Here is a 223,462-nt window from a genome sequence, read left to right as displayed (position 1 = left end):
GCCCAGGCCCGATGAGCGACCGGGTCACCACCGTCGTCGCGACCAGGAACCGCTGGCCGGACCTGGTGCAGTCCCTGCCGCGCCACCGCCCGCCGGTCATCCTCGTCGACAACGGCTCGACCGACGGCACGCCCGAGCGGGTCCGCGCGACCTGCCCCGGCGTGCGGGTCCTCGCGCTCCCGGAGAACCTCGGGGCGGTCGCCCGCAACCTCGGCGTCGCCGAGGCGAGCACGCCGTACGTCGCGTTCGCGGACGACGACTCGTGGTGGGAGCCCGGCGCGCTGGACCGGGCGGCGGAGCTGTTCGACGCCCATCCGCGGCTGGCGCTCGTCGCGGCCCGGATCCTGGTGGGCCCGGAGGAGGACCTCGACCCGGCCAGCGCCGAGATGGCCCGCTCGCCGCTGCCGGACGAGCCGGACCTGCCCGGCACCCCGGTGCTCGGGTTCCTCGCGTGCGGGGCCGTGGTGCGCCGGGAGCCGTTCCTGCTCGCCGGCGGCTTCGACGGGGTGATCGGCTTCGGCGGCGAGGAGCAGCGGCTCGCGCTCGACCTGGCGGCCGGGGGCTGGGGGTTGTCGTACGTCGACGACGTCGTCGCGCACCACCACCCGTCGTCACGACGCGGGCCGCACGCCGGGCGCCGCGCTCTGCTGGCGCGCAACGACCTGCTCACCGCGGTCATGCGGCTGCCCTGGCCGGCCGTCCTCGACACCGCCCGGCGCGGCGTGAGGACCGGCTCGCCCGAGCGCCGCGGCATCCTCGCTGGGGTGCGGCGGGCGCCGCTGGCGCTGCGCCACCGCAGGGTCGTGCCCCGCTCGGTGGAGCAGCGTCGCCGGCTGCTCGGCTAGCGCCACTCGGGCAGGTCGTCGTCGAGCAGCTCACGGAGCCCGGCGAGGTCCGCGGCGACCCGCTGGCCGAACGCCGTCCGCAGGTCGTCGGGCACCGGCTCCTGCCGGCCCCCGCCGACGTGCACACGCGGCTCGAGGTCGCTGCTCCAGAACGCCGGATCCGCGCCCGCATGGGCGAACACCCGGGCGAGCTCCCGTCGGCGGTCGGCGAGCAGCCGCTCCTGGACGACCACCAGCAGCTGGGGTCGGGGGAACTCCCGCAGGAAGGGCTCGAGGCACGCGCGGTAGCGGCTCCGCGCGACGTACTGGCTGGCCGGGTCGAGGAGCGCGGCGGCCATTGGCCGGATCTCGGTCCGGTCGCGAACGTGGTGTCGCCACTGCGAGAGAGCACGGTCCAGCGGCTCGCGCACCAGGCACACGAGCCGCACGTCCGGGACCAGCGCCGCCATCCGGGCGGCGACCTCGGGGTTGCCGGGGTCGGTGTACCCGGGTGACGCCTCGCCGCGGACGGCGTAGCGGCCGTCGAAGCAGGAGGCGTACCACTCCGGACCGCGGTGCCACTGGCCCCACCGCCACCACGTGCCCGGGTCGTCGTCCGGCGGCTGCTCCGGGCCGTAGAAGAAGTTGAGCTCCTTGCCCCGTGCCATCGCGATCTCCGGGTGCCGGTCGAGGTACCGGTGCAGCGCCGACGTGCCGCACTTCATCGCACCGACCACGACCAGGGTGGGCAGAGGCATGATGCGGCGGTACCCGGTTACCGGTGGCTCATGGGTGACGCCACCGAAGACCGCAGGAAGGCCGCAACGTATCCCGAGGGCGACGTGCTGGGGGTCCTGTACGCACAGCACGCACGGATCCGGGACCTGTTCACGGAGGTGCGGGAGGCCGCGGGCGCCGAGCGCTCCGAGCTCTTCGCCGAGCTGCGCGCGCTACTGGTCGCGCACGAGACCGCCGAGGAGATGATCGTCCGTCCGGTCGTCACCGACAACGGCGGCAAGGCGGTCGCCGACGCTCGCAACGCGGAGGAGGCCGAGGCCACCGAGGTGCTCGACGAGCTCGACGGTCTGGAGCCGACCGACGCGGACTTCGACAAGCTGCTGGCGTCGCTCGAGAAGTCGGTCGACGCGCACGCGGAGGCCGAGGAGACCGCCGAGTTCCCGCTGATCGAGAGGTCGTGCGACGAGGAACGGCGGCTCGGCATGGGCCGGATGTTCCAGGTCGTCGAGACGATCGCGCCCACGCGCCCGCACCCGTCGACCGCGGGGTCGCCGGTGGCGCAGTACGCCGTCGGCCCGATCGCCTCGCTCGTCGACCACGCCCGCGACGCGGTGTCGAAGGTGCTGCCCGGTCAGTAGGGAACCGACCGGATCGAGGCATCCCCGGGCCGCTACTGGTTACCGGGGGCCATGACCCAGACCGGGACCAGCAAGGCCGGCCGCGCCCTCGTCACGGGCGCCTCGACCGGCATCGGGCGCGCGATCGCGCAGGAGCTCGTCGAGCGCGGGTACGACGTCGTGGTCGCGGCCGAGGAGCCGGCGATCCGGACCGCAGCCGCCGACCTCGGCGCCCTCGCCGTCCAGGTCGATCTCACGACCGCGTCCGGCGTCGAGCACCTGCACGAGCGGGCGACCGCGGCCGGACCGCTCGACGTGCTCGTCCTGAACGCCGGGGTCGGCGTCGGCGGGCGCTTCGACAAGACGCCGCTGGAGTCGCACCTCGGCCTGGTCGACCTCAACGTGCGCTCGACCGTCCACCTCGCCCACCTGGTGCTCGGCGAGATGGTCGCGCGCGGCGCGGGACGCGTCCTGGTGACGTCCTCGATCGCCGCCGTCGCGCCGGGGCCCTACCACGCGACGTACGCCGCCTCGAAGGCGTTCGTGCACTCCTTCGCCGAGGGCGTCCGCGAGGAGCTCAAGGACACCGGCGTCACGGTGACCTCGCTGATGCCGGGTCCGACCGACACCGAGTTCTTCTCCCGCGCGGACATGGGCGACACGAAGCTCGGCCAGATGGAGGACAAGGACGACCCGCGCGAGGTGGCCCGCGACGGTGTCGAGGCCATGCTGGCGGGACGGTCCAGCGTGGTGGCCGGCTCGTTCAGGAACCGCATCCAGGCCGAGCTGGGCACGCACCTGCCCGACGCCATCGCGAACCCGATCTTCGCGCGGATGACCAGGCCCGAGGGGGAGTGAGCGACCGGCGGTCCCCGTTCCACCAGGGGATGCTGAGCCTGCACCTCCCACGGCGAGCACACCATGGGACCTGCAGGTCCCTGGAGACCATGGTGGAACTGCGGTGTCAGGACTCGCGCACCACCCGCAGCGACGTCACCTCCGGGTCGGCCGCTTCCGGGATGAGCATCCCGGCGGCGACGCCCGAGCGGAGGTAGTCGACGGCCTCCTGGCTGATCCGCTCGCCGGGAGCGAGCACCGGGACGCCGGGCGGGTACGGCGTGACCATCTCGGCCGCGACCCGGCCGACGGCCTTCTCGGCGGGGACCTGCTCGACCTCGGCGAAGAAGGCGTCGCGGGGCAGGAGCACCGTCTCGAGCTCGAGACCCTCCGCGCTCGGGAAGTCGACCGGGGGAGGGGTCTCGGCGGAGCGGGCATCCTCGACGATCTTGCGCAGCGTCGCGACCAGGATGTCGACCGACGCGTCGTCGTCGGCGTGCGTGAGGCGGGCGTTGATCCGGCAGGTGTCGGACGCGCCGAAGTCGACGTGGTGGCGGGCCCGTGCGAGCTCGGCGGCCTGGTAGCCGGTGATGCCCAGGCCACGCACGTCGATCGCCAGCACCAGGGGATCGATCTCGAACGCGTAGCCCTCCTCGACCAGCTCCTGGCCGTAGACCTCGATCCCGTCGATGGCGCCGATCTCCTCCCGCGCGCGGGCGGCGAGCGCCAGCGTCCGGGTCAGCAGCTCGCGACCCTGCTCGACCATGTGACGTCGCCAGCCGTCCAGTGATGCGTACACGAGGCTCGACGCGCTCGTCGTCGCCAGCAGGTCCTCGCGCTGCGCGAGCACTGTCGGGTCGACGCGGTCGCCCTGGAGGTGGAACACCGAGCTCTGCTCGACCGCCGCGCCCATCTTGTGGACGCTGGTGACCACGACGTCGGCGTCGGCGTCCATGCCCCAGGTGGGCAGCTCGTCGTGGAACGGCAGGTGGGCTCCCCACGCCTCGTCCACGATGAGCGGTACGCCGAACTCGTGGCAGACGTCGGCGACTCCCTGGATGTCGGCGCACACGCCCCAGTCGGTCGGCGTGATCAGCAGCATCCCCTTGGCGTCCGGGTGCTGCTGGAAGGCGCGACGGACGTCGTCGGGCTCGGGCGGGTGGGCCAGGTGCCGCTCGGCATCGAACTTCGGGTGCACCCAGCCCGGGACCGTCCCGTTGATGATGACGCCGCTGACGACGGACTTGTGCGCATTGCGCGAGATCAGCAGCTTCTCGCCCGGGCCGGCGACGGAGAGCATCGCCGACTTCACGGAGAGCGAGCTGCCGCAGGTGGAGAAGAAGGCGTGCTCGGCACCGACCGCGTCGGCCATCAGATCCTGCGCGTCCTGCAGCACGCCCTGGGAGTTGCGGCGGTCGTCGAGACCGTTCATCGCCAGCACGTCGGATGCGAAGACACCCTCGCCCAGGATCGTGAGCACGCGTGGGTCGACACCGCGGCCCTGCCGGTGACCCGGCGGCCCGAAGACGACGTCGCCGCGGTGGCGGAACTCGCTGAGCGCATCGAGCACAGGGGTCCGGGAGTGGTCCATGCGGCCCCGGTGCCCATAGAGACCGCGGGCGATGCATGCGCGCATGCCCCGGTGGGCACCATCGCCGCATGGCGGACCGCACCGTGCACGTCTGGGGTGCCCGTACGCCGACCGCCCGCGGCTCGGCGTGGCCCGAGCGCGTCGACGTCCACCTCGACGGGGTCCGCGAGGACGAGGTCGACCGGTGGGTCGGCGCAGCGTGCGTGCTGTGCAGCAACGGCTGCGGATGCGAGATCGCCGTGAAGGACGGCCGGATGGTCGGCGTCCGCGGTCGCGCGGCGGACCGGGTCAACCGCGGTCGGCTGGGACCGAAGGGCCTGTACGGCAGCACCCCGTGGGCGTCGTCGCCGGACCGGCTGACCACACCCCTGGTCCGCGAGGACGGCCGGCTGGTCGAGACCGACTGGGACACGGCGATGGGCCGGATCGTCGAGCGCTCGCGGGCCCTGCTCGACGAGAAGGGCCCGCTCAGCCACGGCTTCTACACCAGCGGCCAGCTGTTCCTGGAGGAGTACTACACGCTCGCGGTGATCGGGAAGGCCGGCCTCGGGACGCCTCACATGGACGGGAACACCCGGCTGTGCACCGCGACCGCCGGGGCGTCGCTCAAGGAGTCGTTCGGCGCCGACGGGCAGCCGGCGTCGTACGACGACATCGAGCAGTGCGACGCGCTCTTCCTCTTCGGGCACAACATGCCGGAGACCCAGACGGTGCTCTGGGCACGGATCCTCGACCGGATCGAGGGCAGCGAGCCGCCACGGGTGGTCTGCGTCGACCCGCGCCGCACCGAGGTGGCGGTCGCGGCCGGGCGCACCGGCGGGGTCCACCTCGCTCCCCGCGTAGGCACCAACCTGGCGCTCATGAACGCGCTGACCCGCGAGCTGCTCGCGCACGAGTGGCTCGACGCCGACTGGGTGGAGGCCCACACGGTCGGGCTCGAGGAGCTGCGCGCCACGGTCGAGCCGTACACCCCGGAGGAGGCCGCGCGCACCTGCGGAGTGGATGCCGACGACGTACGCCGGGCGGCCCGGATCTTCGGCGAGTCCGGCGCGGTGCTGTCCACGGTGCTGCAGGGCTTCTACCAGTCCCACCAGGCGACGGCGGCCGCCTGCGGCGTCAACAACCTGCACCTGCTCCGGGGCATGCTCGGCCGTCCCGGCTGCGGCGTGCTCCAGATGAACGGTCAGCCCACCGCCCAGAACACCCGCGAGACAGGCGCCGACGGCGACCTGACCGGCTTCCGCAACTGGGAGAACGCGGCGCACGTCGAGGAGCTCGCCCGGCTGTGGAACGTGGATCCGATGACGATCCCGCACTGGGCGCCGCCCACCCACGCCATGCAGATCTTCGGGTACGCCGAGACCGGGTCGATCGGCCTGCTCTGGATCTCCGCGACCAACCCGGCCGTGTCGATGCCCGAGTCCCCGCGCATCCGGCGGATCCTCGGCGGCGACCAGTGCTTCGTGGTCGTCCAGGACCTGTTCCTCACCGAGACCGCCGCGCTCGCGGACGTCGTGCTCCCGGCAGCCGGCTGGGGCGAGAAGACCGGCACGTTCACGAACGCCGATCGCACGGTGCACCTCGCCGAGAAGGCGGTCGACCCGCCGGGGGAGGCCCGCAGCGACCTCGACATCTTCCTGACCTACGCCGACGCGATGGGCCTCACCGACCGGGACGGTTCCCCGCTCGTCGGCTGGCGCACACCCGAGGAGGCGTACGACGCCTGGGTGGAGGCGAGCCGGGGCCGTCCCTGTGACTACAGCGGGATCACCTACGACCTGCTCCGGGAGCGGGGCGCCGTCCAGTGGCCGCTCGGCACGACCAGGCTGTACGCCGACGCGGAGTTCCCCACGTCCACCGACTACTGCGAGGACTACGGGCACGACCTGGCCACGGGAGCGACGACGACCGAGCAGCAGCACCGCGCGACGGCTGCCGCCGGGCGGGCGTTCCTCAAGGCCGCGGCGTACTCGCCGCCGCACGAGGAGCCGAGCGAGGACTACCCCCTGATCTTCACCACCGGCCGGGTCGTCCACCAGTTCCACACCCGGACCAAGACCGGGCGGTCGCGGCGCCTCCACCACGCCGCTCCGGACCCGTGGGTCGAGCTGTCGGAGGCGGACGCGCGGGCCCTGGGGATCGCGGACGGGCAACGGGTCCGGGTCGAGTCCCCGCGAGGCTCCCTCGAGGCGCCCGCGCGCATCGGCCCGGTGACCGAGGGTGCCGTGTTCGCGCCGTTCCACTACGCGGGCGCCGGGCAGGCCAACGAGCTGACGATGACCGTGTGGGACCCCGTCTCGAAGCAGCCGACGTTCAAGACGGCGGCCTGTCGGGTCGTCCCCCTCGAGGGGGACTGATGCCCCACCTCGCGACGTACGTCGGGCTCGCCGACCACAGCGAGCAGACGCTGGCCGACTCGCTGCGGGCCGTGGCGGACGGCCATGCCCACCTGGCCGACGTCTTCCACACCTGCTCGCAGCTCGCCGGCTGGTCCGACGACCACCGGGAGCGGCTGGCTCCTGTCGTGCGACGGTACGGCGAGGAGGACGTCGCCGAGCCCGAGCGACTGCGCGCCGATGCGCTGGAGTACCCCCGGGAGGGCGAGGTCGGGCTGCTCCGCGACCTGCAGGACCTGCACCTCCTGGCCACCCTCGTGCACACCACCTGGACGGTGATCGCCCAAGGGGCCCAGGGCCTCCGCGACGAGGAGCTGCTGGAGATCGCCCGGCACTGCGACGCGGAGACCTCGCGCCAGATCTCCTGGTTCGAGACCCGGCTGAAGGTCGCCGCGCCGCAGGCACTCATCGTCACGCCGTGAAGCGCTCCCACACCCGGTGGAACGCCATCTGCTCCTGCACGCCGTCGAGAACCTCGGTCGCGCTGCCGCCGCGCTCGACGCCCGGCGTGCCCGCCACCCCGGCGGCGTCGAGCACCGTCGTGCCGGCGCCCCAGGCGCCGATCACCTTGCAGTGCCGGTAGGCCTCCTCGAGGAGCAGCACCACGCGGGGGTCGACCACCGTGGTGTCGGCCGCCCCGGCCTTGGCGTCCCGCGCCGGCAGGGCGTCCGGGGCCGGGACTGGGCACCCCGCGACCAGGACCACGTCGAACTCGACGGACCGGGCGGTCGCGAAGGTCCGCTGCACCGCCATCCCGCCCACCTCGCCGCCGTGCGGCCCGATCAGCAGCGGCACCATGCCGGCCCCGAAGATCGCGGTCCGCACCTCGGCGACGCCGGCCAGATCACCGTCGGGGTCGACGACGATGCCGACCATCCGGCCGTCCGGCGGCCAGGCCTCGCCGACCTGCGACAGCGCCGGGCTGGGCTCGCTGTCGACCAGCTCGAGCGTGGGCTCGGGCACCGGCAGGCCGAGGCCGGTCGCCACCTCGGAGCACAGCCGCGGGTCGATGTTCGCCAGGCACAGGAGCTGGCGCTCCTTGATCGCCTGCTCGTAGCACTTGCCGAGCTCGAAGGTGTAGGCGCGGATGATGTGCTCCTGCTCGACCGGCGACATGCTCAGCCAGAACAGCCTGGCTTGGCTGAAGTGGTCGTCGTACGACGCGGGCTGGGCGCGGACCTAGGTGCCCGCCGCCACCTTCGCCGGCAGGTGCTCGAACACCCCCTCGAGGTCGCCGTCCGCGTGGAACGGGCAGCCGCCGTCCAGCGAGTTCGGCCGGTACGGCGCCACCCCGGTGTGCACCGCGTGCTGGTGGAAGCCGTCGCGGAGCATGTCGTTGACCTCGGTGTGCGGCCGGTTGACGGGGATCTGGTTGAAGTTCGGCCCGCCGAGGCGGGTGAGCTGCGTGTCGACGTACGAGAACAGCCGGGCCTGCACCAGCGGGTCGTCGGTGGCGTCGATGCCCGGGACCAGGTGGCCCACGTGGAAGGCGACCTGCTCGGTCTCGGCGAAGAAGTTGGTCGGGTTCGCGGTGAGCACCATCATCCCGACCGGCTGCACGGGCGCGAGCTCCTCCGGCACGATCTTGGTGGGGTCCAGGAGGTCGATGCCGTCGAAGAGCTGCGCCTCCTCGTCCGGGAAGACCTGGAGACCGAGCTCCCAGGCCGGGTACGCGCCCGACTCGATCGCGTCGTACAGGTCGCGCCGGTGGAAGTCCGGGTCGAGCCCGCCGAGCAGCTGCGCCTCCTCCCAGGTGAGGGAGTGCACGCCGAGTCGTGGCTTCCAGTGGAACTTCACCAGCGACGTCGCGCCGTCGGCGTTCTGGACCCGGAACGTGTGGACGCCGAAGCCCTCCATCATCCGGTAGGAGCGCGGGATGCCGCGGTCGGACATGTTCCACAGCGTGTGGTGCTGAGCCTCGGTGTGCAGCGAGACGAAGTCCCAGAACGTGTCGTGGGCGCTCTGCGCCTGTGGGATCTCCCGGTCCGGGTGCGGCTTCCCGGCGTGGATGACGTCGGGGAACTTGATGCCGTCCTGGATGAAGAAGACCGGGATGTTGTTGCCGACCAGGTCGAAGTTGCCCTCGGTCGTGTAGAACTTCGTGGCGAAGCCGCGGGTGTCGCGGGCGGTGTCCATGGAGCCGCGCGAGCCCAGCACGGTCGAGAACCGCACGAACGTCGGGGTCTCGACACCCTCGCCCAGGAACGCCGCCTTGCACACGGTGTCGGCGGTGCCGTACCCGACGAACACGCCGTGGGCGCCGGCGCCGCGCGCGTGCACGACCCGCTCCGGGATCCGCTCGTGGTCGAAGTGGGTGATCTTCTCGCGCAGGTGGTGGTCCTGGAGCAGCGTCGGCCCGCGCTCGCCGGCCTTGAGCGAGTGGTCGGTGTCCGGCAGCCGGGCGCCGGTCGACGTCGTCAGGTACGCCTGGTGCTGGGCTCGCGTGGTCGGGTCCGCCCCGGTGTCGTTGCCGGTCGCCGTCCGCGCCGCCGGCGCGCCCTGGTCGGGTCGCGGCGGCAGCGGCTCGCGCGGCTCCGTCGGCTCCTCGAGGGCCGGCGGCTCCGGAGCCGGCGCGCCCGGCACCGGCGGCTCCGCGAGCTTCGCGGCCTTCTCGGCGATCTTGCCGACGACGTTCTCGAAGGTCTCCTTGGCGAGCTGCTTCGCATCCATGTGCGTCCTCCCGTGTCCGATGGTCGCGGTGCGGTACCCCGAACAGTCCGCTGCACGCCCGCGCATGAGACGCCCACCCGCGGATACCGGGGCGCCATGACCACCAGGAACCAACCATCCGTCCAGGCGCTGCCGACCTGGCTGCGAACCGCAGCGATGGTCGTCGGCGCGACCTTCCTCCTCGTCGGCGTCCTGGGGTTCATCCCCGGCATCACGACGAGCTACGACGACCTGTCCTTCGCCGGTCACAGCAGCGACGCGAAGCTGCTGGGCATCTTCGAGGTGTCGGTGCTGCACAACGTCGTCCACCTGCTGTTCGGCGTGGTCGGGCTGCTCGCGGCCCGGACGTCGCTCACCGCGGCCGCGCAGTTCCTGCTCATCGGCGGCGTCGTCTACGCGGTGCTGTGGGTGTACGGCATCGCGGTGGGCGACGAGAGCTCAGCGAACTTCGTGCCGCTCAACACCGCCGACAACTGGCTGCACTTCGTCCTCGCCGTCGCCATGATCGCGCTCGGTGCGATCGGCCTGAAGGCCCTGAGGGACGACCGGCACCCGGTCGCCTGAGCTATCGGGCCGGCACCCACCGGCCGAGCACGGCGTCGACAGCGGTGCGGTCGACCGGCTTCGACACGTAGTCGTCCATACCGGCCGCCAGGCACCGCTCGCGATCACCCTCGATCGCACTCGCGGTCATCGCGATGATCGGGGTGTGGCGGGCGGTGCCTTCGCGCTTCCGGATCTCGGCCGTGGCGGCGTAGCCGTCCAGGTTCGGCATCTGCACGTCCATCAGGACGGCGTCGTACGTCGCGCGGCTCAGGGCGTCGAGCGCGCCGTACCCGTCGTCGGCCACGTCCGCCTCGTAGCCCAGGCTCTCCAGGATGCCGAAGGCGACCAGCTGGTTGATCTCGCCGTCCTCGACGACGAGCACCCGGCCGCGGCCCTTGGCGTGCGACGGCGGAAGCGGGGCGGACACGGGTGCCGGAGCAGCGACGAGTCCGGCGAGCGTGGTGCGCAGCCGGGTCAGGGCCACAGGCTTGGTCAGGGAGGCACCGATCCCGGCCGCCAGCGCCTCGCCCTGGCCGACGTCGGGCCCGGAGGTGAGCAGCACCAGCGGGGTGCCGGCGAGCTCGGGCGTCGCGGCGACCCGGCGACCGAGCTCGAGGCCGTCCATGCCCGGCATGCAGAGGTCGAGGACCCCGAGGTCGAACCGGCGGCCCTCGAGCACCGCGGCCTTCAGCACCGCCAGCGCGAAGTCGCCGCCGCCCACGGTCTCGACGGTCATGCCCCAGGCCGACAGCTGGTCGTGCAGGATCACGCGGTTCGTGTGGTTGTCGTCGACGACGAGGACCCGGAGACCCGCCAGGCCCTCGGTCGTCGGCCGCGCGAGGCCCTCCGGCTCCTCCGCCGTGCGGAGCGGCACCGTCGCCCAGAACGTGCTGCCGCGCCCGACGGTGCTGGACACGCCGATCTCGCCGCCCATCGCGATCACCAGCTGGTGGCTGATCGCGAGGCCGAGCCCGGTGCCGCCGTACTGCCGGGTCGTCGACGAGTCGGCCTGCGAGAACGGCTCGAAGAGGTGCGCCCGGTGCTCGTCGGGGACGCCGATGCCGGTGTCGACGACCTCGAGGCGGACGACGACGCCGTCACCGTTCCGGCTCTCGAGCTGGGCCCGGATGACGACCTCGCCCGCCGGGGTGAACTTGACCGCGTTGGCGGCCAGGTTGAGCAGGACCTGGCGCAGCCGGGCGGGATCGCCGCGCAGCGCAGGGGGCACCTCGGGGGAGCAGTACGCGAGCAGCTCGAGGTCCTTCTCCCGGGCCGGCTCGGCCACGAGCTCCGCGACCTCCTCGACCAGCTGCACCAGGTCGAAGTCGATGTCCTCGAGGTCGAGGCGGCCGGCCTCGACCTTCGAGAAGTCGAGGATGTCGTTGATGATCGACAGCAGTGCGCGACCCGCGCCCTGCACTCCGTGCGCGTACTGGAGCTGGCGCTCGTCGAGATCGGTCGTGAGGAGCAGGTCGGTGAGGCCGATGACCCCGTTCATCGGGGTGCGGATCTCGTGGCTCATCGTGGCGAGGAACGCCGACTTCGCGCGTGAGCCCTCCAGCGCGGCGTCCCGCGCGGCGGCCAGCTGTGCTCGGACCCGGGCCTCGGACTGCAGCAGCCGGGCGGTCCGGACGAACGCGAGGCCGACCAGCGCGAACATGCCGACCAGGACGGCGATCGCCTTCGGGTCGTGGCTGAGCACGGCGTCCGCGATGAGCAGCAGCGGCGGCACCAGCAGCGGGCCGATCGCGATCCCGAGCTTGCGGAGCGGATGCTCGACCGCCTCGTCGCCGGGCGTGTCGTCGGGCGGCGCCTGGCCGCGCAGCGTCGAGGTGGCCATCAGCAGCCCCCCGAGCATCCAGCCGATGTCGAGGGCGGCCGAGACGGCGCCGTCGACCTCGAGCACCAGGTAGCCGATGTCGGAGACCAGCCAGCAGCCGACGCCGGCCGCGAACGGGATGCCGATCGCCTCGCGCGACCGGCGCACCGACAGCGCGCGCAGCACCAACGCGAGCAGCACCGCGTCGAGGACGGGGTACGCCGCCCACACGACGCGGGTGAGCGCGGACACCGACTGGTCGGCCACGATGTCGTGGATCGAGAAGGTCCAGAACAGCAGGACGCTGACGACCACGACCGTGGCCGCGTCGATCACGGCGTCGACGTCCAGCCTCCAGAGCTGGCCGCGCCGGACCGCGATCACCACGAGGATCGCGGCGCCCAGCCCGAGGTAGCTCATCAGGTACGGGATGTCGGCCACGGAGACGTCCGGCTCACCGCTGCTCCAGGTCAGCAGCTGCCAGATGAGGTCCCCGACGGCCGAGGAGGTCAGGCCGGCCGCGATCAGCGCCGGGACCGACCGGCGTCCGGGCGGGGCAGCGGCCGTGCCGTACCACGCGAGCGCGGGCCCGAGCCACACGCCGATGAGGTAGGTCCACGCTCCGACGGTGCCGAACGCGTCGGCGAGATGGGCAGCGACGAGGAGCAGCTCGACCGCCCAGAAGGCGCCCAGCACCGCGGTACGACGACTCACGACCTGATCACGCCCCGACCTCCTTGGTGACGCGCAGCGTAGTGCCCGCTCATACACTCCCACTTCATGATCAGCGAGAGGGAAGCAAAACTCCGTCCCGGCGTACGACTTCTCGACCGCCTGATGAAGGCGAACGCGGGATTCTCCGTCGCCCGGATGACCCCGGAGCAGCTGGTGAAGGCGCAGACCACGGTGATCCCCGACGGCGGCGCGGCCGGCCTCTTCCTGGGCCGGTTGGTCCCGGGTGTCGACGTCCGGACCATGTCGTTCGGTGCGAGGCACGGCGAGCTGCCGCTGCGCGTGTACACGCCGGAGTCCTGGGCACGCACGCCGCGGCCGGTCGTCGTGAACTACCACGGCGGCGGCTTCGTGCTCGGCAGCGCCCGACAGCAGGACTGGAGCTGCGGGATCGTCGCGAAGGAGCTGGACGCCGTCGTGGTGTCGGTGGACTACCGGCTCGCGCCGACGCATCCGTTCCCGGCCGGCGTCGAGGACTGCTACGACGCGCTGCTCTGGGCGGCCGCCCACGCCGACGACCTCGGTGGCGACCCGGCCCGGATCGGGGTGATGGGCGACAGCGCGGGCGGCAACCTGGCCGCGGTCGTGTCCCTCCTGGCTCGCGACGGGGGTGGCCCCGCGGTGTCGCACCAGACCCTCATCTACCCGGTCACCGACATGACCGACGCGATCGACCGGGACCCGTCGTACATCGCCAACGAGCGCGGCATCGTGCTGTCGAACGCCGACATGGAGGTGTTCCACGGCCACTACGTCCCCGACGGGGCGGACCTGGACGACTTCCGGCTCTCCCCGCTGCGCGCCACGGACCTCTCGCACCTGCCGCCCGCGATCGTCGTGGTGGCCGGGCTGGATCCTCTGCACGACAGCGGGGTGCGCTACGCCCAGGCGCTCGCCGACGCCGGCAACCGGGTGACGGTCGAGGACTTCCACCAGATGCCGCACGGGTTCCTGAGCTTCCCGTACTTCAGCCGGGGTGCCCGGCCCGCGATGGACGCGATCGTCGCGTCCATGCGCGCGGCCCTCACCTGACGCGGAGGTCAGTTGAGGTTCTGCACCAGCTTCCGGCGCAGGGCCAGCGTCGCCCGGCTGTGCAGCTGGCTGACGCGCGACTCGGTGACGCCGAGGACCTGTCCGATCTCGGCGAGCGTGAGCCGCTCCCAGTAGTAGAGGGCGACCACGACCTGGTCGCGCTCGGCGAGCTCGCGCACCGCGGCGAGGAAGCCGGGCGGGAGGTCGTCGTCCGCGCCGGGCAGCGCCGTCGTCCCTCGCGGCGCCTCGTCGTCGACCACGGTCTCGAAGCTGACGACGCTGGTGTGGGCGGTCTGCGAGTAGATCCGGCGCAGCTCCTCGACGGTGATGCCGAGCTCGGCCGCGAGCTCCTTGTCCTTCGGCGCCCGGCCGAGCGTCACCTCGAGGCGCGCGCCCGCGGCGTCGACGTCGCGGATCTTCTCGCGCACCGAGCGGGGGACCCAGTCCGAGGACCGGAGCCCGTCCACGATGGCGCCGCGGATCCGGGTGACGGCGTACGTCTGGAACTGCAGGCCGCGCTCGGGCTGGAACTTGTCGACGGCGTCCATCAGCCCGATGACACCGTCGGAGACCAGGTCGTTCTGGTCGACCGAGGGCGGGAGTCCCGAGCGGACACGACCGGCGACGAACTTGACCAGTGGCGAGTAGTGCACGACCAGCCGGTCGCGGGCGTCGCGGTCGCCGTCCTGCTTGAACCGTTTCCAGAGGCCCTCGACCGTGTGGTCGGGAGAGTGGTCCGTCTGCACGGGCACACGCTAACCCGACGTGCCTCCGGAGTACGCGAAGTGCCACGGCTCCGCGCGGGTGCCGGGATGGATCCAGCCGTACGCCGGACCGTGCCGGAGCAGCCAGTCGTTCTCGGGACTGCCGGCCCGCTCCGCGCCGCCGCACAGGTCGACCGCGAGCTCCTGGCCCGTCACCACGCACGGGGCGGTGCCGAACTGGTCGGCGTACGCCGCGCCCATGAGCCGGTAGGCGACGGCCGCGTCGCAGCGCATCAGCGTCAGCCCGTCCGGCGTCGCCGGGCACGGGTCGCCGGTCGCGAACCCGAGCACCAGGGCCGGGTCGTACGGCGTGCCGTCGAGTCGCACCTCGAGGTGCACGTGCGGGCCGCTGGCGTTGCCCTCCTCGCCGACGAGGCCCAGCTGCTCGCCGGCGGCGAGCACCTGCCCGTCGGTGACGTCGACGCGCGAGAGGTGGGCATACAGCGTCTCCACGCCGCCGCCGTGGTCGATCCGGACCAGGTTGCCCGCCCAGTCGGGGTGCTCGATGGTCACGGTCCCCGCGCCGACCGCGACCACCGGCGTGCCGATGGGAGCGGCGAAGTCGAGGCCGGTGTGCTCCCCCGACGACCAACGCGACCCGGGGTCGCCGAAGCCGGCGGTCAGGTGGTAGGTGCCGGGCGCCACGGGCAGGCCGAAGGGGCCGTCGGTCTCGGTGTGCGCCGCGACCGTGACGCCACAGGTGCCGCCGGCGGGGGCGGGTGCGTGCTGGCCGAGGCCGATACCGACCCGGCGGACGCCGAGCAGGTCGCGGGTCAGCGGCCGGACGGCGGCGGTCCCGGTCGTCGGGTCGGCGAGCACGACCTGGTTGCGGCCGACGTACACGCCGGTCTCGGCGAGGCCGTCCTTGCGGCTGCCGAGGACGACCACGTCGCCCATCTCGACCGATGAGGCCGGCACGCCGCGGAGCTGCTGGTACTGACCGGCCGCGTCCGCGGGCGGTGTGAGCCGGGGGCCCGCCCAAGCGGTCGAGACGAGGCCGCCGCACGCGTACGCCGAGGGCGTGGTCGCGCCCGGCACGTCCGGCAGCCCGACGCGCCGGAACGCCTCGGACACCGCGCGCACCGCCTCGGCCGAGATCACCGTGACCGACCGGGCGGTCGCGATGCCGGGAGCGAGGTCGTTGTGGGCGTCCCGCGCCGGCGCGAGCCCCTCGGGGAGGTGGGTCGGGTCCGCGAGCTCGGAGGCGGGAGGCGGCACGACCGCGGCCGCCGCGAGGTCGTGCAGGTAGGCCTGCCAGGCCCGCAGCGCCCGCTGGTTGCGGCGATCCTGGGCGCCGGTGACGTCGTACGCCGGCAGGAAGTGCGCGCGCTCCAGCGCCGCGTCGGCGTACTCGCTCGCGGAGAAGGCCGCCTCGACTCGTGCGCGCCGGCGCTCGGCGCGCTCCCAGGCCCGGCGAGCCTGCTCGGTCGCGGTGATCTGCGCCGCCAGTGCGCTCTGGACCATGTCCGCGATCGCCCGTGCGGACTCCGCGTCGGCGGCGGCGTCGGCGGCCCGGTCCAGGTCGGACTCGCCGCCCAGCGCGCCGCGGACGGCCCCGATGAAGCCGCCGTCATCGCCGCCGACCTCGGCCCGCAGGCGCGCGGCCGTGGCCTCGGCGGCCTCGGCGTTCGCGGTGACCCGCGAGCTCTGCTCACTCAGGGCGACGACCCGGGAGCGGGCTTCGTCGTACGCGGCGCGGGCGGCGTCGACGGAGTCGCGCGCCTCGGAACGGTGGAGGGGTGCTGACTGTGCCGCGTCGGCGTGCGGGGCGACCGCGAGGGCCGCGAGCACGGCAAGGGCTGCAGCGAGACGACGGGTCATGACGGTCAGTCGTCCAGGAAGGCGATCTCCTGGAGCATCGCCACCCCGGGCACCGGGATCGACGCCAGCGGTGCGACCGGGGGAGTGGCGACGGGAGTCGCGGGGACGGAGGGTACGACGGCGGGCGCGGGTGCCGCCCCGCCCGAGCCCGGGACGCCACCGGAGCCCGCCGTCGTGGGGTGGAGCTCCTGCTGCGCCTCCTGCTGGGGGGCCGCGTCGACCGCGAAGATCGTGCGGACCACGGCTGCCATCTCCTGGAGCAGGCGCATCGCCTCCGTGCGCTCCAGCGTGGGTGCCTGGTCTCCGGTCACGATCTCCATGACTGCGGGCTCTCCTTCAGGAAGCGGCCGAGCCGGGCGGCTTGGGGGGACAAGCCGCCCGGCACGGGCACGTGGTGTGGGTCAGGCAGGCGGGGCGACGTCGGCGCAGGCGCCGCCGGCCTTGTTCGACGTTGCGAGACCGCCGTTGACGGAGTCGTAGTAGAACGTGTCGCCGGAGCCCTTAGACGCGTTCTTGCCGGTGATGCAGTAACCCCCAACAGTGGTCGCGCCCTTCGTCACCGCGTACACGCTGGAGTCTTCGGTCACCTTGAAATCGGTGAATGCGGACTTGAGCGCGGCGGTGTCGGCACCTTCCTTGTAGTCCGTGTGGTCGACGTAGTACGTCTCCTCCAGGTCGGCGAGCTGCTTGACGTCCGACTTGACGCCGGCGTCGACGCCCTTCTTCTGCTGGTTGAGGAAGATCGGGATGGCGATCGCGGCGAGGATGCCGATGATGACGATGACGACGAGGAGCTCGATCAGGGTGAAGCCCTGGTCCTTCTCCTTCAGGGACTTCTGCATCCGAGCAAGCATGGTGGGTTCTCCTGTGGGGGATGTGGTGCCGGTTGTGGTGCGCGGTGCCACCGGACTTGCCCGGGGTCCTGGCGCGTTGCACCCAGAACTTCGGAGGCCGGAACCGCGACCTTGAGGATTCGTTGAAAAAACTTCTGGGAATCGCTCAGGACTCAAGTCCCGCGGTCGAGAAGCCGAAGTCTCCTTCGTGCGCGCGACGACCAGGGACGACGGCTTCACCCTCATCGAGGTGATGGTCGTCATCGTCATCTTCGGGGTGCTGATGGCGATCACGGTGACGCGCTACGACCAGTGGCAGGCCGCCAGCGACCAGTCCGGCACCGCGAACGAGATCGAGGCCCTCCTGCGGTCGACCCACCAGCGCGCCATCACCGACGGTGCCGCGCTGTGCGTCCTCTTCGACACCACGGCGGACGAGTACGCCGTGCGACAGGGTGGCTGTGCCTCCCCGGGGGCGGTCGTCGACGGGCCCCGGGACGTGGCCGGAAGCGGCACGCACCTCGCCTCGCCGACGTTCACCGGGTCCGGCGGCGACGGCGTCGTGTTCTATGCGCGCGGCACCGCCACCGGCGGAAGCCTGAAGGTGACGCGCGACGGCTCCGACAAGACCTACACCGTCCACGTCGAGCAGCTGACCGGCCGTGTCACCGTCAGCTGAGCGGCGTACCCGTCCGGTCGACGACGGGTTCACGCTGATCGAGATCATGGTCGCCTTCGGGATCGTGCTCGTCGTCCTGACCGCACTCCTGCCCCAGCTGATCGTCGGGATCCGGTCCGGGGAGGTGGCCCGGCAGGCCACCCAGGCGAAGGCCGTCGCCCAGGGCCAGCTCGACCGGATGCGCAACCTGCCGTACCACGTGGAGCCTGACGCCGGTGACTACCGCGACGTGCTCGACTACTACTTCCGCGACACCACCCCTGCCGGGGCCACCCCGTGCACGGACTCCGACGGCCTGGCCACGTTGCCCATCGGTCACGGGTTCCTCGCCGACGGAGCGGCTCGGTGCTCCTACGAGCCCGAGGGCGATGCCTACCGCTACGTCCTCGAGGACGCCACGAGCGATTTCATCGTCGTCGTCGACACCCAGTTCCTGTCCGCGCCCGCCGCGGACGGCACCTCGCACGTCGTCGAGGTGAACAGCGATTACGACACCCAGGTCAACGGCGACGACAACCCGGCCTCGTTCCAGATCGGCGTCACCGTCACCGTCCTGTACGAGCGCCGCGGCACCACCAAGCCGTTCACGACGTACACCCAGATCGCCGACCAGCCGCTCACCCAGACCCGCATCTCGGCCACCGCCTCGGCCACGGCGATCTCGGTCGGGTCGGTGACCACGTCCAACGGTGCCGTCTCGCTCGACGTCGGCCTCCTCGACCTCGACGGGTCGCTCGGATTCGCCAGCACCGCGAGCGCCAGCCTCGCCGGTGCGTCGGGCGGGCTGTCGACCGGGCAGAAGTCCGAGGGAGCCTCGGTCGCGGCCTCCGCGCCGGCCACGGCGTCGTCCCAGCCCGGTCTCGCCGGAGGCCTGGATGCCGCCTGCACGTTGGCCTGCTGGGGAACGACCCAGTCCGACATCGGCCCGTTGACCGCGACCGACGGGCTGCCCAACGCCGGCTCCGTGGCCTCGCCCATGCAGGCGCGACTGACCGGCACCGACGCAGCGGGGCGCGCCATCTCGTTCGACAACGGCGATCCCGCGACGTACCGCGACGGACTGTCGCTGGCGAGCCCCTTGGTCCGCCTCGATCCCGACGCCGAAGAGACCGTGGAAGGGGTCACGTCGACATGCGGCACGTCGACCGTCGGCACGTCGGCGTTCGTCCGCTCGCTGGGCTACCTCCGGACCACCGACACCAACCCCGTGGTGGAGGCGTGCGCCGTCAGCACGGCGGCCTGGGTCTCCCTGTTCCCGACGGACTTCGCGCCGCGGGGCGTGCTCCGCGTGCGGCTCGTGCACGCCTCGGCCGACTGCCAGGTCGATGGCGCCTCCCACACGGCGCAGACGCCGTCCGTCGACTACGAGGTCGAGGTGAAGCGATGGGCCGGGCCGGGCGACGACGACTACGCGTCGGTGGCGACCATCACCCCCAGCGGCGACGCTGACCTGCCCGATCCCGCGACGCTCGCGGCCGGCGCGGACCACACCGTCGGCGACTACGTCGGTTCGTGGTCGGCGCTCACGACCGCCGGGTACGAACTGACCGCCGTCGGCGGTGTCTCGTCGGTCCAGGTGCCGGGAGCGTTCACGCTCACCAGCCAGCCGGTGCGCACGGGGGCCCTCGACGGCGTCGACCCCACCTCGGCGGTCTCCTTCACGGTCGGCGAGGTCGGTTGCTTCGCGGAGGACGCGCGATGACGGTCACGCGGAATGCCCGGCGACGGGACGACGGCATGTCTCTGGTCGAGGTCCTAGTCGCCGCGACCCTGTTCGGTGTCCTGGGCACGCTCCTGCTGGGACTGGCCATCTCGACCAGTGCGGTCACGCAGGACACCAAGAGCCGCACGGACGTGACCGGGGAGGCGCGGACCGCGCTGGAGAGGATGACCCGCGAGCTGCGCCAGTCCGCCGGCCTCGACGCGGTGACGCTGCCTGGCGATGGCACTGCGACCTCGTTCACGTTCTGGACGGACTTCGACGGCGACGGCTTCCGCGACCAGTCCGCGAGCGACCCCGAGGTCCTGACGTACTGCTGGTCCACGGTGACCGACGAGCTGACGCTCAACGACGACGCCGACTGCGATGCGGCGCGCCCCGTCCTCGCCGGCAAGGTGTCGTCGCTCCAGCTCGAGCTGGACAGCAGCGAGTGGGCCTACGACGCGGACGGCAACGGCACGACGACCTGGCAGGAGCTCGACGCGAAGGCCGGCCTCGGCAACGACAACCACCGGCCGGACGGCGCCGAGCTGCTGCATATCGACCTCGTGGGCGTCACGCTCGTGGTCCGCGACGGGACCGGCGGCGCCCAGACCTTCCACACCTCGATCGACCTCCGGAACAGGATCTGAGATGCGACGCAACCTCACACGACACCGCCGGGACGAGGGATCGGCGATGATCATCACGCTCCTCGCGCTCGCCCTGGTCACCGCCCTCGCGTCGACCGTCTCGGTACTGGCCATCGACAACCTGCAGTCGTCGCACCGGGCCCAGGCGGCCGGTGCCGCGGTCGACGCGGCCGACGCCGGCGTCTCCCAGGCGATGAGCTACCTCCGTTCGTCGGGCGTCCGCGGCCTGGGGTGCTCCCCGGCCTGCGAGTCCAACGCATGGGGCAACAGCACGTCGCCCATGTCGGTCGACGTCCCGGGCGGGGATGGCGAGTACCGCGTGTGGATCGAGGTGGTCGACGCGTACCCGGCCAACGATCCGGGCCTCTACCGGGTCCACTCCACCGGAGCGACCGACGACGGTGCCTCGCGGACCGTCCTGGCGGACGTGGACGTCACCACGAGCAACGTCCCGAAGGGGCTCTTCGCCAAGAGCTTCACCGGTGGCGGCTCGGCCTCGGTGACCCGCGAAAGCGTCTTCTCGACCGGCTGTGTCTGGCATCGCTCGAAGATCCACACGAGCAGCAATCCCGAAGCGCCCGAGAACCTGGATGCGGCGTACGGCATCCCGGTCGGGGTGCACTCCTCGAACTACATCACGGATGCGAACGGCAGCGCGCAATACTGCTCGACCTCGGAGTCCAGTCTGATCCACAAGTCGGGGAAGGGGAAGAGCGCGTCGCAGACGCCCTGTAGCGCCAACTACCCCTACGACCAGGACAAGCTCGGTGGTGCGGCCACCAGCGCCTGCTCGCCGGTCCAGCAGTCACTGGCGACGAAGTACCCCGCCTACTACGGCGCCCAGGACCTCGACAAAGACCTCACTACTGACGTCACCGGATCGTTCATCAAGGACGACAGCTCGCTGATGGACCTCTTCGATCTGAAGCCCGACCCGTTCACGGACGCCGAGCTCGACCAGCTGCGGACGATCGCGGAGTCGCAGGGCAACTACTGGACCGAGTCATCGGGATGGGAGACGCCCGACGAGTCCAACGCGGTCATGTTCTTCGACCTCGAAGGCAGCGACCTCGGCGGCACGGTCGACCTGAACCAGTTCGGCGAGACGGCGTTCTCCCGCAACGGCGGTCTCGCGGACGACACCACGTGCCCGACGAGCTCGTTGCTCATCGTCATCGTCGGGGGCAACGTCAAGATCAACTCCCACACCCAGATGGCTGCCTCGATCTTCCTGACGTCCCCGGCGCCCTACGGCCAGGTCGTGAAGGCGAACGGCACCGCCGACTTCATCGGCACGATCTACGCGGACAAGATCAACCTGGTAGGCACCTTCGACGCCTCGCTGGATGCGTGCTTCCTCGCCAACACCAGTCCGGCGCTGCTGTCGCTCAGCGTGGGTTCCTACCGCGAAGAGGATCGGGGCGTCTCGTGAGGCGGCCTCAAGTCCGACCGTGACCCCGCCGATGAGAACAGTGACCGTTCCGCTCCCGTCCCGGAGGATCCGTTGACCGACGCACCCGCCAACGGCTTCGGCCTCCCGCTCGCGCGGCCGGCCGCGCCCGTCGCCGTCCCGGCCCCGGCGCCCGTAGCCATGCCGACCCTCGTCGCGTCCGCCGCGGTTGCGGCCGCCGCGCCGATCGCGCCGACCCCAGCGGTCGCTGGGGTGCCTCAGGGCCGCCGGATCATGCTGGACGACCTGCTCGCGCACGTCCTGGCGGTGGGCGCGTCCGACCTGCACCTCACCGAGGGCGCGCCGCCGACCGTCCGCCTGCGCGGTGAGATGGAGGTGATGGAGGGCTACCCGCCCCTCGACGCCGAGCAGCTGCGCACGACGCTGTACGGGATCATGACCGAGCGACAGCGGAAGGAGTTCGAGGAGCAGCTCGAGCTCGACTTCGCGTACGCCGTGCCGGGCAGTGCCCGCTTCCGCGTCAACGTCTTCCAGCAGCGTGAGCACCTCGGCGCGGTGATGCGGATGATCCCCTGGGAGATCAAGCCGCTGGAGGACCTCGGCATGCCGGCCGTGCTGGACAGCTTCACGGACCTCAAGCGCGGGTTGGTGCTCGTCACCGGTCCGACCGGGTCCGGCAAGTCGACGACGCTGGCCGCCATCATCGACAAGATCAACCGCAGCCGCCGCGGCCACATCGTCACCATCGAGGACCCGATCGAGTTCCTGCACGAGCACCGCGGCTGCCTGGTCAACCAGCGCGAGGTCGGCGCCGACACCCACGGGTTCCGCAACGCGCTCAAGCACGTGCTGCGCCAGGACCCCGACGTCATCCTGGTCGGCGAGCTCCGCGACCTCGACACGATCTCCGTCGCGCTCACCGCGGCCGAGACCGGCCACCTGGTGTTCGCGACGCTGCACACCCAGTCCGCACAGGACACGATCACCCGGGTCGTGGACGTCTTCCCGGCCGAGCAGCAGCAGCAGGTCCGCACCCAGCTGGCAGCCACGCTCCAGGGCGTGGTGTGCCAGACGCTGGTGAAGACCATCGACGGGCGCGGCCGGGCCGCCGCGGTCGAGGTGATGGTCTGCAACTCCGGCATCCGGGCGATGATCCGCGACGACAAGCTGCAGCAGATCCAGGGCGCCCTCCAGGCCGGCGCCCGCGACGGGATGCAGACGCTCAACGCCCACCTCGCCTCGCTCGTGAAGGCCGGACGGATCAGCTACGAGGCCGGTCTCGAGCACTGCTCGAACCGCGACGACTACGACACCCTCGTCGCGGCGTCCGCCAACAAGCAGGAGGCCTGGCGCTGATGTCCACCTCCACTCAGTACGCCTACAAGGTCCGGGACGCTCAGGGCCGCTTCACCGAGGGCAAGGTCGAGGCGGCCTCAGAGGCCGCCGTCGCGGACAAGCTCCGCGCGATGGGGTACGTGCCCCTGCAGGTGCGCCCGGTGAACACCGGCATGCAGCGGGAGATCCACCTCGGCTTCAAGAAGCGGATCAAGGCCAAGGACCTGGCCGTCTTCGCGCGCCAGTTCGCGACCATGATCGACGCGGGGCTGACGATGCTGCGCGGCCTCACGATCATGTCCGAGCAGGCCGACAACCCCGAGCTCCGCAAGGTGCTGCGGGGGGTCAAGCAGGACATCGAGGCCGGCCAGAGCCTGTCGTCGGCGTTCACGAAGTGGCCGAACGTCTTCCCGCCGCTGATGATCAGCATGACCAGGGCCGGCGAGGCCGGTGGCTTCCTCGACACGACGATGCGCCAGATCGCCGACAACATGGAGGCCGAGGTGAAGCTGCGCGGCAAGATCAAGGCCGCGCTGACCTACCCGACCGTGGTGTTCATCATGGCGATCCTGATGTGCGTCGCGCTGCTGATGTTCGTGGTCCCGGTCTTCCAGCACATGTTCGAGGACCTCGGGGGCGAGCTGCCGCTGCCGACGCGGATCCTGGTGATGCTCTCGGCGGCGATGAAGTACCTGGTGCCGCTCTTCGTGGTCGCGACCGTCGGCTTCGTCTGGTGGTGGCGTCGCTACGGCAAGACCGAGCAGGTCCGGAACGTCGTGGACCCCTTGAAGCTCAAGCTCCCGGTGTTCGGCAACCTGTTCCAGAAGCTCGCCCTGGCGCGCTTCGCCCGCAACCTCGGCACCCTGCTGTCGGCCGGCGTCCCGATCCTCCAGGCCCTGGATATCGTGTCGGACACCACCGGCTCGGTCGTGATCGGGCGGGCCCTCAACGAGGTCAAGGAGTCGGTTCGCACCGGCGAGTCCATCGCCGCGCCGCTGGCGCACCACGACGTGTTCCCCTCGATGGTCGTGCAGATGATCGCGTCCGGCGAGGAGTCCGGCGCGGTGGACCAGATGCTGCGCAAGGTCGCGGAGTTCTACGACTCCGAGGTCGAGTCCATGACCGAGGCGCTCACGGCGCTGATCGAGCCGCTGATGATCGCCTTCCTGGGTGCCCTCGTGGGGTCGATGATCGTCGCGCTGTACATGCCGATGTTCAAGATCTACGACATGATCGGCTGACTCGGTCGCCCATCTCCCGTCGAGTGACGTGAACTGGCTGCACATCCGGCCGGATCACGGCCATTCCACGTCACTCGACGGTCGCGCGGCCGCTCAGGCAACGACCCGGAGGATCTCCTCGATCGACGTCCGCCCCTGCAGCACCTTGGCCCAGCCGTCGTCCTTGAGCGTGGTCATGCCCTGCTCGCGGGCGAGCCGGGTGATCTCGTCGGTCGACGCGCGGGCGACGGCCAGCCGGGACACGTCCTCGGTCACCGCCATCACCTCGTGCAGTGCCATCCGGCCGCGGTAGCCGGTCTGTGAGCACGCCGAGCAGCCCGCGGCGCGGTAGATGGTCGGCACGCCGGCGTCACTGTCCCAGGTGAAGGAGACGCGCTCCAGCTCGGCCTCGTCGGGGACGTACGCCTCCTTGCACCGTTCGCAGAGCGATCGGCACAGGCGCTGCGCGAGCACGGCGTCGAGCGCCGACCCGACGAGGAACGGCTCGATACCCATCTCGATCAGGCGGCTGACGGCCGACGGCGCGTCGTTCGTGTGCAGCGTCGACAGCACCAGGTGCCCGGTCAGCGCGGCCTCGATGGCGATCTGCGCGGTCTCGTGGTCGCGGATCTCGCCGATCAGCACGATGTCGGGGTCCGCCCGCAGGATCGAGCGCAGCGCCGAGGCGAACGTCAGCCCGGCCCGTGCGTTGGTCTGCACCTGGTTGATGCCGGGCAGGCGGTACTCCACCGGGTCCTCGACCGTGATCACGTTGACGTCCGGGCGGTTCAGGATGTTGAGCGTCGCGTAGAGGGTCGTCGACTTGCCGGACCCGGTCGGCCCGGTCGCGAGGATCATGCCGTACGGCTTGGTGTACGACGCGCGGTAACGCTCGAAGTTCTCGTTGCTGAAGCCCAGGTCGTCCAGGCCGAGCTGCGTGTTGCTGGTGTCGAGGATCCGGGCGACCACCTTCTCGCCCCACACGGTCGGCAGCGTGGCGACCCGGAGGTCGACTCGACGACCCTGGTGGGTGACGGACATCCGGCCGTCCTGGGGCACCCGCCGCTCGGCGATGTTCATCTCGGCCATGATCTTGAGCCGGGAGATCACGCCGTTCTGGATGTTCTTGGGGGAGCGGTGTGCGTCGTGCAGCACGCCGTCGATGCGGTACCGCACCCGCATGTCGCGCTCGGTCGGCTCGATGTGGATGTCGGAAGCCCGGTCACTGATCGCCTGCGTGATCAGCAGGTTCACGAAGCGCACGATCGGCGCCTCGTCGGTCACCTCCGTGAGCGCGTTGAGGTCCTCGGCGTCATCCTCGGGGGCGAGGTCCGAGGTGAGGTCGTGCATCTCGCCCTCGGCCCGGTACACCTGGTTGATGCGGGTCTCGATGTCGGCCCGGTTGGCGATCGCGAACCGGATCCGGCTGCGGGTCAGCCGGCTGAGGTCGTCCTTGAGCTCGATGTCACCGGCCTGGCGGATGCTCACGGCCACCACGAGCTCGTCGTCGTCGCGTGCGAGCGGCAGGACGCCGGCCCGGCGGGCGAACTCGGCGGGCAGCAGGCTGACCGCGGTCATGTCCACGATGAAGTCGGACAGCTCGACGTAGTCGAGCCCGGCCGACATCGCCGCCGTCCGGACGACCGCGGAGCGGTCGACCCAGCCGCTGTCGAGGAGCACCTCGAGGACGGTCTGGGCCCGCTCGCCGGCCGCACGCTCGGCCTCCTCGACCTGGGCCTGCGTGACCAGGCCGGTCTCCAAGAGGGCGCGAACGGTGTCGCCTGAGCTCTGGGGGCGCACGTCAGTCCTCCGGAATCACGGCGAGGGCGGCCCGGGGGTTCTCGCGGTAGCGCGCGATCAGCTCGGCGGTGGCCTCGTCGATGCGCTGGTGCAGGGCGCGACGGTAGTCGGTCAGCTGCCGCTCCGCGCCGGTGAGGCGCTCGACGGCGTCGGCAACCTGAGCGTCGTCGCGCGGGTCCACGTCGGTGGCCCACATCTCGGTGAGCTCGGGGAGCTCCGGGAGTGGCTCGGCGGCGCGCACGCTCACCAGCGCCTGACGGGTCTGCCCGGTCCCGGTGTCGCCGAGCACCCGGACCAGGTCGGGCAGCGTCAGCACGTGGTCGGTGGCCCGTTCGGCGGCCAGCAGGTCGAGGCGGGCATGCACCAGACGGCGCCAGTACGACACCCGGTCCTCCTCGGCCTCCAGGCGGTGCCGGTACTCCCGCAGCGCCGGCAGATCGAGCGCTCCGATGTCGGCGCTCTCCGGCCTCATCGCGGCGGCTCCGCGTCGACCAGGGCCGGGTCCACGCCGGCGCGCTTGAGCATCACGCCGAAGTCGTGGGTGTTGGTGCTCACGACCTTCGCGTCCTGGACGGACACGCTGCCGTCGAGCACCAGGCGCACGAGGTGCTGGTCGAAGGTCTGCATCCCGGAGTACGCGCCGTCCGCGACGATGTCCGGCATGCTGTCCGTGCGGTCCGGATCCGCGATCGCCTCCGCGAGCCGTGGCGTGTTCACCGCGACCTCCATCGCGACGACGCGGCCGGCGCCGTCGGCGCGTGGCACGAGCCGCTGGCACACGATGCCCTGGAGCGACGCCGCGAGCGCGAGGCGCACCTGCTTCTGCTCGAACGGCGGGAAGAAGTCGATCACGCGGTTCACGGTCTCCTTCGCGTCGGTGGTGTGCAGCGTCGACATCACGAAGTGGCCGGTCTCGGCTGCTGACAGCGCCGCGCGCACGGTGTCGGCGTCGCGCATCTCGCCGATCAGGATCACGTCCGGATCCTGCCGCATCGCCGCCCTGAGGGCGACGCTCCAGTCGGCGGTGTCGGTGCCGAGCTCGCGCTGGTTGACGCTCGCGGTCTTGTCCCGATGGATGACCTCGATCGGGTCCTCGATGGTGAGGATGTGCACGGGCCGGGCCTCGTTGACGGCGTCGACCATCGCCGCGAGGGTCGTCGTCTTCCCGGACCCGGTCGGGCCCGTCACGAGCACGAGACCGCGAGGCTCCAGCGACAACCGCCGGATGACGTCGGGCATCCCCAGCTCCGCCAGGGTCTTCGGCTCGTCGCCCACCAGTCGCAGCACGCACCCGATGGCGCCTCGGGAACGGAACGCGTTGATCCGGAACCGCCCGATCCCGGGCACCGCGAGGGCGTAGTCGGCCTCGTTGGTGCTGTTGAACGCGTTCTCGACATCGGGCGGCATCGTCTCGCGGACCAGCGACTCCACCGCGGTGGCGGTCAGCGGAGGCACCTCGAGGGGCACCAGCGAGCCGGAGATCCGCACCCGGGGCGCGCTGCCCACCTTCAGGTGCAGGTCGGAGCCGTGGTTGACCACCACGGCCTGGAGGTACGGCGCGATCTGCAGGGTCGCCGCCGTCTCCCGAGAGTCGTTCACGGTGCTTGTGTAGCACGTCGGCGCACCCCCGAGCCTCCCCGCATCCAGACCGGTCCGGAAATTCTCGCGCCGGGGGTCAAGTACGCCGGTGGCGCCTCCGATGACATCAGTGACGCACTGCGCCCACCACCATCTCGGAAGGTCCCCGGAGAACACATGGCACGCACCCTGGTCGGCCTCGACATCGGCAGCACCGGTGTCCGAGCCGCCGAGTTCGTCCCCGGTCGTCGACGCGCCACCGTCCGCCGGTTCGCGAGCGTCCCGCTCGCTCCCGGAGTGGTCCACGCGGGCACCGTCGTGGACGGACAGGCCCTCACCCAGGCGATCCGCCAGCTGTGGTCGCAGGGCAGGTTCGGCACGAAGGAGGTCGCGATCGGTGTCGCCAACTCCGGCGTCCTGGTCCGGCAGATGGACCTCGACTGGATGCCGCCGGCGGACTTCCGCAAGGCGCTGCGCTACCAGGTGCAGGACGTGCTGCCGTTCTCGGTCGACGAGGCCAACCTCGACTACCACCTGCTGGACGAGCCGGAGGTGCCGGACGAGAACGGCGAGCCGCGACGGGTCGCCCGGATCCTCCTCGTGGCGGCCGCGCGGGAGGTCGTCGACTCGTTCGTCGCCGCCGCGCGAGACGCCGGGCTCCGGACCCGCACGGTCGACCTGCTGCCGTTCGCGCTGTTGCGCGCACGGACCCCGGCCCTGGTCGACGGTGCGCACGTCACCGAGGCGATCGTCGACGTCGGGTCCGACGTCGTGTCGGTCGTGGTCCACCACGGCGGCGTCCCCCGCTACGTCCGGATGATCCCCGGCGTCGGCGGGGACCTGGTCACCCAGGCCGTGCAGCAACGCTACGACTGGACGTGGGAGGAGGCCGAGCGGACGAAGGTGTACGTCGGCCTGCCGGGCCACGCCCACCTCGACCCGAGCCAGCTCGAGTCCGTCGCGCCGCGCTCCGACGGCCTCGACCACGCCGCCCAGCAGGTCGTCGCGGTGGCCGCGAGCCAGCTCGCCGGCGAGATCGAGACCACCCTGGACTTCTACCGTGCCTCGGCGGGTGAACTGGACAGCCCGGTCGGGCAGGTCCTGCTCGCCGGTAGCGGCTCCCTCCTCGGCGGCTTCGCCGAGCATCTCGCCGAGCGCCTCGACGTACCGGTGGAGCGCCTGGACGTCGCCGGCACGCTCAGGATGCGGGGCCGCGCGCACGTCGCCGGTCTGGACCCGGCCGCCCTCGCCGTCCCGGCGGGCCTCTGCGCGGGAGCGGCTCGATGAGGCGCCGCGAGCGGGCGGTCGTGCCGACCATGCCGTCGGTCAACCTCCTCTCGCAGTCCGAGTTCGACCGGATGGCCGCGCGCCGGCTGCGTCACCGGTTCGTCGCCGGCGCGGCCGTGCTGCTCGCGCTCGTGGGCGTGGCCACCGGCGCTCAGCACGCCCGCACCCAGGAAGCGCAGAAGCTGGTCGCCGTCGAGCAGTCCGAGACCAGCCGCCTCACCGCGCAGACGCAGGTGCTGGCCCCGGTCCGGGCCTACGTCAACGGCGTGTCCGTGCAGGAGCGCACCGTCGGCGAAGCCATGGCGAACGAGGTCTACTTCTCCCAGGTGCTCGGCGGCGTCCGCGACGCGACCCCGCCGGGTGCCCAGCTGGCCACCCTCGCCGTGACGCTCGCGCCGCCGACGGATGCGAGCGGTACCACCGCGACCACCGAGAATCCGTGCCCCGGCCCGGACCCGTTCAACACCCGCGTCGTCGTGGGTTGCGTGCAGATCTCCGGGACGGCCGGCAGCAGGGCCGAGGTCGGTGACATGGTCATCGCGCTCGGCGACTCCGGACTGTTCGTCGAGCCGTTCATCTCGACCACGACCACCGGCGACTCCGACCAGGTGACGTTCTCGGGCTCGGTCGGCCTGTCCGAGAAGGTCTACAGCGGCCGCTACTCCGACGACACCACCCAGGACGGTCAGTGATGGACCTCGGCACCCCCGCCGCCACCAAGGTCGTCGGCGTCGTCGGCCTGCTCGCGGTCGCCGGCCTGGGCTGGATGTTCGCCGTCGGCCCCGAGACGAGCAAGCTCGCCGATGCTCGTGCTGAGGTGACGACCGTCCAGGACCAGAACGCCGTGCTCGGCACCCAGCTGGCGGGACTGGTCAAGCAGCAGGAGCAGCTCGGCGACACCCGGACGACTGCCCGCATGCTCGCGAAGAAGTTCCCGCCGACCGCCGACCAGCCGGGCCTGTTCGAGATCGTCACGACCGCCGCCGTCGACGCCGGCATCGGCGCGAAGGGCGTCACCACCCTGACGCCGACGCCGCCGATCGTGGACGGTGCGGACCCCAGCGCGCCGGCCACCAGCACATCCACGAGCACATCGACGACGACCCCGGCCACGTCTCAGCTCGCGCGCCAGACCGTCACCGTCTCCGTCACCGGGACCTATGACCAGACCGAGCAGCTGCTCGTGAACCTCGAGCACATGCAGCGTGCCTACCTGGTCACCTCGGTCACGCTCGCCGGCGACGGCACGACGGGGGCGTTCACCACGACGATCACGGGTGAGATGTTCGTGATGCCCCCCGTGAAGGACCCCGGCAAGACCGTCGACGTCTCCAGCACCACGACCGCGGAGGACTGATGAACGTGAACCTGCCCCTCTACCTCACCGGGCTCGGCCTGGTGCTGCTCTCGATGGTCGGGCTGCTCGTCGTGGTCCGGCGCAGGGGCCGATCCCTGCCGGCCGCCGACGTCGAGGAGCAGGCGGAGGTCCAGGCCGTCGTCGAGCCCCTGCTGGCCGAGCCCCACCCCGACGTCCGGGCCCTGCGCGCCCAGGTGCGCGTCCTCGAGGAGGCCCTCGAGCGGGCCGCCGAGTCTACGCTCGAGCAGCCCGACCTCGCCTCCTACCGTGCTCAGGTCCGAATCGCGGTCGAGTCCGTCGCCCGCCGTACGTCGGCCGACGCCGATCCGCTCCTGGTGGCGGCTCGGGTCTCTGCCGCAGTCGCGCGCCTCGACGCGGCTCCGGCCGCCCGGGTCACCCTGCCCGTGCCGTTGCGTCGCCCGGTCGCCACGGCGCCGGTCGTGACGGTGACTCCGCCGGCCCTGGAGATCACGCAGTCCGCGCCGGTCGACGATTCGGACATCGTCGACCGCGAGCCTGTCGCCGAGCCGGTCGTGGTCGAGGAGGAGGTCGTCCTCCCCGTGCCCCCGCCGGCGACCGACGTGCCGCGCCGCAGCAAGCGCCGGTCGCGGAGGTCCGCAGCATGAGCGCCACCGACTTCGCCGAGCTCTCGGAGCGGTACGCCGAGCGCGGCGACCTCCGGATGGCCCAGCTCGCCGCGTGGGCGGCGGACGTGCACACGCTGGAGGAGCTGCTCTGGGAGAACGGTCTCGGCCAGGCGCCCGATCCCGACGCCCAGCTCGCGGCGGTCGGCGAGTCCGTGGCGGCGTCGCTGGAGAACATCGTCCTGCCCGCGCGCCTGTCCGCCCGCGCCCTCCTCGACGCTGCGCGCGAGGCGATGGTGACGACGTTCGACCAGTCGGTCCACGGCCTGCTGTCCGACCGCTTCGGCGACCTCGACCACCTGGACCACGCGCACGTTGCGCAGGAGACGCCGAGCAGCCGGACGGAGGACCGGCTGGACGGTCGCACGGCGGCGGAGCTCGCCGCCGAGCTGCGCACCGCCGCCGCCGACTGCGCCACGATGGCGACCCTGCTGGGCGCCGGGGGAGAGGACGGGCCGGCGGTCCGGCTCGCGCGCCAGGCCGACGCCGCGGCATTCGAGGCCTACCTCGTGCTCGCCGCGATCCGCAGCGGCGACCACACGCTCGCCACCGTCGACCTCCGGTGGGACCTGGTCGCGGAGCAGTCCGGCCGGGAGCGGTTCGCCAGCGCGGTCGGCTCCGCCGAGCACGCGGCCCTGCACCTCGTCCTCGAGCCGGCGGACGCCCCGTGATCCTGCTCGCCGGCGTCCTCGGCCTGCTGATCGGCTCGTTCCTGAACGTGGTCATCCACCGCGTGCCGGCGGGTCTGTCGCTGGTCTCGCCCGGGTCCGCATGCCCGGCCTGCGCTCACCCCGTGCGCGCCTACGACAACGTGCCGGTGGTCTCCTGGCTGGTGCTCCGCGGCCGCTGTCGCGACTGCGCGGCACCGATCGCGGTCCGCTACCCGCTCGTCGAGCTGGCGACCGGGCTGCTGTTCGTCGTCGTGGCCTGGCGCTTCGGGAGCACGCCGTACGCCGCCGCCGGGCTGGTGGTCGCGGCTGCCGGGGTCGCACTGTTCATGATCGACCTCGACCACCGGCGGTTGCCCTTCTCGATCACCGGGGCGACCGCCCTCGGCGCCGTCATCGCGCTCGGCATCGACGTCGTCCGCCACGGCGCCGCCCCGGTGCCGACCGCGCTCCTCGCGGCCGGCGCCTGGCTGGCGGTGTACGGCGGCATCTGGCTGGTCACCGGCGGCCGCGGCATGGGCCTCGGTGACGTCGCGCTGGCACCGGTGCTGGGTCTGGTGCTCGGCTGGCTGGGCTGGGGCCCGGCCCTGGTCGGCCTCGGTGCCGGCTTCGTGGTCGGCGCCGTCGTCGGCGTCGTCCTGATCGCCTCCGGGAGCGCGGGTGCGAAGTCACGCGTCCCGCACGGCCCGTTCCTCCTCACCGGCGCCGCGGCCGGCATGCTCGTGGGTGCTCAGCTCGCCTCCGCATACCTCAATCTGGTGGGACTCCGCTGAGCCTCAAGTACGCGTCGGCGGAAGCCGATGACGAGAGCATGGGGGATCACTAACATGAGTCGCCTTGACGCAGCGCGTGGGGGGCACATGCGGGAAATCGACCAGGGGCAGCTGCTCGCGAGCATCGCGGCCACCCTGCACGACTGCATCCTCTCGGTCGACGCCGACGGCACGATCCGGTGGGCGAGCCCGGCGACGGAGAGCGTCCTCGGCTGGCGTGCCGAGGACCTCGCGGGCGGGGAGCTCGCGATGCTGTTCCCGCCCGAGGGCGGGGAGCTGCGCGACGCGGCCATGCAGCGGCTGCTCGCGGGCGAGCGGGTCGAGCCGTTCGTCGAGGGCGTCGTCCGTCGCGACGGCTCCTCGTTCAAGGCCCAGCTCACCCTCGGTCCGGTCCACGGCCCCGGCGGCGCCATCGGTGTGATCGCGGTGCTCCGCGACGTCAGCGCCCAGCTCAGCGAGCAGCGCGAGCTGGCGCAGGCACTGGAGATGTCCCGCGCGCACTTCGACCAGGCGACCACTCCGCAGGCGATCCTCGACCTCAGCGGACACCTGGAGTCCGTCAACCCGGCGTGGTGCGAGCTGTTCGGCCACGGCGAGGGCTGGTTCGCCGACTGCGACCTCCTGGACCTCGTCGACCCGGTCGACGCCGACAACGTCGTCGCGCGCCTCGCCCGGCTGCGCGCCGGCGAGATCGACTCGATCAGCTACCACGGTCTCTTCCGGGACGCGGAAGGTGGCGACCTCAACCTGCTGCTCGACGCCAGCCTGCTCCGCGAGCCGAACGGCACGCCGTACGCCATCGCGGCCTGGGCCGGCGCGGACGACGAGAGCCAGCTCGAGCTGACCGAGGTGCTCAGCCTGCGGGCGTGGGACACCGCGGTCGTGCTGGACGGCGACCTGACGATCACCTTCGTCGCGGGCGCGGTCACCCGGATGCTCGGCTACGAGCGCGACGACCTCCTCCACCACCTGAGCTGGGAGTACGTCCACCCCGGGGACACCGGTGCGGTCGTGGAGATGCTCGAGCGGCTCCACGAGGATCCGCGGCGCAGCCGGGACGTCGTGGTCCGGGTCCGCGACGGCGGCGGGCAGTGGCGCTCGGTCGAGGTGACGGCGACCAACTGCCTGGCCGACCCCGACGTGCAGGGGTACGTCGCGAACCTGCGCGATGTCACCGAGCGGGTCCAGTCCGAGGAGGCGCTCCGGCTCTCCGAGGCGCTGCACCGCGCGATGGTCGAGAGCACCCAGGAAGGCATCCTGGCGACCTCGCCGGACGGTCTGGTGATCTTCGCGAACGAGACCGCCGCCGACGTGCTCGGCCGTCCCGTCGAGCTGCTGTCGGGCGAGGACCCGGTCCGGCTGCTCGGCCTGCACGGCGAGGCGCGGGTCGACACCGACGGCGTCATCGAGGTGCACGAGGTCGTCTACCGCCGCCCCGACGGGGACGAGCGCATCCTCCGGGTCTCCCGCCGGCCGCTGAACAGCCGCAACGACCGGCTCGGGGTCCTCGTCTCGGTCGCCGACGTCACCGATGCCCGGCACGCCGAGAGCGTGCTGCGCAGCCGCGCGCTGAACGACCCGCTCACCGGGCTGCCGAACCGCTACCTGTTCACCGACCGGCTGGAGACCGCCGCGGCCCGCCACGAGCGCAGCCCCGGTCGCGGCACCGCCGTGCTGTTCATCGACGTCGACCGGTTCAAGCTCGTCAACGACGGCTTCAGCCACGAGACCGGCGACAGCGTCCTGCGCGAGATCGGCTCCCGGCTGCTCGCATCGATCCGTGCGACCGACACCGTCAGCCGGCTCGGCGGTGACGAGTTCGCGGTCATCTGCGAGGACACCGGCGCCGAGGAGGCGGAGGTGATCGCCGAGCGCATCCTCGCGGCGTTCGCGCCGCCGGTCGTGGTCGACGGTGCGGACCACCGGGTCAGCATCAGCGTCGGGGTCGCGCTGGCGCCGCCCTACTCCTTCGACGAGGTGGTACGCCGGGCCGACGAGGCGATGTACCGCGCCAAGCAGTCCGGCGGCGGCCGGGTGGGCCTCGCCTGACGTTCCGCTCAGGAGGCCGAGGCGTCGCCGAGCTCGACCTGGTGCGCGACCTGGCCACCGTGCGCGGCGCAGTCGGCCGGGTGGTCGCCGTACTCGAGCCTGAGCTCCGACTCGGCGTGCAGCCGACGGCGCAGGTCGGTGGAGACGCGCAGGCTCAGCAGCGGCTGCGTCACGTGCCCGAGCTCGGCGTGGATGCCGACCTCGCCCGTGACCGCGCTGACCTTGCGCAGCGCACTCCCGACCACCTGCTCGAAGCGGGTCGTGTCGAGCCGGCCGTCCGGGCCGGTGACGGCGCGGAGCGTGTCGTAGGCGTCCAGCTCGACCAGCTGCCCCCGGGCGACGGCGGCGGTGTGCAGCCCACCGAGCGAGCGAACGAACTCGGCGCGCCGGCTCGGGCTGGTGACGACGATCCACCCCTGCCCGGCCTCGAGACCCCCGCGCAGGCAGCACGCGGACCGTCCGCCGGCCGGGTCGAGGGGGCGGCGCGTGACGTTCCAGGGCCGCGGTGCGGCGACGGCGCGGCGCTCGGACCGCTTCGCCGCGCGGGCGGCTCCGGCTCCGGGAAGGTCGTAGAGGGGGACCGCGCCGCTCCACCAGAAGCCCTGGGCGGTGGCGCACCCGAGCCGGCGCAGCAGGTCACGCTGCTCCACGGTCTCGATGCCCTCGGCGACCGTCTCCAGGCCGAGGCCGCGCGCGAGGCGGACGATCGCCTCGGTGATCGCGAGGTCCTCGGGCCGGTCGACGGCGTCGCGCACGAACGACCGGTCGATCTTCACGCCGGTCACCGGCAGCTCGCGAAGGAAGCTGAGCGAGGAGTAGCCGGTGCCGAAGTCGTCGAGGTGCACGCCCGCGCCGAGCGCCCGCAGGCCCTCGAGCGAGGCGCGGGCCGCGTCGCGGTTCTGGAGCACCGCCGTCTCGGTGACCTCCAGGACCAGGGACTGCGCCGGGAGGCCCGAGCGGTGCAGGGCGTCGGCGACCGTGGCCACCAGCCGGCTGTCGTCGAGGGAGCGGGCCGAGAGGTTCACCGCGACCCGGACGTCCTCCGCCAGGTCTCCGGTGTCCCGCGCCATCGCGATGTCCAGGCAGGCGCGGTCGAGCACCCAGCGGTCCAGGTCAGCGATGAAGCCGTGCGCCTCGGCCAGCGGCACGAACGTCGCGGGCGACACCGCGCTGCCGGAGGGGTGCTGCCAGCGGGCCAGCGCCTCGACGCCGACGATCCGCTCGGAGGTGAGGTCGAAGACCGGCTGGTAGTGCACGTCGAGCAGGTCGTGGGCGAGCGCCTCCCGCAGCTCGGCCGCGAGCCGCCGCTGCTCGCCGGCCCGACGGGCGAACGTGGCGTCGAAGACCTGGCTGCGCGAGCGCCCCCGGGCCTTGGCCTCGTACATCGCGACGTCGGCGTGCTTGAGCAACGTGCTGGCGTCGCCGTCGAGGGGAGGCGAGACGGCGATGCCGACGCTGGCCCCGATCCGGAGCGCGCGGTGCTCGACGTCGATCGGCTCGGCGATCACGTCGATGACGTTCCGGGCGAGCTTGGCGGCCGCGGCGACGTCGGTGCCGGGGGAGACGATCACGAACTCGTCGCCTCCGGAGCGCGCCACGATGTCGGTCGGCCGGACCATCGCGCGCAGCCGCTCGGCGACCTCCACGAGCACCCGGTCGCCGACCACGTGGCCGTGCAGGTCATCGACCGCCCGGAACTGGTCGAGGTCCGCCACGAGCACCGCGACCGGCGTGCCGATCCGCCGTGCCTCCCCGAGGGACTGGGCGAGGCGGTAGGCGAGGTACGCGCGGTTCGGCAGGCCGGTCAGCGCGTCGTGCATGGTCTGGCGGACCAGCTCCGCCTCGAGCTCGCGACGGCCGCTGATGTCGCGACCGACGACGATGATGCCGTCGGCGTGTGCGGTCGCGTCGAGCGTGACCTCGGCGAGCTGGCCGTCCCGGCAGCGCCGGACCGTGTCGTGTCCACGGACGGCCTCGCCGCGCTGCGCGACCGCGAGCAGGCGGCGTGGCTCGTCGGAGCCGGGCGGGTGCAGGAGCGCGACGTCGCGGCCGAGGATCTCCTCGGCGGTGTAGCCGTACAGTGCGGCGGCTGCGCGGTTCCAGCTGGTGACCTCGCCGCCGGCGCTGACGGTGAACACCGCGTCGGTCATCGAGTCGACCACGCCGGCCAGCTGCGCTGCCGAGGACTCGGCGGCGGCGAGCTCCCGGCGCAGCCGGGCGTTCTCGGCGGTCTGACGGACCAGACGGAGCCAGTCGCCCCCGAGGTCGTGGGGGCCGAGCACCAGGTCGGCGACCTCGTCGAGGCCGGTGGCGCCCGGGAGGGCGTCGGCATGGGCGACCACGAGCGCCGCGGTTCCGCACCGGGCGCGGACGGCACGGGCCACCTCGGCCGCGGCCAGGTCCGGCACGGTGGTGGCGACGAGCACGCAGTCGAAGCTCTCGGTGGCGAGGGTCGCGAGCGCCGAGGGGAGCGTGAGCGCGTGGGTAGCGAGCAGCTCTGCGGCTGCTGCCCTGACTGCCGTGGCAGCGGCTCCGCCTCCGGTGTCCGCCGTGACGACGAGTACCGACAAGGCAGACCGCGTGCGAGCGACGGTCTCCCTCCCCATCTTTCCCTCCCGAGTGGTGTGGTCCGGAACGCAGCCCTCCCAAGCTGCATCTCCGGTGCCGAGTGTGACTGCTGTGGCACGTGTTGGCAGCAAGTTGTTGAAACTGGTCCAGACCTGGGACGTCCGAAAGTACGGATCATGACGCCGTGCGAGGATGCGCGCTCGTGGACACCGATGTGATCGTCGTCGGAGCCGGGCTCGCCGGTCTCGCTGCCGCGGCCGAGGTCGCCGACGCCGGCAGGCGCGTCGTCGTGCTGGACCAGGAGCCCGAGCAGTCGCTGGGTGGCCAGGCCTTCTGGAGCCTCGGCGGCCTGTTCCTCGTGGACAGTCCCGAGCAGCGGCGGATGGGCATCAAGGACTCCCGAGAGCTGGCCATGCAGGACTGGCTGGGCAGTGCGCAGTTCGACCGCGACGAGGACCGGTGGCCGCGCCGCTGGGCCGAGGCGTACGTCAACTTCGCCGCCGGCGAGAAGCGCTCCTGGCTCCGCGGGATGGGCCACCGGGTGTTCCCCGTCGTCGGCTGGGCCGAGCGCGGCGACGGCCGTGCCGACGGCCACGGCAACTCGGTGCCGCGCTTCCACATCACCTGGGGCACGGGTCCGGGCGTCGTCGCGCCGTTCGAGCGCCGCTGTCGTGAGCACGCGGCCTCCGGCCGCCTCCGCTTCGCGTTCCGCCACCGCGTCGACGACCTGGTGCTCGAGGGCGGGACCGTGGTCGGCGTGCGCGGCAGGACCCTCGAGCCCAGCGGCGTCGAGCGGGGCAGGGCCAGCAGCCGGGTCGAGGTCGAGGACTTCGAGCTGCGGGCGCAGGCCGTGATCGTCACGAGCGGCGGCATCGGGGGCAACCACGACCTGGTCCGCAAGACCTGGCCGGCCCGGCTGGGGTCGCCGCCGCGGACGATGGTCGCCGGCGTACCGGCGCACGTCGACGGCCGGATGCTCGGCATCACCGAGGCCGCCGGCGCCCGGGTGATCAACCCGGACCGGATGTGGCACTACGTCGAGGGCCTGCGCAACTGGGACCCGATCTGGGAGAACCACGGCATCCGGATCCTCCCCGGACCGTCCTCCCTCTGGCTCGACGCGACCGGCAAGCGACTGCCCGCGCCGAACTTCCCGGGCTTCGACACCCTCGGCACGCTCACCCACCTGCGCGGGACCGGCTACGACTACTCGTGGTTCGTGCTGACCCAGAAGATCATCGAGAAGGAGTTCGCGCTCTCGGGCTCGGAGCAGAACCCGGACCTGACCGGCAAGGACATCAAGCTCCTGCTGTCCCGGGTGAAGGCGGGCGCGCCCGCGCCGATCGAGGCCTTCAAGCAGCACGGCGAGGACTTCGTCGTCGCCGGCACCCTCACCGAGCTGGTGCAGGGGATGAACCGGGTCGGCGACGAGCCGCTGATCGTCGAGGCCGAGCTGCGCGACCTGATCGAGCAGCGGGACCGCGAGATCGACAACGAGTTCAGCAAGGACGCGCAGATCACCGCGATCCGGGGCGCCCGGAAGTACCGCGGCGACAAGCTGATCCGCGTCGCGACGCCGCACAAGCTGCTGGACCCGAAGGCGGGCCCGCTCATCGCCGTACGCCTCAACGTGCTGACCCGCAAGACGCTCGGCGGACTGGAGACCGACCTCGACGGCCGCTGCCTGACCGCGACCGGCGACCCGCTGCCCGGTCTCTACGCCGCGGGCGAGGTCAACGGCTTCGGAGGCGGCGGGATGATGGGCTACAACGCCCTCGAGGGCACCTTCCTCGGCGGCTGCCTGTTCTCGGGTCGTACTGCCGGTCGGGCGGCGGCCGGCGCGGTGTGACGCGGCCCGGTGGATGGATCCCCGGTGAGCCGGGGATCCCGGCGCTTATCGGGCGTTGCAACGGCCCATAAGCGACAGGAGTGCCCGGGAAGGTCCTGGTCGGCCGGCCTCAGCTGACCCTTGCGGAGTTGGCCAGCATCCGACGGATGCGCGCGGCGAGGAGCTCGGGCTGCGCTAGGTCGGCCCACGTGATCCGGATGCAGCGCCAGCCCGTGAGCTCACTGACACGGTCCTGTCTCCTCTTCTCCCGAAGGACGAACTCCGCCACCGACTCTCCGGGCCGCCGGAAGTCGGTGTACTTGATGTTCCCGTCGAACTCGGCCCAGATGCCGTAGTCCGGCCAGGCGAAGTCCAGTCGGGCGACGACGCGACCGTTGTCGTGGATCTCGAGCTGCAGCTCGGGCGCCGGAAGGCTCTGCTGGAAGCAGAAGTAGAGGCCACGTGCCTCGAGCACCGACTCGACGCGCGCGTCGGCAAGGCGTAGGACCAGGTCCGTCGACAAGGAGTACGGCCAGTTCGCCATCCCCGCCCCGCCACCGTCCGCGCGGTAACGCTCACCGAGGAGCTCCTTGGTCGTCAATCCGTGGTGGAGGAAGTAGCACACGGCCGCGAGCGCGGACTCGGTCGGAGCGACCGTCGTGACGTCCAGTGCAGTCCTGGTCGGACTCGTCACCAGGATGCCGTTGCGCACGAGGTAGTCGCCGGGAAGCAGTGCTCCGCTGTGCTGGTTGACGCCCGCCTCCTTGCGCCCGGACTTGCCATCGGTCCTCGTGAGGTGCGCCAGGGTCAGGTCGAAGCCCCAGGTCGGCGCGTTCCATTCCGGGAGCGCCGAGCCGTGTGACGCGACGACCTGAGTTCTCGCCTGCTTGATCGCAGCACGGACGAGCAGGCCATGGCGACCGACGGAGTCGAGGGTCGCCCACGCGTCATGAGCGGCGAAGGCGCCGCGACGGACTCGTGCGATCTCCTTGCGTCGGAGCATGCGACTGATCGCCCGGTCGTTGAGACCCTGCGCCAGGAGCTCCCTCCGGAGGTGGATGGGCGTCCGGCGGGGATCGTCAGGATCCAGTTCTTTCATGACGGTTCGATGCCCGGGTCCGGGCGTCGGCACGCTGCCCGCTTCCCGCCCTGTGGACAACCGACCCGGACTCGGAGGCAGGATGTCCGCTTGGCGGTCATTGCCCTCGCTTATCGGTCATTGCAACGGCCGAAAAGTGCCGGGATCCCCGGCGAGCCGGGGATCCCGACGGTCGCGCGCCCCTCAGCGCGCGCCGGCCAGGTTCAGCCCGATGACGCCCAGCACGATCATCGCGAGCGAGAGCACCTTCAACCAGCCGAGCTGCTCGCCGAGGAAGGCGTACCCGACCACGGCGACGATGGCGGTGCCGACCCCGGACCAGATCGCGTAGGCGACCGACACCGGCATCGTCCGCACCACGATGGTCAGCAGCCAGATCGAGACGCCGTACCCGACGAGCACGAAGGCGCTCCAGAGCGGGTTCGTGAACCCGTCCGCCTTCGGCAGCAGCGCGGTCGACACGACCTCGACGCCGATCGCGACCATGAGCAGTACGCCGGCCAGCACGTCGTCCTCCTCGTGTAGCAGTCGCTACGACTGTAGCACTCGCTACGCTGTCGGCATGGGCCGTCGTGAGGAGCTGCTGGACCAGGTCACCGACCACGTCCTCGCGCAGGGGCTGATCGGCCTCACGCTCCGCCCGCTCGCAGCCGCGATCGGCACCAGCGACCGGATGCTGATCTACCACTTCGGCAGCCGGGACGCGCTCGTCTCCGCCGTCGTCGCCCGGGCCAGCGACCGCGCGACGGGGTGCGTCCGGGCGCTGCCCGCGGCGCCCTCGGTGCGGTCGGCGGTCAACCGTCTCTGGGTGGCGTACGGCGAGGAGCCGCTCGACAGCTGCCTCGACGTGTACGTCCAGGCGGCTGCCACCGGTCTGTTCGGCAGCGAGCCGTACCTCAGCGAGGCCCGGGCCAGCAACGAGCGCTGGGCGGAGACGCTGCGGGAGTACTTCGTCCGCAGCGGCGCCACGCCCCGCCGGGTCGCCCGGCTCGTCACCCTCGTCGACTCCGCCCTCTACGGCTTCCACCTCGACCTGGCGACCGATCGTCCCGACGAGCTGGCCCGGGGTGTGGACGACCTCGCCCGGGCGGCCCAGGCGCTGGCCTGACGTCGCCCGCGTGACACCAGTCAGCCGGCGTACGGCGCCAGCTTGCCGGTCGGCGCGACCGCCTGCCCGGCGGCGGTCAGCGTCATCGTTGCGACCACGCTGCTGGCGCTCGGGTAGGAGAGGTCGCCCTGCGTCTTGAGGTTGCTGCCCTGCCAGATCGGGTGCGCGGACGTCAGTACGCCCGCGAACTCGTGGACGGTGAGGTCCATCCGGTCGGCGTACACGTCGGCGGTCAGGTAGCTGGCCCGTCGCAGGTAGATCGGTGTCCCGGTCGCGATCTGGGTGACCCCGCCCGCCTGCCGCATCGAGGTGTCGTGCACCTCGCCGCACAGGTAGAGGTCGACGCCGTACCGCGACAGCGTGCGCCAGAGCGGCGAGTCCTCGCCGCCGAGGAGCGACAGCCCGGAGCTGTTGCGGACCCGCACCGGCTCCAGCACGGGCACGTGGCCCTGCACGACCACCCACGGGACGCCGCGATCGCGGGCGTCGGCGAGGACGCCCTCCAGCCACGCCAGCTGCCCACCGACGACCTCGTTGCGTACGCCGCTCCCGGTCACGTGGAAGACGTCCAGGGTGACCAGGAGGATGTCCGGGCTGAGCTGGGTGGCGTACGCCGTGTCCTGCCACTGGGTCCCGAACGGGCGGTTCGCGAACCGGGCGGTGTCGTAGGCCTGCGCGAACACCGAGCGGAACAGGCCGGCGTGGTGGCGCTTGAACCGCAGCCGCGCCGACGTGCCGTCCCACGGGTTGTCGCCGAGGTCGTGGTCGCCGACCGCGGGGTACAGGTCGAGGCCGTGCGCGGCGAACCTCTGCGCGTTCTGGCCGTGGTAGAACTCGCCGGCGCGGCGCAGGCTGGCGGCCCGCTCGGCGACGGTGCCGGTCGGCCCGAAGATGCCCGTCCCCATGTCGTCGCGGCCCCAGTGGCCCTCGACCAGGTCGCCCGCGACCAGCAGCGACCGCGGGTGCTGCCCGGCGATCTCGTCGAGGACCGTGTCGACGGCGGTGCCGAGCTGCGGGGTCCACGAGTTCGGGTCGCCGGGCTGCCAGCCGGCCTGCCCGCGCACGTCCCCGATGTCCTGGTTGAAGATGTCCGGCGCGGCCACGAAGCGGTACGCCGTCGTCGCCGACGCCTGCCGGATGCCGGCGGTCCCGTCGCCCGACGCCGTGGCGAGCGGTGCAAGGCCGGCGCCGAGCCCGGCGAGGAGCACGCCGAGCGCCGTGGCGATGGTCGTCCGGGTCGGTCGGCGGCGCATGTGGGGCAACTCTTTCGAGACGACTGGGATCGAGGCGGAGCGCTCGACCCTAGTGCTCGGACGCGGCGAACCCGAATCCGGTTGCCGTCACAGGAAGGCGAGTGCGAGCACGACGGCGCCGACGACGACCGCAGCGGTCATCAGGTAGCCGAGGCTGAACGCCGGCAGCGGCTGCTGGGACCGCATCGCGCGCTCGACCCGCGCCCAGCGGACCATGGCCAGCAGCGTCACCGCGCCGCCGAGCGCGACGAGCAGCACCGCGAGCAGCCCGCGCACCCAGTCGGTGTCCGGCAGGCCGAGCGCGTGCAGCGCGACGCCGCCGGCCATCATCGCGAGCGCCGTGCGCACCCACGCGAGGAAGGTCCGCTCGTTGGCGAGGCTGTAGCGAGGGTCGGGCTCCCTGCCCGCCTCGTACACCCACCGGGGCCGTCGGTCCGTCATGGCGGTCACTCTAGAGTCGCCGCGTGAAGCACGAGTTCGACGAGCACGTCGCGATCAGCCGCCGTGACGACGCCACCTGGGACGCCGACCTCGCCGAGGGCTGGGTGGTCGGCGGCGGCGTCAACGGCGGCTACCTGCTGGCCGTCGCCGGCAACGCGCTCCGGCACACGTTCCCGGGCAAGCCGGACCCGCTCGCGGTCTCGGCGTACTACCTGTCCGCGGCGGCCCCGGGCAAGGCCACCGTGCACGTGGACGTGCGCCGCGAGGGCGGCAGCGTCGCGACCGCGGCGGTCGACCTGCGCCAGGGCGACGACACCCGCATCACCGCGCTCGCGACGTACGGCGACCTCGACCGGCTGGGCGACGACGTGCGGACGACGGCCGAGGAGCCAGCGATGCCGCCGCCGGACCAGTGCGTGCCGAACACGATGGCGCCGCCGGAGGTGCGCGCGATCGCGCCGCTCATGGACCGCTTCGACATGCGCTTCCACCCCGACCACATCGGCTGGGCGGTCGGCCAGCCGAGCGGCACCGGCGTGCTGAGCGCGTGGTTCCGGCTGGTCGACGGCCGCGAGCCCGACCCGATCTCGCTGCTGATGGTGGTCGACGCGCTGCCGCCGGTCACCTTCGACCTCGGGATGATGGGGTGGGCGCCGACCCTGGAGCTCACGGCGCACGTCCGCGCGAAGCCCGCCCCCGGGTGGCTCAAGGTCCGGCACGCCACCCGCAACATGGCGGGCGGCATGTTCGAGGAGGACTGCGAGGTCTGGGACTCCGCCGGCCGTCTGGTCGCGCAGAGCCGGCAGCTGGCCCGGCAGCCGCGCTCGTCGGAGCGTTAGTTCAGGTCGGCGTCGTGGATGGCCGGTCCCTGGCCGAGCCACCACGCGGCGCCGCGCGCGGTGTCCGCGTCCTCCGACTTCGCGAGCTCGACCAGCTGCGGAGCGCCGGCCATGCCGAGCGCGAACAGCGTCGCGTGCCGCTCGAGCGAGCGTGACTCGGCGTACCGGTCCGCGAGGGCGGTGCACTGCTCGCCGGAGAGCCCGCCGTCCAGGCCGACGTTCACCAGCGCGCGGGATCGGACCGTGGGGCGTTCGTCCGCCAGTGCGCGCTGCATGACCTGGTCGCGCAGGTCGTGGTTGCCCACGCGCATCAGGACCGTCCAGGCGCGGGCGGCGAGCAGCTCGTTGGGGTCGGCCGCGAGCTCGAGCAGGTGCCGCGCGGCGGAGGGGGCGTACGGCGTCGCCGCGATCAGCAGCGCCGCGTGATGCCGTCGCGGCTTGTGGGAGTGGAACAGTGCCTCGCGCAGCAGCCGCCGCAGCATCAGGTCGGGCTCCTGCGCCTGGTGCCGGGGCGTGTCGGCCTGCACCGCGGGTGCGAGGTCCGCGACCACGGATGCGGCCCGGGCCGCCGGGATCATCTCGTCGCCCGACCGGGCCTGGGCGACCAGGGCGAGTGCGCGCCGGGTGCGCAGGCCGCCGGTGACCCGCTCCCACGACGCGTCGGGGAGTCGCACGGCCAGGTCGAAGGAGTCCAGCCGGCCGTCCAGCGACTCGCCGCGGCGCAGCGCGCCGAGCACGTGCGACTCGAGCCGGGGGAGGGCGGACTCGTCGAAGTGCCCGCGGGCCAGCTTGGTCGCGGCGACGGAGGACGCGGCCCGGCGGAGGTACTTGTTCTCGCTGTCCGCCGACAGCATCCGCAGCGTCAGGGCAGCAGCGGCCGGGTCCGGCACCTCGCTGAGCAGGTTCAGCACCGGTGACACGACCTGGGTGTCCGGGTCGGTCACGAACTGCCCGACGGCCATGATCAGGTGGCGGCGCGCGTTCGGGTGCCGGATGAACGCTGCGGCGGCCTCGTAGCGGCGTACGTAGCTGGTGCCGACGGCCGACCCGAGCTCGGTCACGAGCCGCCGGCACAGCGCGGTCCAGTCGGCCTCGCGCAGGAAGACCCGGTCGAACCGGCTGAAGTGGTCGGCCAGCTGCAGCCACTGCGCGCCGTTCCCGGCGCCGGACTCGTTGATGTCGATCAGCCGGTTCAGCTCGCTGTCGGACATCTCGGTCTCCCGGACGACGTTCTCCCGCTGGGTCGGCCCGCTCCCGAACGACCGCCGCAGCCCGGAGGCCACCGCGACGAGCGACCCCTCGGTGAGCCCGAGGACCTCCTCGTACGTCGCCGCGACCCGGCTCGGCAGCGGCTGCAGCCCGGACTCCCACCGGCTGACCCGCGAGGCGTCCACGGGGATGCCGTGCTCCTTGAGCGCGGCGATGAAGCCGTCACGACGGGCCAGGTCGGGGTCGGGACCCAGGACGCGGGCGACGGTCAGGAGCCACGCCACGCGCTGGTCGCAGCCCACGATCCCGCTGGACAGCGGGTGCGGATCCTCCGGGAGGCGTTGCGGGCGCCCGCGCCGCCGTGACGGCGGCGAGGTGGTCTCCACTGACATGATCCCCCGATCCGACGGCGCCCCTCCCAACCACGGATGTGGCACCGGTGTCCATTTATTGCAGGTTTCGGTGCGGGCTGCAACAACCACTCCGTGACGCGGGCAACACCCTAGGTTTCTCTTCGGCAGCCGGGATCCGTACGGGTGCCGAACACACGAGGCTCGGGCCTCATGTACAGGGGCTGGGGGATTTTCCCCGCTCACTCACTCCGGAAGGAAATTTCAGCATGAACAGCAGCGGCATCAAGCGGGGACTGGCCGGTTCGGCCGTCGCCGCTCTGGCGGTAACGGGCCTTCCGTTCTTCGCCTCTTCGGCCAACGCGGCTACCGGCGACGTGCTCCAGGTCCAGTCGGCCAGCACGACCCGCAACGGCGGCAGCGAAGGCGCCACGATCGTCCTCAACACCAAGAACGTGGACCAGACCAAGCTTCAGCTCGCGGGCACCGACCTGGTCGTCGGCCACGAGGACAACAGCACCCAGACCGTCGACATCTTCGGCACGACGACCATCGTCACGTCCGGTGCTACGGGCGACAGCACGCCGAACGACGGCCTCGACCAGATCACCCTCCACGTCAAGGTGACGACGCCTCCGGGTGGCGACAACACCGCCGACTTCGTCATCTTCGAGGACGAGGCCAACCTGGGCACCGTCGACGCGACCGAGGCTCGCACGCAGACCTCGGTCAAGACGACCGGCGAGGTCGCCTCCATCGACGTGGCTCCCGCGTCTCAGTCCGCGGCCTCCGGCCAGTCGACCGGCGACTACACCGTCACCATCAAGGACGCCAACGGCGACCTCACCCAGCTCACTGACGCCGAGACGCTCACTATCGCGAGCAACGGCGACGCCACCTTCGGCAAGGACGGCGACGGCAACGCGATCGACGCCTCCGAGATCTCGGACGGCACCGCTGTGTTCACGGCGACCGGCACCGCGACGGGTTCGCAGACCATCACCGTCTCCGGCAACGGCAAGTCCGACACCGCGGTCCTGAACGTGACGGCCGCGGCCGGCATCACGGCGGACGAGGTCGACATCGTCACGGCCGCCGACAGCTGGAACGGCTTCGGCAACCCGGACGACACCGACGGCAACGCCAATGTCACCCTGGTGCGCGTCGACCAGTCGAGCGTCCGCATCGACTTCAAGTCGGACGACACCTCCGACCGGAACGCGACCGTCACGCTCAACGTCCACGGCAACGGCGTGACCTTCGGCGGCGAGGCGGACACCACCGTCACCACCGTGCTCGACAGCAACGGTGCCGGCTCGGTCACCATCACCCCGGACGCGCTCTCGGTCCAGGACGGCGATTCGATCAACATCGGTGGCTCGTTCAGCCAGACGCTCGACTTCGTGCGTGCCGAGGCGACCTTCATCGACGCCGCGCAGGACCCGTACTTCGGCAAGCTCAAGGGCTCGGTCGACGTCAAGGTCACTGTCACCGACCAGTTCAACAACCCCGTCACGTCGGGCTTCATCGGCGCCCAGCGCGTCGCGGGCCCGAACCATGTCGGTGACCCTCAGCAGGCGAAGCCGGTCGACAGCACCGGCTCGGCGACCTTCACGTTCACTGACGCGAAGGCGACCAACGGCGAGGAGGACACGGTCGGCTTCGGCTACGTGCCGGACCAGTTCACCCTTCCGGCTGACGCCGACCCGACGGGCTCCACGCAGATCAAGTGGACGACCGACGGCATGGGTGCGAACTTCACCACCAACATCGACGGCACCAGCACGGAGTCGCCGACCTACGACCCCTCGGAGCACTCGGTCGTTCCGCTGGCGGACGCCAAGGTCAACGGCTCGAGCGACTCGATCCCGCTCACGGTGACCGGTGCCGAGGACGGCTCGACCGTCACCATCTCGGTCGACAACGGCGCGCTCATCCTGCCGTCGGGTTCGAACGACCTGTCTGACGGCAAGTCGTCGATCACCGTCAACCTCGCTTCCGGCGACACGGACGTGACCGGTTACAAGCTGGTGGGCACCAAGTCCGGTCTGACCACGGTGACCACGACCGCGGCCGGCCGCACCGAGACGGCGCAGTTCACCGTCGCGGCCGAGACCGACTCGAACACGGCGCGCAACGTCACCGTCAGCGGCCCGGCTTCGGTCGACCACGGCACCACGCAGATCCCGTTCACCGCGGTTGTCACCGACGCGTTCGGCAACCCCGTTGCCGGCGTCTCGGTCTATGACCTGAACATCCAGGTGACGGGCCCGGCGCAGTTCCAGGACAGCGACGCGATGACCGACGCCAACGGTCAGCTCCACCTCAACGTCCGCGTCGACGCGGGCGCCGAGGGCGACGTGACGATCAAGGTCCAGGGCCTGAACGACCAGTTCGGTGCTGCTGCCGACCAGCTCTACTCCTGGTCCCCGGCGAACAGCGCCAAGGGCCTGCCGGCCTCGTCGAACGTGTCCTCTGCGACCACCACGGTCGAGGGTGCGGTCGTCGTCAAGGAGGACGCCGGTCTCAAGGTGATCGCCTCGTCGAAGGGCCAGAAGGACAAGGTCACGGCGAACGCGATCAGCGACGCGGCCGGCGCCACCGCCACCCTCTGGGTGGGCGGCAAGAAGGTTGCCACCAAGACCCTGGGCAGCAGCGGCAACGCCAAGTTCTCGGTCAAGGACAAGAACGGCAACAAGAAGTCGACCAAGTACACGGTCAAGATCACCGGCACGAGCCTGACCAAGAAGGACAAGGCGTCCGACTCGGTCAAGTGACGACCTGATCGTCAACGGGCGGGCTCCGGGACAGATGAGTGACTGTCCCGGAGCCAGCTCTCCCGGGGGCGCTGCTCCCGCACCCCCCGAGCACAACTGAAGCAACAAGTCGGGACACACAGACGCGGTCCGGGCCATTCTCTGTTTGCCGCTGCGCGAGAATGGTCCGGACCGCCTGTCTCACCCTAGGGCATCCGATCCGCAACCCCGGGTAAGCAAGCGCCACCTCACGGTGGCGCTTTTTTGCCTGTCCGGACCGCTTTCAGCCGACCCGGCGGCGCCGTACGGCGACGATCCAGCGCCGGTGCGGGTGCTCCGTGACCGTCCACAGCAGGTCGGTCTGCGGGTCGTGGGCCAGGTCCTCGCAGCCCATCGGGACCGCCCAGCGGTGCTCGCGGAGCGCTCCCGGACGGCCGCTCCAGATCGAGCCGGGTCGTCGCTTGCCGTGGGAGGCAGTGACGTACCAGTCCAAGCCGACGCGGACCGCGCCCTGGGCGCGCTGGACGCCGCCCACCACCATCTCCACCTCGCCGCCGTCGAGGCCGACCCGCGCGAGGCGCCGCTGGTCCCCGGCGCTGTCGTACTCCCCGAGGACGAGCCCCTCACCGTCGTGTCCCACGAAGGAGAAGCGGAACGGCTCGGAGGGCCTGAGGCGCGACCGCACGGGGAGCAGGTAGCCGTCGGGGCCCCGGACGACGTCGGCGGTGTCGCAGACCCACAGTCCCGACTTCGTGGCGGCGACGTACAGCCGGGTGCCGTGCCACGCGATCCCGCCGGCGTGCACGCGCAGCGGCGTCCATCCGTCAGCGGTCGGGAGGACCAGCTGGACGTGCCGGTAGCGCAGCGCCCCGACGTCGAGGAACGACACGCGCGCGCCGCCGGCCTTGGCGTACCACGACACCGCGACCTGCCGACCGGTCACCGAGATGCCCTGCGGCCACCACTCGGGGTCGTCGCGGTCGGCGCGGTCCCACGTCCACGCGCGGTGGACGGCCAGGCCCGGCGCGAGGGTACGCCGGAGCCGCCGGTCCAGGTCGCCGAGCACGGCCTCGAGGCCGACCCGCCCGCCGTACCGCGCCGCGAGCGCGTCGACCTCGGCGTCCAGCTCGTCGGTGCGGGTCAGGTGCACCCCGTGAACGGTAGCGTCCGGCAGGTGGTCGTCGTCGTGGGAGCAGCGATCGTCCGCGACGGGCGGGTGCTCGCCGCGCGGCGCAGCGCGCCTCCGGCGCTGGCCGGCCGGTGGGAGCTGCCGGGCGGCAAGGTCGAGGCCGGTGAGACGCCCGAGGCGGCCTTGGTGCGCGAGATCGCCGAGGAGCTCGGTTGCACGATCGCGGTGCGCGCGTGGCTGCCGGGCGCGGTCGCGATCGGCGAGCGGCACGTGCTGAGGGTGGCGGTCGCAGACCTGGTCGCGGGGGAGCCGCACCCCCACGAGCACGACGAGGTGCGGTGGCTGGCCGCCGGCCAGCTCGACGACGTGGACTGGTTGGAGCCCGACCGTCCGTTCCTCGCGCACCTGCCGCTGGGATGATGGACCCCGTGCGCGGCATCTTCTTCGGCGAGGACGACGCCCGGGCGGTGGTCGCCCGGCTGGTCGCCGACGGCTACGACGCACGCCTGCAGCGCGAGCGGCTGGCCGGCGAGGACGACGACGAGGACCACCCCTGGGCGGTGCTGACCGACGCCCCGGAGCTCGTCCTGGAGCTGCTCGTCGACGAGCACGACGGCTGGCTGGATGTCGACGACGAGGAGGAGCCGGCCCCGGCCCCGCTCGAGCTCCCGACGCAGCCGCGCAGGATCAAGCGCTCGTAGACGGGTCCGCGCACCCGGCCGTCCACAGGAAGAACTCGGCCGCTCCGGGCGTTTCCCGCTTCGACCGGATCTCTCAGCTCTCCCTAGGATCGAGACCATGACCGCTGACCAGCGACTCCTGCTCGTGCACGCCCATCCCGACGACGAGTCGATCGGCCAGGGCGCGACGATGGCGAAGTACGCCGCGGAGGGACGCGGCGTCACGCTCGTCACCTGCACGGGCGGGGAGATGGGCGAGATCCTGGTGCCCGAGCTCGCGAACCTCGCCGCCGACCAGGACGACCGCCTCGGTGAGCACCGTCGCGGCGAGCTGGCCGACGCCATGAAGGAGCTGGGCGTCACCGACCACCGCTACCTCGGCGGCTTCGGCACCTACCGCGACTCCGGGATGAAGTGGCACGAGGACGGGCACGCCGTCCCTGCCGACGACATCCACGAGAACGCCTTCTGGAACGCCGACCTGACCGAGGCCGCCAACCACCTGGTCGCCGTCATCCGCGAGGTGCGCCCGCAGGTGCTGGTCACCTACGACCAGTTCGGCGGCTACGGTCACCCGGACCACATCCAGGCGCACCGGGTCGCGACGTACGCCGCGGCGCTGGCCGCGGTCCCGTCGTACCGCAAGGACCTGGGGGAGCCCTGGGACATCGCGAAGATCTACTGGGGCGCCATGTCGGAGAGCCGGATGCGGGCCGGCCTGCGGGCGCTCCGCGACGCCGGTGACACCACGTCGTTCGAGGGCATGGACCCCGACGGCCCGCTGCCGCACTTCGTCACCCCCGACCAGGACCTCGCCGCGGTCGTCGACGCCACCGACCACGTGGAGCAGAAGCTCGCGGCGATGCGCGCCCACGCGACCCAGATCGCCATGGACGGGCCGTTCTTCGCGCTGTCCAACAACCTCGGCAGCGTGGCGTGGGGCCTGGAGTTCTTCCGGATCGCCAAGGGGCAGCAGGGCGAGCTGAACGAGGACGGTCTCGAGACCGATCTCTTCGCCGGCCTGTGAGAGCCCTCGCGGCGGTCGGCCTGCTCCTGGCCGGCGCCGCCACCGGCGTCGCGACGGTCGCGCTGCACGAGCTCTCGTGGGGCCTGGTCCTCGCCGCGGTGGCGACGCTCGCCGCCGTGGTCGCGCTGCCGCCGGGCTGGTGGTCACGGCTGGCGTTCGTGGCCGGGTGGGACCTGATGGTGGGCTGGCTGGCCTTTCCCCGGCCCGAGGGCGACTACCTGCTCAGCCAGGACGTCCAGGGGTACGCCGTGCTCGGGCTCGGCCTGGTGCTGATCGTCCTCGCGATCGGCACGCTGCCCCGTCCGCGCGCGCTCGCGTGACCGACCGCACCTCCGGCTCGTTGGGCGGGTCATGCGACGCCTGCTGCCCGCCCTGCTCGTCTCGCTGCTCGCCGTCGTCGGCCTGAGCGCATCCGCTCGCGCGGCCGTCGTACCGCTGCCGACGAACCCGTTCGGCAACCCGACCGGCGCCAACGACTGGTCCTGCAGGCCGACCGCCGAGCGACCCGAGCCGGTCGTCATCGTGCACGGCACCTTCGGGGACAAGAAGAGCCTGCTCGACGACCTGTCCTCGGCCATGGTCGCCGAGGGCTTCTGCGTGTACTCCCTCGACTACGGCAACCGCGGCACCGGCGAGATCGCCGCGTCGGCCCAGCAGCTGAAGGACTTCGTCACCAAGGTCCTCGACGCGACCGGCGCCGCGAAGGTGTCGATGGTGGGCCACTCGCAGGGCGGGATGATGCCGCGCTACTACATCAAGTTCCTCGGCGGGCGGCAGCACGTCGACGACCTCGTCGGCCTGTCGCCGTCCAACCACGGCACGTCGATCGTCGGCGGCCCGAACGACCCGTGGGCGGGCGCGACCTGCCCGGCCTGCACCGAGCAGGCGGCCGGCTCGCCGTTCCTGACGAAGCTGAACGCCGGCGACGAGACTCCCGGCGACGTCAGCTACACCCAGATCTCGACCAAGTACGACGAGGTCGTGGTGCCCTACACCTCGGCGTTCCTCGCCGCGGGGCCGCGCACCACCAATGTCACGATCCAGGACTCCTGCCCCGACGACTCCGCCGAGCACGTGTTCATCCCGATGAGCCGCACCGCGATCCAGTGGGTGCTGAACGCGCTCGAGCGACCCGGACCGGCCGACCCGGCGTTCACCCCCGCTTGCGCGTACTGAGCGCTCGGGCGAACGCCGGCCAGACCGGCAGCGAGGGCACCAGTGTCGCCTGGAACGCGTGGTACACGTCCGGCTTGCCGGCCCAGGTGCCCGCGGCCGGCCTGTTGTCCGGCGCCAGCTCGTGGTACCAGGAGCCGCCCGCCCGGTCGACGAGGTAGCGGTCGGCGTACGCCCACCACTGCCGCTCGCAGATGGCGTACATCTCGTCGCCGGTGACTGCCCGCAGGGTCGCGGCCGCGGCCAGCGCCTCGGTCACGACCCAGTGCATCCGCTGGCGGACGACGGGTGCGCCGTCCCAGTCGACCGTGTAGACGAAGCCCTCGGCGCCGTCGACCGCCCAGCCCTCACGCACGCCCGCGTCGAACAGTGCGACCGCGTCCTCGAGCATCCACTCCGGGGCCGGGTCGCCGAGCGCGGCGCGCAGCACGAGGGTCAGCCGGCTCCACTCGAACCAGTGGCCGATCGTCGCGCCGTACGGTCGGAACGGGTGCGCCGGCTGGTCCCGGTGGTAGCCCGGGACCGGCCGCCAGGCGCTGTCGAAGTGCTCGGGGATCCGCCAGCCGTTGCCCCGCGCGAAGCCGTGCACCACCCGGGTCACGATCCGCTCGGCGCGGGCCACGTCGCCGACGGCGAGGAGGGCCTCGACCGTGTGCATGTTGGCGTTCACGCCGCGGTAGTCGTCGAGCTCCGACCAGGACTCGTCCCACTCCTCGACGACCATCCCGGCCTCGTCGTCCCAGAAGTGCCGGTCCAGCACGTCCAGCGCGTCCGCCAGCAGCGCGTCCGCGCCCGGCCGGCCCGCCACCGAGGCCGACGACGCGGCCAGCACGACGAACGCGTGCTCGTAGGCCGTCTTGCCCCGCGTCACCGGACCGGACGAGTCGACGGCGGCGTACCACCCACCGTTGACCGGGTCGCGGAACCGTCCGGCCAGCGCGGTCACGCCGTGGTCGACGAGCTCGCCCGCCCAGGGATGACCCTGGAGGTGGGCGAGCGCGAAGACGTGCGTCATCCGGCAGGTGATCCACAGCTCCACCGGCCGCTCCGGCTCCAGGTGGCCGTCGTCCGACAGCCACCCGAAGCCGCCGTCCGGGTGCGCCGACGCCCGGGCGAACGACAACAGCCGTTCGCCCTCCTCCGCGAGGTTCACGGCGTCAGCCTATGGAGGTCGCGCGGGAAGAGGGTCACCTCCCGGATGTTCGCGACGCCGGTCAGCCGCGCGGTCCAGCGCTCCAGCCCGATCGCGAAGCCGCCGTGCGGTGGCATGCCGTGCTCGAACGCCGACAGGTACGGCGCGTACGCCGCCGGGTCCTCGCCGCGGGCCCGGATCGCCGCGTGGTAGTCGGAGGGCCGGTGCAGGCGCTGGCCGCCCGTCACCAGCTCGAGCCCGCGGAACAGCAGGTCGAAGCTGTTGGACCAGCGGGGGTCGTCCGGCTGCGCGTGCGTGTAGAAGGGCCGCTTCACCATCGGGTAGCCCTCGATCGCGACGAAGTCGCTGCCGTGCGTCTCCAGCGCCCAGGCGCCGAGCGCGCGCTCGTGCTCCGGCGCCAGGTCGGGCTCGTCCTCCGGCGCGCCGACCATCCTCAACGCGTCGCGGAAGTGCAGCACCGGGATCTCCTCGGGCACGACCGGCACCTGCGCGCCGGACCGCTCGACCGCGGGCCCGGCCAGCTCGTGCACGGCGTCGACCATGCCGGCGACGACGTCGCGCAGCACCCGCAGCACGTCGCGGTGGTCCTCGATGAAGCCGAGCTCGGCGTCGAGCGAGACGTACTCCGCGAGGTGCCGGACGGTGTCGTGCGGTTCGGCCCGGAACACCGGCCCCACCTCGTAGACCCGCTCGAACACCCCGACCAGCTGCTGCTTGTAGAACTGCGGGCTCTGGGCGAGGTACGCCGGTCGTCCGAAGTAGTCGACCTCGAAGACGTTGGCACCCGACTCCGTCGCGGACGCCACGAACTTCGGCGTCTGGATCTCGGTGAAGCCGGCCGCGTCCAGCGTGGCCCGGAAGCCGCGCACCGACGCCGCGGCGAGCTCCCAACGGGCCCGTTGCACGGGGTGCCGCCAGGTCACCGGCGCGTGGTCGAGCATCGTCGGCAGGCCGGCCGCGACCGTCGGCCGCCACAGCTCGATCGGGGGCGTGGCGGCGGGCTCGGTCAGCGGCACGATCACCGGGTCGGTGACCTCGATGCCGCCGGGTGCCTGGGCGTTCGCGGTCGCCGTGCCGACCACCTCGACGGTCGTCTCCTCCGGCGGCACCTCCCCGCCGCGGACGACGACCTGGGCCAGGCCGCTGCGGTCGCGGACGACCAGGAACGTCAGCGCGGCGAGCTCGCGGCGCCGGTGGACCCAGCCCTGCAGCCGCACGGGCTCCCCGGGTGTGGCGGCGGGCAGGTCTGAACAGAGTGTGCGTTGCACGAGTACCTCCAGTAGGCGAAAGCCCTGGAGGTGTGGGCGGGGGCTAGATCGCGGTGCCACCACACCTTCGCCGACCGACCGTCGGCCTCTCGTCGGTACGCCGTACGCGCGGGTGTCCGTCGCTCCGCTGGATCGCGGGAGGGTTGTCAGGCCTCTCGGGCGCCGCGGCCAGCGTACGCTGCGGGCCGTGGTGGTGCACTTCCGACTGACCTCGCCGCCGAGGCTCACCGCTCCGGTCGTGCAGCTGCTCCGCGACCGGGCGTGGATCACGAACCTGACCCTCCAAGAGGGCGTGGTGCTCGAGCCGCCCGGCGACCTGGTCGAGTGCGACGTCGCCCGCGAGAAGGCCGGTGACCTGCTCCGCGACCTCGACCGGATCGGCCTGTGCGCGGAGGGCGGCGTCGTCGTCACCACGCCGACCGGCACGCCGTTCGAGCGGGCGAGGCGCCTGGAGGCCGCCGCGCCGGGGCACCCCGACGACGCGGTGATCTGGGAGGCGGTGGAGGCGCAGGCCGAGGCCGGCGCGGTGCCGACCGTGTCGTACCACCTGTTCCTGGTCCTTGCCGTCGCCCTCGCCTCGATCGCGGTGATCACCGACTCGGCGGTGCTGGTCGTCGGCGCGATGGTCGTCGGTCCGGAGTACAGCGCGGTCGCGGCCGCGAGCGCCGGCATCGCACTGCGCCGTCCCGGGATGATCGGGCGCGGCCTGCGACTCCTGCTGTTCTCGTTCGCCTTCGCGATCGCGGTGATCGCGCTGCTGGCGCTGTTCGCCCGCTGGGCGGGCCTGGTGACCGTCGACGACGTCACCCGGGCGCGCCCCAACACCGGCTTCATCTGGCACCCCGACCAGTGGTCCTTCGTGGTCGCGCTGCTCGCCGGCGCGGCCGGTGCCCTCGCCCTCGCCGTCTCCCGCTCGGCGACCATGGTCGGCGTCTTCATCAGCGTCACGACCGTCCCGGCCGCCGGCAACCTGGCCCTCGGGCTGGCGTTCTGGGAGCGCCACGAGATCGACGGGTCGGCCGCGCAGCTCGCGCTCAACATCACCGGCATGGTGATCGCGGGCGCCGCCGTGCTCCTGCTGATGCGCTGGCGGTGGACGTGGGTGACGACCTGGTCGGAGCGGGTCTTCGGCCGCCAGTCCGACCTCGCCGAGGACTAGCCCGGCGCGAGGTACCGGTACGCGTGGTGGGTGGTGAAGCCGAGGCCCTCGTACAGCGCGACCGCGGGCGTGTTGTCCCCCAGCACCTGCAGGTACGCCGTGGTGGCGCCGCGCTCGGCGCCCCACTCGAGCAGCACGTCCATCACCGCGAGCGCGAGCCCCTGCCGGCGCTGATCGGGCGACACCTCGATGCTGCGGAACCCCACCCAGTCGTCGGCGTACGCCGCCACGCCGCTCGCCCGGTCGCCGATCCGGACCGTGACCACGTCTCCGCGCTCGTCGCGTTCAGCCGGCGGGTGAGGCGCGAGCCGGGGGACCAGCGACCTCCGCGCGCGTGCGACCCCCGCGATCTGGAACAGCGTGTCCGCGTCGCCGCTCTCCGCGACCCAGCCGTGCCGGCGGAAGAGCGCGTCCTCCTCGGAGTCCGGCAGGACCGCCGCGATCGGCCGGCCGGTGCGCCCGGCGTAGAACGCGACCACCTGCTCGTAGTCGTCGGGGACGCCGGACGGCGCCATCGCGAGCACGGAGTTCGCGCGGCGCGCGGTCGAGGTGGGGGAGTGCCGCAGCAGCCAGCTCCCGAGCGGCTCGGCGACCAGGTCCGGCCAGAGTGCGAGCGCCCGCCGCTGGGCCTCGGCTGGGGCGACCCGGTGCCGGGTCGACGGGCGCGGCGGCACCGGCTTGCCGGACACGATGTCGGCGATCGCGATGACGACGGGCGCCCCCGACTCGGGCTGCACGACGCAGGTGCCGCCCGACCACGCCGTACACACGCCGAGGACGTCGGTGAGGGCGGGGCCGCCGCTCGGCCCGGTCTCGCCGCGGAGGATCCGCCGGACCACGACGCGCTGCCCGACGACGTGCGGACCGAGACCGTGCTGGTTCACATACTGGGGGTCTGCCGACTCGGACACCCCGGGATACTAGGCTGTAGGTGAGCAGCTGCTCTCGCGAGTCTCAGGAGGAACCGGTGACCTACGTCATCTCCCAGCCGTGCGTCGACCTCAAGGATCGGGCCTGCGTGGACGAGTGCCCCGTCGACTGCATCTACGAGGGCAAGCGGATGCTCTACATCCACCCCGACGAGTGCGTGGACTGCGGAGCCTGCGAGCCGGTCTGCCCGGTGGAGGCGATCTTCTACGAGGACGACACCCCGGAGCAGTGGAAGGGCTACTACGACGCCAACGTCCACTTCTTCGACGACCTCGGCTCGCCCGGTGGCGCCGCGAAGATGGGCGAGATCGACCACGACCACCCGATGATCGCCGCGCTGCCGCCGCAGAACCAGGACCACTGAGCAGCTCGTTGGACGGACGCGTCTCGGGCCGGCTCCCCGACTTCCCGTGGGACCACCTGCTCGAGCACGGTGAGCGGGCGCGGTCGCACCCCGACGGGATCGTCGACCTCTCCATCGGCACGCCGGTCGACCCGACGCCGGACGTCGTGCAGGAGGCGCTGCGCGGCGCCTCCGACTCGCCCGGCTACCCCCTGACGATCGGTCGCGCCGAGACCCGCCAGGCCTGCATCGACTGGCTCTCCCGCCGGCACGGCGTGACCGGGCTGTCGCTGGGCGCGGTGCTGCCGGTGATCGGCTCGAAGGAGCTGATCGCCTCGATGCCGGGCCATCTCGGCCTCGGCCCGGGCGACCTGGTCGCGTATCCCGAGCTGGCCTACCCGACGTACGAGGTCGGGGCGGTGCTCGCCGGTGCGACCCCGGTCGCGCGCGACTCGCTCACGTCGTTCGGCCCCGAGGTCCCGGCCCTGCTCTGGCTGAACTCGCCGTCGAACCCCACCGGCCGGGTGCTCCCCGTCGAGCACCTGCGCAAGGTCGTCGACTGGTGCCGCGAGCGCGGCACGATCCTGGTCTCCGACGAGTGCTACCTCGAGTGTGCGTGGGACGCGACCCCGATCTCGGTGCTGCACCCGTCGGTCTGCGGCGGCTCGCACGAGGGCATCCTCGCCGTCCACTCCCTCTCGAAGCGCTCGAACCTGGCGGGCTACCGCTGCGCGTTCGTGGCCGGCGACCCGGCCCTGGTCGGCGAGCTGCTGGCCGTCCGCAAGAACCTCGGCCTGCAGATGCCCGGTCCCCAGCAGGTCGCCATGCAGGCGGCGCTGGAGGACGACGCGCACGTCGTCGAGCAGCACGCCCGGTACGCCGCCCGCCGCGCCAAGCTGCGCGAGGCCCTGCAGGCCGCCGGCTTCCGCATCGACCACTCCGAGGCGTCGCTGTACCTGTGGGCGACCCGCGACGAGGACTGCTGGGACACCGTCTCCTGGCTCGCCGAGCGCGGCATCCTGGTCGCCCCGGGAGCCTTCTACGGCTCGGCGGGCACCCGGCACGTGCGGGTGGCGTTCACTGCGACCGACGAGCGGGTCGACGCGGCGGTCGCCCGGCTCGCGTAGTCGGGCGGGCGTAACCCGCCTCTCAGGCCGGTCGGCGAGGTCATGGGCGGCGTTGCGCCCGTTCGGCTACGGCCGCACGCAGCACGGACCCGACGTAGCACGGGTCGAGCATGACGTCCTCCCAGGCGAACCGCAGCACGAGCCAGCCGTCGACGACCAGCAGGTTGTACCGGCGGGCGTCGCGAGCGAGGGCGGCCCGGCCACCGTGCCACTCGAACGAGTCCGCCTCGAGCACGATGCGCAGCTCCCGGTCCACGAGGTCCGGGCGACACCACGGCTCGACCGACGTGATCAGCACCTGCGGCTCGACGCGGAGGCCGCTGACGCCCAGCGCGATGGCACGCAGCACGGACTCGAACGGGTTGGCCGCTTCGGCGCGGGCGAGGCCCGCGACCCGGCGGACCTGTTTGCTCCCCGGCCCGCGGGCGAGCGCGGCCGCCTGCCGCAGCGCCGTATCCTCGCCGGCGCGGAGGGCGGGGTCGGCGACAGCGAGCGCCTCGTCGAAGGGCAGTCGTCGCAGGCAGTGCGCGAGCGTTGCCACCTCGTCCAGGACGATCGACCCGGGCGGCACGTCGAGGTAGTGGACGTGCGCGCGTGCGTGTGCTGGCGCCCTGCGGTTGCGTGGTACGGCGACGTGCGGCCGATCCGGCACGGTCTTGACCGCCCATCCGTGGTGGAGGGCGGCACTGGTCAGGCAGAGGGCGCCGGCCAGCCGGTGCGCCGCGGCGACCGCACCCTCGACCTCGGGAAGGGCATACCGGCCGCGGGCGAGGACCTCGATCGAGCCGCCGGCGAGGGCGCGGTCGACCGTGCCCCTGTCGGTGGCCGCGACCAGGGCCGCTCGGGTCGCGACCCCGCCCAGCTCGCGCAGCACCTCGGCCACCTCCATGGGGGAAGCGTTCCCCGGTCGCCGGGCGTGGACGGCGTCGTCCACAGGTGGTCAGCGCTGGATCCGCTCCACCGAGACGTAGCGGTCGTGGCCGGCCCAGCCGGTCCCGCGGTCGTGGCCCGGACCGCCGTTCAGGAGGTCGTCCCGGTCGGAGCCGTGGAGCTCGTCGTTGCCGCCGCGGGCGTAGATGCGCACGCCCTGGTCGAGGAAGCCGGCCCACAGGGAGTCCGGCCCGTCGGTACCGAAGACGGTCCAGGTGCCCCGGGGGGCGGAGACGTCCTCGAAGCGGGTCAGCGCGACGTCCCAATAGAGACCGCGCACGTGGGCGCGCAGCGTGCCCGCGGCCATGTCGATGGTGCCCGTGACCTGGCCGCGGAACGTGCCGCTCCGGTCCAGCAGGCCGACGCCGCCGGTCCTGTCGTGGCCCGGCCCCCCGTCGAGGACCTGGCCCGCCTCCGGGACGGCCTCGTCGTTGACCGTGTCGTCGCCGCGGCCGCCGTACGACCGGTCCACGCCCTGGCCGGCCTGGAGCAGGTCGCCACCCGGGCCGCCGCGGAGCAGGTCGTCACCAGCGCCGCCGTCCACGATGTCGTGGCCGGGACCGCCGAGCACGGTGTTCGGCGAGGTGTCGGCGACGCCGTCCGCCCAGCCGCCGCCGTCGACCCAGTCGTCGCCGCCGCGACCGTCGATGTGGTCGCGGCCGGCGCCGCCGAGCAGGACGTCGTCGGCGTCGGACCCGAGGAGCACGTCGTCGTGGTCGGTGCCGGTGACGCGGTCGACCGGGCCGATCACCGTGTCGGTGTCGGCGCCGGAGACCGCGGTGGCCTCCGCCAGGTCGACCGTCACGGGAGCACTCAGCCCGGCGAACGTGAGGCTGTCCACGGAGCCGTCGTGCCTGCCGTCCAGCCCACCGTCGAGGGTGTCGCTGCCGGGGCCGCCGTCGAGCGTGTCGCCGTCGTAGACGTAGTAGTCGGTGTCCTCGGCGACCTTCGCGTCGGTCCCACCGTGCAGCTGGTCGTCGCCGGGCCCGCCGACGAGCCGGTCCTGGCCGGCTCCGCCGCAGAGCACGTCGTCGCCGCCGCGACCCAGGAGGGTGTCGTCGCCGCCGAGGCCCGCGATCACGTCGGGGCCGCTGGTGCCGCTGAGCCGGTCGTCGTCGGCGGTCCCGCGGACCGTGGGGTGGTCACACGGTCCGGCGGCGGGCGCCGGGGCGGCCACCACGAGCGTCGCACCGATCAACGCGAGGACCAGGACCCGAGATCTCATCCGCCCAGCCTAGGTGGGCGGGCCACGCAGGTCAGGCGGACAGGGTCAGGACGTGGTCGTGCCCGTCGGGCGTCAGGTAGTGGCCGTCGTCGAAGAGGATCAGCCCGTTGCAGAGACGGCACCAGCCCTGGTCGTGCAGGTGGTCGGAGACCACGTGGGCGCTGCAGCGGTCGGCCGCCTCGATCTCCGGACATCCCGGTGAGTGGTTGCACATCGTCGTACCTCCTGCGGTGAGATTTCCGTCGGAGGTGGTGACGGAAACCTGGTCTGGTCCGGTCTGTGGATCGTCCACGACCATCGTCTGGTGATGTCGTCCAGCATCACTCTCCATCGGCGCGCGGGCGCCCGTTCTCAACAGAAACACGCCGCGGATTCAGCCGGGCCCCGGAGGAACTCGGGTCCGGGTCAGTCGAAGACGTCGACGTGGACGTGGTCGCGGTGCTCGAGGACCAGCCGGCTGCCGGAGCTCGCCGGTGGGTCGTAGTCGCGCCAGCCGTCGCCCGAGCGGCTGCCGGAGGTCCAGATCCGGTCGTCGAAGATCACGTGCTCGATCGAGAGTCGGTCGGCCATCGCGACCAGGTACTGCGCGATCGCCCAGCCGCGGATCTTGTTCTCCGGGCTGACCGGCCGGACGAACACGTCGACCGCGCGGCCGTCGTAGTGAGCGGAGCCGGCCATGTGCCCGGTGCTGACGCCGCCCGGCGCGAAGCCGCCCATCGGCGGGTCGCCGAACAGGTCGTCGAGCTCGCGGCGTACGACGTCGGCCCGGTGCGTCAGCCCGGAGTCGGTGAGCTTGTCGGACTCCTGCCCGGGATGGTCCGCGAGCCGGCAGGAGAAGGCGTGGGCCGAGTTGCCGGTGAGTGCGGACGCGAGCACCCGGGCATCGGCCTCGTGGTCGGCGTACGCCTCCGGAAACCCGGACCGCTGCACCTCCTGAGCGGCCTCGGTGACCCGCATGTCCTGGTAGCCGTCGACCTTCTCCAGGGCGTCGTAGAACGCGTTGGTCGCATGGTACGGGTCCAGCACCTGCGCCCGGGTGCCCCATCCCTGCGAGGGACGCTGCTGGAACAGGCCCGCGGAGTCGCGGTCACCGGACTCGAGGTTGTAGAGCTTCGACTCCTGGTACGCCGTGGCGAGGGCGATCGTCGCAGCGTGCGCGGGCAGGCCGCGGCCTACCGAGACCGCGGTGATCAGCGCGGCGTTCTCGGCCTGTTCGGGATTCAGCGTCACGGTCCGCCCGCTCACGGTCGCGGTGCACTCGTCGGACTGGAAGAACGGGTGGACGTCGTTGAAGAAGTCATGCACGCCGTACCCGACCGCGGCCGCCACACCGACCCCGGCGAGCACGACCACGGCGACGCCGGTGCGGAACCTCATGGGTCCAGTGTTCAGTTCGCGTGCAAGGCGGCGTTCAGCGCGACCCCGTCGCTCTTCCACGGGACGGCCTCGATCGCCCCCGAGACCGAGTTGCGGCGGAACAGCACGTTGCTCGCGCCGGAGAGCTCGAGCGCCTTGACGACCGTCGGGCCGATGCCGTCGACCGGGTCGTTGACGGTGACCTTGGTGCCTGCGGTGATGTAGCAACCGGCCTCGACGACACAGTCGTCGCCGAGGGAGATGCCGACGCCGGCGTTCGCGCCGAGCAGGCACCGCCTGCCGATCGAGATGACCTGCTTGCCGCCGCCCGAGAGCGTGCCCATGATCGAGGCGCCCCCACCCACGTCCGAGCCGTCACCGACGACGACGCCGGCGGAGATCCGGCCCTCGACCATCGAGGCACCGAGGGTGCCGGCGTTGTAGTTGACGAAGCCCTCGTGCATCACGGTGGTGCCCTCGGCGAGGTGCGCGCCGAGCCGGACCCGGTCGGCGTCCGCGATCCGCACACCGGCCGGCAGCACGTAGTCGACCATCCGCGGGAACTTGTCCACGCCGAACACCGTCAGGTGCCGGCCGTTCGCCCGCAGCCGCGCGCGGGTCGTCTCGAAGCCCTCGACCGGGCACGGCCCGGCGCTGGTCCACACGACGTTGGCCAGCAGCCCGAACAGGCCGTCGAGGTTGATGGAGTGGGGCGTCACCCGGCGCGACGAGAGCAGGTGCAGGCGGAGCCACACGTCCTCGGTGGTCGTCGGCGGCGCCTGGAGGTCCTCGATCTCGACCAGCAGGACGTCCCGGGTGACCCCGCGGTCCTTGTCGGTGCCCTGGAGGTCACCGAGCTCGCTCGGGCAGACGGCGTCGGCCGGCTTCCCGCCGAGACCCGGCGCGGGGAACCAGACGTCCAGCACGTTGCCGTTGCCGTCGAGGGTGGCGAGCCCGAATCCCCAGGCCTTCTGATCAGTCACGGCAGCACAGCCTAGTTGGCGGCGTACCCCGGGCCGCGGCCCGTCCGCCGGTCGACGGGACCGAGCACGACCGGGGTGCGCGAGACGAGGCGCAGCGGCACGCTGCGGCGGCGGAGGCCGGCGGCGTGCTCGAGTGGATCAGCAGCGCCCGCGCCGACCTGCTGTCCTGACACTCACTCCCCGGTCCGCCCGTCGACGACCTCGCGCAGCAGGTCCATGTGACCGAGGTGCCGCGCGTACTCCTGGAGCACCTGCACGAAGACGTCGCGGATCGTCGCGATCCGGCCCTCCGGGTCGATGACGACGTCCAGCGCCTCGTCGGGGAGCCCGTCGAGCCATGCGTCCGCCTGCGCGGTCGTGGCACGCCAGGTCGCGAACGCCTCCTCGACGACGTCGCGATCGGCGAGGGCGCCGTCGAACTGGGACTCCCAGTCGCCGTCGACGACGAACAGCTGGGTCTCCTCGGGGTGCTGCTGCAGGACGCGCCGGAACCAGTGGTGCTCCAGCTGCGCGAGGTGGCGGACCAGTCCGAGCAGGCTGAGGGAGCTCGGCGGGACCGACCGCCGGGCAAGCTGCTCGGCGTCGAGGTCGGCGGTCTTCCGCTCGACGGCGGCCCGGAAGTCGGCCAGCCAGAGCCGCAGCGTGCCGAGCTCGCCCGTCACCGGCCGGTCTGCCCGTCGATCGTCTCGCGGAGCAGGTCCGCGTGGCCGCAGTGCCGGGCGTACTCCTCGATGAGGTGGACGACGACCTCGCGCATCTCGATCGGGCCGTCGTCGTGCTGGCCCAGGAAGTCCATCGGGTGGGTCGCCCGGAACTCCTCGGCGTGGGCGACCTCGGCGCGCCACGCCTCCCAGGCCTCCGCCACCACCGCGTCGTCGGCGATCGCGCCGTCGAAGTCGGCGTCGCGGTTCTCGTCCTTGCCCCACATCTTCGGCAGCGTGAGGTCGCGGCCCATCACGCGGCGCCACCAGGAGTACTCGACCGCCGCGAGGTGTCTCAGGAGCCCGAGGAGCGACATGCTCGACGGCGGCACCGACCGCCGGGCCAGCTGGTCGGCGTCCAGCCCCTGGCAGATGCGCTCGAAGGTGCGGCGGAAGTGGCCGAGGTAGTCGGCGAGGACCGCCTCCTCGCCGTGCAGGGTGGTGTCGTCGCTCATGGGACCACCCGACCAGCAACCGCCCGTGCGAGGCAACCGGGTTGGGTCAGACCGGTCGGTGCCGGGCGGCGTGGATCGCGTGCGAGACGGCCGCGAGCGTCCGGGCGCCGGCGGTCCGCGAGACGTACCAGCCCCAGGCGTGCCCGCGACCCGCGAGCCAGTAGTCGCGCCGCAGCACCCGCACGGGCCAACGCTGGTGCCGGCCGGCGGAGAAGGCGACGAGGGTCGGCCGGGTCCGTGCGATCCAGCGGGCGTACCCGTGCAGCCCGCCGGGCCAGTTCGCCTGCAGGTAGCCGTCCATGGCCCGGTCGAAGACCTGGTACGGCGTGGGGTTGGAGCGGCCCGAGAGCGCGAGCACCTCGGGTGCGTTGATCGAGAGCACCGTGGCGCCGGCGGGAGCCGCGGCGAGCACGTCCCGGACGTCGGCCCGCTCGCGCTCGAGGGAGTCGTCACGGGTGCGGACCGCGCTCGTGCCCGCGGCGACGACCGCGGCCAGGGTCACCGCGGCGACGACCGCCCGGCCGACCGGCCGCGTCACGCGGGCCGCGATCGCGACGACCGCCGCGGCGACACCGAGCGCGGCGAAGGGGAGCAGCACGAACAGGTCGGGCGGTCCGTTGATGACGGCGACCGTCCAGGCGGTCGCGGCCAGGCCCGCGGCGCCGACGACCACGAGCGGCAGGCTCCGCCGTACGGCGCACCCGGTCGCGACGAACAGGGCGACCAGGCCGATCGGCACCAGCAGCAGGGAGGCGTGGTACGCCTCCCAGAGGAAGGTCCTGATCACGCCCGGCTCGGTCAGCAGCGAGGGCTGCCGGGTGTACTCGGCGTTGACGACGACGAAGCCCTCGACCGCCGTCCGGAGGTCGCCGCGGGCCAGGAACCAGCCCGCGAACACGGCCGTCGTGGCGGCGCCGCCGGCGACGAACGCGATGGCGGCGCGCACGCGTCCGATCCTGCCCCCGACCACCGCGACGACGGCGGCCACGACCGCGACGGCGAGCACGGGTTGCCAGGTCAGCGTGGCGAGCGCGGTGGTGACCCCCGCCGCTGCCCAGCGCCGGCGGGTGAGCAGGACCAGCGTCACCAGCAGCAGGAGCACCATCGCGGTCTTCTCCCGCGGGCCGTCGGACGCGAGGGCCGCGAAGTCCTGGAAGGTCAGGAGCACCGCGGCGGCCACGAACCCGGCCGCACGGGAGCCGAGGACGTCCCTGGCGAGCAGGTGGAGGACGGCGCAGCAGCCGGCGGCCAGCACCACGAACAGGTGCCGTTCCGCGCTCACCGGGCCGATCCCCGAGTGCGCGCCGATCCAGATGGCAAGTCCGGGGAGCGCCTCGGAGAGTGGGCCGACCGAGTTGAAGATCGCGGCGTACGGCGGGACGCCGTGCGCGACGTGCTCGCCGCCGTACGTGAACACCCCGAGGTCGCGGTCCAGGGGCCCGTCGAAGCCGTGCAGTGCGAAGACCAGCAGGGCGACCACACCGACGGCCACGCAGTCGGTCGCCGTCACGACTCGGGCGGACCGGCCGGCGCTCACGGGTCGATCGTCCTCCTCGCACCTGAACGTCCGATGAAGGCTGACGGCGTGGGCTCGTCGGGCGCGTCGTGCGGCCACGCCGATTCCGATTGGCGAGGCGCCGAGGCCACGCCGTACGCTTCGAGCAAGGCGTTCGAGCCGTCATCAGCGGCGAGCCTCCGGAAGAAAGCCCTCGGGCAAGTAGAACCGGACGGGTAGGCCCGTCACAGCCGTGAACGAGCGGTCGTTCCCCGGAACGGCAAGCGAGGTGGTACCGCGGCTCTCCCCGGACTGGTGGGGTCGTCCTCGTCGAGAACACGACCGACGAGCGCAGGAGCCCCGATGACCTACCCGAAGAACGACTCCGGCAGTGTGCCCTCGAGCCCGCGCTTCCCGGAGATCGAGGAGCGCATCCTCGCGTTCTGGGAGCAGGACGGCACGTTCCAGGCCAGCATCGACCAACGTGACGCGGGCGTGGACGGCGACAACGAGTTCGTCTTCTACGACGGTCCGCCGTTCGCCAACGGGCTGCCGCACTACGGCCACCTGCTGACCGGGTACGTCAAGGACCTGATCCCGCGGTACCAGACGATGCGCGGCAGGCGCGTCGAGCGGCGGTTCGGCTGGGACACCCACGGGCTGCCCGCCGAGCTGGAGGCGATGCGCCTCAAGGGCATCAAGACCACCGACGAGATCCTCGAGCTGGGCATCGAGGCGTTCAACGACGCCTGCCGGCAGTCGGTGCTGATGTACACCGACGAGTGGCGCGAGTACGTCACCCGCCAGGCGCGCTGGGTCGACTTCGACCACGACTACAAGACCATGGACCCCGACTACATGGAGTCGGTGATCTGGGCGTTCAAGCAGCTCTACGACAAGGGCTGGGTCTACGAGGGCTTCCGCGTCCTGCCGTACTGCTGGAACGACGAGACCCCGCTGTCCAACCACGAGCTGCGGATGGACGACGACGTCTACCAGACCCGTCAGGACCCCGCCGTCACCGTCGGGTACGACGTGACCACTCCGGGTGAGTTCCAGGGCGCGAAGCTGCTCGTCTGGACCACCACCCCGTGGACGCTGCCGAGCAACCTCGCGGTGATGGTCGGTGAGGAGATCGAGTACGTCGTGGTCGCGGTCGACGGGGTCCGCTACATCCTGGCCGCGGCGCGGGTCCCGGCGTACAAGGCGGAGCTGGGGGAGGACCCCGAGGTGGTGTGGCGCGGTCCGGGATCGGAGCTGCTGGGCCTGACCTACACGCCGCCGTTCTCCTACTACGCCGGCCGCGAGCGCGCGTTCCGCGTGGTGCCGGCGTCGGAGTTCGTGACGACCACGGACGGCACCGGCCTCGTGCACACGGCGGGCGCCTTCGGTGAGGACGACAAGATCGTCACCGACCGGGAGCAGATCGAGCCGGTGATGCCGGTGGGCAAGGACGGCCGGTTCACGTTCCCGGTCGCCGAGTACGAGGGCATGAACGTCTTCGACGCCAACCCGCACGTCATCGACCACCTCAAGGCTGCGACCCGGGGCGAGGGCGAGACCGGCGCGGTGTCGCCCGGGACGGTGCTGCTGCGCCGCGAGACCTACGCGCACAGCTACCCGCACTGCTGGCGGTGCCGGAATCCCCTGATCTACAAGGGCGTCTCGTCGTGGTTCGTCGAGGTGACCGCGATCAAGCAGCGGATGCTCGAGCTGAACAAGCAGATCAACTGGGTGCCGGACCACATCCAGGACGGTCAGTTCGGACGGTGGCTGGAGAACGCCCGCGACTGGTCGATCACCCGCAACCGGTTCTGGGGCTCGCCGGTGCCGGTGTGGAAGAGCGACGACCCGGCGTACCCCCGCCTGGACGTGTACGGCTCCTTCGCGGAGCTCGAGCGCGACTTCGGCACGCTGCCGCGCAACCGCAACGGCGAGCCGGACCTGCACCGTCCCTACGTCGACGACCTGGTCCGACCCAACCCGGACGACCCGACCGGGAAGTCGATGATGCGCCGCGTGTCCGACGTGCTCGACGTCTGGTTCGACTCCGGCTCGATGTCGTTCGCCCAGGTGCACGTGCCGTTCGAGAACGAGGAGTGGTTCAGCCACCACTTCCCGGCGGACTTCATCGTCGAGTACATCGGCCAGACCCGCGGCTGGTTCTACACGCTGCACATCCTGGCGACGGGCATCTTCGACAAGCCGGCGTTCGAGAACTGCATCAGCCACGGCATCGTGCTCGGCTCCGACGGCAACAAGATGTCGAAGTCGCTGCGCAACTACCCCGACGTGCGCGAGGTGTTCGACCGCGACGGCGCGGACGCGATGCGGTGGTTCCTGATGTCGTCGCCGATCCTGCGCGGCGGCAACCTGATCGTCACCGAGCAGGGCATCCGCGACTCCGTGCGCCAGGTGCTGATCCCGCTGTGGAACAGCTGGTACTTCTTCCAGCTGTACGCCAACGCCCACGACAACGGGCAGGGGTACGACGCGCGGCAGCGGACCGACTCGACGGACCCGCTGGACCGCTACCTCCTGGCCAAGTGCCGCGACTTCGTCGGCGAGATGACGGCGGCCCTGGACGCGTACGCCGTGGCCGAGGCGTGCGACGCGACGCGGTCGTTCCTCGACGTGCTGACCAACTGGTACATCCGTCGTTCCCGGGACCGCTTCTGGGAGGGCGACGCCGACGCGTTCGACACGCTCCACACGGTGCTCGAGGTCGTCTGCCGGGCGACCGCGCCGCTGATGCCGCTCACGACCGAGGAGGTCTGGCGCGGCCTGACCGGCCAGCGGTCGGTGCACCTGGCGGACTGGCCGCTCGTGGACGAGCTGCCCACCGACGAGGCGCTGGTGGCCGCGATGGACAAGGTCCGCGAGGTCTGCTCGGCGACCTCGGCGCTCCGCAAGGCGGGCAACCTGCGCAACCGGCTGCCGCTCGCGACGCTGACCGTGGTCGTCCCCGACCCGGCCGCGCTGTCGGGCTTCGACGCCATCGTGCGCGACGAGGTCAACGTCAAGACGGTCCGGCTGCTGTCGGTCGACTCCGACGAGGCCGCGTCGTACGGCGTGGAGCAGAAGCTCACGGTCAACGCCCGCGCCGCCGGCCCGCGTCTCGGCAAGGACGTGCAGACCGCGATCAAGGGCTCGAAGTCCGGCGACTGGTCGGTGGCCGACGACGGCACCGTCACCGCGGGCGGGCTGGCGCTGGTCGAGGGCGAGTACACCCTCGAGACCGTGGCCGGCTCCGCCGACGGTGGCACGGCGACCGGGGTGCTGCGCAGCGGCGGCTTCGTGGTCCTCGACACCGAGGTGACCCCGGAGCTCGCCGAGGAGGGCCTGGCCCGTGACCTCGTGCGCGCGGTCCAGCAGGCGCGCCGCGACGCCGGCCTCGAGGTCTCCGACCGGATCGCGCTGACCATCGGGGGTTCGACCGAGGTCGTGGCGGCGGCCCGTCACCACGAGCGGCTGATCACCAGCGAGACCCTGGCGACCTCGTACGACGTGGTGGCGGCCGACGGCGCCGAGCCGACCGTGACCGTGGTGAAGGCCTAGTGCCGAGTCGGCGCAGTCTCAGCTGAGACTGCGCCGACTCGGCGTCCAGAGAGGCTGAGACTGCGCCGACTCGGCTCACGCGAGGCCGAGTCGAGCGGCGAGGCGGTCCAGCGAGGCGAGCACCTCGTCGGGGGACTTGTCGGGGACGCCCCAGATCAGCTCGGTGGCGCCCTGCTCCGCCCAGGCCATCAGGTCCTCGGGGTCGGGCCTGAACGCGATCAGGATCCGGATCTCGGGAGCCCCGGACCGGCCGGCGTCGGCCCAGGCCTTCTTGAGCGCGTCGATCTGGGCGGAGATGTCCTGCTGGGTGGGCGTGGTCATCCAGCCGTCGGCGTTCTCGGCGATCCACCGGAAGGTCTTCGGACCGCCGCCGGCGCCGATGACCAGCGGGATGTGCGCGGCCGGCTTCGGGTAGGCCCAGGACGGCCCGAACGAGACGAACTCGCCGTCGTACGACGCCTCCTCCTGGGTCCACAGCGCGCGCATCGCCTCGACGTACTCCCGCAGGACCGTGCGCCGGCGCTCGGCGGGGACGTGGTGGTCGGCGAGCTCGTCGGTGTTCCAGCCGAAGCCGGCGCCGATGTCGACCCGGCCGCCGGAGAGGTGGTCCAGGGTGGCGATCTGCTTCGCGAGCGTGATCGGGTCGGACTCGACCGGGAGCGCGACCGCGGTGGACAGCCGGATCCGCGACGTCGCCTGGGCCACCGTCGCGAGCGAGACCCACGGGTCGAGCGTGCGCAGGTAGCGGTCGTCGGGCAGCGTCTCGTCGCCGGTGCCCGGGTGCGCGGCGGTCCGCTTCACCGGGATGTGGGTGTGCTCGGGCACGTAGAACGTGTCGAAGCCCCGCTCCTCCGCGGCCGCGCCGAGGGCGGCCGGCGTGATGCCGCGGTCGGAGGTGAACAGCACGAGTCCGTTGCGCATCGCACCAGACTAGAACAGGTTCTACTTCGGGCGGAATAGGGTCGCGGCGTGTACTCGACCACTGCCGCCGTCCTGGTCCACGCGGACCGCGCCACCGTCTACCGCGCGCTGCTCGACCCCGAGGCCGTCGCACAGTGGCGGGTCCCGGACGGGATGCGCGGCGAGGTGCACGAGCTCGACGCGCGGGTCGGCGGCCGGGTCCGGATGTCGCTGACGTACGACGACCCGGCGGCCGCGGGCAAGACCGACGGCGCGACCGACACCTACACGGGCCGGTACGTCGAGCTCGTCGAGGGTGAGCGGGTCGTCGAGGAGATCGAGTTCGAGACCGACGACCCCGACCTCCTCGGGACGATCACGACCACCACGACGCTGCGCGACGTCGAGGGCGGCACGGAGGTCACGCTGCACATGGACGGCGTGCCCGACGTGGTCCCGCCGGCCGACAACGAGCTCGGCACCCGGATGGCGCTGGAGAAGCTGGCCCGGCTGGTTGGATAGGCCTGTGACGACGACCCACCTGGACCTCACCGCGGACGCGGTCACCCTCACCGGGCAGCTCGTGGACATCGAGTCGGTCAGCCTCGGCGAGCAGGAGATCGCGGACGCCGTCGAGCACGCGCTCTCGGCGTACCCCCACCTCGCGGTCACGCGCCGCGGCCACACCGTCGTCGCGCGCACCGACCTCGGCCGCGGCGAGCGGGTCGTGATCGCGGGACACCTGGACACGGTGCCGGTGAACGACAACCTGCCCGCGCGCCGCGAGGGGGGGCTCCTCCACGGCCTCGGCAGCTGCGACATGAAGGGCGGCGACGCGGTCATCCTGCGGCTCGCCGCCACGGTCCCGGAGCCGAACCGTGACGTCACCTACATCCTCTACGAGGCCGAGGAGATCGAGGAGCGGTACAACGGCCTCCGGCTGCTCGCGGAGTCCGACCCCGACCTGATGGCCGCGGACTTCGCGATCCTGATGGAGCCGTCGAACGCCCTCGTCGAGGCGGGCTGCCAGGGCACGTTGCGGGTCGAGGTCCGCACGACCGGCGAGCGCGCCCACTCAGCCCGCAGCTGGCGCGGGGTCAACGCGATCCACGGCGCCGCCGAGGTGCTCCGCTGCCTCACCGAGTACGACGCCCGCCGGCCGGTCATCGACGGGCTGGAGTACCACGAGGGCCTCAACGCGGTGTCCATCCGCGGCGGTGTGGCCGGCAACGTGCTGCCCGACGAGTGCGTGGTCGAGGTGAACTTCCGGTTCGCCCCGGACCGGTCCGAGGCGGAGGCCGAGGCGTTCGTGCGCGAGGTCTTCGACGGGTACGACGTCCGCCTCACCGACTCCGCCCCCGGCGCGCTGCCCGGCCTCGACCTGCCGGCCGCGAAGGCCTTCGTCGAGGCGGTCGGTGGCGAGGTCAATCCCAAGTTCGGCTGGACCGACGTCGCCCGGTTCAGCGCGCTCGGCGTCCCGGCGGTCAACTTCGGGCCCGGTGACCCGATGCTCGCCCACAAGCAGGAGGAGCACGTGCCCATCGAGCACATCGAACGCTGCGAGGCCCGGCTCAGGAGCTGGCTGACGTCATGAGGGCGAAGTACAAGGGCCCGGTCATCCAGCGGCGCGGGCAGGTCGACGCCGGCACGACCGACCAGCGGCTCCTCGACTCGCGTGGCACGTCCGACTGGGTGCACACCGACCCATGGCGGGTGCTGCGGATGCAGGCCGAGTTCGTCGAGGGCTTCGGCGCGCTCGCCGAGCTCGGGCCGGCCATCGCGCTCTTCGGCTCCGCGCGGCTCGGCGAGGAGCACCCGTCGTACGCCGTCGCGGAGACCGTCGGCCGGCGGCTCGCCGAGGAGGGCTTCGGCCTCATCACCGGTGGCGGCCCCGGCGTCATGGAGGCCGCGAACAAGGGCGCCAGCCAGGCCGGAGGCGTCAGCGTGGGGCTCGGCATCGAGCTGCCCTGGGAGACCGGGCTGAACGACTGGGTCGACATCGGGGTCAACTTCCGCTACTTCTTCGCGCGCAAGACGATGTTCGTGAAGTACTCGCAGGGCTTCGTCGTGCTGCCCGGTGGCTTCGGCACGCTCGACGAGCTGTTCGAGGCGCTGACGCTCGCGCAGACCGGGAAGATCACCAGCTTCCCGATCGTGCTGATGGGCACGGCGTACTGGTCCGGACTCGTGGGCTGGCTGCGAGACACCTCGCTGATCGAGACCACCATCAACCAGGGCGACCTGGACCGGCTGATCCTCACCGACGACGTCGAGGAGGTCGTCGCCCTGATGGTCGGCGCCCGGGAGGTGGGCATGCCGTGATGTGGTTCTTCGCGATCCTCATCGTGCTCGCGCTCGGTGGCATCGCGCTGGTGGCCGCCGGCCGTGGCGCCCCGCTCGCCGACGTGTACGACGACCGGCCGGACGCCACGGTCCCCGCCACCGGTCCGCTGCGGGCCGAGGACCTCCGCCGCGTGCGCTTCTCCCTGGCCCTCCGGGGCTACCGGATGTCGGAGGTCGACGCGCTCCTGGACCGGCTCGCCGGTGAGCTGGAGAAGGCGCCCGGGCAGCCCGAGCATGGCGAGGAACCCACCGCGTAGGGCACACTCCGCTCCATGTCGACCGAGGTGATCGTCTACGTCCTCACCGCACTGGCGGCGGTGGTGATCGTGCTGACGCGACTCCGCCTGGGGCGCCGGGGCGGCGGCGCGGGACGGTTGCAGATGGGCCAGGCCCTCGTCCACGTCCACACGATCGCGGGCGCCCTGGCGCTGGTCCTGTGGGTGGCCTTCCTCGTCAGCGGGAACGACGGCATCGGCATCGCCGCCCTCGGCCTGTGGTGGGTCGTGGTCGTCGCCGGACTGCTGATCCTGGTGCGCTGGCTGCCGAGCCGCGGCAAGCACGCCTCGGAGGGCAAGGAGGACAGCTGGTCCGAAGGGCCGGGCCTGTCGGTCCTGGCGCACGTCGGCATGCTGGTCGGCGTCCTGGTCTTCAGCTGGGCCTACCTGACCGCGGCCGTGTGAGCCGGCAGATGCCCTAGGCTCGGTGCCCATGCGTCTCGGCATCGTGCTCACCGCCATCGCGCTGACGGTCGTCGGCGTACCGCTGCCCGGCCACGCCGCGAACGCGCCACTCGAGCGTGGTGCGGTCGTCGAGAAGCGGGTGATCGGGCACTCCGTGCACGGCCGCCCGATCACCGCGTGGCGGTTGGGGGAGCGGGGGCAGCCGAAGGTGCTGCTCGTCGCCACCATGCACGGGGACGAAGGGGCCCCGCGGCAGATCCTCGCGACGCTCCGCGACGGCCCGAAGATCCACGGGCTCAACCTCTGGGTGCTGCCCGTCTACAACCCCGACGGTCTCGCGGCACACACCCGCAAGAACGCCCACGGGGTGGACCTCAACCGGAACTTCCCCTACCACTGGGCCGACCTGGACGGCGGCTACGAGTCCGGCCCGCGCGCCGGCTCCGAGCCGGAGACCCGGGCGATGATGGGGTTCCTGAAGCAGGTCCGCCCACGGTGGATCGTCAGCTTCCACCAGCCCCTCCACGGCGTGGACACCGACACCAAGGACCAGCGGTTCTCCCGCCGGGTCGCCGACGCACTCAACCTGCCGAGCAAGTCCTTCACCTGCGGCGGCGTCTGCCACGGCACCATGACCGGCTGGTTCAACAGTCGCTTCAAGGGCTCCGCCGTCACCGTCGAGTACGGCGCGCACCCGGGCCACCGGCGGCTGACCAGGGCCGCCCCGCGCCAGCTGCTCGGGCTCTGGGGCGCGCACCGGGGCTGAGGGCTGCGCCGCGTCCTCGCCCGTGCGAGTCTGTGAGGGATGACGACCAACCGCTCGGCCCCGCCCGCGACCGTCACCCCGGTCCTGGTCTACCCGGACGTCCGCGCGGCCGTGGACTTCCTGACCGGGGCCTTCGGCTTCGGCGAGCGGGTGCGGATCGGTGACGCGCACCGAGCGCAGCTGAGCGTCGGCAGCGACGGCGCGGTCGTGGTCGCGGACGACGGCGGCGAGCGGGTCGCGCCGTCCGGCGACGGCTACACCCACGAGATCAAGGTCCGCGTCGACGACGTGGACGCGGCGTTCGCCCGCGCCGTCGCCGCCGGCGCGCGGGTGCTGCAGGAGCCCACGACCTACGAGTACGGCGAGCGCTCCGCTGTGGTCGCCGACCCGGCCGGCCACCGCTGGGAGCTCACCCAGTCCGTCCGCGACGTCCAGCCCGAGGAGTGGGGCGGCGTCACGGTCGCGCCCTGGTGACGGTCGGGACGAACGGCAGCCTCCCTAGCGCCCCTCGAACACCGGCTTCTCCTTGGCCACGAACGCCGCGACGGCGGCGCGGTGGTCGGCGGTGGCGCCGGTCCTGGCCATCATCACGCTCTCGAGCTCGAGGGCCTCCTCGAAGGAGTGGCCGGAGGCGTACGCGACCGACTGGCGCATCGCGCCGAGCGCGACCGTCGGCCCGGCGGCGAGCCGCGCGGCCAGCGCGCCGACCTCGGCCGCGAGCTCGTCGGCCGGCACCACGGTGGTCGCCAGGCCGAGGGTCAGCGCGTCGGCGGCGCTCAGGGTGCTGGGGAAGTAGAGCAGCTCGATCGCCTTCGCCCGGCCGACCAGCCGCTGGAGGTGGTAGCTGGCGCCGGTGTCGCACGACAGCGCGACGTTCGCGAACGCCAGGTTGAAGCCGGCGGTGTCGGCCACGATCCGCAGGTCGCAGGCGAACGCCAGGCTCGCCCCGGCCCCGGCCGCGACGCCGTTGACGGCCGCGATCACCGGCTTGGCCATGCCGGCCAGCACGGTGACGATCGGGTTGTAGTGCTTGTCCACGGTGGTGAAGAGCGCGTCGCTGCCGCCGTTCTCCAGCAGCTCGATGTGCTCCTTGAGGTCCTGGCCGGTGCAGAACGCCTTGCCGGTGCCGGTCAGCACGACGCAGCGCACCGCGGGGTCGTCCCCGACCTGGCGCACGGTCTCGAGCAGCAGCTCCTTGGTCGCGATGTTGAGGCTGTTGTAGGCCTCGGGACGGTTCAGCGTGATGGTCCCGACGCCGTCGGTCACGTCCAGGAGCACGGGGGAGTCACTCATGGGAGGCAGTGTGTCAGGCGCCGAGACACCGCGCGACGAACCGGTCGGTGCCCGGCTGCAGGCGGGTCGCCTCGGCCGCGAACAGCTCGGCGGCGTCGCGCCCCGGCCAGTCCTCCGGCAGCAGGTCGTCGGGCAGGCCGGGGTCGGCGAAGAGGAACTTCCGCCACTCGTGCACGAGGTGGAACCGGGCCGCGAACGCCGCCTCGTCCGCGTCCGCGTGCGCGGTCAGGTGCCGTCCGACGAGGTCGTCGGCCCGGCCGAGCCAGTCGTCGTACGCCGACCGCAGCCGGTCCAGGTCCCACGCGCCGGTCGGCTCGGGGTCGAAGCGGTCCGCCCGCGCGGTGCGCGCCGTGGCGTCGGACCGGACCAGGATCTCGCCCAGCTCGGCCCGGGGGAACGGGCTCACCCACACGTTGTCGAGCAGCTCGGCGTACCCGACGAAGGTGAGGTCCGCCCGCAGCCGGGCGCGCGCGGCCCGCGACGGCGGTGGCGTCACGAAGGCGAGGTGCCAGTGCCCGTCCCACGCCGGCAGCCGGCGCCGGTAGATCCGGTTGCCGGTCTCGTCGAGGCGTCGGTTCGCGCGGTCGGTGGTGCGGTAGCCGCGGCCGCCCGCCAGCTGCACCGGCTCCAGCCAGCCCTGGGTCACCATCCGCGAGATCGCCGTGCGCACGGCCGGCGCCGCGATGCCGACCGGCTCGAGCATGCGCACGACCGCCGCCACCGGGGCCTGGCTGCCCCGGGAGCGCAGGTGGTCGCCGTACACGTCGAACAGCGCTGATCGGGCCTGCATGAGGGGAGTCTGCCAGCCCGTTCGCCCCCAGCGTTCGTGCCTGTGCGCCGCGGCGCCGCTCCATGAGGGATAATGGTGTCCCGTACGGCGTACAGGGGTCGCTCGGTGGCCTCCTGGCACTCGAAGAGAGCAAAGGAAGGTGCGCGGATGGCGGCGATGAAGCCGCGGACGGGCGACGGTCCGCTGGAGGTCACCAAGGAAGGGCGGGGCATCGTGATGCGCGTCCCGCTCGAAGGTGGTGGCCGACTGGTTGTCGAGCTCAACGCCGAGGAGGCCGGCGCTCTCGGAGATGCCCTCAAGGACGTCGTCGGCTGACGTGCCCCGCAACCACCCACTGACCCTCCCCGCCCAGGTCTCGCCGCCGGAGTTCGCTCTGAGTGCGGCGCTGCCGCACGCCGTCCTCGGTGTCGAGGTCGCGGCGGTCCCGGTGCTCCCCCCTGACGAGCCGGACGGTGCCGTCGTGCTCGGCCCCGGCGGCGCAGAGCTCGGTGACCAGCTCGGTCTCGACCTGCTCGGCGTGCTGGAGCTGTCCGCGGCCACCGGCAAGGCCGGCGAGGTGGTCCGGGTCCCGGTGCCGCTCGGCGGCCCGGAGAACGCCGAGCTCCGCTGCGTGATGCTGGTCGGCGTCGGTGCCCAGCGGCCCGACGACCTGCGCCGCGCGGGCGCGGCGCTCGCCCGCGAGGCCCGCGACCGCGGCTCGGTCGCCTCCTCGGTGGCCTCGGTCGCCGAGGACGAGGGCGTGGCGGCCTTCGTGGTCGGCGCGATGCTCGGGTCGTTCCAGTTCCACTGGCGCTCCGGCGCACCGGAACACCGGCCGGTCGCGCGGGTCGTGCTCGCCGACCTGCCTGACACCCTGGCACCGGTCGTGGCCCGTGCGGTCGCGGTCGGCGGCGCGGCGTGGCGGTCCCGGCTGCTCGCGACCGTCCCCTCGAACCTGAAGAACCCGCCCTGGCTCGCTGCCCAGGCCGAGCAGCTCGGGCGGGACACCGGTCTCGAGGTCACGGTCCACGACGAGCAGTGGCTCGAGGAGCACGGCTTCGGGGGCATCGTCGCGGTCGGCCAGGCCTCGGCCACCCCGCCGCGGCTGATCCGCCTCGACTACACGCCAGAGAACGCCGACCGGCGGACGCCGACGGTCGTCCTGGTCGGCAAGGGCATCACCTTCGACACCGGCGGCCTCTCGATCAAGCCCGGCGAGGCGATGGTCAACATGAAGCGCGACATGACCGGCGGCGCCGTCGTCATGGCGACCCTCGCCGCGCTCGCCGACGTCGGCTGCCCGGTCCGGGTCGTCGGCCTGGTCGCCGCCGCCGAGAACGCCGTCGGCGGCAACGCGCTCCGCCCCGGCGACGTGGTCCGCCACTACGGCGGCCGCACCTCGGAGGTCACCAACACCGATGCCGAGGGCCGGCTGGTCCTCGCGGACGCGATCGCGTACGCGATCAGCGAGCTCGACCCCGCCGTCGTGGTCGACGTCGCCACGCTGACGGGCGCGGTCAAGGTCGCCCTCGGCCAGCAGGTCGGCGGGCTGTTCGCCAACCGCGACGCGCTCGCCGAGGCGCTGCGCGAGGCGTCGGTCGCCGCCGGTGAGCCGCTGTGGCGGTTCCCGCTGGCGGACGCGTACGAGCAGAAGCTGTCCTCGACGATCGCCGACGCCGACAACGCGCCCGGCGGACCGGGAGCGATCACGGCGGCGCTCTTCCTCCAGCACTTCGTGGACGGACGGCCCTGGGCGCACCTGGACCTCGCGTCGGTCGGTGACTCACCGGAGGACCGGTTCGAGTGGACGCCCGGGCCCACCGGCTTCGGGGCTCGCGCGATGCTCGCCTGGCTCGGCTCCGACGACCCGCTCGCCGGGATCTCCTGATGCAGGGCCTCACGGTGCGCTGGTCGCTCGCCGACGGACCGTCGGACGTCGAGGAACAGCTGGCGGCGTACGTCGCCGACAGCTCGTTCGGGCGCTTCTCGGGCAAAGAGGGGCTGCGCTTCAAGACCTGGCGCACCCGGCCGGGGCAGTGGTTCGAGGGGTGCTACGTCTTCGGATCCGACGAGGCGCGTGCCGAGTTCCAGCGCGCCTTCAGCGACACCGCGGACACCTCACCGGTCTCCCAGATCGTCGGCAGCGCCCCGGTGCTGATCGAGGAGTGCGACGTGGTCGCGGTCGCCGAGGGCGGCGACGGGTTCCTCGCCGCTCCTCGCTACTGAGCCCCGGGTCAGTCGGCCTCGGGGCTCCAGACCTTCTTCGCGGCCAGCAGTCCGTCGCCGACGGGCAGCAGGACCGACACCAGGTCGTCGCGCTCCGCGACGGTCCGGCCGAGCTCGCGGATCGTGGTGGTCTCCTCGTCGCGCTGGGCCGGGTCCGCGACCCGGTCGTGCCACAGCGCGTTGTCGAACACGACGACCCCGCCGGGGCGCAGCAGCCGCAGTGCCTCCTTCAGGTACGCGGTGTACTCGGCCTTGTCGCCGTCGCAGAAGACCAGGTCGTAGTGGCCGTCGGTGAGCCGCGGGAGTACGTCGAGCGCCGCGCCGGCGATGGTGCGCACCCGCTGCGTCGCGATCCCCGCCTCGGCGAACGACTCGCGCGCCAGCCGCTGGTGCTCGGCCTCGATGTCGACGCTGGTGAGGACGCCGTCGGGTCGCATGCCGCGCAGCAGCCAGACGCCGGAGACGCCGGTGCCGGTCCCGATCTCCACGACCGCGCGGGCGTCGAGGACCGCGGCGAGGAACCGCAGCGCGGCCCCACCGCCGGACCCGATCGGCACCACGCCGACCTCCTCGGCACGCGCACGCGCGTTGGCGAGGACCTCGTCCTCAGCGACGTGCTCCTCGGCGTAGGACCAGCTCGTCGACTTCACGAGTGTCAAGGTAGCGCGACACGGCCGCGGGGTGAGGGAACACAGCCGTCGGTTCGCTCGTTGGTCCCGATGAAGCAGCAAAGAGGCTCAGGAGAGGGACACTGGTCTCACAGGTTCTCTTCAGCAGCAGTCCCTAGGTTCAGGAAGGACAGGACCCTGTTCGGATCGGCGCGGCAGCGCGACAAGGAGGCTCCGGTGGAGACCAGAGCAGATGACCACGTCCCCTCCTGGGACGAGATCGTCGAGCAGCACTCCGACCGGGTGTACCGCCTCGCCTACCGGCTGACCGGCAACCGCCATGACGCGGAGGACCTCACCCAGGAGGTCTTCGTCCGGGTGTTCCGGTCGCTGTCCACCTACACGCCCGGCACCTTCGAGGGCTGGCTGCACCGCATCACCACGAACCTCTTCCTCGACCAGGCCCGCCGCAAGCAGCGGATCCGCTTCGACGCGCTCTCCGACGAGCGGGCCGACCGGCTCACCAGCAGCTCGCCGAGCCCGGACACGGCGTACGCCGACCGGACCTTCGACGACGACATCGAGCGCGCCCTGGCGACGCTGCCGCCGGACTTCCGCGCCGCCGTCGTCCTCTGCGACGTCGAGGGGCTGAGCTACGAGGAGATCGCCGACATCCTCGGCGCCAAGCTCGGCACCGTCCGCTCCCGCATCCACCGGGGCCGCGCCATGCTGCGCACCGCGCTCGCCCATCGCGCCCCGAGCGCGGGACGGGCCCGGTACGCCGGACCCGTCCTCGCGCCGTGGGGATCCGCGACGTGATGGGCCACCTCGGCTCGCGGACCAGCGCCCTGCTCGACGGCCAGCTCTCGCCGGAGGAGACCGAGCGGGCGTGGGAGCACGTGCACGGCTGCCACACCTGCCGCGACCTCGTCGAGCGCGAGGGCTGGGTCAAGACCCGGCTGAGCGGGCTCTCCTTCGAGGTCGCCGCACCCGCGACGCCGACCTGGCTCAAGGGCTCACTGATGGGCGCTGCCGGTCCGGGGTCCACGCCGGGGGACACCTACCTCGTCGGCGCACCCGACCGGCGGCGGACCGCAGGCCTCGCCGCGATCGGTGGCAGCGCCGTCGGCGCCGCGGTGATGGGCGTGCTGGTGTTCGGAGTGGCGCCGGCCTCCGCCCCGGCACCCACCATCGACCGGCGCCCGCCGGCCACCTCGATCACGCAGGTCGACAGCTCTCGCCCGCCCGTACCGAGCCAGACCGTCACCCGCCGGGCGTGGATTTCGTCCGACGGGACAAGATAGGTACGTGACGCAGGACGAGCCCACCCAGCCGATCGGGCCGAGCACCCCTCCGCCCAGCTGGGTACCTCCGACGGTGCAGGCACCGCCGTACCGCTGGACCCCTCCTCCTCCGCCGCCCCCGCCCCGGGCTCCGCGGGCTCGCGTGCCGGGCTGGATCTGGCCGGTGGTCTGCGTGCTCGCCCTGGTCGTCGGCGTCGCGGGTGGTGCCATCGGCGGGCTCGTCTACGAGCAGGTCCGTGACGACACCCCCGGCACCGTCAGCGACGGTCTGGCCGGCGTCGACACGGTCTCCGAGGCGCCGCTGCCGGCCGGGAACGGCTCGATCGCGGCGGTCGCCGCCCGACTGCTGCCGAGCACGGTCCAGATCTCCGCGGAGTACCAGGGCCAGGAGGGCGGCGCGACCGGCTCCGGCTTCGTGCTCGACCGACAGGGCCACATCGTCACCAACAACCACGTCGTCCAGGACGCCGACCAGGACAAGGGTCCGATCAACGTCGTCGACGAGGACGGCAACAGCTATCCGGCCACGGTGGTCGGCCGCAGCTCCGTGTACGACCTGGCCGTGCTCTACGTGCCGAAGGCGAAGGGGCTCGAGCCGGCCGCGCTCGGCTCGTCGCAGGCGCTGCGGGTGGGCGAGAGCGTGGTCGCGATCGGCTCGCCGCTCGGCCTGAGCTCGACCGTGACCGCCGGCATCGTCAGCGCGCTGCACCGGCCGGTGACCACGGGGAGCACCGGCGACGACTCGTCGTACATCAACGCGGTCCAGACCGATGCCGCGATCAACCCCGGCAACTCCGGCGGTCCGCTGGTCAACCTCCGCGGACAGGTCGTCGGCGTGAACTCCGCCATCGCGACCACCGGCGGCACGGTCGGCGGCGAGTCCGGCAACATCGGCGTGGGCTTCGCGATCCCCATCGAGCAGGTCCGGATCACCGCCGACCAGATCCTGCGGACCGGCGAGGCGCGCTACCCCGTGATCGGCGCCAAGGTGAAGACCGGCCAGACCTCGGGCGACGGCGCCGAGATCGACTCGGTCATGCCGGACACCCCCGCCGAGAAGGGCGGCCTGGAGAAGGGCGACGTGATCGTCGCCGTCGACGGCGAGAAGGTCTCCGACGGCATCGCCCTGATCGTCGCGATCCGCGCCCACCAGCCCGGCGAGACCGTCGACTTCACGATCGAGCGGGACGGCAAGGAGGAGACCGTCAGCCTGATCCTCGGCGCCGAGACGGGCTAGCCGGCAAGACCCGAGAACGTCGGGGACCGTCGCGGAGCGCTCAGTCGGCGGTCTCGGACTCCACGAACGGGTGCTCCTCGACGAAGGCCTTGGTGTCGGCGTACATCCGCTGGATGAACTCCTCGAGCTGGGCCGACTCCACCCGCCACTGTCCGCGACCGCCGATCTTGATCGCCGGCAGGTCGCCGCGGCGGACCAGGGCGTAGACCTGCGCGCTCGAGGTGTTGAGGACCTCCGCCACGTCGGCGAGCGTGAGGAAGCGGGGCGTGCCGGCCATGCACCCATCGTCGCACCTCCGCCCTCCGGTACGCCGCCGCCCCGGCGGCGCTGTGGAGAACGGGTTTCGGAGCGTCTCCCGGTGGCGAGAATCCCCGCGTGAGTCTCGGCACGGCGCAGCGCCCTGCGGCTCCGGCGGCATCCGCCCCGGTTCCGCCGGCCACCCGTGCGACACGCTCCGGCTGGCGCGACCCGCGGCTGTGGATCGGGCTGCTGATCGTCGCCGCGTCGGTGGTCGCAGGTGCGCGGTTGCTGGCCGCGGCCGACGACACCGTCGCGGTGTGGGCGGTCGCGTCCGACGCCGGGCCGGGAGCTCGCCTCGACCCCGCCGACCTGGTCGCCCACCGGGTCCGGTTCGTCGACGCCGGCGACCTCGCGGGCTACTACACCGTCGACGACGAGCTGCCGTCCGACCTCCGGCTGGTGCACGCCGTCGGCGCGGGCGAGCTGCTGCCGCGCGACGCCGTCGGCACCGCCGCGGCCGCGGACACGGTCGAGCTCCCCGTCGCCGTCGACGCCGAACAGGTCCCGCCGTCGGTGGCGTCCGGCTCCGTCGTCGACGTCTACCTGATCGGCCACGACGGGCCGCTGCTCCGGGAGGCCACCGTCGTCGACGCGCCGCCGCTCGACAGCACCTTCGGCGCCACGACCGGCCGTCGCCAGCTCGTGCTCGCGGTCGCCGCCGACGACGCGGCGGCCTTCCTGGCCGACCTCGGCCGCGCCCGCGAGCCCGTCCTCACCGTCGTCCGCCGTGGCTGACCCGTGACCGACAGGACGCTCGTCATCGTGGTCGCCTCCGGTGCGGCCTGGGAGCCGGCCGTCCTCCAGCGACTCGGCGACCACCCCGGGGTCGTCGTCCTCAAGCGGTGCGTCGACGTCGACGACCTGCTGGCCGCGGCCAGTGCCGGCCAGGCCGACGCCGCCGTCCTCGGCCTCGACTCACCGGGCCTCGACCGCGCCGCGGTCGACCTGCTGCGCAAGTACGCCGTCCGTCCGGTCGCCATCGCCCCGGGCGGGGCGACCCTCGACGGCGGCCGGCTGCGCGCCGCCCGGATCGGCATCCCGCGGGTGGTCTCCGAGGACGACCTCGACGCTCTCGCCGGCGCCGTCCTCGACGAGGACTCCCCCGAGACCGTGGTCCGGGTCCCGCCCCCGAGTGGGCCGCCGCCGCAGGGTCCGCCCGCCGCCGGGCGCGTGGTCGCGGTGTGGGGGCCGGCGGGGGCGCCCGGCCGCACCACCGTCGCCGCGGCGCTGGCGGCCGAGCTGGCGCGCCGGAAGCGGCGTACGGTCCTGGTCGACGCCGACCCGTACGGCGGGGCCGTGGCGCAGCAGCTCGGCATCCTCGACGAGGTCTCGGGCCTGCTCTCCGCCGCCCGGCTGGCCGCGGCCGGCCAGCTCGAGGAGCGGTTCGGCTCGGTCCAGCGCGGCATCGACGGCCACCTGAGCGTCGTGACCGGCCTGCCGCGCGGCGACCGGTGGGTCGAGGTGCGCAACGGCACGGTCGAGCACCTCCTCGAGGTCGCCCGCGACCACGCCGAGGTGGTCGTCGACACCGGCTTCAGCCTGGAGGACGACCCGGGCTCCGACTACGGCAGCCGGCCGGGCCGCAACCAGATGACCCTCGGGGCGCTCGACGTCGCCGACGAGGTGGTCGCGGTCGGCAGCGCCGACCCGGTCGGCCTGTCGCGGCTCGCGCGGGGGCTCGTCGAGCTCGCCGAGCGCGGCCGCGACGCGCACGTCCTGGTCAACCGGATGCGCCCCAGCCTGGGCTGGTCCGAGCGCGACATCGCCGGCATGGTCGCCGGCTTCGCGCGCACCAGCGGCCTGCACTTCCTGCCCGACGACCAGGCCACCGTCGACCGCGCGCTCGTCGCGGGCCGGACCCTCACCGAGCTCGGCGACTCGCCGCTCGCCCGGGCGGTGAGCAGGCTCGCCGATGACCTCTACGCGGCGAACAGCCAGTATGGAAGGTCACCGCAGGCGGTTGCCTCACCGCCCGGGTTGCCGCTCGTTCGTGCTTAGGCAGCGAACAGCAGGTATGGAAGGTCACCGCAGGCGGTTGCCTCACCGCCCGGGTTGCCGCTCGTTCGTGCTTAGGCAGCGAACAGCAGGTACAACCCCCCGACCGTGAACGCGATCATCGCGAACAGCAGCGGCAGCTGACCGGTCAGCTGGTGCCGCTTCGGCAGGATCCGGATCGCGCGGTCGTGCGCGGCGATCACGCCGAGGACGTGGCCGGTCACGACCGCGAGCACCTTGAGGTCCGCCAGGAGGGTCGGGTGGTAGCTGAGCCAGTAGCTCACGCTCAGGTTGCCGGTCCCGAACCAGTTGCTGCCGTTGCTGAAGGGGTCGCTCGCCTGGATCAGCGTCAGCTGCCCGACCTCCACGAGGTAGCTCAGGTAGTGGGCGACGATGTAGCCCACGATGATCGGCACCACCGAGTGCGCCAGCAGGTTCGGCAGCTCGCGCCGCCGCAGGTCCTCCCCGAGCCCGGTGAGCACGCACCCGAGCGCGAAGACCAGCCCGACGCCGACGCAGAACGCCAGCAGGCCCAGGTTGTTGACGAGGTACGCCGAGGTGTCGCTCGACTGGATGAAGGTGATCCACCTCGTGGAGTCCTTGAACGAGTCGAACGCGGTGCTGCCGAACAGCACGGCGACCACGGCCACGAGGCCGGCGCGCACCGGGGTCGTGTCGAGGTTCGCCAGGGGGTGGCGGACCACCAGCAGCTCGCCCTGCTCCGTCCTGCGGCGGCCCCAGACCGAGAGCCGCGAGACCAGGGTGGAGTAGACCTCGAAGGGGTCGGCGCGTTCGTAGAAGGTGTTGCCGAACAGTGCGCCGCCGACCAGCATCACCGCGACGTACGCCGCGCACCACAGCCGGATCGGCCCGATCTCCGTGGAGTAGGGGTAGACGAGCTCCATCCAGACGAACGCGTACAGCCCGACCGCCGCTGGCCAGTGCCCGAGCCGCTCGGGATAGGTGAGCATGCCCTGCTCGGGGTCGCCGCCGGAGAGCCTCGCGAACGCCAGGTTGATGGTGCGGACCGGGCTGATCGCCTTCCACACCGGGCCGAGGAACAGCGAGAGCGGGACCAGCCCGACCCACCACCACACGTAGAAGATGCCGAGCAGGGGGTTGATGACCAGGTCCTTGCCGAACACCGCGACCATCGCGGTGTAGAGGAAGACCAGGAACCCCACCGTGCGCCAGGTGACCCGCCACGCGGCGGAGTCGACGACGGCGGTCAGCCAGGCCGGTGCCGGCCGGCCGGTCGTCGCGGCGTCGAAGCGTGGCGTGCGCCAGGCGATCGCGAGGACGGTGAACGAGACGACCAGTGCGGCGGTCGCGCCCGCGATCGCGAGCTCGGGCGAGATCGGCAGGTCCTTGGCCCCGCCGATCCCGTGGGCGAACGTGGTGCCGTCGCCGACCACCTCAGCGGACTTCGAGCTGGACGATGACCTTCTCGAGCGAGTGCGACTCGACGTCGACGGTGCCCGGGGCCTCGATCGGCGTCAGCTTCAGGGTGGTCTCGCCCTTGCTGTACTCCAGCTCCTGCTCGGGCGTGGAGTGGACGTGGATCTCGCCCGGCGCGTCCGCGGTCACCTGCAGGGTGACCGGCTGGCCGACCGAGACGTCGACGCGCTCGCCGTTCGGCGTGACCGAGTCCCCGTCGAACGTGACCTGGATGATCTTCGGATCCGAGGAGGACGAGCCGTCGGAACCGCCTCCTGAGTCGGAGGCGCCGCACGCCGCCAGGGGGACGGCGCACAGCAGGACGGTCAGGCTGGCAAGGAGTCGGCGCATCGTCGCTCTTTCTGGCTGGGTCGTGACGTCTGCCAGAATCCCATGTTGTACAGACCGTCGGTACGTGACCCCGGCGATCTTGGGTGATTCTCAGTGAGAGGCGGCGGACGGCATGAGTGAGCGGCTCCGGCCGCGAGACGTGGCCCTCCTGGCGGAGGAGTCCGCCTCGACGCCGATGCACAACGCCACGGTGGAGATCTTCGACCCCGGGCAGTCCGGCTTCGACTACGCCGAGCTGGTCCGGCTGGTCCAGGAGCGGATCTCGTTCGTGCCCCGCTACCGCCAGCGCGTGCAGACGGTCCCGGGCCGGATCGCCAACCCGGTGTGGGTGGACGACGACCACTTCGACCTCGGCTACCACGTACGCCGGTCTGCACTGCCGCGTCCGGGCACGCTGGACCAGCTGCGCGAGCTGGTGGCGCGGATCGTCTCGCGCCCGCTGGACCGGCACCGCCCGCTGTGGGAGATCTACTTCGTGGAGGGACTCGCCGACGGGCGGGTCGCGCTGCTCTCGAAGGCCCACCAGGTGCTGGTCGACGGCATGCACACCGTGGACCTCGGCCAGGTGCTGCTCGACACCGCGCCCGAGCCCAAGGAGCTGGGTGGCGACGAGTGGCGCCCGCACGCCGGACCGTCGCCGTTCTCCTTGATGGCCGGCGCGATCAAGGACTCGGTGACCGAGCGCGGGACCGTCACCGCCACGGCGCGTAGCACCACCGGCGCGCTGGTCCGTGGCGTCGCGGGCGTGGCGCGCTCGGCCGGCCGGGTCACCGACGCGCTCACCAACCGCACCCCGTCGCCGGACTCGCCGATCATCGGCCCGTTGTCCCAGCAGCGCCGCGTGGTCGCCGTCCGCACCGACCTCGCCGACTACCGCAAGGTCCGCGAGGCGCACGGCGGCACCGTGAACGACGTGGTGCTCGCGACGGTCACCGGCGCGCTGCGGTCCTGGCTGATGACCCGCGGTGAGTCGATGCGCGGCGTCCGCCAGATCAGGGCGGTGGTGCCGATCTCGGTGATCGACGACGAGATGGAGGCGACCTCGCTGGGCAGCCAGATCGCCCCGCACTTCGTGGACCTCCCGGTCTGGGAGCCGAGCCCGGTGGTCCGCCTGCACCAGGTGTCGTACTCCTTCCTCGCGCACAAGGAGACCGGCCGCGCGGTCGCCGCGAGCCGGCTGACGAGCATCTCCGGCTTCGCACCCGCGACGTTCCACGCGATCGGCTCGCGCCTCGCCGCGACCGAGCGCCGGTCCTACCAGCTGAGCGTCACCAACGTCCCGGGACCGCAGGCCCCGCTGTATGCCGCGGGCGCCCGGATGCTGGAGACCTACCCGGTCCCGCCGCTGCTCGAGGGGCATCCCCTGGCGATCGGCGTGACGTCGTACGACGGGCACGTCTACTACGGGATCACCGCCGACCGCGACCTGCTGCCGGACGCCGACCTGCTCGGCCCCTGCATCCGGGAGGCGCTCGACGAGCTCGTCGACTCCGCGTCCGGCGGCCGCACCCGAGCGCCGCGCGGCCGCCGCAAGCGGAAGACGGAGACCCAGCAGTGAGGATCTACCTCCCGACGACGCTCGCGCTGCTGGCCGACCAGCACGCGGAGGGGGCCGTCGTGGTCACCGACGACCTGGTGGTCGCGGAGGACGACAGCGAGGACGGCGAGTACGCCGCGCTGATGACCGCGGCCGACGCCTCCGCGGCCCTGCTGGCCGGGCCGGGCCGCCGCGTCGTGGTCGTCGCCGAGCTGGACACGGAGCCCGAGCCGGGCTGGACGGTGCCGCTGAAGCGCGTCGTCGCGGTGCACGCCGACACCGCGGACCGGCCCGTCGGCGCCGACCCGGACGAGGACCTCGGATGGTTCGCCACCCAGGAGATCCCCGACCTCTGCCGAGCCTGATCTGACGGTTAGGCTCGGGGGCATGGACGCTGTCACCACCCCTCCGGCTCCCACCAACGAGCCGAATCTGACCTACGCGCCGGGCACCCCCGAACGGGATGCGCTGCTCGTGGAGATCGAGAAGCTCGAGAAGAAGCAGAAGCCCCTGCGCGGCTACGTCGGTGGCCGGTGGAAGGCCGGGGGTGGGGCGGAGATCGCGGTCGTCCAGCCGCACGACCACCAGCACGTGCTCGGCACGCTGAGGAACTCCACGCAGGCCGACGCGCGCGCCGCGATCAAGGCCGCTGCCGACGCCGCGCCGGGCTGGCGTGACATGGACTTCGACGACCGCGCCGCGGTTCTGCTCAAGGCCGCGGACCTGCTCGCCGGCCCCTGGCGCCAGCGGCTCAACGCCGCGACCGTGCTCGGCCAGTCCAAGACGCCGTTCCAGGCCGAGATCGACTCCGCCTGCGAGCTCATCGACTTCTGGCGCTACAACGTCCACTACGCGCGCGAGATCCTCGCCGACCAGCCGATCGCGAACAGCCCCGGCGTGTGGAACCGCACCGACCACCGCCCGCTCGAGGGCTTCGTCTACGCGATCACGCCGTTCAACTTCACCGCGATCGCGGGCAACCTGCCCACGGCGCCGGCGCTGATGGGCAACACCGTCATCTGGAAGCCGTCGCCCACCCAGCAGCTGGCCGCGTCGCTGACGATGGAGCTGCTGGAGGAGGCCGGGATGCCGCCGGGCGTGATCAACATGCTCCCCGGCGACGGGCTGGAGGTCTCGCAGGTCGCGCTCGCGCACCCGGACCTGGCCGGCATCCACTTCACCGGCTCGACGCCGACCTTCCACCACCTGTGGCGCGAGGTCGGCACCAACATCGAGAACTACCGCTCCTACCCGCGCATCGTCGGGGAGACCGGCGGCAAGGACTTCATCGTCGCGCACCCCTCCGCGGATCCCGGCGTCGTGCGGACCGCGATGATCCGTGGCGCGTTCGAGTTCCAGGGCCAGAAGTGCTCGGCGGCCTCGCGCGCGTACGTCGCCCGCTCGGTCTGGAAGCGGATGAAGGACTCGTTCCTCTCCGAGATCGAGACCATCACCGTGGGCGACCCGACGGACTTCACCTCGGAGGGCGGCGGCGTCTTCATGGGTGCGGTCATCGACGAGCGGGCGTTCGCGAAGCACCGGACCGCGATCGAGCGCGCCAAGCGGTCCCGCAAGCTCGACATCCTGGTCGGCGGCACCCTCGACGACTCCGTCGGCTGGTTCGTGAACCCGACCGTGATCGAGGGCGGCGACCCCACCGACGAGATGTTCACCACCGAGTACTTCGGCCCGATCCTCGCCGTGCACGTCTACGAGGACGGCGACTTCGAGAAGGTCGTCCGGGCGATGGAGTCGATCGCGCCGTACGCCCTCACCGGCTCGATCATCGCCCAGGACCGCCGCGCCATCGCGTGGGCGCAGGAGGAGCTGCGCTTCGCGGCCGGCAACTTCTACATCAACGACAAGCCGACCGGCGCCGTCGTCGGCCAGCAGCCGTTCGGCGGCGGTCGGGCGTCGGGCACTAACGACAAGGCCGGCGCCGCGGTGAACCTGCTCCGCTGGACCTCGCCGCGCTCGATCAAGGAGACCTTCGTCCCGCCGACCGACTACCGGTACCCGTACCTCGGTCGATGATCCTGCTGCACCTGGGTGCCCTGCACCCGTACGAGAAGGTCGCGACCCTCGTCCTGGCCTTCGGCCCGTTCCTGCTCCTGGCGGCGGTGATCCTGATCCGCCGCCGGCAGGACGCGGCCGAGGACGAGGGCGGTCCGGCTCAGCGCGACAGGTAGTCGCGCCCGACCTTCCCCTCGGCGACCAGCGCCTTGCGGAGCAGCCCGGCGATCAGCTCCTCGAGCTTCCCGGCGACCAGCGGGATGTTGACCTTGATCCGTACGTCGACGGTCTCGGTCGTCCGGCCGGCGGACTCCTCGAGGGTGATCGTGCCGACCATCTGGCCGGGCTTGCCGGGGATCGTCACGTGCAGGTCGGCGGCCTCGGGCGAGGACCACTCCTCGCGCTGGACGATGTCGATCTCGTCGCCCACGAACTTCCTCGCGAAGCCGGGGATCCCGTTCGCGGGCTGGGCCTGCTCGACGACGACGGTCGTGATCCCGCCGTCGACGTCGACGGTGACGCTCGACCGGAGCACCCGCTGGTAGGCACAGACCTCCTCGCGGAAGGCCGGGTCGGCCAGCATCGCGGCCACGTCCGCGAGCGGCGCGTCGTACTCCAGCCGGTGCGTGAGCGTCGTCGCCATCAGCGGCTGCCCGCCAGCCACGGGACGCCGACCCCGTGCTCGGCGTCCATGCCGGCGGCGACCCGCTCGGCGAGCAGCTTCTCCAGCTTGCCGCCGATCAGCGGCACCTTGATCCTCAGCTCCAGCTCGACGATCTCGACGGTCCCGGACCCCTCCGGGCGCAGGGTGATGGTGCCCTTCACCTCCGACGGCTTGCCGGGCGCGTCGATGCGCAGCGTGCCGCCGGTCGAGTCCGCCCACTCCTCGCGCTGGATGGCGCGGGTGGAGTCCCCGGCGAAGGTGCGGGCGAACCCGGGGAGGTCGTCGGTCCTCTGCTCCTGGTCGATGGTCAGCCGGAAGCCGTTGCCCTCGCGCACGACCTGCACCTCGGCGGAGATCACGTCCTGGGCGGCGCAGGCCGCCTCCCGGAACGCGGGATCGGCCAGCATCTCGAAGACGTCGGCGGGCGAGGCGTGGTACCTGAGCTCGTGTCGGAACTTCATGCGGACATAGTCTCAGGCCCATGACCACCGAGAGCCCTGCTGAGAACTTCGTCTCCTTCGGCGAGCAGGGGGCGCAGCTCACCTACGGCTCGTACCTCCGCCTGCCGCAGCTGCTCGACGCCCAGCACCTCGAGTCCGACCCGCCCGCGCACGACGAGCTGCTGTTCATCACCATCCACCAGGTCTACGAGCTGTGGTTCAAGCAGCTCCTGCACGAGGTCTCGGCGGCCCGCGACGCGATGCTGGGCGGGGTCGACGGCGGCCGGCTGTGGTGGGCGCAGCACCTGCTCACCCGGGTCCACGTGATCGAGCGGGTCCTGGTCCAGCAGATCGACGTGCTGGAGACGATGACGCCGCAGGACTTCCTGGAGTTCCGGCAGCGGCTCGCCCCGGCCAGCGGCTTCCAGTCCGTGCAGTTCCGGGAGCTGGAGTTCCTGTCCGGCCAGAAGGACCCGGCGTACCTCAAGCGCTTCAAGGGCATCACGTCGGCGGAGCGGGCGCAGCTCGACGCCCGGCTGGCCGAGCCGACGCTGTGGGACGCGTTCCTCGTCGTGCTGCGGTCGTTCGGCCTCGCCGCCGACTCCGAGCGAGACGTCTCCGACTCGCTGCGCACCGTGGCCCACGACCGCGACCAGTACGCCGTGGTCTGGGCCCTCGCCGAGGCGCTGCTCCAGCACGACGAGCTCGCCGCCAACTGGCGCGCCCGCCACGTCGTGATGGTCGAGCGGATGATCGGCAGCAAGTCCGGCACCGGCGGGTCCAGCGGCTCGACCTACCTCCGCTCCCGCCTCCCCGTGCAGTACTACCCCGTCCTCTGGGCCCTGCGCAGCGAGCTCTGACGGTCGACGTGGGGGACCCGACTGGTGGGTGACGGAGTGGGCGTCCTAGTGTCGGAGGGTGTCAACGTCGACGCGTGAGAAGGACCTGTCCGAGCTGCTGTCCGGTGCCATCGAGGTGGCCCGGAACGGGAGGCGCTCCGGGGGTCCCCCCGACGAGTCCGTCGACACGCTGGTCAGGGCCTACTACCGGCACGTCGCGGTCGAGGACATCGCCGATCGCAGCGACGTCGACCTGTACGGCGCGTTCGCGTCGCACTACGAGCTCGCGGCCAGCCGCCCGCAGGGCACCGCCCGGGTGCGGGTGTTCACCCCCACCTCCGCCGTGCACGGCTGGTCGGCGGACGGGCACTCGGTCGTCGAGGTCGTCGTCGACGACATGCCGTTCCTCGTCGACTCCCTGACCATGGAGCTGTCCCGCGAGCTGCGCGACGTGCACCTGGTGATCCACCCGCTCCTGGACGTCAGGCGGGACATCACCGGCGCCGTCCGCGGCGTGCGGCCCGCCTCGGAGACCGACGACGCCCCGAACGACACCCAGGACGGGCGCGGCGAGGAGGTTCGCGAGTCCTGGATGCACATCGAGATCGACCGGCTCGCCGACGGCGAGGACGTCACGGCGATCGAGGACGGGATCCAGCGGGTGCTGCGCGACGTCCGCGAGTCCGTGGAGGACTGGGACAAGATGCACGCCCAGGTCGCGGACATCGTGCACGAGCTGACCGTCGACCCGCCCGCCGGCGTCGACGCCGCCGAGGTCCACCAGGCGCGCGACCTGCTGCAGTGGCTCGCCGAGGACCACTTCACATTCCTCGGCTACCGCGAGTACGCCCTGGAGTCGCACGACGGCGCCCAGGACGAGCGCGACAAGGGGGAGTACCTCAAGGCCGTCCCCGGCACCGGCCTCGGCATCCTGCGCGCCGACCAGGACATGACGACCAGCTCCGGCAGGCTGCCCGACGCCGCGGCCGCGAAGGCGCGGGAGAAGAGCATCCTGGTGCTGACGAAGGCCAACTCGCGCTCGACCGTGCACCGGCCGGCGTACCTCGACTACGTCGGCGTCAAGAAGTTCGTGAACGGCGAGGTCGTCGGCGAGCGACGGTTCCTCGGCCTCTACTCCAGCGCCGCCTACACCGAGTCGCTGACCCGGATCCCGTTGCTGCGGGAGCGGGCGGCCGCCGTCCTCAAGCGGATCGGCTTCCAGCCGTTCAGCCACGACGGCAAGGCCCTGATGGACACGCTCGAGACGTACCCGCGCGACGAGCTGTTCCACACCAGCGTCGACGAGCTGGCGCCGATGGCCGAGCAGGCGATGCACGCGCGGGAGCGCCGGCAGCTGCGGCTGTTCATCCGGCGCGACACCTACGGGCGCTACGTCTCGGTGCTCGTCTACCTGCCCCGCGACCGTTACAACACGGCCGTCCGCGAGCGGTTCTCCCAGCTGCTCAAGGACCGGCTCGGCGGCGACTCCGTCGAGTTCACGGTGCGGTTGACCGAGTCGACGACCGCGCGCGTGCACTTCGTCGTGCACCCGCCGAAGGGCGCGACGATCCACGAGGTCGACACCGCGGACCTCGAGCGGCGGATGGTCGAGGCCTCCCGCTCGTGGCGCGACGACTTCATGGTCGCGGTCCTCAACGAGCACGGCGAGGAGGTCGGCGCCCAGCTGGGCCGGCGCTACGTCGACTCGTTCCCCGAGGCCTACAAGGAGGACTTCACGCCCAAGCGGGGAGCCGCCGACCTGGGCCGTCTCGAGGCGATCACGGTCGGACCCGACGGCAACGGCATCGACCTGTCGCTGTACGAGGACCTGGACGCGGGACGCGGCGAGGCGCGGCTGAAGGTGTACCGGATCGGGTCGCCCCTGTCGCTGTCCGGGGTCCTGCCGATGCTGTCGTCGATGGGCGTCGAGGTCGTCGACGAGCGACCCTACGAGCTCGACGGCGTCGAGCGGCCGACCTACATCTACGAGTTCGGCCTGCGCTACGGCCGCGCGCTGCCGGACGACTCCGGCGAGCTGTTCCAAGACGCGATCCGTGCGGTCTGGGAGGGCGCGAACGAGATCGACGGGTTCAACGCGCTGGTGCTCGGCGCGGGGCTGACCTGGCGGCAGGCCACCGTGCTGCGCGCGTACGCGAAGTACATGCGTCAGGGGAACTCGCCGTTCGCCCTCGACTACATCGAGGATGCGCTGCGCAACAACGTCGACATCACCCGGCTGCTCGTGCTGCTGTTCGAGATCCGCTTCGACCCGAAGGCCGACCTGGGTCGCGCCGAGATGATCGAGGAGCGGATCGGCCGGGCGCTGGACGACGTCGCGAGCCTCGACCACGACCGGATCCTGCGCTCGTACCTCACCCACATCCGGGCGACGCTGCGCACGAACTACTTCCAGCCCGGTCCGGACGGCGCTCCGAAGGCGTACATGTCCTTCAAGCTCGAGCCGTCCGTGATCCCGGACCTGCCGGAGCCGCGGCCGAAGTACGAGATCTTCGTGTACTCGCCGCGGGTCGAGGGCGTGCACCTGCGCTTCGGTGCGGTCGCCCGCGGCGGCCTGCGGTGGTCCGACCGCCGCGACGACTTCCGGACCGAGGTGCTCGGGCTGGTCAAGGCGCAGATGGTGAAGAACACCGTGATCGTGCCGGTCGGCGCGAAGGGCGGGTTCTTCTGCAAGCAGCTCCCCGACCCGGCGGACCGGGACGCGTGGATGGCCGAGGGCGTCACGTCGTACAAGACCTTCATCTCGGGGCTGCTCGACATCACCGACAACCTGGTCGACGGTGTGACGGTCCCGCCGCGCGACGTGGTGCGCCACGACGGCGACGACTCCTACCTGGTGGTCGCCGCCGACAAGGGCACCGCGACGTTCTCGGACATCGCGAACGGCGTCGCGAAGGACTACGGCTTCTGGCTCGGTGACGCGTTCGCGAGCGGTGGCTCGGTCGGCTACGACCACAAGGCGATGGGGATCACGGCCCGCGGTGCGTGGGTCTCGGTACGCCGGCACTTCCGCGAGCGTGGCATCGACTGCCAGGTCGAGGACTTCACCGCGGTCGGCATCGGCGACATGTCCGGCGACGTCTTCGGCAACGGCATGCTCTGCTCCGAGCACATCAAGCTGGTGGCGGCGTTCGACCACCGCGACATCTTCCTGGACCCTGACCCCGACCCGGCGTCGTCGTACGCCGAGCGCCAGCGGTTGTTCGAGCTGCCGCGGTCGAGCTGGCGGGACTACGACCCCACGAAGATCTCCGAGGGGGGCGGCGTCTACTCGCGCTCCCTGAAGAAGATCGCCCTGAACGACGCGGTGCGCACGGCGCTCGGCATCGACGGCTCGGTGGAGTCGATGACGCCGGCCGAGCTGATGCGGGCCATCCTCCTGGCGCCGGTGGACCTGCTCTGGAACGGCGGCATCGGCACCTACGTCAAGTCCTCCCTGGAGACCCACGCGCACGCGGGGGACAAGGCGAACGACGCGATCCGCGTGAACGGCGCCGAGCTCCGCGCCAAGGCGGTCGGCGAGGGCGGCAACCTCGGTCTCACCCAGCTCGGGCGCATCGAGTACGCCCGCCACGGCGCGTCCGGCGCGGGCGGCCGGATCAACACCGACTTCATCGACAACTCGGCCGGGGTGGACACCTCCGACCACGAGGTGAACCTCAAGATCCTGCTCGACCGGGTGGTCAAGAACGGCGATCTGACCGAGCAGCAGCGCAACGCCCTGCTCGCCGAGATGACCGACGAGGTGGCGGAGCTGGTGCTCCGCGACAACTACGAGCAGAACCTCGCCCTGGCCAACGCCGTCGCACACGCGCCGTCGATGCTGCACGTCCACGAGGAGTGGATCCGCCGGCTGGAGAACGACGGCGTCCTCAACCGCGAGCTCGAGGGGTTGCCGGACCGCAAGGAGGTACGCCGTCGGCTCGACCAGGGGGAGGGCCTCTCCGCGCCCGAGCTGTCGGTGCTGATGTCCTGGACCAAGATCGTGCTCGCCGACGAGCTCGTGGACTCCGAGCTCCCGGACGACCACTACTTCGACCAGGACCTGCGGTCCTACTTCCCGCACCCGATCCAGGACGGCTTCGAGCAGCAGGTCCACGAGCACCCGCTGCGCCGCGAGATCATCGTGACCCAGGTCGTGAACGACCTGGTGAACGGCGCCGGCATGACCTTCTGGCCGCGGCTCGCCGGCGAGACCAGCGCGACGCCGGACGAGCTGGCCCGCGCGAACTTCGTCGCCCGGGAGATCTTCGGGTCGCTGCCGATGCGCAAGGAGCTGATGTCCTTCGACAACCGGCTCGACGCCGCGGTGCAGACCCGGATGCGCCTCGAGATGCGCACCCTGGTCGAGCGGGCGTCACGCTGGCTGGTCAACAACCGTCGGCCACCGCTGGACAGCCAGGGCACCGTGGACCAGTTCACCGGGCCCGTGCAGCGGGTGATGGCCGAGTTGCCCGACCTGATGAGCGGACGCGAGCTCGCGGCGTTCATCGAGCGTCGCGAACGGCTCGAGCGCGAAGGCGTGCCGGAGTCGCTGGCGGGGCGCGTCGCCGTGCTGCCGCCGTCCTACATGCTGCTGAACATCGTGGAGATCGCGCTGCGCGAGGGACTCGACCCGACGGACGTCGCGCGGGTGCACTTCGCGCTCGGCGAGCGGCTCGGCCTGCCCGCGCTGGTGCAGCGGATCCTGGCACTGCCCCGCGACGACCGCTGGCAGACGATGGCGCGAGCGGCGCTGCGCGACGACCTGCACTCGGTGCACGCCCAGCTCACCGCACAGGTGCTCGCGACCACCTCGGCCGACGACCCGGCGCCCGCGCGGATAGCCGCGTGGGAGGACGACAACGACGTGGTCGTCCCGCGGGCCGCCAGCACGCTGCAGGAGATCTGTGCCGACGACCAGGCCGACCTGGCCAGGCTCTCGGTCGGGCTGCGCGTGGTCCGAGGGCTGCTGGCCACCGGCTGAGAAAGATGTCGTCCGCGGGCAACCCGCAGGCCTCCCGCAGGCATCTGTGGGATGTGGACGACTTCGACGAGTTCTTCCGGGCGACCTGGCCGCGGCTGTACCGCACGGCGTACGCGGTCGCGGGCGACGCCGCCTCCGCGGAGGATGCGCTGCAGGCGGCGTTCGCCCGGGTGTACGCGTCCTGGCGGCGGATCTCGTCGGTCGACCACCCCGAGGCCTACGTACGCCGGATGGTCGTCAACGAGATCATCGGCAGCCGCCGGCGCGGCTGGTGGCAACGGGAGCGCCCGGTCGCCGACCTCGAGGGCGCCGGCCGCGTCGAGTCGCCCGAGGTGGGCGTGGCCGACCGGGACGCCGTCTGGTCGGCGGTGCAGGCGCTGCCGCTGCGCCAGCGTGCGGTGATCGTGCTCCGCTACTACGAGGACCTGTCCGAGCGCGAGATCGCCGACGCGCTCGGCTGCTCCCCGGGCACCGTCAAGTCGCAGGCCTCCGCGGCCCTCGCCAACCTCCGCCGCAGCGCGGTGGTGCTACCGAACGGAGACCTCGCATGACGACGCTGCTGCGCGACGTGCTGCACGACGAGCTCGACGGGCTCGCCGTACCCCCTGGTGACCTCGCCGGCGTACGACGCCGTGGCCGCCGGATCCGCCGTGCCCGCTGGACGGCGGTCGCGGCCGCGGTGGTGCTGGTGGCCGGCGCGGCCGTCGGACTGACCCGGCTCGGCGGGTCGCCCGCCGATCGCGGCGTCGAGCCGATCGGCCGGCTGGACTACAGCCACGGGCTGCGCGCGTACGCCGACCCGGACGTCGAGGTCCACCTCGGCGGCCGGACGATCCCGTACGCCGACTTCCGGGGCCTGGACACCGATGCGGCGGCGACGCCGGACGGGATCGTCCACTACCGGGAGGGGGTGCCGTACCTGCTGACCGAGTCGGGCGAGTCACGGGCCCTCGAGCCGGACGCGGAGGGCGGCTCCTTCGCGCCCACCGCGAAGGCCGACGCCGTCCACGACTGGGTGGCGTACGGCGCCGTCCTCGACGGCCACCCGCAGGTCGTGGTGCGCGACACCGGGACGGGGGAGGAGATCGCGCGCCGCGAGGTGGGCCACAACACCGTCATCGACGCGCTCGACGACGGCGTCGTGCTGCTGCGCGACGACACCGGCACGGTCGCCTGGGACACCGCCACGGACGAGGAGGAGCCGGTGGCCGGCCCGAAGACGCGGATCGCCGACGTGCGCGGCTCGGTGCTGCTCTACGACGGCCCGACCCCGGACGGTCCCGGCGCGGCCGGCTACCAGCTGGTCCGCGGGGGCGTGGACGCCCAGCTGACCCTCGACGGGCAGTACGTCCTCTACTGGTCGCCCGTGCTGGAGTCCACCGGGACCGGCGGCCCGCTCCGGCTGCCGCTGCCGAAGGACGCGACGTGGTTCACGATCGATACCGACGGCTCGATCCTCGCCGCGGCGCCGACTCGCGGCGGCGACGTCCGCGTCTTCGACTGCCCGGAGTCGGGCGCGGCGTGCGACGAGCTCCACCGGATCACCGGCCGCCACGGCGACCCGGAGTTCATCGGGAACGACATGTGACCCATCGGTAGGGTTCCGGGCATGATGGATATCGCCCGGGCCGGAGTGGCCGACACCGCCCGTCTGGTCGCCACCGGGGAGATCAGCGCCCGCGGCGTCGTCGAGCAGGCGCTGGCGCGGATCGACGAGCGGGACCGCGAGCTCAACGCGTTCTCCCGGCTGCTCGTCGACGAGGCGATCGCCGAGGCCGAGGCCCGCGACGCGGCCCTGGCGTCCGGCGGCCCGGCCGGCCCGCTGCACGGCGTACCCATCGCGATCAAGGAGGAGATCGACGTCGCCGGCGCCGTCACGACCTTCGGCGGCAACGGCAACTCCACGCCGGCCGCCGCGGACGCCGAGGTCGTACGCCGGCTTCGCGTCGCCGGCGCGGTGGTCGTCGGCAAGACCACGATGCCCGAGTTCGGGGCGTTCCCGTTCACCGAGTCCGCCTCGCGCGGCATCACCCGCAACCCCTGGGACCCCAGCCGCACGCCCGGCGGCTCCAGCGGCGGTACGGCGGTCGCCGTCTCGGCCGGCATGGTGCCGGTCGGCATGGGCGGCGACGGTGGCGGCTCGATCCGGATCCCGAGCGCGAGCTGCGGGCTGTTCGGCCTCAAGCCGCAGCGCGGACGGGTCACGACGGCGCCGCACCCGCACCTGTGGTGGGCGCTCGGCACCGCGGGCCCGCTCACCCGCAGCGTGCTGGACAGCGCGCTCGTGTACGACGCGATCCGCGGTAACGTCGAGGGCGACCTGTACACCGCGGGCGGCCACGAGCCGTTCGTCGACGCGGTCGGCCGCGAGCCGGGTCGGCTGCGGATCGGCTGGAGCACCAGGCCGGTCGCCCGGGGCGTCCGCCCCGACCCCGTGCACGTGCAGGCGGTCCGCGACACCGCTGCTCTGCTGACCGAGCTCGGCCACGACGTCCGCGAGGTCGACCCGCGGTACCCCGACCCGACGGCCGCGTTCGTGCCGCAGTTCTTCGCGGGCATCCGCGCCGAGGCCGACCTGGTCGAGCACTACGACCGGCTCGAGCGGCGCACCCGCGAGACCTGCCGGCTCGGGGCGTGGGTCACCCCGAAGGTCGTCGACTTCGCGCTCGCCCGGACCGAGCAGGTGTCGGTGAAGGCGAACCGGGTCTTCGACGACGTCGACGTCCTGCTGACGCCGGCGATCGCGCACCGGCCGCCGCGGGTCGGTCGCCTCGACGGCGTCGGCACCGTGCTGGCCTCGCTGCGGGCGATGCCGGCGATCGCCTACGCCGCGCTCTGGAACGTCGCCGGCAACCCGGCGGCCTCGGTGCCCGCCGGTGTCGGCGCCGACGGCCTGCCGGTCGCCGTCCAGCTGGTCGGCCGCACCGATGACGAGGCGACGCTGTTCTCGCTGTCCGCCCAGCTCGAGCAGGCCCGGCCGTGGCCGCTCCTCGCCGGCGGCGCGTGAGCCTCGACGGGCGCACCGTGCTGGTCACGGGCGCGTCCTCGGGGATCGGCGAGGCGACCGCGCGCGCGGTGGCCGAGCGGGGCGCGACCGTGCTGCTCGTCGCCCGGCGGGGCGACGAGCTGGAGCGGGTCCGGGCGTCGATCGAGGACGGCGGCGGTCGCGCCTCGGCGTACTCCTGCGACCTGACCGACCACGACGCGATCGACGCCCTGGTGGCACGGGTGCTCGCCGAGCACGGGGCCGTCGACGTGCTCGTCAACAACGCCGGCCGCTCGATCCGGCGCTCGCTGGCGCTCAGCTACGACCGGTTCCACGACGTCGAGCGCAGCATGGCCGTCAACTTCTTCGGCCCGGTGCGGCTCACGCTGGGCCTGCTGCCGGCGATGCGCTCCCAGCGGTCCGGCCACGTCGTCAACATCGTCACGTGGGGCGTCCAGCTGCGGGCGCCGAAGTTCAGCGCCTACATCGCGTCCAAGTCGGCGCTCGACTCCTGGAGCCGGGTCGCCGCGCGGGAGACGTACGGCGAGAACGTCGCGTTCACCAACATGCGCTTCTCGCTGGTCCGCACGCCGATGTCGGCGCCGACCGAGGCGTACGCCGGCCGCGGTGCGACCCCGGAGCAGGCGGCCGCCCGGGTCGTGCGCGCGATCGAGCGGCGGCCCCCGCACGTGAACACGCTCGCGGGCAACGTCGGCGAGCTGCTCAACCTGGTGGCTCCGCGGCTGGCGGACGGGCTGTTCCACCGGTTCGACCGGATGTTCCCGGACTCCCGGGCTGCGCGCGGCGCAGCAGGATCCGACGCTCGTCGGCGTTCCTCGTGAGGGCGGCGGCGTCGCGGAACGCCCGCGCCGCCTCCTCCTGACGGCCGGCCCGCTCGAGCAGGTCGCCGCGGACCGCCGCCACCAGGTGCCAGCCCGGCACGTTCTCGACCGCGGCCAGGATCGCCAGGCCGGCGTCCGGGCCGAACGCCCGCCCGTGCGCGACGGCGCGGTTCACCTCCACGACGGGACCGGGGGCGATCCGGGCGAGCACGTCGTACAGCCCCGCGATCTCGGTCCAGTCGGTGTCCTCGGGCCGGCGGGCCCGGGCGTGGCAGGCGGCGATCGCGCCCTGGAGCACGTAGCTGCCGACCGGCCTGCCCTGCTCGGCGAGCTCCTCGGCGCGGTCGAGCGCCGCCAGGCCGCGGCGGATCAGGAGCTGGTCCCAGCGGCGGCGGTCCTGGTCGTCCAGGAGGATCGGGGTGCCGTCCGGGGCGTGGCGCGCGTTCAGCCGGGAGCCCTGGATCTCCAGCAGCGCCTGCAGGCCGTGCACCTCGGGCTCGTCGGGTGCGAGGTGCGCGAGCATCCGCGCCAGCCGCATCGCCTCGCGGCACAGGTCGGGACGGGTCCAGTCGTCGCCGCTGGTGGCGGAGTACCCCTCGTTGAAGACCAGGTAGACGACCGCCATCACGTCGGTCAGCCGCTGCCAGCGCTCGGCACCGGTCGGGTTCTCGAGCTCCGCGCCGCTCTCGGCGAGCAGCCGCTTCGCGCGGGAGATCCGCTGCCCCATCGTGGCGTCCTTGACGAGGTAGGCCCGGGCGATCTCCTGCGTCGTCAGGCCGCCGACCAGGCGCAGCGTCAGCGCCGCCCGGGACTCGGGCGGGAGCACCGGGTGGCAGCAGAGGAACGCCAGCCGCAGCACGTCGTCCTCGATGTGGTCGACGGCCGCGTCGAGGTCGGGCACCTCGGCCTCCTCGAGGCCGTGGGCGAGCTCCGCCGTACGGCGTCGCAGGGTGTCGTTGCGGCGGAACTGGTCGATCGCCCGCCGCTTGGCGACCGCCATCAGCCAGGCGCCCGGGTTCGCCGGCACCCCTCCCTCGGGCCACTGCTCGAGCGCGGTCACCAGGGCGTCCTGGGCGAGGTCCTCGGCCAGGTCGAGGTCGCGCGTCATCCGGGTCAGGGCGGCGACGAGCCGGACCGACTCGCGCCGCCAGACCGCGGTGACCGCGTCCTCGGTGGTCACCCGGGGCTGCTGAACATCTGCCGGATCTCGACCGAGCCCTCCCAGCCCGGCCAGTGCGCGAGGTGCAGCTCCAGCACCCGGCGGGCGTTCTCGACCGCCTCGTCGTGGCTGCGCACCTCGGTGATCGCGTACCCGCCCGCGACCTCCTTGCCCTCGGCGTACGGACCGTCGGTCTGGGTGATGGTCCCGCCGCGCAGGTGGATCTCGGTGCTGTCCCGCATCCCGGCGAGTCCGCCGGCCTCGATCATCGTGCCGTCGGCGAACGACTGCGCGAGCTCGGTGCCCATCGCCTCCACGAGCGCCGGCGGCGGGTCACCGAGGTCCTCGGTCATCTTCACGAACGTGATGTAGCGCATCTGGGTCTCCTGTCGTGGGTGCTGCGGTCACCCACACGTCGGATCATCCGTGCTGGTTTCGACAGGCCGGGTCGCGCGGTCTCGTCGCGCGGCGGCCGGCACCAGGCGTCAGCTGGCCTTCTTGGCCGCGGCCTTCTTCGTGGTCGACTTCTTCGCGGTCTTCTTCGCGGCAGCCTTCTTCGCCGGGGCCTTCTTGGCCGACTTCTTCGCCGCCGGCTTCTCCTCGGCCGAGCTGTCCGGCTCCTCGCCGCGCGCGGTCTTCGCCGCGTCGACCGAGCGCTGCAGCGCCGCGAGCAGGTCGACGACCTCCCCGGAGGACTTCGTGGAGGTGGCGGTCCGCTTGACCTCGCCGCCCTCGATCTTGGTCTTCACGAGCGCCTCGACGGCCTCGGCGTAGTCGTCCTCGAACTCCGCCGGGTCGAAGTCGCCGGCGAGGGTCTCGACGAGCATGTTCGCCATCTTGACCTCCTGCGGCTTCACGTCGCCGGTCTCGACGGAGAAGTCGGGGGTGCGGACCTCATCGGGCCACATCATCGTCTGGAGCACGATCACGTCGTCCTTCACCCGGAGCACGCCGACCGTGGTCCGCTGCCGCAGCGCGACGGTGACCACGGCCATCCGGTCCGCGTCGAGCAGCGCCTGGCGGAGCAGGGCGTAGGGCTTGGCGCCGGTCTTCTCGGGCTCGAGGTAGTAGGACTTCTCGAACAGCATCGGGTCGATCTGCTCCGACGGCACGAACTTCTCGACCGCGATCTCGCGCGACGACGTCGACGGCAGCTCGGCCAGGTCGTCGTCGGTGAGGATGACCATCTCGCCGTCCTCGGTCTCGTAGCCCTTGGCGATGTCGGCGTACGCGACCTCCTCGCCGTCGACCGAGCAGACCCGCTGGTACTTGATCCGGCCGCCGTCCTTCGCGTGCACCTGCCGGAACGAGACGTCGTGCGACTCGGTGGCCGCGTAGAGCTTCACCGGCACGCTGACCAGCCCGAACGACACCGCACCCTTCCAGATGGCTCGCATACCGGTCAGTGTGGCACGAGGGCATGATGGGGCGCATGCGTCCGATGCTCGCCACCCACGGCCGCACCGTGCCCGTAGGAGACACCTGGATGCACGAGGTGAAGTGGGACGGCGTCCGCGCCCTCACCGACGTCCGCGACGGCACGCTGCGGATGACCAGCCGCAACGAGAACGCGATCACGATCGCCTGGCCCGAGCTCGCCACCAGTCCGTACGACGGGCGGGACCTGCTCGTCGACGGCGAGATCATCGCGCTCAACGACCGCGGCCTGCCGGACTTCCGCACGCTCCAGGAGCGGATGCACGTCCGGAAGGCCGCCGCCGCCGAGCGCCTCGCGCACCGGGTCCCCGCGATCTACATGGTCTTCGACCTGCTCCGCCTCGACGGCCGCGACCTCACCGGGGAGCCGCTGGAGACCAGGCGGCGGCTACTGGCGGAGCTCCAGATCGACGGCTCCTGGCAGGTCCCGCCGGAGTACGACGACGGGGCGATGCTGTTCGAGGCCACATTCCAGCAGGGGCTGGAGGGTGTGGTCAGCAAGCGGCGGACCTCGACGTACCGCTTCGGCGAGCGCAGCCCGCACTGGCAGAAGCTCGCCCACCGCCACCGGCTCTCCTACGTGGTGGGCGGCTGGCGCCCGCAGGAGGGCACGACCGACCGGCTGGCCGCGCTGCTCGTCGGCGAGCAGACCGCGGACGGCCTCCTCTACCGTGGCCGGGTGGGCAGCGGGATCGGCGCGAGGCAGAGCCGGGCACTGGCCGCGCTCGTCGAGGGTCTCGACCGCCGCGACAGCCCGTTCGCCGACGAGGTGCCGGCCGTCGACGCGCGCGGCACCCACTGGGTCGACCCGGTCCTGGTCGTCGACATCGACACCCACGGGCGTGGGTACGAACGCCTGCGCCAGCCCTCGTTCCAGGGCGTCCGTCCCGACCTCGACCCGGAGGACCTGTGAAGCGGTTGCTCGTCCCGCTCCTCTTGGCGGCCGCGCTCGCGACGCCGACGCCCGCGCACGCCACGACACCCCGGCACGTCCGCCTCGACGGCGTCGACGTCCGGCTCCGCGACGGCACCACGCAGGTGGTCACCGTCAACCACACGTCCGGCTACCGCGCGCGGGTCACGTGGTGGGTGCGGCGCGACGGCCGCTGGCAGCAGGAGCTCCGGGCCACCGACGGCCGCATCGGGTACGGCGGCCTCGTGCCCGGTCGCCACCGGCACCAGGGGACGGGCACGACCCCGCTCGGCACCTACGACCTGCCCTGGGCGTTCGGCATGCACCGGCAGGACCCGGCGTGGGACCTGCGGTACCGCAAGGTCCGGCGCGGCGACTACTGGGTCGAGGACAACGGGAGCGCCTTCTACAACCGGTACCGCAACCGGGCCGAGGGCGGCTTCCGCTGGCGGCTCCCGGCCAGCGACCCGAACGCCTCCGAGCGGCTGCTCGACTTCCCGCAGCAGTACGAGTGGTCGATCGTCACCAGCTTCAACCTCCGCCAGGTCCGCCACCGCGGGGCCGGCATCTTCTTGCACGTCAACGGCTCCGGGGCGACCGCCGGCTGCGTGAGCGCGCCGCGCTGGTTCATCCGGGCGCTGATGTTCCGCCTCGACCCCGCGCGACGCCCGGTGATCGGGATCGCACGCTGATGGCGGCCCAGGACCCACCGCAGAAGGAGGAGGTGCGGGTCGACGTCGAGGGCCGCACGCTCACGATCAGCAACCTGCACAAGGTGCTCTACCCGCGGACCGGTACGACGAAGGGCGAGGTGCTCAGCTACTACGCCCAGGTCGCCCCTGTGCTGCTGCCGCACCTCTCGGGCCGCTGCGTCACCAGGATCCGGTGGCCGCACGGCGTCCAGGACAAGAGCTTCTTCGAGAAGAACGTCCCGGGCGGCACCCCGTCGTGGGTGCACACCGCGAAGGTCCCCACCACCGGGAGCCGGGCAGCCAGCAGCTCCGACACCCTGGTGTTCCCGATCGTCGACGACCTCGCGACGCTCACCTGGCTGGTCAACCTCGCCGCCCTCGAGCTGCACGTGCACCAGTGGACCGTCGACGGCAAGGACCGCCCGCGCGGCGCCGACCGCGTCGTCATCGACCTCGACCCGGGCGAGCCCGCGGGCCTGCACGAGTGCTGCCAGGTCGCCCTCCTCGTCCGCGACCGGCTCGCCGAGCGCGACCTGGTGGCCCGGCCGGTGACGAGCGGGTCCAAGGGCCTGCACCTGTACGCCGACCTGCCGAAGCGGCTGCCGCCCGACGAGTCGACGGCCCTCGCGAAGGAGGTCGCCGAGGCGCTGCAGGGCGAGCACCCGAAGCTGGTGACCGCGACCATGACGAAGGCGCGCCGTACCGGCAAGGTGTTCCTGGACTGGTCCCAGAACGCCGGCTCGAAGACCACGATCTCGCCGTACTCGCTCCGCGGACGCGAGGTCCCGACGGTCGCGACGCCGGTCAGCTGGGCCGAGGTCGAGGCGGGCGCGGAGGACGCGCTCGACCTCGAGCAGTTCCGCTTCGAGGAGGTCCTCGAGCGGATCCGGGAGCACGGCGACCTGTTCTCCTGAGCCGGCGCGCCGGGGCTGCGACGGCGATCTGTTACCCAACGGTGGGAGTTCCTTGGACGACGTGTGGATCAGTCGTGGCAACGCCGGTCCTACCTTCTAGTCGTACCACCTGAAGCACCGGGGGGATGCTGATGACCACGACTACTGTTGCCACCACGGCCAGGAAGCTGTTGCTCCCTGTAGGCAGCGTTGTCGGCGCCGGCCTGCTGGCGATGGTTCTCGGCGTCCCGTGGACGAGCGCCAGCGAGGGATCCTCCGGGATCCGGCTGCTGGCCGACGACAACCAGGGAGCGACGCTGACCATCAGCAAGATCGAGCCCGGGGAGTCCGTGTCTCGGAGCGTGACCATCCGCAACTCGGGTGGGCTCGCCTCGAAGCTCTTCTTCTCGGAGACCGGAGACCCGTCGTCCTTCGCGGATGGCGAGCTCGACCTGGTCATCGACCAGGACGGAACGCAGCTCTACAGCGGTGACTTCGCCGCGATGAGCGACCAGGCGCAGGACGTGGGAACGCTCGAACCGGGGGGCTCGAGCACCTTCACCTTCACCGTGTCGCTCCCGGACGACGCACCGTTCGCCAACCAGGGCGAGCCTGCGAAGGCTGCGTACTCGTGGGTCAACGCCGAACCGTGAGCTCGAGGACCTGAGGGCGGGCACCGCGCACCTGGGGGGAGCGCGGACGCCCGCCAGCAGGAACGGTCACCTCGGACGGGTTCGTCCGGCGCTGTTGGGGGGAGCGCCGGGCGGCCGTCCGGACCCATACAACACAAGAGCGGCTCGGAGCCCTGGCTCGGAAGCCTTCTCGGAAAGACCACCCGCCCATGGAGATCGCGACCTCCCCGCACCGCCCGGCGTCGACGCCGTGGGGGCGACTCCTCGCGCTCGTGGTGATCCTGGGCCCGGTCACGGCTCTCGTGCTGCTGCCGATCGGTCTCGGTCTCCAGCGCTACGTGATGACCGGCGACTCGATGGACGGCGATCGGGCCGACAGCATCCCGCGCGGCTCGGTCGTCTTCGAGCGGCGCGTCCCCGTGGACGACCTGCGGGTCGGCGACGTCATCACCTACCGCCCGCCGGCGTCCGCCGGCGTCGACGGCATGGTCACGCACCGGATCGTCGCGCGCGACGCCGACGGCATCGTCACCCAGGGCGACGCGAGCGCGACGCCCGACCCGTGGCGGCTCGAGCTGGGCGGGAACGCCGTACCTCGCGTGGTCCTCACCGCTCCATGGGTCGGCTACGCCTACCTGGTGCTCGCCGACCCGGTCCTCTGGTTGCTGCTCGTCGGCAGCGCCGGCGCCCTGGTGCTGCTCCTCGTCACCAACGTCCGGCGTTCGCAGCGGACCCCGCCGACCCCGGTGGGAGTGGGTGCGGGGATCGAACGATGAGGAGTGCCCACGAGCGCGGGTCGGTGACCCCTATGCTCACACCCATGGCGCAACGAGTTCTGGTCGTGGAGGACGAGGAGGACATCGCGTTCCCCCTGGTCCGCACGCTGGAGCGGGAGGGGTACGACGTGTCCTGGGTGGACAGCGGCCAGCAGGCCCTGGACTCCATGTCGACCGCCCCGGACGTGGTGATCCTCGACCTCGGGCTGCCCGACATCGACGGGCTCGAGGTGTGTCGACGGGCCCGCGAGGCCGGCTTCGAGGGGGCGATCATGATCGTCACCGCCCGAGCCGGCGAGCTCGACCGCGTGGTCGGGCTCGACTACGGGGCCGACGACTACCTGGCCAAGCCGTTCGGCCTGGCCGAGCTGCAGGCGCGTGTGCGCGCCCTGTTGCGCCGTACCTCCTCCACCTCGGCGGCCACCGAGGCCGTTGAGCCCGACGGGCTCCGCATCGACGTGGACGCGCGGCGCGTCTACGCCGGCGCCGAGGAGGTCCCGTTGACCGGCAAGGAGTTCGAGGTGCTGAACATCCTCGCCGCCAACCGGGACAAGGTGGTCTCCCGCGGTCGGCTGATGGCCGACGTGTGGGACGAGAACTGGTACGGCTCGACCAAGACGCTCGACGTCACGATCGGTCGGTTGCGCCAGAAGCTCGAGAGCGTGGGTGTGACGGATCGGGTCGTGGCCGTTCGGGGTGTGGGTTTCCGCCTCGAGGGCGGCACACCGGATGCGTGAACGCCTCACCGTCGCCTTCGTCGTCCTCACCGTCGTGCTGCTGTTCGGTGCCGGGCTGGTGCGCTCCTACGTCCTCCGGGACCTGATCCGTGAGCAGGAGTCCGCACACCTGCGCCAGGAGGTCGAGCTGATCGCGGCCATCGCCCAGGACCGCGTCGAGGCGGGCGGCAGCATCGACCAGCAGTTCCTCGACTCCGTCGTGAGCGACCGGAGCCGGCTCGAGTTCGACCCGGGCAAGGGCCGGACCCTGGTCGCGGACGGCAAGGAGTACGACGGCGACGACGACCCCACCAACGACCTGAGGGCCGCCGACACCATCGACGCCGGCACCGTGACGCTGAGCCAGTCCGACCAGGTCATCCAGGAGATCGTCGGCCGCGACGTCGGCTCGATCGCGGCGCTGTTCCTGCTCATCGCCGTCGTCGCCGGCATCGTCGGCTTCGTCATCGCCTCGGCGCTGTCCTCGCCGTTCCAGCGGCTCGCCGTGGCCGCCGGCAACCTCGGCCGTGGCCGCTACGACCTCGAGCTGCCGAAGACCAGGATCCCGGAGGCGGCGGCGATCTCCACGGCCCTGCGCACCAGCGCGCTGCAGCTCGAGGACCGGGTCCACCGCGAGCGGGACTTCGCCGAGCACGCCTCGCACGTGCTCAAGACCCCGCTCACGGGGCTCCGGCTCGAGCTCGAGGACCTCACCCTGCGCGACGACGTCCGTGGGGACGTCAAGGAGGCCGCGGCCCGCAGCCTCGCGGCGGTCGACGAGGTCAGCGCCGTGGCCGGTGAGCTGGTCGAGCTGTCCCGCAGGGGCAGCCTCGTCGCCGGCTCCGAGCTCCCGCTCGTCGACCTCGCCACCCAGCTCGCCCAGCGCTGGGCGGACCGGCTCGGGGTGCGCAGCCGCACCCTCACCGCGGCCGCCGAGGGCAACCTCGCGCTCACCTACACGCCCGGCCCGGTGGAGCACGTCACCGACCTGCTGCTCGCCGACGTCGTACGCCGGGGCTCCGGGCCGGTCCGCCTCGTGTTCTTCGGCGAGGAGGGCGGCCAGCTCCGGATCCGGGTGGAGTCCGAGGGCCGCGCGCACGAGAACGATCACCACGGCGAGCCCCTCGACCGGATCGCGCAGGCCCGCTCGGTGGTCGAGGCGCTGGGCGGCCGGGTCACCGGCGAGCACCCCGCCGACGGCATCGAGGTCCTGCTGCCCCGTCGCTGAGGTCGGTCGCTGAGGTCGGCCGCTGACATGATGACGGCCATGACCTCGCGTCCCGTGGAGACCTGGCTGACCGACATGGACGGCGTGCTCGTGCACGAGGAGGTCCCGATCGCCGGGGCCCAGGAGTTCATCGAGGCGCTGAAGGCGTCCGGCAAGCAGTTCCTGGTCCTCACCAACAATTCGATCTTCACCCCGCGCGACCTCCGCGCGCGACTGCTCGGCAGCGGCATCGACGTGCCGGAGGAGGCGATCTGGACCTCGGCGCTGGCCACCGCCCAGTTCCTCTCCGAGCAGCGCCCGCACGGCACGGCGTACGTCGTCGGCGAGGCCGGCCTGACCACGGCGCTGCACGACATCGGGTACGTCATGACCGACCGCGACCCGGACTACGTCGTGCTGGGGGAGACTCGGACCTACTCGTTCGAGGCGATCACCCGCGCCATCCGGTTGGTCAGCGCCGGCGCCCGCTTCATCGCCACCAACCCCGACCCCAGCGGCCCGAGCCAGCACGGCCTGCTGCCCGCCACCGGGTCCGTCGCGGCCCTGATCAGCACCGCGACCGGGCGGACGCCGTACTTCATCGGCAAGCCGAACCCGCTGATGATGCGCAGCGCCCTGAACCGGCTCGAGGCGCACTCCGAGACGACCGTGATGATCGGCGACCGGATGGACACCGACATCATCAGCGGCCTCGAGGCCGGGCTGCGGACCGTGCTGGTCACCACCGGCTCGACCCGCCCCGAGCAGGTCGAGACGTTTCCGTACCGCCCGACCCGGGTCGTCGACTCGATCGCGGACCTGGTGGCCGAAGTCGATGGTGGAAGCGCTCCCACGGTCGTAGTGTGACCGCGTGACCCGCCCCGCCGCCCACGCGCTGTGGCGGGCGGCCCCGCTCCGGCTGGCCCGGATGCCGGGCTGGGGAGCGCTGGTCCTGGTCGCGGTCACACTCTTCGTCGCGTCGGTGGGCGCGCCGAGCCTGTTCGTCGAGACGGCCCGGTCGACCGCGCTGGCGGACGGGCTCCGGGCCAGCGCCGGCGGGCCGTTCGGCGACCAGTCCGGCGACCTCCGGGTGACCTGGGACGGGGTGGTCCAGGACCTCGACCCGCTGCTCGACCCGCTCGCCGCGCTGCCGGCGTACGGCGACCCGACGGTGACCGCTCTCGGCGTCGGGCAGAGCCAGTCCACCAAGCCGGTCGCGGTCGCGAACGGCGCGACGGCCCCGGCCGTGCTCTGGTACCACGACGGCGCGATCCCGGCCCTGGGGGGCGACGACGACACCGACGGCGTCTGGCTGTCGAGCGACACCGCTGCCGCCCTCGGGCTCCGGGTCGGCGACCCGCTGAAGGTCGGGATGGTGCAGGTCTTCCTGGGCGACAGCCGCGCGCTCCGGGAGACCGTGCTGGCCGGCACCTACGACACCGCACCCGGCTCCGCCCTGCCGACGCAGCTCGCGGGCCTGCCCGGCGCCGACCGCTGGTTCCTCCCGCAGGACCCGGTCAACCCCTCGCTGGTCACCCCGCTGGCGATCGTGAGCCGCGCGACCTTCGACCACCTCGCCCCGAAGGTGCGGGAGAAGCCGTTCTACGTCGCCGACCTGCTGCTCGACCCCGACGTCACCCCGGAGGAGGCGACCGCGGCGGTGGCGGCCTCGGCGGCGTACGGCGACGCGGCGTTCGACGGCAGCACGGAGATGTCCGCCCAGCTGGCGGGCGCCAAGCCGGCCCCGGCGACGCTCGACGTGATCAGCGGGCTGCCGACCATCGCCGGCGCCGCCGACGCGACCGCGACCTCGGCGCGCGAGCAGGTCCGGCCCTACGCCCTCGGCGGCCAGGTGCTCGCCGGCCTGCTTCTGGTCGCTGCGTGGGTGCTGCTCGGCCTGAGCCGCCGGCGTGAGCAGCTGCTTGTCAGCGGCCTCGGGCTGCGCCCGATCGAGCTCACCCTCCTCGCCGCCCTCGAGGCGCTGCTGGCCTGCCTGCTCGCCGTCCCGGCCGGCCTGGCCCTGGCCCACCTCGGCGTGGTGGCGGCCGGGCCGCCCACCGATGCGGGTGTGCCCTTCACCCGGGACGGGCTGGTCCGCGCGGCCGTCGGCGCCGGCATCGGGCTGGTGATGATCGCGCTCACGGCCGGCTTCTCCGCGCTGGCGACCGACCGGCTCGACCGGCTCTCGCGACTCGGTCGCAGCCGGGTCGCGGTGCCCTGGGGCACGGCGCTCGTGGTCGTCACGGTGGTCGTCACCTTCGCGGTGCTCACCGTGGAGACGTCGGACCGGGCGACGACGCCGCTGACGAGCGCGTTCCCGTTCCTCGTCACCGCGTCCCTGACGATGGTGGTCATCCGCGCGGCCGCCTGGCTGCGGGCCCGGCGGTCGACCCGGGCGAGGCCCGGGACCTCCCGATGGCTGGCCGCCCGGCGTACCGGGCCGGTCCTGCACGAGGTCGTCGCCCTGTCGGCCGTCGTCGCGGTCGCGCTCGGGTTGTTCGCCTACACGCTCACCGTCCACCGCGGCATCGACGAGGGCGTCGCCGACAAGACCGCCGCCCTCGCGGGAGTCGCGACCACGATCGAGGTCGCCGAGGACTTCCGCGGCCAGGGCTCCGCGGTGGCCGTGCGGCCGCCGGTCGACGGCTCGACGATCGTCTGGCGCCGCAACGTCTCCCTCGGACCGGACCAGAGCGGGATCCCGCTGATGGCCATCGACTCCGGGTCGTTCGCCGACGTCGCGGACTGGGGTGGCTCCGGCGACCTCGACGCCGGCCGCGCGCTCGTGCCGCGGCTGCCGACGAAGGAGGAGGGGGTGCCGGTGATCCTGGTCGGCGACACCCACCTGGAGGCGGGCGCGAAGACGGTCATCGACCTCGACACCGTGCTCACCATCCCCGTGTACGTCGTCGGCGTCGTCCCGGCGTTCCCCGGCTCCGAGACCGAGCCCGGCACCGTCACCGTGGTCGTGGACAGCCTGCGGCTCTTCAAGATCGTCACGCCCGACCTCGACCCCCGCGGGAAGGGCGCGACCAGCGACCTGCCCGGCGCGCTCACGTCGATCCTGTGGAGCCGGGCGGCGCCGCCCGACCTGCGCGCGCAGCTCGACGACGCCGGCATCGCCAGCGAGGGCGTGGTCGAGACCGCCACCCAGGCGCGGATCGAGAACGGCCTGGTCGCCTCGACCTGGGCGGCCGGCTACGTCCTCGCGCTCGGGGGTGTCGTGCTCGCGCTGGCGCTCGCCGGGGGACTGGTGCTCGCGCTCCGGCTGTCCGACCGCGACACGGTCTCGGACGTGCTGCTGCGGCGGATGGGCTACCGGTCGGCCGACCTGGCGCGGGCGCGCGCCTGGGAGGTGGGGTACGCCGTCGCGACCGCCGTCGTCGCTGCCCTGCTCGCCGCCGCGGTGCTCGTGCTGATGCCGAGCAGCATCGACGCCGCTGCCGGCATCCCGCCGCTCGCACACCCGCGGCCGGAGCCGGCCGACCTGCTCTGGCTGCTCGGCGTGCTCGTCGTCCTGGTCCTGGTGGCCTGGCTGGTCGGGACCCTGCTCACCCGTCGCCGCCCCGCCGCGGAGGTGCTCCGTGCCGGGGATTGAGTCCATGACGGCCGTGTCCTGCGAGGACCTGGTCAAGGTCTTCCGCTCCGTGACCGGGGAGACGCACGCGCTGCGCGGCATCGGCCTCGAGCTCGTCCCGGGTGCGCTCACGGTCGTCGCGGGGCCGTCCGGCAGCGGCAAGAGCAGCCTCCTGACGCTGCTCGGCGCCCGCGACCGGCCCAGCGCCGGCCGCCTCACCGTGCTCGGCAGCGACGTCGGCGTCGCCTCGACCCGCGAGCTGCGGCGGCTGCGCCGCCGGCAGATCGGCTTCGTGCCGCAGCGCGCCTCGAACGCCGTCTTCCCGCACCTGCGCGCCACCGACCAGCTCCGCCAGGTCGCGTCCTGGCGCGGCGCCTCCCGCCGCCACCTGGCCGAGGCCCTCGACGCCGTCGGTCTGACCGACCGCGGCGGTCACCGGCCCGATGCGTTGTCCGGCGGCGAGCAGCAGCGGCTCGCGGTCGCGATCGCGCTGGTCGGCACCCCGGCGCTGGTCGTCGCCGACGAGCCGACCGCCGAGCTCGACCATGCGAACGCCGACCGGGTCATGGACGCGCTGCTCGCCGTCGCCGCCGCAGGGTCGACGGTCGTGATCAGCAGCCACGACGACCGCGTGACCCACCGCGCCGACCGGTTGCTCCGGCTGCGGCACGGCGTCGTCTCCAGCGAGACCTCGGGCCGGCGTACCGCCGCGGCCGTCATCGACGCGACCGGCCGGGTCCAGCTGCCCCAGGAGATGCTCGGCCTCTTCCCCGACCGCCGGGTCGTCGTCGAGGCCGACGGCGACCACGTGCGGCTGCGCCGACCGGAGGTGGAGCTGTGACCGGCACCGGACTGAGCATCCAGCAGGTCGCGCACGGGTACGGCGCGGGCGCCGGCCGGGTCGAGGTGCTGCACGACGTCAGCCTCGCCGCGGCCCCCGGTGAGCTGGTCGCCGTCGCCGGTCCGTCCGGGTCCGGGAAGAGCACGCTGTGCCACCTGGCCGCCGGGTTCGAGACGCCCGAGCGCGGCACCGTGACCGTCGACGGGCGGCCCGCCGACGCCGTCGCCGACTGGTCCGTGGTCGCGGTGGTGCCCCAGCAGCACGGGCTGCTCGCCGGGCTCAGCGTCGAGGACAACATCTGCCTGCCGGCGTACCGCGCCGGCGTCGACCCGGTCGCGGCCCTCGCCCGGCTCGCCGAGGCGCTCGACCTCGGCGCGTTCACCCGGCGCGGCGTGCGGGAGACCTCGCTCGGCGAGCAGCAGCGCACCGCGGTCGCGCGGGCGCTGGTCCTCGCACCCCGGCTGGCCGTGCTCGACGAGCCGACCGGCCACCAGGACGACGACCACGTGGCCCAGGTCGCGGCGGTGCTGGTCGGTGCCGCGCACGCCGGCTCCGCGGTGCTCGTGGCCACCCACGACTCCCGGGTCTGGGAGGTCGCCGACCGCGTCGTCCACCTCGACGAGGGGCGCGTGACAGCGCTGTAACTGTGTGACCTTCGACCAGTTCGCCCGCGATCCCACGCGGGGAGTGTGGCGTGCGCCACGGAATCGGCCCGGCACCGACTCGTGATCGGGCGAATTCTCTGGTTACCGTCCTTGACCGGTTGCACGTCGCAACACCGGCCCGGGCACGCCGAATCCTGCCACCCGGGTCGTGGACCGATCACGGACGGCAGGAGTGGGGGACCCACCTTCGCGGCCGCACCAGCATCACGCGGGCGCTCGGGGTGAAGCCACCGACCGGTGGCCGGGCACCTTCTCGCCCGAACCCGACAGCTCACCTCACAGGCGTGGGAAGGAAACCTCCGCATGCCCACGATCCACTCCCTGGCGCTGCGCGCCCTCGCCAGCGGCGCCCTCGCCGTCGGCCTCCTCTCGACCGCCCCGATCGCCGACAGCCACGCCGCCACCCGGAACGACCGCGTCACGCACCACCACCACAAGCACGCCTCGCTCGCGCCGTCGGCGCGCCGGGTCGGCAGCGCGATGAGCATCGCCGTGCACCAGAAGGGCGACCCGTACAGCTACGGCGCCTCCGGCCCGAACGCCTTCGACTGCTCGGGGCTGACGTTCTACTCGTTCCGCAAGGCCGGCTTCAAGCACATCCCGCGCACCTCGTCCGCGCAGGCGCACTTCGCCCAGCACATCAAGCGCAGCAACATGAAGCGCGGCGACCTGATCTTCTTCTACGACGGCGGCGGCGTGTACCACGTCGGTGTGTACGCCGGCTTCACCCACGGGCACCGGTGGGTGCTGCACGCGCCGCACTCCGGCACCCGCGTGCGCACCGACAAGCTCTGGACCGACAAGTGGTTCCCGGGCACGTTGCGGTACCGCCGCTGACGGCTACTTCCAGGCGAAGGTCGGGAGCACCGAGGACACGACCTGGTCGCGCTCGGACCTCGACACCTTGTTGTTGAAGGAGAACGTCAGGGTGACGATCCGGTCGCGGACGATGGTGCCGAACTCCTCGATGTACTGGGTCGGGCTCACGAAGCCGGCCACGTGGTACGCCTCGGTGCCGTCGAGCTCGCTCACCGGCAGCACCTTCGGCGCCTTCGGGTAGGTGTTCGCCTTGATCCGGTTCTCGCCGAGCTGCTCGGCGGAGGCGTCCGAGCCGAACGCGTCGATCTCGCCGAGCATGATGTAGGCGAGGCTGTCGGGGCTGTCGGCGCCGTCCTCGTAGCGGGTCAGGTCCTTGGCCTGCGTCCAGTCCGCGGGGGCGCGCACGCTGCTGTTGGGCATCGACAGCTCGATGCCCGTCGCCACGTCCGACGGGGAGTCCGTCGGCGAGCTCGCCTGCGAGCTGCTCGTCGACGTCGGCGCGGCCGGCGAGCCCGGGCTCGCCGTACCCGGATCGTCGCCGTCGCTGCTGCAGCCCGCTGTGAGGGCGAGCGCGAGCAGCAGGAGGGGGATCGTGGTTCGACGCACCGAGAGCTCCTGGGTCCGAGACGAGTGCGACGCAATCTAACGGACCGAGGTTTCGATCGCGGGGGACCGGGGCAGGTGGCCGGTGACGCAACAGGCCTTTCATTCGGGGGAAGGAACACGTTCAGATGTACGACGGGGGCATGGGAGCCGCGGACCTGCTCGGGGAGCTCGGACTCCCCGAGGACCTGATCGCCGACGTCCGGTCGATGCTCGCCGGCAGCGCCGAGGACCTCGAGACGGGGAACGTCAAGCCGATCTCGCCCGGTCTCTTCGGGGGCTCGGACGCGGGAGCGCAGCTCGGCCACCACAGCAGCGTGGCGCAGCAGCACGTGGCGAAGGCGGTGCTGCAGATGGCCGCCGGGCTGCGGGGATACCGCGACAACCTGGCCGGCTTCGTCGACGACCTCGGCGACACCGACGCCGCGAACGCGAGCGCGCTCAACGGCCTCGCCACCTCGACGTCCTGCGTGGCGGCGCCGAGCTTCGAGAGCAACAGCTCGTGCACGTTGCCGGCCTCGACGGCGGAGGGGCGCTGAGATGGCCAGCGGACCCCAGCGAGCCCGCCTCGACCGGGCGCTCCACGGCGCGAACGACGGCGACATCGACCGGCACGCGAGCGAGTGGGAGTACTGCCAGGGCATCCTGCAGCAGATCGGCACCGCGCTCCTGACCGCCTCGCCCGAGGTCAGGCAGAAGATCGGCGGCAGGACCGGCCCGGCCGTCGACGCCGCGTTCAACCGCTCCGCGACGTCGATGAGCGACAAGTCCACCGAGCTGGGTGCGGGCGCCCAGGCCATGCGCAACGCCGCCGACGTGATCCGCAGCGCCAAGATCGAGCAGGACGACCTCGCGCGCCACCCGCTGAGCGAGCCGCCGCCGTACCACGCACCGGTCGGCCCGCCGACCCGCGCCGACATCCAGGCCGAGTCGCAGAACCGGCAGGCACACAGCAACTACCAGGCGGCGTACGACGACCAGGAGGCCCGCGCGAAGAAGCAGGCCGACGCGATGGACCGCGTGTTCGGGCACTCGGCCACCACCATGAAGCAGATCCACGGCGAGCCCGACCCGAAGCCCGCCGGCTCGTCGGGCGGCGGGACCGGTGGCGCCAGCGGTGGCGCAGCCAGCGGCGGCTCCGGTGGCTCGGCCACCTCGGGTGGCGGCGGCGGTCCGCGGAGCGTCGACGGCCCCACCTACCACCCCGGCAGCCCCGGCAGCCCCGGCACCGGCACTACCGGCACCACCGGCCATTCCGGCAGCCCGGTCCCCGGCCCCGGACCCGGCTACGTGCCGGCCGGCGGCGGCCCGGGCGGCGCACCGCAGGGGGGCGGGCCGGTCGGCCCGATCAGCACCCCCGCCGCGGGCGGCACACCGGGCGGCACGCTCGGCGCCACGGGCGGCACGTCCGGCGGCAGCATCGGGGCGGGCACCGGACTCGGCCTCGCGGGCGCCGCGGCGGGCGGGGCCGCGGGCGGCCTGCTCGGCACGGGCCTGTCCGCCGGCGGCCTCGGCGGCGGTGCGGTCTCCCCGGTCGTCACGAGCTCCGGCACCGCCGCGAGCGGCGTGCGCGGGATCGGCGCCACGTCACGCACGGGCGTCACCGGCCCGCTCGGCCGCCCCGGTGGTGCCGGTGCGGTCAGCTCCGGGTCCGGCAGTGGCCGGTCGGGCGCCGCCTCGGCGGCAGGTCGGCGCGGCACGACCGGCGGGAGTCGGGGCGCCGCGGGCGGTCGCGGAACCGGCACCGCGTCCGGGGGCGGCGGCCGCGGGGGCAAGGACGACAAGCGCCGCAAGCGTGACGTCTTCGACACCGGTGACGAGTGGGTCGAGGACGAGGACGCCGCACCGGGCGTGCTCGACTGACTGTCAGCTGAAGTACGGCGAGAACGTCCAGGTGTTCAGCAGCTTCGTCGCGAAGTCGGGGCTGAACTTGGTGCCGCCGGCGCCCTGGTCGGGCAGCCAGGGGCGGCTCACCCAGAGGTAGGCGTCGACGTACTGCGCGGCGGCCCTGGCCACGCCCGGCTTGAGGCCCCACGCGTCGTTGGCCACGTCGGTGGTCGGCGGGACGCCCAGGGCGGTGCAGGGGTTGCCCTGGTTCTTCTTCGTGCACGGGTCGATCTCGCCGGGCGGGGTGTAGGGCCCGTCGCCGCCGGGCGGGTTGATCTCCTTGCCGGCGAACGGCTGGCCGTTGTCGGAGGTGTCGATGACCGCGTGCTTGTTCGGCAGGCCCATCTTGGCGAGCGCCTGGGACACCCGCTGGGCGAACAGGATCTCGCGGTCCAGGTAGTTCTTGTGCGAGACGTCGAGGGAGAAGCCGCGCGCGTACTTCACGCCGGACAGCTTGAGGAACTTGGCGACCGGCGCCACCTTGCCCAGCGCCCAGTCCTCGGAGCCCATGTCGACGTACACGCTGACGTTCGGGCCCGCCTCCGACAGCGTCTTCGAGGTCCACGAGAGCATCCGCGCGGGCAGCAGCGCGGCCTTCCTGCCGAGCTTCGGGGCCAGCACCTGGAAGGCCTTCCACGCGAAGAACCCGTCCGGCTGCAGCACGACCGCAACCCGGTTGCTGCCGATCGCCTCGGCCATGCCGTTGACGAACTTCTTGTACGCCGCCTGCTCGGCCGCCGTGGGCAGCCGCTTGAGGATGCTGGCCTCGCCCTCCCAGGGGAACATCCGGAACAGCGTCAGGATCGTCAGCCGTTGCGGGTCGCCGGCCTGGGTGTCCTCGATGTACTCGCGGGTCTTCTGTTCCGCCTGCCCATCGGTGATCCAGCGCCCGAAGAACTTCGCCTTGTGGATCATCGCGATCGGCGCCAGCTTGTCCTGCTGGGCCTGGCCGAGCTGGTTCCAGCCGATCACTGCCGGGTCCTGGAGGCCGCGGTAGACACCCCACTCGCGGCCGGCGAGCGGGTTCGTCGGGTTCGCGGCCTGCACGGTCGTGACCGGCGCGACGTAGAGCTGCTGGTACGTCGAGGTCGTCGAGCTGTGGTTGACCAGCAGCGTCGAGCGGACGCCGACCTCGTAGGTGTGCCCGACGACCAGGCTCGGGTCGTCGATCACGAACGACGTCTTCACGAGAGCGGTGCCGACAGTGTCGCCGTCCAGCAGCACCTCGTAGGCCAGGCCGGCGGGGATGCCGGCCGTCGGTGCACCCCACGTCACCCTGATCGCCTTCTGGCCGCCCACGACGGTGGTCTGCACGTCCACCGGCGCCCCGAGCGACGGGCCGGCCGACTCCGCGGCCGGGGACAGCGCCACGGCCAGCCCGAGCGCGACGAGGACGGCGACGGCGGCGGCGAGCGCCCGACTCTTCATGGCTGGAAGGGTAAAGAGGTCTGGACCAGTTGGTGGGCGTTTCGCGGAAAGCCGTCGCGCTCACACCTCGCGACGGGACGGAGGAGTGCCCGCTGTCGCAGACGCGACGAGCTCGCGGATGGCCACCACGAGGAGGTCCGGCTGGTCCAGCGGGACAAGGGTGCGGCTGTCCTCGATCTCGACCACGGTCCCGTGCGGCAGCAGCTGGGCGAGCCGGTGCCCGTGGTCCAGCGGCATCACCCGGTCCTCGGTCCCCCAGACGACCAGCGCCGGTCCCTGGAACTCCCGGAGTCGCTCGGCGGCCGCCAGGAGGACGTCGCGGTCGGTGAACACCGAGCGGAGCAGCCGCCGGATGTCACGCCGGACGTCGCGATCGGTCAGCAACGGCTCGACCCAGCCGCGCCGCGAACGTCGCCCGCCACACCGCGACGCACGGGCCGCGGTTCGCGACGCTGTGCCGGCCGGCCCTGGTCAACGGCGCCGTCGGGATCGTGGCGCGCACGCCGGCCGGGGTGATCGCCGTCGCGGGCCTGACCGTCGCCGACGACCGGGTCGCCTCGATCGACATCATCCTGGACCCGGAGAAGCTCGCGGCCCTCTCGATCGCCCCCGACGTCTGAACCGCCGCGCGCCCACTTCGTCGTCGGATGACGTCCCGGCGGCCCGCTCGCTGTCCACAGCGGGGGGCCCGCCCACCGTCTCAGCGGGTCAGGTTCCCCGGTGACGTGGATCGTGAGGCAGACGGGCGGCGCGCACCCATCCCGGCGTACCGGCCTGCTACCTGGGCCAGGCCGGCGTGGCCGCCTGTCGCCCGCCACGGCGCTGATCGGGGTGCGCGTCGTGGCGGGCGTGCACTGCCGGCGGTCGCACTGGCCGACGTACTGCCCGGGCACTTCGTGCGCTTGGCGGGCGTTGCAATGCCCGCTAACCGACGGGATCCCCGGCTCACCGGGGATCCATCCCCGCCCTCAGCACGTGTGCACTTCCGGCGGTCTCGCTGCCCGGCGTACTGCCCGGGCACTTCGTGCGCTTGGCGGGCGTTGCAATGCCCCATAACCGACGGGATCCCCGGCTCACCGGGGATCCATCCCCGCCTCAGCTCATGTGCCCTCCCGGCGGTCGCGCCGGCCGGCGTACTGCCCGGGCACTTCGTGGTACTGCCCGGGCACTTCGTGCGCGTGGCGGGCGAGTCGACCATCGCGCAGTCGGTCGTCGTGCACGGCCCGCCCGCGGCGCCGGCGGTGTTGCGCATGGACCTGACCGCTGAGCACACCCCAACGGGCCAGCCCCAACGGGCCAGCCCGACCGGGCCAGCCCGACCGGGCCAGCCCGAACGGGCCATCCCCGGGTGGTTGGGCCGGCGCACCGTTGACACGCTCCATCCCCCTGACCCACGCTCAAAATCTGGGTCCGCGCTCGGCGCCCAGGAGCGATCTCGGGGATGACGATGACGCACACCGACAGCAGCTCAGCGGTTCTCACCCTCCCGATCGAGGTGCACGTCTTCGAGCACCTCGGCACGACGTACGCGTTCGATGCGCGGAACTTCACGATCCTGCGACCACGGCCGGTCCTGGCGCAGGTGCTGCGGCGGGCGGCAACCGCTCCGCTGGACGTCATCGAGTCCGAGCTCGCCGAGAGCTTCGACCCGCTCGACGTGCGGCAGGCCTACCTGGAGGCCATGGACCTGCTCGACAACGGCACGCTCTCGTCGACGCCGCCGGCACGCCCGCGGCGACCACCGTTCAGCCACCTCGTGGTGATGCTCGCCGGCGGCTGCAACATGGGGTGCACCTACTGCTTCGAGAAGGACGTGCCGATCTACCAGGAGAAGAACCTGATGACGCGCGAGCGCGCCGACGAGGTCCTCGACTGGTTCTTCCGGCACCAGGAGGGGGACAGCGCGCACATCCAGCTGTACGGTGGCGAGCCGATGCTCAACTGGCCGATCCTCCAGCACGTCGTCGAGCGGGCCGAGGCCTGGGCGACGGACAACGAGAAGACCCTGACCAAGTACCTCATCACGAACGGCACCCTCCTCGTCCGCGACCGGATCAGGTGGCTGCGCGACCACGCGGTGACCATCCAGGTCAGCGTCGACGGGGACGAGGGCACGCACGACGTCTTCCGCGTCTTCAAGAACGGCAAGGGCACGATCGACAACATCAAGGGCCACATCCGCGAGCTCGGCGAGGAGGGCGCCGACTTCAACCTCCGGGCGGTCGTCACCCGCCAGCGCAAGGACCCGGCGGCGATCGTCGAGGGCCTACGCTCCTACGGCGCCGACCAGGTGTCGTTCGAGGTGGTCGCGACCGACTCGCCGGCAGCGCGGTTCACCGAGGCGGACTGGGCGGAGTTCAACGCCGGTTACGACGAGTTCGTGCACAACCCCCAGGAGAGCTGGTCGCTCCTGCCGGACGACATGAAGTCGGTGATCATCAAGATCTGCAGCGGCCAGAAGGTCTTCTACGGTTGCGGCGCAGGGATCAGCGAGGTGACGGTGTCACCCGACGGCAGCATCTACGAGTGCCAGCGGATCTACCGCACGCCGTACTCCTCCATCTTCGAGGACACCTCGCCGACCGACCTGGGCAGCGCGCTGCTGACGATGGTCGACGACCGGCCGGTGTGCCGGGACTGCTGGGCGCGCTACCTCTGCGGCGGCGGATGCATGCACCAGTCGCACACGGAGGGCACGGAGGACCCGCTGCCGGAGTACTGCACGATGAAGCGGAACCTGGTCGAGGCCTCGGTGATCGCGATCGGAGACCTGCGGAGCCGTCTCATCGAGGCCGAAGGCCGGTAGCCGTGGCCGGGCTGGTCGCGGACCGCGATCTCGGGAGCACCGGCCTCCGCGTGTCCTGCCTGGGCCTGGGGAGCAGCCCCTTCCGGCACGGCGGGGCGCGGGACTGGGCGCCCTTGGTCGAGCGTGCTGCTGGTCTCGGGATCACGTACTACGACACGGCGCGTTCCTACGTGAACGGCGAGGACGTGATCGCCCACCTGCCGCCACGGGTGCGTGACCAGATGGTCGTGACCACCAAGACCGGGGCGCGCGGCGGGCAGCACGTGCTGCGCGATCTCCAGACCTCGCTGCGGACGCTCGACCGGGACCGCGTCGACGTGTGGATGACGCACATGGTCCGCACGGTCGAGGAGTACGAGATGTGCCGTGACCTCGGCGGGTTCGCCGACGTCGCGGCAGCGGCGAAGCAGGCCGGGATCGTCCGCGCCTCGGGCGCCTCCTTCCACGCCGACACCGAGCTCATCCTGCGCGCCATCGAGGAGGAGACCTTCGACGTGGTGATGTTCCCGCTCAACGTCATCGGCCGCGAGACCGTCATCGGCTCCTCCATCGACTCCTACACGACGCGCCTGCTGCCCGCGGCCCGCGCGCACGGGGTGGGTGTCGTGGTGATGAAGGTCCTCGCCGGCGGCGAGCTCCACCACGGTGCCACGAAGCTGGACTTCCTCGCCGACCCCGAGACCGGACGGGACGAGATCGGCGGGGCGGTGCGCTACGCCACGCTGGTGCCCGGCGTGACCACCGCGGTCGTCGGGATGGCGAGCACCGACGAGCTCGAGCGCAACGTCGCGGCCGCGACGAGCGGGCAGGAGACCGAGGAGACGGCCGTCGGCTGGCGACGTCGCGTCGCCGAGATGAGCACCAGTCCCTGCACCCGCTGCGGGGACTGCATCGGGGCGTGCCCGGAGGACATCGAGATCCCCCAGATCTTCCGCCTCCTCGAGCAGGCGGTCGACTACGGCATGCGGGGCACCGCCTCCTACAAGTACGCCGGGCTCGACGTCCTCGGCTCCGCGTGCACCGGGTGCGGACGGTGCGTCCGGGCCTGCCCGGAGGACTTCGACGTGGGCGCGGCGCTCCACGCCGCGCACCGCGAGCTCGCCCCGACGACCTGAGCGGCACGACCGACCCAGCACGACCGACCCAGCACGACCCGAGATGAGGAGGAGCGACGTGGCGAAGGAACGAGAAGAGGGCGGCTACCGCAAGGCCAGGGCCAGCGAGCTCCCGGCGGCGGAGCAGGAGCGGTTGCGCAACGTGCTCCGCCAGGAGCTGGCCGAGCAGATGGTGCGGGCGGTCCGAGCCGACCCGCCGGAGGTGGACCTGAGCCAGATCGACATCGTGCTCCGCCCGGGGCAGGAGGTGGGTGACTGGGACGCCGTCGCCGAGTGCAGCACCTGCAGCACCTGCGGCACGTGCAGCACCTGCAGCACCTGTGGCACGGCGTCCGCGGCGGTCGACATCCCGCTCGGGGTCGCCCGCGACCTGGGCCTCGAGGCGAGCCAGCCGCAGGTCGACGTACGCAACCTGCAGCAGGGCCTGGAGCGGGTCACCCAGCAGCTGTCGTCGGTGTCGCGGAAGCTGGAGGAGAGAGGCTGAGCGAAGACCGGCGTCACGTTCGGGCCGACCGCCTGCCGGCCCGCGAACAGCGGCGCCTGCAGAACACGCTGCGGCACGAGCTCAGCGTGGCGATGGTGGAGGCCGTTCGGGCCGACCCGCTGGACATCGACCTGTCCGAGGTGGAGATCGTGCTCCGCCCCGGCCAGGACGTGGCGGACTGGACGGTCGCGGCCGACTGCGGCACCTGCGGGACGTGCGGCACCTGCGGGACCGGCGGCGGCTGCGCGACGTGTGCGACCTGCGCGACCTGCAACACGTGCGCGACCTGCTCGGGCGTGCTCGCCCAGGCCCCGGGCCAGGACCGGCCGCCGGAGGTCGTGCTGGCCGCGCTGCGGGTCCAGGTGGAGGCGGCCGCGGCGGCGATGGCGGAGGTCGAGCGGCTGCGGGAGGCCGACGGGTAGCGCCGGCAGCCGTACCAGGTCGGACCGGCTCGTCGACACCTGCGCGCACGGCGCGGATGACGTCCCGCCGGCCCGCTCGTTGTCCACAGCGGGTGACTGCCCGGTTTCGGTTGGGCGTCGCTCGGACAGACTGACGAGCACTGGTTCCGTCTCGGGGGATCCGCATGTCGTTGACGCAACACGATCAGCTGGTCGAGCAGCTCGACCAGCACGTCCGCGAGCTGGTGCGCCGCGAGGCCGTCGACCCCCAGCGCGACTCCGCCGTCGTACGACGGATCGCGGAGGGCGTCGTACGCGCCCACGACGACCGCAGCCTCACCGGCCAGGTCGCCCCGGTGCCCGACGTCGACTCGATGGTCGGCGAGCTGGTCGCGCGGGTCTCCGGCTTCGGCCCGCTGCAGCCGTTCCTCGACGACCCGGCGGTCGAGGAGGTCTGGATCAACGACCCGAGCCGGGTGTTCATCGCCCGCAACGGCCGGCACGAGCTGACGAACCTGGTGCTGACGACCGCGCAGGTGCAGGAGCTGGTCGAGCGGATGCTGAAGTCCAGCGGCCGGCGCATCGACCTGAGCCGGCCGTTCGTGGACGCGATGCTGCCCGAGGGCCACCGGCTGCACGTCGTGCTCGAGGGCATCAGCCGCGGCTTCTCAGCGGTGAACATCCGCAAGTTCGTGCTCCGCGCGGCGCGGCTGCGCGACCTGGTCGAGCTGGGCTCGATGTCCGCGCAGGCGGCGGCGTTCCTGGAGGCCTCGGTCCGCGCCGGCCTCAACATCCTGGTCGCCGGAGGCACCCAGGCCGGCAAGACCACCGCCCTCAACTGCCTGGCTGCGGCGATCCCGGGCGGCGAGCGGGTCGTCTCCGCTGAGGAGGTCTTCGAGCTCCGCTTCCCGCACCCGGACTGGGTCGCGCTGCAGACCCGGCAGTCCGGGCTCGAGGGCACCGGTGAGATCCGCCTGCGCGAGCTGGTCAAGGAGAGCCTGCGGATGCGGCCCAGCCGGATCATCGTCGGGGAGGTCCGCGCCGAGGAGTGCCTCGACCTGCTGCTCGCGCTGAACGCCGGCCTGCCCGGCATGTGCACCATCCACGCGAACTCCGCCCGCGAGGCGCTGGTCAAGATGTGCACCCTCCCGCTGCTGGCCGGCGAGAACATCTCGGCGCGCTTCGTCGTACCCACGGTCGCGGCCAGCGTCGACCTGGTGGTCCACCTGGGCATCGACGAGCACGGGGTACGCCGGGTCAACGAGGTGATCGGGGTGCCCGGCAGGGTCGAGAACGACGTGATCGAGACCGAGACGGTCTTCGAGCGTCGCGGCGGCGAGCTGCGCTGCACGGGTGGCCGTCCGCCGCACCCGGAGCGGTACGACCGCATCGGGATCGACGTCCACCGGATCCTGGTCGGGGAGCACTGAGGTGGGCGCGCTCGTCGGACTCGGCGTCGGCATCGGGCTGATGCTCGTCTGGAGCGCGTTCTTCCTGCCCCGCTCGTCCCCCGGGGCGTCGCGTACGTCGGGACGCGCGGCGGAGCTGCTCGCGCGGGCCGGGCTCGGGCAGGTCTCGGTGACCGGGTTCGTCGCCCTCTGCCTGGTCTGCGGGATCGCGACCACGCTGGTGCTGCAGGTCGTCTCGGGGACGCCGCCGGTCGCGGTCGCCTTCGGGCTGATGGGCGCGTGGCTGCCGGTCGCGGTCGTCTCCGGCCGGGCCCGGCGCCGCCAGCGCGAGCTCGCCGAGGTGTGGCCGGAGGCGGTCGACAACCTGGTGTCCGCGGTGCGCGCCGGGATGTCGCTGCCCGACGCGCTGTCCGCGCTCGGCTCTCGTGGGCCGGAGCCGTTGCGGGAGGCGTTCGACGAGTTCGCGCTCGACTACCAGGTGACCGGCCGGTTCGGGGAGTGCCTGGACCGGCTCAAGGCCCGGCTCGCCGATCCGGTCGGCGATCGCGTGGTGGAAGGGCTGCGGGTCGCGCGCGAGGTCGGCGGCGGCGAGCTCGGACGGCTGCTGCGCAACCTCTCGGCGTACCTGCGCGACGACGCCCGGACCCGGTCGGAGCTCGAGGCCCGCCAGGCCTGGACGGTGAACGGCGCCCGCCTCGCGGTCGCCTCGCCGTGGCTGGTGCTGCTGTTCATGTCGTTCCAGTCCGAGGTCATCCACCGGTACGCCTCGCCCGCGGGCGTCGCCGTCCTCACGGTCGGCGCGGTTGCGTGCGTGGTTGCGTACCGGCTGATGATGCGGATCGGGCGGCTGCCCGTCGAGCGCCGGATCCTGTCGTGACTCCGGCGTGGTGGGGTGCCGTGCTCGGCGCGATGTTCGCTGGCGGGGTGCTCCTCGTGGTCGCGCGGGTGCGCGTGATCCGGCGGCCGCAGCTCGCCGTCCGCGTGCTGCCCTACGTCCGCGACCTGCCGCAGGTCGGGCGGACCCCGCTGCTGCCGCCGACCTCCGCCACCGCGGGCGTGTTCGGGCCGCTGCTGCGCTCGGCCGCCGACGCCGTCGAGCGGATCCTGGGTGGTGCGGCGTCGGTACGCCGCCGGCTCGAGCGTGCCGACATCGACAAGAGCGTGCACGAGTTCCGGGTCGAGCAGGTGCTCTGGGGCGTGGCGGCGTTCGCGGTCGCCGCCGCGGTCGGTGTGCTCCGGATGCTCACGGAGCCGGGATCGGGACCGACCTGGCTCGTGGTCTGTGCGATCGCCTTCGTCTCGGGCGTGCTCGCGCGGGACACCCACCTGACCAGCCAGGTGCGGAACCGCGAGCGCCGCATCCTCGCGGAGTTCCCGGCTGTCGCCGAGCTGCTCGCGCTCAGCGTGGCGGCGGGGGAGAGCCCGGTGGCGGCGCTCGACCGCGTCGTACGCCGGAGCGGCGGCGAGCTGTCCACGGACCTGGCCCGCGTGCTCGCCGCGGTCCGCACCGGCGAGCCGGTGGGGTCCGCGTTCGACCGGATGGCCGCGGTGACCGGACTGCCTCTCGTGGCGCGGTTCGCCCAGGGCATCGCGGTGGCCGTCGAACGCGGCACCCCGCTGGCCGACGTGCTGCACGCCCAGGCCGCCGACGTCCGGGAGGCCGGGCGGCGCGAGCTGATCGAGACCGCGGCGCGGAAGGAGGTGTTCATGATGGTGCCGGTCGTGTTCCTCGTCCTGCCCGTGACCGTCCTGTTCGCCTTCTGGCCCGGCGTCATCGGTCTGCACCTGACGACTCCTTGAGGAGGAGAGCAATGGAACACATCTCGATGACGCTCACGAGGATCTACCTCGCCCTGACCGCACGCCGGGTGCGTGACGAGCGCGGCGACGTACCCGGGTGGGTGATGATCACGGTGATGACCGCCGGGCTGGTCGTCGCCATCACCGCCGTCGCGAAGCCGCAGCTCCAGTCGATGCTGAACAACGCACTGGCCCAGGTGAAGTAGTGACCCGGCCGCGCGGGGAGCGTGGCTCCGCCGTCGTGGACTTCGTGCTGGTCCTCGTCGTGCTGGTGCCGGTCTTCCTGGGCGTCCTCCAGGTCGCGCTGGTGCTCCTGGTGCGCAACACCCTGGCGTCGGCGGCGTCCGAGGGGGCGCGGTACGCCGCGACCCTGGACCGCGGGCCGGCCGACGGCGCGTCGCGCACCCGCCGGCAGATCGACGGCGCGATCTCGGGCCGGTTCGCCCAGGACGTGTCGGCGCGGCCGGCCACGGTCGAGGGGGCGCCCGGCGTCGAGGTCGTCGTGCACGCGACCGTGCCCGCGCTCGGCATCGGTGGCCCGGGCATCTCGTTCACCGTCACCGGGCACGCCGTGGAGGAGCAGCGGCCGTGAGGGAGCGCGGTGAGCAGGGGAGCGCGCTGGTCGAGCTGTCGTGGCTCGGCATCCTGCTGCTCGTCCCCCTGCTCTGGATCGTGGTGTCGGTGTTCGACGTGCAGCGTGGGGCCTTCGGCGTCAGCGGCGCCGCCCGCGCGGCCGGCCGCGCCTACGCGCTCGCCCCGACCGACCCCGAGGGTCGCGCCCGCGCCAACGCCGCCGCCCGCCAGGCGCTCGAGGACCAGGGCGTCCGCGGCGTCCCCGTCTCCGTGACGATCACCTGCACGCCGTACCCCCACGACTGCCACAGCGGTACGTCGGTGATCACCGTCCGGGTCGCGTCGCGGGTCGACCTGCCGCTGCTGCCCAGCTTCCTCGGCGGGCACGCGCCGAGCTTCGCGCTGGACGCGACGCACACGGTGCCGATCGGCCAGTTCCAGGAGATCGACCGTGCGGCGCCGTGACCGCGGGCACGGTGAGGACGGCCAGGCGACGGTCCTGATCGTCGGCCTCGCGTTCGTGCTGGCGATGGCCGTCGCGCTCGTCGTCGATGCGTCGGCGGCGTACCTCCAGCGCCAGGGGCTCGACACCGTCGCCGACGGCGCCGCCCTCCGCGGCGCGGACCTCGGCGCCACCGGCCGCGAGGTCTACACGAGCGGCGTGCCGCGCGACCGGCTCGACGTCACCGCGGCCGCGGTGCGCTCGTCGGTGCACGACTACCTCGCGTCCTCGGGTGCGTACGCGAAGTACCCCGGCCTCTCGTTCACCGTCGACGTCGACCCCGCGACCTCCACGGTCACCGTGCACGTCGCCGCGCCCCTCGACCTCCCGCTCACCGTCCCCGGGTCACCCGGTACGGCGAGCATCGGCGCCACCGGCTCCGCCATCGTGGTCCCCCAACGTTGAGTCAGTCCTCGGTGCGGCCGACGTAGCCCATGATGTTCCAGGAGCTGCCGCCGATGTTGACGCCGTACTGGATGGTGCTGAAGTCGAGGCCGGCGCGGGTCCTGACCACCGAGCTGATCTCGTCGGCGCGGCCGCCGGTCGGGTCGGGGAGGACCGCACCGGTGCTGGAGTCGAGGAACTTGTTGCGGGGCCAACCCACCCACAGCTGGTCGCCGACGGCGGAGAGCCGCAGCAGCACCCGGTTCGACTCGAACGACGCGGGCTGGAACTCCTCGCTCTTGCCGGAGCGGGCGAACAGCTTGGTCAGGCCGGGGCTCGCGAAGTCCAGGCCCTGGAAGACCTGGTGGAACAGGCCGCTGGCGAAGATCGTGTGGCCCTGGACGGCGGCGTCGTACACCGGGCCGTCGATCTTCGGGTCGAAGTAGGTGCGCCGGAGGCCGTCCCTGGCTCGGAAGCGGACCATCGCGGCGTCCCGCGGGAAGCCCTCGGGCGTCGAGCGCTTGAAGCTGCCGACCGCGAGCAGGTCGCCGTCCACGGTGGTCAGGTAGGAGATGTAGCCGCGCAGCGGCACCAGGAACGAGCGGTCCTTCCTGCCGTTCGGCGCGTACACCGTGATCCGGTTGCGCGGGAACTTCACGTCGTTGCTGAGCCGCTGGGCCACGACCAGCTCGTCGCCGAGCGTCGTGATGCCGGTCAGGTTCCTGACCCGGGCGTGCGTGCGGGCGGCGTCGACGGCGCCGGTGTCCGGGTCGTAGGCCCGGATCGTGTCCCAGCCCGCCGAGAAGTACGGCGGGTGCTGCGCACGCGGGTAGTAGCCGTAGAAGTGCGTCGGCGCGGCGTAGATCGCGTTCGGCGCCGCGACGAGGTCGCCCCCGTAGGTCTCCTTCGTCACGCGGAAGCCGGGCACGGGCTCGAGCGTGGTCGCGTCCAGCGCGGCGATCGACTTCGTGTGCGCAGGGTCCTGGAGGTAGAAGTGCCCGCCGACGTACGCCGCGTCCCCGCTGACGTCGACCGCGTTGACCTGATGGTCGAACGACGGGACGTCGACGCCGGCCGCCGCGCCGGTGGCCGGGTCGAGCACGGCCAGGTCGCCGGCCGGCTCGCCGCCCGCGTGGTCGAAGGCGCCACCGACCCACAGGTGGTCGCCGGCCAGCGCGAGGTCGAAGACGCCCCCGGGCGCGCCGAACGTCGCGGTGCCGCCGGTGACCTCCGGGTCGAAGCCCGGATCCGCGGCGCCGGTCGCCGGGTCCAGCGCCACCAGCCGGCCCGGCCGCCCGTCGACGGCGTCGGCGTCGGTGCCGGCGTACAGCGTGTCGCCGGTGTAGAGCAGCGTGTGCACGTGCCCGCCGGAGGCGCCCGCGATCGACACGTCGAAGCCCAGGTCCTTCGCGCCGGTGACCGGGTCGGCCGCGACCAGCCGGGTGGTGCCGACGTAGAGCCGGCCGCCGCCGAGCGCCAGCGCGGTCACGTCGCCCTCGACGGGCGAGGTGAAGCCGGCGACCGCGGCCCCGGTGACCGGGTCGACGGCGGCGACGTGGTCGGTGCCGACGTACACGCGACCGGTGCCGGTCGCGAGCTCGGTGACCCGCTCGGTCTGGTCGGCCCGGAACGGCAGGGTCGAGCCGTCGGTCGCCGACACCGCGCCGACGTTCTGCCGGGTCGACTCGCCGACGTGGCTGAACTGGCCGCCCACGTAGAGCGTGTCGCCGTCGAGCGCCAGCGCGCTGACGAGGCCGTCGGTGGTCGCGTCGAACTCCGGGTCCAGGGTCCCGTCGGCGCGCACGTGCGCCAGCCCGCCGTCACCGGGGCCGTAGACGTCCATGCCGAAGTCGCCGCCGACGTACCAGCCGCCGTCGCCGTCCGGGACCGTGACCGACACCTGGCCGTCCGGGAGCGCCGGCGCCGGGCGGTCCGCCCCGGTGCCCGTGTCCAGGATCCGGCCCGGTCCCGAGTAGCGGCCGATCCTGTCGAAGCTGCCCCGCACGTAGACGCGGTCCCCGCTCAGCACGACCTGCTCGACCGGGCCGTTCGCGACGACCGCGGTGTCCGGCAGGTCCGCGAACGACGGCGTGTCCACCGGCGCGCTCGCCGAGGCGTGCTCGGCCGGCCGGAGCGCGTTCGCACCGGAGACGCTCAGCGCGAGCGCGAGCACGGCGGGTACGACGGCGATGGAGCGTCGGGGGGACATGGACCCGACCGTAGGCAAGACAAAATCCGGGCGCGGCCCTTACCGTGGAACTCGACCGGACGGTCTAGCCCATGTTCTCGGAGGGGAAGATGACCACCACTCGGCGCTCCGGCGTCGTCGCCCTGCTCGCCGGCATCACCGTGGCTGCGGGTCTCTGCCTCGCGCCCGCGCAGGCCACCACCAGCGGCCAGTACCAGCGCGGCATCTTCTCGGCCACCAACCACCAGCGGGCGGTCCACGACCGGTCGGCGTTCCGGCACCAGGCGTGCGTGCAGCGCTTCGCCGAGCGCCAGGCCCGCCGGATGGCGGACCAGGAGCGGATGTTCCACCAGGACCTCGGCCGGGTGCTGTCCCGCTGCCACCTGCACAAGGCGGGGGAGAACGTCGCCTACGGCTTCGACCTCGGCGTGGCCGTGGTCAACCTCGGCTGGATGCACTCACCCGACCACCGCGCGAACATCCTGGACCCGGACTTCCGGCTCCTCGGGGCCGGGGCGCGGCGGGGCGACAACGGCGTCTGGTACGCCGCGCAGGTCTTCGGCCGGCGCTGAGCCGGTCAGCCCCCCGGTCAGCGCGGGATCGGGTCCGAGTACGGCGCCTGCTGCGGGCCGACCTCGCTCGCGTGCGCCAGCTCGGCGACCGAGTACAGCGTCGCGGCGACCATCGCCACGCACGCCACCGCACCCGCGATGCGGGCGCGGTGCCTCCGCAGCGCGGAGGTGGTGTGGACCTCGATGATCATGAGCACGACGTTCTCAGGTATTCGGACGTTCCGTGGCGGAACGTTGCCTCACCTTTCTGCGGTGCAAGATTCTGCAGAAAGTGGGTACGGTCACCCTCGTGTCCGGGGGAGAGGGAGCTCGGGAGCACGCGCTCCCGACGATCGCGATCGTCGATGACGCCGCCGAGGTGCGGTCGCTGGTGCGTACCCGCCTCCGCCTCTCCCGCAAGCTGACCGTGGTCGGGGAGGCCGCCAACGGCGCCGAGGCCGTGGAGCTCGCTCGCGAGCACCGGCCCGACCTGATGCTCCTCGACGTCTCGATGCCCGTGATGGACGGCCTCGAGGCGCTGCCCCGCGTGCTCGGCGTCTCGCCCGGCACCCGCGTCGTCATGTACAGCGGCTTCCAGGAGCAGGGCCTCGCCCACCGGGCGCTCGAGCTCGGGGCGTCGGTGTTCCTCGAGAAGTCCAGCTCGCTGGACACCCTCGCCGACGAGCTGGTCGCGGTGCTGAACGCGCCCGCCGAGCCGCTGGGACCCGTCCTCGAGCAGGAGGAGCTCGACGAGGACGCCGAGGCGGCCGTGCTCCGCGAGCACCTCGAGCGGTTCCGCGAGGTCTTCGAGGACGCCGCGATCGGCATGGCGACGGTGACGCTCGCCGGCCAGATCGTGCGCGCCAACGGCGCCCTGGCCGAGCTGCTCCGCCGACCGGTCGACGCGCTGGTCGGCACGCCGTACGCCGAGGTCGCCGGCGCCGCCGCGGGCCGGCTGGCGGTCGTGCTGCAGGAGATCCTGGACGGCACCAGCCGGGTGGTGCAGGTCGAGCACGACGTGGCCGTCCCCGAGGGCCGGCGCCAGGTCGTCGCGACGCTCGCGCCGGTGCTCGACAGCGCGGGCCGGCCGCTCTACCTGTTCCTCCAGGTCCAGGACGTGACCGCGCAGCGTGCGGCGGAGGAGCAGCTGCGGCAGAGCGAGGTCCGGTTCCGGCTCCTGGTCGAGAACGTCCAGGACTACGCGATCTTCATGCTCTCGCCCGAGGGGCGCGTCGAGAGCTGGAACGCCGGGGCCCAGCGGATCAAGGGCTACGTCGACGACGAGATCATCGGCCGCCACTTCCGCACCTTCTACCCGGCGGAGGTCGCCGCGTCCGGGCACCCCGAGCGCGAGCTCGAGATCGCCCTGCGCGACGGCCACTACGAGGAGGAGGGCTGGCGGGTCCGCAAGGACGGCACCCAGTTCTGGGCGAACGTGCTGATCACCGCCGTGCACGACCAGGACGGCCGCCACGTCGGCTTCGCGAAGGTCACCCGCGACAACACCGAGCGCCGCGAGATGCTCGCCCAGCTGCAGCGGGCGGCCGAGGACCAGGCGCACTTCCTCGCGGTCACCGCCCACGAGCTGCGGACCCCGGTCGGCGTGCTCGCCGGCACCGCGGAGACGCTGCGGGCACACTGGTCGGACCTCGACGACGTCGAGCGCGACGAGCTGCTCGACGGCATGGCCAGCAGCGCGACCCGGCTGCGCCGGCTGCTCACCGACCTGCTGACCGCCTCGCGGCTCCAGTCCAGCGCGCTGGACCTGGCCATGGACCGGGTGGACGTGCTCGGCGTCGCCGAGACGGCAGTCGCGACCGCCCAGCGCATCCACCCCGACAAGGAGCTCGTGGTGACCGGCGAGGCCGGCCTGGTCATCGATGGCGACGCCGACCGGCTCGCCCAGGTGCTGGACAACCTGGTCTCCAACGCCCTGCGCCACGGCACCCCGCCGGTCACGGTCGCGGTGCGCCGGGCCGGTGACTCCGTCGAGGTCGAGGTGGGCGACGCCGGCAGCGGCGTACCGGAGGAGATGCGGGAGCGGCTGTTCGACCGCTTCGCCACCGGCGCCTCCCGCGGCGGCACCGGTCTGGGACTCTTCATCGTGCGCCAGCTGGCCCGCTCCCACGGCGGCGACGCGTGGTACCGCCCGCCCGTGGAGGGTGCCGCTGGAAGCGGTCGGTTCGTGGTGTCGCTGCCGCTCGCGGCCGAGAACGAATAGGCTTCCGCCGTGCCCATCCGCGTCCTCCTCGTGGACGACGTCGTTGAGGTACGCCGGCTGGTCCGCACCTCCCTCCGCTTCCGAGGCGGGTTCGAGGTCGTGGGCGAGGCTGCGGACGGTGCAGAAGCCGTCCGACTGGCCCAGCAGCTGCGTCCCGACGTCGTCGTGCTGGACCTCGGCCTGCCCGACATCGCCGGGCGCGAGGTGCTCAGCCGGGTGCGTGAGCACGCGCCCGACTCCAAGGTCGTGGTGTTCTCCGGGCTGGAGACCCCCGACCGGGCGTGGATCCGGGCGCACTCCGAGGGATTCGTGCTCAAGGACTCCGACCTCGGGTACCTCGTCGACCTGCTGGAGTCGGTCGGGAGGACCACGGGACTCGAGGCCGTCATCGACCTGCCCGACGACCTGAGCAGCGTCGCCGAGGCGCGGAGGTTCGTGAAGCAGCAGTTCCTGGTGTGGGGCATCACCGGGCCGCTGGACGACGCGCTGCTGGTGGTCAGCGAGCTCGCCGCGAACGCGCTGACCCACGCGCACTCGTCGTACCGCATCCGGCTGTCCGCCACGCCGATGGCGTTGCGGATCGAGGTCGACGACACCGGCGCGGGCACGCCCGAGCCGCAGCCCCTCACCGACACCGAGGAGCACGGCCGCGGCCTGCACCTGGTCGACGCGCTGGCGGCGTCGTGGGGCATGGAGTCCGCGGACACCGGCGGCAAGCGGGTCTGGGCCGAGCTCGCGCTGCCTGTCACCGCCGCTGCCGAGTAGGTCGCGTCACCGCGAGCCCGTAACCTTGCTCCTTGTGGCAGGACCGGACTTCGACGCAGAGATCAAGCAGCTCCAGGCGACCATGCACACCATCGAGCAGGTGCTGGACCTCGACGCGATGCGCGCCGAGATCGCCGACCTCGGTGAGCAGGTCGCCGCGCCCGACCTCTGGGACGACCAGGCCAACGCCACCCGGGTGACCGGCCGGCTCTCGGCCCTCCAGGGCGAGGTCGACCGCTTCAGCGCCCTCAACGGGCGCGTCGACGACCTGGCGATCATGGTCGAGATGGCGCAGGAGGAGGGCGACGCCGACGCGATCGCCGAGGCCGAGGCCGAGCTGCGCCGCCTGCACAAGTCCGTCGAGGCCCTCGAGGTCCGCACGCTGCTGGCCGGTGAGTACGACGCCCGCGAGGCGATCGTGACCATCCGCTCCGGGGCCGGCGGTGTCGACGCGGCGGACTTCGCCGAGATGCTGATGCGGATGTACACGCGCTGGGCCGAGCAGCACAAGTACCCCGTCGAGGTCTTCGACGTCTCCTACGCCGAGGAGGCCGGCATCAAGTCGGCCGAGTTCGCGATCCACGCGCCGTACGCCTACGGCACGCTGTCGGTCGAGGCGGGGACCCACCGACTGGTGCGGATCAGCCCGTTCGACAACCAGGGCCGCCGCCAGACGTCGTTCGCCGCCGTCGAGGTCGTGCCGGTGCTCGAGCAGACCGACGAGATCGAGATCGACGAGAACGAGATCCGCACCGACGTGTTCCGCTCGGGCGGTCCCGGTGGCCAGTCGGTCAACACCACCGACTCCGCCGTACGCCTGACCCACATCCCGACCGGCATCGTGGTCAGCTGCCAGAACGAGAAGTCGCAGCTGCAGAACAAGGCCTCGGCGATGGTCGTCCTCAAGGCGAAGCTGCTCGCGAAGAAGAAGGCCGAGGAGGCCGCGCTCAAGAAGGACCTCAAGGGCGACGTCGCCGCGGCCTGGGGCGACCAGATGCGCAACTACGTGCTGAACCCGTACCAGATGGTCAAGGACCTGCGCACCGGCTACGAGGTCGGCAACCCGCAGGCGGTCTTCGACGGCGACCTCGACGACTTCATCGAGGCGGGCATCCGGTGGCGCCGCGGCGCCGAGAAGGCCGCCCAGAACTAGCGCGTCGCGGGTCGTCCGCTTCTCGCACCCCTATACGCCGCCCTCAGGCGGACGACCCGTTCCCCGGGTAGGTTGCGGGGATGAGGCGCGACCACTGGAAGCGGTACAACGACCGGCTCGACCCGCAGCGCGACTTCGTCGAGATCTACGCGAAGGTCGTCGGCCACGAGTTCCCGTGGGACATGAACCAGGCGCTCGGCTTCGCGCTGTTCCGCACCTACGCCGTGCCCGGCATCGGCGGGTTGCTCGACCGGACCGGCGAGTTCACCGCGCGCACGCAGAAGCGGTACGACGACACCGCGCTGCTGCTCGAGCCGCCGACCCGGCTGGGGTTCGAGGACCCGGACGCGAAGGCCGCCATCCGTCGGATCAACGCGATGCACCGCGCCTACGACATCCCGAACCACGAGCTCCGCTACGTGCTGAGCACGTTCGTCGTCGTGCCGAAGCGCTGGCTCGACGACTACGGCAAGCGGCCGCTGACGCCGAACGAGGTCGAGGCGAGCGTGCAGTACTACCGCGTCCTGGGCCGGCACATGGGCATCAAGGACATCCCCGAGACGTACGCCGGGTTCGAGCAGCTCATGGACTCCTACGAGGCCGAGCACTTCGCGTACGACGCGGGCGGCCGCCGGGTCGCCGACGCGACGCTCGCGCTGATGGTCGGCTTCCAGCCGCGGATCGCGCGCCCGGTGATGGGCGTGTTCAGCCGGTCGCTCATGGACCCGCCGCTGCGCGCGGCGTTCGGCTACCGGACGCCGCCGCGGCCGGTCGTCGCGGTCTCGCGCGGAGCGCTGCGGGCCCGCGGCCTGCTGCTCCGGGCGTTCCCGGCGCGCCGGGAGCCGAAGCTGGTCGAGGACCTGCCGCAGATCCGCAGCTACCCCGACGGCTACGACATCGAGAAGCTCGGCACGTGGCCCGTGCCGGGCCGGGCCGGCTGCCCGGTCCGGCACGAGCCAGGGGCCGCACCGACGGAGCAGGTCAGCGGCTGAAGCCGCCGCGCCGCAGCCGGGCGTCGGTGAGCGCGGGAGGCGCGTAGCCGCGGTCCGCCTCGTTGATCGTCGTCCCCGGCGCGACGATCTCGTCGATGCGGTCCAGGACGTCCTGCGACAGCGAGACCTTCTCGACGCCGAGCTGGGACTCGAGCTGCTCCATCGTGCGCGGGCCGATGATCGCCGACGACACCGCCGGGTGCTCGAGCACGAACGCCAGCGCGAGGTGGATCAGCGACAGCCCGGCCTCGTCGGCGAGGTCCTGGAGCGCATGCACCGCCTCGAGCTTGGCGCGGTTCTCCGGCAGCGACGGGTCGTGCCGCGCGGGCTGCCGCTGCTGGCGCGAGGACGTGACGTGCTCCTCGCCGCGGCGGTAGCGCCCCGACAGCCAGCCGCCCGCGAGCGGGCTCCACGGCAGGATGCCGATGCCGTGCTTCTGGGCGGTCGGCAGCACGTCGCGCTCCACCTCGCGGGCGAGGATCGAGTACGGCGGCTGCTCGGTCACCGGGCGCTCCCGGTTGCGCCGCTCGGCGACCCACTGGGCCTCGACGAGCTGCGAGGGCAGGAAGGTCGAGGTGCCGACGTACCGGATCTTGCCGGCGTGCACGAGGTCCGACAGTGCCGACAGGGTGTCGTCGATGTCGATCTCGGGGTGCGGCCGGTGCACCTGGTACAGGTCGATGTGGTCGGTGCCGAGGCGTCGCAGCGAGTGCTCGACCTCGCGGATGATCCAGCGGCGTGAGCTGCCGCCCTGGTTCGGGTCGTCGTCGGACATCGCGCCGTGGAACTTGGTCGCGAGCACGACCTCGTCGCGGCGTCCCTTGATCGCGGCGCCGACGATCTCCTCCGACTCGCCGCGCGCGTAGACGTCCGCGGTGTCGATGACGTTGATGCCGGCGTCGAGCGCGCGCCGGATGATCCGGATGCTGTCGTCGTGGTCCGGGTTGCCCCAGGCGCCGAACATCATCGCGCCGAGCGTCAGCGGGCTGACGTGGACGCCGGTGGTGCCGAGCAGGCGGTACTGGCTCATGCGGTCTCCTCGAGGGGGTGGGTGTACTGGCTGGCGGGGCGGTCGAGCCCGTAGTGCTCGCGCAGCGTGGTGCCGGCGTACTCGGTGCGGAACAGGCCGCGCTGCCGCAGGATCGGGACGACGTGGTCGACGAAGTCGTCGAACCCGCCCGGGAGGTACGGCGGCATCACGTTGAAGCCGTCCGCCGCCCCGGACTCGTGCCACAGCTGGATCTGGTCGGCGACCAGCTCCGGCGTGCCGGCGACGACCCGGTGGCCGCGCGCGCCGGCCAGCCGGTGCAGGACCTGGCGGAGCGTGGGCTTCTCCCGCTGGATGATGTCGACGACCAGCTGGAACCGGCTTGCCTCGCTGCGCTCGCCGCCGGTGTCCAGCACCTCGCGCGGGAACGGCGCGTCGAGGTCGTAGGACGACAGGTCGACTCCGGTCAGCCGGTGCAGCTGCCCGAGGCCGTACGCCGGCTGCGTCAGCTCGTTGAGCCGTTCCTCGAGCTCGTCGGCCTCCCGCTGGCTGGAGCCGAGGATCGGGCTGATCCCCGGGAGCACCTTCACGCCGCCCGGGTCGCGGCCCAGGCGCGCCGCCCGGTCCTTGATGTCGGCGTAGAACTCCTGCGCGCTGCCGAGGGTCTGGTGCGCGGTGAAGATCGCCTCGGCCCACCGGGCCGCGAAGCCGCGGCCGTCGTCGGACGACCCCGCCTGCACGTACACCGGCCGCCCCTGGGGCGACCGGGGCAGGTTGAGCGGTCCGGCGACCGAGAAGAACCGGCCGGTGTGGTCGACCCGGTGCACGCGGTCCGGGTCGGCGTACAGGCCGCTCGCGGGGTCCGCGACCAGCGCCTCGTCCTCCCAGCTGTCGAACAGCTTGGTGACGACGTCGAGGTACTCGTCCGCGCGGGCGTACCGCTCGGCGTGCACCGGGTGCTCGGCGAGCCCGAAGTTCTGCGCCGCGTTCGGCGCACCCGTGGTGACGATGTTCCAGCCCGCCCGGCCACCGGAGAGGTGGTCGACGGAGGCCCACTGCCGGGCCAGGTTGTAGGGCTGGGAGTACGTCGTGGACGCGGTGCCGATCAGGCCGATCCGCTCGGTCACCGCGCCGATCGCCGACAGGAGCGTGAGCGGCTCGGGCTTCACCCGGGCGGCGTACTGGACGTTCTCCATCAGCGAGGGGCCGTCGGCGAAGAAGATCGCGTCGAACTTCGCGGCCTCGGCCCGCTGCGCCAGCTCGGCGTAGTAGGAGAGGTGCATGACGCGCTCGGGCTCCGAGCCGGCGTAGCGCCAGGCGGCCTCGTGGTGGCCGCCGGGATAGATGAAGAGGTTGAGGTGGAGGGTCACGAGGCTGCCTTCTTCCCGTAGGTCTCGGCGAGGGAGGTGTCGTGGTCGTCCTCGACACCGAGCTCGGCCAGGAGCCGGGTGCGGAGCGCGGCGAACCTCGGGTCCGCCTGCGACCGGCGGCCGGTCAGGTCGATCCGGATGTCGGACCGGACCACGCCGTCGTCGAGGACGATCACCCGGTCGGCCAGCACGATCGCCTCGTCGACGTCGTGGGTGACCAGCAGGACGGCGGGCCGGTGGGCCTCGCAGAGCCGCCGGAGCAGCACGTGCATCCGGATCCGGGTCAGCGCGTCGAGGGCACCGAACGGCTCGTCGGCCAGCAGCAGCTCCGGCTCGCGCACCAGCGACCGGGCGAGCGCCGCGCGTTGCTGCTCGCCGCCGGAGAGCTCGTGCGGCCAGGCTCGCTCGCGGCCCTCGAGGCCGACCTCGGCCAGCGCCTGGCGGCCCTTCTCGGCCGCGGCCCGGCCGCGCATCCCGAAGGTGACGTTCTCGAGCACCCGCCGCCAGGGCAGCAGCCGGCTGTCCTGGAAGACCACCGACACCTGCCGGGGCACCCGCACCGACCCGTGGCCGGCGACGTCGCGGTCCAGGCCGGCCATGGCGCGGAGCAGCGTGCTCTTGCCGCTGCCGCTGCGCCCGATCAGCGCGACGAACTCGCCGCGGGCGATGTCCAGGTCGAGGCCGTTGAGCACGCCCCCCGCCTTGTTGAAGCTGCGGTGCAGGTCCCGGACCCGGACCGCACTGGTTCCGGTGCTCAGCCCTCCAGCGTGCGTCGCCATGTCAGTGCCTTCCTCTCGATGATCCGGACCGCTCCGTCGGCCAGCAGGCCGAGGGCGGCGTACACGACCAGGCCGACGACGATGACGTCGGTCTGCCCGTAGTTCGACGCGAGCGTGATCATGTGGCCGATCCCGCTCGTGGCGTTGAGCTGCTCCACCACGACCAGCGACAGCAGGGCCGCGTTGACCGCGAACCGGAGGCCCAGCAGGAAGCCGGGCATCGCGCCGGGGAGCACGACGGCCCGGACGAACGCGGTCCGCCCGATGCCGATCGTCTCCGCCAGCTCGCCGTACTTGTGCTCGATGGTGCGCAGCCCGTTGTGGGTGTGGATGTAGATCGGCACGGCGACGCCGAGGGCGATCGTGATCACCTTCATCTCCTCGCCGATCCCGAGCCACAGGATCAGCAGGGGGATCAGCGCCAGGCTCGGGATCGACCGCTTGATCTGCACCGGTCCGTCCACCACGGACTCGCCGACCCGGGACAGTCCGGAGACCACCGCGAGGGCGGTCCCGGCGGCCACGCCGAGGGCGAGGCCGAGGCCGGCCCGGACCGCGGACGTCACCAGGTTCTCCTGGAGGCGGCCGCTCTCGATCAGGTCGCGGGCGGTCGACACGACCGTCCACGGCTCCGACATCGTGCGGGGGTCGAGGGCGCCGGTCGCCGAGGCGAGCGCCCAGAGCCCGACCAGCAGGACCGGCCCGATCCAGAAGCCGAAGGGGATCCGCTTGCCGGGGCCGAGCCGACGGCGTACGACGCGCTCGTCGACCCGGTCCCCGCGCCGGGGCGCCACCGTGGCGCGTTCCTGGACGGTGGTCACGACAGCGCCTCCGCGATCGCCTTCTCGTAGCGCCGGTCGAAGAGCGCCGGCACGTCGAGCGGGTCGTGGTCCTGCTTCTCGGCCAGCAGGTCCGCGGTCTGCTTCTCGCGCTGGATGAAGCCGTCCCAGCTGGTCGGGACCTTGAACTTGCCGAGGGCGTCCACGACGTACTTCGCGTCCTCGGGGGAGAGGCCCTCGTGGTCGACGTAGTAGGCCTGTGCGAACTCGTCGGGGTGCTCGTTGATCCAGTCCTGCGCCTCGGCCCAGATCGCGACGTACTTCTTCAGCGCCGCGGCCTTGTTGGCGTCCTCGAGCACCGAGGTGGGCGTGTAGAGCGTCCAGGCGTCGTCGCGGATCCCGGTGGGGATGGTCGTCGCGCCGTCACGCTGGTACTTGGCGAGGTAGGTCTTGACCAGCGCCTGGCCGAGCGGGGCGACGTCGACCTGTCCGGACGCGAGGGCGTTGACGAAGGAGTCGTCGACGCTGGTCATCTCCACCAGGTCGACGTCGCTCTCGTCGAGCCCGGCCTTCTCCAGTGTGCGGAGCACCAGCGCCCCCTGGGCCTGGCCCGGGCTGTAGGCGATCTTCTTGCCGGCCAGGTCCGAGAGGTCCTTCACCGAGACCCCGGGCGCCACGCCGAGCTCGTACGTCGGGTGGTCGAGCGGGTCGACGGTCTCGCGGGCGGCGATGATCTTGACGTCGGTGCCGGTCCACTGCGCGAACAGCGGCGGGATGTCGGCGACCGCGCCCGCGTCGAGCGCGTTCGCGCGGAACGCCTCGAGCGTCTTCGGGCCGCCGCTGATGTTGGCCCACTCGACGTCGACGTCGAGGTCGTCGATCAGGCCGGACTGCTCGAGCGCGACCTGCGTGGCGGGATCACCGATCCGCAGCACCGTGCCGTCGGGCACCTGGTCGGGCACGGCCGCGGTCAGCGCCAGGTGCGGGCCCTTCTCCTCGGAGCTGCAGGCGGCGAGGGCGAACGCCGCGGCCAGGGCGACGAGGACGGCGGTGATGACCGTGAAGGGCCCCCGTCGAGGGGGATGAGCGGAGTGCTGCATGGGTGTGCCTTCCGATTAGGCGATTAAGTCGACCCAATTAATACACAAAAGGTGGAGGCCGACGAGCCCGCCGCGCGGATCGTGAGACGAATCTCAGGCAGTCGCCGCCTGCGCGACCGTGACGCACCAGCGCCCGGCGCGGTCCAGGGCGTCGGGTCCCGACGCGGTCAGCGAGCAGGAGAGCCAGGCGTCGCCGAACAGCCCGTGGTACGACGTGGTGCCGTCGTCGCAGCGCACCGCGACCGACCGGCTGCCGAACGGCGGCGCGTCCGGGACGGCCCGGCAGCCGTCCGCCGCGGTCGCCGCGTGCCGGAGTCGCTCGGCCTGACCCGGCGTCACCGGCGGCGCGAAGACCCAGCCCTGCGCCGTCGTACCGTCGGACGCGCGCCAGCGGCAGCCGTACTCGTGGGCGACGTCGGTCACGCCCTCGGCGAGCTGCGCGCGGTCGCCGTTCGCCCAGGCGTCGGTCGCGTCCGGCTCGGTGCCGAGCGCGTCCTCGACGGCGGTCGGGGCGACCTGCGAGCAGAAGTCGGCGCGGGCGGCGGTCAACGTGCCGGTCGCGAGCTCCGAGAGCGGGGTCGGCGCCACCGTCGACGGCCGCGCGGCGGGCTCGGAGCCGCCCCCGGAGCACGCGCTGAGCGCGAGCGCGACGGCGACGACGGCGACGGCGGCGCGGGACATGCCCCCCAACCTAGGGGCTGCCCTGCCGGATCTCTCAGGTGCCTCGTCTACGCTCGACTCCCGTGATCCGCTTCGAGAAGGTCGTCAAGACCTACCCCGGCCAGGCGCACAACGCGCTGGACCAGGTGACGGTCGACATCGAGAAGGGCGAGTTCGTCTTCCTCGTCGGCTCGTCGGGGTCCGGCAAGTCGACGTTCCTCCGGCTGGTGCTGCGCGAGTACCGCCCCACGACCGGCCGCGTCTACGTCGCCGGCAAGGAGATCAACCGGCTCGCGAGCTGGAAGGTGCCCCGGCTGCGCCGCCAGATCGGCACGGTGTTCCAGGACTTCCGGCTACTGCCGAACAAGACCGTCAGCGAGAACGTCGCCTTCGCGCTCCAGGTGATCGGCCGGTCCCGGTCGGAGATCACCGAGGTCGTGCCGGAGACCCTCGAGCTGGTCGGCCTCGACGGCAAGGGCGACCGGATGCCCGACGAGCTGTCCGGTGGCGAGCAGCAGCGCGTCGCGATCGCCCGGGCGTTCGTGAACCGGCCGATGATCCTGATCGCCGACGAGCCGACCGGCAACCTGGACCCGACCACGTCGGTCGGGATCATGAAGCTGCTGGACCGGATCAACCGGACCGGCACCACCGTCCTGATGGCCACCCACGACGCCGGGATCGTCGACCAGATGCGCAAGCGCGTGATCGAGCTCGACGACGGCCGGGTCGTGCGCGACCAGGCCCAGGGCATCTACGGCTTCCAGCACTGATCCGCGACGCAGCCGACACCAAGGACTCTCACCTCTCATGCAGCTTCGCTACGTCTTCTCCGAGCTCGGCCAGGGCCTGCGCCGCAACCTGTCGATGCACCTCGCGGTGATCCTCACACTGTTCGTGTCGCTGACCCTCGTCGGCCTCGGCGTCCTGCTGAACACCCAGGCCGACAAGGCCGCTGAGCAATGGGGCTCCGAGCTCCAGATCACCGCCTTCCTCTGCAAGGCACGGGACGACAACCCCGCGTGCACCAGCGAGGTCACCGACGCGCAGAAGGAGCGGATCGCCAAGGTCGTCGACGAGAGCCCCGAGGTCGACAGCTACCGCTTCGAGAGCAAGGAGGAGGCCTTCGCGAAGATCAAGGACCTCCTCGGCGCGGACAGGTTCGAGGGCCCGAACCCGGCCGCCACGGCCGAGGACATGCCGGAGTCGGTCTGGATCACGCTCAAGGACCCGGACCAGTACCAGGGCATCGAGAGCGCGATCGTCGGGCTGGACGGCGTCAGCAACGTCCGCGACCAGCGCCAGGTCGTCGGGCCCGTCCTCCAGGGGCTCGACGTGATGCAGAAGGGCGCGCTGCTCATCGCGGGCTTCCTGGTCGTCGCGGCGCTGCTCCTGGTGGCCAACACCATCCGGCTGGCGGCGTTCGCGCGGCGCCGGGAGATCGGCATCATGCGCCTGGTGGGCGCCTCGTCGCTCTACATCACGCTGCCGTTCCTGATGGAGGCGCTCGTGACCGCGGCGATCTCCGTGGTGGTCGCCGTCGGGGCGCTGGCGGCGTTCATGTGGTTCGGCGTGCGCGGCCGACTGGAGGACCTGGTCGGCTTCATCCCCTGGATCGGCCTGGACGAGTTCTGGGTCGCCGCGATCGTGGTGGCGATCCTGGGCCCGGTGCTGACCCTGCTCCCGACACTCGTGCTGACGCGCAAATACCTCAAAGTCTGACCCGCACGGGTTACCGTCGACGCGTTCACTTCCCCGAACACGAAGGCAGACCGGTGCGTCTCTTCCCCCGTACCGCACGCCCTCGCCTTGCGGCGGCCACCGTGGCCTGCTCGCTGGCGGCGGGTGCGCTCGCCGTACCGCTCGCGCACGCCGACCCGAAGGACCTCAAGCACCGGCAGCAGCAGGCGCAGAGCCAGGTCAAGCACGCGCGGCAGGACCTCGACGAGTCCAGCAGCCGGCTGCGGACGGCGCAGGCCGCCGTGGACAAGGCGGTGCGCGAGCTGTCCGCGGCCCGGGCGGAGTACCGCTCCGCCAGCACCCGCCTGCAGGCCGCCGAGCTCCGCGACCAGGAGATGCAGGACCGGCTGGACGCCGCCGAGGCGAAGCTGGCCGAGGCCGAGGGCGACCTCGCGGCCGGGCAGGCCGCGCTCACCGACCAGCGCGCGAAGCTGACCGACACGGTCACCGACATCTACGAGCAGGGCGACCCGCAGCTGCTCGCGTTCATGAGCCTGCTGAAGTCGCAGTCGACCACCGACCTGACCCGCCAGGAGGCGCTCAACGACGCCATCGTGGGTCGTGAGTCGATGGCGTACGACGACCTGCACGCCGCCGAGGTGCTCCTCCAGGTGCGGGAGAACCAGGTCCAGACCGCCCGCGACGACGTCGAGGTGCAGCGCCAGGCCGCCGCGGACCACCTGGTCACCATGGAGCGGCTCCAGCAGGAGGCCCGCGACGCGAAGAACAAGGTCGTGGGACTGGTCGTGTCCCGCCGGGACGCCCGAGCCGCCGCGGTCACCGCCCGGCGGGCCGACCTCCAGGACCTGCAGGAGGCCAAGCGCCGCGAGAACCACGTCAGGCAGCTGATCCTGGCCGCCGCGCGCCGCTCCAGGGGCGGCTACACCGGCCCGACCAACGGGCTGTTCATCCGGCCCGTCCCGGGTGCCATCACCTCGCCGTTCGGCTACCGGATCCACCCGATCTACCACTACTGGGGCCTGCACGACGGCACCGACTTCGGCGTCTCCTGCGGCGAGCCGATGCGCGCGGTCGCCGGCGGCACCGTGATCGCGCGCTACTGGTCGGACGTCTACGGCAACCGGCTCTACCTGAGCCTCGGCCAGATCAACGGCAAGAACGTCACGGCCGTCTACAACCACGCCACGTCGTACCGCGTCGGCGTCGGCGCCCACGTCGGTCAGGGCGAGGTCGTCGGGTACGTCGGCTCGACCGGCTGGTCCACCGGCTGCCACCTGCACTTCACCATCCTCGTGAACGGCACCGCCGTCGACCCCATGAACTGGCTCCCCTGACCGTCGAGTGACCGGAAGTCCCGATTCAACGAGGTTGCGCGTCGCTGAGAGAATGGTGGGATGGCCAGGGAGCAGGGGCGCAAGCTCATCGCGCAGAACAAGAAGGCGCGGCACGAGTACCACATCGAGGACACCTACGAGGCCGGCCTGGTCCTCCAGGGCACCGAGGTGAAGTCGCTGCGCCAGGGCCGCGCGTCCCTGGTGGACGGGTTCGTCGACATCGACGGCCACGAGGCCTGGCTGCACGGCGTGCACATCCCGGAGTACACCCAGGGCACCTGGACCAACCACTCGGCCCGGCGCAAGCGCAAGCTGCTGCTCAACCGCGAGGAGATCGACAAGATCGAACGGCGCGTCAACGAGAAGGGCCTGACGGTCGTCCCGCTCGCGCTGTACTTCAAGGACGGCCGGGCCAAGGTCGAGATCGCGCTCGCCAAGGGCAAGAAGTCGTGGGACAAGCGGCATGCCCTGGCCGAGCGACAGGCCGACCGGGAGACCCAGCAGGCCGTGGGCCGCCGGCTCAAGGGCATGGGTGACTGATCCCGACGTCCCCGCCGTGCGGGCGTTCTGGCAGGCCCTGGGCCTGCCCGGCCTGTTCGACGCGCACGTGCACTTCCTGCCCCCGAACATCCAGCGCGCGGTGTACGCCCAGTTCGACGCCGCCGGCCCCAAGATCGGGCGCGAGTGGCCGATCCGGTACCGCCAGGACCACGCGGAGCGCGTGGAGATCCTGCGCGCGATGGGGGTACGCCGGTTCCCGACCCTGCCGTACGCGCACAAGCCCGGCGTCGCGGCGTACCTCAACGAGTGGGCGGCGGGCTTCGCCCGCGACGTGCCGGAGTCCCTGTGGTCGGCGACGTTCTATCCCGAGGAGTCGGCGGCGGCGTACGTCAAGGAGCTGGTCCGCGCCGGCGTGGAGGTGTTCAAGGTGCACCTGCAGGTGGGGGAGTTCCACCTCGACGATCCGCTCCTCGACGGCGTGTGGGGCACGCTCGAGGACGCCGGGACCCCGGTGGTGGTGCACGCCGGGTCGGGCCCGGTCGGCAACGACTTCACCGGGCCGGGCTCGACCGAGCGGTTGCTGCGGCGCTTCCCGCGGCTCACGCTGCTGATCGCCCACATGGGCGCCCCGGAGTGCGAGGAGTTCCTCGACCTGGCCGCCCGCCACGAGCGGGTCCACCTCGACACCACCATGGTGTTCACCGACTTCTTCCCGGCCTACCCGTCGCAGCTCGTGCCGCGGCTGCGCGACCTGGGTCACCGGGTACTGCTGGGCAGCGACTTCCCGACCATCCCGTACCCCTACGCGCACCAGCTCGAGGGGCTCGCCCGGCTCGACCTCGGCGACGACTGGCTGCGCCGGGTCTGCTGGGAGAACGGCGCCGCGCTGTTCGGCCCCGGTCCGAGGTGACCTTCGGCCCTGCCGGGTGACGGCGCTCCGGAGTGGACTGGAGCCGTGCTCGAGACCGACGTCCGCTCCGACCGGGCCACGCCGTACCGCCTCTGGATCGCCGCCTGCACGGCGGCCGAGATGGTGGGGATGACGGCTGCGGCAGGGGCGGCGACGCTGGCCGACGGGGTGAGCGGTCCTGTGGCGTTGGGTGTCGTTGTTGCCGGAGGACTCGTCGAGGGGACGGCACTGGGTCTGGCCCAGGCCACGGTCCTCGCCCGTGTCGCGCCGGCGCTGTCCCGAGTGCGCTACCTGGTGGCGACCGTGGTCGTCGCCGGGTTGGGCTGGGCCGCGGCCACTGCGCCGTCCACCCTCGGTGGAGGAGGCGACGCCGAGCAGCCCCCCGTGCTGCTGGTCGTCCTCGGGGCGCTCGCCCTGGGCCTGGTGCTGGGCTCCGTGCTCGGTGCCGTCCAGGCGTACGCCCTGCGGGGCGCCGTGCGGCACCCCACCCGGTGGGTGGCGGCGAACGCCGCGGCCTGGCCCGTAGCGATGATCCTGATCTTCGTCGGGGCCACGCTTCCCGACACCGGCTGGCCGGCCGGAGCCGTGCTCCTCGTGGGCGCGGTCACCGGCGCGGCCGCCGGCGCTGCGCTCGGACTCGTGTCCGGGCTGTTCCTGCCGACCCTCTCGGGAGTGTCGGCGGCGAGCCGGGTGGTGCTGGCGTTGCTGGTCTCGCACCGACCGACGGGGTTGCAGCGGGCCCTGCTCGGCCTCGAGGTGCGCGGCCGCGTCTCGGGACGCCGGTACCGCCTCCCGGTCCAGTACGCCGTGGCGCCGGGCGGGCTCGCCGTGGTGCCGGGACGACCCTCGCACAAGACCTGGTGGCGCAACCTCAACCCTGCGCCGACCCCGGTCGAGGTGCTCCGCGAGGGCGTCTGGGCGCCGGCGTCCGCCCGGTGCCTCGGTCCCGACGATCCGGAGTACGACGCGGTGCTCGCGGCGTACCTGCGGCGCTGGCCGGACACGCCCGCCGAGGCCGGCCAGCCGGTCGTCCTGGTGCGCCTCGGGGCCGCCGCGTAGCGCCGGGGACCTGCCTCCGTTCGAGGAGGCCCGGAACGGGGTAGACCTCCCGTCATGACGAGGGAGTACGACCAGCTGAGGGACGACCCGGCCCTGCTCGAAGGACTGGGTGGGGGCGGTGCGGCCCAGCCCGACGGAGACGTGGTCCTGGGGAACGGCAAGGTGCTCTCCTGCCTGGTCTGCGGCGGGGTCCGGTTCGCCCGCCGCGAGGTGAAGATGAACACCACCGGGATGAGCTTCATGGACCTGGACTGGGCCAACCGCTCCGGCGACGGAGCCATCTGCCAGTCCTGCGGCTTCGTGCACACGTTCCTCGACGGCAACCTCACCTGGCGCAGATGAGCTCCGGGGACCACGGATCGCGGCCGGGCGTGGCGTGGGCCGTCGAGCCGGCGCGGGCCTCGGTGGGAATCCCTGATGCCGGCCGCCTGTTGGGACCAGTAGACTGGTGACACAACTCAAGAGGGGCTGATCGGTTTCGACTTGGGACGTTAGTTCCAGGGGAAGCGGGTCGAGGAGCCAGCGTCATCTCGTAAACGATCGCTGGAAACCAATAACTGCCAACGCTAAGCGCAGTTCCTTCGCTCTCGCCGCCTGAGCGGTGATCGAAGCGTCAGACCGGGCATCCGTCTCCGTCCCGGACCCTGGCGTCATCTAGGAGACTTGCTGCTCACTCCGTGTCGCGGAGGGTGAGCGGGACTATTCCGTGACTGAGCCTGTCGGGGACGTGTCCGTGCGAGTCCCGGGGCTGAGAAAACGACATCGCGGACTGCACCCGGAGAAGACCTGGTTCGACGCTCGAGGACCGGGGTTCGATTCCCCGCAGCTCCACCAACAGACAGAGGGGTTTCAGCGAAAAGGCTGCACGCCTTCGCGAAATCGGAGCCGAGGCCTTCTGGCCTCGGCTCCGGTTCGCTGCGCCATTCCCTCGTGAGAGAAGACCATCGGTTCGCTTCCGACAGGCGCCTCCACGGGCACGCACGCGAAGTGGCTGCACACCCGACAAGGCCTGGCGAAGGTCCTCGCGGGCAGCGATTGAGATCGGGACGAGCTCCACCGCGTGGAGCAGGAGCGCATGCCGCTGACGGTCGCGGCGGCCGAAGTCCTCAATCGAGTCGATGCCGCCGCGTCGCCCTCGTAGCCCGGCTTGGAAGCCGCCCCGCGCGGTGACGGGAGATGCGGTCGGATCGACCGGGCCAGCCGGTCCAACGGACGGTCGCCGTGGCGAGGACACCGACACCGGCGTCAGGGAGGACAGGCGCGGCGGGCGGCGCGTCACGTGTCCCCGGTATCTCCGCCAATGTGGGGATGCCCGGACTCGCTTGGCCGTGCTCCCCTCGGACCATGGCGGACAGAGCGACTCGGGCGGCGGCGTCCGTACTGCTCGCCGCTGCTGCCGCTTTCGCCTATGCGGCAGCCTGGCAGCGCTGGTGGCCCGAATGCAGGTGGGGGCAGTTCAACGACCGTGGGTGCCTCCCGCTGCAAGACCACAGGTACGACTTCCTCGTGCCGGGCGACCCATGGTCTCCGGTCGGGCGTGCCGCGGAACTGTCCGGGATCGGGATGCTGCTGTTGGCCGGCGTGGCCTTGCTGCTCCCGGCGCTACTTGCGCCGTCGCTACATCGGGTTCTCAGGTGGGCCTTGGCCGTCGCCCCGGCAGCGAGCTTGGTGCTGCTCGGGCTTGAAGGGCTCCGCTCGGGGATGCGGGGCGATGTGGTCTCGTCGGCCCTGACTCCAGCGGCCGCGCTGGTGTGGGTGCTGTTGTGGCCTGTGGCGCTCACGCTCGGGGCATGCGTGGAGGCGGCTCGAGCTCCCGGCCGACGCTCTGGTTGGGGTGTCGCGACCGCGTTCGTGGTCGGCTGTTCCACGCCGCTTCCCGTGCTGCTCGTGCTCGGGCCGGTTGCGAGCGGCGGGTACGCCTCGTACGACACAGCCCCGTGGTCCGACGCGGCCATGGCACCGGTCTTGTTGCTCGGAGCTCTGACTCTCTGGGGCGGGATTCGTGCCCGGTCGGCCTCCGCGCTCGCTGTCCCGCTGGACCTGAGCTCCGCCGGGCCGGTGGCGAACCAGTCGAGGGGCAGCGTGTGAGCCGAGCGCTGCTGGTCCTTCGCTGGGAGTTGTGAACGCGAAGCCCGTCGCACTCGATCGCGCATCGATAACGGCGTCCCTGGGCACCGATGGTCCAGCTCCGGTGGCGGTCGACGCCCTGGTCGGCTCGCGAGGCGTGACGTGGCTGCGTCGGTGGTCGTTCTCGGTTCCCAGTCACCTGCGAGGAGCGCCCATGGCCCTCACCTCAGTACCGGAAGAGAGCAGCCGCGGGTTCGGTCTGCCCTCGGCGCCGGCGTGATGAGCGGCTACGGCTCACGGGCTGCGCAGGTACTCCCCGAGCTCCGGGTCTCCGATGCGCACGCGGACGGCTACCCGGCCGGCTCGATGCGGGCCAAGGTCGCGGCCTGCGTCGGGTTCGTCCGCGCCGCCGGGAACCGCGCCGTGATCGGTGCGCTCGAGGATGCGGCCGGCCTCGTGGCGGGTTCAACGGGCACGACGATCCGCCCTTAGCGTCGCCACGCTGAGCGCCGCCAGCACTCCGGTGGCGAAGGTGATCGTGAGGGCACTCCACACGGTCGCGGCGGGCGGTTGCTCATGGTCGACCCAACGCAGCGCGAGGGCGGCCACGGTGGCGTAGCTGAACCCGGCGGACCAGTGGCCGATGCCGAACGGGGCAGCGCGGTAGTAGGGCGCCAGGGGCACTTGCGCGAGCGCCAGCAGCAGGGTGAGCACCGTCAGCGCAACCGCCCATCCGTCGTACCGGGCGTTGACCGTGAGGTAGGTGTTGGCCGCGAGCGCGGGCGCGGCCAGCTCGATGACCAGGGCGGGACGGAGCGCGGCCGGCAGAGGAGCGACGACCAGCCGCACGGTCGTCACGACGCCGAGCACGAGCCAGCACGCGACGCCGACGCCGAGCAGGACGCGGGAGGTCGTGCCGTGGCCGAGCGCGCCCAGGGCCTGTGCCGCGAGCAGGGACCCGCCGGCTGTCGGCAGGTAGAAGCCAGGGTGGTAGCTGCGCAGAGGCAGCCTCGCGAGCAACCACGCGGCGACGACCGCCGACCCACCGGCGAGCGTGAGAGCGGCGAAGCAGACGACGAGCGGCCGACCCACCAGGAGGTGCAGCCCGACCAGCCGGCCCGACAGCAGCATCGCGGTGATGGCGCACACCGGGACCGACGGACCTTGCACCGGATCCCGCAGCTCGACCGCCAGGTGGCTGTCGCGGCGCCAGAGCTGAGACAGCCACTGGGTCACGAGGACCAGCAGCACCACTGCGGAGAAGCCCGCAAGCAGGTCTGCGACCGGCTGGGCCCAGCGCCAGTCGAGCAGCCGCCAGGCGCCCGCGAGGCCGGCGAAGCCGAACGGGATCCCGAAGTGCGGAGGGGTGACCTTCTCGGTGCTCACGGGTCCACCACCAGGCCGGCCCCCGGGTCGTCCCACGTGGCGCAGGAGGTCCTCGTCGCCAGCCAAGGCTCAGGTCCGCCCGGAGGTGGGATGCTCGGTCAGTGCCGCTCGCGACGGCGGTGCCTCGAAAGGGTCGGCGAAGTACTGCGTCTCGCGCACGACCTTTCCTTCCTGGAACTCCATGATCGAGACCGAGAAGGACGGGACGCCGTCGTACGAGATGACGACCTCGCTGACCCAGAGGTCGTCCACGCCGATGATCCGGAGCACGGTGAAGTGCCGGTCAGCAGGGTGGCCCTCCCGTTGCGCCGCGATCTTGGTTCGCCCCCGGAACCGCTCACCCGACTGCTGGTACTCCAACAGGGCGTCGTCCGCATAGATGGCGTGCTCTGTCGCACTGTCCGAGCGCTCCGATGCGCGCCAGTGCTCCTCGACGGCTGTCCTGTTCGCCTGCACCTCGACACCTCCTACGCTGACCGCGACGGCTCGGCGCGCGCGCCGGTCACCACGACGACGCAGTCGGTCAGGGCCACGACCTGCGCGCGCATCAGCGAACTCACGACGAGCTCGCCCGGGAAGGCGGTGATGGCGTGACCGGGCCGGCACTGTGCGACGCGGCGGGGCCGGGGACCACGAGAGCAAGCGCATCGTGGCGTGCCAGGGTGCCGCCGTCGCTCAACACGACCGTGCCGTGCTGCCTCCTGACGACGCCCGCCGACACCAAGGCGTCGATCTCGGAGCCGGCCACCACCTCGCCCACGACCAGCGTCGCGGCCGCGAGAAGGCTCCACTCCTCGGTCAGGCCCTCGGTCGCGAGGAGGAGCAACAGCGCCGGGCCGGCCTGTCGTGGCGCCGCCGGGATGTCGGAGACCGCGGCGATCGGCGCGTCCAACTGCATGGTCATCCGTGTCATCTCCCCTCAGCGCCCGAGCGCGACCCGGATCTCGTCCGGCGTACGGCGGTCCCACCCGTGAAAGGAAGACAGGTCACCCGTCCTCCATGCCTCGCGCAGCCCGGGTGCAGCGAGATCCCAGTCCGGCCTGGACTCGCGGGTGGCGGCCCTGAGGTCACGCCAGAGGTCAGCCGCGGACGGGCGTCCCCAGAACCAGTAGCCGTTGTAGATGCTGTGGATCACCAACCCGGGCTTGAGGACCAGTGTGTGGGGGATCATCGGGTCGTGCTCCGGGTCGGTGTACTCCTGGATGTCCAGGTCCTTCTGCACGACCCTGCCCGGATCGGACAGGAACGGCCACGCCGCGCCCACCGACGCCCTGAACTCCTGCAGGGTGTGGTGCTCGTCGGTGGCGATCGTGACGATCCCGGTGTAGGCCACGGCGATCTTGGGCTGCATGGCGGCCAGGTCGAGGTGCTGCTGGTGCTCCTTGGGACAGTAGTGCCCGCGCGCCAAGGTGAGGATCATCGGGTCGTCGCCTTGGAGCTCGCTGAGCGACCGTGGTGTGTCCGTGTGGTCGGGCAGCAGGTAGTCGGGGAAAACCCCTCCCGGCACGATGTCTGAACGCATGGGGGCCCTCCACTGGTCGGTGCTGGCTTCCAGGACGCCGCCTTCGATCTCTGCGGCGTGCCCACCGTCCTCCGTCACGTGTCGGGTTCGCGCCCGTAGCAGTCACTGGTCCCCGGCCCCGGGGGGTCTGCCGCCCACTGGCACCCGACCCGAGGCGCGTGCCGAGGACGCCGCGGCTGGGCAGCCAGTGAACCGCACGGCGGGCCGCCGGCGCCGGGTGCGCGCGTCATCGAGCTGGTCGGTCGGGAGCCCATGCGATCGACGTACACCCGCGCGGCCGAGGTGGGGCGTCCCCGGAGCGCTCACCGAGGTGCCGACCCGTCTCATCTCGCCGGCAGCTGCGCGGTTCGGTGCTGGACGCCGCCCTGACACCCGTCACGGAATGAGCTGCTGACCGCCGTCGACGTCGTAGGTCGCCCCGGTGACCGCGGTGTTGGTCATCAGGTGCAGAGCTGTTGCCGCCACGTCCGCTGCGTTCACCACCCGATGGATGGGGAGCGTCTGCCGGAGCTCGGCTCGACGGGTCTCGAGCTCGGCACCGAGCAGTCGCGCTGACAGCGGCGTGTCCACGAAGCCGGCGGCGATAGCGTTGACGCGCACGGGTGACAGCTCCACGGCAGCGTTCGCGGCGATGACCGGGACGGCGGCGGCCGCGATGGCCGCGATGCTCAACCCTGGGCCTGGCCGGCGTGCGTGCGACCCGGTGATCAGGGTGAGGGAACCACCGGCTCGGACGCTGTGCGCGGCGTGCCTGGCCACCCGGAGGGAGCCGAGAAGGTGCTCGTCGAGCACCCGGCGAGCGTCGTCGAAGTCGAGGTCGGCGATCGTGCCGTACGTCGGGCCGCCGCCGGTGACCAGGACGTGGTCCACCGGTGCGGACAGGCCTTCGAAGAACTCCGAGATGCCCGCCGCGTCGGCGAGGTCGAGCTGCGCCGTGCGGACCGCCCCCAGCTCGACCCCTGCCTGCCTCAGCCGTTCGCTGTCGCGCCCGGTCACGATCACCTCGGCCGCCGCGCTTCGGGCAAGGCGTGCAGTCTCGAGGCCGATCCCGGAGCTGCCGCCGAGGACGACGACGGTCTGGCCCTGGAGGGAGGGCGTCGGTTCGATGTCGTTCACGGGGTTCTCCTGTCGGTGCGTACGGCGGCGTCTGGAAGCAGGCAGACCGCGACCCGCGGCGACGCGGCCGGCAGCCGACGGTGTGGCGTCCGGTCGCGGGAGACGAAGACGACGGTGAGCACGGCGGCGGCCGCGCACAGGCCGGCCATGACCAACATGGCGACCGGGAACCCGTCTCGGAGCGATTCCGCGAGGCCGCGTGCACTGCCCGCGCCGATGAGCACGGGGACGAGAGCCACCATGACCACACCACCGACACGCGAGGAGGCGTCGTTGATGGCGGAGGCCTCGCCGAGGTCGGCGTCGTCCACCGCCGCAAGCACGCCCGCGGTGAGCGGGGCCACCGCGAGACCGATGCCGAGCCCCCAGAGGACGGCACCCGGGAGGATGGCACTGGCATAGGAGTCGCCGCGCTCGACGGCGGAGAGCCACACGAAGCCCACGGCCACGATGAGGATGCCGATCGCCATCGGCCACCGCGTGCCGGTCCGGTTGACCAGGCCGCCGACGAAGGGCGACACGAGCAGGAAGACGACCGACTCGGGAATGAGCGCCGCACCGGCGTCGGTCGCGCTGTAGCCGAGCTGGAGCTCGCACTGCAGGACGACGAGGTAGCTCGCCGCGGCGAGCGCGCCGTAGAACAGCAGGGTCGCGCCGTTGATCGCGTCGAACTGCCTCGAGCGGAAGAGCTCGGTCCTCAGCAGCGGGTTGCGCCGGCGCTGCTCCAGGGGGACCAGGACCGCCAGGCCCACGATCCCGACGATCGCGGCCAGCTGCACCAGCGGGTCGCCCCAGCCACGTTCGGGGCCTTCCGTCAGTGCGTAGATGACCCCACCGAGCCCTGCGACGGCGGGCACGGCGCCCAGGAGGTCCAGGGAGAGCGGGCGGGGAGTCCGCGTCGGCTCCGGGACGCGGGTCAGGACCAGGAGCGCGCCGAGGATGATCGGGATGTTGAGCAGGAAGACGTAGCGCCACGAAGCGTGGTCGACGAGCCAGCCCCCGCCGTAGGGGCCGAACGTGCTGCCCAAGGTCGACAGCCCGGCCCACAGGCCGATGCCGCGGGCGCGGTCCGCGGTCCTCAGCGACCCGTTGAGCATGGCCAGGCTGCTGGGCACGACGAGGGCCCCGCCCACGCCCTGGACCAGGCGCGCGATCACCAGCGTCGTGACTCCCTCCGCGGCCGCGCACCCCACGGAGGCGACGAGCATCACGAGCAGTCCGGTGACGAGGATGGTCCTGCGGCCGAAGTGGTCGGCCAGCGAGCCGGCCAGCAGCAGCAGGGCGGCGACGGTGACCAGGTACCCGGTCAGGACCCACTGCAGCTGGCTCACGCTCGCGTCCAGGTCGACGGCGATCGCCGGGACGGCGACGTTGACCATGAACGCGTCGAGGAAGCCCACCATGGACGCCAGCACGGTCGCGGTCACCAGCGCCACGCCGGCCGTACTTCGCAGGGCGACGAGCTCGCCGGACCTGCTGTCAGCGGCCGGGCGCGCAGGCGTGCCGGCGGTCATGCGCTGCTCCTGGTCGCGTGGCCCTGGGTCGGGTCGCTCGGATGCGGCGTCAACAGCTGCGTCGTGACGGTCAGCCATCCCGCCAGCGGAAGCGAGCTCAGGTGCCGCTCCATCTCAGCCTGGTCGCCCGCCTGCCAGTGCCCGAGGCTGTGGCCGGCCTCCGGCAGGGACCAGAGCCGCAGCAGCCTGCCGGCCGAAGCCAGTGCGCGGGTCCGGGCCCCCTCGGCAGCGGTCAGCCCGGCAACCTGCTCGCTGCCGGCTCCCTCGGGGATCGCCAGGGCGAACCAGGTGAAGAACTCGGTGGCGTCCCGATCGAGGTCCACGCCGTCCAGGCCCGGGTCGTTGACGTGCGGGCGGAGCACGGTGACCGTGTCGCGACGCCACACGTGCAGGGGCATCGAGCCCAGCGTGTCTCGAAGGTCGGCGTCACCGGCTGCGGTGAACAGGCCCAGCGTGCGCCACTCGCCCGGCCGCAGGGGTGGGCGCCACAGGCGCAGCACGCGGCCCGCCCGGACGAGCTCCGTCGTGTTCGCTGCCTCACGGGCGCGCATCGCGGCGACCTCGCTCTCCGAGGTCCCCTCCGGGACGTGAGTGGTCATGTCGACCAGGAACTCCATGGCGACCCTCCGGCTCGTCGATCTGCTGTCGCTCTCCACGATCGTGGAGTCGCCCGGCCATCGCGCCCGTGCCGACCACTGGTCGCCCCCACCAGTGACGGGCACGGGCGCGACGAGGGCCGGCGGGCGACGACCGTGGGCTCGTCCTGATCGTCATCATCAGAAGGAGCGCAGCACATGGACATGAAACTCGAGGTCGTCGTGATCCCCGTGTCGGACGTCGACCGGTCGGTGCAGTTCTACAAGTCGTTGGGATGGCGGCTCCACGCCGACGTCACGACGGACGAAGCGTTCCGCGTCGTCCAGCTGACTCCGCCGGGCTCCCCGGCCGCGATCATCTTCGGGACCGGTGTCACCGAGCAGGTCCCCGGGACGGCCCAGGGGCTGCACCTGGTCGTCGACGACATCCTGGCGGCCCACGCAGAGCTCGTCTCTGCCGGGATCGAGGTGAGCGAGGTCTTCCACGACGTCGGCGGCATCTTCCATCATGCGGGAGCCGAGGGGCGTGTCCCCGGCCCCGACCCGGACCGGAACAGCTACGGCTCGTTCCTCTCCTTCGCCGACGTGGATGGCAACGGCTGGGTCGTGCAGGAGGTCACCACACGACTCCCTGGCCGCATCGACGCGGCCGCAACGGCCTTCGCATCCGTCGACGACCTCGCCCGCGCTCTCTCGCGCGCGGCTGCGGCGCACGGAGAGCATGAGGCGCGCATCGGCCACGAGGACGCCGAGTGGCCGTCCTGGTACGCCGAGTACATGGTGCGCGAGCAGGCTGGGACGGGCCTGCCTGAGTGACCTGGAGGGCGCAGTCGCGCTGGTCACCGGCGCGGGCAGCGGCACCGATCCCGGCGTCGCCCGTCGCAGCGCACCCGACGGGCGGCGGTCGGGGTGGTCGGGAGTGATCCCGTGGATCACCGCCACCGTGCACGCCTGCGTCGTGTCCGCAGCTGATCGGCCGGGTGCGCGCTACTCGAGGGCGAGCTGGCGCAGGTTGCTGCGAGCCACTTCGATGACGGCGTCACCCGCCCCGCTCAGCACCGAGCGACTCGCCCACAGGCCGAACCCCGTGACCTGCCCGAGGGTGACGGTGGGAGGGATGGCGATCTCGTGCCGGACGGTCATGACCTCGATCAGAGCCGGGCCCTCGTGTGCGAATGCCTCCTCCAGCGCCGGCTCGAGCTCGTCGGGCCGTGAGACTCGCACGCCGTGCAGGCCGACGGCGCGGGCCACCCCGGCGAGCTCGGGGTTGTCGAGCTCGGTGCCGAAGTTCACGAAGCCGTCCGCCTTCATCTCGAGCTCGACGAACGACAGCGAGCTGTTGTTCAGCACGACGACCTTGACCGGCAGCGCCAGCTGCCGCAGCGTCAGCAGCTCGCCGAGCAGCATCGTCAGTCCGCCGTCGCCGGAGAGCGCGACGACCTGCCTACCCGGGTGGGCGCTCTGGACGCCGATGGCCTGCGGCAGTGCGTTGGCCATCGTCCCGTGGCTGAACGACCCGATCAGCCGCCGTCGGCCGTTCATCGTCAGGTACCGGGCGGCCCACAAGGTCGGCGTGCCCACGTCCGGGACCAGGACGGCGTCGTCAGCCGCCACCCGGTCCACGGCCGCGACGACGGCCTGCGGATGGAGCGGTCCGTCGCCGGCACCGAGCCCGGTCAGCGTGTCGTAGCGGGCCCGGGTGCGGCGGTAGTGGGCCGTCATCCTGCCGAGGTGCTCCTCGTCGCGGGAGCGGTCCAGGCGGGGGAGCAGCGCGACCAGCGTCTCCTTGACGCCTCCGACGAGCGGCACCTCCACCTGGACGCGGCGACCGATGTGCTCGCCGCGGATGTCGACCTGGACCACCCGCGCGTCCGTCGGGAAGAACTCACGGTAGGGGAAGTCGGTGCCGAGCATGAGCAGCGCGTCGCAGTGCTCCATGGCGCGGTAGCCCGACGGGAACCCGAGGAGACCCGTCATGCCGACGTCGTACGGGTTGTCGTACTCGACGAACTCCTTGCCGCGCAGGGCGTGGACGATGGGGGCCTTGAGTCGCTCGGCGACCGCCAGCAGCTCGTCGTGCGCACCCGCGCATCCGGCCCCGGCGAGGATCGTGACGCGTCCGGCGTCGTTGAGCAGGTGCGCGGCCGCCTCGAGGTCGCCGTCGGTCGGCACGACGGCCGAGTGGGTCGGCCGGATGCTGGTGACCCCGCGCCCCCGCTGCGAGGGTCGGCTCCGGAAGACCTCGCCCGGCACCACGACCACGGCGACACCACGCCGCTCGACGGCGGCTCGCATCGCGATCTCCAGGACGCGCGGGAGCTGCTCGGGGTTGCTGGCGAGCTCGGCGTAGACGCTGCACTCCCGGAACAGCTCCTGGGGATGGGTCTCCTGGAAGCAGCTGGTCCCGATCAGGGCTCCGGGCACGTGAGCCGCGATGGCCAGGACGGGCACCCGGCTCCGTTGGGCGTCGAAGAGCCCGTTGACCAGGTGCAGGTTGCCCGGGCCGCAGCTCGCAACACAGACCGCGAGCTCGTCCGTCGTGCCCGCCTCGCCCGCGGCGGCGAAGGCTGCCGCCTCCTCGTGACGCACGTGCTGCCAGGCGATCTCGCCATCGCGCCGGATCGCCTCGGTGAAACCGTTGAGCGAGTCCCCGGGAAGGCCGTACACCCGGCGTACGCCCGCCGCCTTGAGGGTGGCCACCATGACGTCCGCGACCGTCACCGCTCAGCCCTCCGGCGCGTCGAGAGGAGCCGGAAGACCGCGGCCGTGGTGATCCCGTAGACCAGGTGCGCCGAGAGGTCCTTGGCGAGGGTGACCCGGTCGTACTCCCAGATCTCCTGGTAGAGCCCGAGCCTGGGGAGTACGACGTAGCCCGTGGCCCACACGCCCGCCCCGAAGGGTGCTCCGTATGCCACGCGAGGTGTCCGCAGGGAGCCCACGAGCACGCCGTACGGCAGCCCGGCGAAGGCGCCGTAGCCCCAGTGCGTGAGGTTGTTGACGAGCCGCGCGCGCCGGGCCGGCAGGTCCCGCTGGATCACGCCCGCTACCAGCCGACGTCCGACCTGGGCCGGTGCCGGGGCGTCCTCCCACCGGTCGAGACCGCTCGAGGACTCCCAGGCGCCGAACGCGTCATCGCCCCCACCGCGGCGGTAGCGGGTGAACAGCAGGACGTCCATCGCCAGCGTGCCCGCGACTGCCGCGACCAGTCCGCGCGTGAGTGCTCCGAGGGGGGTGGTCGGACTCAGGGTGCCCATCGTCGTACCTCTCCGGTGTGCTGAGTCGGGTTCACGAGAAGACACCGCGCGGAAACGTCATCGAGACCAGCCAGTTCGGCAGGTCGACGGTCTCGCTGATCTTGAGGTCGCCGACGACGCTGCAGAGCGTGTAGGCCTCGTGCAGGCTGAGCTGCTGGTCGACGACCAGCCAGTCGATCATGTCCCGCACGGCGTTCTTCGCGTTCTCCATCAGGTCGGGGCCGGTGCCGGTGGTGATGTAGTAGCCCGCAGCGCGCATCTCGGCGTCCATCGCGAGCTGCGTGGGATCGGCGGCCGGCACGATCGCCCGCGGAGAGGTGATCACCTGGTTCTTGATCACCGAGAAGCGCAGGGTTGCCGCCATCAGGGTCTCGATCGCCGTACCGGTGATCTCCCCGTCGCCCTGCGCCATGTGCCCGTCTCCGGCGGAGAACTTGGCACCCTCGACGTAGACGGGCAGCTGGAGTCGCGTGCCCTTGACCAGCTGGCGGACGTCCGTGTTGCCGCCCATCCCGCCGCTGACGCTCGGCGGGAAGGTCCGATACATGCCCTTCCGCAGCGGGGCGTTGCCGAGGATGCCCAGGAACGGCGTGATCGGGATCCGCGCCCGCCGGCCGGTGTCGCTCCCCTCGAACGTCGCGTAGCCGGAGCTCTGGCCGCGCTCGAAGTGGAAGAGCTGGACCGACGGCGCGCCAGAGTTGTACGGCTGGTCCTCCGGCACCGCCTGCGGCACTCGACCCGGGTTCGGGTCGCTCAGCTGGGAGGCCTCGGTGTACGGCGCGAACGGGGCCAGCGCCTCCGGGCGGAGAGTGCCGAACAGGCCGAGCGCCGGGCTGATCGTCGTGTAGCCGAAGTCCACCAAGGGGCTGACGTCGAGGATCTCGATCTCGAGGATGTCACCGGGCTCCGCCCCCTCGACCTCGACGGGACCGGTGAGGGGGTGGATCCGGCCGAGGTCCAGCGTCATCGTGCCGTCGGCCGTCATCGTCCTCGCCTGGTCTCCGATGTCCAGGGCGTCACGGCACAACAGCTGGACCTCTTCGCCCGGGCGCACCGAGATCGCGGAGGGCAGGTCGCGGTTCCAGCGGTTGTGGTTGACCTTGCTGTACCCGTCGAGGATCCGCTCGCCCGCGGTCGTCTGCACCCGCTCGGGAGTGCCGGCACCGGGAACCCCGACCGTACCCAGGCCGCCGGCATCGGCGAGGCCGGCGAACGCCGCCGCCGCGTCGTCGCCGATCTGCGCCTGGACGTGGAGCGCATCGCTCGCTGTCGATGAGTGGGCGAAGCACATGGGGACTCCTGGACGATCGGCTGTTCGGTGGATCCAGCGTGCTCCGTCCTCGGCCCTGTTCGCGCCCGTGCCACCCACGGGCGGACCACTGGCCCGTCGCCAGTGGGTGGACCCGTGAACACACCGGCGCGAAGGCTGCCCGCCCAGCGCCAGCATCCAGTACCAGCGGCGAACGGAGGTTAGCCAGTGTCCATGCAGGGGATGCGGGCGGACGGGCCCGTGGTGGTGGGCGTCGACGGCAGCCCGGGCGGCTGGGACGCGCTCGTCTGGGCCGCAGCGGAGGCAGCCGCGACGGGCTGTTCCCTGCGGGTCGTCCACGTGATCGAGCGGCCCCCGCTGCTCGACGCCTGGTCGGGCGCAGGCGCAGTACCCGATCCTTCAGACGGTCTCCGCGGTGCTGCGGCGGCGATCATTGCCGAGGGCGTCAGACGGGCTCACGAGGTCGTGCCGGACCTGGCGGTCGTCTCTCGGGTCGAGGGCGACGGCAGCGTGCCCGAAGCCCTGATCGGCGCCTCGTCGGGTTCCTCGCTGCTGGTGATCGGCAAGCGGGAAGGCGAACGGCCCTGGTGGCGGTGCGGGCGACGCCGGATCGTGGTCGCGATCGCTCGACGGTCGGACTGCCCTGTGGCCGTCGTCGAGCTGAGATCTCGGCCGGGTGAGGTGTTCGCGGGCTGGGTCCTGGTGCTGGACGAGTCACCGCGCCGGGACTCCGCGGTCATGCGGTTCGCGTGCACGGCAGCGCTCCACAGGGGCCTCGACGTGGCTGTGGTCCCGCCGGCCGGACCCGTGCTTCCGTGCCACCGCGGCGCAGCCCTCGTCGTGCTGGGTGCGCGCCGCCCCGGCCGACGTCGGGTCCGTCTGCCCGTTGCCACCACTCGAGCTCTCAAAGCCGCACGCGGGCCGACGGTGCTGGTCTTCGCGTGACCCGGTGTGCTGCCCGGCTGTCAGCGCCGCGGGCGCCGTCGCCACGAGAGTCCCTCCCCGGCCCGCCGGACGCGTGACAGTCAGCGGTGGACGTAGACGAAGCGATAGTTGTAGGCGAAGCCCTTGCTGAGGTCCTGGCCCTGGGGGTCGGAGTGGCTGTCGAAGAGACAGAACTGCATGAAGGCGCGACCGGCCCGCAGCGTCCCCTTCTCCCGCTTGACCACGTACCGCTGGACCTGCCAACTGCCGTTGCAGTTGATCTGCACCTTGCGCGGCGCGACCGGGTTGGTGTCGTACCAGGCCCGGGCCAGCTCGCTGGTGCCCTCCATCTGCGAGAGCTCCTTGGCGGTGTGGTCGTCGATCTGACCACCCTGCTTGAGCGACACCCACAGGTGGGTGCCCCGGTTGCCGCCCCAGCACCGGTAGACGGCCAGCACCTCGGCGCGGCCGCCCGGCAGGGCACGGGCATGGCCGACGAACGCGACCTTGGGGTGGTGGTACGCCGCCGCACGGCCGGCCACGTCGGCGCCCGCGTGCGGCTGGCCGGCGGCCACCAGGGAGAGGGCGAGGGCGGCAACAGCTGTGAGCGCTCCGGAACGTCGCATGACGGTCTCCTGCGGGATCGGGTCGGGGACGAGGATGTCCGTACTCAGGCCCACGCTGCAGGCCTGGCCACGGCGAGCGCATCGCCAAAGTTGAGGGTGATCGGCAGCGCGACGGTCGCTCGCCCACGCCTCGCCGGTCGGCGCGGCTGACCCCGGTCAGTCGCCGGGCCCGGCCCGGCGAGGGGGAGTGGGGGCGTCCAGCCGCGTGAGGCGCCGGACCGCAGCCAGCCCTTCCGGCGTGCCCGGCCAGTGCCGGTCGAGCGCCTCCGGGCCCGCCACCCGGGTCACGGAGCGCAGCACCAGGGCGACCACGAGCGCGTCATCGGCGTACCCGATCACGGGCAGGAAGTCGGGGACCAGGTCGACCGGCAGCACGAGATAGCCGAGCAGCAGCCAGAGCCGCCAGCGCACCCCGCGGGGCAGCGTCGGGTCCGCGGCCAGGCGACGGAGGAGTCGTACGACGTCGGGGAGGAGTCGCAGCACGTCGGTGAGTGTGGTGCGGTCCGGCGCCCGGCGTGCGGCCACCAGCAGCGCGCCCACCAGCAGCAGCCAGACGAGCGCGAGCCCCGCGAGGATCGACAGCGCGAGCTGCCACCAGGAGTCGGTCACCCCTCGATCATCGCGCGTGGCGCCGACGCGGGAAAACGGCGCGACATCGCGACCGCGACCACGGAGAATCTGCCGCGATGATCGCCTCCCTCCTCCGGCACGCGCGTCCGCCGTCTCCTCTCGCGGGCCGCCTCGCCGTGCAGTCCCTCCTCTTCGCTCTCGGCGAGGGCACCTTCATGACCGGGTCGGCGGTGTTCTTCACCCAGATCGTCGGGCTCTCGGCCGGCCAGGTCGGCCTGGGCCTGACCTGTGCGGGCGCCGCCGCCTTCCTCGCGGCGTGGCCGATGGGCCGGCTGGTGGACCGCTTCGGGCCGAAGAAGATGTGGGCGGTCAGCGCCGCGGGACAGGCCGCGATGTTCTCGCTCTGGCCGTTCATCACCGACTTCCGTGGGTACGTCACCATGGCCGTCGGCATGGAGGTGATCGGCGCCCTCGGCGGCGCGGCCCACGGTGCCTACACGATCGACGTGCTGCCACCCGACGAGCGCGTGAAGTCGCGGGCGTACATGTACTCGGCGCTGAACGTCGGCTTCACGCTGGGGTCGCTGATGGGGGGCATCGCGCTGGCCTTCGACTCCAACGAGCTCCTGCACGCGCTGCCGTGGTTCACCACCGCTGTCTTCCTGCTCAACGCGGCCGCCGTCTCCCGGCTGCCGAAGGCCTCGCACGACGAGCGCACGCCCGAGGAACGCAAGGTGAAGGTCCCCGGGCCGGGACCGCTGCGCAACCCCGGCTGGATGCTGTCGACGTTCTTCATCGGCGTCTTCTGGACCAACCAGGTGCTACTGAACGTGGTGATCCCGCTGTGGCTGGTGCAGGAGACCGACGCCCCGCGGGTGCTGCTCGCGTTCCTGTTCGGCACCAACACCGTGATGTGCATCTTCCTGCCGATGGCGGCCGCCCGCGGTGTGCACGACGTACCGACGGCGTTGCGGGCGGTCCGGGTGTCCTCCACGTTCCTCGTGGTCTCGTGCCTGATCACGCTGGCGACGCACGACACCGTCGGCTGGGTGACGATCGCCCTGGTCTGGCTGGGCCACGTGACGGTGACGGGTGCAGAGCTCTACCTCTCGGCCGCGAGCTGGTCGTTCGAGGCCGAGCTGATGGACCCGCGCCAGCGGGGCGCGTACAACGGCGCCGCCGAGCTGAGCGGCACCCTCGGCAAGGTCTGGGCCCCGGCGGTGTACACGTTCCTCGCGATGAACTGGGGTGCGGCCGGGTGGCTGACGATCGCGGGCATCATCGTGATCGCGACCGCCGCCATCCACCCGTCGAGCCGGATGGCGCGGCGGTTCCTCGAGGAGCACGTCCCGGCCGGCGTGCTGGCCGACGCGCGTGCCTCGGCACCGGACCCGGAGGACGGCGTCGCGGTCGGCCCGCCGTCGCTCATCGACGCCGAGGATCCGGCAACCCCTGCGCACTGACCCCTGCCGGCGGAGCGCGAGACCGGGCATGCTCGGTGGTGACGCCGACGCGGAAGGGGTACGACGTGTGCCGATGGCTGGCCTACTCGGGTGCGCCCGTGAGCCTCGAGGACCTGCTGTTCAAGCCGAAGAACTCGCTGGTGATGCAGAGCAAGCACTCCGAGCTCGGCGCGACGACGGTCAACGGTGACGGGTTCGGCGTCGGCTGGTACGGCCAGGACGACCGCCCCGGACTCTTCCGCAGCATCGAGCCGGCGTGGAGCGACCGCAACCTGCGTGAGATCTCCGCCCACGCCCGCTCCCGTCGCGTCTTCGCGCACGTGCGCGCGTCGACCGGCACCGCCCTCCAGCAGACCAACTGCCACCCGTTCCGCCACCAGAGCTGGCTCTGGATGCACAACGGGATGCTCGCCGGCTTCCCCACGATCAAGCGCGACCTGGCGATGGCGGTCGACCCGTCGCTGTACGCCGAGATCGAGGGCTCGACGGACTCCGAGCTGCTGTTCTTCCTGGCGCTGACCCACGGCCTTGTCGAGGACCCGCCGGCGGCCGTCGCCCGCGCGGTCGGCTTCGTCGAGGACGTCGCCCGTCGGCACGGCATCGAGGACGCCGTCCAGATGACGGTCGCGACGACCGACGGCGAGACGACCTGGGCCTTCCGGTACTCCACCGTCCGCGCGTCGCGGTCGCTGTTCCACTCCACTGACATGTCGGTGCTGCGCCAGCAGTATCCGGACAACCCGTCCCTGCACGACCTCTCCGACGACGCCCGCCTCGTGGTGTCCGAGCCGCTCGGCGACCTCCGGGGCGCGTGGCGCGAGGTCCCGGAGTCGTCGTACGTCGCGGTCCACGGAGCGAGCGAGGACCTCCAGCCGTTCGCCCCCGTCGCCCCGTAGGTCACCTGCCGAGCGTGAGCGTCCCTGACCGGTCGGTGAGGACCCGCGCGCAGGTGTCGGCGCAGCGCCACAGCGTGCGGACGTGCTGGGCCTCGGTGACGACGTAGGGCACTCGGTCGTACCAGGCGAGGGCGACGGCCGGGTCCTGCAGCGGGACCCGCTGGTGCGCGCCGGTCGAGGTGTCGTACCGGACCAGCCCGGCTGACATGCCGCCTGCGAGCTCGTCGGCGCTGGGTGCGAACGCATAGGTCGTCTCCCGTGGTCCCGCCGAGGAAGCCGTCGCGCCGGACACCGCTGGTGTCGAACACCTGGACGCCGCCGTCGGCCACGAACACGACCGTGTCGCCGCCGGCCTCGACCCGGTCCGCGCGGACGCGCGCGCCGTCGCTGCCGAGCTCGACCCGCCCGTCGAGCGTGACGGGCACACCCGGGTCGCTCGCCGGTGCTGCCACCGGGGTCGGGGAGGAGCGGTGGAGCACGGCGGGCGCCGCCGCAGCGACGACCGCGACGGTGGTGAGGGTCGCCACTCCGGCAGCGATCCGGCCGGCCAGCCGCCGCCGTCGGTGGTGTCGCACCCGGGCGTCGAAGCCCGAGGGGTCGAGCGGCGGGACGTCGACGGCCTCGCGGAGGTCGCTCAGGCCCTGACGGATCTCGGTGTTCATCATCGCTGCAGCTCCAGGTCGGGTACGGCGGCGCGCAGCCGCTTGAGGGCGTGGTGGGTCTGGCTCTTGACCGAGCCGAGGGAGACCCCGAGCGCTTCGGCGGTCTCCTGCTCGGTCAGGTCGTCGACGTACCTGAGCACCACGGTCGCGCGCATCCGGGGCGGGAGCCCGCGGATGGCCTGCCAGAGGGCGAGGTGGTCGGCACGGACGTCGATCCCCCCGCCGTGTCCGGCGTCGGGCAGGTCCGCGGTGGTCAGCTCGCGGCCCCGCCGGCGCCAGTGGCGCGACGCCTGGTGGACCAGGGCCCGACGGACGTAGGCGTCGGCCGCACCCTTGTCCCGGATCGACGATCACCGCACACACGTGCGGGCCAGGACGTCCTGCAGGAGGTCCTCGGCCTGGTGGTGGTCGCCGACCAGGAAGTAGGCAGTCCGGTACAGGGCCGCCCAGCGGGCGGCCATGAACTGGGCGAACGCGGTCTCAGGTTCCATCAACTGGTCAAGAGGCAGCCCGGACCGGAAAGGTTGAGAGGACCGGTCAGCGGTTTTCGGTCTCACCGTCGTGGATCGGCTGCGGCGGCAGCTTCTTGACCCGTCGGTTGCGCCGGCGCCGCGTGGGGATCATCGACCGCATCTCCTCCAGCTTCCCGAAGCACAGCAGCCGGTCGCCGGCCTGGACGACCTCCTTGTGCCGCGGGTTGGGGATCACGGTGGCACCGCGGTGCAGGGTCAGCACCGAGATGTCGCGCTCCTCGAGGCCGGACTCGCTGAGCTTCTTGCCGACGATGTCGGCGCCGGTGTGCACCAGGAGCTCGGCGACGCCGTACCCGGTGGAGACGTTGAGCCGCTGGCGCACGTCGATCTCGGGGAACGCGACCTGGTTCGCGATGAAGTCGATGATCGCGCCGGCGACGTCGAGCTGGGTCGCCGCCTCGATGCCCTCGAGGCCGGGGGAGGAGTTGACCTCCATCACCAGCGGCCCGTCGTTGCCCTCCAGCATGTCGACGCCGGCCACCCGCAGGCCCATGATCTGGGCGGCGCGGACGGCGGTGTGCTCGTACTCCTCGTCGAGCTGGACGGGCTCCACGGAGCCGCCGCGGTGCACGTTCGACCGGAACTCGTCGCCCTGGGCGACGCGCCGCATCGCGGCGACGACCCGGTCGCCGACGACCAGTGCACGGATGTCGCGACCCCGGCTCTCCTTGACGAAGCGCTGGATCAGCACGTTCTGCTGGGTGCTGTGCAGCGTCTCGATGATCGCCTCGGCGACCTTGCGGTCCGGCGCGAGGATGACGCCGATGCCCTGGGTGCCCTCCAGCAGCTTGAGCACGACAGGTGCGCCGCCCACCCGCTCGATCGCGGGCACGACGTCGGCGCGGTCGCGCACGAACGTCGTGGCCGGCATGCCGATGTTGTGCCGCGACAGGATCTGGGTCGCGCGCAGCTTGTCGCGGCTGTTGGTGATCCCGTACGCCGGGTTGGGCGTGTAGACGTCCATCTGCTCGAACTGCCGCACCACGGCGGTGCCGAAGTAGGTGATCGAGTTGCCGATGCGCGGCAGGATCGCGTCGTACGTCGACAGCGGCTTGCCGCGGAATTGCAGGTCCGGCTCGTCCCCGGAGAGGTCGATGGCGAAGCGCAGCGTGTTCAGCACCTTGACGTCGTGCCCGCGGTCGAGGGCGGCGGTCCGCAGGCGCTGGGTGCTGTAGGCCCGCGGCGCGCGGGAGAGGATCGCGAGCTTCATGGCCGGGCCATTCAAGCAGGGACGCGCGGCCTGCCAAGATGTGCGGGTGCCGACCACCACTGACAGCACCGTCGCCGGGTGGCGGGAGTGGGTCGGTCTCCCCGGCTGCCGGGTCGAGTGGGTGAAGGCCAAGCTCGACACCGGCGCCCGCAGCTCGGCCATCCACGCGTTCGACATCCACGAGTTCGAGCGCGACGGCGAGACCTGGGTCCGCTTCTCGATCCACCCGTGGCAGCGCAGCCGCGAGGACGCGACGACCGTCGAGAGCCCCGTCCACGACCGCCGCGTCGTGCGCAGCTCGTCGGGCCACGAGACCGAGCGGTACGTCGTGCGGATGGACGTCGCCCTGATGGGCCGGACCGTCACCACCGAGATGACGCTGTCCAGCCGCGACCAGATGGGCTTCCGTCTGCTCATCGGCCGCGAGGCGCTGCGCCAGGGCTTCGTCGTCGACCCGGCGCAGTCCTACCTGGGCGGCAGGCCCAAGCGGGCGGTACGCCGGCGCAACCGGGGCGGCTGATGCCCCGCGAGTCGTTCGCGATCGGCCCGGCGCGCGTCCGCGCGGGCGCCACGCGGGACCTGGAGCTCCCGATCACCCGGCTGATCACCGGTGCCGACGTGTCCCTCCCGGTGCGGATCCTGCACGGCCGGGAGGACGGCCCGGTCGTCTGGCTCAACGCCGCGACGCACGGCGACGAGGTGGTCGGGGTCGAGGTGATCCGGCGGGTGCTCGCGTCGATCTCGCCGAGGACGATGCGGGGCACGCTGATCGCCGTACCGGTCCTCAACGTGCTCGGCGTGATGTCCGGGGAGCGCTACCTGCCCGACCGCCGCGACCTCAACCGCTCGTTCCCCGGCTCCGCGCGCGGGTCCCTGGCGAGCCGGATCGCGCACCTGATGATGACCGAGGTGGTGGCGAAGTGCGAGGTCGGCATCGACCTGCACACCGGCTCCGATCGGCGCGCGAACCTCCCGCAGATCCGCGCCGACCTCGACGACCCGCGGACCCGCGAGCTCGCCTTGGCGTTCGGGGCGCCGGTGCTGCTGCACGCGCGGGTCAGGGACGGGTCGCTGCGGCACGCGGCGCGCGAGCGCGGCGCCACCGTGCTGCTCTACGAGGGCGGCGAGAACTGGCGGTTCGACGAGTGGGCGGTGACCGCCGGGACCGACGGCGTACGCCGCGTCCTCGGCGCGCTCGGCATGGTCGACGGGCCCGAGGAGCCGGGCGGCCCGAGCGTCGAGTGCCGCGCCAGCGGCTGGGTCCGCGCCCGGCACACCGGATTCCTTCACCTCGACGCCCGGCTCGGCCAGCAGGTCGAGACCGGTGAGCGGCTGGGCAGCGTGTCCGACTCGTTCGGGAAGACGCTCCGGCTGGTCCGCGCCGACCGGACCGGCATCGTGATCGGCCGGAGCGAGGCGCCGGTCGTGAACGGCGGCGACGCCGTGGTCCACATCGCCTCGACGGAGGTGCGCTGAGGGTCCATGCTGGCGAGATGGTGGTCCTGGTGCCGCGCCAGCTGCGGATGACCGGCATGACCGGCAGCGTGCCCTACTACGGCGGGCGGATGTCGCCCGCGCAGGCGTACGCCGCCTCGCACCCGCCACCCCCGCCCTCGCCAGCCCCGCCTCCGGACCCGCCGGGCGATCCCGTCGCGGACCTGGACCGGCTGCTCGAGAAGGGCGTGCTCACCCGGGGGGAGTACGACGAGCTCCGGGCCCGGGTCACGTCGTGACCGGCCCGGTGCAGGTGCTCGTCGTCGGGTTCGACCAGCCGTCGTTCTCCGGGGCGGTGGTCGAGGAGCTCGGGCGGCTGCGCGAGGCCGGCGTCGTCCGCCTGGTCGACGTGCTGCTCGTCCACCGACTCGGGGACGGCAGCTTCGAGACGCTGCCACCGCCGGCAGGAGCCGATCCCGGCCTCGGCACCCTCGCGGCCGAGCTGCTCGGCGGCGGTGACGGCGAGCCCGGGGACGGCTGGTCGCTCGCGGACGCCGTACGGCCGGGCAGCGTCGCGGCCGTCGCCCTGCTGGAGCACTTGTGGGCCGAGCCGCTGGTCGGGGCGATCCGCCGTGCCGGTGGCGAGGCCCTCGCCGAGGGGTGGTTGGACCCTGAGGACCTGACCGGCCTGTAGTGGCGGAGAAGCCGGTCCCGCCCTCCGGGCGTACTGCGGGAGCTGCCGCTGGATCTGCGCCGGCGTCACTGGGCGGTCGTCCACGGACGCGCGCCGACCAGGATCCCGACCGCGGCGACCACGACGGTCGCGGCGAGGCGCCGGGGTGGCGACCGGCTGGGACCAGGCCGTCGGTTGCCTGTGAACCCCGGGCAGGAGTGCCGGAGGAGCGGCGGGGCACACTGCGCACATGTCGCTCGGGTCCCGGCTGCTGTTCGTCCTGTCCACGCTCGCCCTCGTCACCGGTTCGCTGACCGCCGGTGCCCACGCCGCTCGGGTGGTGCCGAGCGAGCTCGCGTTCGACGCCCGGCCGGCGTACGCCGGCAGCGACACCACCCTCCGGCTCACGCTCTCGGTCGAGGGTGGCGGGCCGATCGGCGACGCCGAGGTCACCCTCGAGCGGCGCACGGCCAGCGGCTGGACGCCGATCGGCACCGTCACCACGGACGCCGACGGCCACGCCTCCCGGCAGCTGCGGCTGGAGCGCACGACGGCGGAGAACCTGGTGCGCGCGACGTACGCCGGCGACCCCGACCACACGCCGGTCACCGAACGCACCCGCCTGGAGCTCCGCCGCCGCGGCAGCGCGGTCGTGGTGCGGGGGCCGGGGCAGGTCGAGGACGGACAGGCGGTGCCGGTGCGGGTCCGCTGGACCACCCGGTCCGGGACGCCGGTCGAGGGGGTGGTCAAGCTGTTCCGCTCGCTCGGCTCGGGGCCGTGGCGGAAGGTCCGGCTGCTGCACACCGGCGCCGACGGGCGGGCGCAGCTGAGCACGAGGCCGAGACAGGACTCGCGCTGGCGTGCGCGCGCCGTCCCGCAGGCGTGGGTCGAGGGCGACGAGAGCCCCGTCCACCGGGTCGCGAACATCCCGCCCGGCCTACCCGTGAAGCTGCCGAGCGCAGCGCCGAGACCGCGCCGTTCGCTGCCCGACCAGCCGCACGCCGTCGGTGCGGGGGCGAACGTCCGGATCACCGCGATCCCCGACCGGACGTGGGGCCAGATGACCGGTGTCAGCTGGCACCGCGGCTGCCCGGTCGGCCGGGCCGGGCTGCGGCTGGTGCGCGTCAACTACTGGGACTACCGCGGCTACCCCCGGCGCGGCGAGCTGGTCGCGAGCGCGAGCGCCGCGCACGCGATGGGTGCCGCGCTCGCCGAGATGTTCCGGCGCTCGCTGCCGATCCGGGCGATGTACCGCGTCGACCGGTTCGGCTGGGGCGCCCGCTCCCGCGGCGCCGACGACTACGCCTCGATGGCCGCCGGCAACACCTCGGCGTTCAACTGCCGCGACGTCACCGGTCGGCCCGGCGTCCGCTCGCCGCACAGCTACGGCCGCGCGCTCGACCTGAACACCTGGGAGAACCCGTACCGCTCCGCCCGGGGCACCGTCCCCAACACCTGGTGGCAGGGCCACTCCCACCCGCGGGTCGCGTGGCGGTCCCGCTCGCACGCGGTCGTGCGGCTGATGGCCCGGCACGGCCTCCGCTGGACCTATGGCCTCGGCGACACCCAGCACTTCGACTACGTCGGCAGCTCGGCTCGCGCGATGGTCGGGCCCCGGCCGTGCGACCGCTTCTGCGACTAGGGTCCGTGCATGCTCGCGTTCCTGATCGCCGGCGTGATCCTCGGCGTGCTCGCCCGGGTGTTGCACCACGACGCGGACGACCCGAACCCGATCCTGACGGTGGTCGTCGGGGCGGCCGCCGCCGTGGTCGCCGGCGCGCTGATGAACCTGGTCCTGAGCGACCCGGTCACCGACCTGGGTGCGTGGAGCTTCACCGCCGCCTGCGTGGTGTCGTTCGTCGTGCTCGGCATGCTCGAGGGCGTGTGGTGGCGCCGCTCGTGACCGACCCCGGCTGCGTCTTCTGCTCGATCGTGGCCGGCGACGTACCCGCCGACGTGGTGCTCGACGAGCCGGACTTCCTGGCCTTCCTCGACCGGCGACCGGTGTTCAAGGGCCACATGCTGCTCGTCCCGCGCGAGCACGTGGTCACCCTGCCCGATCTCCCCGCCCGGCTCCGGGACGGGTTCCTCGAGGCCGGGCAACGGCTCGCCACCGCCGTGGTCGAGGGTCTCGGCGCGCAGGGCAGCTTCGTGGCCATGAACAACGTCGTCAGCCAGTCCGTGCCCCACCTGCACCTGCACGTCGTGCCGCGGACCAAGGGCGACGGGCTGCGCGGCTTCTTCTGGCCGCGCACGACGTACGCCGACGGTGAGGCGGCTGTGTACGCCGCTCGGCTGCGTGCTGCGGTCGGCTGAGGCGGCGGGTTTCTCCGGCTGACCGGAGAAACCCGCTCGACACGCCGGGGCGGGACGGCGTGTCCGTCGGGTTTCCCACGACAACCCCGCCCGGGCGACCGAGCCGCGGACTCCCCGACCGCCAGCGGCCGGGGACGCCGCGCGGGTGCCCCGGGGTCGCCTGAGGCGTCGGGTTTCTCCGGCTGACCGGAGAAACCCGCTCGACACGCCGGGGCGGGCCGGCGTGTCGGTCGGGTTTCCCACGACAACCCCGCGCGGGGGACCGAGCCGCGGGCCCCCGACCACCGGCGGCGAGGCGTCGCCTAGGGTGTGGTGCCGACAAGCCGGACACCGAGACAGGAGCCACACCCATGGGGCGTTTTGACGGACGCGTCGTCGTCGTCACCGGAGCTGCGCGCGGCATCGGGTTCGGCACCGCCACCCGCTTCGCCGAGGAGGGCGCGTCGGTCGCGGTCCTCGACCTCGACGAGGCCGGCGCCGCCGAGGCGGCCGCGAAGCTGCCCGTCGTCGACGGAGCCACGGCGGTCGGCATCGGCTGCGACGTCAGCGACGCCGCCTCCGCCGAGGCCGCCGTGGGGCGGGTGGTGAGCGAGCTCGGCGGGATCCACGTGCTGGTCAACAACGCCGGGATCACCCGCGACAACCTGCTGTTCAAGATGTCCGACGACGACTGGGACCTGGTCATGAACGTCCACCTCCGCGGTGCGTTCCTCATGACGCGGGCCGCGCAGAAGCACTTCGTCGAGCAGAAGTACGGCAAGATCCTGAACCTCTCGAGCGTCTCCGCGCTCGGCAACCGCGGCCAGGCCAACTACTCGGCCGCGAAGATGGGCATCCAGGGCTTCACCCGCACCCTCGGCATCGAGCTCGGCCCCTTCGGCATCAACGCCAACGCGATCGCGCCCGGCTTCATCGCCACCGACATGACCGACGACACCGCGCGCCGGCTCAAGATGGAGCCCGAGCAGCTGCGCGAGATGACCGCCCAGGCCAACCCGGTACGCCGGGTGGGCTACCCGGAGGACATCGCGGCCGCCGCGGCCTTCCTCTGCAGCGACGAGGCGTCGTACATCACCGGCCAGACGCTGTACGTCGACGGCGGCGCCAAGCTCGGGTGACACCCGCGCGCCTCCCCATGCCTGCCGTCCGGGTAGGCACACTGGAAGTCGACCAGAACACACGAGTTTGACGAATCGGAGCGAACCCCCGTGCGCCGTACCCACCTGATCCCCGCCGTCCTCGTGGCCGCGAGCCTCGCGCTCGCCGGCTGCGGCGGAGGCGACGACGACTCGACCGCCGACGCGGGCCCGGGCGCCCAGCAGGTCGCCGCCGGCCAGGAGCTGGCGGCCACCTGGCCGCTGACCGGCCTGCCGGTGTCCGGCGACGAGGAGGCCGCCCAGGACCACCCGGTGCTGGTCGCGAAGATGGACAACACCTACTCCAGCTCGCCGCAGATCGGCCTCGGCTCGGCGGACATGGTCGTCGAGGAGCTCGTCGAGGGTGGCCTGACCCGGCTCGCGGCGTTCTACTACTCCGACATCCCCGGCAAGGTCGGCCCGGTCCGCTCGATGCGCGCCAGCGACATCGGCATCGTCGGCCCGATCGGCGCCACGATGGTCACCAGCGGCGCCGCGAACGTGACGATCAACCGGATCAAGGGCGCGGGCATCCAGTACTTCGCGGAGGGCTCGAAGGGCTTCGCGCGGGACAACGCCCGGATCGCGCCGTACAACCTGTTCGCGAACCTGCAGGACGTCGAGGCCGAGACGACGACGGACGAGGCGACCCGGCCCGACGACTACCTGCCGTGGGGGACCGAGGACCACTTCCCCGGCGGCCAGCCGGCGAAGACGATCGCGGCGGTCTTCGGGGGCGGTCACACCACGAACTGGGCGTACAACGGCAAGGGGTACGTCAACCAGAACACCTACGCGCAGCAGGGCGACACGTTCCCCGCCGACACCGTGCTGGTGCTGCGGGTGCAGGTCGGCGACGCCGGGTACCTCGACCCGGCCGGCAACCCGGTGCCGGAGACCAAGTTCACCGGCAAGGGCGAGGCGATGATCTTCCACGACGGCCGGCTGGTGCGTGGCACCTGGCAGAAGAAGGACCTGACCGCGCCGATCACGCTCTCGACGAAGGCCGGCGAGCTGACGGTCCCGGCCGGCCACACCTGGATCGAGCTGGTGCCGGCCGCGACCGGGAACGTCACGTTCCGGAAGTAGTCGGCTCGAGGACGCCGGCGCCGGGGGAGCTCAGCTCCACCCCGCTCTCGGCGAGCGCTTGGAACCCGGCCAGGATGAACCCGATCGCGGTCTCGACGTTGGCGGCCGCCTGCTCGGGGTCGTCGGCGCCTGACACCGACTCGCCGGCCGACGACATGGCGCCGAAGAAGATCCGGGCGAACGTCTGCTGCAGGTCCTCGTCGAGGTCCCACTTGCCGGCGGCGAGCACCGAGCGGACGATCTCGAGGACGTTGGCGAACGTCGAGCGCTCCTCCTGCTCCCGGAACCGCTCGTAGCCGAGGACCGACGGGCCCTCCTGGATCACGATCCTGCGGTAGCGCGCCTCCTGGACGACCGCAAGGAACGCCCGCAGGCCGGCGGTGGCCTTCGCCCACGGGTCGCGGTGGCCCTTGAGCGCCTTCTGGATGGCCCGCGCGGCGTCGCTCTCGACGCGCTCGAAGACCGCCTCGAACAGCGCCTGCTTGCCGCTGAAGTGGTGGTAGAGCGCCCCCTTGGTGACCCGGGCGCCGGCGACGATCGCGTCGAGCGAGGTGGCGGCGTACCCGTGCTCGGTGAACAGCTGCTCGGCGACGTCGACCAGCGCCCGCTTCGTGGAGGCGGAGTACTGCTGCCGGCGGCTGGTCCCCGGGACGCCGGGGACCTTCGGGACGAGCTTGCTGACCGAGGACTTGCTCATAGAACCGTGAGCCTAATACCGACCGTCGGTACGGGTGACCCGGATCACCGCCGGGTCGGTTGCATACCGCGAGTACGTCTCCGTACCGTGGGTACGTACTTACAGTATGTGAGTCCCCCGAAGGAGAACCCCATGACCTGGAAGTCCTTCCACTCCCGTGGAGAGATCCTCCGCGACGTGATCACCGTGGCGAACGAGCGTCGTGACGGTCGGCTGCCGATGGACGTCGAGGGCGTCGCCGACGCGTTCGGCGACGAGCTCACCCTGCTCGGCGCCCTCCAGCTCCGCTGGCACACCCGGCTGGCCGGTCACATCGAGCGCGAGCTGATGCACCAGCCGATGGAGCTCGAGGACGCCGTCGTGGCCGCGTGGCACGCGACCGCGGACGAGCTCCCGGGCGTCCTGGCGATCATCGACCACCACCGCGACCAGCCCACGGACGGCGCGATGGCCGACGCGATGAGCACGTCGGCCGAGAAGGAGCGGATCCTGCTGGCGATGATGGCCGGCCGGGTCAGCGCCCCCGACGCCGCCGCGGTGCGCGTCGGCGCGGCCATCGAGGCCCGCGCGCGTGCGACGTACCGCCCGGTGCACGTCCCCACGTCCCGCCGAGCCGAGCACCCCACGCTGCTCGGCCGGCTCAAGGCGGTCCTCGCGGCCGCCTGATCCGACAGCCCCGGTCCCGGCGCATCCCTCCCTCCCACGGCGTCGGGCCGGGGCTGTCGCGCGTCCTTCCCCCGCGAGTGATGATGGAGTCATGGGCGAGGCGCAGGCGGGGATGCTGCTCGTGGCGACGCCTGCGCTCCTCGACCCGAACTTCGCCGACACCGTGGTGCTCCTCCTCGACGTCGACGACCAGGGCGCGCTCGGCGTCGTGCTCAACCGCCCGTCCGGTGTGCGGGTCGCCGAGGTGCTGGAGGGCTGGGGAGACGTGGTCGCCGAGCCGGACGTGCTCTTCCAGGGCGGCCCGGTCAGCACCCAGGGTGCGTTGGCCGTCGCCACGTTGCGCACCGAGGACGACGTTCCGGTCGGCTTCCGGGCCGTCGACGGGAGGCTCGGGCTGGTCGACCTGGACACCCCGCCGGAGCTGCTCGAGGGCAGCCTGGAGGGGGTGCGGATCTTCGCCGGGTACGCCGGCTGGGGGGCCGAGCAGCTCGACGTCGAGATCGAGGAGGGCAGCTGGTACGTCCTGCCCGCGCAGGTCCCCGACGTCTTCCGCGTCGATCCGCACGAGCTGTGGCGCGACGTCCTCCGCCGGCAGCCCGGGGAGCTGGCCTGGCACTCGACGCGGCCCTTCGACCCGGACCTGAACTGAGGTGCCGTGACCTGGTTGCACGCCGTCATCGACGTCCCACGGGACCAGCTGCGCCCCGCGGCGGAGTTCTGGGGCGGCCTCACCGGCTGGCCGGCGGGCGCGCCGTGGCCAGGGCATCGCGAGCTGCGCAGCCTCGAGCCGCCGGACGGCTCGGCGTACCTGCACCTGCAGGAGGTCGACGGCGGGCCGCGGGTGCACCTCGACCTCGAGAGCGAGGCGCCGGACGCGACCGTCGCGCAGGCCCGGGACCTGGGAGCGAGCCTCGTCGCCGCCCGGGACCGGTGGCAGACGCTGGCGTCACCCGGAGGGCTGCCGTTCTGTGTCCTGGCGGCCGCCGACCGCCGGGCGCCGCAGCCGGTCGGCTGGCCGGGCGGCCACACCGGCCGGGTCGTCCAGGTCTGCGTCGACTCGCCGCCGGAGCTCCACGAGACCGAGGTCGCGTTCTGGCGCGCCCTGCTGCCGGGCCGGTGGGTCGACTCGCCGGCCCCGGAGTTCGCCGGCAAGTGGCACGCGGACGGCTCGCCCCTGCAGCTGCTCTTCCAGCGGCTCGACGAGGCGGACGGGCCGGTGCGCGCGCACGTCGACCACGGCGCCGACGACGTACCTGCCGAGGTACGCCGGGTCCGCGGCCTCGGCGCCGCCGACCTCGGCGCCGGCCCGGGCTGGCACGTCCTGCGCGACCCCGCGGGGATGGTCTTCTGCGTGACCGCCAACCGGCCCGAGGGTGTGGAGGACCGCGACCTCGGCTGACCCCGCTGACGTAAGGTGATCCTGTGACCACCATCGGCTTCTCGACAGACACGGACGTCCGCGAGGACCGACGTACCGTCCCGACCGACGAGGGTGACCACGAGCGGTTCTCCCACTACGTGGAGAAGGACAAGCTCACCGAGGCGATGGTGATGGGCACCCCGGTGGTGGCCCTGTGCGGCAAGGTCTGGGTGCCCAGCCGTGCGCCGGAGAAGTTCCCGGTCTGCCCGGAGTGCAAGGACGTCTGGGAGTCCCTCAAGAACGACTCGGGCGAGAACGAGTGACGGGCCGGCCCGAGGCCGACCCCCAACCGAACGCGCTGACTCCGGCCTGGCCGGAGCGCGCGGCGTGGGGCACGGCGACCTCCCTCCGTGCCTGGCAGACCGCGGCCATGCGGCAGTACTTCGACACCCAGCCGCGCGACTTCCTCGCTGTCGCGACGCCCGGTGCCGGCAAGACCACCTTCGCGCTCTCGGTGGCGGCCGAGCTGCTCGGGCGCCGGATCGTCGACCGGGTCACGATCGTCGCGCCGACCGAGCACCTCAAGCTGCAGTGGGCCGAGGCGGCCGCCCGCGCGGGCGTGCCGATCGACCCGACGTACGCCGCCGGCAAGGGCCGCACCTCGCAGGACTACGTCGGCATCGCGGTGACGTACGCCGGGGTCGCGGTGAACCCGCTCGCCATGCGGATCCGCACCGAGCGGTTCAAGACGCTGGTCATCCTCGACGAGGTGCACCACGCCGGTGACGCGCTGTCGTGGGGCGAGGGCGTGCGCGAGGCGTTCGAGCCCGCGACCCGCCGGCTGGCGCTGACCGGCACGCCGTTCCGCTCCGACGTGAACCCGATCCCGTTCGTGACCTACGCCCCGGGGGACGACGGCGTCCCGCGCTCGGCCGCGGACTTCACCTACGGCTACGCGCACGCGCTCGCCGACCACGTGGTCCGCCCGGTGCTGTTCCTCGCGTACTCCGGCGAGATGCAGTGGCGCACCCGCGCCGGCGACGAGATCGCCGCGCGGCTGGGGGAGCCGCTCACCAAGGACCTGACCAACCAGGCGCTGCGCACCGCCCTCGACCCCGGCGGCTCGTGGATGCCGGCGGTCCTCGCCGCCGCCGACAAGCGGCTCTCGGAGGTGCGCCGGCACGTGCCCGACGCCGGCGGCCTCGTGATCGCCTCCGACCAGGACTCCGCCCGGGCCTACGCGAAGCTGCTGAAGGGCATCAGTGGCGAGTCCGCGACCGTGGTGCTCTCCGACGAGAAGCTCGCGTCCAAGCGGATCAGCGAGTTCACCTCGAACGACAAGCGCTGGATGGTCGCGGTCCGGATGGTCTCCGAGGGTGTCGACGTGCCGCGGCTCGCCGTCGGCGTCTACGCGACCACCACGTCGACGCCGCTCTTCTTCGCCCAGGCCGTCGGCCGGTTCGTCCGCGCCCGGAACCGCGGTGAGACGGCATCGGTGTTCCTGCCGTCGGTGCCGCACCTGCTCGGCCACGCCTCGGAGATGGAGGTCGAGCGCGACCACGTGCTGGGTCGCCGCGTCACCGACGAGGACGACATCTTCGCGGCCGAGAACGAGCTGCTCGCGCAGGCGAACGCCGGCGAGGCGGCGTCCGACGACCTGCTGGCGTCGTGGGAGGCGCTCGGCTCCGAGGCCCGCTTCGACCGGGTGCTGTACGACGGCGGCGAGTTCGGCCACTCCGGAGAGGTGCACGTGGGCTCGGAGGAGGAGATGGACTTCCTCGGCATCCCCGGCCTCCTGGAGCCGGGCCAGATGCGCGAGCTGCTGCAGCACCGGCAGAGCGAGCGCGCGAGGAAGCAGCAGGCGAGCCGGGTCGAGCAGGCCGCCGACTCGCTCGCCGAGGTCTCCACGCACGAGCAGCTGGCGGTCCTCCGCCGCGAGCTCAACGGCCTGGTCGCCGCCTGGCACCACCGCACCGGACAGGCCCACGGCATCACCCACGCGGCGCTGCGCAAGGAGTGCGGTGGCCCGGCGGCGGCCGTCGCCACCGCCGAGCAGCTGCACGCCCGGATCGACCGGATCCGGGAATGGGCCCTGCGCAAGACGTCCTGAATCCCCCTAGGGTGGGGCCGTGCCGGCTGAGACCTCGCAGACGCTGGACCGTGGGCTGCGCGTCCTGGACGTGCTCGCCGCCTCGACCGGTGGGCTGACCGTGACCGAGCTGGCCGCGCGCCTCGAGGTGAACCGGACCGTCGTCTACCGGCTCGTCAGCACGCTCGAGCAGCACGCGCTGGTACGCCGGGACCCGCGCGGCCGGCTGCACGTCGGCCTCGGGGTGCTGCACTTGGCCTCCGCCGTGCAGCCGGTGCTGCGCGACCTCGCCGTACCCGTGCTGCGGGAGCTCGCCGAGAGCGTCGGCTGCACGGCACACCTGACCGTCGCCGACGGCGAGGAGGCGCTCGCCCTCGCGGTGGTGGAGCCGTCGTGGACCGACTTCCACGTCAGCTACCGGGTCGGGTCCCGGCACCCGCTCACCCGCGGTGCCGCCGGCAAGGCGATCCTGCTGGGGCGTCAGCCCGACGCCCAGCCGTTCGCGGTCACCCAGGGCGAGCTGCAGCCGGGCGCCCGCGGCCTCGCGGTGCCGGTGCCGGGCATCGACGGGCTGGAGGCCAGCGTCGGGATCGTCACCCTCGGCGACATCGACGTCGACGCGATCTCCCCGCGGGTGCGCCGGGCGGCCGCCGAGGTCGCGGCCAGGCTCTCCTAGGAGGATTCATGCCCGTACCCCAGCCCGGCATCTTCGCGCTCGGGACGCTGGCGCACTCCTACGTCGAGCTCGACCTCGCCGACGGGGCGTCCGGAGCCGACCTGGTGCGGGAGGTCGCGGACCTCGCCGAGCCGCGGACCACGATGGGCGGCGTCAACCTCGTGACCGGCTTCCGCCCCGAGGTCTGGTTCGGGCCCATGCCTGCCGGCACCCGTGGCTTCACCGAGCCGGTGGCCGGCCCGGACGGGTTCACGATGCCGGCCACCCAGCACGACGCGGCGCTCTGGGTCGCTGGCGGCTCGTACGACGTGGTCTTCGACGCCGTGATCGGCATGCTCGCCGCGCTCGAGGGGGTCGCGGTGCTCGCGCACGAGGTCGTGGGCTGGACCTACCACCGCGACCGCGACCTCACCGGCTTCATCGACGGCACCGAGAACCACTCGGTGCTCGTCAGCCCGCACGAGGTGCTGGTCCCCGACGGCGCCCGCGGTGCGGGCGGCTCGGTGCTGCTGCTCCAGCAGTGGACGCACGAGGCGCGGGCCTGGACCGGCCTCCCCACCGAGCGCCAGGAGCGGGTCATGGGGCGCACCAAGCCCGACAGCATCGAGCTCGAGGACAAGCCGGAGGGCTCGCACGTGGCGCGCACCGACCAGGACGAGTTCGGTCGGATCTTCCGGCGGAACACGCCGTACGGCACGGTCTCGGACCACGGCACCATGTTCGTCGGGTTCGCCGCGGATCAGGGCCCGCTGGCCCGGATGCTCGACAGCATGGCGGGCGTCGGCGGCGTCCGCGACGACCTCACGCGCTACTCGACGCCGCTGACCGGCGGGTACTACTTCGTGCCCTCGGTCGAGGACCTCAGCGCCAGCGGCCGCACCCGGTAGGGCACCTGGGTCGCGAGGGCGATCACCGTCGAGGAGCGCACGATCGCGGGGTGCTCGAGGACGGCGTCGATGACCCGCTGGAGGTCGGCGTTCGACCGCGCCACCACGCGCGCCCACATGTCGCCGGCGCCGGTGATCGTCTGCACCTCGAGCACCTCGGGGATGGCGGCGAGGTGCGCGCCGACCGCGTCGTGCCCGCCCTGGCTGGTCTCCTGACGGATCTCGAGGGTGAGGAACGCCGTCACCGGGAATCCCAGCGCCTCCGGGGAGAGGTCCGGGCCCCACCCGGTGATCACGCCGCTCGCCGCCAGCCGGTCGAGGCGCGCCTGCACGGTGCCGCGGGCCACCCCGAGCCGGCGGGACGCCTCGAGCACCCCGACCCGCGGGTCGGTCGCGAACAGCTCGATCACTCTGCCGTCCAGGTCGTCCATCCGACACCCTCTCGCTGGACAGGTTGCACAACGTGTCGGCCCACTGTTGCACAGACTGCCCGGTCCGGGCGACGCTTCGGCCATGACGCTGACACCTGACGAGCTCAAGGCCGACCTCACCCTCGAGCAGCTCAAGGAGCTGGTCGGGCTCGTGGAGTACGACGCCGCCAACGACCCGTTCCCGGTGACCGCGCAGGACGCCGTGTGCTTCGTGGTGGGCAACGCGACCCAGACCGCGGCGTACTACCAGCTCGCGCTCGGCATGGACCTCGAGGCGTACCGCGGCCCGGAGAACGGCTGCCGCGACTCGAAGTCGCTCGTGCTGCGCTCCGGGAGCGCCCGCTTCGTCTTCACCGGCGGCGTGACACCGGACAGCCCGGTGCTCGACCACCACCGTAAGCACGGCGACGGCGTCGTGGACCTCCCGATGGAGGTGCCCGACGTCGACAAGTGCATCGAGCACGCCCGGGCCCAGGGGGCGACGATCCTGGTCGAGCCGCACGACGAGTCCGACGAGCACGGCACGGTGCGGATGGCCGCGATCGCGACGTACGGCGAGACCCGCCACACCCTCGTCGACCGCTCGAGGTACGACGGCCCGTACCTGCCCGGGTACGTCGCCGCGACGACGAAGGTGGTGCGCCGCGAGGGCCACCCCAAGCGGCTGTTCCAGGCCGTCGACCACTGCGTCGGCAACGTCGAGCTCGGCCGGATGGACGAGTGGGTGGCCTTCTACAACAAGGTCCTCGGCTTCACGAACATGGCGGAGTTCATCGGCGACGACATCGCCACCGACTACTCGGCGCTGATGTCCAAGGTCGTCGCGAGCGGCAACCACCGGGTGAAGTTCCCGCTCAACGAGCCGGCGATCGCGAAGAAGAAGTCGCAGATCGACGAGTACCTCGAGTTCTACGACGGCGCCGGCTGCCAGCACATCGCGCTCGCGACCAACGACATCCTGCGCAGCGTCGACATCCTGCGCGACAACGGGGTCGAGTTCCTGGAGACCCCGGACTCCTACTACGACGACCCCGAGCTGCGGGCCCGGATCGGCGAGGTGCGGGTGCCGATCGAGGAGCTGAAGAAGCGGAAGATCCTCGTCGATCGCGACGAGGACGGCTATCTGCTCCAGATCTTCACCAAGCCCATGGGTGATCGGCCTACTGTGTTCTACGAGTTCATCGAGCGGCACGGCTCGCTGGGCTTCGGCAAGGGGAACTTCAAGGCGCTGTTCGAGGCGATCGAGCGCGAGCAGGACGCCCGCGGGAACCTCTGAGCCCCACGGTCTCCCTTCTGGGAGGGAGCAACGCCCCGGCCGCCCCTGGCAGCCGGGGCGTTGATGCGCACCCCGGCGGGCGCTAGCGTCTCGGCCGTGACCCAGATCGGACCCGGGTGGTACGCCGATCCCTGGCAGCAGGCGGGCCAGCAGCCCGTGGTGCGGTGGTGGGACGGCGGGCAGTGGACCGGCCACGTCCAGCCGGTCACGGGCGCGCCGGTGCCGGCGGCGCACGCCGGTCCGCCCACCACGCCCGACGGCGTCGAGCTCGCCGGGTGGGGCCGCCGGGTGGCGGCGTACCTCGTGGACGTCGTCATCCTGGTGCCGGTGATGGTCGTCGCGAGCATCCCGTTCTGGGGAGACCTTGCGGGCCCGATCCGCGACTTCTGGGACGAGACGTCCCGCGCGCTCGACGCCGGCACGGAGCCGCCGTCCTCGTGGGACCTGCAGCGCGAGCTGGCCTCGACGATGATCGTGATCGGGCTGATCAGCTGTGCGATCAACTTCGCCTACCACGTCGGCTTCCTGATGTGGAAGCAGGCGACGCCCGGCAAGCTGGTGCTCGGGATGCGGGTGCGGCGTCGCGACGTGCCCGGCCCGATGCCGCTCGGCACGGTGGTGCTGCGCTGGCTCACGCAGTTCGGCCCGAGCCTGCTCAGCGGCATCACCTACGTCGGGTGGCTGGTCTCGACGTACTCGTTCCTCGACGGCCTGTGGCCGCTCTGGGACGCCAGGCGGCAGGCGCTGCACGACAAGGCGGCCCGCACCAACGTCGTGGTCACCCGCTAGCCGGGTCGGCCAGGATCGCGGTGTCAGGCGAGGTCGCCGACGAGCTCCGCCTCGGCCTCCTCGACCCCGTGTGCCGGCAAGGCGCCCTCGAGGGCCCTGCGGATCGTCGGGGTCCCGGCGGCGATGATCGCCACGCCGACCGCGATCGCGACCGCGCCGAACCAGAACGGCGCGTGCACGCCCTGGTGCTCGAACAGCTTCATCGCGACGAACGGGCCGACCGCGCCGCCGGTGAACCGGACGAACGAGTACGCCGCGGACGCGACCGGGCGCTCGACGGGAGCGGCACCCATGACGGTCTCGGTCACGAGGGTGTTGTTGATGCCGAGCAGCGCGCCGGCGGCGATGATGCCCGCCATGATCGCCGGCTCGTGCTCGGCGTACATCGCCATCAGCGCGAGGTCGAGCGCGAACAGCGCCAGCACGGCGGTCAGCGTGGGCAGCGTGCCGAAGCGCCGCTGCAGCCCCGGGGCGACGACCACGGACGTGACGGCCAGCAGCACGCCCCAGCCGAAGAACGTCCAGCCGATCTGCATGATCCCGTACGTCGGGAGCGCGAACGGGCCGGCGGCCATCAGCGTGAAGAAGCCGAGGTTGTAGCAGATCGCGACCAGCGCGAGCAGCAGCAGCGCGGGGTGGCGCAGCGCGCGGAACGGGTCCGCCAGCGACGTACGCCGTCCCTGGGGCGGGGTCGACGGGAGGAGGAACGCGGTCGCCACGAGGGCGATCGCCATCAGCGTGGAGACGCCGAAGAACGGTGCCCGCCAGGACTGCTCACCGAGCAGCCCACCGAGCAACGGCCCGGAGGCGATGCCGAGGCCGAGCGCCGCCTCGAACAGGATGACCGCCTGGGCGACCGAGCCCTTCGACGCCTGGACGATGGTCGCCAGTGCGGTCGCGACGAACAGTGCGTTGCCCAGTCCCCAGCCGGCGCGGAAGCCGATGACGGCGCCGACCGTGCTCGAGGAGCCGGCCAGGGCCGCGAAGACGATGATCAGCACCAGGCCGGCCAGCAGCGTGCGCTTCGCGCCGATCCGGCTCGACACCACACCTGTCACGAGCATCGCGATGCCCATCACCGCCATGTAGCTGCTGAACAGCAGCGAGACCTGGCTGCCGGTCGCACCGAGCGAGGCCGCGATCTCCTTGAGGATCGGGTCGACCAGGCCGATGCCCATGAAGGCGATGACGCACGCGAAGGCGACGGCCCACACGGCGCGGGGCTGCTTGAGCAGGGAACTCACGAGCTTCCTTTCCGGAGACTGCTGTCGGTCAGGAGGGCCCGGAGCACGGCGACGGCCGTGGCGAGGTCCTCGGGGGTGATGGTGGGGTGGTCGGCGGCGATGGCGGCGATGTGCTCGCCGTACCGGCGCCGGACCCGGGCGAGCTCGGCCAGCCCGGCGGGCGTCGGGGTGATGACCGCGGCGCGGGCGTCGGCCGGGTTCGGCTCCCGGGTGACCAGGCCGTGCTCGACGAGCTGCGCGACCGAGCCGGACATCGTCGGCTGCGAGGAGCGGTCGAGCTCGGCGAGCTGGGTGATGCCCAGCGGCCCGTGCTCGTCGAGCAGCGAGAGCACCCGGGGGACGGCGGGGAGCTCGAGCTCCCGGCGCACGGCGCGGACCAGGCGGGCGGCCTGCACGACCAGGTCGCTGGCGAGGTCGGCTTCGGTGGTCACCCGGACATAATGCATCGGTAACCGATGTAATTCCCAGTCGGGCAGGATGTGGCCATGCCCACGTACGTCGGCTTCCTCCGTGCGATCAACCTCGGGGCGACCCGGAAGTTCCCGAAGGCCGCCATCACGGCCGCCGTCGAGAAGGCCGGGTTCGCCGAGGTGGAGACCTACATCAACACCGGGAACGTCCGGTTCGACACGACCATGCGCTCGCGGGCCCGGATCGAGGACGCGCTGGAGGAGGCGTTCCGCGCCGACCGCGGCTTCGAGGTGCCGACGATCGTGTTCACCCGGGAGGAGCTGCGCGAGATCGCGGCCGACGCCGAGAGGTTCGCGGACGGCCACGAGGGCCGGCACTACGTGTCGCTGCTGAAGAAGGCACCCACCGCGGCGCAGGTGGCGGCGATCGAGAAGGCGTCGTCGGCCGAGGAGGTGGCCCGGGTGGGCGGCCGGGCGGTGCACCTGCTGCTCGGGCCGAACTACCACGAGGCCAGGCTGACGAACGCCGTCGTCGAGAAGCACCTCGGCGTCGCGACCAACCGCAACCTGACCGTCATCCGGGCGCTGGCCGGGAAGTGGTGCTGACCCGCTGACCGCGCGGCCAGCCCTGAGGTCCTCGTCGTACCTGCTGTGCGCCGGGCCTCACTCGCCCCGGAACACCGGCCTGCGCCCGTCGGCGAAGGCGTCGAGCCCCTCGGTGAAGTCACGCGTGGTGAACAGCGCGCGCTGGCCGGAGTGCTCCCGGTCGAGGGCGGCCTCCAGCCCGGACAGCGTCGCGGCGTTGACCGCCTTCTTGATCCCCGCGAGCGCGATCGGCGGACCGGCCGCGAGGCGCCCGGCGAGCCGGGCGACCAGGGCGGGGAGCTCGTCGTCGGGGACGACGTGGGTGACCAGACCGGCGTCGAGGGCGGCCGAGGCCGGCAGCGGCTCGCCGAGCAGCGCCATCCGCATGGTCCGGGCCCGGCCGATCGACGCGGCGACGGTCGCCGAGGAGCCGCCGTCGGTCATCAGCCCGATGCGGGAGAACGGCAGCAGGAACGCCGCCGACTCGGCGGCGACGATGATGTCGGACGCCAGGGCGGCCGAGCAGGCGACACCCGCCGCGACGCCGTTCACGGCGGCCAGGACGGGCAGCGGGCAACCGACGACGGCGCGGATCACCCGGTTGGCGCCGTCCATGGTCTCGACCGGGTGCGCCGGCGCGAGCCGGAGCGCCGCCATGTCGGCGCCGGCGCTGAACGCGGCACCGGTGCCCGTGATGACCACGACCCGCACGTCCTCGCGAGCCCGGACGCCCTCGAGCTCGTCGGCGAGCCGGGCCATCATCGGGCCGGTCACGGCGTTCAGGGCCTCGGGCCGGTCGAACGTCAGCGTCAGGACGCCGTCGGCGACCGACGACAGCAGGTCAGGCAATGGTCACTCCTGCGGCCGCCATCTCCGACACGGCCGCCTCGGACGTCGACGGGTCCACCCCGGCGCACAGCGACAGGAGCAACCGGGTCGGGAAGGAGAGCGCGACGGCGTCGAGGGCGGTCGCCCGGACGCAGTAGTCGGTCGCGATCCCGCAGATGTCGATCGCGTCCACCTCGTGCGCCCGGAGCCAGTCCGCCAACGGCACGCCGTCGATCGATCTCCCCTCGAACCCGGAGTACGCCGCCTGGTGCTCGCCCTTGAGGAAGATCGCGTCGAACGGCTGCGGATCGAGGTTCGGGTGGAAGGCCTCGCCGTCGGTGCCCACCGCGCAGTGCACCGGCCACGAGTCGCGGAAGTCGGGCTCGGACGACCAGTGCGGGCCCGGCGCGACGTGGTGGTCCTTGGTCGCCACGACGTGCGAGTACGCCGGGGCGTCCGGGCCGCCCGTGACCCACGAGTGCAGCAGCGCCCCGATGTCGGCGGCGACCGCCGCGCCGCCCGGGACCGGCAGTGAACCGCCCTCGCAGAAGTCGTTCTGTACGTCCGTCACGAGCAACGCGCGCGTCATGCCTCGACAGTAACCGTCGGGATCACGGGCTCGCCGCGGGACATCTGCTGCGCCGCGACGGGGAGCTCGGCGCGGGCGGCCAGGTGCCGCGCCCGCGCGTCGTCCAGCGACTCGCGCCCCACGATCTCGCCGGACCGCACCAGCGGCACCAGCAGTGACCGGTCGTCGCCGTCGTCGGTCGGCGCCCTGCCGACGCCGATCACCTCGGCCTCGGCCACGCCGTCCGCCGACCGGCGGCGGAGCGCATACTTCCGCCCCCCGACCGAGACCTTGTCGACGCTCCGCTTGGCCACCGACACCATCTCGCCCGAGTCCGACGCCCGGGCGACCAGCTTGTAGACGAACCCGCACGTCGGGTGCCCGCTGCCGGTGACCAGCTGCGTGCCCACGCCGTACCCGTCGACCGGCGCGGCCGCCAGCGCCGCGATCGCGAACTCGTCCAGGTCGCTCGTCACGATGATCCGGGTCGAGGACGCCCCCAGCGAGTCGAGCAGCGCCCGCACCTGCACCGCCTGGACGGCGAGGTCGCCGGAGTCGAGCCGCACCGCCCCGAGTCCCGGGCCGGCGATCTCGACGCCCGCGCGGATGGCCTCCTCGACGTCGTAGGTGTCCACCAGCAGCGTGGTCCCGGCGCCCAGCGACGCCACCTGCGCCCGGAACGCGTCGGTCTCGCTGTCGTGCAGGAGCGTGAAGGAGTGCGCGCTCGTCCCCGCGGTCGGCACGCCGTACCGCTGCCGGGCCGCGAGGTTCGAGCTGGTCGCGAAGCCGGCGACGTACGCCGCCCGCGCGGCGGCGACCGCGGCCTCCTCATGGGTGCGGCGCGAGCCCATCTCGATGCAGGGGCGGTCCCCGGCGACCAGCGTCATCCTCGACGCCGCGGACGCGATCGCCGAGTCGTGGTTGTAGATCGAGAGCAGCACGGTCTCGAGCAGCACCGCCTCCGCGAACGTCGACTCCACGACCAGCAGCGGCGAGTGCGGGAAGTACGCCTCGCCCTCGGGATAGCCCCACACGTCGCCGGAGAAGCGGTACGACGCGAGCCACTCCCGGGTCGGCTCGTCGACGACGTCCTCGAGCACCTCCAGTGTCGCGGCGTCGAACCGGAACGACTCGATGGCGTCCAGGGCCCGACCGACGCCCGCGACCACGCCGTACCGCCGCCCCTCGGGGAGGCGCCGTGGGAAGAGCTCGAACACCGAACGACGGTGGGCCGTGCCGGACCGGAGCGCGGCCTCCAGCATCGTCAGCTCGTAGTGGTCCGTCAGCAGCGCGGTGCTGGGCGAGGTGGAGTTGGACACGGACCTCAGTGTGCCAACATGGAGGCGTGACCGCGCCCGTCGAGGTCGAGCCGACCACCACCTCCGATGAGATCGTCCAGACGGCCAAGCCGTGGGTGACGATCGTGTGGAACGACCCGGTCAACCTGATGTCCTACGTGACCTTCGTGTTCCAGAAGTACTTCGGCTACTCGAAGAAGAAGGCGGAGAAGCTGATGATGGAGGTCCACGAGGACGGCAAGTCCGTGGTCAGCCACGGCAGCCGCGAGGAGATGGAGCGCGACGTGCAGGCGATGCACGAGTACGGCCTCTGGGCGACGATGGACAGGCAGGAATGAGCGCGTTCCAGCGACACCGCCGCAGCAAGCTGATCATCGCGAACTTCACCGGCTTCGAGGCCGACCTGCTGCGCTCGCTGGCCGGCCAGCTCGTCGAGCTCCTGCGCAACGAGGCGGCCGTGCCCCGCGACGACGCGGACCCGTTCGCGGCGATGATGGACTTCTCCGGGCCGACCCAGGAGCCCGAGGACCCGGTGCTCGCCCGGCTGTTCCCGACGGCGTACCCGAACGACGAGGAGGCCGCCGCGGAGTTCCGGCGCTTCACCGAGGGCACGCTCCGGGACGGCAAGGCGAAGGCCGCGATCACGATCATCGACGGGCTCGAGGAGGCCGGGCTGCCCCCCGAGCTGACCGAGGAAGGGCTGATGATCGACGTCGAGCTCGACGAGGCCACGGCCGAGACCTGGCTGCGGTCGTTCACCGACCTGCGCCTGGCGCTGGCCACCCGGCTCGAGATCGAGGAGGACGACGAGGGGTACTGGCACTCGCTCCCGGACGACGACCCGCGCGCCCAGGCCCACGACATCTACGAGTGGGTCGGCTACCTGCAGGAGACGCTGGTCGAGGCGCTGAGCAAGTGAGGGCCAGCTGATGCCGATCCCGCCGTTCATCGCCGACCTCCGGGCCATGGTCGGCACCCACGAGCTGTGGCTCCCCGCCGTGACGGCGGTGGTGCGCCGGGGTGCCCCCGGTGACCCTGGTGACCTGGAGATCCTCCTCACCCTCCGCGCCGACAACGGCGCGTGGGCGCCCGTCACCGGCATCCTCGACCCGGGTGAGGAGCCCGCGATCGGCGCCGCCCGCGAGGCTCTCGAGGAGACCGGGGTCGTCGTCACCGTCGACCGGCTGGCCTCGGTGAGCGCCAGTCCCCAGGTGGTGCACGGCAACGGCGACCTCGGCATCTACCTCGACCTCACCTTCGACTGCAGCTGGGTGAGCGGCGAGGCCCGGGTGAACGACGACGAGAACACCGACGTCCGCTGGTGGCCCGCCGATGCGCTGCCCCCGATGTCGGACTGGCTGCTCGAGCGGATCGAGGACGTCCTCGCAGGTGAGACGGAGACCAGGTTCCGGCGCCCGCCCTCGTAACCTTGGGCCGTGCTGACCATCGACCGCGCGACGTACGACGCCATCGTCGCGCACGCCAGGCGGGACCACCCCGACGAGGCCTGCGGCATCGTCGCCGGCCCGGAGGGCAGCGACCGCCCGGAGCGGTTCGTCGAGATGGTCAACGCGGCCGGCAGCCCGACGTTCTACGAGTTCGACTCCACCGACCTCTTCCAGCTCTACAAGGAGATGGACGAGAACGGCGAGGAGCCGGTGGTGATCTACCACTCCCATACGGCGACCGAGGCCTACCCGAGCCGTACCGACATCGGGCTGGCGATGGAGCCGAACGCCCACTACGTGCTGGTCAGCACCCGTCTGCACGGGAATAACGAGGGCCCGGTGGAGTTCAGGTCGTACAGGATCGTCGACGGCGAGGTGACCGAGGAAGAGGTCACCGTCGTGGACGAGCAGACAGACTGAGGAGTCACACCCATGGCCATCGAGGTCCGGATCCCGACCATCCTGCGCACCTACACCGCCGGCGAGAAGGCGGTCACCGGTGAGGGCGCCAGCCTGAGCGCGCTGATCGACGACCTGGAGGCCAACCACCCCGGGATCAAGGACCGTCTCATCGAGGGCGGTGACCTGCGCCGCTTCGTCAACGTCTACGTCAACGACGAGGACGTCCGGTTCATCGGCGGTCTCGAGGCCGAGCTCAGCGACGGCGACCAGGTCGTGGTGCTGCCGGCCGTCGCCGGTGGCTCCCGGTAGGCATGACCCGCTTCGACAACCTCCTCGCCTCCGTCGGTGGTACGCCGCTGGTGGGGCTGCCGCGGCTGTCCCCGACGCCCGACGTACGCCTGTGGGCCAAGCTCGAGGACCGCAACCCGACGGGCTCGATCAAGGACCGCCCCGCGCTGCGGATGATCGAGGAGGCGGAGAAGGACGGCCGGCTCCGTCCGGGCTGCACGATCCTCGAGCCCACCTCCGGCAACACCGGCATCTCGCTGGCGATGGCCGCGAAGCTCAAGGGCTACCGGATCGTCTGCGTGATGCCGGAGAACACCTCCGAGGAGCGCAGCCAACTGCTGCGCATGTGGGGCGCCGAGATCGTCTCCTCGCCGGCCGCGGGCGGCTCGAACGAGGCGGTCCGGGTCGCGAAGCAGGTCGCGGCCGAGCACCCCGACTGGGTGATGCTCTACCAGTACGGCAACGCCGCGAACGCCCTCGCCCACGAGCAGGGCACCGGCCCCGAGCTGCTCGCCGACCTGCCGTCGATCACGCACTTCGTCGCGGGCCTCGGCACCACCGGCACCCTGATGGGCGTGGGCCGGTTCTTCCGCGCGGCCCGGCCCGAGGTGCGGATCGTCGCGGCCGAGCCGCGGTACGGCGAGCTCGTCTACGGACTGCGCAACCTCGACGAGGGCTTCGTCCCGGAGCTGTACGACGCCTCGCTGATCGACTCCCGCTTCTCGGTCGGGCCGCGCGACGCGGTACGCCGGGTGCGCGAGCTGCTCGAGCTCGAGGGCATCTTCGCCGGCATCTCCACCGGTGCGATCCTGCACGCCGCGCTCGGCCAGGCCGCCAAGGCGGTCCGAGCCGGCGAGCGCGCCGACATCGCGTTCGTGGTCGCCGACGGTGGGTGGAAGTACCTCTCGACGGGCGCCTACGAGGGCACCGTGGACGAGGCGGAGGACCGCCTCGAGGGTCAGCTCTGGGCCTGATCTGGGCCTGGTGTGGGCCTGGTGTGGGCCTGGTGTGACCGTGGGCGGGATCCCCGGTTCGCCGGGTATCACCGCACTCACCGGGCGTTGCAATGCCCGGGAAGCGCAGGAATCCCCGGTTCGCCGGGTATCCCGACGCGCCCCCGGTCAGCCCTGATCCAGCCTGGCGGGCTCGGAGCGCACCAGGTCCTCGTCCGGCTCCATCATCGAGCGGGCGGCTGACAGCGTGGCGTCGAGGTAGGAGCGGCACCCCTCCGCGTCGCCGAGCTCGAGCGCGTACATCGCCGCGGTCACGCCCTGCACGATGTTGTCGTTGATCTCGACGGCCTGCCGGCGACGCAGCTTGACCTCACTCAGCCGCACGGCGGTCGCCTCGCGCTCGCGCTCGGCGAGGTACTGCTCGGTGATGTCGATGCAGGTGCCGCGCATCCGCTCGGGCGCGCCGTCGGGGCCCATGATCACCTGGCCGTTGGAGTGCAGGAACCGCTCCTCACCGTCCGGCCGGGTGATCCGCTCGATCATCTCGTAGGGCTCGCCGGTGGCGTACGCGTGCTGGTGGATCCCCTGGATCCGCTCCCGGTCGTCGGGGTGGATCATCGACAGGAAGCGCTCGTACGTCGCGTTGAACGCCTGCGGCTCGTAGCCGTAGATCCGGAACAGCTGGTCCGACCAGCGGTTCGTGTCGGTCGGGATGTGCCAGTCGTAGTCGCCCATGTTGGCCAGCCGCTGGGCGTTGTCCATCCGCTGCTGCAGGAGCTCCAGCTCCTCCTCGGCCCTCATGCGCCGATTGTGGACCTCTCAGCGGCTCACCGTGAGCGTTTGGGCGGAGTCGAGTCGCGGTCCCAGGACGGCGGTAGCGAGGGCGTGGAACACCGGACCACCTTGACCGGCGTGACCGTCATCTCCCGTGACCTCGGTCGCGTGCCCTGCGGTTCGGGGGCGCGAGGACCTAGCCTTGCGTGCTGTGCACACCATGACGGGCCCGGGGACGGTCGACGCTCCCATCGGCATCTTCGACTCGGGCTTCGGCGGCCTGACCGTCGCGCGGTCCGTCATCGACCAGCTGCCGCACGAGTCGATCGTGTACGTCGGCGACACCGCCCGCCAGCCGTACGGGCCCAAGCCGATCGGCGAGGTCCGGGAGTACGCCCTCGAGTGCCTCGACCACCTGGTCGAGCAGGGCGTCAAGGCGCTGGTCATCGCCTGCAACTCCGCCTCCGCGGCGATGCTCCGCGACGCGCGTGAGCGGTACGACGTCCCGGTGGTCGAGGTGATCCTCCCCGCCACCCGGCGCGCGGTCGCCGCCAGCCGCACGGGCCGGATCGGCGTGATCTGCACCCGGGCCACCGCCGAGTCGCTGGCCTACGACGACGCGTTCGCGGCCGCGCCCCACGTCCAGCTCTCCACCCGCGCCTGCCCGCGCTTCGTCGACTTCGTCGAGGCCGGCATCACCGGCGGCGATGAGCTGATCGGCGTCGCGCACGAGTACCTCGACCCGCTGATCACCGAGGGCGTCGACACCCTGATCCTCGGCTGCACGCACTACCCCCTGCTGACCGGCGTCATCTCCTACGTGATGGGCGACAACGTCACGCTGATCAGCAGCGCCGAGGAGTGCGCGAAGGACGTCTACAAGATGCTCACCCGCACCAGCCTGCTGCGGCCGGGCGGCGACCCGACGTACTCCTTCCTCACGACCGGCTCGCCCGAGGAGTTCGCGACCATCGGGCACCGGTTCCTCGGGCCGGAGCTGGCCGGCGCCCGCCAGTTCGTCGGAGGCCTCGCGTGAGGCTGACCGTCGTGGGCTGCAGCGGCTCCTATCCGGGGCCGCACTCGCCGGCCAGCTGCTACCTCCTCGAGGCCGAGGACCCCCGCGATCCGGCGGGCCGCACCTGGCGGGTGCTGCTCGACCTCGGCAGCGGCGCGCTGGGTGCGCTGCACGTGCACGCCGACCCGCTCGCCGTCGACGCCGTGCTGCTCAGCCACCTGCACGCCGACCACTGCCTGGACCTGTCCGGCTACTACGTGATGCGCAAGTACCACCCGTCCGGCGCTCAGCCGCGCATCCCGGTCTGGGGTCCCGCCGGCACCGCGGACCGGATGGCCCGGGCGTACGACCTGCCCCTGGACCCAGGCATGCACCACGAGTTCGACTTCCGGGAGTGGTCCGGGCCGATCGAGGTCGGGCCGTTCTCGGTCACCCCGGTGCCGATGGCGCACCCGGTCGACGCGTTCGGCCTGCGCGTCTCCGCCGACGGCGTGACCATCGCCTACACGGGCGACACCGGGCCCACCCCGGCGCTCGAGGACCTGGCCCGCGACGCGGACCTGTTCCTCGCCGAGGCGTCGTTCCGCTCGGTCGACACCAACCCGCCCGACCTGCACCTCACCGGCGCCGACGGCGGCCGGGTCGCCCGGCGCGCCGGCGTACGCCGCCTGGTCCTCACCCACGTGCCCCCGTGGTTCGACCCCGCGGACGCCCTCGCCGAGGCCGCCGCCGAGTACGACGGCCCCATCGAGCTCGCCCGGGCCGGCGCCGTCTACGACCTCTGAGCCCGGCCATCTCCCGTCGAGTGACGTGAAATGGTCGTGAATCGGCCCTCCGGGCAGCCAGTTCGCGTCACTCGACGGGTCAGGACAGGCCCGCGTCGTGCACGCAGATCGCGATCTGCACCCGGTTGGTGACGTGCAGCTTGTCGAACAGCCGGGACACGTGCGCCTTCACGGTCGGCACCGAGAGGTAGAGGTCCCGGGCGATCTCGGCGTTGCTGAGGCCCCGACCCACGGCGAGGGCGACGTCCCGCTCGCGCTCGGTGAGCAGCGCCAGCCGCGACTCCGCCTCGGTCGCTCGGGCCGCCGTCGCGCTGGCGTTGTCGTCGGGCTCGTCCCGAAGCCGCCGGATCAGGGTGCGGGTGACGGACGGCGAGAGCATCGGCTCGTCCTCGACGACCTTGCGGATCGCGTCCACGATCTGCGGGGGAGGGGTGTCCTTGAGCAGGAACCCGTCCGCGCCCGACGCGAGCGCCTCGACGACGTGCTCGTCGGCGTCGAACGTGGTCAGCACGATCACCCGCGGCGGGTCCGGGCGGCTGTGCAGCGCTCGGGTCGCCTCGAGGCCGTCCAAGCGCGGCATCCGGATGTCCATCAGCACCACGTCGGGCTCGAGCTCCCGCGCCAGACGGACGCCCTCGTGGCCGTCACCGGCCTCGCCGACGACCTCGATGTCCAGCTCGCCGCCGAGCATCAGCGCCAGCGCCGAGCGCACGAGCGGGTCGTCGTCGACGAGGAGGACGGTCGTCATGCTGGTGCGGGGTCCCTGCGGAAGGCCGTGCCGGGCGGGCACTTCCGTCGGGTGATCATGCGGCCCACGGTATCCACCCGTGCAGCACGAACGTCGACCCGTCGCGGCCGTGGTCGAGGCGACCCCCGCGCAGCTCCGCCCGCTCCGACAGGCCGACGAGCCCCAGCCCGGCGCCGGGCGTGCGGGTCGGGCCGAACCCGACGGGGTTGCGCAGCAGCACGTCGATGCCGTCGTCCGGCGACCCGGTCACCCGCACCGTCAGCAGCGCGCCGGGTGCGTGCTTGCGCACGTTGGTGATGCCCTCCTGGATGATCCGGTAGACCGTCCGGCCCGCCGCCTCCGGCACCGGGTCGTGCACGAGGTCCTCGAACTCGATGCGGACGCCGGACTCCTCCGCCTCGTCGACCAGGCCTGCCAGGTCGGCGTACGTCGGCTGCGGCGTGAGCGTCCGCTCGCCGGTGGTGCCGTCGCGCAGCACGCCGAGCACGCCCCGCAGGTCGGTCAGGGCCTCGTGGGCCTTATCGCGGATCACCTCCGCGCTGGCCCGGACCTCCTCGGGCCGGAGTCCGTCCCGGTACGCGAGCGCGCCCGCGTGCATGGAGATCTGGGAGATGCGGTGCGCGAGCACGTCGTGCATCTCGCGTGCGATGCGGGTCTGCTCCTGGCCGCGTGCCTGCTGGACCCTCAGCTCCTGCTCGGCCTCCGCGCGCTCGGCCCGGTTCCGCAGCGTCCAGATCAGCTCGCGGCGGGAGCCGATGTACATGCCCCAGCCGAGCACCGCAGCGACGGCGATGGCGTTCGCGATCAGGATCAGCCAGATCGGGTCGTCGTCGGGCGAGGTGAGGACGCTGAAGAGCTGCGCCGCGGCGAAGTTCACGGCCCCGACCAGCGCGATCTCCCGCCACCGCCGACGGGTCGCGACCGAGGCCGCGGCGAGCACCGACGGGCCGGCCACCGAGCCGGACACCGCGCCCGCCAGGGCGAGCACCACGGCGACCGTCAGCGGCCAGCGCCTGCGCCAGAACACCAGCACGTACCCGGCCGCGCCGATCGCCAGGTCGAGGACCCACCAGGCGTGCGAGACGTCGGCCTGGTGCTTCCACACCGGCAGCCACGCGACGGCGCTGAGGCACAGCATCACCGCGACGCGCCACAGGTGGCTCCACAGCCGCAACGGCGGCTGGTACTCGCACGGGTCCGGACGCTCCACGTCGCTCAGGCTAGGACGACGTACGCCGTCGCGCAGGCGCCCGGGGTCGCCACCGCCCCCTACTTTGGTCAGCGCCGCCCATCCGCGAGTCCGATGCGCGGACCGTCGCACGTCGGGCAAGGTGGATCCATGATCGAAGTCGTTGGACTCACCAGGAAGTACGGTTCGTTCACCGCCGTGGACGACGTGAGCTTCGTCTGCCAGCCGGGGCGGGTGACCGGCTTCCTCGGGCCGAACGGGGCCGGCAAGACCACCACGATGCGCGTCATGGTCGGGCTGACGCCGGCGACCGCCGGCCGCGTCACCATCGGCGGGCACGTCTACCAGGACATCCCGAACCCCGGCCGCCACGTCGGCGTCCTGCTGGACGCCTCGGCGCAGCACGCGGGCCGCACCGGCCGCGAGATCCTCGAGATCGGCGCGCGCACCATGGGGCTTCCGGACTCGCGCATCGACGAGATGATCGAGCTGGTCTCGCTGACGCCCCAGGAGGCGAAGCGCCGGCTCCGCAACTACTCCCTCGGCATGAAGCAGCGACTCGGCATCGCGCACGCCCTGCTGGGCGACCCGTCCGTGCTGATCCTCGACGAGCCCGCCAACGGCCTCGACCCCGCCGGCATCCGCTGGATGCGCGGCCTCCTCCGGGGGTACGCCGAGCGCGGCGGGACCGTGCTGCTCAGCAGCCACCTCCTGCACGAGGTCGAGCAGATCGCCGACGAGATGATCCTGATCGGCAACGGCCGGATCGTCGCCCAGGGCGACAAGAAGACGCTGCTCGCCGGCGCCGCGAAGGGCATCGCGACCACGTTCGTCACCGCGCTCGACAACCCGGCGCTCGCCGCCGCGCTGAGCGCCAAGGGCATCACCGTGGCCAGCGCCGGGGACGGACTGCGGGTCGAGGCCGAGGCGGTCGAGGTCGGCCGCACCGCCCTCGAGGCGACCGTCGTGCTCACCGACCTGCGCAGCGCCGACGGCGGCCTCGAGGACCTGTTCCTCGAGCTCACCGCCGACACCCAGCGGGAGACCGTCGTATGAACACCCCACGAAACTGCGGGCTTCCCCCGCTCCGCTCCTCCAGCCCGCACTTCCGAGGGGACCCCGCATGAGCACCGTGACCGTTCCCACGATGGACATCTCCGGCACCGCGCCGACGCCGTTCCTGCGCCTGGTCCGGGTCGAGGCCCGCAAGGCCTACGACACCCGCGCCGGCTTCTGGCTGCTGGTCTCGACCGCGCTGCTCTGCGCGATCGTGATGGTCATCCAGATGGCGATCGGCGTCAGCCAGGACGACGTGTTCCTCTCCTACAACAGCTTCCTGACGTCGACGAACTTCTCGATCGCGATCCTGCTGCCGGTGATCGGGATCATGCTCCTCACCAGCGAGTGGAGCCAGCGCACCGCGATGGTGTCGTTCTCCCTCGAGCCGAGGCGCCCCAGGGTCATCGTCGCCAAGCTCGTCGTCGGCCTCGTCCTGGCCGTGATCGCGGTCGTGATCGCGCTGCTGCTCGCCACGATCTGCAACGCGCTCTACAGCGTGCTCTCCGACGACCCGACCGTCTGGAACGCGAGCGTCGCACACACCGCAGGCTTCCTGCTGCTCCAGGTGGTCGGCATGCTGACCGGCTTCGCGTTCGCGGCGCTGCTGCTCAACACCCCGGCCGCGATCGTCATCTACATGGTCTACTCGTTCGTCCTGCCGGGGCTCTTCGAGCTCGGCGCGCAGCTGATGGACTGGTTCGACAAGATCCGTCCCTGGATCGACTTCAACTACGCCCAGGGCCCGCTCGTCGACGCGACCATGACCGGCAAGGACTGGGCCTACTTCGCGACCTCCGGCTTCATCTGGCTGGTGGTCCCGCTGGTGATCGGGTTCTCCCGGGTGCTGCGTGCCGAGGTGAAGTGATGACCGCGGTCCTGGACCTCTCGAGCACCCCGAGCACGCCGTTCCACCGCCTGGTCAGGGTGGAGCTGCGGAAGTCGTACGACACCCGGGCAGGCTTCTGGCTGCTCGCGGTGATCGCGCTCCTGGTGCTGGCGACCGAGGTCGTCGTCCTCGCAGTGACGACGGTGCAGAACGACGCGATCGCGTTCGGTGACTTCATCGGCGCCGCGGCGTTCATGACCTCGTTCCTCCTGCCCGTGCTCGGGATCATGGTGCTCACCAGCGAGTGGAGCCAGCGCACCGCGATGGTGACGTTCGCGCTCGAGCCGCGCCGGCCGCGGGTGATCGCGGCGAAGGCGGTGGTCGGCGTGGTGCTGACCCTCGTCACGGTCGTGGTCTCGATCGCGATCGGTCTGGTCTGCACCGTGCTCTACGACCTGATCGAGGGCCACGCGGACTGGACGTTCGGCTGGTCCGGGTTCTTCGGGTTCCTGATCACGCAGACGTTCGCGATGCTCGGCGGCTTCGCGCTCGCCGCGCTCCTCCTCAACACACCTGCGGCGATCGTCGTGTTCTTCGTCTACAAGTGGGTGCTGCCGGGCCTGTTCGCGATCGGGGCCGCGCTGATGGGCTGGTTCGAGACGATCCAGCCCTGGATCGACTTCCAGTCCGCGCAGAACCCGCTCTACGACATGTCGTTGAGTGGCGACGACTGGGCGCACCTCGTCGTCTCCGGCTTCATCTGGCTGGTCCTGCCGCTCGCGGTCGGCATCTGGCGGGTGCTCCGCGCCGAGGTGAAGTAGGGGCCTCCACCCGGGCGCCGGCGGTGTCCCGGGGCCGCACTAGGGTCGACCCATGACTGCACGCGAGGACGGCCGCGCCGACGACGAGCTCCGGCCCATCACGATCACCCGCGGCTGGCTCGACCACGCGGCCGGCTCGGTGCTCGTCGAGTTCGGCCGCACCCGGGTGCTGTGCGCCGCCTCGGCCTCCGAGGGCGTCCCGCGCTGGCGCAAGGGCTCCGGCCTGGGCTGGGTCACCGCGGAGTACGCCATGCTCCCGGCCTCGACCAACACCCGCTCCGACCGGGAGTCGGTGAAGGGGCGGATCGGCGGCCGCACCCACGAGATCAGCCGCCTGATCGGCCGGTCGCTGCGGGCGGTCATCGACTACAAGGCGCTGGGGGAGAACACCATCCAGCTCGACTGCGACGTGCTCCAGGCCGACGGCGGCACCCGCACGGCCGCGATCACCGGGGCGTACGTCGCCCTCGCGGACGCTGTCGCCCACCTCCGCTCGACCGGCGCGCTGACCGGCGAGCCGCTCACCGGGTCGGTCGCCGCCGTCAGCGTCGGGATCATCGACGGCGTACCCCGTCTCGACCTGCCGTACGTCGAGGACGTCCGCGCCGAGACCGACATGAACGTCGTGATGACCGGCGACGGCAGGTTCGTCGAGGTGCAGGGCACCGCCGAGGGTGCGGCGTTCGACCGCGCCGAGCTCGACGCGCTGCTCGCGCTGGCCGAGAAGGGCTGCGCCGACCTGACCCGCCTCCAGCAGGAGGCGCTGGGTTCATGAGGGGGCAGCGGTGAAGGTCTTCCTCGCCTCGCGCAACGCCAAGAAGATCGAGGAGATGCAGCGGATCCTCCGCGAGCACCTCCCCAAGATCGAGGTGCTGGGCCTCGACGACGTCGAGCCGTACGACGAGCCCGTCGAGGACCGGGCGACGTTCGAGGGCAACGCGCTCGTCAAGGCCCACGCCGGCCTGGCCGCGACCGGGCTGCCGTCGCTCGCCGACGACAGCGGCATCTGCGTCGACGCGCTGAACGGGATGCCCGGCGTGCTCTCCGCCCGCTGGTCGGGGCCGCCCAAGTCAGATGCTCGCAACAACCAGCTGCTGCTCGACCAGCTCGCCGACGTACCGGACGAGCGGCGCGGTGCCCACTTCCAGTGCGCCGTCGCGTTCTGCCATCCCGGCGGCGAGGAGCTGACCAGCGGCGTGATGCCCGGCCACGTCATCCGGGAGTGCCGGGGGAGCGGGGGGTTCGGCTACGACGTGCTCTTCGTCGCCGAGGACCGGCCGGGTCGGACGACCGCCGAGCTGTCCGTCGAGGACAAGGACGCGGTCTCGCACCGCGGCTGGGCGCTGCGCCGGATGGCGCCGATCGTCGCCCGGATCCTCGGCGACGCCTGAGGGTGCGCCCGGAGAGACTCGAACTCTCACTGGCCAGGACCTAAACCTGGTGCCTCTGCCAATTGGGCTACGGGCGCGCGGGAGCAGTGTCCCAGACGGGTCGTCCGCCTGAGGGTGGCGTATATCCGCGCCAGAGGCGGACGACCCGGAGCGTCAGCGCGGCTCCTCGTCGGCGTTGTTGAGCTTCAGGTCCTTGCGCAGCTTGGCGACGTGGCCGGTGGCCTTGACGTTGTACTGCGCGAGGAAGACCTTGCCGTCCTCGTCGACGACGACGGTCGAGCGGATCACGCCCTCGACGACCTTGCCGTAGAGCTTCTTCTCGCCGTACGCGCCGTACTCCCGCAGCACCGTCTTGTCCGGGTCGGAGAGCAGCGTGATCGTGAGCGCGTCGCGCGAGCGGAACTTGGCGAGCTTCTCGGGCCGGTCCGGGGAGATGCCGAGCACCTCGTAGCCCTCCGCCTTGAACGAGTCGAGCGTGTCGGTGAAGTCGCACGCCTGCTTGGTGCAGCCCGGGGTCATCGCGGCGGGGTAGAAGTAGACGATCACCTTGCGTCCCAGGAAGTCGCTGAGCGCGACGTCCTTCCCGGTGTCGTCGAGCAGGGTGAACTCGGGGGCGGTGTCACCGGGGGAGAGGCGGTCGTTGCTCACGAGCAGTACTCCTTGTCGCAAACGATGTGCAATAGCATAGGATCGGCACGAATGGATCGGCCGAGCCCAACCTAGCCGCTCGCCAGGAGGCACGATGCACGTCCCCGACGGGTTCCTCGATGCGCCGACCTCGGTCGCGACGGGAGCGGCGGCGGTCGCGTGCGTCGGCGTCTCGCTGGTCCGGGCCCGCCGGGAGCTCGACGACCGGACGGCGCCGATGGCGGGCCTGGTCGCGGCGTTCATCTTCGCGGTCCAGATGCTCAACTTCCCGGTCGCGTCCGGCACCAGCGGGCACCTCCTCGGCGGCGCGCTCGCGGCGGTCCTGGTCGGGCCGTGGACGGCGGTGCTCTGCACCAGCGTCGTGTTCGTCGTCCAGTGCCTGCTGTTCGCCGACGGGGGCATCACCGCGCTCGGGACCAACATCATGCTGATGGGCGTCACCACCGTCGTCGTCGGCTGGCTGGTCTTCCGGCTGCTGCAGGCGGTCCTGCCCAAGCGCCTGGGGGTCGTCCCGGTCGCGGCCGGCGTGGGCGCCTTCGTCTCGGTGCCGGTGGCCGCGACGATGTTCGTCGTCATGTACGCGGTCGGCGGTACGGCGGACATCCCGCTGGACCATCTCGCGACCGCGATGGTCGGCGTGCACACGCTGATCGGCGTCGGCGAGGGCGTCATCACGTTCCTGGCCGTGGGCGCGATCATCGCCGTCCGCCCGGACCTCGTGCACGGCGCCCGCCGGGTGCTCGCCAGCAGGGAGCTGGAGATCAGGCCGAAGGCGGTCGCGTGAGGACCCGCTGGCTCGTCCTCGGCGTCCTCACCGTCGCGCTCGTCCTGGCCGGCGTGGCGAGCCGGTTCGCGGACCACGACCCCGACGGCCTGACGAAGGTCTCCCAGGACCACGGGTTCGCGCACACCGGCCAGACGCACGGCGCCGTCTTCGGCGGGTACGGCAGCGTGACCGGGATCCTCGGCGTCGTCCTCGTGCTGGCCCTGGCCGGCGGGATCACGTACGCCGTGCGCCGGCGCCGGTCCCAGGACGACCAGTCCTGAGATGGGCGCGGGACACGGCCACAAGCTGCACTTCCACGGCCACTCGGCCGTGCACCGGGCGCCGGCGCACCTGAAGATCCTGGCCCTGCTGGCGTTCATGATCGTGGTCGTCGCGACGCCCCGGGGCTGGTACCCGCTCTTCGGGGCGTACGTCGTCGCGATCGCGGCGGTCATCGCGGTCAGCAGGGTGCCACCCGGCTACATCCTCAAGCGGTCGGTCGTCGAGGTGCCGTTCCTGTTCTTCGCCGTGCTGCTGCCGTTCGTGGCCACCGGACCGCAGACCGAAGTCCTCGGCGTCACGGTCAGCCAGCACGGCCTGACGGCCGGCGTCGCGCTGCTGGTCAAGGGGACCCTGGGCGTCCTCGCCAGCCTCACCCTCGCCGCGACCACCGAGCCGCAGGACGTGCTCGCCGGGCTGGAGCGGCTCCGGCTGCCGGCCCAGCTCGTGCAGATCATGTCGTTCATGGTCCGGTACCTCGACGTCGTCACCGGCGAGATGCAGCGGATGCGGATCGCCCGCGAGTCGCGCGGCTTCAGCGCCCGCAACCCCCGGCACTGGCCGGTCCTCGCGCGCTCCGCCGGCGCGCTGTTCATCCGCTCCTACGAGCGCGGCGAGCGCGTGCACTTGGCGATGCTGTCGCGCGGCTACACCGGGAAGATGCCCCGATGAGCACCCCCGTCCTCGACGTCCAGGGACTCGCCTACGCCTATCCCGACGGCCACCAGGCGCTGTTCGGCGTGGACCTGCACGTCCACCGCGGGGAGCGGGTGGCGCTGCTCGGGCCGAACGGTGCCGGCAAGACCACGCTCGTCCTCCACCTCAACGGGATCCTCTCGGCCGGGTCCGGGGGGCACGGCGCGGGCACCGTCGCGGTCAGCGGGCTGCCGGTCGAGAAGGCGAACCTCAGCGAGATCCGGCGCCGGGTGGGCGTGGTGTTCCAGGACCCCGACGACCAGCTGTTCATGGGCACCGTCCGCGCCGACGTCGCCTTCGGCCCCGCCAACCTCGGGCTCCGGGGCGAGGAGCTGGACCGCCGGGTGATGGGGGCGCTCGACCAGGTCGGCATGGCGGAGTACGTCGACCGCCCTCCGCACCACCTCTCCTTCGGCCAGCGCAGGCGGGTCGCGGTCGCAACCGTGCTGGCGATGGAGCCGGAGATCCTGGTGCTCGACGAGCCGTCCTCGAACCTCGACCCCGCCTCCCGCCGGGAGCTCGCCGACATCCTGCGCTCGCTGGACGTGACCGTGCTGATGGTGACCCACGACCTGCCGTATGCCCTCGAGCTGTGCCCTCGCGCGGTCGTGCTCAGCGGCGGCAGCGTCGTGGCCGACGGGTCGACGTACGACGTGCTCACCGACGACGTGCTGATGAAGGAGCACCGGCTCGAGCTGCCCTTCGGCTTCGACCCCACGGCACTGCCCCGACGCTGACGGGGGTACGCGGGCGTTGATAGCCTCCATCCGACGTCGAGAACGAGGAGCAACCGTGGGCGAGGACCAGCAGCTGTCCGCTCTGGAGCGCGAGATCGAGGAGACCCGGGAGAACCTGGCGACCACGATCGACCAACTCATCTACCGGGTGCACCCGAAGACCATCGCGACCCGCGAGGTCAACAGCATCAAGGCGCACTACGTCGATGCGCAGACCGGCCAGCCGCGCACCGACAACATCCTCAAGACCGTCGGGATCGTCGTGGGCGTGGTCGGCTTCTTCGTCGTGGTCCGCAAGGTCGTCGGCTGACCGTGGGTGACAAGACCCCCATCAAGATGCTCCACGACCGCATCCTGGTCGAGGTCGACAAGGAGTCCGGCGAGCGCCGGTCGTCGGGCGGCATCGTGATCCCGGCGACGGCCGCGATGGGCGCCCGGCGGCTCGTCTGGTCCACGGTGGTCGCCGTCGGCCCGCACGCCCGCGCGGTCGAGGCCGGCGACAAGGTGCTCTTCGAGCCCGAGGACAAGGCCGAGGTCGAGGTCGCCGGAGAGCTGTACGTCGTGATGCGCGAGCGCGACATCCACGCCGTCGCCGCCGAGCGGATCGGCGACTCCGCCACCGGTCTCTACCTCTGAGCTCGTAACTCGCGAGTAACCACGCCCGTTGAGCGGGCATGCTCAGACGCCTGACCGCCGCCGCCGCGGTGACCGCTCTCGTCCCGCTGACCGCGGTCGCGCTGCCCGGCGGCGCCGATGCCCGCGCCCCCCACCACGACCGGTACCACGCGTCGATCGCGATCACCGCGCACGGCATCCCGCACATCACCGCCGACGACTTCGGCTCGCTCGGGTTCGGCAGCGGGTACGCCGCCACCGAGGACGCCGTGTGCACGCTGGCCGACACCCTCATCACCGCGCGCGGCGAGCGGTCGCGGTGGTTCGGCCCGGACAAGCGCTACAACGACCAGGTCACCCTGGACGCCTCGAACCTCCAGGTCGACGCCTTCGTCGCCGACCTGCACCAGCGGCACGTGGTCGAGAAGCTCCTGAAGGACCCGCTGCGCGGTCCGGGCGGGCAGGCGCGCGCGATGGTGCGCGGCTACGTCGCCGGCGCCAACGAGTGGCTGCGGACGAACGAGGTCACCGACCCGGCGTGCGCCGGGGCGCCGTACCTGAAGCCGGACGTGACGACGCTCGACCTCTGGTACGGCGTCTACCTCGCCAACCTGCTCGCCTCCGCAGGGGTGTTCGTGAAGGAGATCGTCGACGCGGCGCCGCCCAGCGCCGACGACCCCGGTCTGCCCGAGCTGCCCGTCAAGGCGTCGCAGGTCGACCGGGAGGCGCTGCTCAAGGCGCTGGGCCGCGACCCCGAGTCGCCGTTCGGCTCCAACGCCACCGCCGTCGGCGGCGCCGCCTCGACCACCGGCAAGGGCATGCTGCTCGGCAACCCGCACTTCCCCTGGCGCGGCCGCTACCACTTCACCCAGCAGCACCTGACGATCCCGGGGAAGTACGACGTGGCCGGCGCGTCCCTCATCGGCTCGCCGGTGGTCAACATCGGCTGGAACAAGGACGTCGCCTGGAGCCACACCGTGTCCACGGCGTACCGCTTCACGCCCTACGAGTACAGGACGCCCGGACCCGGCACCACGTACCTGACCGACGCCGGTCCGCAGGAGCTGGTGCACGACACCGTGAAGGTCCGGCTGCCGCACGGGAAGACGGCGACCGAGGACCTGTACCGCACGCCCGAGGGGTACGTCGTGGACTCGCCCGCGACCCTGATGCCGTGGGGGCCCGCGAGCGTGTGGGCGATCCGCGACGCGAACGGTGAGCAGCTGCGCACCATCGACACGTTCCTCGACATGGGGAAGGCGACCGACGTGCGCGACCTGCTGCGCCGCCAGGACGCCGGCGCCGGGATGCCGTGGGTGAACACCACCGCGGCCGACCGGCACGGCGACGTCCTGTACGCCGACCACTCCGTCGTCCCCAACGTGCCCGACGACCTGGTGCAGCAGTGCCTGACACCCACCGGGATCGTGCTCCAGCAGGTGGCCGGGCTGCCCGGCCTCGACGGCACGTTCGCCGACTCGACCTGCGCGTGGCGCACCGACGAGGATGCGGAGCGGCCCGGCATCTTCGGTCCGGCGAACCTGCCCATGGAGATCCGCCGCGACTGGGTGATGAACGCCAACGACTCCTACTGGCTGCCGAACCCGGAGCAGCCGCTGGAGGGGTACGCCGGGATCATCGGGTGCGAGCGCTGCGTCCGCACCATGCGCACCCGGATGGTGTCGCACTACGTCATCGACCGGCTGGCGGCGGGCCACCAGGAGTCGCCCCGCAGCCTGCGCGGGCACGAGCACGAGAACCGCGTGATGGCCGCCGAGGTGATGCGCGCGGGAGGCGCGCTGGACCAGGTGTGCCAGGCGACGGGGGAGACCGAGGCCTGCCAGGTGCTGCACGACTGGGACGGCCACTCGAACACCGACTCGGTGGGCACCCACATCTTCGAGGAGTTCATCAGCCGGCTGCCCACCCCCACGCTCGGTGCGGTCGACCCGGTGTGGCTGACCCAGTTCGACCCGGGCGACCCGCTGAACACCCCGCGCGACCTGAACGTCGCGAACCCGCAGGTGGTCCAGGCGATGTCCGACGCGATCGCGTCGCTGCGCGACCGCGGCATCCCGTTCGACGCGACGTGGGGCTCGCTCCAGGTCGCCGGCGACCGCGGGGCGCCGCCGATCCCACTCGGCGGCGGCACCGGCGACGCCGCCGGCAACGCGAACGCCCTGGCAGCGCGGTGGGTCCGCGACAACAGGGACCACTACCGGCCGATCACCTACGGCTCGTCGCACATCCAGGCGATCTCGTTCCTGCCCGGTGGCCGCGTCGACGCCCGCACGATCCTCACCTACGGCCAGTCCGAGAACCCGCGCTCGCCGTACTCGGCCGACCAGACCCGGATGTTCTCGAAGAAGAAGTGGGTGCGGTTCGCGTGGACCGACGCGCAGATCGCGCACGACCTGGTCCGGCGGTTCACGATCAGCGGCTGACCCCCAGGTGTGCTGCGGCCGGCGCGTCCCCCCGGTCGCGCCGGCCGCAGCCGTTCAGGTGAGCTTCGTCAGCGGACCCGCACCGTGAGCGTGCCGGTCGTGTCGCCGGTCGCGGTCGCCGAGCCGGCGACGGCGAGACGGAACTTGTAGGTGCCCTTCTTCGTGAGCTTCGGGAAGGTCACCCGGGCGGTGCCGTTGCCGGCGACGGAGATCGCCTTGACGGTGGTCCAGGTGCCGACCGAGCGGGCCAGCGTCCCGCGGGCCGAGCCGGCGGACCAGACCTGGAGCTCCAGGTCCTCGTCGCCGGGCTGGCCGACCACCACGCTGTCGCTGGCGATGCCGGAGCCCTGGTCGACGGTGAGCGTGCCGGTGCGGAAGCCGTCGACGTCGGTGCGGGCCTTCAGGACGCCGTCCTCGAGCACGCAGCCCACGTCGCCCTGCCAGTGGTAGTTGGTGCCGCCGACCTGGACCCAGGTGATGTCGTACGACGCGGTGCTCGCGTCCCACTGCGGGTGGTCGGCGAGGTTGAAGACGTGGTGGCCGTCCCAGGTGCCCTCGTTGTTGTGGAAGTTGAGGGTCCGGCTGCCCGCCGGGGTCTCGACGCGGATGTTGACGTCGTTGGCCTGGCCGGCCGGGATGTCCTCCGGGTAGTCGACGCCCACGCCCGTGCAGGTGGGGTCCTGGTACTCCCAGTCCCAGGTGAACGGCTCCGTCGGGCCGGTGCCCGGGTCGGTGGTGCCGGGGTCCGTGGTGTCCGGGTCGGTGGTGCCCGGGTCCGTGGTGCCCGGGTCCGTGGTGCCCGGGTCCGTGGTGCCCGGGTCCGTCGCGTCGGCCCGGTCGCAGCTCACCCAGAAGACCTTGTACTTGGTCTCGGCGCCGTTCGCGCCGGCGGCCCGGGTGGTCACCTTGACGTGGTAGCCCTGGTTGGCCTGCGGGTCCGCGCCGGTGAAGCTCAGCGTGTAGGTGCGCGTGGTGTTCATCGTGCTGCCCGACGCGGCCGCGCCCAGCTCGACGGTGTCGGGGCCGGCGACCTTGGTGATCACGGCGGACTTCGTCGGAGCCTGGCTCGCGAAGGTGACCGTCGCGGAGGAGCGCTGGAAGCCGTACCACTGCAGGTCGAACGTGCAGCCCACGTGCGGGTCGTTGCTCTCGTCGGCGGCGCCGCCGACCTCGGAGACCTTCAGCGAGCCCTTGTTGCCGCCGGCCGCGTTCGCGGACGGGGCGCCGAGCACGAGGAGCGCCGGCAGCAGCGTCGCGGTGGCGACGGCGGCGGCGGTGACGAGTCGAGCTCGCATGGGTGGATCTCCCTGAGGTTCGAATTCCGGTGGTGAGAGAACCGTGGCACGCGGGGTCCGCCTCGAGACGGTCTGTGAACGAACCTTGTACCCAGGGTGGAGATACCTTGAGGAAGGCTTGAGAAAAGGAGCGAACCGGCGCTCAGGAGAGTCCGGTGAAGGGCTCCGTGCCGTTCACCAACCGCAGCCCGGAGAGGCCCGAGTGGGCCTTCGCGAACGCCAGCTCCTTGGCCAGGTCGCCGATGTTGTTCGACGCCGGCAGCGGGGCCAGCCCGATCGTGGAGAGCACCCCGACCGCGGAGCCGTCGGCGCTGAGGAAGCCGGAGCCCGAGTCGCCGGGGATGCCGGGCGAGACGGTGTACAGCGGGTGGGACCAGCCACCGTCCGCGGCCTGGTCCCCGAGGCTGATACCGGTGTGCGGCGAGAGGGGTGCCGCGCCGCCGCGCAGGCTCGAGTTGCCGTAGGTGTAGAGCTGGTCACCGGCCGCCGTGCCGTCGGTGTCGATGCCGGCCGGGCCGCCCCAGAACGGCACCGACGGGTTCACCTTCCCCGCGTCCGCGGCGGCGACCCTCACCAGGGCCAGGTCGTTGTAGGCGCAGGTGTTCGCCGCCTTGGTGCCGAGCTTCTGCATGGTGAGCCACGAGGAGTAGGCGAGCGTGCCGGAGCCCACCCTGGTGCCCTCGTCGGCGAGGTTGCCGCCCTCGCGGAAGCTGACCCTGGTGCCCAGCGGCAGTGACTTCGTCGAGCAGCCGTCGGTGTCCGTGGCGGCGCCCTCACCGGCACAGTGCGCGGCGTACCCGACGTACACGTGCCCGGCGCCGTCGGTGTAGACGAAGTTCGCGGTGCACTGGGCACCCTTCGTGTACATCATCGTGCCGGGATGGATGGCGGCCTGGTCGGCGGCCGCCCACCGGGTCTGCGCCGAGGCGCCGGCATCGGCTCGGGGGGCGACGAGCGAGACGGCGACGGTCAGGATCGCGGCGGTGACGGCGGCTGCGGTACGCATACCCGGAGAACGAGCCGCTCCGAGCGAGGGTTACGCGTCAGCGCAGCGCGCCGTAGGCGCGCGTGGGCCGCAGTCGCACCACGACCCGGCGCTCGCGCACCATCGCGGCCCGGTAGTCCTCCCAGTCGTCGTGCTCGCCCGACAGCGAGCGGTACAGCTCGACCAGCTCGTCGACGGTGGCGTCGTGGGGGTCGGCGGCGACCTCGGAGAGCTCCACGTCGCCCTCGAGGACGGCGTAGGACCAGAAGCTCTCGCCGTTGACGAGGAGGGCTGCCCACGGCGTGCGCCGGAGGTTGGCGTACTTCGCCCGGTCGGCGGTGGTCGAGACCCGGACGACCCCGTCGTCGCCGACGCCGTGCAGGACGTTGGAGAGCTGCGGGCGGCCGTCCCTGCGCAGCGTGGTCAGCACGGACTGGTGGGTGGCGCGCGCGGCGCCGAGCGCCTGGTCGAGGTCCATGTCGGCTCAGCCGCCGCTCAGCCCGTTTTGTTCCGCAGCGGGCAGGTGGCCGGACCCTCCAGCACCGCCCCGTCGGGGCGGAACCGCGACCCGTGGAGCGGACAGTCCCAGCTCTCCTCGGCGTCGTTCCACCGCAGCACGCCGCCGAGATGGGTGCACACCGGCGGGTCGTCCCGGGTCGCCAGCCGGTGGACCCATCCGGAGGTCATCTCCACGGCGACGTTGGCGTTGATGCGCAGGGCGTCGGGGATGCCGGTCAGCTCGCGGCTGCTCCACGGCCGGTAGGCCGCTGCCCACGGCTGGTGTCCCTCGAGCATCCGGCCGCTCAGCGCGAGGGCGGCCGCGACGCCGTTGGTCAGCCCCCACTTCGAGTAGCCGCCGGCGACCAGGATGCCGCCGAGGCCGGGCAGCAGCGGGCCGGCGTACGGCAGGGCGTGGTGCGGCACGTAGTCCTGCGCCGACCACGCGTGCGTCTCCTCGGTGCCCGGGAAGTGCTCCGCGGTCCAGGCCCGGAGCCGGTCCAGGTGGCCGCGCTCGGAGGTGTCGGCGCCGACCTTGTGGCCCTCCCCGCCGACGAGCAGCAGGTCCTCGGGCGCGTCGCGCAATGACCGGGTCGGGCCGTCGGCCGAGAGGTACATGCCGTCCACGAGCCGGCCGGACGCGCGGAAGGCCAGGCCGTAGGAGCGCGTCGGCTCGGCCCGCGCGAAGAACGCACCGCGGTCGAGGATCGGCATGTTCGTCGCGACGACCACGGTGGCGGCGCCGGCGTCGCCCGCATCGGTGACGACCCGGCTCGGGCCGTGGCCCTGCACCCCGCGCACGCGGACCCCTTCGGCGATCACCGCGCCGTGCTCGCGCGCGTGCGCGGCCAGCGCCTCGAGCAGCTCCATCGGGTCGAGTTGCGCCTGGTCGTCCATCCGGACCGCGCCGGTGGTGGGGTACGGCAACGGCACCTCGTCGACCCACTCGGCCTGCTCGAGGCCGGCCTTGTGCAGCGCGTCCAGCTCGGCCCGCACGGACTTCGCGCCCGCGGGCGTGGTCGCGTAGGTGTACGCCGGGCGCCGCTGGTAGCCGACGCCGTGGTCCTCGCAGAAGCGCACGATCCAGGCGAGGCCCTCGGCGTTCGCGTCGGCGTACTCCCGCAGCACGCTCGTCGGGTGCCGCCTCGAGATCCGGGAGTAGCGCGTGCCCTGGACGAGGCTCACCTTGGCGGTGCTCCCGCCGGTCGTGCCCGCCCCGACGTGCCGGCCCTCGAGGACGAGCACGGACCGGCCCGCGCGAGCGGCCAGCGCCGCCGTGGTCAGCCCCGTGAGGCCGGCGCCGACGACGACGACGTCCCAGTCGCCGGCGACCGCCGGGGGCTCGGGCTCCTCCCGGGGATGGCGGTCGTGCCAGAGCGAGGTGAGTGCCATGTCAGTCCTTCCGGTGCCCGGGACGGACGCGGGAGGCGAGCCGGATCCGGCGACCCCTGCGCTCGTCCTCCTCCTCCTTCGCGCGGGACTTGTCGATGTTGCGGGTGTCGCGGGGCGGCAGCTGGAGCTCCCGCTCGGCAGGGATCCCGGACTGGAGCTCACGGCCGCGCTCGAGCTCGGCGTCCAGCTCGGCGCCGAACAGGAGCGCGAGGTTGGTGAGCCACAGCCACAGCAGGAACGCGATCACGCCGCCGAGCGCGCCGTAGGTGCGGTCGTAGGAGGAGAAGTTCCCGACGTAGAACCCGAAGGCCGCCGACAGCACCGCCCAGCTGACGATCGCGGCGACGGCGCCGACACTCACCCAGCGGAACCGCGGCTGCCGCACGTTCGGGGTCGCGTAGTACAGCAGCGCGATGATCACGACCATCACGAGGAAGATCACCGGCCACTTCGCGATGTCCCAGACCAGCCGGATCGCGGACCCGGCGCCGATCGCCTTGCCGACCGCGGTCGTGACGGGGCCGGTCACGACGAGAGCCAGCAGGACGGCCGCGGCGAGGACGACCAGCACGAGGGTCAGCAGCAGCATGGCCGGGCGCAGCTTCCACACGGGTCGGCCCTCGTCGACCTCGTAGACCTTGTTCATCGCGCGGCCGAACGCCCCGACGTACCCACTGGCCGACCAGAGGGCGCCGCCCAGCCCGAGCACGAACGCCAGGCCTGCCGACTGCGAGCGGCTCACCTCGAGCAGCGGGCCGCGGACGCTCCCGACGACCGAGCCGCCGCCGAGGTCCTCGACGATCCCGAGGACGGTCTGGACGCTGCTGGTGCCCTGCCCGACCAGTCCGAGCAGGGAGGTCAGCGCGATGGCGGCGGGGAAGATCGCCAGGACGGCGTAGTAGGTCAGCGCAGCACCGAGGTCGGTGCACTGGTCGGAGCTGAACTCGCGGTAGGTCCTGCGCAGCACGTAGCGCCACGAGGGTGCGGTGAGGTCGGTCGGGGACTCGACCTTCCGTGCGTCCGGGTCCGAGTGTGTCGTCGCCATGCCCATGGGTTCCCGGCACGCGGGATCGGTATGCCGGTCAGTCGGGTGGCGCGAACCCGTGCTGCAGGCACCACGCGACCGCTCGGCTGCGGGAGGTGGCGCCGATCTTGGCGTACGCCGAGCGGATGTAGGTCTTGACCGAGTTGATCGACAGGAAGAGCCGCTCCGCGATCTCCATGTTGCTGGCGCCCTGCGCGATCAGCGCCAGGACCTCGACCTCGCGAGGAGTCAGCCCGACGTGACTGCCGAGCGTGTCCACGCGCCCCGGGATCTCCCGGCCGCCGGCGGCCGCCTCGACCGCCTCCACCAGCTCGCGTGAGCCCACGCTCATCGAGATCCAGGCGTGCGCTCCGGCGGCCAGCGCCCGGGCCCGCAGGTCGGGTCGGAGGTCGCGGCTGACCGCGACGACCACCGAGCGGGTGCGGCCGAGCAGCTCGGCGAGGTCGGAGCCGTTCGTGCGATGCACCCCGAACACGTCGTACAGCACCACCTCGGCCTGCTCGACGCCGGTGATCACCGAGCGTCCGGGATGCTCGGCGAGCATCGCCGCCAGACCCTTGCCGAGGACCTCCTGCGCGTACACGATCCCCACGCGGGTCGGTCGGCCGGACATGGGCACCATCGTGGCGGCGGAGCCCGTCGGACATCGCGCGTGGCGTTACCCCCGAAGGGGTGATTTTGGTCTGAGCCGACCTTTCCGGGAGCGCGGGAGCGACGGTTTGCGGGCGGTCCCGCCGGGGGTATCAGACGATCGTGGTGGATTCGGCACCCCTGCGGCAGCGAGTCGTCGCGGTCCTTCTCGCGTGGGCGAGCGTGGCTCTGGTGTCCGGCTGCGCTCCGCAGTCACCGGACCACACCTCCTGGTCGGACCAAGCGCACCAGTCACTTCAGTCGGTCTCGAGCGAGGTGGCGACCGTCGCGCTCCTGCTCCGGCTGGAGGCGCAGCACAAGGTCCCGGGCAAGTACCAGCAGGTCGTGGCGCAGGACAGCGAGTCGGCAGTCGGCGCCACCATGGACTCGTTCGGGGGCGAGCAGCCGGAGCCCCGCGACGACGCCGAGTACAAACGGGTGACGTCCCTGATGTCGGACGCCTCCGACCTCCTGTCGCAGGTGCGCATCGCGATCGTCCGGCGCGACGAGGACGCCTACCCCGACCTGCTCCGGCAGCTCGAGGGGCTCCAGTCGAACCTGACCCGGGCCGAGGAGCGGGTCGGGTGACGAAGGTCTTCGCCGTCGCGCTCGGCATCCTGACCGCCATCGGCGGCTTCGTCGACATCGGTGACCTCGTCACCAACGCCCAGGTGGGCGCTCGGTTCGGGCTCTCGCTCTCCTGGGCGGTCGTGGTGGGCGTGCTGGGCATCTGCGTGTTCGCCGAGATGTCCGCTCGGGTGGCCGCGATCAGCGGGCGCGCCACGTTCGACCTGGTCCGTGAGCGCCTCGGTCCGCGTCTCGGGCTCCTCAACCTCCTGACCTCCATGCTCATCACGTTCCTGACGTTCGTCGCCGAGATCGGCGGCGTCGCGCTCGCCCTCCAGCTCGCGTCCTCGGTGCACGAGCTGCTGATCGTGCCGCTGGTCGGCCTGCTCGTCTGGCTGGTGCTGTGGCGCGCGAAGTTCGCGGCGATCGAGAACGTCTTCGGCATTCTCGGACTGGCCCTGGTCGTCTTCGCGGTCGCCGTGTGGCAGCTCGGTCCGGACTGGGGCGCGCTGCTCCATCAGGCGGTGACGGCCGACAAGCCGGGCGACGAGGAGTGGTCCACGTACGCCTACTACGCGGTCGCGCTCTTCGGCGCCGCGATGACGCCGTACGAGGTGTTCTTCTTCTCCTCCGGTGGCGTCGAGGAGCACTGGGATGCGAAGGAGCTGACCACGATGCGGGCGAACGTGCTGATCGGGTTCCCGCTCGGCGGCGCCCTCTCGCTCTCGATCGCCGCGTCGGCGTGGCTGGTGCTGGGGCCGTTGGACATCAGCGTCGACACCCTGGGTCAGGTCGCTCTCCCGGTTGCGGCGGCGCTCGGCAAGGTCGGGCTCGCGGTCGCGATCGTCGGCTTCGTCGCCGCGACCTTCGGGGCCGCCTGCGAGACCGGGTTGAGTGTGGCGTACAGCGTGGGGCAGTACTTCGGGGCGCAGTGGGGCAAGTTCGTGCGCCCGCGCGAGGCGGTGACGTTCCACGCGGTCCTGATGCTCTCCGCGCTGCTCGCCACGGCGTTCCTGATGACCGCCGTGGATCCCATCCTGGTCACCGAGGCGTCCGTGGTGTTCTCCGCGGTCGCCCTGCCGCTGACGTACTTCCCGATCCTGGTCGTGGCGAACGACCCCGACTACATGGGGACCTATGTGAACGGCCGGCTCGCCAACGTCCTGGGCGTGATCTACCTGGGCGTGATCGCCGTCGCGGCCGTCGCGGCCATCCCGTTGATGATCTGGACGAGGATGGGCCAGTGAGCGCGAGCGCGGATCGTGGGCTCGAGAACCGGTTGACCGGACCGATCGACGGGGTCCTGCACCTGCTCGACCGCCAGCTGATCGACTCCCAGGGCAGGTTGCTCGGCAAGGTGGACGACGTCGAGCTCACCCCGACGTACGTGCTCGACGACGGCGACGAGAACGCTGACCGGCTCGCCATCACGGGCATCCTGACCGGACCGGCCGCGCTGCTCGACCGGTTCGGGGGCAAGCTCGGCAAGATCCTGGTCGAGCGGTGGGGCCAGAACCGGGTGTCGGAGCCGCACCGCACGCGCCCGTGGCGCATCGACATCGACGACGTCGAGCGGCTCGACAGTGCGCTCCACCTATCGGTGCAACGGGACGGCGTCCTGCGCCGTGACCGCGACGCACTTCGTCTCGGGCGGCTCACCGGGATGGGCGTGCTGGACCCGGCCGGCGAACAGATCGGGCGGGTGCTGGATGCCCGGTTCGAGCCCGACGGGGGGCGCCTGGTGCTCTGCTCGCTCATCGTGGGGCACGGCCGGCCGGGCTCGCTGCTGGGGTACGACCGTCGATCCGATCAGGGACCGCTGCTGGTGCGCGCCGTCGTCCGGTGGATGCACCGGCACACGGTGATCGTCGCGGCGGAGGACGCCGAGATCGACTGGCCCACGGCCACCGTCCGGCTGCGGAGTCGTCCGACCGAGCGACCCGACCACGCGTTCGGATGACACGACGAAGGCCCCGACCGCTGGGCCGGGGCCTTGCCTTGTACGCCATCAGGGACTCGAACCCCGAACCCGCTGATTAAGAGTCAGCTGCTCTGCCAATTGAGCTAATGGCGCGCGTGGTGAAGCGACGTGAACTCTACCAGCGGGGGTGCGCAGCGAAAAATCGAGGCCGCGCGCTGCTGCTGTCACGGTTTCACCAGGGGATGTGGGTGGTGCCGCACCTCCCACCGCGGGCAGGCCACGGGGATTGGGGGTTCCCCGGAGACCATGGTGAACCTGCGGCAGCGGGGACCGGGCCGCCTCAGGACGCGAGGACGGCGTGCGCGGCGCTGTGCCCGCCGAGGCCGGTCACGCCGCCGCCGCGCCGCGACCCGGACCCGCAGACGAGCACCGGGGCGAGGTCGGTCTGCACGCCCCACTGCTGAGCAGGAGTGTCCAGGCGGGCCCGGTTCGGCGCCCACGGCCACTCCAGGTCGCCGTGGTACCAGTGCCCACCCGGCATCGCGAACTCGCGCTCGACGTCCTCGGGCGGGACCTCGGCGGCACCGTCCCAGCGGGGCTTGGCGTCAGGGTCCTCCTGCTCGCCGAGCAGGATGGCGAGCACCCAGGGCGCGACGTTCGCGAGCACGTGGCGGGCGGCGGCCGTGTGGAGCGCCGCGCCGTCGTGCCAGCTCACCTCGGCGCCGTCGGTCCCGGCCCGGATCCCGCTGACACCGGCCGACGTCACCATCTCGACACCGGCCGCCCGGATGGCGCGGTCGAGGGCGTCGGCCACCGCGGTCCCGCCGCCGACCACGACCGGGGTGCTGGCGCGCAGCCGGTGGTGCAGGTCGAGCGGCGTGGTGACCAGCTCGTCCCAGGAGCCGACCTGCGCGCGGACCTCGCGCTCGAGCGGGAGCGGGCGCAGCAGGGTCGGTAGGACGACGCGCGCCAGGTCGTCGGTGGGCGGCGGCGTCGGTCCCAGGCGGAGCTCGAGCGCGAGGTCGGCGACGAGCTCCTCGGGGAGGGCCGCGGCGGGTGACCAGCGGGCCGCGCCGCCGGTGCGGTGGAGCCGCTCCAGGACCAGGACCGACCGGCCGGCGCGGGCAAGGTAGGCGGCGGCGATCAGGCCGTTGTGACCTCCGCCGACGACCACCACGTCGTAGCTGTGCGTCGCGGAAGTCACCGAGCCAACGTAGTCCCCACCGGCAGGTCGGATGCCCAACGGCGTGTCGCGCGGCCAAGATGTACCCCGGGGGATGGCGGAGCGGGAGGAGTGCGTCGTGAGGGGCTCACGGCTGGGCTGGGTTGCCGGCCTGCTCGCGCTCGTCGCGGTCTTCGGCGCGCTCGCCACGCACTCCGCCCCGGACGGCGGTCACGGCATCGGCATCTGGCCGATCGGCGGCGCGACGGCGTGCTTCATGATCTCCCCGCGGCCGCGCACCTGGGCCCTCGTCGGCCTGGTCGGGCTGATCGGCGTCGGGAGCATCTGGATCGGCGGCCGCGACCTCGAGGTCGCGATCGGCCTGGGCATCGGACTGGCCGCCGAGGCCTGGGTGACCTGGTGGATCCTCGCCGACGGACGCCGCAAGCGACCGCCCCTGCGCACGACCGTCGACCTGGCCCGGTTCCTGGCCGCGGTCGGGTGCGGCGGCCTCGCGATGGGCGCCGCAGGGGCGTTGACCAGCGCCCTCACGGGCTTCGGCGAGCCCGACGTCCTCGGGCTGACGGTCGCCGCCTCGAGCCTGCTCGCGCAGCTCACCGTGGTGCCGTTCTTCTGCCGGCTGCGCAACCACGCCCCGCTCGCCGGGCCCACCGAACGCACCGCCCAATGGGTGCTGCTGCTCGCGATCGCGCCAATCGTCTTCATGCCCGAGGACTTCCCGTCGATCGTCTTCCTGGTCCTGCCGCTGCTGGTCTGGGGGGCGCTGCGCAGCAGCCCCTACGAGTCCATGGCCCAGCTGATCGCGGTGCTGACCTTCGCCGTGCCGCTCACCACGTGGGGGCGCGGCCCGTTCGCGAACGCGGGTCCGCGGTTCGGCCTCTCCGTCGACGGCCAGGGCATCCTGCTCGGCACGTTCGGCGCGGTCTGCGCGCTCGTCGTGCTGCCGCTGGTCCTGGCCGTGGGCGAGCAGATCGAGAACGCGCGCCAGGCTGCCGCCGAGCGCGACAAGGTCCAGAACATCGTGAACGGCGCGGCCGGCGTCGCCATCATCGGCACCGATGACCAGGGTGCCGTCACGCTGTTCAACCCGGGCGCGGAGCGGCTGCTCGGCTACACCGCTGCCGAGATGCTCGGCGACACCACCCGCAGGCTGCACACCCCCGAGGCGATCGCCGAGAAGGCTGCCGAGCTGGGGGTCGAGAACGACTTCACCGCGGTCGCCCGGGCGCTGCTCGGCACCGGCGCGAACGACATGAGGTTCGTCCGCAAGGACGGCGTCGAGCGGGTCCACTCGATGTCCCTGAACCGCATCGAGGACGATCGCGGCGTCGTCAACGGCTACGTGAGCACCTCCGAGGACATCACCGACCGGATCGAGGCCGAGCGCCGGCTGGTCGAGGCGGTCGAACGGCTCCGCGAGGTCGACCAGGTCAAGGACGCGTTCGTCTCCAGCGTCAGCCACGAGCTGCGCACGCCGATCACCAGCATCCTCGGCTACACCGAGATGCTCGAGGAGGGACAGTACGGCGAGCTCGCTCCCGAGCAGCTCGACGCGGTGCGCCGGCTGTCCGCGAACTCCACCCGCCTGCTGTCGCTGATCGACGACCTGCTGACGCTCTCGCGGGTGCAGGAGGACGGCCTCAGCCTCGCCGACCGGGTCGTCGACCTCCGCAAGATCGTCGCCGCGGGCGCCGCCGTGGTGGCGCCGACCCTCGAACGTCGCGAGCTGGAGCTGAACGTCGATCTCCCCGACGAGCCGGTCCCCTTCCTCGGCGACCGCGACATGCTGGAGCGCGTGGTCATCAACCTGGTCGGCAACGCCGTGAAGTTCACCCCCGCAGGCGGCCGTGTGGACGTGTCGCTGCTGGCCGGGCCGGACAGCGCCGTCGTCGAGGTCGCCGACACCGGCATCGGCATCCCGCCGGAGGAGCAGGAGCGGCTGTTCACGCGCTTCTTCCGCTCCTCGCTCGCGCAGCAGCAGGCGATCCCGGGCAGCGGCCTCGGCCTCTCGATCGCGCGCGCCATCGTGGACCAGCACGGCGGCACGATGTCGGTCGAGTCCGAGCCCGGGCAGGGCACGACGTTCCGGGTGCGGCTGCCGCTCCTGACCGTCGCCTGATGGCCACGGTCGTCCGGGACGCGTACGGCATCCCGCAGGTCCGCGCCGGCGACGTGCTCGACCTCGCCCGCGGGCAGGGCGAGGCCACGGCCCGGGACCGCCCCACCCAGCTCGCGCGGCTGCGCCAGGCGACCGAGGAGCCGCTGGCGCGCCGTACCGGAACCGTCGACCTCGCCCGCCGGGTGCACGCCCGGCTCCGGCCGGAGACGGCGGCGTTCGTCGGAGCGTACGTCGAGGGCGTGAACGCCGTCCTCGACGAGCCGTGGGACCCCTGGACCCCGCTGGCGGTGTTCCGGGTCCACCACCTGCTGTTCGGGAACCTGGCCGGCAAGCTCTGGAGCGCCCGGGCCCGCGCCGTGCTCGGCGAGGACGCCCGGCTGCTCTCCCGGGAAGGGCCCCTGTCCAGCGGCAGCAACGCCTGGGCCGTCGGTGGGGCGCGCACCGCGACCGGTCTCCCGCTGATCGGCGGCGACCCGCACCGCGCGCTGGAGTCCCCGAGCATCTACCTCCAGGTGCGGCTCACCTGCGACGAGTTCGACGTCGCCGGCCTCGCCTTCGCGGGTGTCCCGGGCGTGCAGCACTTCGCGCACGCGGGAGACGTCGCGTGGGCGATCACCAACGGCATGGGCAACTACGAGGACGTGTACGCCGAGCGGCTCCGGCGCACCGGCCGGGGCACGGAGGCCCTCGGGTCGGGCGGCTGGGAGCCGGTCGAGGAGGGCGAGGGCTGGCTCCGCACCCGGCGCGGGCCGGTGTTCGCCGGCCCGGCCGAGGGGCGCGGGCTGAGCCTGCGCACGCCGAGCGGAGACCTCGAGGACCTCGGCTTCGACACGTTCCTGCCGCTGCTGCGCTCGCGCAGCGCCGCCGATGTGATGGCTGCGCTCGACGGCTGGGTCGAGCCGGTCAACAACGTGGTCGCCGCGGACCGTGGGGGGGACGTGCTGTTCCGCGTCGCCGGCCGGGTGCCCGTGCGCCCGGAGGCGAACCGGGTCGGCGTCGTCGACGCCGCGGACCCGGCCGCGGCATGGGACGGCTGGGTGGCGCTGCCGGTGACCAGCGTCCCGCCCGACGGGCAGGTCGTCACCGCCAACGACCGCCGCGGGCCGGAGAGCGCCGCGATCGGCACCGACTTCGCGTCACCTCACCGTCGCGACCGGATCCACGCGCTGCTCGACGGGCGCACCGGTCTGACCACCGATGACTTCGCCGCCATCCACCGCGACACCCTGCTGCTCTCCGTGCCGCTGTTCCAGGCGCTCCTGCGCGAACTTCCGGCGGGCGCGGTCCGCGACGAGATCCTGGCGTGGGACGGCCACATGGACGCCGACTCGTCCGGCGCCGCCGCGTTCGCGGCCTGGCGCTCGGCCTTGACCCGGCGGATCGCGGCCGAGCCGGTGCTCGCGCCCCTCGCCGAGCCGCTCGTCGACGACCCCGAGCTGACGCCGTGGCTGACGGTGACCGCGCACGTCGCGCTCGCGCTCGAGGCGCTGGTGGAGGCGCGGACGCCGTTCGGCATCGACCTGGCCGCACTCGCGACCGCCGCGCTCGACGACGCGGCGGGACACCCGGCGACGTGGGGCGAGACGCACGTCGTCGCGCCGGTGGGTGAGCCGGTGCCGCCGTTGCCGCTGTCGGGCGACATCGAGTGCGTCCGGTGCACCTCGTCGCAGCCCGGCGTCACCGACGCCTGCGCCCGGGGCTCGGTCGCGCGCTACGTGTGGGACCTGGCCGGCGGTGGCGGCTGGGTGGTGCCGCTCGGCGCGGCCGACCACGGCCCGCACCGCGTCGATCAGCTGCCGGTCTGGGCCGCCGGCGAGCTGCTGACGGTCTTCTCGAACCACGCCTCGGCGTAGGGGTTGTCGTTGTACCGCTCGATCCGCGTGTAGCCGGCGCGCTCGTACATCGCGATCGCCTCGACCAGCGTGCCGTTCGTGTCGAGCACGATGCGGGTGTGACCGAGGCGTACGGCGAGTGCCTCGAGCTCGCGCAGCATCCGCGAGCCGAGTCCGGCCCCGCGCCATGCGTCGTCGACCCACATCCGCTTGATCTCGCCGGTGCCCGCCGACAGGGGGCGGACCCCGCCGTACGCGACCGGACGTCCCGCGCTCGTCGCCAGCAGGAACGTGCCTCCGTGGTCGGGCTCCCCGGGGTCGAAGCCGCCCGGGAACCGTCGGGCCAGCTCGGCGAAGTAGAGGCCCGCCGCCTCGCGGGCGATCGCGTCGTCCGGACCGACTTGGCGCAGGTGGATGGTCGCGGCGCGCACCAGCAGGTCGGCGGTGGCGAGGGCCTCGGTGAGCCGGGAGCGCTGGCGTCCGGTCAACGGCTCGACCAGTCGCCGGGCCAGCTCCTCGGAGCGCTCGTCCAGCTCCCGCCAGGAGGTCCGTCCCGCCCGGGTCAGCGTCGCCACCCGGCGGCGACCGTCAGCGGGGTCGGGACGGACCTCGACCAGGCCGTCGTCGGTGAGCCGGCGCAGCAGCCGGGTGAGGTACCCGGAGTCCAGGTCGAGCCGGTCCCGCAGCTCGCGCACCGTGGCGCCGTCGGGCCCGATCTCGAAGAGCAGCCGCGAGACGTTGAGCGGCCGGCCGGTGCCGAGGAACGAGTCGTCGAGCGCACCGATCCGCTGCGTGTACGTCCGGTTGAAGCGGCGCGGCGTCGCCGTGTCAGGGCTCTCGGACATTCTCTGACCATAGTCAGAGATCTGGCCGGTGTCGACCGATCGGCCCCGGACAGGGGACAGTGGGGACATGCGCCTCGCGATCGCCGTACCGCTGCTCGCCGTCGCCACCCTGCTCGTCGGGTGCGGCGACGACACCGGTGACGCGACCGCCGGCGACCCGACAGGGGGCGCGCCCACGTCGTCGGCGACCTCCCCGTCCCCGTCGGAGAAGCCCGTCGGCGTCCAGCGCAGCTGCGCCGAGCTCTACCACCCGCCGCAGCAGCTGATGCCGCGGGCGATCGACTTCGTGCACGGCTCGCCGTCCGCCCAGGACTCCGGCCGGGCGGACGACCTGGTCGCCGGGCTGGCCGACGCGGAGGGCCATGCCCTCGAGCCGCTCGCGGTGGACATCGCCACCACCCGGGAGGGCGTCGAGTCGAAGCTGTCCGGAGGTGCGCCGTCGATGGCGGAGTTCGACAAGGCCGTGAACCGGCTAGCCCGGCACTGCGAGCTCTTCGGCGACTGAACCCGCGACGCGGCGGTCAGCGGAAGTCGACCGCGCCGCAGGCCTCGCAGGCGAACTCCTGGGTGCTGAGCCCCTCCTCGAGGTGCACCGCCTGGAGGTGCCAGACGTGCTCGTGCTCCGCAAGGCCTGTCGACATGCCGTCGGAGTACCCCGCCGGGCCCGGCCGCAATCGGTCGCCGGCGCGGTCGGCGTACGGCATGCGAAAGGGCCGCCGTCCCTCGCCGGACGGCGGCCCTTCGTGACTGGGGTGAGTAACGGGACTTGAACCCGCGACATCTGCGACCACAACGCAGCGCTCTACCAGCTGAGCTATACCCACCAGGTGGACCCGGCCGAGGCCGAGGACCGACAGAGAGTGTAGGCGAATCAGTCCTGATCCGCGGAATCGGACTCGCCCGTGAGCCCCGTGAGCGCACCGCCGTGCCGCAGGGCGATCGCCCGGGCGGCGTCGCTCTCGGGACCGGGGGAGGGCACGAACACCGCCTCGCGGTAGTAGCGCAGCTCCTCGATGCTCTCCTGGATGTCGGCGAGGGCCCGGTGGTTGCCGCGCTTGGGTGGCGCCTGGAAGTACGCGCGGGGGAACCAGCGGCGCGCCAGCTCCTTGATGGAGGAGACGTCCACGATCCGGTAGTGGAGGAAGGTCTCCAGGGCCGGCATGTCGCGGGCGAGGAACGCGCGGTCGGTCGCCACGGTGTTGCCGGCCAGCGGCGGGCGGCTGCCGTCCGGGCAGTGCTCCTTGACGTAGGCCAGGACCCGCTCCTCCGCCTCCTGGAGGGTGATGCCGAAGTCGAGCTCGCGGAGCAGCCCGGAGCTCTCGTGCATCTCGCGGACGAAGTCGTTCATCTGGTCGAGCGCCTCGGCGGGCGGCTTGATGATCAGGTCGACGCCCTGGCCGAGCACGTTGAGGTCGAAGTCGGTCACGAGGGCCGCGACCTCGATGAGGGCGTCGGCGCCCAGGTCGAGGCCCGTCATCTCGCAGTCGATCCAGACGAGTCTCTCGTTCACGGACGTCACCTTAGCCCCGTGTGGACGGGACCTTCGTCTCAGTTCGGGCTCAGGGTGCGCCCCTAGGGTCGGGGGCGTGAAGGAGTGGCTCGGTCTGGTCGCGCGCGTCGTCGTGGGATGCGTGTGGATCTACGCCGGTGCCTCGAAGCTGCTCGACCCGGCTCAGAGCGTCGCCGCGGTCCGGGCCTACCAGCTGCTCCCGGGCGACCTCGCACAGCCGGTCGGCCAGCTGCTGCCCGTCATCGAGGTGGTCGTCGGCGCGATGCTCGTGCTCGGGCTGCTGACCCGCGGCGCCGCGGTGCTCTCGAGCATCCTGTTCGTGGCGTTCATCGTGGGCATCGCGACGGTCTGGGCTCGCGGGATGACCATCGACTGCGGCTGCTTCGGCGGCGGCGGCTACGACCCCGATGCCGCGTCGCGCTATCCGTGGGAGATCGCGCGCGACGCCGTACTCCTCCTCGCCTCCGTGTTCCTGGTCTGGCTGCCATCCACGAGACTGTCGCTGGACTCGCTGCTGTTCCGGCGTACGCCCGCGATCGAAGGATCCTGATGTCGAAGAGAAACCGTGATGCCGCCCGCGCCGAGAGGATCGCGAAGGCCGCCGCGCTGCGCAAGGAGCAGGAGCGGCAGGAGGCGCGCCGGCGCTACCTGATGATCGGCGGCGTGGTCGCCGCGCTGCTGGTGATCGTCGTCGGCGGCTGGTTCCTGTCCCGTGCGCTGGACACGACGGCGAAGGTCGACGCCCCCGCGGCCGGCAGCAAGTACGGCGTGACGATCGGGCCGAAGGACGCGCCGCACGACGTCGTCATCTACGAGGACTTCCTCTGCCCGTTCTGCGGCGAGCTCGAGGCGGAGACGCACGAGAAGTTGGCCACGCTGGCCGACGACGGCAAGGTCCGGGTCGAGTACCGCCCCTTCAACCTGCTGAGCTCGCTCGGGGACTACTCGGCCCGATCAGCCGAGGCGTTCTCGATCGTGCTCGACAAGTCCGGCCCGGACGTCGCGAAGAAGTTCCACGACCTGCTCTACGCGAACCAGCCCGAGGAGAAGGGTCCGTTCCCGTCGAACGAGGACATCCTCAAGCTCGCGGTGCAGGCGGGCGCGTCGGAGGCGGACGTCAAGGACGCCATCAAGAACGTCGACGGCAAGGGCGCGTGGGTCACGGATGCCACGCAGGCCGCGCTGGACGCCGGCGTCCGCAGCACCCCGACCATCCTGCTCGACGGCAAGGTCTACCAGGATGGCCGCACGCCTGCGGAGATCGGCGACAACCTGATCGCCGAGCTCAGCTGACGCTCTGCCAGACTCACGCGTCGTGAGCCTGTCCGAGTTCATCGCGCGCCTCCCGAAGGCCGAGCTGCACGTCCACCACGTCGGGTCCGCGTCGCCACGGATCGTGTCCGAGCTGGCCGAGCGCCACCCCGGCACGGTCCCGAGCGACACCGAGGAGCTGCGCCGGTTCTTCGAGTTCCGCGACTTCGCACACTTCGTGGACGTCTACCTCGCGGTCGTCGGCCTGATCCGGACGCCGGAGGACGTGCGCTACCTGACCCACGAGATCGGGCGGGAGATGGCGACCGGGCAGGGCTTGCGGTACGCCGAGCTGACCTGCACGCCGTACACGTCGGTGCGTCCGGACCGTGACGACCTCGGGATGCCGATCGAGGCGTACACCGAGGCGATCGAGGACGCCCGGGTCGCGGTGGAGCGCGACTTCGGGCTGGTGCTGCGGTGGATCTACGACATCCCGGGCGAGTCCGGGGTGCCGGCCGCGGACGCCACGCTCGACTACGCACTGAACCATCGCACCGACGCCCTCGTCGGCTTCGGGCTCGGCGGTCCCGAGATCGGGGTGCCCCGGTCGCAGTTCCAGCCGCACTTCGACGCCGCGCGGGCCGCCGGGCTGCACAGCGTCCCGCACGCCGGGGAGACGACGGGCCCGGACACGATCTGGGACTCGCTGCGGCTGCTCCGTGCCGAGCGGATCGGCCACGGCACGTCGTCCGCCCAGGACCCGGCGCTGCTCGCCCACCTGGCCCAGACCGGCGTGCCGCTGGAGGTGTGCCCGTCCTCGAACATCGCCACCCGCGCCGTACCCACGCTCGAGGAGCACCCGATCCGGGCCTTCCGCGACGCTGGTGTGACGGTCACGGTGAACTCCGACGACCCCCCGATGTTCAACACCACGCTGAACCGGGAGTACGGGATCGCCGCGGACCTGCTCGGCCTCGACGAGGCCGGTGTCGCGGACCTGGCGCGGAGCGCGGTGCGGGCCTCGTTCGCGGAGGAGGACGTGAAGGCGCGGATCCTCGGGGAGATCGACGAGTACGCCCGTGGCACCGACCCGGCCGGAAAGTAATGGGCCCCGCGAGCTCATACCAAGCGGGGCCTGACACCTTTCTATCCCGATCGCCGTTCCAAACGCCGCATTGGCGCGCGTGTCGGCCCCATCACACATAGGGTGTCGGCATGTCTGCACCCATCCGGGTGGCGATCGTCAACGACTACGAGATCGTGGTCGCCGGAGTCGCCGCGATGCTCGCCCCGCACCAGGACCGGGTGAACGTCGTCGAGCTCGACGCCGGCGTGCGCGTCGTGAGCGACGTGGACGTGATCCTGTACGACACGTTCGGGCAGATCCAGGGAGACGGCGTGGACCTCGAGGACCTGGTCCACGGCAGCGACGCCAGAGTCGTGATCTTCAGCTGGAACATCCAGGCCGGCCTGGTGCGCACCGCCCTCGACCGCGGCGCGTCCGGCTACCTCTCGAAGGGGATGTCCGCGGACGAGATCGTGGCCGGGCTCGAGGCGGTCCACACCGGCGAGACCGTCACGCCGCGAGGGACCGCCGAGCCGGGGGACCGGATCGCCGGCGAGTGGCCCGGCCGCGACCGCGGCCTGACCGCGCGCGAGTCCGAGGTGCTGGCCCTGATCACCCAGGGACTGAGCAACCAGGAGATCGCCGAGCGCACCTACCTCTCGATCAACTCGGTCAAGACCTACATCCGCACGGCGTACCGCAAGATCCGGGTCGCCCGCCGCTCGCAGGCGGTCGCCTGGGGCATGCAGCACGGCTTCGAGCCGGACCGGGTCCGGAGCATCGACTCGTCCGCCGGCTAGGGACCGGACGCCTGCGGGATCCCGCCGTCGTAACGACGCGGCGACCGTGGTCCGTGCATGAGCCCGGTGGGCCCGGGTACCCGACGGGCATGGACGGAGACCACACCAGGGAGCACACGAAGCAGCCGCGCGAGGAGCTCGCCGACGAGGTCGCGGAGCAGCCCGACAAGCAGGACGTCGACATGGAGCCCGAGGACCACCTCAACCGTCCCGAGCAGCCGGACTTCGACCCCGCCGAGCGCGAGCCGTTCGACGACCCGGACACCACGCTGCCGACCGAGGACCAGGCGTAGTCGCTCCCGGTCCCGGTGCGGGACGTCATCCCCCGGCTGTCGGGGCGCCCAGCTCGGGTGACGTCCCGGCGAGCAGAGTGTCCGTGGTGAGCTGAGTGCCCCTGAACGCCTTCGGTTGATGGGTGTCGGATCTACTCCGGTTGATTGGTGAGACTCGGTTGGACTCTAGAACGTCGTTGGGGCGCTGTGGAGCGCTTGACTCTCACCTCCCCGGTGCTGGTGCGTTTCTCGGTGCGCAGCAGGTGGTCGCCGTCGTAGAACTGCAGGACCTGATCGGTGACCCACACGTCGATGGGGTGGCCGGCGGCCGCGGCGCCGAGGCAGACCTGTTGCCAGGACACGCACACCACCCCGACGGCGCTGGCACGGCGCGTGACCCAGGTCCCGTCGCGGTGGTCGTGCTCGGGTCGGCCGGGACCGGTGACGGTCCTCAGCACCCTCACCCGGCTCGGTTCGGGGTGCAGGAACCGGCTCGCGGGGGT

The 223,462-nt window shown here is 72.3% G+C and carries 242 protein-coding genes, 3 tRNA genes, 1 other RNA gene, 2 pseudogenes and 1 riboswitch (1 of these 249 cut by a window edge); of the genes and pseudogenes, 153 read left to right on the top strand and 95 right to left on the bottom strand.

What is annotated here, in order from left to right; translation table 11 throughout:
* Both N538_RS0122270 and N538_RS0122265 read left to right on the top strand, forming a co-directional pair.
* Positions 1-15, top strand: partial view of a glycosyltransferase gene (locus N538_RS0122270; protein ID WP_028639120.1) — the 3' portion only. 933 nt of this gene lie to the left of the window's left edge; the window shows 15 of its 948 coding nt (coding positions 934-948); the start codon falls outside the window, past its left edge; its stop codon occupies positions 13-15.
* Complete coding sequence (locus N538_RS0122265) at positions 12-845, top strand: glycosyltransferase family 2 protein (RefSeq protein ID WP_028639119.1); 834 nt, start codon at positions 12-14, stop codon at positions 843-845. The genes N538_RS0122270 and N538_RS0122265 overlap by 4 nt, the downstream gene beginning before the upstream one ends.
* Here N538_RS0122265 and N538_RS0122260 read toward each other — a convergent pair.
* On the bottom strand, positions 842-1,582 hold the full coding sequence (locus tag N538_RS0122260) for a sulfotransferase family protein (protein WP_028639118.1): 741 nt from the start codon (positions 1,580-1,582) through the stop codon (positions 842-844). The genes N538_RS0122265 and N538_RS0122260 overlap by 4 nt on opposite strands.
* 30 nt (positions 1,583-1,612) lie before the next feature.
* Between N538_RS0122260 and N538_RS0122255 the strand changes: the two genes are divergently transcribed.
* Both N538_RS0122255 and N538_RS0122250 read left to right on the top strand, forming a co-directional pair.
* Positions 1,613-2,200 carry a hemerythrin domain-containing protein gene (locus N538_RS0122255; protein ID WP_028639117.1) on the top strand — a complete coding sequence of 196 codons (588 nt, stop codon included), beginning with the start codon at positions 1,613-1,615 and terminating at the stop codon, positions 2,198-2,200.
* A 51-nt stretch (positions 2,201-2,251) separates the two neighbouring features.
* Positions 2,252-3,037, top strand: a complete 786-nt coding sequence (locus tag N538_RS0122250; RefSeq protein WP_028639116.1) for an SDR family NAD(P)-dependent oxidoreductase — start codon at positions 2,252-2,254, stop codon at positions 3,035-3,037.
* 106 nt (positions 3,038-3,143) lie between these two features.
* Here the strand turns inward: N538_RS0122250 and N538_RS0122245 are convergent, their stop codons facing one another.
* Positions 3,144-4,607: an aminotransferase class I/II-fold pyridoxal phosphate-dependent enzyme gene (locus N538_RS0122245; RefSeq protein WP_028639115.1), complete on the bottom strand. Its 1,464-nt coding sequence runs from the start codon at positions 4,605-4,607 to the stop codon at positions 3,144-3,146.
* 68 nt (positions 4,608-4,675) lie between these two features.
* On the opposite strand from N538_RS0122245, the gene N538_RS0122240 reads away from it, so the two are divergent.
* Positions 4,676-6,964 (top strand): molybdopterin oxidoreductase family protein, encoded by a 2,289-nt coding sequence (locus N538_RS0122240; RefSeq protein WP_028639114.1) that lies wholly within the window; start codon positions 4,676-4,678, stop codon positions 6,962-6,964.
* Positions 6,964-7,425 carry a hypothetical protein gene (locus N538_RS0122235; protein WP_028639113.1) on the top strand — a complete coding sequence of 154 codons (462 nt, stop codon included), beginning with the start codon at positions 6,964-6,966 and terminating at the stop codon, positions 7,423-7,425. The genes N538_RS0122240 and N538_RS0122235 overlap by 1 nt, the downstream gene beginning before the upstream one ends.
* Here N538_RS0122235 and N538_RS29595 read toward each other — a convergent pair.
* The 3 genes and pseudogenes from N538_RS29595 to N538_RS26860 all read right to left on the bottom strand — a co-directional run bounded on the left by N538_RS29595 (position 7,415) and on the right by N538_RS26860 (position 9,673).
* The gene (locus N538_RS29595) at positions 7,415-7,966 is read right to left on the bottom strand and encodes a hypothetical protein (protein ID WP_442937213.1); all 552 of its coding nucleotides are present in this window, start codon (positions 7,964-7,966) and stop codon (positions 7,415-7,417) included. The two genes, N538_RS0122235 and N538_RS29595, sit on opposite strands and share 11 nt — an antisense overlap.
* A 21-nt stretch (positions 7,967-7,987) precedes the next feature.
* Positions 7,988-8,152, bottom strand: a pseudogene (locus N538_RS29590) (catalase-related domain-containing protein); the annotation flags it as partial.
* A 30-nt stretch (positions 8,153-8,182) separates the two neighbouring features.
* On the bottom strand, positions 8,183-9,673 hold the full coding sequence (locus N538_RS26860; protein WP_269320369.1) for a catalase: 1,491 nt from the start codon (positions 9,671-9,673) through the stop codon (positions 8,183-8,185).
* A 96-nt stretch (positions 9,674-9,769) separates the two neighbouring features.
* On the opposite strand from N538_RS26860, the gene N538_RS26855 reads away from it, so the two are divergent.
* Positions 9,770-10,237 carry a DUF4383 domain-containing protein gene (locus N538_RS26855; protein WP_155992407.1) on the top strand — a complete coding sequence of 156 codons (468 nt, stop codon included), beginning with the start codon at positions 9,770-9,772 and terminating at the stop codon, positions 10,235-10,237.
* 1 nt (position 10,238) lies between these two features.
* On the opposite strand, the gene N538_RS27745 is transcribed toward N538_RS26855, so the two are convergent.
* Complete coding sequence (locus N538_RS27745) at positions 10,239-12,752, bottom strand: hybrid sensor histidine kinase/response regulator (RefSeq protein ID WP_155992405.1); 2,514 nt, start codon at positions 12,750-12,752, stop codon at positions 10,239-10,241.
* Positions 12,753-12,818: 66 nt separating this feature from the next.
* Here N538_RS27745 and N538_RS26845 point away from each other — a divergent pair, with 66 nt between their 5' ends.
* Positions 12,819-13,802 (top strand): alpha/beta hydrolase, encoded by a 984-nt coding sequence (locus N538_RS26845; protein ID WP_081790659.1) that lies wholly within the window; start codon positions 12,819-12,821, stop codon positions 13,800-13,802.
* An 8-nt stretch (positions 13,803-13,810) separates the two neighbouring features.
* On the opposite strand, the gene N538_RS0122210 is transcribed toward N538_RS26845, so the two are convergent.
* The 4 genes from N538_RS0122210 to N538_RS29585 form a co-directional block, all read right to left on the bottom strand.
* Positions 13,811-14,548, bottom strand: a complete 738-nt coding sequence (locus tag N538_RS0122210; protein ID WP_155992403.1) for a FliA/WhiG family RNA polymerase sigma factor — start codon at positions 14,546-14,548, stop codon at positions 13,811-13,813.
* 9 nt (positions 14,549-14,557) lie between these two features.
* The gene (locus N538_RS27740; protein ID WP_155992401.1) at positions 14,558-16,387 is read right to left on the bottom strand and encodes a peptidoglycan DD-metalloendopeptidase family protein; all 1,830 of its coding nucleotides are present in this window, start codon (positions 16,385-16,387) and stop codon (positions 14,558-14,560) included.
* A 5-nt stretch (positions 16,388-16,392) separates the two neighbouring features.
* Positions 16,393-16,707, bottom strand: a complete 315-nt coding sequence (locus tag N538_RS0122200; protein ID WP_028639111.1) for a hypothetical protein — start codon at positions 16,705-16,707, stop codon at positions 16,393-16,395.
* An 81-nt stretch (positions 16,708-16,788) separates the two neighbouring features.
* Complete coding sequence (locus N538_RS29585) at positions 16,789-17,229, bottom strand: type IV pilin protein (RefSeq protein ID WP_051549543.1); 441 nt, start codon at positions 17,227-17,229, stop codon at positions 16,789-16,791.
* Positions 17,230-17,428: 199 nt separating this feature from the next.
* Between N538_RS29585 and N538_RS29150 the strand changes: the two genes are divergently transcribed.
* The 6 genes from N538_RS29150 (at position 17,429) to N538_RS0122165 (ending at position 24,238) form a co-directional block, all read left to right on the top strand.
* Positions 17,429-17,899: a GspH/FimT family pseudopilin gene (locus N538_RS29150; RefSeq protein ID WP_028639110.1), complete on the top strand. Its 471-nt coding sequence runs from the start codon at positions 17,429-17,431 to the stop codon at positions 17,897-17,899.
* Positions 17,883-19,601 (top strand): type II secretion system protein, encoded by a 1,719-nt coding sequence (locus tag N538_RS0122185; RefSeq protein ID WP_028639109.1) that lies wholly within the window; start codon positions 17,883-17,885, stop codon positions 19,599-19,601. Before N538_RS29150 ends, N538_RS0122185 begins: the two co-directional genes overlap by 17 nt.
* The gene (locus tag N538_RS0122180; protein ID WP_028639108.1) at positions 19,598-20,251 is read left to right on the top strand and encodes a prepilin-type N-terminal cleavage/methylation domain-containing protein; all 654 of its coding nucleotides are present in this window, start codon (positions 19,598-19,600) and stop codon (positions 20,249-20,251) included. The genes N538_RS0122185 and N538_RS0122180 overlap by 4 nt, the downstream gene beginning before the upstream one ends.
* A gap of 1 nt (position 20,252) precedes the next feature.
* The gene (locus N538_RS0122175; protein WP_028639107.1) at positions 20,253-21,683 is read left to right on the top strand and encodes a hypothetical protein; all 1,431 of its coding nucleotides are present in this window, start codon (positions 20,253-20,255) and stop codon (positions 21,681-21,683) included.
* 72 nt (positions 21,684-21,755) lie between these two features.
* Positions 21,756-23,018, top strand: a complete 1,263-nt coding sequence (locus N538_RS0122170) for a type IV pilus twitching motility protein PilT (RefSeq protein ID WP_028639106.1) — start codon at positions 21,756-21,758, stop codon at positions 23,016-23,018.
* Positions 23,018-24,238: a type II secretion system F family protein gene (locus tag N538_RS0122165; protein ID WP_197025429.1), complete on the top strand. Its 1,221-nt coding sequence runs from the start codon at positions 23,018-23,020 to the stop codon at positions 24,236-24,238. Before N538_RS0122170 ends, N538_RS0122165 begins: the two co-directional genes overlap by 1 nt.
* A gap of 93 nt (positions 24,239-24,331) precedes the next feature.
* On the opposite strand, the gene N538_RS0122160 is transcribed toward N538_RS0122165, so the two are convergent.
* From N538_RS0122160 to N538_RS26830, 3 genes are read right to left on the bottom strand one after another with little or no spacing between them, the layout of a single operon-like run.
* Positions 24,332-25,978, bottom strand: a complete 1,647-nt coding sequence (locus N538_RS0122160; RefSeq protein WP_028639104.1) for a GspE/PulE family protein — start codon at positions 25,976-25,978, stop codon at positions 24,332-24,334.
* A gap of 40 nt (positions 25,979-26,018) precedes the next feature.
* A complete protein-coding gene (locus N538_RS0122155) occupies positions 26,019-26,489 on the bottom strand; it encodes an RsiG family protein (protein WP_028639103.1) in 471 nt (156 codons plus the stop codon).
* Entirely contained in the window at positions 26,486-27,616 is a 1,131-nt protein-coding gene (locus N538_RS26830) for a type IV pilus twitching motility protein PilT (RefSeq protein WP_231496301.1), read from the bottom strand. The genes N538_RS0122155 and N538_RS26830 overlap by 4 nt, the downstream gene beginning before the upstream one ends.
* Before the next feature lie 156 nt (positions 27,617-27,772).
* Here N538_RS26830 and pilM point away from each other — a divergent pair, with 156 nt between their 5' ends.
* The 7 genes from pilM (at position 27,773) to N538_RS27730 (ending at position 34,373) form a co-directional block, all read left to right on the top strand.
* On the top strand, positions 27,773-28,882 hold the full coding sequence (gene pilM / locus N538_RS26825) for a type IV pilus assembly protein PilM (protein WP_051549542.1): 1,110 nt from the start codon (positions 27,773-27,775) through the stop codon (positions 28,880-28,882).
* Positions 28,879-29,574 carry a hypothetical protein gene (locus tag N538_RS0122140; protein WP_028639102.1) on the top strand — a complete coding sequence of 232 codons (696 nt, stop codon included), beginning with the start codon at positions 28,879-28,881 and terminating at the stop codon, positions 29,572-29,574. Before pilM ends, N538_RS0122140 begins: the two co-directional genes overlap by 4 nt.
* Complete coding sequence (locus N538_RS0122135; RefSeq protein ID WP_028639101.1) at positions 29,574-30,239, top strand: hypothetical protein; 666 nt, start codon at positions 29,574-29,576, stop codon at positions 30,237-30,239. Before N538_RS0122140 ends, N538_RS0122135 begins: the two co-directional genes overlap by 1 nt.
* Before the next feature lie 5 nt (positions 30,240-30,244).
* The gene (locus tag N538_RS0122130) at positions 30,245-30,865 is read left to right on the top strand and encodes a hypothetical protein (protein WP_155992397.1); all 621 of its coding nucleotides are present in this window, start codon (positions 30,245-30,247) and stop codon (positions 30,863-30,865) included.
* Positions 30,862-31,554, top strand: a complete 693-nt coding sequence (locus N538_RS0122125; RefSeq protein WP_028639099.1) for a hypothetical protein — start codon at positions 30,862-30,864, stop codon at positions 31,552-31,554. The genes N538_RS0122130 and N538_RS0122125 overlap by 4 nt, the downstream gene beginning before the upstream one ends.
* The gene (locus N538_RS0122120) at positions 31,551-32,324 is read left to right on the top strand and encodes a prepilin peptidase (protein WP_028639098.1); all 774 of its coding nucleotides are present in this window, start codon (positions 31,551-31,553) and stop codon (positions 32,322-32,324) included. Before N538_RS0122125 ends, N538_RS0122120 begins: the two co-directional genes overlap by 4 nt.
* A gap of 87 nt (positions 32,325-32,411) precedes the next feature.
* Entirely contained in the window at positions 32,412-34,373 is a 1,962-nt protein-coding gene (locus N538_RS27730) for a sensor domain-containing protein (protein ID WP_028639097.1), read from the top strand.
* 8 nt (positions 34,374-34,381) lie between these two features.
* On the opposite strand, the gene N538_RS26815 is transcribed toward N538_RS27730, so the two are convergent.
* Positions 34,382-36,943 carry a putative bifunctional diguanylate cyclase/phosphodiesterase gene (locus tag N538_RS26815; protein WP_051549541.1) on the bottom strand — a complete coding sequence of 854 codons (2,562 nt, stop codon included), beginning with the start codon at positions 36,941-36,943 and terminating at the stop codon, positions 34,382-34,384.
* Between the two features lie 200 nt (positions 36,944-37,143).
* Here N538_RS26815 and N538_RS0122105 point away from each other — a divergent pair, with 200 nt between their 5' ends.
* On the top strand, positions 37,144-38,790 hold the full coding sequence (locus N538_RS0122105; protein ID WP_028639096.1) for an FAD-binding dehydrogenase: 1,647 nt from the start codon (positions 37,144-37,146) through the stop codon (positions 38,788-38,790).
* A 109-nt stretch (positions 38,791-38,899) separates the two neighbouring features.
* Here the strand turns inward: N538_RS0122105 and N538_RS0122100 are convergent, their stop codons facing one another.
* The gene (locus N538_RS0122100; protein ID WP_155992395.1) at positions 38,900-39,772 is read right to left on the bottom strand and encodes a hypothetical protein; all 873 of its coding nucleotides are present in this window, start codon (positions 39,770-39,772) and stop codon (positions 38,900-38,902) included.
* Positions 39,773-40,051: 279 nt separating this feature from the next.
* Positions 40,052-40,375 carry a DMT family transporter gene (locus N538_RS0122095; RefSeq protein WP_028639094.1) on the bottom strand — a complete coding sequence of 108 codons (324 nt, stop codon included), beginning with the start codon at positions 40,373-40,375 and terminating at the stop codon, positions 40,052-40,054.
* 55 nt (positions 40,376-40,430) lie between these two features.
* Between N538_RS0122095 and N538_RS0122090 the strand changes: the two genes are divergently transcribed.
* The gene (locus N538_RS0122090) at positions 40,431-40,976 is read left to right on the top strand and encodes a TetR family transcriptional regulator (protein ID WP_028639093.1); all 546 of its coding nucleotides are present in this window, start codon (positions 40,431-40,433) and stop codon (positions 40,974-40,976) included.
* Positions 40,977-40,996: 20 nt separating this feature from the next.
* On the opposite strand, the gene N538_RS0122085 is transcribed toward N538_RS0122090, so the two are convergent.
* A complete protein-coding gene (locus N538_RS0122085) occupies positions 40,997-42,229 on the bottom strand; it encodes a metallophosphoesterase family protein (protein ID WP_028639092.1) in 1,233 nt (410 codons plus the stop codon).
* 87 nt (positions 42,230-42,316) lie between these two features.
* Positions 42,317-42,670, bottom strand: coding sequence for a YidH family protein (locus N538_RS0122080; RefSeq protein WP_028639091.1), 354 nt, complete (start codon positions 42,668-42,670; stop codon positions 42,317-42,319).
* A 23-nt stretch (positions 42,671-42,693) separates the two neighbouring features.
* Here N538_RS0122080 and N538_RS0122075 point away from each other — a divergent pair, with 23 nt between their 5' ends.
* Entirely contained in the window at positions 42,694-43,509 is an 816-nt protein-coding gene (locus N538_RS0122075; RefSeq protein WP_028639090.1) for a thioesterase family protein, read from the top strand.
* Here N538_RS0122075 and N538_RS0122070 read toward each other — a convergent pair.
* Positions 43,506-45,110, bottom strand: a complete 1,605-nt coding sequence (locus tag N538_RS0122070; protein ID WP_155992393.1) for a hypothetical protein — start codon at positions 45,108-45,110, stop codon at positions 43,506-43,508. The two genes, N538_RS0122075 and N538_RS0122070, sit on opposite strands and share 4 nt — an antisense overlap.
* 227 nt (positions 45,111-45,337) lie before the next feature.
* Between N538_RS0122070 and N538_RS0122065 the strand changes: the two genes are divergently transcribed.
* Entirely contained in the window at positions 45,338-47,845 is a 2,508-nt protein-coding gene (locus tag N538_RS0122065) for a beta strand repeat-containing protein (RefSeq protein ID WP_028639088.1), read from the top strand.
* A 262-nt stretch (positions 47,846-48,107) separates the two neighbouring features.
* Here N538_RS0122065 and N538_RS0122060 read toward each other — a convergent pair whose 3' ends face one another.
* A complete protein-coding gene (locus N538_RS0122060) occupies positions 48,108-48,974 on the bottom strand; it encodes a hypothetical protein (protein WP_028639087.1) in 867 nt (288 codons plus the stop codon).
* A gap of 3 nt (positions 48,975-48,977) precedes the next feature.
* On the opposite strand from N538_RS0122060, the gene N538_RS0122055 reads away from it, so the two are divergent.
* The 5 genes from N538_RS0122055 (at position 48,978) to N538_RS0122035 (ending at position 51,836) form a co-directional block, all read left to right on the top strand.
* Positions 48,978-49,373, top strand: a complete 396-nt coding sequence (locus tag N538_RS0122055) for a (deoxy)nucleoside triphosphate pyrophosphohydrolase (RefSeq protein WP_028639086.1) — start codon at positions 48,978-48,980, stop codon at positions 49,371-49,373.
* 8 nt (positions 49,374-49,381) lie between these two features.
* Positions 49,382-49,654 carry a hypothetical protein gene (locus N538_RS0122050; RefSeq protein ID WP_028639085.1) on the top strand — a complete coding sequence of 91 codons (273 nt, stop codon included), beginning with the start codon at positions 49,382-49,384 and terminating at the stop codon, positions 49,652-49,654.
* Positions 49,655-49,751: 97 nt separating this feature from the next.
* Positions 49,752-50,660 carry an N-acetyl-1-D-myo-inositol-2-amino-2-deoxy-alpha-D-glucopyranoside deacetylase gene (gene mshB / locus N538_RS0122045; RefSeq protein ID WP_028639084.1) on the top strand — a complete coding sequence of 303 codons (909 nt, stop codon included), beginning with the start codon at positions 49,752-49,754 and terminating at the stop codon, positions 50,658-50,660.
* On the top strand, positions 50,657-50,980 hold the full coding sequence (locus N538_RS26810) for a hypothetical protein (protein ID WP_036571747.1): 324 nt from the start codon (positions 50,657-50,659) through the stop codon (positions 50,978-50,980). Before mshB ends, N538_RS26810 begins: the two co-directional genes overlap by 4 nt.
* A gap of 31 nt (positions 50,981-51,011) precedes the next feature.
* The gene (locus N538_RS0122035; RefSeq protein WP_028639083.1) at positions 51,012-51,836 is read left to right on the top strand and encodes an esterase/lipase family protein; all 825 of its coding nucleotides are present in this window, start codon (positions 51,012-51,014) and stop codon (positions 51,834-51,836) included.
* On the opposite strand, the gene N538_RS0122030 is transcribed toward N538_RS0122035, so the two are convergent.
* Both N538_RS0122030 and aspS read right to left on the bottom strand, forming a co-directional pair.
* Complete coding sequence (locus N538_RS0122030) at positions 51,814-52,986, bottom strand: AGE family epimerase/isomerase (protein ID WP_028639082.1); 1,173 nt, start codon at positions 52,984-52,986, stop codon at positions 51,814-51,816. The genes N538_RS0122035 and N538_RS0122030 overlap by 23 nt on opposite strands.
* Positions 52,983-54,254 carry an aspartate--tRNA(Asn) ligase gene (gene aspS / locus N538_RS0122025; RefSeq protein ID WP_028639081.1) on the bottom strand — a complete coding sequence of 424 codons (1,272 nt, stop codon included), beginning with the start codon at positions 54,252-54,254 and terminating at the stop codon, positions 52,983-52,985. The genes N538_RS0122030 and aspS overlap by 4 nt, the downstream gene beginning before the upstream one ends.
* A 187-nt stretch (positions 54,255-54,441) precedes the next feature.
* On the opposite strand from aspS, the gene N538_RS0122020 reads away from it, so the two are divergent.
* Positions 54,442-55,413 (top strand): DUF389 domain-containing protein, encoded by a 972-nt coding sequence (locus N538_RS0122020; RefSeq protein WP_036571745.1) that lies wholly within the window; start codon positions 54,442-54,444, stop codon positions 55,411-55,413.
* Here the strand turns inward: N538_RS0122020 and N538_RS0122015 are convergent.
* A complete protein-coding gene (locus N538_RS0122015) occupies positions 55,410-56,324 on the bottom strand; it encodes a GNAT family N-acetyltransferase (protein ID WP_155992391.1) in 915 nt (304 codons plus the stop codon). The two genes, N538_RS0122020 and N538_RS0122015, sit on opposite strands and share 4 nt — an antisense overlap.
* A gap of 56 nt (positions 56,325-56,380) precedes the next feature.
* On the opposite strand from N538_RS0122015, the gene fdxA reads away from it, so the two are divergent.
* Positions 56,381-56,707 (top strand): ferredoxin, encoded by a 327-nt coding sequence (fdxA, locus tag N538_RS0122010; RefSeq protein WP_028639078.1) that lies wholly within the window; start codon positions 56,381-56,383, stop codon positions 56,705-56,707.
* An 8-nt stretch (positions 56,708-56,715) separates the two neighbouring features.
* Positions 56,716-57,813: a succinyldiaminopimelate transaminase gene (gene dapC / locus N538_RS0122005; RefSeq protein ID WP_231496300.1), complete on the top strand. Its 1,098-nt coding sequence runs from the start codon at positions 56,716-56,718 to the stop codon at positions 57,811-57,813.
* Between the two features lie 40 nt (positions 57,814-57,853).
* On the opposite strand, the gene N538_RS0122000 is transcribed toward dapC, so the two are convergent.
* The 9 genes from N538_RS0122000 to N538_RS0121960 all read right to left on the bottom strand — a co-directional run bounded on the left by N538_RS0122000 (position 57,854) and on the right by N538_RS0121960 (position 65,000).
* Positions 57,854-58,702, bottom strand: a complete 849-nt coding sequence (locus N538_RS0122000) for a hypothetical protein (RefSeq protein ID WP_028639076.1) — start codon at positions 58,700-58,702, stop codon at positions 57,854-57,856.
* Positions 58,703-58,753: 51 nt separating this feature from the next.
* Positions 58,754-59,968: a calcium-binding protein gene (locus N538_RS0121995; RefSeq protein WP_155992389.1), complete on the bottom strand. Its 1,215-nt coding sequence runs from the start codon at positions 59,966-59,968 to the stop codon at positions 58,754-58,756.
* Positions 59,969-59,999: 31 nt separating this feature from the next.
* The gene (locus N538_RS0121990; RefSeq protein ID WP_028639074.1) at positions 60,000-60,182 is read right to left on the bottom strand and encodes a DUF5999 family protein; all 183 of its coding nucleotides are present in this window, start codon (positions 60,180-60,182) and stop codon (positions 60,000-60,002) included.
* A 191-nt stretch (positions 60,183-60,373) separates the two neighbouring features.
* Positions 60,374-61,345 carry a hypothetical protein gene (locus N538_RS0121985; protein WP_028639073.1) on the bottom strand — a complete coding sequence of 324 codons (972 nt, stop codon included), beginning with the start codon at positions 61,343-61,345 and terminating at the stop codon, positions 60,374-60,376.
* 11 nt (positions 61,346-61,356) lie between these two features.
* Positions 61,357-62,307 carry a 2,3,4,5-tetrahydropyridine-2,6-dicarboxylate N-succinyltransferase gene (dapD, locus tag N538_RS0121980; protein WP_028639072.1) on the bottom strand — a complete coding sequence of 317 codons (951 nt, stop codon included), beginning with the start codon at positions 62,305-62,307 and terminating at the stop codon, positions 61,357-61,359.
* A gap of 11 nt (positions 62,308-62,318) precedes the next feature.
* A complete protein-coding gene (locus N538_RS28740; protein WP_155992387.1) occupies positions 62,319-62,480 on the bottom strand; it encodes a hypothetical protein in 162 nt (53 codons plus the stop codon).
* Complete coding sequence (locus N538_RS0121970; RefSeq protein WP_197025428.1) at positions 62,481-62,969, bottom strand: DinB family protein; 489 nt, start codon at positions 62,967-62,969, stop codon at positions 62,481-62,483. It abuts the gene before it with no gap.
* Positions 62,966-63,463: a DinB family protein gene (locus N538_RS0121965; RefSeq protein ID WP_028639070.1), complete on the bottom strand. Its 498-nt coding sequence runs from the start codon at positions 63,461-63,463 to the stop codon at positions 62,966-62,968. Before N538_RS0121965 ends, N538_RS0121970 begins: the two co-directional genes overlap by 4 nt.
* Before the next feature lie 46 nt (positions 63,464-63,509).
* Positions 63,510-65,000 carry a hypothetical protein gene (locus N538_RS0121960; protein ID WP_028639069.1) on the bottom strand — a complete coding sequence of 497 codons (1,491 nt, stop codon included), beginning with the start codon at positions 64,998-65,000 and terminating at the stop codon, positions 63,510-63,512.
* A gap of 321 nt (positions 65,001-65,321) precedes the next feature.
* Here N538_RS0121960 and ileS point away from each other — a divergent pair, with 321 nt between their 5' ends.
* A complete protein-coding gene (gene ileS, locus N538_RS0121955) occupies positions 65,322-68,516 on the top strand; it encodes an isoleucine--tRNA ligase (RefSeq protein ID WP_028639068.1) in 3,195 nt (1,064 codons plus the stop codon).
* A gap of 75 nt (positions 68,517-68,591) precedes the next feature.
* Here ileS and N538_RS0121950 read toward each other — a convergent pair whose 3' ends face one another.
* Positions 68,592-69,437 (bottom strand): LLM class F420-dependent oxidoreductase, encoded by an 846-nt coding sequence (locus N538_RS0121950; RefSeq protein WP_028639067.1) that lies wholly within the window; start codon positions 69,435-69,437, stop codon positions 68,592-68,594.
* A 48-nt stretch (positions 69,438-69,485) separates the two neighbouring features.
* Between N538_RS0121950 and N538_RS0121945 the strand changes: the two genes are divergently transcribed.
* The 7 genes from N538_RS0121945 to N538_RS0121915 are packed head-to-tail and all read left to right on the top strand — an operon-like array spanning position 69,486 to position 73,679.
* The gene (locus N538_RS0121945; protein WP_028639066.1) at positions 69,486-69,938 is read left to right on the top strand and encodes an SRPBCC domain-containing protein; all 453 of its coding nucleotides are present in this window, start codon (positions 69,486-69,488) and stop codon (positions 69,936-69,938) included.
* Positions 69,939-69,942: 4 nt separating this feature from the next.
* Positions 69,943-71,010, top strand: coding sequence for a succinyl-diaminopimelate desuccinylase (dapE, locus tag N538_RS0121940; protein ID WP_028639065.1), 1,068 nt, complete (start codon positions 69,943-69,945; stop codon positions 71,008-71,010).
* Complete coding sequence (locus N538_RS0121935; RefSeq protein ID WP_036571740.1) at positions 71,007-71,738, top strand: TIGR00730 family Rossman fold protein; 732 nt, start codon at positions 71,007-71,009, stop codon at positions 71,736-71,738. The genes dapE and N538_RS0121935 overlap by 4 nt, the downstream gene beginning before the upstream one ends.
* On the top strand, positions 71,738-72,016 hold the full coding sequence (locus N538_RS0121930) for a DivIVA domain-containing protein (RefSeq protein WP_051549539.1): 279 nt from the start codon (positions 71,738-71,740) through the stop codon (positions 72,014-72,016). The genes N538_RS0121935 and N538_RS0121930 overlap by 1 nt, the downstream gene beginning before the upstream one ends.
* Positions 72,017-72,031: 15 nt before the next feature.
* Positions 72,032-72,439 carry a hypothetical protein gene (locus tag N538_RS0121925; RefSeq protein ID WP_028639062.1) on the top strand — a complete coding sequence of 136 codons (408 nt, stop codon included), beginning with the start codon at positions 72,032-72,034 and terminating at the stop codon, positions 72,437-72,439.
* 28 nt (positions 72,440-72,467) lie between these two features.
* Positions 72,468-73,205 carry a M14 family zinc carboxypeptidase gene (locus tag N538_RS27725; protein WP_051549538.1) on the top strand — a complete coding sequence of 246 codons (738 nt, stop codon included), beginning with the start codon at positions 72,468-72,470 and terminating at the stop codon, positions 73,203-73,205.
* A gap of 39 nt (positions 73,206-73,244) precedes the next feature.
* Positions 73,245-73,679, top strand: coding sequence for a VOC family protein (locus N538_RS0121915; RefSeq protein WP_028639061.1), 435 nt, complete (start codon positions 73,245-73,247; stop codon positions 73,677-73,679).
* A 24-nt stretch (positions 73,680-73,703) separates the two neighbouring features.
* Here N538_RS0121915 and N538_RS0121910 read toward each other — a convergent pair whose 3' ends face one another.
* Both N538_RS0121910 and N538_RS0121905 read right to left on the bottom strand, forming a co-directional pair.
* Positions 73,704-74,498 (bottom strand): enoyl-CoA hydratase-related protein, encoded by a 795-nt coding sequence (locus N538_RS0121910; RefSeq protein WP_028639060.1) that lies wholly within the window; start codon positions 74,496-74,498, stop codon positions 73,704-73,706.
* 13 nt (positions 74,499-74,511) lie between these two features.
* Positions 74,512-75,288 (bottom strand): PaaX family transcriptional regulator, encoded by a 777-nt coding sequence (locus N538_RS0121905; protein WP_028639059.1) that lies wholly within the window; start codon positions 75,286-75,288, stop codon positions 74,512-74,514.
* 147 nt (positions 75,289-75,435) lie between these two features.
* On the opposite strand from N538_RS0121905, the gene N538_RS28165 reads away from it, so the two are divergent.
* From N538_RS28165 to N538_RS0121890, 3 genes are read left to right on the top strand one after another with little or no spacing between them, the layout of a single operon-like run.
* Positions 75,436-75,603, top strand: a complete 168-nt coding sequence (locus N538_RS28165; RefSeq protein WP_082574674.1) for a DUF3117 domain-containing protein — start codon at positions 75,436-75,438, stop codon at positions 75,601-75,603.
* A 1-nt stretch (position 75,604) separates the two neighbouring features.
* Entirely contained in the window at positions 75,605-77,155 is a 1,551-nt protein-coding gene (locus N538_RS0121895; RefSeq protein WP_028639058.1) for a leucyl aminopeptidase family protein, read from the top strand.
* Positions 77,155-77,493, top strand: coding sequence for a hypothetical protein (locus N538_RS0121890; RefSeq protein ID WP_028639057.1), 339 nt, complete (start codon positions 77,155-77,157; stop codon positions 77,491-77,493). The genes N538_RS0121895 and N538_RS0121890 overlap by 1 nt, the downstream gene beginning before the upstream one ends.
* Before the next feature lie 8 nt (positions 77,494-77,501).
* Here N538_RS0121890 and N538_RS26800 read toward each other — a convergent pair whose 3' ends face one another.
* The gene (locus N538_RS26800; RefSeq protein WP_036571736.1) at positions 77,502-78,143 is read right to left on the bottom strand and encodes an O-methyltransferase; all 642 of its coding nucleotides are present in this window, start codon (positions 78,141-78,143) and stop codon (positions 77,502-77,504) included.
* A 195-nt stretch (positions 78,144-78,338) separates the two neighbouring features.
* Here N538_RS26800 and sigE point away from each other — a divergent pair, with 195 nt between their 5' ends.
* From sigE to N538_RS26795, 3 genes are read left to right on the top strand one after another with little or no spacing between them, the layout of a single operon-like run.
* A complete protein-coding gene (gene sigE / locus N538_RS0121880) occupies positions 78,339-78,920 on the top strand; it encodes an RNA polymerase sigma factor SigE (RefSeq protein ID WP_028639056.1) in 582 nt (193 codons plus the stop codon).
* Entirely contained in the window at positions 78,902-79,405 is a 504-nt protein-coding gene (locus N538_RS0121875; protein ID WP_028639055.1) for a zf-HC2 domain-containing protein, read from the top strand. Before sigE ends, N538_RS0121875 begins: the two co-directional genes overlap by 19 nt.
* Before the next feature lie 4 nt (positions 79,406-79,409).
* Positions 79,410-80,642, top strand: a complete 1,233-nt coding sequence (locus N538_RS26795; protein ID WP_081790652.1) for a S1C family serine protease — start codon at positions 79,410-79,412, stop codon at positions 80,640-80,642.
* Positions 80,643-80,682: 40 nt separating this feature from the next.
* On the opposite strand, the gene N538_RS0121865 is transcribed toward N538_RS26795, so the two are convergent.
* Positions 80,683-80,919: a helix-turn-helix domain-containing protein gene (locus N538_RS0121865; RefSeq protein ID WP_028639054.1), complete on the bottom strand. Its 237-nt coding sequence runs from the start codon at positions 80,917-80,919 to the stop codon at positions 80,683-80,685.
* 98 nt (positions 80,920-81,017) lie between these two features.
* Between N538_RS0121865 and N538_RS27720 the strand changes: the two genes are divergently transcribed.
* Both N538_RS27720 and N538_RS26785 read left to right on the top strand, forming a co-directional pair.
* Positions 81,018-81,677, top strand: coding sequence for a hypothetical protein (locus tag N538_RS27720; RefSeq protein WP_051549535.1), 660 nt, complete (start codon positions 81,018-81,020; stop codon positions 81,675-81,677).
* 3 nt (positions 81,678-81,680) lie between these two features.
* On the top strand, positions 81,681-82,940 hold the full coding sequence (locus N538_RS26785) for an AAA family ATPase (RefSeq protein ID WP_051549534.1): 1,260 nt from the start codon (positions 81,681-81,683) through the stop codon (positions 82,938-82,940).
* Positions 82,941-83,011: 71 nt separating this feature from the next.
* Here the strand turns inward: N538_RS26785 and N538_RS0121850 are convergent, their stop codons facing one another.
* Both N538_RS0121850 and N538_RS0121845 read right to left on the bottom strand, forming a co-directional pair.
* Positions 83,012-84,352, bottom strand: a complete 1,341-nt coding sequence (locus N538_RS0121850; protein WP_028639053.1) for a hypothetical protein — start codon at positions 84,350-84,352, stop codon at positions 83,012-83,014.
* Between the two features lies 1 nt (position 84,353).
* Positions 84,354-84,725 carry a hypothetical protein gene (locus N538_RS0121845; protein ID WP_028639052.1) on the bottom strand — a complete coding sequence of 124 codons (372 nt, stop codon included), beginning with the start codon at positions 84,723-84,725 and terminating at the stop codon, positions 84,354-84,356.
* Positions 84,726-84,837: 112 nt separating this feature from the next.
* Here N538_RS0121845 and N538_RS0121840 point away from each other — a divergent pair, with 112 nt between their 5' ends.
* The 4 genes from N538_RS0121840 to N538_RS28735 are packed head-to-tail and all read left to right on the top strand — an operon-like array spanning position 84,838 to position 88,451.
* Positions 84,838-86,283: a WS/DGAT/MGAT family O-acyltransferase gene (locus tag N538_RS0121840; RefSeq protein WP_028639051.1), complete on the top strand. Its 1,446-nt coding sequence runs from the start codon at positions 84,838-84,840 to the stop codon at positions 86,281-86,283.
* Positions 86,280-86,627 (top strand): DUF6912 family protein, encoded by a 348-nt coding sequence (locus N538_RS0121835; protein ID WP_028639050.1) that lies wholly within the window; start codon positions 86,280-86,282, stop codon positions 86,625-86,627. The genes N538_RS0121840 and N538_RS0121835 overlap by 4 nt, the downstream gene beginning before the upstream one ends.
* A 22-nt stretch (positions 86,628-86,649) precedes the next feature.
* On the top strand, positions 86,650-88,296 hold the full coding sequence (gene pruA, locus N538_RS0121830; protein ID WP_028639049.1) for an L-glutamate gamma-semialdehyde dehydrogenase: 1,647 nt from the start codon (positions 86,650-86,652) through the stop codon (positions 88,294-88,296).
* Positions 88,293-88,451 (top strand): hypothetical protein, encoded by a 159-nt coding sequence (locus tag N538_RS28735; RefSeq protein WP_155992385.1) that lies wholly within the window; start codon positions 88,293-88,295, stop codon positions 88,449-88,451. Before pruA ends, N538_RS28735 begins: the two co-directional genes overlap by 4 nt.
* Here N538_RS28735 and N538_RS27715 read toward each other — a convergent pair.
* The gene (locus N538_RS27715) at positions 88,436-88,918 is read right to left on the bottom strand and encodes a DUF2505 domain-containing protein (RefSeq protein ID WP_155992383.1); all 483 of its coding nucleotides are present in this window, start codon (positions 88,916-88,918) and stop codon (positions 88,436-88,438) included. The two genes, N538_RS28735 and N538_RS27715, sit on opposite strands and share 16 nt — an antisense overlap.
* Positions 88,918-89,400 (bottom strand): DUF2505 domain-containing protein, encoded by a 483-nt coding sequence (locus tag N538_RS0121815; RefSeq protein ID WP_028639048.1) that lies wholly within the window; start codon positions 89,398-89,400, stop codon positions 88,918-88,920. The genes N538_RS27715 and N538_RS0121815 overlap by 1 nt, the downstream gene beginning before the upstream one ends.
* A 20-nt stretch (positions 89,401-89,420) precedes the next feature.
* On the opposite strand from N538_RS0121815, the gene N538_RS0121810 reads away from it, so the two are divergent.
* The 6 genes from N538_RS0121810 to N538_RS28160 are packed head-to-tail and all read left to right on the top strand — an operon-like array spanning position 89,421 to position 99,030.
* Positions 89,421-90,239, top strand: a complete 819-nt coding sequence (locus N538_RS0121810; protein ID WP_028639047.1) for a tryptophan 2,3-dioxygenase — start codon at positions 89,421-89,423, stop codon at positions 90,237-90,239.
* A gap of 58 nt (positions 90,240-90,297) precedes the next feature.
* Complete coding sequence (locus N538_RS0121805; protein ID WP_028639046.1) at positions 90,298-95,202, top strand: NAD-glutamate dehydrogenase; 4,905 nt, start codon at positions 90,298-90,300, stop codon at positions 95,200-95,202.
* 53 nt (positions 95,203-95,255) lie between these two features.
* Positions 95,256-95,753 (top strand): SigE family RNA polymerase sigma factor, encoded by a 498-nt coding sequence (locus tag N538_RS26775; protein ID WP_231496299.1) that lies wholly within the window; start codon positions 95,256-95,258, stop codon positions 95,751-95,753.
* Positions 95,750-96,790, top strand: a complete 1,041-nt coding sequence (locus N538_RS0121795; RefSeq protein ID WP_028639045.1) for a hypothetical protein — start codon at positions 95,750-95,752, stop codon at positions 96,788-96,790. Before N538_RS26775 ends, N538_RS0121795 begins: the two co-directional genes overlap by 4 nt.
* Before the next feature lie 21 nt (positions 96,791-96,811).
* On the top strand, positions 96,812-98,209 hold the full coding sequence (locus N538_RS0121790; protein WP_028639044.1) for an amidase: 1,398 nt from the start codon (positions 96,812-96,814) through the stop codon (positions 98,207-98,209).
* Complete coding sequence (locus N538_RS28160) at positions 98,182-99,030, top strand: SDR family NAD(P)-dependent oxidoreductase (protein ID WP_081790651.1); 849 nt, start codon at positions 98,182-98,184, stop codon at positions 99,028-99,030. Before N538_RS0121790 ends, N538_RS28160 begins: the two co-directional genes overlap by 28 nt.
* Here N538_RS28160 and N538_RS26770 read toward each other — a convergent pair.
* From N538_RS26770 to ku, 3 genes are all read right to left on the bottom strand, one after another.
* Entirely contained in the window at positions 98,912-100,210 is a 1,299-nt protein-coding gene (locus tag N538_RS26770; protein ID WP_051549531.1) for an RNA polymerase sigma factor, read from the bottom strand. The genes N538_RS28160 and N538_RS26770 overlap by 119 nt on opposite strands.
* Positions 100,207-100,566 carry a YciI family protein gene (locus N538_RS0121770; RefSeq protein WP_028639042.1) on the bottom strand — a complete coding sequence of 120 codons (360 nt, stop codon included), beginning with the start codon at positions 100,564-100,566 and terminating at the stop codon, positions 100,207-100,209. Before N538_RS0121770 ends, N538_RS26770 begins: the two co-directional genes overlap by 4 nt.
* Before the next feature lie 108 nt (positions 100,567-100,674).
* Positions 100,675-101,586, bottom strand: a complete 912-nt coding sequence (ku, locus tag N538_RS0121765) for a non-homologous end joining protein Ku (protein ID WP_028639041.1) — start codon at positions 101,584-101,586, stop codon at positions 100,675-100,677.
* Between the two features lie 35 nt (positions 101,587-101,621).
* On the opposite strand from ku, the gene ligD (N538_RS0121760) reads away from it, so the two are divergent.
* The 12 genes from ligD (N538_RS0121760) (at position 101,622) to N538_RS0121705 (ending at position 113,375) form a co-directional block, all read left to right on the top strand.
* Positions 101,622-102,539 carry a non-homologous end-joining DNA ligase gene (ligD, locus tag N538_RS0121760; RefSeq protein ID WP_028639040.1) on the top strand — a complete coding sequence of 306 codons (918 nt, stop codon included), beginning with the start codon at positions 101,622-101,624 and terminating at the stop codon, positions 102,537-102,539.
* Positions 102,536-103,231: a L,D-transpeptidase family protein gene (locus tag N538_RS0121755; protein ID WP_028639039.1), complete on the top strand. Its 696-nt coding sequence runs from the start codon at positions 102,536-102,538 to the stop codon at positions 103,229-103,231. The genes ligD (N538_RS0121760) and N538_RS0121755 overlap by 4 nt, the downstream gene beginning before the upstream one ends.
* Entirely contained in the window at positions 103,231-104,145 is a 915-nt protein-coding gene (ligD, locus tag N538_RS0121750; RefSeq protein ID WP_036571733.1) for a non-homologous end-joining DNA ligase, read from the top strand. Before N538_RS0121755 ends, ligD (N538_RS0121750) begins: the two co-directional genes overlap by 1 nt.
* A 131-nt stretch (positions 104,146-104,276) precedes the next feature.
* The gene (locus tag N538_RS0121745; protein WP_155992381.1) at positions 104,277-104,777 is read left to right on the top strand and encodes a hypothetical protein; all 501 of its coding nucleotides are present in this window, start codon (positions 104,277-104,279) and stop codon (positions 104,775-104,777) included.
* 188 nt (positions 104,778-104,965) lie between these two features.
* The gene (locus N538_RS26765; RefSeq protein ID WP_051549530.1) at positions 104,966-105,532 is read left to right on the top strand and encodes a S26 family signal peptidase; all 567 of its coding nucleotides are present in this window, start codon (positions 104,966-104,968) and stop codon (positions 105,530-105,532) included.
* Between the two features lie 44 nt (positions 105,533-105,576).
* Complete coding sequence (locus N538_RS0121735) at positions 105,577-106,269, top strand: response regulator transcription factor (protein ID WP_036571732.1); 693 nt, start codon at positions 105,577-105,579, stop codon at positions 106,267-106,269.
* Entirely contained in the window at positions 106,262-107,476 is a 1,215-nt protein-coding gene (locus N538_RS0121730) for a sensor histidine kinase (RefSeq protein ID WP_028639035.1), read from the top strand. The genes N538_RS0121735 and N538_RS0121730 overlap by 8 nt, the downstream gene beginning before the upstream one ends.
* A gap of 30 nt (positions 107,477-107,506) precedes the next feature.
* Complete coding sequence (locus N538_RS0121725) at positions 107,507-108,322, top strand: HAD-IIA family hydrolase (RefSeq protein WP_028639034.1); 816 nt, start codon at positions 107,507-107,509, stop codon at positions 108,320-108,322.
* Between the two features lie 4 nt (positions 108,323-108,326).
* On the top strand, positions 108,327-111,053 hold the full coding sequence (locus tag N538_RS0121720; protein ID WP_028639033.1) for a hypothetical protein: 2,727 nt from the start codon (positions 108,327-108,329) through the stop codon (positions 111,051-111,053).
* 4 nt (positions 111,054-111,057) lie between these two features.
* On the top strand, positions 111,058-111,873 hold the full coding sequence (locus N538_RS26760; RefSeq protein WP_051549529.1) for an ABC transporter ATP-binding protein: 816 nt from the start codon (positions 111,058-111,060) through the stop codon (positions 111,871-111,873).
* Positions 111,870-112,517, top strand: a complete 648-nt coding sequence (locus N538_RS0121710; protein WP_081790649.1) for an ABC transporter ATP-binding protein — start codon at positions 111,870-111,872, stop codon at positions 112,515-112,517. Before N538_RS26760 ends, N538_RS0121710 begins: the two co-directional genes overlap by 4 nt.
* A 136-nt stretch (positions 112,518-112,653) precedes the next feature.
* Positions 112,654-112,838, top strand: a riboswitch (cyclic di-AMP (ydaO/yuaA leader).
* 3 nt (positions 112,839-112,841) lie between these two features.
* Positions 112,842-113,375, top strand: a complete 534-nt coding sequence (locus tag N538_RS0121705; protein WP_028639031.1) for a C40 family peptidase — start codon at positions 112,842-112,844, stop codon at positions 113,373-113,375.
* A 3-nt stretch (positions 113,376-113,378) separates the two neighbouring features.
* On the opposite strand, the gene N538_RS0121700 is transcribed toward N538_RS0121705, so the two are convergent.
* On the bottom strand, positions 113,379-113,963 hold the full coding sequence (locus N538_RS0121700) for a hypothetical protein (protein WP_028639030.1): 585 nt from the start codon (positions 113,961-113,963) through the stop codon (positions 113,379-113,381).
* Positions 113,964-114,103: 140 nt separating this feature from the next.
* On the opposite strand from N538_RS0121700, the gene N538_RS0121695 reads away from it, so the two are divergent.
* Both N538_RS0121695 and N538_RS26755 read left to right on the top strand, forming a co-directional pair.
* Positions 114,104-114,499: a hypothetical protein gene (locus tag N538_RS0121695; protein ID WP_155992379.1), complete on the top strand. Its 396-nt coding sequence runs from the start codon at positions 114,104-114,106 to the stop codon at positions 114,497-114,499.
* A gap of 1 nt (position 114,500) precedes the next feature.
* Entirely contained in the window at positions 114,501-115,823 is a 1,323-nt protein-coding gene (locus N538_RS26755; RefSeq protein ID WP_036571728.1) for a hypothetical protein, read from the top strand.
* A 3-nt stretch (positions 115,824-115,826) separates the two neighbouring features.
* Here the strand turns inward: N538_RS26755 and N538_RS0121685 are convergent, their stop codons facing one another.
* On the bottom strand, positions 115,827-117,275 hold the full coding sequence (locus N538_RS0121685) for a glycoside hydrolase family 6 protein (protein ID WP_028639028.1): 1,449 nt from the start codon (positions 117,273-117,275) through the stop codon (positions 115,827-115,829).
* Between the two features lie 60 nt (positions 117,276-117,335).
* A complete protein-coding gene (locus N538_RS0121680) occupies positions 117,336-117,659 on the bottom strand; it encodes an alpha/beta fold hydrolase (protein WP_028639027.1) in 324 nt (107 codons plus the stop codon).
* Between the two features lie 107 nt (positions 117,660-117,766).
* Here N538_RS0121680 and N538_RS29580 point away from each other — a divergent pair, with 107 nt between their 5' ends.
* From N538_RS29580 to N538_RS0121620, 12 genes are all read left to right on the top strand, one after another.
* Entirely contained in the window at positions 117,767-117,895 is a 129-nt protein-coding gene (locus N538_RS29580) for a hypothetical protein (RefSeq protein ID WP_269320368.1), read from the top strand.
* 821 nt (positions 117,896-118,716) lie between these two features.
* Positions 118,717-120,081 carry a radical SAM/SPASM domain-containing protein gene (locus N538_RS0121670; RefSeq protein ID WP_028639026.1) on the top strand — a complete coding sequence of 455 codons (1,365 nt, stop codon included), beginning with the start codon at positions 118,717-118,719 and terminating at the stop codon, positions 120,079-120,081.
* A gap of 2 nt (positions 120,082-120,083) precedes the next feature.
* Positions 120,084-121,196, top strand: a complete 1,113-nt coding sequence (locus N538_RS0121665) for an aldo/keto reductase (RefSeq protein ID WP_028639025.1) — start codon at positions 120,084-120,086, stop codon at positions 121,194-121,196.
* Positions 121,197-121,254: 58 nt separating this feature from the next.
* Complete coding sequence (locus tag N538_RS0121660; RefSeq protein WP_028639024.1) at positions 121,255-121,680, top strand: hypothetical protein; 426 nt, start codon at positions 121,255-121,257, stop codon at positions 121,678-121,680.
* A gap of 86 nt (positions 121,681-121,766) precedes the next feature.
* On the top strand, positions 121,767-122,102 hold the full coding sequence (locus N538_RS0121655) for a hypothetical protein (protein WP_028639023.1): 336 nt from the start codon (positions 121,767-121,769) through the stop codon (positions 122,100-122,102).
* A gap of 164 nt (positions 122,103-122,266) precedes the next feature.
* Entirely contained in the window at positions 122,267-123,511 is a 1,245-nt protein-coding gene (locus N538_RS0121650; RefSeq protein WP_036571726.1) for a CpaF family protein, read from the top strand.
* 1 nt (position 123,512) lies between these two features.
* Complete coding sequence (locus N538_RS0121645) at positions 123,513-124,367, top strand: type II secretion system F family protein (protein WP_028639021.1); 855 nt, start codon at positions 123,513-123,515, stop codon at positions 124,365-124,367.
* Entirely contained in the window at positions 124,364-125,290 is a 927-nt protein-coding gene (locus N538_RS0121640; protein ID WP_028639020.1) for a type II secretion system F family protein, read from the top strand. Before N538_RS0121645 ends, N538_RS0121640 begins: the two co-directional genes overlap by 4 nt.
* A gap of 11 nt (positions 125,291-125,301) precedes the next feature.
* Positions 125,302-125,496 (top strand): hypothetical protein, encoded by a 195-nt coding sequence (locus N538_RS0121635; RefSeq protein ID WP_028639019.1) that lies wholly within the window; start codon positions 125,302-125,304, stop codon positions 125,494-125,496.
* Entirely contained in the window at positions 125,496-125,882 is a 387-nt protein-coding gene (locus N538_RS0121630; RefSeq protein ID WP_028639018.1) for a TadE/TadG family type IV pilus assembly protein, read from the top strand. The genes N538_RS0121635 and N538_RS0121630 overlap by 1 nt, the downstream gene beginning before the upstream one ends.
* Positions 125,879-126,328, top strand: a complete 450-nt coding sequence (locus tag N538_RS0121625) for a hypothetical protein (RefSeq protein WP_028639017.1) — start codon at positions 125,879-125,881, stop codon at positions 126,326-126,328. Before N538_RS0121630 ends, N538_RS0121625 begins: the two co-directional genes overlap by 4 nt.
* Entirely contained in the window at positions 126,315-126,770 is a 456-nt protein-coding gene (locus N538_RS0121620; RefSeq protein ID WP_028639016.1) for a Tad domain-containing protein, read from the top strand. Before N538_RS0121625 ends, N538_RS0121620 begins: the two co-directional genes overlap by 14 nt.
* A 1-nt stretch (position 126,771) precedes the next feature.
* Here N538_RS0121620 and N538_RS0121615 read toward each other — a convergent pair whose 3' ends face one another.
* Positions 126,772-128,958: a hypothetical protein gene (locus tag N538_RS0121615; RefSeq protein ID WP_028639015.1), complete on the bottom strand. Its 2,187-nt coding sequence runs from the start codon at positions 128,956-128,958 to the stop codon at positions 126,772-126,774.
* Positions 128,959-129,047: 89 nt separating this feature from the next.
* Between N538_RS0121615 and N538_RS27710 the strand changes: the two genes are divergently transcribed.
* Positions 129,048-129,509 carry a CAP domain-containing protein gene (locus N538_RS27710; protein ID WP_197025427.1) on the top strand — a complete coding sequence of 154 codons (462 nt, stop codon included), beginning with the start codon at positions 129,048-129,050 and terminating at the stop codon, positions 129,507-129,509.
* Positions 129,510-129,526: 17 nt separating this feature from the next.
* Here the strand turns inward: N538_RS27710 and N538_RS0121605 are convergent, their stop codons facing one another.
* Entirely contained in the window at positions 129,527-129,700 is a 174-nt protein-coding gene (locus tag N538_RS0121605; RefSeq protein WP_155992378.1) for a hypothetical protein, read from the bottom strand.
* Positions 129,701-129,798: 98 nt separating this feature from the next.
* On the opposite strand from N538_RS0121605, the gene N538_RS0121600 reads away from it, so the two are divergent.
* The 4 genes from N538_RS0121600 to N538_RS26740 all read left to right on the top strand — a co-directional run bounded on the left by N538_RS0121600 (position 129,799) and on the right by N538_RS26740 (position 134,619).
* Complete coding sequence (locus N538_RS0121600) at positions 129,799-131,709, top strand: PAS domain S-box protein (protein ID WP_155992376.1); 1,911 nt, start codon at positions 129,799-129,801, stop codon at positions 131,707-131,709.
* A gap of 9 nt (positions 131,710-131,718) precedes the next feature.
* Entirely contained in the window at positions 131,719-132,474 is a 756-nt protein-coding gene (locus N538_RS26745) for a response regulator (protein ID WP_036571724.1), read from the top strand.
* A gap of 34 nt (positions 132,475-132,508) precedes the next feature.
* On the top strand, positions 132,509-133,627 hold the full coding sequence (gene prfB, locus N538_RS0121585) for a peptide chain release factor 2 (protein ID WP_028639012.1): 1,119 nt from the start codon (positions 132,509-132,511) through the stop codon (positions 133,625-133,627).
* 80 nt (positions 133,628-133,707) lie between these two features.
* On the top strand, positions 133,708-134,619 hold the full coding sequence (locus N538_RS26740) for an oxygenase MpaB family protein (RefSeq protein ID WP_036571723.1): 912 nt from the start codon (positions 133,708-133,710) through the stop codon (positions 134,617-134,619).
* On the opposite strand, the gene N538_RS0121575 is transcribed toward N538_RS26740, so the two are convergent.
* The 6 genes from N538_RS0121575 to N538_RS0121550 form a co-directional block, all read right to left on the bottom strand.
* The gene (locus tag N538_RS0121575; RefSeq protein ID WP_028639011.1) at positions 134,609-135,649 is read right to left on the bottom strand and encodes an aldo/keto reductase; all 1,041 of its coding nucleotides are present in this window, start codon (positions 135,647-135,649) and stop codon (positions 134,609-134,611) included. The two genes, N538_RS26740 and N538_RS0121575, sit on opposite strands and share 11 nt — an antisense overlap.
* Entirely contained in the window at positions 135,646-136,977 is a 1,332-nt protein-coding gene (locus N538_RS0121570) for an LLM class flavin-dependent oxidoreductase (protein WP_028639010.1), read from the bottom strand. The genes N538_RS0121575 and N538_RS0121570 overlap by 4 nt, the downstream gene beginning before the upstream one ends.
* Positions 136,974-137,756 carry an ABC transporter ATP-binding protein gene (locus tag N538_RS0121565; RefSeq protein WP_028639009.1) on the bottom strand — a complete coding sequence of 261 codons (783 nt, stop codon included), beginning with the start codon at positions 137,754-137,756 and terminating at the stop codon, positions 136,974-136,976. The genes N538_RS0121570 and N538_RS0121565 overlap by 4 nt, the downstream gene beginning before the upstream one ends.
* Positions 137,732-138,577 (bottom strand): ABC transporter permease, encoded by an 846-nt coding sequence (locus tag N538_RS0121560; RefSeq protein ID WP_081790647.1) that lies wholly within the window; start codon positions 138,575-138,577, stop codon positions 137,732-137,734. The genes N538_RS0121565 and N538_RS0121560 overlap by 25 nt, the downstream gene beginning before the upstream one ends.
* On the bottom strand, positions 138,574-139,635 hold the full coding sequence (locus tag N538_RS0121555; RefSeq protein ID WP_028639007.1) for an ABC transporter substrate-binding protein: 1,062 nt from the start codon (positions 139,633-139,635) through the stop codon (positions 138,574-138,576). Before N538_RS0121555 ends, N538_RS0121560 begins: the two co-directional genes overlap by 4 nt.
* Before the next feature lie 93 nt (positions 139,636-139,728).
* Positions 139,729-140,316, bottom strand: a complete 588-nt coding sequence (locus tag N538_RS0121550) for a hypothetical protein (protein WP_028639006.1) — start codon at positions 140,314-140,316, stop codon at positions 139,729-139,731.
* A 62-nt stretch (positions 140,317-140,378) separates the two neighbouring features.
* Between N538_RS0121550 and ftsE the strand changes: the two genes are divergently transcribed.
* The 9 genes from ftsE to N538_RS0121505 all read left to right on the top strand — a co-directional run bounded on the left by ftsE (position 140,379) and on the right by N538_RS0121505 (position 148,359).
* The gene (gene ftsE, locus N538_RS0121545) at positions 140,379-141,068 is read left to right on the top strand and encodes a cell division ATP-binding protein FtsE (protein WP_028639005.1); all 690 of its coding nucleotides are present in this window, start codon (positions 140,379-140,381) and stop codon (positions 141,066-141,068) included.
* 37 nt (positions 141,069-141,105) lie between these two features.
* Positions 141,106-142,017: a permease-like cell division protein FtsX gene (ftsX, locus tag N538_RS0121540; protein WP_028639004.1), complete on the top strand. Its 912-nt coding sequence runs from the start codon at positions 141,106-141,108 to the stop codon at positions 142,015-142,017.
* 101 nt (positions 142,018-142,118) lie between these two features.
* Positions 142,119-143,330: a M23 family metallopeptidase gene (locus tag N538_RS27705; RefSeq protein ID WP_028639003.1), complete on the top strand. Its 1,212-nt coding sequence runs from the start codon at positions 142,119-142,121 to the stop codon at positions 143,328-143,330.
* Between the two features lie 60 nt (positions 143,331-143,390).
* The gene (smpB, locus tag N538_RS0121530; protein WP_028639002.1) at positions 143,391-143,870 is read left to right on the top strand and encodes an SsrA-binding protein SmpB; all 480 of its coding nucleotides are present in this window, start codon (positions 143,391-143,393) and stop codon (positions 143,868-143,870) included.
* Positions 143,863-144,741 (top strand): amidohydrolase family protein, encoded by an 879-nt coding sequence (locus tag N538_RS0121525; protein WP_028639001.1) that lies wholly within the window; start codon positions 143,863-143,865, stop codon positions 144,739-144,741. The genes smpB and N538_RS0121525 overlap by 8 nt, the downstream gene beginning before the upstream one ends.
* Before the next feature lie 45 nt (positions 144,742-144,786).
* Positions 144,787-145,800 (top strand): nitroreductase/quinone reductase family protein, encoded by a 1,014-nt coding sequence (locus N538_RS27700; RefSeq protein ID WP_051549527.1) that lies wholly within the window; start codon positions 144,787-144,789, stop codon positions 145,798-145,800.
* Positions 145,801-145,854: 54 nt separating this feature from the next.
* Complete coding sequence (locus tag N538_RS26725; protein ID WP_051549526.1) at positions 145,855-146,142, top strand: hypothetical protein; 288 nt, start codon at positions 145,855-145,857, stop codon at positions 146,140-146,142.
* Positions 146,143-146,264: 122 nt separating this feature from the next.
* Positions 146,265-146,634, top strand: a transfer-messenger RNA (tmRNA) gene (gene ssrA / locus N538_RS28155).
* Between the two features lie 1,512 nt (positions 146,635-148,146).
* On the top strand, positions 148,147-148,359 hold the full coding sequence (locus N538_RS0121505; RefSeq protein WP_028638999.1) for a hypothetical protein: 213 nt from the start codon (positions 148,147-148,149) through the stop codon (positions 148,357-148,359).
* Here the strand turns inward: N538_RS0121505 and N538_RS0121500 are convergent.
* From N538_RS0121500 to N538_RS0121465, 7 genes are all read right to left on the bottom strand, one after another.
* The gene (locus N538_RS0121500) at positions 148,333-149,253 is read right to left on the bottom strand and encodes a hypothetical protein (protein WP_028638998.1); all 921 of its coding nucleotides are present in this window, start codon (positions 149,251-149,253) and stop codon (positions 148,333-148,335) included. The two genes, N538_RS0121505 and N538_RS0121500, sit on opposite strands and share 27 nt — an antisense overlap.
* Before the next feature lie 69 nt (positions 149,254-149,322).
* Entirely contained in the window at positions 149,323-149,709 is a 387-nt protein-coding gene (locus N538_RS0121495; protein WP_028638997.1) for a nuclear transport factor 2 family protein, read from the bottom strand.
* Between the two features lie 100 nt (positions 149,710-149,809).
* Positions 149,810-150,157: a hypothetical protein gene (locus N538_RS0121485; RefSeq protein ID WP_028638996.1), complete on the bottom strand. Its 348-nt coding sequence runs from the start codon at positions 150,155-150,157 to the stop codon at positions 149,810-149,812.
* Positions 150,158-150,172: 15 nt separating this feature from the next.
* Positions 150,173-150,775, bottom strand: coding sequence for a redoxin domain-containing protein (locus N538_RS26720; protein WP_051549576.1), 603 nt, complete (start codon positions 150,773-150,775; stop codon positions 150,173-150,175).
* Between the two features lie 375 nt (positions 150,776-151,150).
* The gene (locus tag N538_RS0121475) at positions 151,151-151,891 is read right to left on the bottom strand and encodes an SDR family oxidoreductase (RefSeq protein WP_028638995.1); all 741 of its coding nucleotides are present in this window, start codon (positions 151,889-151,891) and stop codon (positions 151,151-151,153) included.
* On the bottom strand, positions 151,888-153,405 hold the full coding sequence (locus tag N538_RS26715) for a DHA2 family efflux MFS transporter permease subunit (protein WP_051549525.1): 1,518 nt from the start codon (positions 153,403-153,405) through the stop codon (positions 151,888-151,890). Before N538_RS26715 ends, N538_RS0121475 begins: the two co-directional genes overlap by 4 nt.
* A complete protein-coding gene (locus N538_RS0121465; protein ID WP_028638994.1) occupies positions 153,402-154,022 on the bottom strand; it encodes a muconolactone Delta-isomerase family protein in 621 nt (206 codons plus the stop codon). The genes N538_RS26715 and N538_RS0121465 overlap by 4 nt, the downstream gene beginning before the upstream one ends.
* A 177-nt stretch (positions 154,023-154,199) precedes the next feature.
* Here N538_RS0121465 and N538_RS0121460 point away from each other — a divergent pair, with 177 nt between their 5' ends.
* Positions 154,200-154,817, top strand: coding sequence for a VOC family protein (locus N538_RS0121460; protein ID WP_028638993.1), 618 nt, complete (start codon positions 154,200-154,202; stop codon positions 154,815-154,817).
* A 171-nt stretch (positions 154,818-154,988) separates the two neighbouring features.
* Here the strand turns inward: N538_RS0121460 and poxB are convergent, their stop codons facing one another.
* The 3 genes from poxB to N538_RS0121445 are packed head-to-tail and all read right to left on the bottom strand — an operon-like array spanning position 154,989 to position 158,546.
* Positions 154,989-156,722: a ubiquinone-dependent pyruvate dehydrogenase gene (gene poxB / locus N538_RS0121455; protein WP_231496298.1), complete on the bottom strand. Its 1,734-nt coding sequence runs from the start codon at positions 156,720-156,722 to the stop codon at positions 154,989-154,991.
* The gene (locus N538_RS0121450) at positions 156,719-157,255 is read right to left on the bottom strand and encodes a hypothetical protein (protein ID WP_028638991.1); all 537 of its coding nucleotides are present in this window, start codon (positions 157,253-157,255) and stop codon (positions 156,719-156,721) included. Before N538_RS0121450 ends, poxB begins: the two co-directional genes overlap by 4 nt.
* A 31-nt stretch (positions 157,256-157,286) precedes the next feature.
* Positions 157,287-158,546, bottom strand: coding sequence for an acetamidase/formamidase family protein (locus N538_RS0121445; RefSeq protein ID WP_051549524.1), 1,260 nt, complete (start codon positions 158,544-158,546; stop codon positions 157,287-157,289).
* A 192-nt stretch (positions 158,547-158,738) separates the two neighbouring features.
* Here N538_RS0121445 and N538_RS0121440 point away from each other — a divergent pair, with 192 nt between their 5' ends.
* The gene (locus N538_RS0121440) at positions 158,739-159,470 is read left to right on the top strand and encodes a universal stress protein (protein WP_028638989.1); all 732 of its coding nucleotides are present in this window, start codon (positions 158,739-158,741) and stop codon (positions 159,468-159,470) included.
* 80 nt (positions 159,471-159,550) lie between these two features.
* Here the strand turns inward: N538_RS0121440 and N538_RS0121435 are convergent, their stop codons facing one another.
* Both N538_RS0121435 and N538_RS0121430 read right to left on the bottom strand, forming a co-directional pair.
* Complete coding sequence (locus N538_RS0121435; RefSeq protein ID WP_197025426.1) at positions 159,551-160,075, bottom strand: hypothetical protein; 525 nt, start codon at positions 160,073-160,075, stop codon at positions 159,551-159,553.
* 156 nt (positions 160,076-160,231) lie between these two features.
* Complete coding sequence (locus N538_RS0121430; protein ID WP_028638987.1) at positions 160,232-160,684, bottom strand: YkvA family protein; 453 nt, start codon at positions 160,682-160,684, stop codon at positions 160,232-160,234.
* A gap of 77 nt (positions 160,685-160,761) precedes the next feature.
* Between N538_RS0121430 and N538_RS26710 the strand changes: the two genes are divergently transcribed.
* Together N538_RS26710 and N538_RS0121420 are read left to right on the top strand one after the other, a co-directional pair.
* Positions 160,762-162,108 carry an MFS transporter gene (locus N538_RS26710; protein ID WP_036571720.1) on the top strand — a complete coding sequence of 449 codons (1,347 nt, stop codon included), beginning with the start codon at positions 160,762-160,764 and terminating at the stop codon, positions 162,106-162,108.
* Positions 162,109-162,206: 98 nt separating this feature from the next.
* Positions 162,207-163,004, top strand: coding sequence for a class II glutamine amidotransferase (locus N538_RS0121420; RefSeq protein ID WP_231496297.1), 798 nt, complete (start codon positions 162,207-162,209; stop codon positions 163,002-163,004).
* Position 163,005: 1 nt separating this feature from the next.
* Here the strand turns inward: N538_RS0121420 and N538_RS0121415 are convergent, their stop codons facing one another.
* The 4 genes from N538_RS0121415 to N538_RS0121395 form a co-directional block, all read right to left on the bottom strand.
* Entirely contained in the window at positions 163,006-163,296 is a 291-nt protein-coding gene (locus N538_RS0121415; protein WP_155992374.1) for a hypothetical protein, read from the bottom strand.
* A 369-nt stretch (positions 163,297-163,665) separates the two neighbouring features.
* Positions 163,666-164,010: a sigma-70 family RNA polymerase sigma factor gene (locus N538_RS28150; protein WP_155992372.1), complete on the bottom strand. Its 345-nt coding sequence runs from the start codon at positions 164,008-164,010 to the stop codon at positions 163,666-163,668.
* Positions 164,011-164,016: 6 nt separating this feature from the next.
* Positions 164,017-164,157, bottom strand: a complete 141-nt coding sequence (locus N538_RS28730; protein ID WP_155992370.1) for a sigma factor — start codon at positions 164,155-164,157, stop codon at positions 164,017-164,019.
* A 46-nt stretch (positions 164,158-164,203) separates the two neighbouring features.
* Positions 164,204-165,409, bottom strand: a complete 1,206-nt coding sequence (locus N538_RS0121395) for a RimK family alpha-L-glutamate ligase (RefSeq protein ID WP_028638983.1) — start codon at positions 165,407-165,409, stop codon at positions 164,204-164,206.
* Positions 165,410-165,455: 46 nt separating this feature from the next.
* Here N538_RS0121395 and N538_RS0121390 point away from each other — a divergent pair, with 46 nt between their 5' ends.
* The 9 genes from N538_RS0121390 (at position 165,456) to N538_RS0121350 (ending at position 172,057) form a co-directional block, all read left to right on the top strand.
* Positions 165,456-165,929 carry an ATP-dependent zinc protease family protein gene (locus tag N538_RS0121390; protein ID WP_028638982.1) on the top strand — a complete coding sequence of 158 codons (474 nt, stop codon included), beginning with the start codon at positions 165,456-165,458 and terminating at the stop codon, positions 165,927-165,929.
* Positions 165,929-166,885, top strand: a complete 957-nt coding sequence (locus N538_RS0121385) for a succinylglutamate desuccinylase/aspartoacylase family protein (RefSeq protein ID WP_028638981.1) — start codon at positions 165,929-165,931, stop codon at positions 166,883-166,885. Before N538_RS0121390 ends, N538_RS0121385 begins: the two co-directional genes overlap by 1 nt.
* 17 nt (positions 166,886-166,902) lie before the next feature.
* Entirely contained in the window at positions 166,903-167,142 is a 240-nt protein-coding gene (locus tag N538_RS0121380; protein ID WP_028638980.1) for a hypothetical protein, read from the top strand.
* The gene (locus tag N538_RS0121375) at positions 167,139-167,537 is read left to right on the top strand and encodes a hypothetical protein (RefSeq protein ID WP_028638979.1); all 399 of its coding nucleotides are present in this window, start codon (positions 167,139-167,141) and stop codon (positions 167,535-167,537) included. Before N538_RS0121380 ends, N538_RS0121375 begins: the two co-directional genes overlap by 4 nt.
* A gap of 229 nt (positions 167,538-167,766) precedes the next feature.
* A complete protein-coding gene (locus N538_RS27695) occupies positions 167,767-169,158 on the top strand; it encodes a M15 family metallopeptidase (protein WP_051549522.1) in 1,392 nt (463 codons plus the stop codon).
* 9 nt (positions 169,159-169,167) lie between these two features.
* Entirely contained in the window at positions 169,168-169,419 is a 252-nt protein-coding gene (locus N538_RS0121365; protein WP_028638978.1) for a hypothetical protein, read from the top strand.
* Complete coding sequence (locus N538_RS0121360; RefSeq protein WP_028638977.1) at positions 169,416-169,832, top strand: HIT family protein; 417 nt, start codon at positions 169,416-169,418, stop codon at positions 169,830-169,832. Before N538_RS0121365 ends, N538_RS0121360 begins: the two co-directional genes overlap by 4 nt.
* Positions 169,833-170,182: 350 nt before the next feature.
* Positions 170,183-170,950, top strand: coding sequence for an SDR family NAD(P)-dependent oxidoreductase (locus N538_RS0121355; RefSeq protein WP_028638976.1), 768 nt, complete (start codon positions 170,183-170,185; stop codon positions 170,948-170,950).
* A 90-nt stretch (positions 170,951-171,040) separates the two neighbouring features.
* Positions 171,041-172,057 (top strand): DUF3048 domain-containing protein, encoded by a 1,017-nt coding sequence (locus tag N538_RS0121350; protein WP_028638975.1) that lies wholly within the window; start codon positions 171,041-171,043, stop codon positions 172,055-172,057.
* Here N538_RS0121350 and N538_RS0121345 read toward each other — a convergent pair.
* Entirely contained in the window at positions 172,041-172,754 is a 714-nt protein-coding gene (locus N538_RS0121345) for a TetR/AcrR family transcriptional regulator (RefSeq protein WP_028638974.1), read from the bottom strand. The genes N538_RS0121350 and N538_RS0121345 overlap by 17 nt on opposite strands.
* 132 nt (positions 172,755-172,886) lie before the next feature.
* Here N538_RS0121345 and N538_RS0121340 point away from each other — a divergent pair, with 132 nt between their 5' ends.
* From N538_RS0121340 to N538_RS0121310, 7 genes are all read left to right on the top strand, one after another.
* A complete protein-coding gene (locus N538_RS0121340; protein ID WP_028638973.1) occupies positions 172,887-173,420 on the top strand; it encodes a hypothetical protein in 534 nt (177 codons plus the stop codon).
* 91 nt (positions 173,421-173,511) lie between these two features.
* Entirely contained in the window at positions 173,512-174,069 is a 558-nt protein-coding gene (locus N538_RS0121335; protein WP_028638972.1) for a YqgE/AlgH family protein, read from the top strand.
* Between the two features lie 6 nt (positions 174,070-174,075).
* On the top strand, positions 174,076-174,819 hold the full coding sequence (locus N538_RS0121330; RefSeq protein WP_028638971.1) for a VOC family protein: 744 nt from the start codon (positions 174,076-174,078) through the stop codon (positions 174,817-174,819).
* A gap of 32 nt (positions 174,820-174,851) precedes the next feature.
* A complete protein-coding gene (locus N538_RS0121325; protein ID WP_028638970.1) occupies positions 174,852-175,103 on the top strand; it encodes a DUF3039 domain-containing protein in 252 nt (83 codons plus the stop codon).
* Positions 175,100-176,890, top strand: coding sequence for a DEAD/DEAH box helicase (locus tag N538_RS0121320; RefSeq protein ID WP_028638969.1), 1,791 nt, complete (start codon positions 175,100-175,102; stop codon positions 176,888-176,890). The genes N538_RS0121325 and N538_RS0121320 overlap by 4 nt, the downstream gene beginning before the upstream one ends.
* A 19-nt stretch (positions 176,891-176,909) precedes the next feature.
* Entirely contained in the window at positions 176,910-177,545 is a 636-nt protein-coding gene (locus N538_RS0121315; RefSeq protein ID WP_028638968.1) for an IclR family transcriptional regulator, read from the top strand.
* Positions 177,546-177,553: 8 nt separating this feature from the next.
* The gene (locus N538_RS0121310; protein ID WP_028638967.1) at positions 177,554-178,432 is read left to right on the top strand and encodes a Dyp-type peroxidase; all 879 of its coding nucleotides are present in this window, start codon (positions 177,554-177,556) and stop codon (positions 178,430-178,432) included.
* Here N538_RS0121310 and N538_RS0121305 read toward each other — a convergent pair.
* Positions 178,381-178,863 (bottom strand): Lrp/AsnC family transcriptional regulator, encoded by a 483-nt coding sequence (locus tag N538_RS0121305; protein ID WP_028638966.1) that lies wholly within the window; start codon positions 178,861-178,863, stop codon positions 178,381-178,383. The two genes, N538_RS0121310 and N538_RS0121305, sit on opposite strands and share 52 nt — an antisense overlap.
* Positions 178,864-178,945: 82 nt before the next feature.
* Between N538_RS0121305 and hppD the strand changes: the two genes are divergently transcribed.
* Both hppD and N538_RS0121295 read left to right on the top strand, forming a co-directional pair.
* Positions 178,946-180,139, top strand: a complete 1,194-nt coding sequence (gene hppD, locus N538_RS0121300) for a 4-hydroxyphenylpyruvate dioxygenase (RefSeq protein WP_028638965.1) — start codon at positions 178,946-178,948, stop codon at positions 180,137-180,139.
* 96 nt (positions 180,140-180,235) lie between these two features.
* On the top strand, positions 180,236-180,928 hold the full coding sequence (locus N538_RS0121295) for an RDD family protein (RefSeq protein WP_028638964.1): 693 nt from the start codon (positions 180,236-180,238) through the stop codon (positions 180,926-180,928).
* Between the two features lie 23 nt (positions 180,929-180,951).
* Here the strand turns inward: N538_RS0121295 and N538_RS0121290 are convergent, their stop codons facing one another.
* Positions 180,952-182,172, bottom strand: a complete 1,221-nt coding sequence (locus N538_RS0121290; protein WP_028638963.1) for an MFS transporter — start codon at positions 182,170-182,172, stop codon at positions 180,952-180,954.
* Entirely contained in the window at positions 182,169-182,603 is a 435-nt protein-coding gene (locus N538_RS0121285) for a MarR family winged helix-turn-helix transcriptional regulator (RefSeq protein ID WP_028638962.1), read from the bottom strand. Before N538_RS0121285 ends, N538_RS0121290 begins: the two co-directional genes overlap by 4 nt.
* 54 nt (positions 182,604-182,657) lie before the next feature.
* On the opposite strand from N538_RS0121285, the gene N538_RS0121280 reads away from it, so the two are divergent.
* A complete protein-coding gene (locus tag N538_RS0121280) occupies positions 182,658-183,188 on the top strand; it encodes a DUF1697 domain-containing protein (protein WP_028638961.1) in 531 nt (176 codons plus the stop codon).
* A gap of 57 nt (positions 183,189-183,245) precedes the next feature.
* Here N538_RS0121280 and N538_RS0121275 read toward each other — a convergent pair whose 3' ends face one another.
* The 3 genes from N538_RS0121275 to N538_RS0121265 are packed head-to-tail and all read right to left on the bottom strand — an operon-like array spanning position 183,246 to position 185,882.
* The gene (locus tag N538_RS0121275) at positions 183,246-184,016 is read right to left on the bottom strand and encodes an enoyl-CoA hydratase (protein ID WP_028638960.1); all 771 of its coding nucleotides are present in this window, start codon (positions 184,014-184,016) and stop codon (positions 183,246-183,248) included.
* Positions 184,009-184,584 carry an isochorismatase family protein gene (locus N538_RS0121270; RefSeq protein ID WP_028638959.1) on the bottom strand — a complete coding sequence of 192 codons (576 nt, stop codon included), beginning with the start codon at positions 184,582-184,584 and terminating at the stop codon, positions 184,009-184,011. Before N538_RS0121270 ends, N538_RS0121275 begins: the two co-directional genes overlap by 8 nt.
* Positions 184,581-185,882: a nicotinate phosphoribosyltransferase gene (locus tag N538_RS0121265; RefSeq protein ID WP_028638958.1), complete on the bottom strand. Its 1,302-nt coding sequence runs from the start codon at positions 185,880-185,882 to the stop codon at positions 184,581-184,583. Before N538_RS0121265 ends, N538_RS0121270 begins: the two co-directional genes overlap by 4 nt.
* 26 nt (positions 185,883-185,908) lie before the next feature.
* Between N538_RS0121265 and clpS the strand changes: the two genes are divergently transcribed.
* Genes clpS through N538_RS0121235 form a run of 6 tightly spaced genes read left to right on the top strand, consistent with a single transcriptional unit; the run spans position 185,909 to position 188,973 of the window.
* A complete protein-coding gene (gene clpS, locus N538_RS0121260; protein WP_028638957.1) occupies positions 185,909-186,199 on the top strand; it encodes an ATP-dependent Clp protease adapter ClpS in 291 nt (96 codons plus the stop codon).
* Complete coding sequence (locus N538_RS0121255) at positions 186,196-186,780, top strand: DUF2017 domain-containing protein (protein ID WP_028638956.1); 585 nt, start codon at positions 186,196-186,198, stop codon at positions 186,778-186,780. Before clpS ends, N538_RS0121255 begins: the two co-directional genes overlap by 4 nt.
* 10 nt (positions 186,781-186,790) lie before the next feature.
* Entirely contained in the window at positions 186,791-187,288 is a 498-nt protein-coding gene (locus N538_RS0121250) for an NUDIX hydrolase (RefSeq protein WP_028638955.1), read from the top strand.
* A gap of 9 nt (positions 187,289-187,297) precedes the next feature.
* A complete protein-coding gene (locus tag N538_RS0121245) occupies positions 187,298-187,729 on the top strand; it encodes a Mov34/MPN/PAD-1 family protein (RefSeq protein ID WP_028638954.1) in 432 nt (143 codons plus the stop codon).
* 12 nt (positions 187,730-187,741) lie between these two features.
* Positions 187,742-188,020, top strand: a complete 279-nt coding sequence (locus N538_RS0121240; RefSeq protein WP_028638953.1) for a MoaD/ThiS family protein — start codon at positions 187,742-187,744, stop codon at positions 188,018-188,020.
* 2 nt (positions 188,021-188,022) lie between these two features.
* Entirely contained in the window at positions 188,023-188,973 is a 951-nt protein-coding gene (locus N538_RS0121235) for a PLP-dependent cysteine synthase family protein (RefSeq protein ID WP_028638952.1), read from the top strand.
* Between the two features lie 147 nt (positions 188,974-189,120).
* Here the strand turns inward: N538_RS0121235 and N538_RS0121230 are convergent, their stop codons facing one another.
* The gene (locus N538_RS0121230) at positions 189,121-189,753 is read right to left on the bottom strand and encodes a PAS domain-containing protein (RefSeq protein ID WP_028638951.1); all 633 of its coding nucleotides are present in this window, start codon (positions 189,751-189,753) and stop codon (positions 189,121-189,123) included.
* A 193-nt stretch (positions 189,754-189,946) separates the two neighbouring features.
* On the opposite strand from N538_RS0121230, the gene murI reads away from it, so the two are divergent.
* Both murI and N538_RS0121220 read left to right on the top strand, forming a co-directional pair.
* Positions 189,947-190,762, top strand: coding sequence for a glutamate racemase (murI, locus tag N538_RS0121225; RefSeq protein ID WP_036571711.1), 816 nt, complete (start codon positions 189,947-189,949; stop codon positions 190,760-190,762).
* Positions 190,759-191,526, top strand: a complete 768-nt coding sequence (locus N538_RS0121220) for an MBL fold metallo-hydrolase (RefSeq protein WP_028638949.1) — start codon at positions 190,759-190,761, stop codon at positions 191,524-191,526. The genes murI and N538_RS0121220 overlap by 4 nt, the downstream gene beginning before the upstream one ends.
* Before the next feature lie 79 nt (positions 191,527-191,605).
* Here N538_RS0121220 and N538_RS0121215 read toward each other — a convergent pair whose 3' ends face one another.
* Both N538_RS0121215 and N538_RS0121210 read right to left on the bottom strand, forming a co-directional pair.
* A complete protein-coding gene (locus tag N538_RS0121215; protein WP_028638948.1) occupies positions 191,606-192,274 on the bottom strand; it encodes a response regulator in 669 nt (222 codons plus the stop codon).
* A 55-nt stretch (positions 192,275-192,329) separates the two neighbouring features.
* Positions 192,330-193,484 (bottom strand): sensor histidine kinase, encoded by a 1,155-nt coding sequence (locus N538_RS0121210; RefSeq protein WP_028638947.1) that lies wholly within the window; start codon positions 193,482-193,484, stop codon positions 192,330-192,332.
* 129 nt (positions 193,485-193,613) lie between these two features.
* Here N538_RS0121210 and N538_RS0121205 point away from each other — a divergent pair, with 129 nt between their 5' ends.
* The 5 genes from N538_RS0121205 to rdgB all read left to right on the top strand — a co-directional run bounded on the left by N538_RS0121205 (position 193,614) and on the right by rdgB (position 197,560).
* Complete coding sequence (locus N538_RS0121205; RefSeq protein ID WP_028638946.1) at positions 193,614-194,519, top strand: ABC transporter ATP-binding protein; 906 nt, start codon at positions 193,614-193,616, stop codon at positions 194,517-194,519.
* 67 nt (positions 194,520-194,586) lie between these two features.
* A complete protein-coding gene (locus tag N538_RS0121200) occupies positions 194,587-195,387 on the top strand; it encodes an ABC transporter permease subunit (protein ID WP_028638945.1) in 801 nt (266 codons plus the stop codon).
* Positions 195,387-196,169 carry an ABC transporter permease gene (locus N538_RS0121195; RefSeq protein WP_028638944.1) on the top strand — a complete coding sequence of 261 codons (783 nt, stop codon included), beginning with the start codon at positions 195,387-195,389 and terminating at the stop codon, positions 196,167-196,169. Before N538_RS0121200 ends, N538_RS0121195 begins: the two co-directional genes overlap by 1 nt.
* A 52-nt stretch (positions 196,170-196,221) precedes the next feature.
* The gene (gene rph / locus N538_RS0121190) at positions 196,222-196,944 is read left to right on the top strand and encodes a ribonuclease PH (protein ID WP_028638943.1); all 723 of its coding nucleotides are present in this window, start codon (positions 196,222-196,224) and stop codon (positions 196,942-196,944) included.
* Positions 196,945-196,954: 10 nt separating this feature from the next.
* Entirely contained in the window at positions 196,955-197,560 is a 606-nt protein-coding gene (rdgB, locus tag N538_RS0121185; RefSeq protein ID WP_028638942.1) for an RdgB/HAM1 family non-canonical purine NTP pyrophosphatase, read from the top strand.
* Positions 197,561-197,563: 3 nt separating this feature from the next.
* On the opposite strand, the gene N538_RS0121180 is transcribed toward rdgB, so the two are convergent.
* Both N538_RS0121180 and bcp read right to left on the bottom strand, forming a co-directional pair.
* A tRNA-Leu gene (locus N538_RS0121180) sits at positions 197,564-197,637 on the bottom strand.
* Positions 197,638-197,713: 76 nt separating this feature from the next.
* On the bottom strand, positions 197,714-198,208 hold the full coding sequence (gene bcp, locus N538_RS0121175) for a thioredoxin-dependent thiol peroxidase (RefSeq protein WP_036571709.1): 495 nt from the start codon (positions 198,206-198,208) through the stop codon (positions 197,714-197,716).
* Positions 198,209-198,302: 94 nt separating this feature from the next.
* Here bcp and N538_RS0121170 point away from each other — a divergent pair, with 94 nt between their 5' ends.
* From N538_RS0121170 to N538_RS26685, 7 genes are read left to right on the top strand one after another with little or no spacing between them, the layout of a single operon-like run.
* Entirely contained in the window at positions 198,303-198,992 is a 690-nt protein-coding gene (locus tag N538_RS0121170) for an energy-coupling factor ABC transporter permease (protein WP_028638940.1), read from the top strand.
* Positions 198,989-199,255 (top strand): PDGLE domain-containing protein, encoded by a 267-nt coding sequence (locus N538_RS29145; RefSeq protein WP_036571708.1) that lies wholly within the window; start codon positions 198,989-198,991, stop codon positions 199,253-199,255. The genes N538_RS0121170 and N538_RS29145 overlap by 4 nt, the downstream gene beginning before the upstream one ends.
* Before the next feature lies 1 nt (position 199,256).
* Entirely contained in the window at positions 199,257-199,925 is a 669-nt protein-coding gene (gene cbiQ, locus N538_RS26690) for a cobalt ECF transporter T component CbiQ (protein ID WP_036571706.1), read from the top strand.
* Positions 199,922-200,686, top strand: coding sequence for an energy-coupling factor ABC transporter ATP-binding protein (locus tag N538_RS0121155; protein WP_028638939.1), 765 nt, complete (start codon positions 199,922-199,924; stop codon positions 200,684-200,686). The genes cbiQ and N538_RS0121155 overlap by 4 nt, the downstream gene beginning before the upstream one ends.
* Positions 200,687-200,741: 55 nt before the next feature.
* Entirely contained in the window at positions 200,742-200,996 is a 255-nt protein-coding gene (locus tag N538_RS0121150) for a DUF3618 domain-containing protein (RefSeq protein ID WP_028638938.1), read from the top strand.
* 2 nt (positions 200,997-200,998) lie between these two features.
* The gene (locus N538_RS0121145) at positions 200,999-201,322 is read left to right on the top strand and encodes a chaperonin (protein ID WP_028638937.1); all 324 of its coding nucleotides are present in this window, start codon (positions 200,999-201,001) and stop codon (positions 201,320-201,322) included.
* A 38-nt stretch (positions 201,323-201,360) separates the two neighbouring features.
* Entirely contained in the window at positions 201,361-203,745 is a 2,385-nt protein-coding gene (locus N538_RS26685; protein ID WP_051549520.1) for a penicillin acylase family protein, read from the top strand.
* A gap of 68 nt (positions 203,746-203,813) precedes the next feature.
* Here the strand turns inward: N538_RS26685 and N538_RS28725 are convergent, their stop codons facing one another.
* The 6 genes from N538_RS28725 to N538_RS0121110 form a co-directional block, all read right to left on the bottom strand.
* On the bottom strand, positions 203,814-205,040 hold the full coding sequence (locus tag N538_RS28725; RefSeq protein WP_028638936.1) for a hypothetical protein: 1,227 nt from the start codon (positions 205,038-205,040) through the stop codon (positions 203,814-203,816).
* Between the two features lie 142 nt (positions 205,041-205,182).
* Positions 205,183-206,046 (bottom strand): hypothetical protein, encoded by an 864-nt coding sequence (locus N538_RS0121130; RefSeq protein WP_028638935.1) that lies wholly within the window; start codon positions 206,044-206,046, stop codon positions 205,183-205,185.
* Between the two features lie 37 nt (positions 206,047-206,083).
* On the bottom strand, positions 206,084-206,503 hold the full coding sequence (locus N538_RS0121125; RefSeq protein ID WP_028638934.1) for a PPOX class F420-dependent oxidoreductase: 420 nt from the start codon (positions 206,501-206,503) through the stop codon (positions 206,084-206,086).
* Positions 206,504-206,520: 17 nt separating this feature from the next.
* A complete protein-coding gene (locus tag N538_RS0121120; protein ID WP_028638933.1) occupies positions 206,521-207,915 on the bottom strand; it encodes an FAD-dependent oxidoreductase in 1,395 nt (464 codons plus the stop codon).
* A 1-nt stretch (position 207,916) separates the two neighbouring features.
* Complete coding sequence (locus N538_RS26680) at positions 207,917-208,960, bottom strand: YihY/virulence factor BrkB family protein (RefSeq protein ID WP_036571787.1); 1,044 nt, start codon at positions 208,958-208,960, stop codon at positions 207,917-207,919.
* A 37-nt stretch (positions 208,961-208,997) separates the two neighbouring features.
* Positions 208,998-209,573 carry a helix-turn-helix transcriptional regulator gene (locus N538_RS0121110; protein WP_028638932.1) on the bottom strand — a complete coding sequence of 192 codons (576 nt, stop codon included), beginning with the start codon at positions 209,571-209,573 and terminating at the stop codon, positions 208,998-209,000.
* A gap of 143 nt (positions 209,574-209,716) precedes the next feature.
* On the opposite strand from N538_RS0121110, the gene N538_RS0121105 reads away from it, so the two are divergent.
* The 3 genes from N538_RS0121105 to N538_RS27690 are packed head-to-tail and all read left to right on the top strand — an operon-like array spanning position 209,717 to position 212,117.
* Entirely contained in the window at positions 209,717-210,178 is a 462-nt protein-coding gene (locus N538_RS0121105) for a hypothetical protein (protein ID WP_155992366.1), read from the top strand.
* A complete protein-coding gene (locus N538_RS0121095; protein WP_028638930.1) occupies positions 210,175-211,404 on the top strand; it encodes an NRAMP family divalent metal transporter in 1,230 nt (409 codons plus the stop codon). The genes N538_RS0121105 and N538_RS0121095 overlap by 4 nt, the downstream gene beginning before the upstream one ends.
* The gene (locus N538_RS27690) at positions 211,401-212,117 is read left to right on the top strand and encodes a hypothetical protein (RefSeq protein WP_051549519.1); all 717 of its coding nucleotides are present in this window, start codon (positions 211,401-211,403) and stop codon (positions 212,115-212,117) included. The genes N538_RS0121095 and N538_RS27690 overlap by 4 nt, the downstream gene beginning before the upstream one ends.
* Positions 212,118-212,158: 41 nt before the next feature.
* On the opposite strand, the gene N538_RS0121085 is transcribed toward N538_RS27690, so the two are convergent.
* Positions 212,159-212,231: transfer RNA gene (locus N538_RS0121085), tRNA-Lys, on the bottom strand.
* A 187-nt stretch (positions 212,232-212,418) separates the two neighbouring features.
* On the bottom strand, positions 212,419-213,282 hold the full coding sequence (locus tag N538_RS29140) for an FAD-dependent oxidoreductase (RefSeq protein ID WP_028638929.1): 864 nt from the start codon (positions 213,280-213,282) through the stop codon (positions 212,419-212,421).
* Between the two features lie 97 nt (positions 213,283-213,379).
* On the opposite strand from N538_RS29140, the gene N538_RS27685 reads away from it, so the two are divergent.
* The gene (locus tag N538_RS27685; RefSeq protein ID WP_197025425.1) at positions 213,380-215,380 is read left to right on the top strand and encodes an ATP-binding protein; all 2,001 of its coding nucleotides are present in this window, start codon (positions 213,380-213,382) and stop codon (positions 215,378-215,380) included.
* Entirely contained in the window at positions 215,380-217,233 is a 1,854-nt protein-coding gene (locus tag N538_RS0121070; protein WP_036571704.1) for a penicillin acylase family protein, read from the top strand. The genes N538_RS27685 and N538_RS0121070 overlap by 1 nt, the downstream gene beginning before the upstream one ends.
* On the opposite strand, the gene N538_RS0121065 is transcribed toward N538_RS0121070, so the two are convergent.
* Positions 217,170-218,057 carry a bifunctional helix-turn-helix transcriptional regulator/GNAT family N-acetyltransferase gene (locus N538_RS0121065; protein WP_028638927.1) on the bottom strand — a complete coding sequence of 296 codons (888 nt, stop codon included), beginning with the start codon at positions 218,055-218,057 and terminating at the stop codon, positions 217,170-217,172. The two genes, N538_RS0121070 and N538_RS0121065, sit on opposite strands and share 64 nt — an antisense overlap.
* Before the next feature lie 67 nt (positions 218,058-218,124).
* Here N538_RS0121065 and N538_RS0121060 point away from each other — a divergent pair, with 67 nt between their 5' ends.
* Positions 218,125-218,562 (top strand): hypothetical protein, encoded by a 438-nt coding sequence (locus N538_RS0121060; RefSeq protein WP_028638926.1) that lies wholly within the window; start codon positions 218,125-218,127, stop codon positions 218,560-218,562.
* Between the two features lie 243 nt (positions 218,563-218,805).
* Here N538_RS0121060 and N538_RS0121050 read toward each other — a convergent pair.
* Both N538_RS0121050 and orn read right to left on the bottom strand, forming a co-directional pair.
* Positions 218,806-218,881 (bottom strand) — tRNA-His (locus N538_RS0121050).
* 47 nt (positions 218,882-218,928) lie between these two features.
* A complete protein-coding gene (gene orn / locus N538_RS0121045) occupies positions 218,929-219,567 on the bottom strand; it encodes an oligoribonuclease (RefSeq protein ID WP_028638924.1) in 639 nt (212 codons plus the stop codon).
* A 76-nt stretch (positions 219,568-219,643) separates the two neighbouring features.
* Between orn and N538_RS0121040 the strand changes: the two genes are divergently transcribed.
* The 5 genes from N538_RS0121040 (at position 219,644) to N538_RS0121020 (ending at position 222,980) form a co-directional block, all read left to right on the top strand.
* A complete protein-coding gene (locus N538_RS0121040) occupies positions 219,644-220,117 on the top strand; it encodes a DoxX family protein (protein ID WP_028638923.1) in 474 nt (157 codons plus the stop codon).
* Positions 220,117-220,860, top strand: coding sequence for a DsbA family protein (locus N538_RS0121035; RefSeq protein ID WP_028638922.1), 744 nt, complete (start codon positions 220,117-220,119; stop codon positions 220,858-220,860). The genes N538_RS0121040 and N538_RS0121035 overlap by 1 nt, the downstream gene beginning before the upstream one ends.
* Positions 220,861-220,882: 22 nt before the next feature.
* Positions 220,883-221,926: an adenosine deaminase gene (locus N538_RS0121030; RefSeq protein WP_231496296.1), complete on the top strand. Its 1,044-nt coding sequence runs from the start codon at positions 220,883-220,885 to the stop codon at positions 221,924-221,926.
* A 110-nt stretch (positions 221,927-222,036) separates the two neighbouring features.
* A complete protein-coding gene (locus N538_RS0121025; protein WP_028638920.1) occupies positions 222,037-222,687 on the top strand; it encodes a LuxR C-terminal-related transcriptional regulator in 651 nt (216 codons plus the stop codon).
* Between the two features lie 89 nt (positions 222,688-222,776).
* Entirely contained in the window at positions 222,777-222,980 is a 204-nt protein-coding gene (locus N538_RS0121020; protein WP_028638919.1) for a hypothetical protein, read from the top strand.
* A gap of 131 nt (positions 222,981-223,111) precedes the next feature.
* On the opposite strand, the pseudogene N538_RS26665 reads toward N538_RS0121020, so the two are convergent.
* Positions 223,112-223,462 (bottom strand): annotated as a pseudogene (locus N538_RS26665) (hypothetical protein); the annotation flags it as partial.

Origin of the sequence: Nocardioides sp. URHA0032 (genome assembly GCF_000620645.1) — a bacterium.
GTDB lineage: Bacteria > Actinomycetota > Actinomycetes > Propionibacteriales > Nocardioidaceae > Nocardioides.
This window is presented reverse-complemented; position numbering and strand designations above follow the sequence as displayed.

Bases quoted from the DNA above. Each gene is read 5' to 3' on its own strand.
- N538_RS0122265 (WP_028639119.1), top strand. From the start codon at position 12: ATGAGCGACCGGGTCACCACCGTCGTCGCGACCAGGAACCGCTGGCCG.
- N538_RS0122260 (WP_028639118.1), bottom strand. From the start codon at position 1,582: ATGCCTCTGCCCACCCTGGTCGTGGTCGGTGCGATGAAGTGCGGCACG.
- N538_RS0122255 (WP_028639117.1), top strand. From the start codon at position 1,613: ATGGGTGACGCCACCGAAGACCGCAGGAAGGCCGCAACGTATCCCGAG.
- N538_RS0122250 (WP_028639116.1), top strand. From the start codon at position 2,252: ATGACCCAGACCGGGACCAGCAAGGCCGGCCGCGCCCTCGTCACGGGC.
- N538_RS0122245 (WP_028639115.1), bottom strand. From the start codon at position 4,607: ATGGACCACTCCCGGACCCCTGTGCTCGATGCGCTCAGCGAGTTCCGC.
- N538_RS0122240 (WP_028639114.1), top strand. From the start codon at position 4,676: ATGGCGGACCGCACCGTGCACGTCTGGGGTGCCCGTACGCCGACCGCC.
- N538_RS0122235 (WP_028639113.1), top strand. From the start codon at position 6,964: ATGCCCCACCTCGCGACGTACGTCGGGCTCGCCGACCACAGCGAGCAG.
- N538_RS26860 (WP_269320369.1), bottom strand. From the start codon at position 9,673: ATGGATGCGAAGCAGCTCGCCAAGGAGACCTTCGAGAACGTCGTCGGC.
- N538_RS26855 (WP_155992407.1), top strand. From the start codon at position 9,770: ATGACCACCAGGAACCAACCATCCGTCCAGGCGCTGCCGACCTGGCTG.
- N538_RS26845 (WP_081790659.1), top strand. From the start codon at position 12,819: ATGATCAGCGAGAGGGAAGCAAAACTCCGTCCCGGCGTACGACTTCTC.
- N538_RS27740 (WP_155992401.1), bottom strand. From the start codon at position 16,387: ATGACCCGTCGTCTCGCTGCAGCCCTTGCCGTGCTCGCGGCCCTCGCG.
- N538_RS0122200 (WP_028639111.1), bottom strand. From the start codon at position 16,707: ATGGAGATCGTGACCGGAGACCAGGCACCCACGCTGGAGCGCACGGAG.
- N538_RS29585 (WP_051549543.1), bottom strand. From the start codon at position 17,229: ATGCAGAAGTCCCTGAAGGAGAAGGACCAGGGCTTCACCCTGATCGAG.
- N538_RS0122180 (WP_028639108.1), top strand. From the start codon at position 19,598: ATGACGGTCACGCGGAATGCCCGGCGACGGGACGACGGCATGTCTCTG.
- N538_RS0122175 (WP_028639107.1), top strand. From the start codon at position 20,253: ATGCGACGCAACCTCACACGACACCGCCGGGACGAGGGATCGGCGATG.
- N538_RS0122165 (WP_197025429.1), top strand. From the start codon at position 23,018: ATGTCCACCTCCACTCAGTACGCCTACAAGGTCCGGGACGCTCAGGGC.
- N538_RS0122155 (WP_028639103.1), bottom strand. From the start codon at position 26,489: ATGAGGCCGGAGAGCGCCGACATCGGAGCGCTCGATCTGCCGGCGCTG.
- pilM (WP_051549542.1), top strand. From the start codon at position 27,773: ATGGCACGCACCCTGGTCGGCCTCGACATCGGCAGCACCGGTGTCCGA.
- N538_RS0122140 (WP_028639102.1), top strand. From the start codon at position 28,879: ATGAGGCGCCGCGAGCGGGCGGTCGTGCCGACCATGCCGTCGGTCAAC.
- N538_RS0122135 (WP_028639101.1), top strand. From the start codon at position 29,574: ATGGACCTCGGCACCCCCGCCGCCACCAAGGTCGTCGGCGTCGTCGGC.
- N538_RS0122125 (WP_028639099.1), top strand. From the start codon at position 30,862: ATGAGCGCCACCGACTTCGCCGAGCTCTCGGAGCGGTACGCCGAGCGC.
- N538_RS27730 (WP_028639097.1), top strand. From the start codon at position 32,412: ATGCGGGAAATCGACCAGGGGCAGCTGCTCGCGAGCATCGCGGCCACC.
- N538_RS0122100 (WP_155992395.1), bottom strand. From the start codon at position 39,772: ATGCTCCGACGCAAGGAGATCGCACGAGTCCGTCGCGGCGCCTTCGCC.
- N538_RS0122090 (WP_028639093.1), top strand. From the start codon at position 40,431: ATGGGCCGTCGTGAGGAGCTGCTGGACCAGGTCACCGACCACGTCCTC.
- N538_RS0122085 (WP_028639092.1), bottom strand. From the start codon at position 42,229: ATGCGCCGCCGACCGACCCGGACGACCATCGCCACGGCGCTCGGCGTG.
- N538_RS0122080 (WP_028639091.1), bottom strand. From the start codon at position 42,670: ATGACGGACCGACGGCCCCGGTGGGTGTACGAGGCGGGCAGGGAGCCC.
- N538_RS0122070 (WP_155992393.1), bottom strand. From the start codon at position 45,110: ATGTCAGTGGAGACCACCTCGCCGCCGTCACGGCGGCGCGGGCGCCCG.
- N538_RS0122065 (WP_028639088.1), top strand. From the start codon at position 45,338: ATGAACAGCAGCGGCATCAAGCGGGGACTGGCCGGTTCGGCCGTCGCC.
- mshB (WP_028639084.1), top strand. From the start codon at position 49,752: ATGACCGCTGACCAGCGACTCCTGCTCGTGCACGCCCATCCCGACGAC.
- N538_RS0122035 (WP_028639083.1), top strand. From the start codon at position 51,012: ATGCGACGCCTGCTGCCCGCCCTGCTCGTCTCGCTGCTCGCCGTCGTC.
- N538_RS0122000 (WP_028639076.1), bottom strand. From the start codon at position 58,702: ATGGAGGTGGCCGAGGTGCTGCGCGAGCTGGGCGGGGTCGCGACCCGA.
- N538_RS0121995 (WP_155992389.1), bottom strand. From the start codon at position 59,968: ATGAGATCTCGGGTCCTGGTCCTCGCGTTGATCGGTGCGACGCTCGTG.
- N538_RS0121990 (WP_028639074.1), bottom strand. From the start codon at position 60,182: ATGTGCAACCACTCACCGGGATGTCCGGAGATCGAGGCGGCCGACCGC.
- N538_RS0121985 (WP_028639073.1), bottom strand. From the start codon at position 61,345: ATGAGGTTCCGCACCGGCGTCGCCGTGGTCGTGCTCGCCGGGGTCGGT.
- N538_RS0121965 (WP_028639070.1), bottom strand. From the start codon at position 63,463: ATGAGCGACGACACCACCCTGCACGGCGAGGAGGCGGTCCTCGCCGAC.
- ileS (WP_028639068.1), top strand. From the start codon at position 65,322: ATGACCTACCCGAAGAACGACTCCGGCAGTGTGCCCTCGAGCCCGCGC.
- N538_RS0121950 (WP_028639067.1), bottom strand. From the start codon at position 69,437: ATGCGCAACGGACTCGTGCTGTTCACCTCCGACCGCGGCATCACGCCG.
- N538_RS0121935 (WP_036571740.1), top strand. From the start codon at position 71,007: ATGAGGGCGAAGTACAAGGGCCCGGTCATCCAGCGGCGCGGGCAGGTC.
- N538_RS0121930 (WP_051549539.1), top strand. From the start codon at position 71,738: ATGTGGTTCTTCGCGATCCTCATCGTGCTCGCGCTCGGTGGCATCGCG.
- N538_RS0121925 (WP_028639062.1), top strand. From the start codon at position 72,032: ATGTCGACCGAGGTGATCGTCTACGTCCTCACCGCACTGGCGGCGGTG.
- N538_RS27725 (WP_051549538.1), top strand. From the start codon at position 72,468: ATGCGTCTCGGCATCGTGCTCACCGCCATCGCGCTGACGGTCGTCGGC.
- N538_RS0121915 (WP_028639061.1), top strand. From the start codon at position 73,245: ATGACGACCAACCGCTCGGCCCCGCCCGCGACCGTCACCCCGGTCCTG.
- N538_RS0121910 (WP_028639060.1), bottom strand. From the start codon at position 74,498: ATGAGTGACTCCCCCGTGCTCCTGGACGTGACCGACGGCGTCGGGACC.
- N538_RS0121905 (WP_028639059.1), bottom strand. From the start codon at position 75,288: ATGCAGGCCCGATCAGCGCTGTTCGACGTGTACGGCGACCACCTGCGC.
- N538_RS28165 (WP_082574674.1), top strand. From the start codon at position 75,436: ATGGCGGCGATGAAGCCGCGGACGGGCGACGGTCCGCTGGAGGTCACC.
- N538_RS0121890 (WP_028639057.1), top strand. From the start codon at position 77,155: ATGCAGGGCCTCACGGTGCGCTGGTCGCTCGCCGACGGACCGTCGGAC.
- N538_RS0121865 (WP_028639054.1), bottom strand. From the start codon at position 80,919: ATGGCCGGCACGCCCCGCTTCCTCACGCTCGCCGACGTGGCGGAGGTC.
- N538_RS0121845 (WP_028639052.1), bottom strand. From the start codon at position 84,725: ATGCGCCGACTCCTTGCCAGCCTGACCGTCCTGCTGTGCGCCGTCCCC.
- N538_RS0121840 (WP_028639051.1), top strand. From the start codon at position 84,838: ATGAGTGAGCGGCTCCGGCCGCGAGACGTGGCCCTCCTGGCGGAGGAG.
- pruA (WP_028639049.1), top strand. From the start codon at position 86,650: ATGGACGCTGTCACCACCCCTCCGGCTCCCACCAACGAGCCGAATCTG.
- N538_RS28735 (WP_155992385.1), top strand. From the start codon at position 88,293: ATGATCCTGCTGCACCTGGGTGCCCTGCACCCGTACGAGAAGGTCGCG.
- N538_RS27715 (WP_155992383.1), bottom strand. From the start codon at position 88,918: ATGGCGACGACGCTCACGCACCGGCTGGAGTACGACGCGCCGCTCGCG.
- N538_RS0121815 (WP_028639048.1), bottom strand. From the start codon at position 89,400: ATGAAGTTCCGACACGAGCTCAGGTACCACGCCTCGCCCGCCGACGTC.
- N538_RS0121810 (WP_028639047.1), top strand. From the start codon at position 89,421: ATGACCACCGAGAGCCCTGCTGAGAACTTCGTCTCCTTCGGCGAGCAG.
- N538_RS0121795 (WP_028639045.1), top strand. From the start codon at position 95,750: ATGACGACGCTGCTGCGCGACGTGCTGCACGACGAGCTCGACGGGCTC.
- N538_RS0121790 (WP_028639044.1), top strand. From the start codon at position 96,812: ATGATGGATATCGCCCGGGCCGGAGTGGCCGACACCGCCCGTCTGGTC.
- N538_RS0121770 (WP_028639042.1), bottom strand. From the start codon at position 100,566: ATGCGCTACATCACGTTCGTGAAGATGACCGAGGACCTCGGTGACCCG.
- ku (WP_028639041.1), bottom strand. From the start codon at position 101,586: ATGCGAGCCATCTGGAAGGGTGCGGTGTCGTTCGGGCTGGTCAGCGTG.
- ligD (WP_028639040.1), top strand. From the start codon at position 101,622: ATGCGTCCGATGCTCGCCACCCACGGCCGCACCGTGCCCGTAGGAGAC.
- ligD (WP_036571733.1), top strand. From the start codon at position 103,231: ATGGCGGCCCAGGACCCACCGCAGAAGGAGGAGGTGCGGGTCGACGTC.
- N538_RS0121745 (WP_155992381.1), top strand. From the start codon at position 104,277: ATGACCACGACTACTGTTGCCACCACGGCCAGGAAGCTGTTGCTCCCT.
- N538_RS26765 (WP_051549530.1), top strand. From the start codon at position 104,966: ATGGAGATCGCGACCTCCCCGCACCGCCCGGCGTCGACGCCGTGGGGG.
- N538_RS0121735 (WP_036571732.1), top strand. From the start codon at position 105,577: ATGGCGCAACGAGTTCTGGTCGTGGAGGACGAGGAGGACATCGCGTTC.
- N538_RS0121730 (WP_028639035.1), top strand. From the start codon at position 106,262: ATGCGTGAACGCCTCACCGTCGCCTTCGTCGTCCTCACCGTCGTGCTG.
- N538_RS0121725 (WP_028639034.1), top strand. From the start codon at position 107,507: ATGACGGCCATGACCTCGCGTCCCGTGGAGACCTGGCTGACCGACATG.
- N538_RS26760 (WP_051549529.1), top strand. From the start codon at position 111,058: ATGACGGCCGTGTCCTGCGAGGACCTGGTCAAGGTCTTCCGCTCCGTG.
- N538_RS0121705 (WP_028639031.1), top strand. From the start codon at position 112,842: ATGCCCACGATCCACTCCCTGGCGCTGCGCGCCCTCGCCAGCGGCGCC.
- N538_RS0121695 (WP_155992379.1), top strand. From the start codon at position 114,104: ATGGGAGCCGCGGACCTGCTCGGGGAGCTCGGACTCCCCGAGGACCTG.
- N538_RS26755 (WP_036571728.1), top strand. From the start codon at position 114,501: ATGGCCAGCGGACCCCAGCGAGCCCGCCTCGACCGGGCGCTCCACGGC.
- N538_RS0121685 (WP_028639028.1), bottom strand. From the start codon at position 117,275: ATGAAGAGTCGGGCGCTCGCCGCCGCCGTCGCCGTCCTCGTCGCGCTC.
- N538_RS0121670 (WP_028639026.1), top strand. From the start codon at position 118,717: ATGACGATGACGCACACCGACAGCAGCTCAGCGGTTCTCACCCTCCCG.
- N538_RS0121650 (WP_036571726.1), top strand. From the start codon at position 122,267: ATGTCGTTGACGCAACACGATCAGCTGGTCGAGCAGCTCGACCAGCAC.
- N538_RS0121635 (WP_028639019.1), top strand. From the start codon at position 125,302: ATGGAACACATCTCGATGACGCTCACGAGGATCTACCTCGCCCTGACC.
- N538_RS0121615 (WP_028639015.1), bottom strand. From the start codon at position 128,958: ATGTCCCCCCGACGCTCCATCGCCGTCGTACCCGCCGTGCTCGCGCTC.
- N538_RS27710 (WP_197025427.1), top strand. From the start codon at position 129,048: ATGACCACCACTCGGCGCTCCGGCGTCGTCGCCCTGCTCGCCGGCATC.
- N538_RS0121605 (WP_155992378.1), bottom strand. From the start codon at position 129,700: ATGATCATCGAGGTCCACACCACCTCCGCGCTGCGGAGGCACCGCGCC.
- N538_RS26740 (WP_036571723.1), top strand. From the start codon at position 133,708: ATGAGGCGCGACCACTGGAAGCGGTACAACGACCGGCTCGACCCGCAG.
- N538_RS0121575 (WP_028639011.1), bottom strand. From the start codon at position 135,649: ATGAGCCAGTACCGCCTGCTCGGCACCACCGGCGTCCACGTCAGCCCG.
- N538_RS0121565 (WP_028639009.1), bottom strand. From the start codon at position 137,756: ATGGCGACGCACGCTGGAGGGCTGAGCACCGGAACCAGTGCGGTCCGG.
- N538_RS0121555 (WP_028639007.1), bottom strand. From the start codon at position 139,635: ATGCAGCACTCCGCTCATCCCCCTCGACGGGGGCCCTTCACGGTCATC.
- N538_RS0121550 (WP_028639006.1), bottom strand. From the start codon at position 140,316: ATGTCCCGCGCCGCCGTCGCCGTCGTCGCCGTCGCGCTCGCGCTCAGC.
- ftsX (WP_028639004.1), top strand. From the start codon at position 141,106: ATGCAGCTTCGCTACGTCTTCTCCGAGCTCGGCCAGGGCCTGCGCCGC.
- smpB (WP_028639002.1), top strand. From the start codon at position 143,391: ATGGCCAGGGAGCAGGGGCGCAAGCTCATCGCGCAGAACAAGAAGGCG.
- N538_RS26725 (WP_051549526.1), top strand. From the start codon at position 145,855: ATGACGAGGGAGTACGACCAGCTGAGGGACGACCCGGCCCTGCTCGAA.
- N538_RS0121505 (WP_028638999.1), top strand. From the start codon at position 148,147: ATGAGCGGCTACGGCTCACGGGCTGCGCAGGTACTCCCCGAGCTCCGG.
- N538_RS0121485 (WP_028638996.1), bottom strand. From the start codon at position 150,157: ATGACCATGCAGTTGGACGCGCCGATCGCCGCGGTCTCCGACATCCCG.
- N538_RS26720 (WP_051549576.1), bottom strand. From the start codon at position 150,775: ATGCGTTCAGACATCGTGCCGGGAGGGGTTTTCCCCGACTACCTGCTG.
- N538_RS26715 (WP_051549525.1), bottom strand. From the start codon at position 153,405: ATGACCGCCGGCACGCCTGCGCGCCCGGCCGCTGACAGCAGGTCCGGC.
- N538_RS0121465 (WP_028638994.1), bottom strand. From the start codon at position 154,022: ATGGAGTTCCTGGTCGACATGACCACTCACGTCCCGGAGGGGACCTCG.
- N538_RS0121460 (WP_028638993.1), top strand. From the start codon at position 154,200: ATGGACATGAAACTCGAGGTCGTCGTGATCCCCGTGTCGGACGTCGAC.
- N538_RS0121450 (WP_028638991.1), bottom strand. From the start codon at position 157,255: ATGGGCACCCTGAGTCCGACCACCCCCCTCGGAGCACTCACGCGCGGA.
- N538_RS0121445 (WP_051549524.1), bottom strand. From the start codon at position 158,546: ATGTGCTTCGCCCACTCATCGACAGCGAGCGATGCGCTCCACGTCCAG.
- N538_RS0121440 (WP_028638989.1), top strand. From the start codon at position 158,739: ATGCAGGGGATGCGGGCGGACGGGCCCGTGGTGGTGGGCGTCGACGGC.
- N538_RS0121435 (WP_197025426.1), bottom strand. From the start codon at position 160,075: ATGCGACGTTCCGGAGCGCTCACAGCTGTTGCCGCCCTCGCCCTCTCC.
- N538_RS26710 (WP_036571720.1), top strand. From the start codon at position 160,762: ATGATCGCCTCCCTCCTCCGGCACGCGCGTCCGCCGTCTCCTCTCGCG.
- N538_RS28730 (WP_155992370.1), bottom strand. From the start codon at position 164,157: ATGGAACCTGAGACCGCGTTCGCCCAGTTCATGGCCGCCCGCTGGGCG.
- N538_RS0121395 (WP_028638983.1), bottom strand. From the start codon at position 165,409: ATGAAGCTCGCGATCCTCTCCCGCGCGCCGCGGGCCTACAGCACCCAG.
- N538_RS0121385 (WP_028638981.1), top strand. From the start codon at position 165,929: ATGCCCCGCGAGTCGTTCGCGATCGGCCCGGCGCGCGTCCGCGCGGGC.
- N538_RS0121380 (WP_028638980.1), top strand. From the start codon at position 166,903: ATGGTGGTCCTGGTGCCGCGCCAGCTGCGGATGACCGGCATGACCGGC.
- N538_RS27695 (WP_051549522.1), top strand. From the start codon at position 167,767: ATGTCGCTCGGGTCCCGGCTGCTGTTCGTCCTGTCCACGCTCGCCCTC.
- N538_RS0121365 (WP_028638978.1), top strand. From the start codon at position 169,168: ATGCTCGCGTTCCTGATCGCCGGCGTGATCCTCGGCGTGCTCGCCCGG.
- N538_RS0121355 (WP_028638976.1), top strand. From the start codon at position 170,183: ATGGGGCGTTTTGACGGACGCGTCGTCGTCGTCACCGGAGCTGCGCGC.
- N538_RS0121345 (WP_028638974.1), bottom strand. From the start codon at position 172,754: ATGAGCAAGTCCTCGGTCAGCAAGCTCGTCCCGAAGGTCCCCGGCGTC.
- N538_RS0121340 (WP_028638973.1), top strand. From the start codon at position 172,887: ATGACCTGGAAGTCCTTCCACTCCCGTGGAGAGATCCTCCGCGACGTG.
- N538_RS0121335 (WP_028638972.1), top strand. From the start codon at position 173,512: ATGGGCGAGGCGCAGGCGGGGATGCTGCTCGTGGCGACGCCTGCGCTC.
- N538_RS0121310 (WP_028638967.1), top strand. From the start codon at position 177,554: ATGCCCGTACCCCAGCCCGGCATCTTCGCGCTCGGGACGCTGGCGCAC.
- N538_RS0121305 (WP_028638966.1), bottom strand. From the start codon at position 178,863: ATGGACGACCTGGACGGCAGAGTGATCGAGCTGTTCGCGACCGACCCG.
- hppD (WP_028638965.1), top strand. From the start codon at position 178,946: ATGACGCTGACACCTGACGAGCTCAAGGCCGACCTCACCCTCGAGCAG.
- N538_RS0121280 (WP_028638961.1), top strand. From the start codon at position 182,658: ATGCCCACGTACGTCGGCTTCCTCCGTGCGATCAACCTCGGGGCGACC.
- N538_RS0121270 (WP_028638959.1), bottom strand. From the start codon at position 184,584: ATGACGCGCGCGTTGCTCGTGACGGACGTACAGAACGACTTCTGCGAG.
- N538_RS0121255 (WP_028638956.1), top strand. From the start codon at position 186,196: ATGAGCGCGTTCCAGCGACACCGCCGCAGCAAGCTGATCATCGCGAAC.
- N538_RS0121250 (WP_028638955.1), top strand. From the start codon at position 186,791: ATGCCGATCCCGCCGTTCATCGCCGACCTCCGGGCCATGGTCGGCACC.
- N538_RS0121240 (WP_028638953.1), top strand. From the start codon at position 187,742: ATGGCCATCGAGGTCCGGATCCCGACCATCCTGCGCACCTACACCGCC.
- N538_RS0121235 (WP_028638952.1), top strand. From the start codon at position 188,023: ATGACCCGCTTCGACAACCTCCTCGCCTCCGTCGGTGGTACGCCGCTG.
- N538_RS0121230 (WP_028638951.1), bottom strand. From the start codon at position 189,753: ATGAGGGCCGAGGAGGAGCTGGAGCTCCTGCAGCAGCGGATGGACAAC.
- murI (WP_036571711.1), top strand. From the start codon at position 189,947: ATGACGGGCCCGGGGACGGTCGACGCTCCCATCGGCATCTTCGACTCG.
- N538_RS0121215 (WP_028638948.1), bottom strand. From the start codon at position 192,274: ATGACGACCGTCCTCCTCGTCGACGACGACCCGCTCGTGCGCTCGGCG.
- N538_RS0121205 (WP_028638946.1), top strand. From the start codon at position 193,614: ATGATCGAAGTCGTTGGACTCACCAGGAAGTACGGTTCGTTCACCGCC.
- N538_RS0121200 (WP_028638945.1), top strand. From the start codon at position 194,587: ATGAGCACCGTGACCGTTCCCACGATGGACATCTCCGGCACCGCGCCG.
- N538_RS0121195 (WP_028638944.1), top strand. From the start codon at position 195,387: ATGACCGCGGTCCTGGACCTCTCGAGCACCCCGAGCACGCCGTTCCAC.
- rph (WP_028638943.1), top strand. From the start codon at position 196,222: ATGACTGCACGCGAGGACGGCCGCGCCGACGACGAGCTCCGGCCCATC.
- N538_RS0121170 (WP_028638940.1), top strand. From the start codon at position 198,303: ATGCACGTCCCCGACGGGTTCCTCGATGCGCCGACCTCGGTCGCGACG.
- cbiQ (WP_036571706.1), top strand. From the start codon at position 199,257: ATGGGCGCGGGACACGGCCACAAGCTGCACTTCCACGGCCACTCGGCC.
- N538_RS0121155 (WP_028638939.1), top strand. From the start codon at position 199,922: ATGAGCACCCCCGTCCTCGACGTCCAGGGACTCGCCTACGCCTATCCC.
- N538_RS26685 (WP_051549520.1), top strand. From the start codon at position 201,361: ATGCTCAGACGCCTGACCGCCGCCGCCGCGGTGACCGCTCTCGTCCCG.
- N538_RS28725 (WP_028638936.1), bottom strand. From the start codon at position 205,040: ATGCGAGCTCGACTCGTCACCGCCGCCGCCGTCGCCACCGCGACGCTG.
- N538_RS0121130 (WP_028638935.1), bottom strand. From the start codon at position 206,046: ATGCGTACCGCAGCCGCCGTCACCGCCGCGATCCTGACCGTCGCCGTC.
- N538_RS0121125 (WP_028638934.1), bottom strand. From the start codon at position 206,503: ATGGACCTCGACCAGGCGCTCGGCGCCGCGCGCGCCACCCACCAGTCC.
- N538_RS0121120 (WP_028638933.1), bottom strand. From the start codon at position 207,915: ATGGCACTCACCTCGCTCTGGCACGACCGCCATCCCCGGGAGGAGCCC.
- N538_RS26680 (WP_036571787.1), bottom strand. From the start codon at position 208,960: ATGGCGACGACACACTCGGACCCGGACGCACGGAAGGTCGAGTCCCCG.
- N538_RS0121110 (WP_028638932.1), bottom strand. From the start codon at position 209,573: ATGTCCGGCCGACCGACCCGCGTGGGGATCGTGTACGCGCAGGAGGTC.
- N538_RS0121070 (WP_036571704.1), top strand. From the start codon at position 215,380: ATGGCCACGGTCGTCCGGGACGCGTACGGCATCCCGCAGGTCCGCGCC.
- N538_RS0121065 (WP_028638927.1), bottom strand. From the start codon at position 218,057: ATGTCCGAGAGCCCTGACACGGCGACGCCGCGCCGCTTCAACCGGACG.
- N538_RS0121060 (WP_028638926.1), top strand. From the start codon at position 218,125: ATGCGCCTCGCGATCGCCGTACCGCTGCTCGCCGTCGCCACCCTGCTC.
- N538_RS0121035 (WP_028638922.1), top strand. From the start codon at position 220,117: ATGTCGAAGAGAAACCGTGATGCCGCCCGCGCCGAGAGGATCGCGAAG.
- N538_RS0121025 (WP_028638920.1), top strand. From the start codon at position 222,037: ATGTCTGCACCCATCCGGGTGGCGATCGTCAACGACTACGAGATCGTG.
- N538_RS0121020 (WP_028638919.1), top strand. From the start codon at position 222,777: ATGGACGGAGACCACACCAGGGAGCACACGAAGCAGCCGCGCGAGGAG.